163 protein-coding genes, 2 tRNA genes, 2 rRNA genes and 1 pseudogene (1 of these 168 running past the window's edge) are annotated in these 179,990 nt (G+C 73.6%); 79 read left to right on the forward strand and 89 right to left on the reverse strand.

The window, feature by feature from the left end; translation table 11 throughout:
• On the reverse strand, positions 1 to 2,586 hold the 5' portion of the coding sequence (gene metH / locus ACIP64_RS21640) for a methionine synthase (protein WP_401589109.1). It extends 948 nt beyond the left edge of the window; only the first 2,586 of its 3,534 coding nucleotides appear in the window; it begins with the start codon at positions 2,584 to 2,586; its stop codon lies off the left edge, out of view.
• 220 nt (positions 2,587 to 2,806) lie between these two features.
• Between metH and ACIP64_RS21645 the strand changes: the two genes are divergently transcribed.
• The 13 genes from ACIP64_RS21645 (at position 2,807) to ACIP64_RS21705 (ending at position 15,507) form a co-directional block, all read left to right on the forward strand.
• Positions 2,807 to 3,571, forward strand: a complete 765-nt coding sequence (locus ACIP64_RS21645; protein WP_401589111.1) for an IclR family transcriptional regulator — start codon at positions 2,807 to 2,809, stop codon at positions 3,569 to 3,571.
• Positions 3,572 to 3,808: 237 nt separating this feature from the next.
• The gene (locus tag ACIP64_RS21650; protein WP_401589114.1) at positions 3,809 to 4,630 is read left to right on the forward strand and encodes an MIP/aquaporin family protein; all 822 of its coding nucleotides are present in this window, start codon (positions 3,809 to 3,811) and stop codon (positions 4,628 to 4,630) included.
• Between the two features lie 42 nt (positions 4,631 to 4,672).
• The gene (gene glpK / locus ACIP64_RS21655) at positions 4,673 to 6,199 is read left to right on the forward strand and encodes a glycerol kinase GlpK (RefSeq protein WP_401589116.1); all 1,527 of its coding nucleotides are present in this window, start codon (positions 4,673 to 4,675) and stop codon (positions 6,197 to 6,199) included.
• 7 nt (positions 6,200 to 6,206) lie between these two features.
• On the forward strand, positions 6,207 to 7,817 hold the full coding sequence (locus ACIP64_RS21660) for an FAD-dependent oxidoreductase (protein ID WP_401589119.1): 1,611 nt from the start codon (positions 6,207 to 6,209) through the stop codon (positions 7,815 to 7,817).
• Positions 7,818 to 7,980: 163 nt separating this feature from the next.
• Positions 7,981 to 8,364, forward strand: coding sequence for a GntR family transcriptional regulator (locus tag ACIP64_RS21665; protein ID WP_401589122.1), 384 nt, complete (start codon positions 7,981 to 7,983; stop codon positions 8,362 to 8,364).
• A 78-nt stretch (positions 8,365 to 8,442) separates the two neighbouring features.
• Positions 8,443 to 9,210 carry a nucleoside phosphorylase gene (locus ACIP64_RS21670; protein ID WP_401589124.1) on the forward strand — a complete coding sequence of 256 codons (768 nt, stop codon included), beginning with the start codon at positions 8,443 to 8,445 and terminating at the stop codon, positions 9,208 to 9,210.
• Positions 9,207 to 10,526, forward strand: coding sequence for an amidohydrolase (locus ACIP64_RS21675; RefSeq protein ID WP_401589127.1), 1,320 nt, complete (start codon positions 9,207 to 9,209; stop codon positions 10,524 to 10,526). Before ACIP64_RS21670 ends, ACIP64_RS21675 begins: the two co-directional genes overlap by 4 nt.
• Positions 10,527 to 10,534: 8 nt before the next feature.
• Positions 10,535 to 11,146 carry a sulfite oxidase-like oxidoreductase gene (locus ACIP64_RS21680; protein ID WP_401589484.1) on the forward strand — a complete coding sequence of 204 codons (612 nt, stop codon included), beginning with the start codon at positions 10,535 to 10,537 and terminating at the stop codon, positions 11,144 to 11,146.
• Entirely contained in the window at positions 11,139 to 11,888 is a 750-nt protein-coding gene (locus tag ACIP64_RS21685; protein ID WP_401589130.1) for a ferredoxin reductase, read from the forward strand. The genes ACIP64_RS21680 and ACIP64_RS21685 overlap by 8 nt, the downstream gene beginning before the upstream one ends.
• A 66-nt stretch (positions 11,889 to 11,954) precedes the next feature.
• A tRNA-Pro gene (locus tag ACIP64_RS21690) sits at positions 11,955 to 12,028 on the forward strand.
• A 432-nt stretch (positions 12,029 to 12,460) separates the two neighbouring features.
• Positions 12,461 to 13,132, forward strand: coding sequence for a FadR/GntR family transcriptional regulator (locus ACIP64_RS21695; RefSeq protein WP_401589133.1), 672 nt, complete (start codon positions 12,461 to 12,463; stop codon positions 13,130 to 13,132).
• Positions 13,133 to 13,210: 78 nt separating this feature from the next.
• On the forward strand, positions 13,211 to 14,386 hold the full coding sequence (locus ACIP64_RS21700; protein WP_401589135.1) for a hypothetical protein: 1,176 nt from the start codon (positions 13,211 to 13,213) through the stop codon (positions 14,384 to 14,386).
• Positions 14,387 to 14,469: 83 nt separating this feature from the next.
• The gene (locus ACIP64_RS21705; RefSeq protein WP_401589138.1) at positions 14,470 to 15,507 is read left to right on the forward strand and encodes a PAC2 family protein; all 1,038 of its coding nucleotides are present in this window, start codon (positions 14,470 to 14,472) and stop codon (positions 15,505 to 15,507) included.
• 94 nt (positions 15,508 to 15,601) lie between these two features.
• On the opposite strand, the gene mshC is transcribed toward ACIP64_RS21705, so the two are convergent.
• The 4 genes from mshC to ACIP64_RS21725 all read right to left on the reverse strand — a co-directional run bounded on the left by mshC (position 15,602) and on the right by ACIP64_RS21725 (position 19,249).
• Positions 15,602 to 16,831 carry a cysteine--1-D-myo-inosityl 2-amino-2-deoxy-alpha-D-glucopyranoside ligase gene (gene mshC / locus ACIP64_RS21710; RefSeq protein ID WP_401589140.1) on the reverse strand — a complete coding sequence of 410 codons (1,230 nt, stop codon included), beginning with the start codon at positions 16,829 to 16,831 and terminating at the stop codon, positions 15,602 to 15,604.
• A gap of 246 nt (positions 16,832 to 17,077) precedes the next feature.
• Positions 17,078 to 17,938, reverse strand: a complete 861-nt coding sequence (locus ACIP64_RS21715) for an SCO1664 family protein (protein ID WP_401589142.1) — start codon at positions 17,936 to 17,938, stop codon at positions 17,078 to 17,080.
• The gene (locus ACIP64_RS21720) at positions 17,896 to 18,492 is read right to left on the reverse strand and encodes a DUF3090 domain-containing protein (protein ID WP_401589145.1); all 597 of its coding nucleotides are present in this window, start codon (positions 18,490 to 18,492) and stop codon (positions 17,896 to 17,898) included. The genes ACIP64_RS21715 and ACIP64_RS21720 overlap by 43 nt, the downstream gene beginning before the upstream one ends.
• 58 nt (positions 18,493 to 18,550) lie before the next feature.
• Positions 18,551 to 19,249, reverse strand: coding sequence for a histidine phosphatase family protein (locus ACIP64_RS21725; RefSeq protein ID WP_360906300.1), 699 nt, complete (start codon positions 19,247 to 19,249; stop codon positions 18,551 to 18,553).
• Positions 19,250 to 19,313: 64 nt separating this feature from the next.
• On the opposite strand from ACIP64_RS21725, the gene ACIP64_RS21730 reads away from it, so the two are divergent.
• Positions 19,314 to 20,315, forward strand: coding sequence for a magnesium and cobalt transport protein CorA (locus tag ACIP64_RS21730; protein WP_401589148.1), 1,002 nt, complete (start codon positions 19,314 to 19,316; stop codon positions 20,313 to 20,315).
• A 40-nt stretch (positions 20,316 to 20,355) separates the two neighbouring features.
• Here the strand turns inward: ACIP64_RS21730 and ACIP64_RS21735 are convergent, their stop codons facing one another.
• Positions 20,356 to 21,144: a ferritin-like domain-containing protein gene (locus ACIP64_RS21735; protein WP_401589150.1), complete on the reverse strand. Its 789-nt coding sequence runs from the start codon at positions 21,142 to 21,144 to the stop codon at positions 20,356 to 20,358.
• A 304-nt stretch (positions 21,145 to 21,448) separates the two neighbouring features.
• Between ACIP64_RS21735 and ACIP64_RS21740 the strand changes: the two genes are divergently transcribed.
• Positions 21,449 to 22,054 carry a hypothetical protein gene (locus ACIP64_RS21740; protein ID WP_401589153.1) on the forward strand — a complete coding sequence of 202 codons (606 nt, stop codon included), beginning with the start codon at positions 21,449 to 21,451 and terminating at the stop codon, positions 22,052 to 22,054.
• A 37-nt stretch (positions 22,055 to 22,091) separates the two neighbouring features.
• Here the strand turns inward: ACIP64_RS21740 and ACIP64_RS21745 are convergent, their stop codons facing one another.
• Positions 22,092 to 23,144 carry an LLM class F420-dependent oxidoreductase gene (locus ACIP64_RS21745; RefSeq protein WP_401589155.1) on the reverse strand — a complete coding sequence of 351 codons (1,053 nt, stop codon included), beginning with the start codon at positions 23,142 to 23,144 and terminating at the stop codon, positions 22,092 to 22,094.
• A gap of 126 nt (positions 23,145 to 23,270) precedes the next feature.
• On the opposite strand from ACIP64_RS21745, the gene ACIP64_RS21750 reads away from it, so the two are divergent.
• Positions 23,271 to 24,251: an aldo/keto reductase gene (locus ACIP64_RS21750; protein WP_360906295.1), complete on the forward strand. Its 981-nt coding sequence runs from the start codon at positions 23,271 to 23,273 to the stop codon at positions 24,249 to 24,251.
• A 40-nt stretch (positions 24,252 to 24,291) separates the two neighbouring features.
• Positions 24,292 to 26,376, forward strand: coding sequence for a helix-hairpin-helix domain-containing protein (locus tag ACIP64_RS21755; RefSeq protein WP_401589158.1), 2,085 nt, complete (start codon positions 24,292 to 24,294; stop codon positions 26,374 to 26,376).
• A gap of 45 nt (positions 26,377 to 26,421) precedes the next feature.
• Here the strand turns inward: ACIP64_RS21755 and ACIP64_RS21760 are convergent, their stop codons facing one another.
• Positions 26,422 to 27,039 (reverse strand): hypothetical protein, encoded by a 618-nt coding sequence (locus tag ACIP64_RS21760; protein WP_401589161.1) that lies wholly within the window; start codon positions 27,037 to 27,039, stop codon positions 26,422 to 26,424.
• A 47-nt stretch (positions 27,040 to 27,086) separates the two neighbouring features.
• On the opposite strand from ACIP64_RS21760, the gene ACIP64_RS21765 reads away from it, so the two are divergent.
• Positions 27,087 to 27,275, forward strand: coding sequence for a DUF5703 family protein (locus ACIP64_RS21765; RefSeq protein ID WP_319661956.1), 189 nt, complete (start codon positions 27,087 to 27,089; stop codon positions 27,273 to 27,275).
• Positions 27,276 to 27,356: 81 nt separating this feature from the next.
• Here the strand turns inward: ACIP64_RS21765 and ACIP64_RS21770 are convergent, their stop codons facing one another.
• The 4 genes from ACIP64_RS21770 to ACIP64_RS21785 form a co-directional block, all read right to left on the reverse strand.
• Positions 27,357 to 28,232: a chaplin gene (locus tag ACIP64_RS21770; protein ID WP_401589165.1), complete on the reverse strand. Its 876-nt coding sequence runs from the start codon at positions 28,230 to 28,232 to the stop codon at positions 27,357 to 27,359.
• Positions 28,233 to 28,411: 179 nt separating this feature from the next.
• A complete protein-coding gene (locus ACIP64_RS21775) occupies positions 28,412 to 28,756 on the reverse strand; it encodes a chaplin (RefSeq protein WP_401589167.1) in 345 nt (114 codons plus the stop codon).
• Positions 28,757 to 28,931: 175 nt separating this feature from the next.
• Positions 28,932 to 29,165 carry a chaplin gene (locus ACIP64_RS21780; RefSeq protein WP_401589170.1) on the reverse strand — a complete coding sequence of 78 codons (234 nt, stop codon included), beginning with the start codon at positions 29,163 to 29,165 and terminating at the stop codon, positions 28,932 to 28,934.
• Positions 29,166 to 29,306: 141 nt separating this feature from the next.
• Positions 29,307 to 30,665 (reverse strand): M20/M25/M40 family metallo-hydrolase, encoded by a 1,359-nt coding sequence (locus ACIP64_RS21785; RefSeq protein ID WP_401589173.1) that lies wholly within the window; start codon positions 30,663 to 30,665, stop codon positions 29,307 to 29,309.
• 162 nt (positions 30,666 to 30,827) lie between these two features.
• Here ACIP64_RS21785 and ACIP64_RS21790 point away from each other — a divergent pair.
• From ACIP64_RS21790 to ACIP64_RS21815, 6 genes are all read left to right on the forward strand, one after another.
• Positions 30,828 to 30,915: transfer RNA gene (locus ACIP64_RS21790), tRNA-Leu, on the forward strand.
• A gap of 154 nt (positions 30,916 to 31,069) precedes the next feature.
• Positions 31,070 to 31,474: a hypothetical protein gene (locus ACIP64_RS21795; protein WP_401589176.1), complete on the forward strand. Its 405-nt coding sequence runs from the start codon at positions 31,070 to 31,072 to the stop codon at positions 31,472 to 31,474.
• A gap of 107 nt (positions 31,475 to 31,581) precedes the next feature.
• A complete protein-coding gene (locus ACIP64_RS21800) occupies positions 31,582 to 31,935 on the forward strand; it encodes a hypothetical protein (RefSeq protein ID WP_401589178.1) in 354 nt (117 codons plus the stop codon).
• Positions 31,936 to 31,952: 17 nt separating this feature from the next.
• Entirely contained in the window at positions 31,953 to 33,380 is a 1,428-nt protein-coding gene (locus ACIP64_RS21805; protein WP_401589180.1) for a DUF2252 domain-containing protein, read from the forward strand.
• A 167-nt stretch (positions 33,381 to 33,547) separates the two neighbouring features.
• Positions 33,548 to 33,799 carry a hypothetical protein gene (locus ACIP64_RS21810; RefSeq protein WP_401589183.1) on the forward strand — a complete coding sequence of 84 codons (252 nt, stop codon included), beginning with the start codon at positions 33,548 to 33,550 and terminating at the stop codon, positions 33,797 to 33,799.
• Between the two features lie 120 nt (positions 33,800 to 33,919).
• On the forward strand, positions 33,920 to 34,132 hold the full coding sequence (locus tag ACIP64_RS21815; RefSeq protein WP_401589185.1) for a hypothetical protein: 213 nt from the start codon (positions 33,920 to 33,922) through the stop codon (positions 34,130 to 34,132).
• Between the two features lie 143 nt (positions 34,133 to 34,275).
• Here ACIP64_RS21815 and ACIP64_RS21820 read toward each other — a convergent pair whose 3' ends face one another.
• Entirely contained in the window at positions 34,276 to 35,547 is a 1,272-nt protein-coding gene (locus tag ACIP64_RS21820) for a chloride channel protein (protein ID WP_401589486.1), read from the reverse strand.
• A 199-nt stretch (positions 35,548 to 35,746) separates the two neighbouring features.
• On the opposite strand from ACIP64_RS21820, the gene fahA reads away from it, so the two are divergent.
• From fahA to ACIP64_RS21835, 3 genes are all read left to right on the forward strand, one after another.
• A complete protein-coding gene (gene fahA, locus ACIP64_RS21825) occupies positions 35,747 to 37,000 on the forward strand; it encodes a fumarylacetoacetase (protein ID WP_401589187.1) in 1,254 nt (417 codons plus the stop codon).
• Positions 37,001 to 37,114: 114 nt separating this feature from the next.
• Positions 37,115 to 38,536, forward strand: coding sequence for an MFS transporter (locus ACIP64_RS21830; RefSeq protein ID WP_401589190.1), 1,422 nt, complete (start codon positions 37,115 to 37,117; stop codon positions 38,534 to 38,536).
• Positions 38,526 to 40,004, forward strand: a complete 1,479-nt coding sequence (locus ACIP64_RS21835) for a pyridoxal phosphate-dependent decarboxylase family protein (protein ID WP_401589192.1) — start codon at positions 38,526 to 38,528, stop codon at positions 40,002 to 40,004. The genes ACIP64_RS21830 and ACIP64_RS21835 overlap by 11 nt, the downstream gene beginning before the upstream one ends.
• Positions 40,005 to 40,337: 333 nt before the next feature.
• Here the strand turns inward: ACIP64_RS21835 and ACIP64_RS21840 are convergent.
• From ACIP64_RS21840 to ACIP64_RS21855, 4 genes and pseudogenes are all read right to left on the reverse strand, one after another.
• Positions 40,338 to 41,316 (reverse strand): annotated as a pseudogene (locus ACIP64_RS21840) (pirin family protein).
• A 7-nt stretch (positions 41,317 to 41,323) separates the two neighbouring features.
• Positions 41,324 to 43,084 carry an acyclic terpene utilization AtuA family protein gene (locus ACIP64_RS21845; protein WP_401589195.1) on the reverse strand — a complete coding sequence of 587 codons (1,761 nt, stop codon included), beginning with the start codon at positions 43,082 to 43,084 and terminating at the stop codon, positions 41,324 to 41,326.
• A gap of 78 nt (positions 43,085 to 43,162) precedes the next feature.
• Positions 43,163 to 44,524 carry an NAD(P)/FAD-dependent oxidoreductase gene (locus tag ACIP64_RS21850; RefSeq protein ID WP_401589197.1) on the reverse strand — a complete coding sequence of 454 codons (1,362 nt, stop codon included), beginning with the start codon at positions 44,522 to 44,524 and terminating at the stop codon, positions 43,163 to 43,165.
• Positions 44,525 to 44,708: 184 nt separating this feature from the next.
• Complete coding sequence (locus ACIP64_RS21855; protein ID WP_401589200.1) at positions 44,709 to 45,284, reverse strand: NUDIX hydrolase; 576 nt, start codon at positions 45,282 to 45,284, stop codon at positions 44,709 to 44,711.
• Between the two features lie 129 nt (positions 45,285 to 45,413).
• On the opposite strand from ACIP64_RS21855, the gene ACIP64_RS21860 reads away from it, so the two are divergent.
• The 3 genes from ACIP64_RS21860 to ACIP64_RS21870 all read left to right on the forward strand — a co-directional run bounded on the left by ACIP64_RS21860 (position 45,414) and on the right by ACIP64_RS21870 (position 46,702).
• Positions 45,414 to 45,818, forward strand: coding sequence for a YidH family protein (locus ACIP64_RS21860; protein ID WP_401589203.1), 405 nt, complete (start codon positions 45,414 to 45,416; stop codon positions 45,816 to 45,818).
• A complete protein-coding gene (locus ACIP64_RS21865) occupies positions 45,818 to 46,141 on the forward strand; it encodes a DUF202 domain-containing protein (protein ID WP_401589205.1) in 324 nt (107 codons plus the stop codon). The genes ACIP64_RS21860 and ACIP64_RS21865 overlap by 1 nt, the downstream gene beginning before the upstream one ends.
• Positions 46,142 to 46,210: 69 nt before the next feature.
• Complete coding sequence (locus ACIP64_RS21870) at positions 46,211 to 46,702, forward strand: MarR family winged helix-turn-helix transcriptional regulator (protein ID WP_401589208.1); 492 nt, start codon at positions 46,211 to 46,213, stop codon at positions 46,700 to 46,702.
• Here ACIP64_RS21870 and ACIP64_RS21875 read toward each other — a convergent pair.
• Entirely contained in the window at positions 46,648 to 47,592 is a 945-nt protein-coding gene (locus ACIP64_RS21875) for a hypothetical protein (RefSeq protein ID WP_401589210.1), read from the reverse strand. The genes ACIP64_RS21870 and ACIP64_RS21875 overlap by 55 nt on opposite strands.
• 202 nt (positions 47,593 to 47,794) lie before the next feature.
• Between ACIP64_RS21875 and ACIP64_RS21880 the strand changes: the two genes are divergently transcribed.
• Positions 47,795 to 48,328 (forward strand): AAA family ATPase, encoded by a 534-nt coding sequence (locus ACIP64_RS21880; RefSeq protein WP_401589212.1) that lies wholly within the window; start codon positions 47,795 to 47,797, stop codon positions 48,326 to 48,328.
• A 22-nt stretch (positions 48,329 to 48,350) separates the two neighbouring features.
• Here the strand turns inward: ACIP64_RS21880 and ACIP64_RS21885 are convergent, their stop codons facing one another.
• Entirely contained in the window at positions 48,351 to 49,058 is a 708-nt protein-coding gene (locus tag ACIP64_RS21885; protein WP_401589215.1) for a FadR/GntR family transcriptional regulator, read from the reverse strand.
• Between the two features lie 113 nt (positions 49,059 to 49,171).
• On the opposite strand from ACIP64_RS21885, the gene ACIP64_RS21890 reads away from it, so the two are divergent.
• Positions 49,172 to 49,684: a gluconokinase gene (locus ACIP64_RS21890; RefSeq protein ID WP_401589218.1), complete on the forward strand. Its 513-nt coding sequence runs from the start codon at positions 49,172 to 49,174 to the stop codon at positions 49,682 to 49,684.
• A 119-nt stretch (positions 49,685 to 49,803) separates the two neighbouring features.
• On the forward strand, positions 49,804 to 50,745 hold the full coding sequence (locus tag ACIP64_RS21895; RefSeq protein ID WP_401589220.1) for an MBL fold metallo-hydrolase: 942 nt from the start codon (positions 49,804 to 49,806) through the stop codon (positions 50,743 to 50,745).
• 9 nt (positions 50,746 to 50,754) lie between these two features.
• Here ACIP64_RS21895 and ACIP64_RS21900 read toward each other — a convergent pair whose 3' ends face one another.
• Complete coding sequence (locus ACIP64_RS21900) at positions 50,755 to 52,053, reverse strand: glucarate dehydratase family protein (RefSeq protein WP_401589223.1); 1,299 nt, start codon at positions 52,051 to 52,053, stop codon at positions 50,755 to 50,757.
• Positions 52,054 to 52,337: 284 nt separating this feature from the next.
• On the opposite strand from ACIP64_RS21900, the gene ACIP64_RS21905 reads away from it, so the two are divergent.
• The 3 genes from ACIP64_RS21905 to ACIP64_RS21915 all read left to right on the forward strand — a co-directional run bounded on the left by ACIP64_RS21905 (position 52,338) and on the right by ACIP64_RS21915 (position 55,553).
• Positions 52,338 to 53,363, forward strand: coding sequence for a phosphotransferase family protein (locus ACIP64_RS21905; protein ID WP_401589226.1), 1,026 nt, complete (start codon positions 52,338 to 52,340; stop codon positions 53,361 to 53,363).
• A 2-nt stretch (positions 53,364 to 53,365) separates the two neighbouring features.
• Positions 53,366 to 54,592 carry an acyl-CoA dehydrogenase family protein gene (locus tag ACIP64_RS21910; protein ID WP_401589229.1) on the forward strand — a complete coding sequence of 409 codons (1,227 nt, stop codon included), beginning with the start codon at positions 53,366 to 53,368 and terminating at the stop codon, positions 54,590 to 54,592.
• 160 nt (positions 54,593 to 54,752) lie between these two features.
• Positions 54,753 to 55,553, forward strand: a complete 801-nt coding sequence (locus ACIP64_RS21915; protein WP_401589232.1) for an SDR family oxidoreductase — start codon at positions 54,753 to 54,755, stop codon at positions 55,551 to 55,553.
• Between the two features lie 481 nt (positions 55,554 to 56,034).
• On the opposite strand, the gene ACIP64_RS21920 is transcribed toward ACIP64_RS21915, so the two are convergent.
• The 6 genes from ACIP64_RS21920 to ACIP64_RS21945 all read right to left on the reverse strand — a co-directional run bounded on the left by ACIP64_RS21920 (position 56,035) and on the right by ACIP64_RS21945 (position 64,393).
• Positions 56,035 to 57,285, reverse strand: a complete 1,251-nt coding sequence (locus tag ACIP64_RS21920; RefSeq protein ID WP_401589235.1) for a glycosyltransferase 87 family protein — start codon at positions 57,283 to 57,285, stop codon at positions 56,035 to 56,037.
• Between the two features lie 80 nt (positions 57,286 to 57,365).
• Positions 57,366 to 58,352 (reverse strand): NADPH:quinone oxidoreductase family protein, encoded by a 987-nt coding sequence (locus ACIP64_RS21925; protein WP_401589238.1) that lies wholly within the window; start codon positions 58,350 to 58,352, stop codon positions 57,366 to 57,368.
• Positions 58,353 to 58,374: 22 nt separating this feature from the next.
• A complete protein-coding gene (locus tag ACIP64_RS21930) occupies positions 58,375 to 58,980 on the reverse strand; it encodes a TetR/AcrR family transcriptional regulator (protein ID WP_360906264.1) in 606 nt (201 codons plus the stop codon).
• 54 nt (positions 58,981 to 59,034) lie between these two features.
• Positions 59,035 to 60,690 (reverse strand): long-chain fatty acid--CoA ligase, encoded by a 1,656-nt coding sequence (locus ACIP64_RS21935; RefSeq protein ID WP_401589241.1) that lies wholly within the window; start codon positions 60,688 to 60,690, stop codon positions 59,035 to 59,037.
• Positions 60,687 to 61,454: an SDR family oxidoreductase gene (locus tag ACIP64_RS21940; protein WP_401589243.1), complete on the reverse strand. Its 768-nt coding sequence runs from the start codon at positions 61,452 to 61,454 to the stop codon at positions 60,687 to 60,689. Before ACIP64_RS21940 ends, ACIP64_RS21935 begins: the two co-directional genes overlap by 4 nt.
• A gap of 185 nt (positions 61,455 to 61,639) precedes the next feature.
• Positions 61,640 to 64,393, reverse strand: a complete 2,754-nt coding sequence (locus ACIP64_RS21945) for a penicillin acylase family protein (protein WP_401589246.1) — start codon at positions 64,391 to 64,393, stop codon at positions 61,640 to 61,642.
• A 187-nt stretch (positions 64,394 to 64,580) separates the two neighbouring features.
• Between ACIP64_RS21945 and ACIP64_RS21950 the strand changes: the two genes are divergently transcribed.
• Positions 64,581 to 65,171 carry a hypothetical protein gene (locus ACIP64_RS21950; protein WP_401589249.1) on the forward strand — a complete coding sequence of 197 codons (591 nt, stop codon included), beginning with the start codon at positions 64,581 to 64,583 and terminating at the stop codon, positions 65,169 to 65,171.
• Positions 65,172 to 65,492: 321 nt separating this feature from the next.
• On the opposite strand, the gene ACIP64_RS21955 is transcribed toward ACIP64_RS21950, so the two are convergent.
• Positions 65,493 to 65,999, reverse strand: coding sequence for an SMI1/KNR4 family protein (locus tag ACIP64_RS21955; RefSeq protein ID WP_401589252.1), 507 nt, complete (start codon positions 65,997 to 65,999; stop codon positions 65,493 to 65,495).
• Positions 66,000 to 66,366: 367 nt separating this feature from the next.
• On the opposite strand from ACIP64_RS21955, the gene ACIP64_RS21960 reads away from it, so the two are divergent.
• Positions 66,367 to 67,812, forward strand: a complete 1,446-nt coding sequence (locus ACIP64_RS21960) for an amidase (protein WP_401589254.1) — start codon at positions 66,367 to 66,369, stop codon at positions 67,810 to 67,812.
• Here ACIP64_RS21960 and soxR read toward each other — a convergent pair.
• Both soxR and ACIP64_RS21970 read right to left on the reverse strand, forming a co-directional pair.
• Positions 67,745 to 68,287: a redox-sensitive transcriptional activator SoxR gene (soxR, locus tag ACIP64_RS21965; protein ID WP_401589257.1), complete on the reverse strand. Its 543-nt coding sequence runs from the start codon at positions 68,285 to 68,287 to the stop codon at positions 67,745 to 67,747. The two genes, ACIP64_RS21960 and soxR, sit on opposite strands and share 68 nt — an antisense overlap.
• A gap of 9 nt (positions 68,288 to 68,296) precedes the next feature.
• On the reverse strand, positions 68,297 to 69,619 hold the full coding sequence (locus ACIP64_RS21970; protein WP_401589259.1) for a glycosyltransferase 87 family protein: 1,323 nt from the start codon (positions 69,617 to 69,619) through the stop codon (positions 68,297 to 68,299).
• A 146-nt stretch (positions 69,620 to 69,765) separates the two neighbouring features.
• Here ACIP64_RS21970 and ACIP64_RS21975 point away from each other — a divergent pair, with 146 nt between their 5' ends.
• Entirely contained in the window at positions 69,766 to 70,227 is a 462-nt protein-coding gene (locus ACIP64_RS21975; RefSeq protein WP_401589262.1) for a MaoC family dehydratase, read from the forward strand.
• A 16-nt stretch (positions 70,228 to 70,243) separates the two neighbouring features.
• On the opposite strand, the gene ACIP64_RS21980 is transcribed toward ACIP64_RS21975, so the two are convergent.
• Both ACIP64_RS21980 and ACIP64_RS21985 read right to left on the reverse strand, forming a co-directional pair.
• Complete coding sequence (locus tag ACIP64_RS21980) at positions 70,244 to 70,885, reverse strand: TetR/AcrR family transcriptional regulator (RefSeq protein WP_360906254.1); 642 nt, start codon at positions 70,883 to 70,885, stop codon at positions 70,244 to 70,246.
• A gap of 85 nt (positions 70,886 to 70,970) precedes the next feature.
• Complete coding sequence (locus ACIP64_RS21985; protein ID WP_401589264.1) at positions 70,971 to 72,122, reverse strand: acyl-CoA dehydrogenase family protein; 1,152 nt, start codon at positions 72,120 to 72,122, stop codon at positions 70,971 to 70,973.
• Positions 72,123 to 72,196: 74 nt separating this feature from the next.
• On the opposite strand from ACIP64_RS21985, the gene ACIP64_RS21990 reads away from it, so the two are divergent.
• Positions 72,197 to 72,832: a TetR/AcrR family transcriptional regulator gene (locus ACIP64_RS21990; protein ID WP_401589266.1), complete on the forward strand. Its 636-nt coding sequence runs from the start codon at positions 72,197 to 72,199 to the stop codon at positions 72,830 to 72,832.
• A 48-nt stretch (positions 72,833 to 72,880) separates the two neighbouring features.
• Positions 72,881 to 74,761 carry an SMI1/KNR4 family protein gene (locus ACIP64_RS21995; protein WP_401589269.1) on the forward strand — a complete coding sequence of 627 codons (1,881 nt, stop codon included), beginning with the start codon at positions 72,881 to 72,883 and terminating at the stop codon, positions 74,759 to 74,761.
• A gap of 7 nt (positions 74,762 to 74,768) precedes the next feature.
• Here the strand turns inward: ACIP64_RS21995 and ACIP64_RS22000 are convergent, their stop codons facing one another.
• The 3 genes from ACIP64_RS22000 to ACIP64_RS22010 form a co-directional block, all read right to left on the reverse strand.
• Entirely contained in the window at positions 74,769 to 75,851 is a 1,083-nt protein-coding gene (locus ACIP64_RS22000; protein WP_401589272.1) for a Zn-dependent alcohol dehydrogenase, read from the reverse strand.
• Positions 75,852 to 75,903: 52 nt separating this feature from the next.
• Positions 75,904 to 77,298, reverse strand: coding sequence for an aldehyde dehydrogenase family protein (locus ACIP64_RS22005; RefSeq protein ID WP_401589274.1), 1,395 nt, complete (start codon positions 77,296 to 77,298; stop codon positions 75,904 to 75,906).
• Positions 77,299 to 77,567: 269 nt separating this feature from the next.
• Positions 77,568 to 78,305 carry a TetR family transcriptional regulator gene (locus tag ACIP64_RS22010; RefSeq protein WP_401589489.1) on the reverse strand — a complete coding sequence of 246 codons (738 nt, stop codon included), beginning with the start codon at positions 78,303 to 78,305 and terminating at the stop codon, positions 77,568 to 77,570.
• A 69-nt stretch (positions 78,306 to 78,374) separates the two neighbouring features.
• Between ACIP64_RS22010 and hmgA the strand changes: the two genes are divergently transcribed.
• Positions 78,375 to 79,688: a homogentisate 1,2-dioxygenase gene (gene hmgA / locus ACIP64_RS22015; protein WP_401589491.1), complete on the forward strand. Its 1,314-nt coding sequence runs from the start codon at positions 78,375 to 78,377 to the stop codon at positions 79,686 to 79,688.
• Positions 79,685 to 80,443, forward strand: a complete 759-nt coding sequence (locus tag ACIP64_RS22020; protein WP_401589277.1) for a GntR family transcriptional regulator — start codon at positions 79,685 to 79,687, stop codon at positions 80,441 to 80,443. The genes hmgA and ACIP64_RS22020 overlap by 4 nt, the downstream gene beginning before the upstream one ends.
• 107 nt (positions 80,444 to 80,550) lie before the next feature.
• Here ACIP64_RS22020 and ACIP64_RS22025 read toward each other — a convergent pair whose 3' ends face one another.
• The gene (locus ACIP64_RS22025) at positions 80,551 to 81,324 is read right to left on the reverse strand and encodes a GNAT family N-acetyltransferase (protein WP_401589279.1); all 774 of its coding nucleotides are present in this window, start codon (positions 81,322 to 81,324) and stop codon (positions 80,551 to 80,553) included.
• 483 nt (positions 81,325 to 81,807) lie between these two features.
• Between ACIP64_RS22025 and ACIP64_RS22030 the strand changes: the two genes are divergently transcribed.
• On the forward strand, positions 81,808 to 83,043 hold the full coding sequence (locus tag ACIP64_RS22030) for a type ISP restriction/modification enzyme (RefSeq protein WP_401589281.1): 1,236 nt from the start codon (positions 81,808 to 81,810) through the stop codon (positions 83,041 to 83,043).
• 170 nt (positions 83,044 to 83,213) lie between these two features.
• On the opposite strand, the gene ACIP64_RS22035 is transcribed toward ACIP64_RS22030, so the two are convergent.
• Both ACIP64_RS22035 and ACIP64_RS22040 read right to left on the reverse strand, forming a co-directional pair.
• Positions 83,214 to 83,477 carry a hypothetical protein gene (locus tag ACIP64_RS22035; protein WP_360906245.1) on the reverse strand — a complete coding sequence of 88 codons (264 nt, stop codon included), beginning with the start codon at positions 83,475 to 83,477 and terminating at the stop codon, positions 83,214 to 83,216.
• Between the two features lie 116 nt (positions 83,478 to 83,593).
• Positions 83,594 to 84,379, reverse strand: a complete 786-nt coding sequence (locus ACIP64_RS22040; RefSeq protein ID WP_401589284.1) for an anti-sigma factor domain-containing protein — start codon at positions 84,377 to 84,379, stop codon at positions 83,594 to 83,596.
• Between the two features lie 273 nt (positions 84,380 to 84,652).
• Between ACIP64_RS22040 and ACIP64_RS22045 the strand changes: the two genes are divergently transcribed.
• The 4 genes from ACIP64_RS22045 (at position 84,653) to ACIP64_RS22060 (ending at position 90,991) form a co-directional block, all read left to right on the forward strand.
• Positions 84,653 to 86,194 carry a DUF4331 domain-containing protein gene (locus ACIP64_RS22045; protein ID WP_401589494.1) on the forward strand — a complete coding sequence of 514 codons (1,542 nt, stop codon included), beginning with the start codon at positions 84,653 to 84,655 and terminating at the stop codon, positions 86,192 to 86,194.
• 79 nt (positions 86,195 to 86,273) lie between these two features.
• Complete coding sequence (locus ACIP64_RS22050) at positions 86,274 to 87,641, forward strand: hypothetical protein (RefSeq protein WP_401589286.1); 1,368 nt, start codon at positions 86,274 to 86,276, stop codon at positions 87,639 to 87,641.
• Complete coding sequence (locus ACIP64_RS22055; protein WP_401589288.1) at positions 87,638 to 89,224, forward strand: nickel transporter; 1,587 nt, start codon at positions 87,638 to 87,640, stop codon at positions 89,222 to 89,224. The genes ACIP64_RS22050 and ACIP64_RS22055 overlap by 4 nt, the downstream gene beginning before the upstream one ends.
• Positions 89,225 to 89,314: 90 nt before the next feature.
• Entirely contained in the window at positions 89,315 to 90,991 is a 1,677-nt protein-coding gene (locus ACIP64_RS22060) for a protein kinase (protein ID WP_401589290.1), read from the forward strand.
• 57 nt (positions 90,992 to 91,048) lie between these two features.
• Here the strand turns inward: ACIP64_RS22060 and ACIP64_RS22065 are convergent, their stop codons facing one another.
• Positions 91,049 to 91,840, reverse strand: coding sequence for an SGNH/GDSL hydrolase family protein (locus ACIP64_RS22065; protein ID WP_401589293.1), 792 nt, complete (start codon positions 91,838 to 91,840; stop codon positions 91,049 to 91,051).
• 299 nt (positions 91,841 to 92,139) lie between these two features.
• Here ACIP64_RS22065 and ACIP64_RS22070 point away from each other — a divergent pair, with 299 nt between their 5' ends.
• The 7 genes from ACIP64_RS22070 (at position 92,140) to ACIP64_RS22100 (ending at position 100,799) form a co-directional block, all read left to right on the forward strand.
• Positions 92,140 to 92,544, forward strand: a complete 405-nt coding sequence (locus ACIP64_RS22070) for a hypothetical protein (RefSeq protein ID WP_401589296.1) — start codon at positions 92,140 to 92,142, stop codon at positions 92,542 to 92,544.
• A gap of 1 nt (position 92,545) precedes the next feature.
• On the forward strand, positions 92,546 to 93,643 hold the full coding sequence (locus ACIP64_RS22075) for a GNAT family N-acetyltransferase (RefSeq protein WP_401589299.1): 1,098 nt from the start codon (positions 92,546 to 92,548) through the stop codon (positions 93,641 to 93,643).
• A gap of 501 nt (positions 93,644 to 94,144) precedes the next feature.
• On the forward strand, positions 94,145 to 94,942 hold the full coding sequence (locus ACIP64_RS22080) for a glycosyltransferase family 2 protein (protein ID WP_401589302.1): 798 nt from the start codon (positions 94,145 to 94,147) through the stop codon (positions 94,940 to 94,942).
• Complete coding sequence (locus ACIP64_RS22085; RefSeq protein ID WP_401589304.1) at positions 94,939 to 95,892, forward strand: glycosyltransferase family 2 protein; 954 nt, start codon at positions 94,939 to 94,941, stop codon at positions 95,890 to 95,892. Before ACIP64_RS22080 ends, ACIP64_RS22085 begins: the two co-directional genes overlap by 4 nt.
• A gap of 52 nt (positions 95,893 to 95,944) precedes the next feature.
• A complete protein-coding gene (locus ACIP64_RS22090; RefSeq protein WP_401589306.1) occupies positions 95,945 to 96,769 on the forward strand; it encodes a polysaccharide deacetylase family protein in 825 nt (274 codons plus the stop codon).
• Complete coding sequence (locus ACIP64_RS22095) at positions 96,762 to 100,493, forward strand: lipopolysaccharide biosynthesis protein (protein ID WP_401589309.1); 3,732 nt, start codon at positions 96,762 to 96,764, stop codon at positions 100,491 to 100,493. The genes ACIP64_RS22090 and ACIP64_RS22095 overlap by 8 nt, the downstream gene beginning before the upstream one ends.
• An 81-nt stretch (positions 100,494 to 100,574) precedes the next feature.
• Entirely contained in the window at positions 100,575 to 100,799 is a 225-nt protein-coding gene (locus ACIP64_RS22100) for a hypothetical protein (RefSeq protein WP_401589311.1), read from the forward strand.
• A 15-nt stretch (positions 100,800 to 100,814) separates the two neighbouring features.
• Here the strand turns inward: ACIP64_RS22100 and ACIP64_RS22105 are convergent, their stop codons facing one another.
• Positions 100,815 to 102,242 carry a xylan 1,4-beta-xylosidase gene (locus ACIP64_RS22105; RefSeq protein WP_401589313.1) on the reverse strand — a complete coding sequence of 476 codons (1,428 nt, stop codon included), beginning with the start codon at positions 102,240 to 102,242 and terminating at the stop codon, positions 100,815 to 100,817.
• A 122-nt stretch (positions 102,243 to 102,364) separates the two neighbouring features.
• Between ACIP64_RS22105 and ACIP64_RS22110 the strand changes: the two genes are divergently transcribed.
• Together ACIP64_RS22110 and ACIP64_RS22115 are read left to right on the forward strand one after the other, a co-directional pair.
• Positions 102,365 to 103,477, forward strand: coding sequence for a DUF5925 domain-containing protein (locus ACIP64_RS22110; protein ID WP_401589316.1), 1,113 nt, complete (start codon positions 102,365 to 102,367; stop codon positions 103,475 to 103,477).
• Positions 103,477 to 104,019, forward strand: coding sequence for a TrmH family RNA methyltransferase (locus ACIP64_RS22115; RefSeq protein ID WP_401589319.1), 543 nt, complete (start codon positions 103,477 to 103,479; stop codon positions 104,017 to 104,019). Before ACIP64_RS22110 ends, ACIP64_RS22115 begins: the two co-directional genes overlap by 1 nt.
• 13 nt (positions 104,020 to 104,032) lie before the next feature.
• Here the strand turns inward: ACIP64_RS22115 and ACIP64_RS22120 are convergent, their stop codons facing one another.
• The 4 genes from ACIP64_RS22120 to ACIP64_RS22135 form a co-directional block, all read right to left on the reverse strand.
• On the reverse strand, positions 104,033 to 104,407 hold the full coding sequence (locus tag ACIP64_RS22120; protein WP_401589322.1) for a GntR family transcriptional regulator: 375 nt from the start codon (positions 104,405 to 104,407) through the stop codon (positions 104,033 to 104,035).
• A 22-nt stretch (positions 104,408 to 104,429) separates the two neighbouring features.
• The gene (locus ACIP64_RS22125; protein WP_401589325.1) at positions 104,430 to 105,566 is read right to left on the reverse strand and encodes a methyltransferase domain-containing protein; all 1,137 of its coding nucleotides are present in this window, start codon (positions 105,564 to 105,566) and stop codon (positions 104,430 to 104,432) included.
• An 86-nt stretch (positions 105,567 to 105,652) separates the two neighbouring features.
• Positions 105,653 to 106,090, reverse strand: coding sequence for a hypothetical protein (locus tag ACIP64_RS22130; protein WP_401589328.1), 438 nt, complete (start codon positions 106,088 to 106,090; stop codon positions 105,653 to 105,655).
• A 251-nt stretch (positions 106,091 to 106,341) separates the two neighbouring features.
• The gene (locus ACIP64_RS22135; protein ID WP_401589331.1) at positions 106,342 to 107,877 is read right to left on the reverse strand and encodes a carboxyl transferase domain-containing protein; all 1,536 of its coding nucleotides are present in this window, start codon (positions 107,875 to 107,877) and stop codon (positions 106,342 to 106,344) included.
• Between the two features lie 151 nt (positions 107,878 to 108,028).
• Here ACIP64_RS22135 and ACIP64_RS22140 point away from each other — a divergent pair, with 151 nt between their 5' ends.
• Positions 108,029 to 108,349, forward strand: a complete 321-nt coding sequence (locus ACIP64_RS22140; RefSeq protein ID WP_360906226.1) for a hypothetical protein — start codon at positions 108,029 to 108,031, stop codon at positions 108,347 to 108,349.
• A gap of 83 nt (positions 108,350 to 108,432) precedes the next feature.
• On the forward strand, positions 108,433 to 109,173 hold the full coding sequence (locus ACIP64_RS22145) for a DUF2637 domain-containing protein (RefSeq protein ID WP_360906225.1): 741 nt from the start codon (positions 108,433 to 108,435) through the stop codon (positions 109,171 to 109,173).
• Between the two features lie 78 nt (positions 109,174 to 109,251).
• Here ACIP64_RS22145 and ACIP64_RS22150 read toward each other — a convergent pair whose 3' ends face one another.
• The 3 genes from ACIP64_RS22150 to ACIP64_RS22160 form a co-directional block, all read right to left on the reverse strand.
• Entirely contained in the window at positions 109,252 to 110,121 is an 870-nt protein-coding gene (locus ACIP64_RS22150; protein WP_401589334.1) for an esterase/lipase family protein, read from the reverse strand.
• 189 nt (positions 110,122 to 110,310) lie between these two features.
• The gene (locus ACIP64_RS22155; RefSeq protein ID WP_401589337.1) at positions 110,311 to 111,327 is read right to left on the reverse strand and encodes a hypothetical protein; all 1,017 of its coding nucleotides are present in this window, start codon (positions 111,325 to 111,327) and stop codon (positions 110,311 to 110,313) included.
• Positions 111,324 to 114,806, reverse strand: coding sequence for a DNA polymerase III subunit alpha (locus tag ACIP64_RS22160; RefSeq protein WP_401589339.1), 3,483 nt, complete (start codon positions 114,804 to 114,806; stop codon positions 111,324 to 111,326). Before ACIP64_RS22160 ends, ACIP64_RS22155 begins: the two co-directional genes overlap by 4 nt.
• A 181-nt stretch (positions 114,807 to 114,987) precedes the next feature.
• Between ACIP64_RS22160 and ACIP64_RS22165 the strand changes: the two genes are divergently transcribed.
• Positions 114,988 to 115,878: a nuclease gene (locus ACIP64_RS22165; protein WP_401589342.1), complete on the forward strand. Its 891-nt coding sequence runs from the start codon at positions 114,988 to 114,990 to the stop codon at positions 115,876 to 115,878.
• Here ACIP64_RS22165 and ACIP64_RS22170 read toward each other — a convergent pair.
• Complete coding sequence (locus tag ACIP64_RS22170) at positions 115,865 to 117,025, reverse strand: amidase (protein WP_401589344.1); 1,161 nt, start codon at positions 117,023 to 117,025, stop codon at positions 115,865 to 115,867. The genes ACIP64_RS22165 and ACIP64_RS22170 overlap by 14 nt on opposite strands.
• Before the next feature lie 173 nt (positions 117,026 to 117,198).
• On the opposite strand from ACIP64_RS22170, the gene ACIP64_RS22175 reads away from it, so the two are divergent.
• Positions 117,199 to 117,975: a TIGR04222 domain-containing membrane protein gene (locus ACIP64_RS22175; protein ID WP_401589347.1), complete on the forward strand. Its 777-nt coding sequence runs from the start codon at positions 117,199 to 117,201 to the stop codon at positions 117,973 to 117,975.
• A 174-nt stretch (positions 117,976 to 118,149) separates the two neighbouring features.
• The gene (locus ACIP64_RS22180) at positions 118,150 to 118,455 is read left to right on the forward strand and encodes a hypothetical protein (RefSeq protein ID WP_360906218.1); all 306 of its coding nucleotides are present in this window, start codon (positions 118,150 to 118,152) and stop codon (positions 118,453 to 118,455) included.
• 48 nt (positions 118,456 to 118,503) lie between these two features.
• On the opposite strand, the gene ACIP64_RS22185 is transcribed toward ACIP64_RS22180, so the two are convergent.
• A complete protein-coding gene (locus ACIP64_RS22185) occupies positions 118,504 to 119,616 on the reverse strand; it encodes a S1 family peptidase (protein WP_401589349.1) in 1,113 nt (370 codons plus the stop codon).
• Positions 119,617 to 119,766: 150 nt separating this feature from the next.
• On the opposite strand from ACIP64_RS22185, the gene ACIP64_RS22190 reads away from it, so the two are divergent.
• Positions 119,767 to 120,603, forward strand: coding sequence for a GNAT family N-acetyltransferase (locus tag ACIP64_RS22190; protein WP_401589352.1), 837 nt, complete (start codon positions 119,767 to 119,769; stop codon positions 120,601 to 120,603).
• 10 nt (positions 120,604 to 120,613) lie between these two features.
• Here the strand turns inward: ACIP64_RS22190 and ACIP64_RS22195 are convergent, their stop codons facing one another.
• Positions 120,614 to 121,519 carry a slipin family protein gene (locus tag ACIP64_RS22195; RefSeq protein WP_401589497.1) on the reverse strand — a complete coding sequence of 302 codons (906 nt, stop codon included), beginning with the start codon at positions 121,517 to 121,519 and terminating at the stop codon, positions 120,614 to 120,616.
• Between the two features lie 539 nt (positions 121,520 to 122,058).
• Positions 122,059 to 122,979, reverse strand: a complete 921-nt coding sequence (locus ACIP64_RS22200; protein ID WP_401589354.1) for a MerR family transcriptional regulator — start codon at positions 122,977 to 122,979, stop codon at positions 122,059 to 122,061.
• A gap of 98 nt (positions 122,980 to 123,077) precedes the next feature.
• Here ACIP64_RS22200 and ACIP64_RS22205 point away from each other — a divergent pair, with 98 nt between their 5' ends.
• On the forward strand, positions 123,078 to 124,598 hold the full coding sequence (locus ACIP64_RS22205) for an alpha/beta hydrolase (protein WP_401589356.1): 1,521 nt from the start codon (positions 123,078 to 123,080) through the stop codon (positions 124,596 to 124,598).
• A gap of 1 nt (position 124,599) precedes the next feature.
• Here ACIP64_RS22205 and ACIP64_RS22210 read toward each other — a convergent pair whose 3' ends face one another.
• Positions 124,600 to 125,562 carry a helix-turn-helix transcriptional regulator gene (locus ACIP64_RS22210; RefSeq protein WP_401589359.1) on the reverse strand — a complete coding sequence of 321 codons (963 nt, stop codon included), beginning with the start codon at positions 125,560 to 125,562 and terminating at the stop codon, positions 124,600 to 124,602.
• 61 nt (positions 125,563 to 125,623) lie between these two features.
• On the opposite strand from ACIP64_RS22210, the gene ACIP64_RS22215 reads away from it, so the two are divergent.
• On the forward strand, positions 125,624 to 126,757 hold the full coding sequence (locus tag ACIP64_RS22215; RefSeq protein ID WP_401589362.1) for a winged helix DNA-binding domain-containing protein: 1,134 nt from the start codon (positions 125,624 to 125,626) through the stop codon (positions 126,755 to 126,757).
• Here ACIP64_RS22215 and ACIP64_RS22220 read toward each other — a convergent pair.
• The 3 genes from ACIP64_RS22220 to ACIP64_RS22230 all read right to left on the reverse strand — a co-directional run bounded on the left by ACIP64_RS22220 (position 126,751) and on the right by ACIP64_RS22230 (position 130,483).
• Positions 126,751 to 127,641 (reverse strand): S1 family peptidase, encoded by an 891-nt coding sequence (locus ACIP64_RS22220; RefSeq protein WP_401589364.1) that lies wholly within the window; start codon positions 127,639 to 127,641, stop codon positions 126,751 to 126,753. The genes ACIP64_RS22215 and ACIP64_RS22220 overlap by 7 nt on opposite strands.
• A 125-nt stretch (positions 127,642 to 127,766) precedes the next feature.
• Positions 127,767 to 128,828 carry a S1 family peptidase gene (locus ACIP64_RS22225; protein WP_401589366.1) on the reverse strand — a complete coding sequence of 354 codons (1,062 nt, stop codon included), beginning with the start codon at positions 128,826 to 128,828 and terminating at the stop codon, positions 127,767 to 127,769.
• A gap of 455 nt (positions 128,829 to 129,283) precedes the next feature.
• Positions 129,284 to 130,483: a DUF5685 family protein gene (locus ACIP64_RS22230; RefSeq protein ID WP_401589369.1), complete on the reverse strand. Its 1,200-nt coding sequence runs from the start codon at positions 130,481 to 130,483 to the stop codon at positions 129,284 to 129,286.
• 295 nt (positions 130,484 to 130,778) lie between these two features.
• Between ACIP64_RS22230 and ACIP64_RS22235 the strand changes: the two genes are divergently transcribed.
• Positions 130,779 to 131,228: a cell division protein SepF gene (locus ACIP64_RS22235; RefSeq protein WP_401589371.1), complete on the forward strand. Its 450-nt coding sequence runs from the start codon at positions 130,779 to 130,781 to the stop codon at positions 131,226 to 131,228.
• Between the two features lie 33 nt (positions 131,229 to 131,261).
• On the opposite strand, the gene ACIP64_RS22240 is transcribed toward ACIP64_RS22235, so the two are convergent.
• Positions 131,262 to 132,446, reverse strand: coding sequence for an acyl-CoA dehydrogenase family protein (locus ACIP64_RS22240; protein WP_401589373.1), 1,185 nt, complete (start codon positions 132,444 to 132,446; stop codon positions 131,262 to 131,264).
• Positions 132,447 to 132,526: 80 nt separating this feature from the next.
• A complete protein-coding gene (locus ACIP64_RS22245) occupies positions 132,527 to 134,158 on the reverse strand; it encodes an MFS transporter (protein ID WP_401589375.1) in 1,632 nt (543 codons plus the stop codon).
• Between the two features lie 504 nt (positions 134,159 to 134,662).
• Between ACIP64_RS22245 and ACIP64_RS22250 the strand changes: the two genes are divergently transcribed.
• On the forward strand, positions 134,663 to 135,670 hold the full coding sequence (locus ACIP64_RS22250) for a phosphatase PAP2 family protein (protein ID WP_401589377.1): 1,008 nt from the start codon (positions 134,663 to 134,665) through the stop codon (positions 135,668 to 135,670).
• Between the two features lie 108 nt (positions 135,671 to 135,778).
• Here the strand turns inward: ACIP64_RS22250 and ACIP64_RS22255 are convergent, their stop codons facing one another.
• From ACIP64_RS22255 to ACIP64_RS22265, 3 genes are all read right to left on the reverse strand, one after another.
• The gene (locus ACIP64_RS22255; protein ID WP_401589379.1) at positions 135,779 to 136,003 is read right to left on the reverse strand and encodes an I78 family peptidase inhibitor; all 225 of its coding nucleotides are present in this window, start codon (positions 136,001 to 136,003) and stop codon (positions 135,779 to 135,781) included.
• 219 nt (positions 136,004 to 136,222) lie between these two features.
• Positions 136,223 to 136,612 (reverse strand): DUF779 domain-containing protein, encoded by a 390-nt coding sequence (locus tag ACIP64_RS22260; protein WP_401589382.1) that lies wholly within the window; start codon positions 136,610 to 136,612, stop codon positions 136,223 to 136,225.
• A gap of 4 nt (positions 136,613 to 136,616) precedes the next feature.
• Positions 136,617 to 137,540 carry a bifunctional DNA primase/polymerase gene (locus ACIP64_RS22265; RefSeq protein WP_401589384.1) on the reverse strand — a complete coding sequence of 308 codons (924 nt, stop codon included), beginning with the start codon at positions 137,538 to 137,540 and terminating at the stop codon, positions 136,617 to 136,619.
• 241 nt (positions 137,541 to 137,781) lie between these two features.
• Here ACIP64_RS22265 and ctaD point away from each other — a divergent pair, with 241 nt between their 5' ends.
• A complete protein-coding gene (gene ctaD / locus ACIP64_RS22270) occupies positions 137,782 to 139,449 on the forward strand; it encodes a cytochrome c oxidase subunit I (RefSeq protein WP_401589387.1) in 1,668 nt (555 codons plus the stop codon).
• A gap of 7 nt (positions 139,450 to 139,456) precedes the next feature.
• Here ctaD and ACIP64_RS22275 read toward each other — a convergent pair whose 3' ends face one another.
• The 3 genes from ACIP64_RS22275 to ACIP64_RS22285 all read right to left on the reverse strand — a co-directional run bounded on the left by ACIP64_RS22275 (position 139,457) and on the right by ACIP64_RS22285 (position 142,206).
• A complete protein-coding gene (locus tag ACIP64_RS22275) occupies positions 139,457 to 140,740 on the reverse strand; it encodes a glycosyltransferase family 4 protein (protein ID WP_401589389.1) in 1,284 nt (427 codons plus the stop codon).
• Between the two features lie 193 nt (positions 140,741 to 140,933).
• The gene (locus tag ACIP64_RS22280; protein WP_401589391.1) at positions 140,934 to 141,440 is read right to left on the reverse strand and encodes a transglycosylase family protein; all 507 of its coding nucleotides are present in this window, start codon (positions 141,438 to 141,440) and stop codon (positions 140,934 to 140,936) included.
• A gap of 115 nt (positions 141,441 to 141,555) precedes the next feature.
• The gene (locus tag ACIP64_RS22285) at positions 141,556 to 142,206 is read right to left on the reverse strand and encodes a transglycosylase family protein (protein ID WP_401589394.1); all 651 of its coding nucleotides are present in this window, start codon (positions 142,204 to 142,206) and stop codon (positions 141,556 to 141,558) included.
• A 540-nt stretch (positions 142,207 to 142,746) separates the two neighbouring features.
• Between ACIP64_RS22285 and ACIP64_RS22290 the strand changes: the two genes are divergently transcribed.
• Both ACIP64_RS22290 and ACIP64_RS22295 read left to right on the forward strand, forming a co-directional pair.
• Entirely contained in the window at positions 142,747 to 143,532 is a 786-nt protein-coding gene (locus tag ACIP64_RS22290; RefSeq protein ID WP_401589396.1) for a hypothetical protein, read from the forward strand.
• A gap of 177 nt (positions 143,533 to 143,709) precedes the next feature.
• Entirely contained in the window at positions 143,710 to 143,961 is a 252-nt protein-coding gene (locus ACIP64_RS22295) for a hypothetical protein (protein WP_360906197.1), read from the forward strand.
• Positions 143,962 to 143,983: 22 nt separating this feature from the next.
• Here ACIP64_RS22295 and der read toward each other — a convergent pair whose 3' ends face one another.
• The 5 genes from der to aroH all read right to left on the reverse strand — a co-directional run bounded on the left by der (position 143,984) and on the right by aroH (position 148,441).
• Positions 143,984 to 145,441 (reverse strand): ribosome biogenesis GTPase Der, encoded by a 1,458-nt coding sequence (der, locus tag ACIP64_RS22300; RefSeq protein WP_401589398.1) that lies wholly within the window; start codon positions 145,439 to 145,441, stop codon positions 143,984 to 143,986.
• A 75-nt stretch (positions 145,442 to 145,516) separates the two neighbouring features.
• Complete coding sequence (locus tag ACIP64_RS22305; RefSeq protein ID WP_401589401.1) at positions 145,517 to 146,176, reverse strand: lysophospholipid acyltransferase family protein; 660 nt, start codon at positions 146,174 to 146,176, stop codon at positions 145,517 to 145,519.
• Positions 146,173 to 146,862 carry a (d)CMP kinase gene (cmk, locus tag ACIP64_RS22310; protein WP_401589404.1) on the reverse strand — a complete coding sequence of 230 codons (690 nt, stop codon included), beginning with the start codon at positions 146,860 to 146,862 and terminating at the stop codon, positions 146,173 to 146,175. The genes ACIP64_RS22305 and cmk overlap by 4 nt, the downstream gene beginning before the upstream one ends.
• A 134-nt stretch (positions 146,863 to 146,996) precedes the next feature.
• On the reverse strand, positions 146,997 to 148,082 hold the full coding sequence (locus ACIP64_RS22315) for a prephenate dehydrogenase (RefSeq protein WP_401589407.1): 1,086 nt from the start codon (positions 148,080 to 148,082) through the stop codon (positions 146,997 to 146,999).
• Entirely contained in the window at positions 148,079 to 148,441 is a 363-nt protein-coding gene (gene aroH / locus ACIP64_RS22320) for a chorismate mutase (protein WP_401589409.1), read from the reverse strand. Before aroH ends, ACIP64_RS22315 begins: the two co-directional genes overlap by 4 nt.
• A gap of 110 nt (positions 148,442 to 148,551) precedes the next feature.
• Between aroH and ACIP64_RS22325 the strand changes: the two genes are divergently transcribed.
• The 5 genes from ACIP64_RS22325 (at position 148,552) to ACIP64_RS22345 (ending at position 151,452) form a co-directional block, all read left to right on the forward strand.
• The gene (locus ACIP64_RS22325) at positions 148,552 to 148,914 is read left to right on the forward strand and encodes a DUF952 domain-containing protein (protein ID WP_401589412.1); all 363 of its coding nucleotides are present in this window, start codon (positions 148,552 to 148,554) and stop codon (positions 148,912 to 148,914) included.
• Positions 148,915 to 149,002: 88 nt separating this feature from the next.
• Complete coding sequence (locus ACIP64_RS22330; protein ID WP_401589414.1) at positions 149,003 to 149,662, forward strand: hypothetical protein; 660 nt, start codon at positions 149,003 to 149,005, stop codon at positions 149,660 to 149,662.
• A gap of 69 nt (positions 149,663 to 149,731) precedes the next feature.
• Positions 149,732 to 150,328, forward strand: coding sequence for a DUF6529 family protein (locus ACIP64_RS22335; protein WP_401589417.1), 597 nt, complete (start codon positions 149,732 to 149,734; stop codon positions 150,326 to 150,328).
• Positions 150,325 to 150,729 carry a Rieske (2Fe-2S) protein gene (locus ACIP64_RS22340; RefSeq protein WP_401589419.1) on the forward strand — a complete coding sequence of 135 codons (405 nt, stop codon included), beginning with the start codon at positions 150,325 to 150,327 and terminating at the stop codon, positions 150,727 to 150,729. The genes ACIP64_RS22335 and ACIP64_RS22340 overlap by 4 nt, the downstream gene beginning before the upstream one ends.
• 18 nt (positions 150,730 to 150,747) lie before the next feature.
• A complete protein-coding gene (locus ACIP64_RS22345; RefSeq protein ID WP_401589420.1) occupies positions 150,748 to 151,452 on the forward strand; it encodes a DNA polymerase beta superfamily protein in 705 nt (234 codons plus the stop codon).
• Here the strand turns inward: ACIP64_RS22345 and ACIP64_RS22350 are convergent.
• The 11 genes from ACIP64_RS22350 to ACIP64_RS22400 form a co-directional block, all read right to left on the reverse strand.
• The gene (locus ACIP64_RS22350; protein ID WP_401589499.1) at positions 151,417 to 152,400 is read right to left on the reverse strand and encodes an ADP-ribosylglycohydrolase family protein; all 984 of its coding nucleotides are present in this window, start codon (positions 152,398 to 152,400) and stop codon (positions 151,417 to 151,419) included. The genes ACIP64_RS22345 and ACIP64_RS22350 overlap by 36 nt on opposite strands.
• Before the next feature lie 20 nt (positions 152,401 to 152,420).
• A complete protein-coding gene (locus tag ACIP64_RS22355) occupies positions 152,421 to 153,197 on the reverse strand; it encodes a DNA polymerase beta superfamily protein (protein WP_401589423.1) in 777 nt (258 codons plus the stop codon).
• Positions 153,198 to 153,303: 106 nt separating this feature from the next.
• Positions 153,304 to 154,371 (reverse strand): pseudouridine synthase, encoded by a 1,068-nt coding sequence (locus tag ACIP64_RS22360; RefSeq protein ID WP_401589425.1) that lies wholly within the window; start codon positions 154,369 to 154,371, stop codon positions 153,304 to 153,306.
• A complete protein-coding gene (scpB, locus tag ACIP64_RS22365; RefSeq protein ID WP_401589428.1) occupies positions 154,371 to 155,030 on the reverse strand; it encodes an SMC-Scp complex subunit ScpB in 660 nt (219 codons plus the stop codon). The genes ACIP64_RS22360 and scpB overlap by 1 nt, the downstream gene beginning before the upstream one ends.
• Positions 155,023 to 156,171: a segregation and condensation protein A gene (locus tag ACIP64_RS22370; RefSeq protein WP_401589431.1), complete on the reverse strand. Its 1,149-nt coding sequence runs from the start codon at positions 156,169 to 156,171 to the stop codon at positions 155,023 to 155,025. The genes scpB and ACIP64_RS22370 overlap by 8 nt, the downstream gene beginning before the upstream one ends.
• Positions 156,172 to 156,231: 60 nt before the next feature.
• Positions 156,232 to 156,879 (reverse strand): hypothetical protein, encoded by a 648-nt coding sequence (locus tag ACIP64_RS22375; RefSeq protein ID WP_401589433.1) that lies wholly within the window; start codon positions 156,877 to 156,879, stop codon positions 156,232 to 156,234.
• Positions 156,864 to 157,946: a ParA family protein gene (locus ACIP64_RS22380; RefSeq protein ID WP_360906182.1), complete on the reverse strand. Its 1,083-nt coding sequence runs from the start codon at positions 157,944 to 157,946 to the stop codon at positions 156,864 to 156,866. Before ACIP64_RS22380 ends, ACIP64_RS22375 begins: the two co-directional genes overlap by 16 nt.
• A gap of 365 nt (positions 157,947 to 158,311) precedes the next feature.
• Positions 158,312 to 159,427: an alanine dehydrogenase gene (gene ald / locus ACIP64_RS22385; RefSeq protein WP_401589502.1), complete on the reverse strand. Its 1,116-nt coding sequence runs from the start codon at positions 159,425 to 159,427 to the stop codon at positions 158,312 to 158,314.
• A gap of 268 nt (positions 159,428 to 159,695) precedes the next feature.
• Complete coding sequence (locus ACIP64_RS22390; protein ID WP_401589436.1) at positions 159,696 to 161,987, reverse strand: NB-ARC domain-containing protein; 2,292 nt, start codon at positions 161,985 to 161,987, stop codon at positions 159,696 to 159,698.
• A 168-nt stretch (positions 161,988 to 162,155) separates the two neighbouring features.
• Positions 162,156 to 162,779 (reverse strand): NUDIX domain-containing protein, encoded by a 624-nt coding sequence (locus ACIP64_RS22395; RefSeq protein WP_401589438.1) that lies wholly within the window; start codon positions 162,777 to 162,779, stop codon positions 162,156 to 162,158.
• 66 nt (positions 162,780 to 162,845) lie between these two features.
• Positions 162,846 to 164,492, reverse strand: coding sequence for a CTP synthase (locus tag ACIP64_RS22400; protein WP_401589504.1), 1,647 nt, complete (start codon positions 164,490 to 164,492; stop codon positions 162,846 to 162,848).
• Between the two features lie 406 nt (positions 164,493 to 164,898).
• Here ACIP64_RS22400 and ACIP64_RS22405 point away from each other — a divergent pair, with 406 nt between their 5' ends.
• Entirely contained in the window at positions 164,899 to 166,707 is a 1,809-nt protein-coding gene (locus ACIP64_RS22405) for a glycoside hydrolase family 15 protein (protein ID WP_401589441.1), read from the forward strand.
• 144 nt (positions 166,708 to 166,851) lie between these two features.
• Positions 166,852 to 167,514, forward strand: a complete 663-nt coding sequence (locus ACIP64_RS22410; RefSeq protein WP_401589443.1) for a hypothetical protein — start codon at positions 166,852 to 166,854, stop codon at positions 167,512 to 167,514.
• Here the strand turns inward: ACIP64_RS22410 and ACIP64_RS22415 are convergent.
• From ACIP64_RS22415 to ACIP64_RS22440, 6 genes are all read right to left on the reverse strand, one after another.
• Positions 167,483 to 168,619, reverse strand: coding sequence for a glycosyltransferase family 4 protein (locus tag ACIP64_RS22415; RefSeq protein WP_401589445.1), 1,137 nt, complete (start codon positions 168,617 to 168,619; stop codon positions 167,483 to 167,485). The two genes, ACIP64_RS22410 and ACIP64_RS22415, sit on opposite strands and share 32 nt — an antisense overlap.
• A 1,152-nt stretch (positions 168,620 to 169,771) precedes the next feature.
• Positions 169,772 to 171,514: a DNA repair protein RecN gene (recN, locus tag ACIP64_RS22420; protein ID WP_401589448.1), complete on the reverse strand. Its 1,743-nt coding sequence runs from the start codon at positions 171,512 to 171,514 to the stop codon at positions 169,772 to 169,774.
• A gap of 38 nt (positions 171,515 to 171,552) precedes the next feature.
• A complete protein-coding gene (locus ACIP64_RS22425; RefSeq protein ID WP_401589450.1) occupies positions 171,553 to 172,473 on the reverse strand; it encodes an NAD kinase in 921 nt (306 codons plus the stop codon).
• Entirely contained in the window at positions 172,470 to 173,276 is an 807-nt protein-coding gene (locus ACIP64_RS22430) for a TlyA family RNA methyltransferase (protein ID WP_401589453.1), read from the reverse strand. Before ACIP64_RS22430 ends, ACIP64_RS22425 begins: the two co-directional genes overlap by 4 nt.
• Before the next feature lie 7 nt (positions 173,277 to 173,283).
• A complete protein-coding gene (locus ACIP64_RS22435; RefSeq protein WP_401589456.1) occupies positions 173,284 to 173,538 on the reverse strand; it encodes a hypothetical protein in 255 nt (84 codons plus the stop codon).
• Positions 173,531 to 174,529, reverse strand: a complete 999-nt coding sequence (locus ACIP64_RS22440; RefSeq protein WP_401589459.1) for a histone — start codon at positions 174,527 to 174,529, stop codon at positions 173,531 to 173,533. Before ACIP64_RS22440 ends, ACIP64_RS22435 begins: the two co-directional genes overlap by 8 nt.
• Before the next feature lie 148 nt (positions 174,530 to 174,677).
• On the opposite strand from ACIP64_RS22440, the gene ACIP64_RS22445 reads away from it, so the two are divergent.
• Complete coding sequence (locus ACIP64_RS22445) at positions 174,678 to 175,025, forward strand: sterol-binding protein (RefSeq protein WP_401589462.1); 348 nt, start codon at positions 174,678 to 174,680, stop codon at positions 175,023 to 175,025.
• A 35-nt stretch (positions 175,026 to 175,060) separates the two neighbouring features.
• On the opposite strand, the gene ACIP64_RS22450 is transcribed toward ACIP64_RS22445, so the two are convergent.
• Entirely contained in the window at positions 175,061 to 176,092 is a 1,032-nt protein-coding gene (locus ACIP64_RS22450; protein WP_401589464.1) for an HAD-IIA family hydrolase, read from the reverse strand.
• Between the two features lie 72 nt (positions 176,093 to 176,164).
• Between ACIP64_RS22450 and ACIP64_RS22455 the strand changes: the two genes are divergently transcribed.
• On the forward strand, positions 176,165 to 177,454 hold the full coding sequence (locus ACIP64_RS22455; RefSeq protein ID WP_401589467.1) for a DUF1015 domain-containing protein: 1,290 nt from the start codon (positions 176,165 to 176,167) through the stop codon (positions 177,452 to 177,454).
• 58 nt (positions 177,455 to 177,512) lie between these two features.
• Here the strand turns inward: ACIP64_RS22455 and ACIP64_RS22460 are convergent, their stop codons facing one another.
• The 4 genes from ACIP64_RS22460 to ACIP64_RS22475 form a co-directional block, all read right to left on the reverse strand.
• Positions 177,513 to 178,361: a hypothetical protein gene (locus tag ACIP64_RS22460; protein ID WP_401589507.1), complete on the reverse strand. Its 849-nt coding sequence runs from the start codon at positions 178,359 to 178,361 to the stop codon at positions 177,513 to 177,515.
• A 38-nt stretch (positions 178,362 to 178,399) separates the two neighbouring features.
• Entirely contained in the window at positions 178,400 to 179,320 is a 921-nt protein-coding gene (locus tag ACIP64_RS22465; protein WP_401589470.1) for a hypothetical protein, read from the reverse strand.
• 307 nt (positions 179,321 to 179,627) lie between these two features.
• Positions 179,628 to 179,744 (reverse strand): 5S ribosomal RNA (gene rrf / locus ACIP64_RS22470).
• Positions 179,745 to 179,849: 105 nt separating this feature from the next.
• Positions 179,850 to 179,990: ribosomal RNA gene (locus ACIP64_RS22475) — 23S ribosomal RNA — on the reverse strand; the annotation flags it as partial.

The raw sequence follows: 179,990 nt of genomic DNA on the forward strand, positions 1-179,990 counted from the left end.
CATCAGCCGCAGGCCCTCGAACGCGTCGCGGGCGTAGCGGACTTCGCCCTCGTAGATCTCGTGGAGGTCCTGCTCGACGTACGCGCGGGTGAGGGCGGCGCCGCCGAGGATGACCGGGAACCGGGCGGCCAGACCGCGCTGGTTGAGCTCCTCCAGGTTCTCCTTCATGATCACGGTGGACTTCACCAGCAGGCCCGACATGCCGATGACGTCCGCCGCGTGCTCCTGGGCGGCGTCGAGGATCGCCGAGACCGGCTGCTTGATGCCCAGGTTGACGACGTTGTAGCCGTTGTTGGACAGGATGATGTCCACGAGGTTCTTGCCGATGTCGTGCACGTCGCCGCGGACGGTGGCCAGCACGATGGTGCCCTTGCCGGAGGCGTCGGACTTCTCCATGTGCGGTTCGAGGTGGGCGACGGCGGTCTTCATCACCTCGGCGGACTGCAGGACGAACGGCAGCTGCATCTGGCCGGAGCCGAAGAGTTCGCCGACGACCTTCATGCCCTCCAAGAGGGTCTCGTTGACGATGTCGAGGGCCGGACGCGCCTTCAGCGCCTCGTCGAGGTCCGCCTCCAGGCCGTTCTTCTCGCCGTCGATGATGCGCCGTTGCAGCCGCTCGTCCAGGGGGAGCGCGGCGAGCTCCTCGGCGCGGCCCGCCTTCACCGACTTGGTGTCGACGCCCTCGAACAGCTCCAGGAAGCGCTGCAGCGGGTCGTAGCCCTCGCGGCGGCGGTCGTGGACGAGGTCGAGGGCGACCTCGCGCTGCTCCTCCGGGATGCGGGCGATCGGCACGATCTTGGACGCGTGCACGATCGCCGAGTCCAGGCCGGCCTGCACGCACTCGTGCAGGAAGACCGAGTTGAGCACCGTGCGCGCGGCCGGGTTGAGGCCGAAGGAGATGTTGGACAGACCGAGCGTGGTCTGCACGGCCGGGTGGCGGCGCTTGAGTTCGCGGATCGCCTCGATGGTGGCGATGCCGTCCCCGCGGGACTCCTCCTGGCCGGTGGCGATGGTGAACGTCAGGCAGTCGACGATGATGTCGCTCTCGGCGATGCCCCAGGTGCCGGTCAGGTCGGCGATGAGGCGTTCGGCGATCGCGACCTTGGCCTCGGGCGTACGGGCCTGCCCCTCCTCGTCGATGGTGAGGGCGATGAGGGCGGCGCCGTGCTCCACGGCGAGCCGCGTGGTGCGGGCGAAGCGGGACTCGGGGCCGTCGCCGTCCTCGTAGTTGACCGAGTTGATCACCGCGCGCCCGCCGAGCTTCTCCAGGCCCGCGCGGAGCACCTCGGGCTCGGTGGAGTCCAGCACGATCGGCAGGGTGGAGGCGGTGGCGAGCCGGCCGGCGATCTCGTTCATGTCGGCGACGCCGTCGCGGCCGACGTAGTCGACGCACAGGTCCAGGAAGTGGGCGCCCTCGCGGATCTGCTCGCGCGCCATCTCCACGCAGTCGTCCCAGCGGCCGTCCAGCATGGCCTCGCGGAACTTCTTGGAACCGTTGGCGTTGGTGCGCTCGCCGATGGCGAGGTACGCGGTGTCCTGGCGGAAGGGGACCGTCTGGTAGAGCGAGGACGCGCCCGGCTCGGGGCGCGGCTCGCGGGCGGCCACCTCGTGGCCGCGGACCCGCTCGACGACCTGCCGCAGGTGCTCGGGGGTGGTGCCGCAGCAGCCGCCGACCAGGGAGAGCCCGTACTCGCGGACGAAGACCTCCTGCGCGTCGGCGAGTTCACCGGGGCTCAGCGGGTAGTGCGCGCCGTCCTTGCCGAGGACGGGGAGACCGGCGTTGGGCATGCAGGACAGCTGAATGCCGGCGTGCCGGGCGAGATAGCGCAGGTGCTCGCTCATCTCGGCGGGGCCGGTGGCGCAGTTGAGGCCGATCATGTCGATGCCGAGCGGTTCCAGCGCGGTGAGCGCGGCGCCGATCTCGGAGCCCAGCAGCATGGTGCCGGTGGTCTCGACGGTGACGGAGCAGATGAGCGGCGCCGCGGAGTGGGCGGCGTCCAGGGCCCGCCGGGCGCCGATGAGGGCGGCCTTGGTCTGCAGCAGGTCCTGGGTGGTCTCCACGATCACCGCGTCGGCGCCGCCGGCCAGCAGGCCCGCGGCGCTCTGCTCGTAGGCGTCGCGCAGCGTGCCGTACGCGACGTGGCCGAGGGTGGGGAGCTTGGTGCCGGGGCCCATCGAACCGAGCACCCAGCGGGGGCGGTCGGGGGTGGAGTAGCGGTCGGCGACCTCGCGGGCGACCCGGGCGCCGGCCTCGGCGACCTCGTGGACGCGCTCCTCGATGCCGTACTCCAGGAGGCCGGCGTAGTTGGCGCTGAAGGTGTTGGTCTCCACGCAGTCCACGCCGGCGTCGAAGTAGGCCTCGTGCACGGCGCGGACGATGTCGGGGCGGGAGATGCTCAGGATGTCGTTCAGGCCCTCGTGGCCCTGGAAGTCGTCCATGGTCGGGTTCTTCGACTGGAGCATCGTGCCCATGGCCCCGTCGGCGACCACGACCCGCTGGGCGAAGGCCTCCCGGAGGGCCGCTGCGCGGGCGTGTGCGGGGGAGGTTCCCTCGGAGGAGGAGGCGTACGAGGACGGCTGGGCCATGGATGTGCTCCCTGAGTGCGACGGCTGTCGGCTTGGCGCGCACCGGCTGTCGCTGGTACGCACCAGGCCAGCGTAGCCGGGCCGCCGGAATCCGCCTCCGGCATTCCGAAGGGCGGACCGTGGTGCCACACTCATCTCTGGGATGATGATGGTCGGCATCGTCTGACAGTGTTCAGCATTGTCGACTCGTTCATGATCGTTCCTGACAGAGGGGTTGTTCATGCCAGGTCCCATCCAGTCGCTCAGCCGTGCGGCTGCGATCCTGCGGCTGCTGGCCGGCGGGGAGCGCAGGCTCGGCCTGTCGGACGTAGCCTCCTCGCTGGGCCTGGCCAAGGGAACGGCACACGGCATCCTGCGCACCCTCCAGCAGGAGGGCTTCGTCGAGCAGGACCCGGTCTCCGGCCGCTACCAGCTGGGGGCGGAGCTGCTCCGGCTGGGCAACAGCTACCTGGACGTGCACGAGCTGCGCGCCCGCGCCCTGGTGTGGACCGACGACCTGGCCCGCTCCAGTGGCGAGGCCGTCTATCTGGGCGTCCTCCACCAGCAGGGCGTGCTCATCGTGCACCACGTCTTCCGCCCCGACGACAGCCGCCAGGTGCTGGAGGTCGGCGCGATGCACCCGCTGCACAGCAGTGCGCTGGGCAAGGTGCTCTCCGCGTACGACCCGGTCGCGCACGGCGAGGTGACCGAGATGACGCGCGAACCGCTGACCGCGCGAACGGTCACCGGGGCGGCGGAGTTCGAGGGCGTGCTCGACCTCACACGGGCCCGCGGCTGGGCGGCGGACCTGGAGGAGACCTGGGACGGCGTGGCCTCGATCGCCGCGCCCATCCACGACCGGCACCGCATGCCGGTCGGCGCGGTCGCCGTCACCGGCGCGGTGGAGCGGGTCTGCGAGGACGGCGACATCCGGGCCCACCTGGTCGCCGCGGTGCGGGACTGCGCCCGCGCGGTCTCCCGCGACCTGGGCGCCGGCCGGTTCTGAGCCCGGCCGGTTCCGGGCCCGGCCGGGAGACCGTTCCGCAACCTGTCGAACTCTTGACGCATCCGGTCACGCAGGAGAACACTCTCGTTCGGCGGTCGACATTGTCGAACAGCAGCCGACGGAGTCGGTACGGTGTACCTGGCCGTGGGACCGCCGGGGGGCCTGGTGACAGGCTCGCGAACCCCTGAACGGGACAAGGGTTCGCTCTCCCCTGGACGAAGGACAAAGGAGTCGCACGTGTCCAGTGAGCACATCTTTCTCGGCGAGACCATCGGTACCGCCATATTGATCCTTCTCGGCGGCGGCGTCTGCGCGGCCGTGACCCTCAAGAGTTCCAAGGCGCGCAACGCCGGCTGGCTCGCCATCACCTTCGGCTGGGGCTTCGCCGTCCTGACCGGTGCCTACATCTCGGGCAGCCTCTCCGGCGCCCACCTCAACCCGGCCGTCACCATCGGCCTCGCCGTCGACAGCGGCGACTGGAGCAACGTCCCGGTCTACCTGGCCGGCCAGATGCTCGGCGCGATGATCGGCGCCGCCCTCGTGTGGGCCGCCTACGCCGGGCAGTTCCAGGCCCACCTGAGCGACCCCGAGATCACCGGTGCCATCGAAGGCCCCCACACCACCGAGGGCACCGAGGGCACCGAGACCACCGCAACCGCCGCCTCCGGTAAGCGGCCGGCCGCCGCTCCCGGCCCGGTGCTGGGGATCTTCTCCACCGGCCCCGAGATCCGCAACGTGGCGCAGAACCTGGCCACCGAGATCATCGGCACCTTCGTCCTCGTGCTGTTCATCCTGACCCTCGGCCTCACCAAGGGCCTGACCGTCTCCGGTACCGGGACCCTCATGGTCGCCCTGGTCGTCGTCGGCATCGGCCTCTCGCTCGGCGGCCCGACCGGCTACGCCATCAACCCCGCGCGCGACCTCGGTCCGCGCATCGTGCACGCGCTCCTGCCGCTGCCGAACAAAGGGGGATCAGACTGGAGCTATGCCTGGATACCGGTTGTCGGCCCGATCGTGGGCGCGGTCCTCGCAGCCGGCCTCCACCGGATCGCATTCTGAGCAGTAGCAGCCGACGACCCCACTGGACTTGAGGAGCACACCGTGACCAACGCCCACACCGAAGGCCCCTTCATCGCCGCGATCGACCAGGGAACCACGTCCTCGCGCTGCATCGTCTTCGACAGGGACGGCCGCATCGTCTCGGTCGGACAGAAGGAGCACGAGCAGATCTTCCCGAAGCCGGGATGGGTCGAGCACAACGCCGCCGAGATCTGGACCAACGTCCAGGAGGTCGTCGCCGAGGCCGTCTCCAAGGCGGGCATCACCGCCGCCGACGTCAAGGCGATCGGCATCACCAACCAGCGCGAGACCACACTGCTGTGGGACAAGGCGACCGGCGAGCCGGTGCACAACGCCCTGGTCTGGCAGGACACCCGCACCGACGCCCTGTGCAAGGAGCTCGGCCGCAACGTCGGCCAGGACCGCTTCCGCCGCGAGACCGGCCTGCCCCTGGCCTCGTACTTCTCCGGCCCGAAGATCCGCTGGCTGCTCGACAACGTCGAGGGCCTGCGGGAGCGCGCCGAGGCCGGCGAGATCCTCTTCGGCACCATGGACAGCTGGGTGATCTGGAACCTCACCGGCGGCGTCAACGGCGGCCGGCACGTCACCGACGTCACCAACGCCTCCCGCACGCTGCTGATGAACCTGCACACCCTGGACTGGGACGACAAGATCCTGTCCTCCCTCGGCATCCCGGCCGCCGTGCTCCCGGAGATCCGCTCCTCCGCCGAGGTGTACGGCGAGGCCGCCTCCGGCGCCCTGGCGGGCGTGCCGGTCGCCTCCGCGCTCGGCGACCAGCAGGCCGCGCTGTTCGGCCAGACCTGCTACTCCGAGGGCGAGGCCAAGTCCACCTACGGCACCGGCACCTTCCTGCTGATGAACACCGGCGACAAGCCGATCAACAGCTACAACGGCCTGATCACCACCGTCGGCTACCGCATCGGCGACCAGAAGCCGGTGTACGCGCTGGAGGGCTCCATCGCCGTCACCGGTTCGCTGGTGCAGTGGATGCGCGACCAGATGGGCCTGATCAAGACGGCTGCCGAGATCGAGACGCTGGCCATGTCGGTCGAGGACAACGGCGGCGCCTACTTCGTGCCGGCCTTCTCCGGCCTGTTCGCCCCGTACTGGCGCTCCGACGCCCGCGGTGTGATCGCCGGCCTCACCCGCTACGTGACCAAGGCGCACATCGCCCGCGCGGTGCTGGAGGCGACCGCCTGGCAGACCCGCGAGATCGTCGACGCGATGACCAAGGACTCGGGCGTGGAGCTCACCGCGCTCAAGGTCGACGGCGGCATGACCGCCAACAACCTGCTGATGCAGACCCTCGCCGACTTCCTGGACGCGCCCGTCGTGCGCCCCCTGGTCGCCGAGACCACCTGCCTGGGCGCCGCCTACGCCGCCGGCCTGGCGGTGGGCTTCTGGTCGGACACCGACGAGCTGCGCGCCAACTGGCGCCGGGCCGCCGAATGGACCCCGCGGATGGACGCCGACATCCGCGACCGCGAGTACAAGAGCTGGCTCAAGGCCGTCGAGCGGACCATGGGCTGGATCGAAGAGGAGCACTGAACCGAACATGACCACCACGCAGCACGTCCCGGCTCTCGGGACGCATCCGACCGCCGGCCGGAACCCGGGCCGCGCCGAGACCCGGGAACTGCTGAGCCGCGCCACCTACGACCTGCTGGTGATCGGCGGCGGCATCCTGGGCACCTCCGTGGCCTGGCACGCCGCGCAGTCGGGGCTGCGGGTGGCGATGGTGGACGCCGGCGACTTCGCCGGCGCCACCAGCTCGGCCTCCTCCAAACTCGTCCACGGCGGTCTGCGCTACCTCCAGACCGGCGCGGTCAAGCTGGTGGCGGAGAACCACATGGAGCGCCGGGTGCTGGCCAGGGACGTGGCCCCGCACCTGGTGAACCCGCTCACCTTCTACCTGCCGGTCTACAAGGGCGGCCCGGTCGGGGCCGCCAAGCTCGGCGCCGGCGTCTTCGCCTACTCGGCGCTGTCGGCCTTCGGCGACGGAGTGGGCCGGATCATCTCCCCGTCCCGGGCGGCGGCCGCCAACCCGGCGCTGCGCACGGACGACCTGAAGGCGGTGGCCGTCTACTACGACCACCAGATGAACGACTCGCGCATGGCCGTGATGACGGTGCGCGCCGCCGTCGACGCGGGCGCCGTCGTCCTCAACCACGCCGAGGTGACCGGACTGCGCTTCACGCACGGCCGCGTCACCGGCGCCGACCTCAAGGACCGGCTGGACGGCACCGAGTTCGGCGTCGACGCACGGCTGGTGCTCAACGCCACCGGCCCCTGGGTCGACCACCTGCGGCGGATGGAGGACAAGGGCGCCGCGCCCAGCATCCGGCTGTCCAAGGGCGCCCACATCGTGCTCAAGCGCAAGGCGCCGTGGCGGGCGGCCATGGCGACGCCGATCGACAAGTACCGCATCACCTTCGCGCTGCCGTGGGAGGACCAGCTGCTGCTGGGCACCACGGACGAGGAGTACACCGGCGACCCGGCCGACGTACGGGCGACCGAGGCCGACGTCCGGCAGATCCTGGACGAGGCGGCCCACTCCGTGCGGGACGAGCACCTGTCCCCCGACCTGATCACCTATGCCTTCGCGGGTCTGCGGGTGCTGCCGGGCGGCCCCGGCGGGGTGGAGAAGGCCAAGCGCGAGACGGTCGTGACCGAGGGCAGCGGCGGCATGCTGTCGGTCGCGGGCGGCAAGTGGACGACGTACCGGCACATCGGGCGCACGGTCATGGGCAAGCTCGCCAAGCTGCCCGGCGGCCCGCTGAACGAGGACATGGAGCCGCTGGACCACCTGCCGCGCCGGGTGCCCCTGCCGGGGGTCGCCAACCCGAACGCGGTCGCCCACCGGCTGCTGGTCGACCGCGACCCGGGCCACCGCATCGACCCGCTGACGGCCCGTCACCTGGCGACCCACTACGGCGCGTTGTCCTTCGACATCGCCCGGATGGTGAACGAGGACCCCGCGCTCGGCGAGCGTATCCACCCCGACGGCCCGGAGATATGGGCCCAGGTCGTCTACGCCCGCGACCACGAGTGGGCGCAGACCGCGGACGACGTGCTGCGGCGCCGCACCACCGTGACGGTGCGGGGACTGGACACCGCGGACGTCCGCGCCCGCGTGGAGGCCGTCCTGGCCGCCCGGCGCGGCTGACGCCCGCGCCCCGGGCCCGGGTGGGCTGTGCGACCGGCACAGCCCACCCGGGCCTTTCGCGTTCCCACCCGCCTTCGCGGCAGAAGGGTTTGGCGCCGGGTTGACATCGGGGCGTTCCTGAAACACTCTTTAACTACTTGATTAGTTAAAGGGGGGTTGACGCATGGTCGAGTTCCGCATCGACCGGCGCAGCGGGGTCGCCACGTACCTGCAAATCGTGCATCAGACCAAACAGGCCCTGCGGCTCGGGCTGCTCCGGCCCGGCGACCAGTTGCCCACCGCCCGCGAGGTGGTCGAGACGACCGTCGTCAACCCGAACACCGTGCTGAAGGCCTATCGCGAACTGGAACGCGAGGGGCTGGTGGTCGCGCGACGCGGCCTGGGCACCTTCGTGCAGAAGTCGCTCGGCGCCGCACCCGCCGACTCGCCGCTCGCCGCGGAACTGGCCGGCTGGATGCGCCGGGCGCGCGAGAGCGGACTCGACCGCGAGGACGCGTCTGCGCTGTTCCACTCCGTGCTGGACCGGGAGTTCTCCGGCGAGCAGTGAACGAGCGGCCGGTCGAACCGGCCGGACTCCCCCTCCGTGTACCGTCCGGGAGCACCGCCGACCGCGCCTGGAGGACCGATGACCGCCGATCCGCAGCCCATCACCCGCATCCCCCGCTCGGGGCTGCCCGCCCATGCGGTCGTCGTGGGCGACCCGGCGCGGGCGGCGGACGTCGCCGGGATGCTGGCGGAGGCTCGGGAGGTGGCGCACCACCGCGAGTACCGCACCTTCACCGGCACGTGGAAGGGCACGGCCGTGGTGGTCGCCTCGCACGGGGTGGGCGCCCCGGGGGCGATGCTGCTGTTCCAGGAGCTGGTGGGGGCCGGGGTCCGCACCATCCTGCGGCTGGGCACCGCCGGGGCGATCAGGGCCGGCATCCGGGACGGCGACCTGGTGATCGCCGAGGCGGCCGTGCGCGACGACGGGGTCACGCAGCAGCTGCTGCCGCCGGAGTACCCGGCGTTCGCGACGCCGGAGGCGGTGCTGGCCCTGGAGCGTGCGGCGCGGGCCCTGGACGCGCCGCACCACCGCGGCGTGGTCTGGACGCGGGCGGCGTTCCAGCCGGGCTTCCTGCCGCTGCCGGGCGAGGCGTACACGGCCGCCGGGATCGCGGCCATCGAGATGGAGCTGTCGGCGCTGCTGGTGCTCGCCTCCACGCGTGGCCTGGTGGCGGGCGGCGCGCTGGTCGTGGACGGGGCGAACGCGGACGACCTCGTGGACGTCGAGGCGACCGGCGGCTACGACCCGGACCGGAGCGTGGTCGCCGAGGGGGTGGCCCGCGGCAGCCGGGTAACGTTGGACGCCTTGCATCTGCTGGCCACCGAGTACGGAAGCGACATGAAGTGAGCGTTCAGGACGCCGATCTGCTGGTGCACGGCGGCGATGTGCTGACCGTCGACGCGGCGGGCACCGTCGTGCCGGACGGGGCCGTCGCGGTGCGCGACGGCGCGATCGTGGCCGTCGGCCCGGCGGCGGAGGTGCGCGCCGCGTACCGGGCCGCCGAGGAGATCGACGCGACGGGCTGCCTGGTGCTGCCGGGCCTGATCAACACCCACACCCATCTGGCGATGACCCTGCTGCGGGGCTGCGCCGACGACGTGGACCTCCAGGAGTTCCTGGCCCGCGTGATCCCCCGCGAGGCCGAACTGCTCTCGCCGGGCGCGGTGGCGGCCGGGGTGCGGGTCGCGGTGGCGGAGAGCGTGCGCGCGGGCGTCACCACCGGCCTGGACATGTACTGGTTCCACGAGTCCGCCGAGGAGGCCGCCCGGCAGGCGGGCTGGCGGCTGCTGGCCGGCCCGACGTTCATGGACGTCCCCGGCCCGCCGGACGGCCGTCCCTACGGCGACCGCATGGCCTGGGCCGCGGCCGACCTCGCGGGACGCGTCGCGCACGCGCCGGGCACCCGCCCGGTGGTCTTCGCGCACAGCGCGTACACCCTGGACCCCGACCAGCTGGTGGCGGTCAGCACGCTGGCCCGCGAGCACGGCGCGCTGCTGCACGTCCACGCGGCGGAGAACGCCGCCGAGGTCGCCATGGTCGTCGAACGCCACGGCAAGCGCCCGGTGGAGCTGCTGGACTCCCTCGGCGTGCTCGGCCCCGACGTGCTCCTCGCGCACGCGGTGGACCTCACGGACGGCGAGATCGCCGCGCTGGCCAGGACCGGCACGGCCGTCGCGCACTGCCCGGTGTCCAACCTGAAGCTGGGCTGCGGCATCGCCCGCGTCCCGGACCTGCTCGCCGCCGGTGTCACCGTCGGACTCGGCACCGACGGCGTCGTCAGCTCCAACACCCTCGACGTGCTCGGCGCGGTACGGGCCGCCGCGCTGGTCCACAAGGCCGGCGGCGACCCCACCGCCGTGGGCGCCGAGCAGGCGGTGCGGATGGCGACGATCGAGTCCGCCCGCGCGCTCGGCCTGGACGCCCACCTCGGCTCCCTGGAGCCCGGCAAGCGCGCCGACCTCGTTGTCCTCGACCTGAGCGGGCCGCACCTGGCGCCGCGCCACGACCCGTGGTCGATGCTCGCGTACGCCGCCGCGGCCGCCGACGTCCGCGACACCGTCGTGGACGGCCGCGTCCTGATGCGCGACCGCGCACTGCTCACCCTGGACGAACCGGCCGCGCTGCGCGCACTGGAGGCGCTGGAGCAGGAGCACCCGGCATGACCTCCGCCCTGGAACCCACCCGCGGCTTCACCGGCCGCGCCCGGGCCGCCGACCGCGACCCGCGGCTGCCGCCCGGCCAGTACGACGCGCACGACGACTGGCCGGTGCTGTCGGCCGAGGTCACCCCGCGTATCGCGGCGGCGGAGTGGACGCTGCGCGTCGACGGCCTGGTGGCGGCGCCGCGCACCTGGAGCTGGGACGAGGCGCAGGCCCTGCCGCGGTCCTCCTACCGCGGCGACATCCACTGCGTGACCGGGTGGTCGAAGTTCGGCGTGCACTTCGGAGGGGTGTCGCTGGACGCCTTCCTGGCGGCGGTGCGCCCCTCCCCCGAGGCCACGCACGTCGTGGCGTACGCGCACACCGGCTACGCCGCCGGCCTGCCGCTGGCCGACGTCACCGGCGGCCGGGCCTGGATCGCCTTCGAGTACGGCGGCGCGCCGCTCGCCCCCGAGCACGGCGGCCCGGCCCGGCTGGTCGTGCCGCACCTGTACTTCTGGAAGAGCGCCAAGTGGATCGCCGGCATCCGCCTGATCGACCACGACGAGGCGGGCTTCTGGGAGCAGAACGGCTACCACGCCCGCGGCAATCCGTGGCAGGAGCAGCGCTACGCCCATGACTGACCTCGCCGTACCCGCCTTCGTCCCGCCGACGCGCTTCGCCGTGCCCGGCCGCGTCGCGGTCGGTGCGGCCGCCGCCGCGGTGTGGCGGCGCGCCACGCTCACCGAGGTCCGCCGCGAGACCCCGCGCGCCGCGACGTTCCGCTTCGCGGTGCCCGGCTGGGCGGGGCATCTGCCGGGCCAGTACCTCACGCTGCGCCTGACGGCGGCCGACGGCTACACGGCCCAGCGCAACTACTCCCTCGCCTCCGCGCCGGACGGCTCGGGCCACATCGAGCTCACCCTCGACCACGTCCCGGACGGCGAGGTCTCCGGCCATCTGCACACCGTCGCCCGCCCCGGCGACACCGTCGAGGTCCGCGGCCCGCACAGCGGCTTCTTCGCCTGGTCGGGCGACCGGCCCGCGCTGCTGCTCGGCGCCGGCTCCGGGGTCGTGCCGCTGATGTCGATGATCCGCCACCACCGGCTGCGCGGGCCGGACGTGCCGTTGCGGCTGATCGTCTCGGCCCGTACGCGCGAGGACCTGATCTACGCCGGCGAGTACGGGGCGGAGACCACCGTCGTCCTCACCCGCTCCCAGGGCCGGCTGGGCGCCGCGCATCTGGCCCCGTACCTGGCCGATCCGCCGCCGGGCGGCTGGGAGGCGTACGTGTGCGGGGGCAACGGCTTCGCGGAGCACGCCTCCCGGCTCCTGGTGGACGGCGGGCAGCCGCCCGGGCGGATCCGCATCGAGCGATTCGGCTGATCAGCGACCTTCGGGTATTCTCCTCTTTACGTGATCTTCCGGGGCACCGCCCCGGCCGGTCCGCACCGGGACGTGGCGCAGCTTGGTAGCGCACTTGACTGGGGGTCAAGGGGTCGCAGGTTCAAATCCTGTCGTCCCGACGGTGCTTGTGAACGTGTCCGCAGTTGAAGGCCTTGCCCCACTCCGGTGGGGCAAGGCCTTCGTGCGTCGGGCCCAGCGGATTCCGCGGGTCAGCGGAGGACGATCTGGAGGACGGGCGGAACGCCGGCGGCGCGAGCGCCCGGAGCGCCGCGATGTCGCGGCCGTAGCGCGACCGCGGGTCGCCCGAGCGATGGACGTGGCCTCCCGCGGCCATGCGTCTCCCCTCCCTGCAGCCGGTCGCGGGCGGTGACGGGACGTCGCGCACCGCACCCCCTCGGACCGAACTGCCCGCGTGCCAAGGACAGTGCGCCCAGTGGTCCGCCGATTGCTCAGGGATGCCGGAGGACCGGACCTTGCGAGAGCGGCTCCCGCTCCCGGCGGTGCGGGCATAATGGCCCGATACATCGGATGTTCTGGAGGCGAGGGCGGTCATGGCAGTCACCGACGAGGCGATCGAGAAGATCAAGGGGATGATCGTCTCCGGTGCGCTGCGCCCCGGCGACCGGCTCCCCAAGGAGAGCGAACTGGCGGCGGACCTCGGCCTGTCCCGCAACTCGCTGCGCGAGGCGGTGCGCGCGCTCTCACTGATCCGCATCCTGGACGTGCGGCAGGGCGACGGCACGTACGTCACCAGCCTGGACCCCCAACTCCTGCTGGAGGCCATGAGCTTCGTGGTGGACTTCCACCGCGACGACACCGTGCTGGAGTTCCTGGCCGTGCGCCGCATACTGGAGCCCGCGGCGACGGCCATGGCGGCCGCGATCATCCCCGAGTCCCAGCTGGACGCCCTGGAGGACCAGTTGGCGGCGCTGGGCACGAGCCCGTCGGTCGAGGAACTGGTCGCCTGCGACCTGGAGTTCCACCGCGGCATCGTGCAGGCGGCCGGCAACTCGGTGCTGTGCTCGCTGCTCGACGGGCTGTCCGGGCCCACCACGCGGGCGCGGATCTGGCGCGGGCTGACCCAGGAGGACGCGGTCAGCCGCACCCTGCACGAGCACCGGGCGATCCTCGGCGCGCTGCGCGACCGCGACGCGGAGGCTGCCCGGTCGTGGGCGACGGTGCACGTCGCCAGCGTGGAGCAGTGGCTGCGCTCGACACTCTGAGCGGCCGTCCGGCCGCGAACCGGGAACGGCCTCACGCGCGTCCGATCTCTCGAAGAAGTGATCGAGTAAAGGGATCGGATGAATTCACGCCCACGCCTGCTCTCCCGCCCGGCTGCCCGCACGGGCCGCCCTGCCCGCACGACCCCGGGGCCCCGTCCGCGCCTCCGGCTCCGCCGCCCCTCCCGCCGTGCGCTGCGGCGCGGCGCCCTCGTGGTCGCGCTCGCCGTGCTGCTGCCGGTGCTGGCCGCCGGCGTCGCGCTGCGCCTGGAGTTCGCCGGCGACCCCTCCGGGGCGGGCCCCGACCGCGGCCGCAACGCGGTCTGGCTCGGCCACGCCTGGGTCGACGGCCGCCGGGACGCGGCCGACCTGGCCGCGCTCGGGCGGCAGCTGCGCGGCAGCGGCACCCGTGACCTGTATGTGCACACCGGCCCGCTGGAGTTCGACGGCGGTCTGGATCCGGCGCTGTACCCGGGGGCCGCGTCGCTGGTGCGGGAGGTACACCGCGCGCTGCCCGGCGTGCGAGTGCAGGCGTGGCTGGGTCAGGTGGTCTCGCACCACGGCGAACAGGGGCTGCACCTGGACGACCCGGCGACGCGGGCCCGGATCGGGGCGAGCGCCGGGCAGGCGCTGGCGGCGGGCTTCGACGGGGTGCACCTGGACCTGGAGCCGATGTACTCCGGCGACCGCGGCTTCCTCGACGTCCTGGACTCCGTGCGCGCGCTGACGGCCCGGCGGGGCGCCGTCCTGTCCGTCGCGACCCATCAGATCGACCCGCTGCCGTCCCTGCACGTCCCGGCCGGCGCGCTGTTCCACCACCCCAAGTGGTGGTCGCAGGCCTACTTCGGGGCGGTCGCCCGCAGGGTGGACCAGGTCGCGGTCATGGCCTACGACACCTCCCTGCCGCTGGAGAGCCTCTTCGGCGGCTACGTGGCCCAGCAGACCGCGCTGGCCCTGGAGGTGACGCCGCCGTCCACCGACCTGCTGATCGGGCTGCCCGGCTACCACACGAACAACCTGGGCCACCACGCGTGGGCGGAGACCGTCGCGGCGGCCGCCCGCGGCGCGCGGCTGGGCCTGGCCCGGCACGATCCGGCCCGCGAGCGCTTCGGGCTGGCCCTGTACGTCGACTTCCACGCCACCGCGGACGACTGGGCCGCGTTCCGGTCCGCGTGGGGGCCGGAGGACGACGGGACGCGTACGACCGGTGACGGTGGGGATCATCCCCCTACGAAGGCGGCGGCACCTGTCCCGTGAAGCCGTAGGCTGGTGCAGCACGCGAAGGAACGGCAGCCGGCGGGGGTGACACCATCTCCCTTCCGGCCGGAAGGAGGCGCTGGGTGATCGAGCTCGAGGGAGTTCCCGAGCTGATCGACCCGGTCATGGTGGCCGCGTTCGAGGGCTGGAACGACGCCGGGGACGCCGCCTCCGCCGCGGTCGGGCATCTGGACCGGGAGTTCAAGGGTGAGGTGTTCGCGGCGCTGGACGCCGAGGACTACTACGACTTCCAGGTCAACCGTCCCACGGTGTGGATGGACGGCGGCGTACGCCAGATCACCTGGCCCACGACCCGGCTGTCCGTCGTCCGCATCGAGACCCCCAAGCCGCGCGACCTGGTCCTGATCCGGGGCATCGAGCCCAGCATGCGCTGGCGTTCGTTCTGCAACGAGATCCTGGGCTTCGCCCACGAGCTCGGTGTCGAGATGGTCGTGGTGATGGGCGCCCTGCTCGGCGACACGCCGCACACGCGTCCGGTCCCGGTCACCGCGGTGACCTCGGACCCGGACCTGGCGACCGCGCTCAGCCTGGAGGAGTCCCGCTACGAGGGCCCGACCGGCATCGTCGGCATCCTCCAGGAGGCCTGCACGCACGCGGGCATCCCGGCGGTGAGCCTGTGGGCCGCCGTGCCGCACTACGTCTCGCAGCCGCCCAACCCCAAGGCCACGCTGGCGCTGCTCAACCGCCTGGAGGACCTGCTCGACCTGCGCATCCCGCTGGGCGAGCTGCCCGAGGACGCCCGCGCCTGGCAGGTCGGGGTGGACGAGCTCGCGGCCGAGGACAGCGAGGTCTCCGAGTACGTGCAGACCCTGGAGGAGGCCCGCGACACGGCCGAACTGCCGGAGGCCTCCGGCGAGGCCATCGCCCGCGAGTTCGAGCGCTACCTGCGGCGCCGCGACCCGCAGGCGGGCGACCAGGACGCGGGCCCGTACCTGCGCGACACCTCGCCGAAGCCGGACACCGGCACCGCCGGCAGCGGCGGCGGCAGCGGCCTGCCGAGGGCCGACCGGGACGAGGCGGGGAAGGACCGCACGGCCGACACCGACGGCGAGAACTCCGGGGACACCGGGAACACCGGGAACACCGACAACGACGAGTGAGCCGGGCGCCGCACGAACGCCGAAGGCCGTTGCCCCCGCGGGGGCAACGGCCTTCGGCGTTGCCGGGGTCAGCCCAGGCGAAGCCGGTGCGGGCTCACAGCGCCACGCCGAGCAGGGCGTTCACGGCGCGCGACACCAGCCCCGGGGCTCCGATGTCGGTGCCGCCCTCGGCGGCCTGGAGCGCCGCCCAGCGGTCCACCGCGGCGAGCGTGGCGGGCGCGTCGAGGTCGTCGGCCAGCGCTTCGCGGATCTCCTCGACCAGCGCGTCGGCGGACGGCCCGTCGGGCCGCGACACGGCCGCGCGCCAGGCGCCCAGCCGCTCCACCGCGTCGGCGAGGACCGCATCGGTCCACTCCCAGTCCGCGCGGTAGTGGTGCGCCAGCAGGCTGAGGCGTATGGCGGCCGGGTCGACGCCGTCCCGCCGCAGCTGGGAGACGAAGACCAGGTTGCCCTTGGACTTGGACATCTTCTCGCCGTGGAGCGCGACCATGCCGGCGTGCACGTAGGCCTTGGCCATCGGGAACTCGCCGGTGAGCACCTGGGCGTGCGAGGCGCCCATCTCGTGGTGCGGGAAGGCGAGGTCGGAGCCGCCGCCCTGGACGTCGAAGCCCATGCCGAGGTGGTCCAGCGCGATGGCGACGCACTCGATGTGCCATCCGGGCCGTCCCCGGCCGAGGCTGCCGCCGTCCCAGCTGGGCTCGCCCTCGCGGGCGGAGAGCCACAGGACCGGGTCGAGGGGGTTCTTCTTGCCGGGGCGGTCCGGGTCGCCGCCGCGCTCCGCGGACAGCGCGCGCATGGCGGCGGCGTCGAGGTGGGAGACGCTGCCGAAGTGCGGGTCGGCGTCGACGTGGAAGTAGATGTCCCCGTCGACCTCGTAGGCGGCACCCGCCTCGCGCAGCCGCTCGACCAGCGGGACGATCCCGGGGATGGCCTCGACCGCGCCGATGTAGTGGGCGGGCGGGAGCATCCGCAGGGCGGTCATGTCCTCGCGGAACAGGGTGGTCTCGCGCTCGGCGAGGGCCGTCCAGTCCTGCCCGGTGGCCTCGGCCCGCTCCAGCAGCGGGTCGTCGACGTCGGTGACGTTCTGGACGTAGTGGACCTGGCGCTTCGTGTCGAGCCACACGCGCTGCACGAGGTCGAACGCGTTGTAGGTGGCCGCGTGCCCCATGTGGGTGGCGTCGTAGGGGGTGATCCCGCAGACGTAGATGCGGGCGACCGGACCGGGGTCCAGGGTTACCGGGCCACCGGTCGCGGTGTCGTGGAGACGAAGATCGCGTCCTGTGCCCGGGAGGGCGGGGACGTCGGAAGCGGGCCAGGCATGCATGTCATGAGATTAACCGCCCGCGTGATCGGCAAACGACCGCTGGGGTCCCCCGGGACTGTGCCGTCGCCCACTGCGGCGCCCCGGCGGACCCGCCGGGCCCCTCGGACGGAGATGCGGGCGGCCGGACCGGGCCCCCGGGGAAAGGGGCTGCCCGTCGCGGTGTCGTGGAGACGAAGATCGCGTCCCCCCGCCCGGGAGAGCGGGGACGTCGGAGCATTCCGCGCGGCCGCGGCCCTCTCGCCCGCGTCAGATCGGGGGCCACGGGATGGCCGGCCACTCCCCGGAGGGCTCCGGGTGCCGTCCCGTGCGCAGCAGGTCCGCCACGCGCTCGCGCAGTGCGGCGAGTTCCGCGGCGGTGATCAGCCCGGCCAGCCGAGCCCCGAGGCCGCCGTCGCCGAGCTCGGTCGTCAGCTTGCCGAGAACCTCCACGGCCTCCTCGGTCAGCGGCTCCCCCGCCCATCCCCACAGCAGGGTCCGCAGCTTGTTCTCCGCGTTGAACGTCACACCGTGGTCGATGGCGTAGAGCCCGCCCCGTGCCGTCGGCAGCAGGTGGCCGCCCTTGCGGTCCGCGTTGTTGATCACGGCGTCGAGGACCGCGAGCCGCCGCAGCCGCTCGTCGTCCGCGTGCACCAGCAGCGCGGTGCGGCCCTCGCCGACCTCCGCGAAGCCGACGGCCTTCCAGCCGGGCTCCGGCTCCTCGGCGTCGACGAGTGCGAGCAGGCCGTCGCCGCCGTCCTCCCCCTCCTCGGGGGTGTCGATCCACAGCTGGCACATGCCCTCGCCGTACGGCCCGTCACGCAGGACGGTGGGCGGCACCAGGCCCCAGCCGGTCGCCTCGGAGACCAGGTAGGCGGCCACCTCGCGCTGGGCCAGCGTGCCGTCGGGGAAGTCCCACAGCGGCCGCTCCCCGGCGACGGGCTTGTAGACGCAGTGGGCGGTGACGCCCTCGTGGGCGATCTCGCAGTAGAGCACGGCGTTGGAGGCGTCGCGCAGCCGGCCGAGCACGGTCAGTTCGCCGTGCGCCAGCAGTTCCGCCCCGGTTATGCCGCCGACGGCGTCGCCGCTCAGGCCGTCGCCGATCGCCGGTACCCGTTCTGACGCGGGCATACGTGTCCTTCCGGGTCCAGGGGCAGACTGCACAGGGGGCACGGGGGCCGGCCCGCGGCCACCACGTCCAGGGCGCGCTTGGCGAAGGTGCGGGCCTGGGCGCCGGTCAGGCGCACCCGCAGCAGCGGCGGCCCGTTCTCCTCGTCCTGGAGGAGCATCTCCTCCGCGGCCTCGAGGTCGTCCTCGTCGTCCGCCTCGATCTCGACGAGGGCCTGTGCCTCCAGGATCATGCGCTCCTCGGCGCCGTCCCAGGCCAGGGCCATGGTGCCGACGCGGAACTCCTCCTCGACCGGAGCCTGGAGAGGGGCGTTGTCCGCCAGCTCGCCGGGGGCCACGGCGGGCACGGGTGCGGCGCCGCCGGTGCGGCGGACGACCTCGTCCAGGAGTTCGTCGATGCGTTCCGCCAGCGCCTCGACCTGGGTCTTCTCCAGGGCGACACTGGTGGTCCGGCCGGCCGCGCTGGCCTGCAGGAAGAAGGTGCGTTGTCCTGGCTGGCCAACGGTGCCTGCGACAAAGCGATCGGGCTTGTCGTAGAGGAACACCTGACGAGGCACGTCCTGCTCCGTTTGCTCGGTGTCGTGGAGGTCCGGTCCACCCTACTGCGGAAGCTGATCACGGTGCGCCCGCACCACCACCGACCTCCGCGTCCCCCGGGGCCGCCGTGGGCTTCTCGCGCGGCCGGAGCCCGTCGAGGCTGCCGGTGTCCCCGAGGCGGAGCAGGAAGGGCCGTTCCGAGGTGTAGCGGATGGCCGTCACGGAGCAGGGGTCGACGGCGATGCGCTGGAAGAGGTCGAGGTGCATGCCGAGCGCGTCGGCGACGATCGCCTTGATGACGTCGCCGTGCGAGCACAGCACCCACAGCGCGTCGGGCCCGTGGGCCTCCTCCATGCGGGCGTTCCACTCGCGCACGGCGTCGACCGCGCGGATCTGCATGGCGCGCATCGACTCGCCGCCCTCGCCGGGGAAGACGGCACCCGACGGATAGCGCTGCACGACGCCCCACATGGGCTCGTCGGCGAGTTCGGCGAGCTTGCGGCCGCTCCAGTCGCCGTACGCGCACTCCGAGACCCGCTCCTCGACGTGCAGGGGCACGTCGGGCAGTACGTCCAGCAGCGGCTGGACCGTCTCGCGGCAGCGCTGCAGCGGGCTGGTGACGACGGCGGCGGGCGGCAGGGCGGCGAGCCGCGCGGCGAGGTCCGCCGCCTGGTCGCGGCCGGTCTCGTCGAGGGCGACTCCGGGGAGCCGGCCGGCCAGCACGTTCTCGGAATTGGCGGTGGACCGGCCGTGCCGGACCAGGATCACGGTGGACATGACCGCCACCATACGGCCGGCACGGGACCGGTGTGTCGGCGGCGATTCGCGGAAAGAGACATACGTGATCGTGGACTGTGCCGTGTACCGCGACGGCGAGCGGGCGGCGACCCCCACCGACGTGGCCGAGGCCCTGGAGACCGCGCGGGCGATGGACGGCGCCTTCGTGTGGATCGGCCTGTACGAGCCCACGGAGAAGGAGTTCGATCTCGTCAGCCGCGAGTTCACCCTCCACCCGCTGGCGGTGGAGGACGCCCTCAGCGCCCATCAGCGCCCCAAGCTGGAGGTCTACGAGGGCTCGCTGTTCCTGGTGCTGAAGCCGGTGACGTACGACGACGCGCGGGACACGGTCACCGCGAGCGAGCTGATGGTGTTCGTCGGGAAGGACTTCGTCGTCACCGTGCGCCATGGCGAGGGCATCGCCCCCGGGGAGATCCGGCACCGCCTGGAGGCCGAGCACGAGGTGCTCAAGCACGGTCCGGGCGCCGTGATGTACGCCATCAGCGACACCGTGGTGGACGACTACATCGTGGTGGCGGCCGATCTCCAGGCCGACCTGGAGGAGCTGGAGACAGAGGTGTTCGCGCCCGAGCTGCGGCGGACGGCCGCCCGGCGCGGCGCGGAGAGCACGGCCAGCCGGATCTACGGGTTCAAGCGCCAGTTGCTGGAGTTCCGCCGAGCGGCCTCGCCGCTGACGCAGCCGATGATCCGGCTGTCCGCGGGCACGGTGCCGCATGTGGCGTCCAGCACGCAGCCGTTCTTCCGGGACGTCGCCGACCACCTCACCCGGGCCAACGAACTGGTGGACGGCCTCGACCGGCTGCTCAGCGACATCCTCGGCGCCCATCTGACCCAGGTCGGCGTGCGGCAGAACGACGACATGCGCAAGATCTCGTCCTGGGCCGCCATGGCCGCCGTGCCGACCATGATCACCGGCGTGTACGGGATGAACTTCGAGCACATGCCGGAACTGCGCCAGGTGTGGGGCTATCCGGCGGTCCTGGCGGTGATCGTGGTGGCCGAGATCCTGCTCTACCGGACGTTCAAGCGGCACGGCTGGCTGTGACGGCACGCGCCGCCGCCCCCGCCCGGCCCTGCAGCACCCTTCAGACGGCGGCCTCGGCCGCGGTGGCAGGCCCGCCGAGGGCGTCGCGCCGCTGCGGCATGGACAGCCGCACCATGCGCCGCCAGCCGCCCAGGCGCTCGTAGACGTACACGGCGCGGATGCCCGCGCGCAGCAGCGCCGACCGGCCCCGGGACCAGCCGAGGGCGCGTCCCATGTGGGCCATGACGGCGAGGCTGACGTCGCGGTGGACGCGGATCTCGGCCAGCGCGCAGACGCGCAGGGTGTGCCGGATGGCGCGGCCGTGCCCGGCGGCGGCGAGGCGCAGCAGTTCCTCGTGGCAGTAGGCGAGGTGGTTGTCCTCGTCCTGGGAGATCATGCGGACGGCGCGGCCGATGTCGGGGTGGCCGGCGAAGTGCCGGGCGAGCAGGGCCATCTGCTCGGAGGCGCGCTGCTCGGTGACGCGGCTGTGGGCGAGGTAGGTGACGACGTCCCCGACGGTCAGCGGCTCGTCGCGGCGGAGCTTGTCGTGGGCGAGGCCGATGCCGCCGCGCTCCAGCAGCATCGTGTAGTCGGTGTCCGCGGGCACGGGGACGGGGTCCAGGCCGCGCCTGCGCAGCAGGGCGTTGAAGATCCTCCCGTGCTTGTCCTCGTCGGCGCCGTGCCGGGCGATCTTCGGGGCCAGGCCGCGCTCCTGCTCGGGAACGAGGGCGGCGATGCGGCCGTTCTCCCAGCCGCCCTGGGCCTCGCCGCTGGCGGCGATCGAGCAGAAGAGCCGGAAGGACTCGTCGTGGTCGAGGATCTCCTGGAACAGACTCCGGGCGGAGAGCATGCGGGAACCTCCTGCGCGAACCGGATGGACCACCGGATAACTCAATAAATCGACCATGCGTAAATGAAGAGTCAAATGCCCCGGAAAGCCGGTGGCAACAGCCCCGCGCGTCAACTCGGCCGAACGGATGAGGACGAACGGGTGAGGGGTGCGTAACCCTTGGCGCTTCCCCGCGTTGAGTTTGCTGACGGCCGTGGCGGGGAAGACCCCCGAGCCCCCACCACGGCCGCGAAAACCGAGGGGTGCTGCGGCCGGACCGGGCGCTCGTGATTTCATAGCCCCTCGGAGGGGTCACTACCTAGACATGTTCAGCAAGGCGACGCGGAGCCGCTCGACGGTGCGTCCAGCGGGCCCCGCGGGTTCTGACTGGGCCCCTTACGCGCGCCTGGACGACGCGGCGCACGCCTACTTCCTCCATGCCGACGTGGCCCTGGAGGCGATCGGCGGGGTCCTGGGCCGGCGCCGGGTACGCGGCTTCACCCTCGAACGCGTGGTGGACCTCACGGAGGCCGGTACCTCGGTGTGGCAGGAGGCCGCGGTCTGCGACGGGCGGCGTTTGATCCTCTGGCACAGCGAGGAGGTCGCCGACGAGGACGCCCCCGGCGGCCGGGTCCTGGATTCCTCCGTGCAGGTGCTCCCCCTGGAGACCATCGGCCATGTCGGGATGCGCACCCTGGTGGGCCACGACGAGGAGGGGCGGCGCGTCGACCGCGGCGTGTACGTGGTGCTGGCGACCGCCATGCCGCACGAGCTGAGCGCGGTCCGCGGGGACGCCGACGGGGCCATCGCCTCGGCCCGGTTCCGGCCGGAGGCCTTCCGCTTCAGCAAGTCCCTGGAGGACGGCGGCCCGGGGCAGATAGCGCGCCTGACCGCCTTCGGACGGCTGCTGGGGCGGCTGGTCCCGGGCTGAGCCGGGACCGGCCGCCGCCGCGCGGTGCCGGCCGGGTCTACTCGGCCAGCCCGGCGCGCTCCAGGGCGTCCACTCCGGCGCGCAGGGCCGCGATCCGCTCGTCCAGGGTGAAGCCCGCCGGCGCGAGGGTCAGCGTGGTCACGCCGGCCGCCGCGTACGCCTGCATGCGGTCGGCGATGCGCTCCACGGATCCGAGCAGGGTGGTGGAGTCGATCAGCTCGCGGGGGATCGCGGCCGCGGCGCCGTCCTTGTCGCCGGCCAGGTACTTGTCCTGGATCTCGGCGGCCTCCTTCTCGTACCCCATGCGCTGCGCCAGCTTGTTGTAGAAGTTCTGCTTGCGGCTGCCCATGCCGCCGACGTACAGCGCCGTGTAGGGGCGGAAGATGTCGGCCAGCGCGTCGACGTCCTCACCGAGGGCGACCGGGACGGTCGGGCAGACGTCGAAGCCCTCCATCGTCTTCCCGGCCTTCTCGCGGCCCGCACGGATGGGACGGAGGGCCGTCTCCTCCAGGTGCTCGGCCGAGGGGAAGATCAGCAGGGCGCCGTCGGCCAGTTCGCCGGTCTGCTCCAGGTTCTTCGGGCCGATGGCCGCGATGTACAGCGGGATGTGCTCGCGGACGGGGTGCACGGTCAGCTTGAGCGCCTTGCCGGGGCCGTCGGGCAGCGGCAGCGTCCAGTGCTCGCCCTCGTGGGTCAGCCGCTCGCGGGACATCGCCTTGCGGATGATCTCCACGTACTCGCGGGTGCGCGCCAGCGGCTTGTCGAACCTGACGCCGTACCAGCCCTCGGACACCTGCGGCCCGGAGACGCCGAGGCCGAGGCGGAAGCGGCCGCCCGACAGCGAGTCGAGGGTGGCCGCGGTCATGGCCGTCATCGCGGGGGTGCGGGCCGGGATCTGGAAGATGGCCGAACCGACGTCGATGCGCTCGGTCTGGGCGGCCACCCAGGCCAGGACGGTGGGCGCGTCCGAGCCGTAGGCCTCGGCCGCCCAGCACACCGAGTACCCGAGGCGGTCCGCCTCCCGCGCCACGGCGAGGTTGTCAGAGTCCATCCCGGCGCCCCAGTAGCCGAGGTTGATCCCAAGCCGCATAGCGCTCCCCTTACCAACGAGTAACGTCCTTGTTCCCCGGACCATATCGCCCTGACGGCGGCACGGCGCCTGTCGGGTACGTCACTCGGGCCCAAATACTGCCGTTGACCAGTAATCTCACCCCTCATGGAGCAAAGGCACCTCGGCCGTACCGGACTGCGTGTGTCCCGGCTCGGGCTCGGCACGCTGACGTGGGGACGCGACACCGGCGAACTCGACGCCGCGGACCAGCTGAAGGCCTTCTGGGAGGCCGGCGGGACGCTCGTCGACACGGCCGACGTGTACGGCGACGGCGGCGCGGAGTACCTGCTCGGCCGGCTGGTCGAGGACCTGGTGCCGCGCGCGGACCTGGTGATCGCCACCAAGGCCGGCAGCGTCCCCGACCCCGACCGGCGCTTCGACGCCTCCCGCGGACACCTCCTGGCCGCCCTGGACGCCTCGTTGCAGCGGCTCGGGACGGACTACGTGGACCTGTGGCAGGTGCACGCGTACGACCCCACGACACCGCTCGACGAGACCCTGCAGGCCCTCGATCTCGCCGTCACCTCGGGCCGCGCCCGCTACGTCGGCGTCTCCAACTTCTGCGGCTGGCAGCTCGCCAAGGCGGCGACCTGGCAGCGGGCCGTGCAGACCCGGACGCCGCTGTCCAGTACGCAGATGGAGTACTCGCTGCTGCAACGCGGCATCGAGCGCGAGGTGCTGCCCGCCGCGCTGGACCTCGGGGTGGGGCTGCTGCCCTCCTCCCCGCTCGGGCGGGGCGTGCTGACCGGCAAGTACCGGCACGGCACCCCGGCGGACTCGCGGGGCGGCTCGGAGGACATGGCGCCCTTCGTCGCGCCCTACCTCGACGAGACGGCCCGGCTCATCGTGGACGCGCTGGCCATAGCGGCCGACGGACTGGCCGCCTCGCCCCTCCAAGTGGCCCTGGCCTGGGTGCGGGACCGCCCCGGCGTCGCCGCGCCCATCGTCGGTGCGCGCAACGCCCAGCAGCTGGCGGCGGCGCTGTCAGTGGAGGCCCTTAGTCTTCCCGAAGAGATCTGCCAGGCGCTGGACGACGTTTCGGCGCCGCTGCACCGCTATCCGGACCACGACTGGAGCACGCTGTGAGCGTCCTCCGGCGGTAGTCCGCCCACCTACGGAGGCCACCGTGACCGAGGACCGCGACGACCGCGACCGCGAGGACCGCAGCGGAGCGGGGACGCCGCCCGGTGCCGACGCGGCGCCGGAGCAGTCCGCCGGTGCCGCGGACGACACCGGCGAGGACGCGCCGCGGCCCCGGCGCCCGCGCCCGTCCACCGAGGGCGTCGGCTCGCAGCTGCCCGAGGAACTGACGGACCTGGCGGCCGCGGTGCGGGCCATCGAGCGCGGTGAGCGTCCGGCGGCCGTGCCCCGGGGCCGCACCTCCCCGGCGCGGCCCGCCCCGGAGCGCCCGGTGACGCCCGCGCCGGCCCCCGCCGCGATGGCGCCGGCGCCCGTCCCCGCCCTGCTGAGCGGCGACGCGGTGGCCGCGGCGCGCACGGTGCTCGCCGCGGGCGGCGCGCCGGAGGGGCTGGCGGAGGCCGCCGTGGCGGCGCTCGGCGAACGGGCCGGGGAGGCGCTGCGCGACGACCCGTGGCAGGTGCTGTCCGTGCCCGGCGTGCGGGTGGACCAGGCCGACGGCTTCGCCAAGGCCCTGCTGGGCGGCGCCGCCGACCCGGAGGACGAGCGCCGGGCGCGCGCCCTGGTCGTCCGGCTGCTGGAGCAGGCGGCCGAGCAGGGCCACACGGCGGTGGAATGGTCCGTGCTCGGCGCGGCCCTGGGCCGGCACGCGGTCACCGCCGCCGACGACGCGCTCAAGGCGGCCGTCACCGACGGTGTGGCGCTGCTCTTCCACGTCCCCGACGACAGCGCCGGACCGGCCCGCGCCGCGGGTGCCGGTACCGACGCCGACGAGGACGCCGAGCAGCCGGTGCGGCTGCTGCTCGGCCTGGACCGGTGGGCGATGGCGGAGGAGAGCCTCGCCGACGGCCTCATGCGGCTGCTCAACACCTTCTCCCCCGACGAGGGGCCGGACTGGGAAGGCGCGGCAGCCACGGCGCCCTCGCCGTCCGCCGGCGCGCTCGTGCGCGCCGCAGCCGAGAGCGGGCTCGTGGTGCACCAGGGCGCCGAGGAGGCCCGTGCCGAACCCGCCGCCCTCGTGGCGGCCGCCCGGGCACTCGGCCTGCGCGCCTACGCCGCCGCGGCCACCGAGGACGGCCGCAGGCGGCTGGCCGGGGCGGGCGCGGGCGAGGACGCGGTGGCCACCGTCGCGGGCCTGCTCGCCGGCCAGGAGGGCCCCGGACGGGACGAGGACGGGACGCTGGCGCTCGACCTGCTGGCGGTCCTGGACGCGCCCCTGCTGGACGTGGAGACGGCCGCCACTCTCGTCGAGGCCGTGCCCGACGGCGCGCGGCTGGTCCTCTCCGGCGACCCGATGGCGCTGTGGTCCGCCGGTCCCGGGCGGGTGTTCGCGGACCTGGCGGCCGCCAAGGTGTGCCCGCAGGTCGCCTCGCGCACACCGGACCCGGGGCCGATCGGCGAGCTGGTCTCCGGGATCGGCATCGGTGAGCTCGCGCAGGTGGAGGCGCCGGACAAGGAGGTCGTGATCGTCCCGGTGCGCGACGCCGGCGAGGCGGTGCACCGCACGGTGCAGCTGGTCGCGGACTCCGTGCCCCGGGTCATCGGGGTGCCCGCCGGGAGCACCCAGGTCATCACCCCGGGCCACGGCGGCGCCGCCGGTACCCGGGTGCTCAACGCGGCGCTCAAGGAACGGCTGAACCCGGGCCCCGGCCGCTTCGGCGGTTTCGACCCCGGCGACCGGGTGCTCCTGGTCCCCGGCCCCGGCAGCGCCGTGCCGGGCACCGTGACCGGCGGCGGTGACGAGGGCCTGCACGTGGACTGCGACGGGACCGCCGTCGTCGTCGCGCCCGACGCCGTCGCCGCACAGGTGCGCCACGGCTGGGCGATCACCGCCCACCAGGCCGCCGGCCGCCGCTGGCCGGCCGCCGTCGTCGTGCTGCCGGGGGACGCCGCGCAGAGCCTGACCCGGGCCTGGGTCTACACCGCCTTCGGCCGGGGCGAACGGCACCTGTCCGTCGTGCACGGCGTCGACCAGGCACTGCCGCGCGCCGTCGCCGAGGTCCCGGCACGGGACCGCACCACGCGGTTGCGCGACATCCTGCGCGAGCAGGCGGCGTCGGCGTCGGCGCAGTAGCGCACGGCACGGGGGCCCGGGCGTACCGGGCCCCCGTGCGGGGCGTCATGCCTCTTCGCGGTCCTCGCCGAGCACGTCGCTCTCGTCGTCGAAGACCGCGCTGACGTCGAACCGGCAGATGAGATGGCGCGGATCGGCCTGCTCGAAGGGGGTGGCCAGCCACTCCCCCGGCTCGGCCGCCTCCACCGCGGTCACCCAGACCGTGGAGTCGCCCTCCTCCAGGCCGAACTCCTTGTGCCGCTCGGCGATCTCGTCGGGCTCGTACTCCCCGAACAGGGCCCCGATCGCGGCCGCGACATCGGTGCCGGCCTCGAGCCCCGCGTCGGCGACGCGTTCCGCCTGCTGCACCAGCCGCTCCGGATCACCCACGGTGTAGTCGCGGCGGATCAGGACGCTGATCGCCTCCGGCTCCTCCGGACCGTCGTACTCGGGCAGCGTGTCCCCGAGCGGCACCTCGAAGGGGGTGACCTCGTCATAGGTGTCGTAGAGCAGCTCGTCGTAGGCCTCGGCGGCCGAGGCCAGGGCCTCGAAGGCCTGGTAGACCGCGGGATCGTCCTCCCCGGTCCGGTGCTCGACGGCGGCCAGGTGGCGGTCCAGAGCGGCCTTCACCGCCTCGACGGCGGCTCGTACCTCGGCAACAGTGGGCTGCGCGGCATCAGACATGCGGAAGACGCTATCCGTACTGGGGCTCTCCCCGCACAATAGATGCGATGCCTGAATACGAATTCAGAGATGTGTACGTGCCTCGGGGCGTCTCCCGCAAGGAGGCCCAGCGGCTTCTGACCGACCACGCGGAGTACGGGCATTGGGAGTTGGACCGTCTCCGCCTCTACCCGGACGGCAGCCGCCGGGTACGGCTGCGCCGAAGAATCATCCGCCAGGTCCGCGCCACATGGTGACGTACGCCACACATGAAGCGGGGCCCCGCATCGGCGGGGCCCCTTTCCTCATACGCCGCCCCATGGGGGAGACAGAGGCGTTCAGCGACGGACCGCGCGGGCGCGGCGGAAGAGCACGGCACCGCCGAGCAGCAGACCGGCGCTGGTGAGCAGCGCGGTGCCGACGTCCTCGGTACCGGTCTGGGCCAGGCTCGGGCCGCCACCGCCCGGCACACCGGCCGGCTCCGGGTTGTTGTGCTCCGGGTAGTTGTCACGCGGCACGCTGCGGTGCGGCGGGCGCGGGTGGTGCCCGTGGCCCTTGCCGCCACCGCCGTAGTGGTGACCGCCGCCGTAGCCGCCGGCGTTCACGCAGGTGTTGCCGACGGCCGGGTTGAGCAGGCCGATGACGTTGACGGAGTTGCCGCAGGCGTTGACCGGGATGTTCACCGGCGCCTGAATCGCGTTCCCGGAGAGGATGCCGGGCGAGCCGACAGCCGCGCCGTGGGCCGACGCGCCGCCGTGCCCGTAGCCGCGCCCGTCGCGGTCGCCGCCGAAGCCGCGGCCCCCGTCGTTGCCGCCGAACCCGTGGCCGCCGTCGTTGCCGCGGCTGCCGAAGGCCGAGTCGACACCGCGGGTGGAGCCGCCGCGGCCGCCGCCGTCCTTGTCGCGGTAGCCGCCGCCGACGGGCTTGCGGAAGCCCTTCTTGTAGACCTTGACCTCGCGGTGGCCGGGGGAGCCGTTGACGCAGGTGTTGCCGGCCGCCGGGTTCAGCAGACCCACCACGTTGATCGTGTTGCCGCAGACGTTCACCGGGATGTTCACGGGAACCTGGATCGCGTTGCCGGAAGCGATGCCCGGCGAGCCGGCGGCGACGCCGGACGCGTTGGAGTCCGCGTAGGCGGCCATACCGCCGGTCACGGCGAGCACGCCGCCGGTCGCGACCGCGGTGAGCAGCCCCTTTTTCGCGACTTGTCGCATGGATTGTCCCTGCCTTGCTTTTCCAGATACGGAAACCGGCGGGCAGAGCCCGCCGGGGGAATGGTCGCCCCCCCGGACGTCAGAACTTGTGCCTCCCCCTAGCCGGGGCGGCCCCGGAAGCGCACGAGGCATTTCCGGGGCCGACCGGTTTCAGGCCTCGGAAGAGGCCTGAGAGAACGTCACTTGCCGTCCTTGTCGGCGTAGCCGTCCTTGTCGCGGTAGCCACCGATGGCCTTGTGGAAGCCACCCTTCTTGTAGACCCGGACCTCGCGGTGCCCGAAGGACCCGTTGATGCAGACGTTGCCCGCCGCCGGGTTGAGGAGGCCCACCACGTTGATGGTGTTGCCGCAGAGGTTGATCGGGATGTTCACCGGGACCTGGATCAGGTTTCCGGACAGAACGCCCGGGGACCCGGCGGCAACGCCGGACGCGTGCGAGTCCGCGTGGGCCATGCCGCCGGTGACGGCGAGCGCACCGCCGGCCGCGACCGCAGTGATCAGCGCCTTCTTTGCAACCTGTCGCATTGAGTTTCCTTGCCTTGCTTTTCCGGATACGGAAACCGGCGGGCGGTACCCGCCGGGGGAATGAGTGCCCCCCGGAGATGAAAACCGGCACTCCCCCAGCCGGGGCGGCCCCGAAGCCCGTTCAGAGCTTCGCGGGGCCGGCCGGGTCAGGCCCTGGAGAGGGCCCGACGCGATGTCACCTGTTGAAGCAGACGTTGCCGACGGCGGGGTTCAGCAGGCCCACGACGTTGATCGTGTTGCCGCACAGGTTGACCGGGATGTTCACCGGAACCTGGATCACGTTGCCCGACAGCACGCCCGGGGAGCCGACAGCGGCACCCTGAGCTCCGGAGTCGGCGACGGCCACGCCGGCACCCGCAGCCACGAGCCCACCGGTGACCACGGCAGCAGCGACGACCTTCTTGATCATTTTTCCTCCTCGTTGGCAAAACGGCCCCAACTTCGGACCGCACAGGAACCAACGAGTGGACACAAGGCGCGCTACTGCCGCTGGGATTCATTCACTCTTTTCGGCTAAGCGGCAGGAAATGTCGATAATTGGCGAGTCGTTTCAACTGCTCGCGAGGAAGCGGTCGAGCACGCGCACGCCGAACTTGAGACCGTCCACCGGCACCCGCTCGTCGACACCGTGGAACATCCCGGCGAAATCGAGGTCGGGCGGCAGCTGGAGCGGCGCGAAACCGAAGCAGCGGATGCCCAGGTCGTCGAAGGACTTGGCGTCGGTCCCGCCGGACAGGCAGTACGGCACCGCCCGCGCGATCGGGTCCTCGGCCTTCAGCGCCGCCTGCATGGCCTCGACGAGCGCGCCGTCGAACGTCGTCTCCAGCGCCTTGTCGGCGTGCACGTTCTCGCGCTTCACCCGGGGGCCGAGGATGCGGTCGAGGTCGGCCAGGAACTCCTCCTCGTAGCCGGGCAGGAAGCGGCCGTCGACGTGCGCGGTGGCCTGGCCGGGGATCACGTTGACCTTGTAGCCGGCGCCCAGCATGGTCGGCGCGGCGGTGTTGCGCAGCGTGGCCCCGATGAGCTTCGCGATGCCGCCCAGCTTGGCCAGCGTCGTCTCCATGTCCTCGGGGTCGAGTTCGATCCCGAGGGCGTCGCCCAGTTCGTCGAGGAAGCCGCGGACGGACTTGGTGACGCGCACCGGGAACTGGTGCCGCCCGAGCCGGCCGACCGCCTCGCACAACTCGGTGATCGCGTTGTCGGTGTTGGTCATGGAGCCGTGGCCGGCGGTGCCGTCCACGGTGAGCCGCATCCAGTGCATGCCCTTCTGGGCGGTCTCGATCAGGTAGAGCCGCACGTCCTCGTTGACCGTGAACGAGAAGCCGCCGACCTCGCCGATCGCCTCCGTGACGCCCTCGAAGAGCTCGGGGTGCTTGTCGACCAGGTAGCGGGCGCCGTACACGCCGCCGGCCTCCTCGTCGGCGAGGAAGGCGAGCACGATGTCGCGCGGCGGGCGGCGCCCGCTGCGGAGCATGTCGCGCACGACCGCCAGGGTCATCGCGTCCATGTCCTTCATGTCGACCGCGCCGCGGCCCCACACGCAGCCGTCGGCGATCTCGCCGGAGAACGGGTGGTGCGTCCAGTCGGCGGCGTTGGCGGGCACGACGTCGGTGTGGCCGTGGATGAGCAGCGCGGGCCGCGACGGGTCCTCGCCGGTGATACGGGCGACGGTGGAGGCCCGGCCCTGGTGCGACTCGAAGATCTGTGGTTCGAGGCCGACCTCGGCGAGCTTCTCGGCGATGTACTCCGCGGCGGCCCGCTCACCGGGACCCGAGTGGTCGCCGTAGTTGCTGGTGTCGATCCGGATGAGGTCGCGGCAGAGGCCGGCGACCTCGTCCTCACCGGTGGTCGTACGGGCGTCCGAGCTCGACTCGCTCACGCTGTCTCCTTCGTTGGTCGATCTCCCCATCCTCCCCCGCACCCCCACCGGGCCGCGAGGCCCCCCGGGCCCCCTTCGCACGGGCGTCACGGGCGTCACGAGCGCCCCAGCGGGCGGGTTGATCGAGGGGCCCCGGATGTTTGCTATTGTTTTCCACGTCGCCGGGCCCGAGCGCCAGGCGGCGGACACCTTGTCCGGGTGGCGGAATGGCAGACGCGCTAGCTTGAGGTGCTAGTGCCCTTTATCGGGCGTGGGGGTTCAAGTCCCCCCTCGGACACCATGTGAAGCCTGTGGGCGGTACGGCCGGAGTACGGCGGTACCGCCCATCGGCGTTCGCGGGTCCGTGGCGCGTTCGGGTCCTGAACTCCCGGGCGCTCCGCATGCCGTCCGCTGCGGACCGTGGCACGCTGGTTCCGAAGAGTAAGGAGCCCACCATGGCCACTTCGCGAACGGACGGCTCCGCGGCTTCCGGACGGATCGTCCTCGCCGCCGTTCTGATGATCTTCGGTGGCATCTCGGCGATCCTCCAGGGCGCCTCCGCGATCGCCAAGGACACCGTCTTCGTCGTGACCGGCAACTACACCTTCCGGTTCGACCTGAGCGCCTGGGGCTGGATCCATCTCGTGCTCGGGGTGCTGATCGTGCTCGTCGGGCTGCTGCTCCTGCGGGGCGCGCTCTGGGCGCGCAAGGTGGGTGTGGCGCTCGTCGGGCTCGGGATGCTGGCGAACTTCATGTGGCTGCCGTACATCCCCTTCTGGGCGCTGGCGATGATCCTCCTCGACGGCGTCGCCCTGTGGGCGCTGTGCACCGCCCCGGGGCGCAGGCCCGCTGCGGTGTGAGTCCCGCCGCCATTCAGCCGACTGGTCGCACTGCGGGTGACAGCGGCCGGCGCAGGCGGCAGCGTTGCCCTCAGTACCGGTCCCCCGTACAGACGAGGACGCTCACCATGGCCGCTCTCCGCCGGCCCGGCCTCCACGCCGGCGCCCTGCTCCTGCTCCTCGGCACCGCGGCGTGCTCCGGTATGACCCATCAGGCCGTGGGCAACCTGGTCTACACGACCACCGACGGCAAACCGCAGCAGATCGAGAGCCCCTCGGTCGACGGCTGCCACCCGCTGACGGCCCCTGGCGCGAAGTCGGTCGACAACAACACCGTCAACGACGTGATCCTCTACACCCGCGAGGACTGCCACAACCTCACCGGGACCAGCGAGTTCTACCTCTCCTCGCAGACCAGCGACCCGGGTGTGCCCGGCCAGGCCCCCTGGAAGAGCTTCACCGTGGTCGGCGGAAGCCACTAGCACCAGGGACGGTCGCCATGACGGACGGGAACGACGACCCTGCCGCGGTGCCCGGCGGGCGCGAGTTCCTCTCACCGCGGGAGCGGGCCGCCATGGGCCGCGCCGCGCGGCGGACCACGCCCCGGTCGCGGCACGCGGAGTGGGCGCCCTCGCCGCTGAGGGCCGACCCGGTCGACGTGATCGAGGAGCAGTCCGCGCGCCGGGTGCCCGAACTGGTCCCGATCCGGTACGGCCGGATGTCCGAGTCGCCGTTCCGCTTCTACCGCGGCGCGGCGGCCGTCATGGCCGCCGATCTCGCGGGCACGCCGGTGACGGGGCTGCGCGCCCAGCTCTGCGGGGACGCGCACATGCTCAACTTCCGGCTGCTCGCCTCGCCCGAGCGGCGGCTGATGTTCGACATCAACGACTTCGACGAGACGCTGCCCGGCCCGTGGGAGTGGGACGTCAAGCGGCTGGCCGCCAGCCTCGTGATCGCGGGCCGGGCGGCCGGCTTCTCCACCGGGGAGCGGGCGGCGACCGTCCTGGCGGCCGTCGGGGGCTACCGCGAGTACATGCGCCGCTTCGCCCGGATGGGCGATCTCGACGTCTGGTACGCCCACTTCGAGGCGGACCGGCTCCAGGAGCGGTTCGCGCCGCTGCTCGGCGCGCGGGACCGCGCGCGCTGGGAGCGTTCGCAGGAACGGGCACGCTCGCACGACACGCTCCAGGCGTTCGAGAAGCTCACGCACGTGGTGGACGGCCGGCGGCGCATCGCGGCCGATCCTCCGCTGCTGACACCGCTGCGCGACCTGCCGGACGCGCTGGACGCCGGGGTGGAGCGCGAGCTGGCGCGGCTGATGGAGCGCTACGGCCACACCCTGCAGTCCGACCGCCGCGCGCTGCTGGAGCAGTACCGGGTCGCCGACATCGCCCGCAAGGTGGTGGGAGTGGGCAGCGTGGGGACGCGCTGCTGGATCGTCCTGCTGCTCGGCAAGGACGACGAGGACCCGCTGTTCCTCCAGGCCAAGGAGGCCGACGAGTCGGTGCTGGCCCGCCACGTGGGCGCGTGCCTCCAGCGGACGCAGGGCGAGCGCGTGGTGGCCGGGCAGCGGCTGATGCAGGCCACGAGCGACATCTTCCTGGGCTGGGAACGCGTGCACGGCATCGACGGCCGCCGGCGGGACTTCTATGTGCGCCAACTGCGCGACTGGAAGGGCATCGTGGTGGCCGAGACGATGTCGCCCCAGGTGATGGGCGTCTTCGGCCGGGTCTGCGGCGCCACGCTGGCCCGGGCGCACGCCCGCTCGGGCGACCGGATCGCGATCGCGGCCTATCTGGGCGGGGGCGACGTCTTCGACCGGGCGATGGCGGAGTTCGCCGAGCTGTACGCCGACCAGAACGAGCGCGACCACCAGTCCCTCCTGGACGCGGTCCGCACCGGCCGCGTCACCGCGCGGTCGGCCTGAGGCCCGGCTGCGCCGTGTGCCGGCACGCCCCGTCGGCGCGGCCGAAGGCCGGGATGTTCGGGCCCGGGGCACGCCGACCGACGCCCGGCACCGCTCCGGCCGGACACGGCCGAACGGCGGGTTGCCTGGGCCCTGCGGAAGCAGTTCGGCGCTGACGAGGCGACGACATGGGCCGTACGACCACCGGTACCGACCCCGCACTGCCCAGCCGGCCGCCCGACGCCCGGCCCGGCACGGCACGGCACCAACCGGACCGCCCCATCCACGGAGTCGGCGCCCCCGAACGCCCGGACGTCCGGACCGTGCCGCAGCAACTCGCCGACGACCAAGGCCACAACAACAGCCGGAACGACCACCGACGTCCGGCCCCGCTCCCACCGGACCGTACGGACCGCGCCCGGACCGCTCGGTCGACCTGACCGAACGCCGTGGCCGCGAGGCACAGCGACGACGGCCGGCACCACCATCGACGCCCGGCGCCGTTCCGGCCGGCCCCTCGGTCCACGCGGCCGAACGCCCGGACATCCTGGCCCCCGGCCATGCCTCCTCAACCGGTCCGTGGAGTCCTCGCCGTCGTCGGCTCGGCCGCCGGCGGCGTCGAGTCCCTGCGCGACGGCCTCGTGCTGCCCGCCCTCGCCCATGGCTGGCGGGTGGCCGTGACGCTCACTCACACCGCCGCCCGCCGGCCGCGCCCCGCCGCCGACTGCCGATTCGGTGATACCGAAGGCGACGACGGCCAGCACGACCGCTGACGCCCGGCGCCGCTCCGGCCGGACCGCCGGAACCGCCCGCGGGCCCCTCGGTCGACGCTGGCGCACGCCCGGACATCCTGGCCCCCGGGGTCGCAACTCGGTGATGCCGAAGGCGACGGCGACGGCGCGGCGTGCCGGGCCCCTCAGTCCACGCGGCCGAAGGCCGGGATGTCCGGGCCCTGCGGGAGCAGTTCGGTGGTGACGAAGGCGACGACGGCGGCCAGTACGACCACCGGCACGGACTCGGCGTTGCCCAGGAGCAGGACGACGAGGACGACCGTGCTGACGGGCAGCCGCATCGCCGCGGCGCAGGAGGCCGCCATTCCCGCGGCCATGGCGGGCACGAGGCCGAAGCCCGGCAGGGGGGCCAGGAGTGCGCCGCAGGCACCGCCGAGGAAGAGGGAGGGGAAGATGGGGCCACCGCGCAGGCTGCCCAAGCAGAGGGCGTACGCGAGGGACTTGAGGACCAGTACGGCGACCAGGGCGGTGACGGGCCACGCGTGGGGGTCGGAGGCGAGCTGCGGCAGCGTGCTCTGCCCGGACAGCGCGGCCTCGGCGGGTGAACGGCCGGTCAGCAGGGCGTAGGCGGCGACGCAGACGCCCGCGGCCACCGCGCAGGCGACGGTGTTGCGCAGGGGGCTGCGGGAGACGAAGACCGCCGCGTGCCGGCCTCCGACGACGATCCAGTGGACGGCGATCCCCACGACCAGGCCCATGAGGACGCCCCAGACGACGTCGCCGACGTCCAGCGCGGGCGGCCGGGGCAGTCCGATGTCCAGGCTGCCGGTCTTGAGGCCGGTCCAGCGTCCGAACCCGGTGAAGACGATGTCGCCGACGCCGGCGGCGAGCAGGGCGGGCAGCATGACGGCGAACAGCTGCGGTCCGCCGACGCCCGCGACCTCCATCAGCAGGACGGCCGCCACGAGCGGGTTGCCGAAGATCGTCGCGATCGCCGCGGCGGACCCGGCGGCGCCCAGCAGCACGGTTCCGGTCGGGGTGGGGGACGCGCGGACCAGGTTGCGGAAGACCAGCGCGATGCCGCCGCCGAAGGCGATCAGCGGTGCCTCGGGGCCGAGGACGGCGCCCAGCGGCAGGCTCGCCACGGCGGCCACGACGACCCCGGGCACCGCCGCCGCGGTGGCGCCGCCCGAGTGCAGGCCGGACGCGGGGATGTGGCCGCCGCCGCCCGGGATACGCGTGACGACCAGGCCGACGACCAGGCCGGCCACCGCCAGCAGCGGGATCGGCCACCACCACGGCGGCTGGGCGTGGCCGAGCTGCCGCGGCCAGTCCTGCCAGACCAGCTTCTGCAGTTCGTGGAGGGCGACGAGGAACCAGAAGGCGAGGAAGGACACGGGGATGCCGAGCACGGCGGAGGACAACAGCGCCCTGCGGTACTGCGGCTGACGCAGCAGGGTCCGCAACTGGTCGGCTTCCTGCGGCTGGTTCGCGGTCCCGGAGATCGCCTTCCCCTCTCGTGGCGGTGCGCTGTTTGCGTTGAATGCGGCTTTCGTGACATTACCGACGCGAGCCGTCCGGCGGCCTCAGGCACGCTGGGCGCTAGGGTGGGCCGACCGCGCGAGGAGGCGCGGCGCTGACGCGTATGGAGGTGCCATGGCCGCCCCCACCTGGGTCGCCGTGCCGGACGACTCCCTCTTCGGCGTGCACAACCTGCCGTACGGGGTGTTCACCACCGGGGACCGGCCGGGCGAGCGGCGGATCGGTGTGGCGATCGGCGACCACGTGCTCGACGCCGGGGCGGTGACGGCCGGGCAGGCCGCGCGGGCCGGAGACGGCGTGGCGGCGCTCCTGGCGGCGCCGTCGCTCAACGCGCTGCTGGCGGCGGGTCGGCCCGCGTGGACGGCGGTGCGTGCGCTGCTCACCGCGTGGCTGACCGATCCGGCCCACCGCCCGGCGGTCGAGCCGCACCTTCTGCCGCGGCCGGAGGTGACGCTGCATCTGCCGTTCGAGGTGGCGGACTACGTCGACTTCTACGCCTCGGAGCACCACGCGACCAACGTCGGCCGGATCTTCCGGCCCGACGGTGCGGCGCTGCCGCCCAACTGGAAACACCTGCCGATCGGTTACCACGGCCGCAGCGGCACCGTGGTGGTCTCCGGCACGCCCGTCGTGCGACCGAGCGGCCAGCGGCGGGCGCCGGGCGAGGCGGTGCCGGACTTCGGTCCGACGCGGCGGCTGGACGTGGAGGCCGAGATCGGCTTCGTCGTCGGGGGCCCGACCGCGCAGGGCTCGCCCGTGCCGCTCGCCGACGCGGAGGAGCACGTCTTCGGCGTCTGCCTGGTCAACGACTGGTCCGCGCGCGACATCCAGGCGTGGGAGTACGTGCCGCTCGGCCCGTTCCTCGGCAAGTCCTTCGCGACCTCCGTCTCGCCCTGGGTCGTCCCCCTCGACGCCCTGGCCGCAGCGCGTGTCGCCCCGCCGGCCCGTGACGCGGCGCTGCTGCCCTACCTCGACGACCAGGACGGCTCCGCTCCGCCGCGCGGCCTGGACATCGCGCTGGAGGTGCGGCTGCGCGGGGAGGTGGTCTCGCGGCCGCCGTTCGCCACGATGTACTGGACGTACGCGCAGATGCTCGCCCACATGACGGTGAACGGCGCCTCCCTGCGGGCCGGGGACCTGTTCGCCTCGGGCACGGTCAGCGGGCCCGAGCGGGCGCAGCGCGGCGCGCTGATCGAGCTGTCGTGGAACGGCGAGGAGCCGCTGGTGCTCGCCGACGGGACGCGGCGGAGCTTCCTGGAGGACGGCGACGAGGTCGTAATCACGGCGACCGCTCCCGGGCCGGACGGCACACGGATCGGCTTCGGCGAGGTGACGGGCCGGGTGGCGGCCGCTCCGGCGGCGCGGTAAGGACGCGGCGGCGGGCGGGAATCGGGCCGTTCCGGGATCTGTCGGTGCGCCGGGCCGCTGTGATCTCCTGACCCTGTCGCTCCGCCGTCCGCACCCCGGCCCCGCAGGGAACCCATGCCCGAGACACCGCCCTCCGCCCCCTTGGGGGACGCCGGTCGCGCGCCCGCCGCGCCGCTGCCGCGCGCGGTGCGGATCGGCTACGGCCTCGGCTCCCTGGGCACGGGCGCGTTCGGCACGGTACCGGGGCTGATCCTGCTGTACTACCTGACGAACGTGCTGGCCGTGCCGGCGGCGGTGGCGGGCGCGGCGGTCTTCCTGCCCAAGGCGTGGGACGTGCTGATCAACCCGCTGGTGGGGGCGGCCGCCGACCGCAGCCGGCTGCAAGGGGGTTCACGGCGGCCGTTCCTGCTGGCCGGGGCGCTGACCCTGCCGCCGCTGTTCGCGCTGGTCTTCGCGGCACCGCCGCTGCGGGGCGCGGCCGCGGCCGGGTACGTGGCGGTGTTCTTCCTGCTGGCCGCGACCGCCTACGCGGTCTTCCAGGTGCCGTACGTGACCATGCCCGCCGAGATGACCGAGGACACCGGTGAACGGGCCCGCGTGCTGGGCTGGCGGGTGGGGTTCCTGGGCGTGGCGATCCTGCTGTCGGGCGCTCTGGCCCCCGCGATCGCGCACGAGAGGGGCGACACCCCCGGGAGCTACCGGCTGATGGGGGTCGTGGTGGCGCTGCTCCTCCTGGCCGGGACGCTCGGCGCCTGGCACTTCACGCGGCAGGCCCCTTCGGTCGCCCGCAGCACCGCGGAGCCGTCCCTGCGGGCGCAGTTGGCGGTCGCCCGGGAGAACCCGGCGTTCGGCTTCCTGGTGGGCATGTGGGCGCTGCAGGCGCTCGCCGTCGGGACCATGCTGGCGGGGGTGCAGTACTTCGCCACGTACACCCTCGGCGCGGCGGGCGCCGTCACCCCGCTGTTCGCCTGCATGATCGGCCCGTTGGTGCTGGTGATGCCGCTGTGGAACCGGCTGGCCCGGGCGCGCGGCCCGAAGTACGCGCAAGCGTGCGCCTCGGCGCTGTTCGCCGGCGCGGCGGCGCTGCTCGCGCTGACCCCGTTGGCGGGCCCGGCGCTGGGTTATCCGGCGGTGGCGGCCGTGGGGATCGCCTACGCGGGGCTCCAGTTGCTTCCGCTGACGATGCTCGCCGACACCCTTGCCGCCGACGCGGTACGGACCGGGCGGCGCCGGGCGGCGACCTTCACGGGCCTGTGGACCGCCGCCGAGACCCTGGCGCTCGCCCTGGGGGCCGGGGTCTTCGCCCTGGTCCTGGCGGTGACCGGGTTCCGTTCCTCGGACGCCGCGCACCACGTCGACCAGCCCGCCGCCGCCCTGACCGGCATCACGTGGGGCATGAGCCTGCTGCCCGCCCTGCTCGCCGCGGCGAGCCTGCGGCTCCTGCGCGGCTACCGCGAGGACGCCCCGGCGGTGGCCGCGCCCGAATCCGACCGTTCCGCCGAGCTGTCAGAGGACACGAACGACCATGCCCACTGAGCCCGTTCCCTCCCCCGCGCTCCCGTCCGGCCGGCCCGCCGGTGAGGTGCTGTCCGCGCTGCGGGCCCTGCGCGCCCAGGACGCCCCGACCCGCGGCGGGCGCACGTTCGCCTATGTCTACGACTCCGGGCTGGCCGGGGTCGACGGGCTCGCCGCGGCCGCGTACGCGGAGTTCGCCACCGTCAACGGCCTGGACATGACCGTCTTCCCCAGCGTGGCCCGGCTGGAGAACGACGTCGTCGGCGCGGCCGTGGCACTGCTGGGCGCACCCGGTGCGCAGGGCAGCTTCACCAGCGGGGGCACCGAGTCGATCCTGCTGGCGGTGAAGACCGCCCGCGACCACGCCCGCGCCGTGCGCCAGGTGACGGAGCCCCAGCTCCTGCTGCCCTCGACCGCGCACGCCGCGTTCCACAAGGCCGCCTCCTACCTGGGCCTGGAGACGGTGACCGTTCCCGTGGACCGGGAGACCCTGCGGGCCGACGCTGCCGCCATGGCCGCCGCGGTCACCGGCCGCACCGCACTCGTCGTCGCCTCGGCGCCCTCGTACGCGCACGGGGTGGTCGACCCGGTGCCGGAGATCGCCGCCGCGGCGGCCGAACACGGGGTGCTCTGCCACGTGGACGCCTGCATCGGCGGCTGGCTGCTGCCCCATCTGCGGCGGGCGGGACGGGACGTGCCGCCGTTCGACCTGTCGGTGCCCGGGGTGACCTCGCTGTCGGTGGACCTCCACAAGTACGGCTACGCCGACAAGGGCGCCTCCGTGGTGCTGTACCGGGACGCGGAGCTGCGCCGCCACCAGTACTTCGCGCACGCGGGCTGGCCGGGCTACCCCGTGGTCAACCCGACGGTGCAGGGCACCAAGTCGGCCGGCCTGCTGGCGCAGGCGTGGGCCGTGCAGCGGCACATCGGCGAGGACGGCTACCGGGAGCTCGCCGAGCGGACCGCCGAGGCGGCCGACCGGCTGCTGCCGGGGCTGCGCGCCGTGGAGGGCGTACGGGTGCTGGGCGAACCGCGGGCCGCACTGGTCGCGTTCACCCTGCTCGGGGCGGACGGCACGCCCGACCTGAGCCTGCTGCTGCACCTGGCCGACGAGATGCGCGACCGCGGCTGGTACCTCCAGCCCCAGCTGTCCTTCGACGGGCTCCCGCCGAATCTGCACCTCACCCTGACCCCCGCGTCGGCCGGGCAGGTCGACGCCCTGCTCGCCGACCTGGACGCGGCCCTGAAGGCGGCGCGGGCCCTGGCCCCGGTGACCGTGGACCCGGCGCTCGCGCAGTTCGCGGCCGGACTCGACCCGGACGCCCTGGGGCCGGAGGAGATCGCGGGGGTCCTGGCCTTCGCGGGCCTCGGCGGCGGAACGGGCCTGCCGCGCCGTATGGCGCCGGTACTGATGCTGCTCGACGCCCTGCCGGGCCGGCTCAAGGAGCGGCTGCTGACGGAGTTCGTCGGCTCGGTCTTCCGGGTGTGAGGCCCCCGAGGGGGAGCGGACGCGTACCGGGTCCGTCGGTCGCAGCGGCCCGGTCGGAACCCGTTCGACGGTGACGCCGCCGGCCAGGGGCCGCCCGGCCGCCCCTGGGCGGAGCCTGCCCGCGGGAGCCCTGAGCGAGGGCGGTTGCCGACCGGTGCGCATCGTGCTGGGAGCGGCGGCCGACGATGTCCACGGGCGGGCGGTGCTCGACGGGTGCGCGGTGGTCACCCCGGTGGACCGACCGGGCGTCGGCGCGGGCGCCGTGTCACGGGTGGCGGCGGCGCCGACTTCCGCCGCGTACGACGGGAGGCGCGGCCGACGAGCCCCCAGTGGTCAGCGTTCGCGGCCCCGGGGCCTGAGCGGGGTGTCGGGCAGTCGCGGTGCCAGGAGCCGGTCGCCGGCGTAGCCGTGGACCGTGCCGAAGGCGGCGGTGCCGGTGTTCCACTCGTCACGGGCCCGGGCGATCTCCTCGCCCGAACGGGCCACGAAGTTCCACCACATGACGAGCCGCTCCTCGAACGGCTCGCCGCCCAGCAGCATCACCGAGCCGTCGCTGTCCGCGCGCAGCGGCAACTCGGCGCGGCCGCAGCCCAGACAGAGCATCGAGCCCGGTTCGACGGGCACCCCTTCGATGTCGATGCGGCCGGCCGTCGCCAGCACCGCGTACTCGAAGTCGCGCTCCAGCGGCAGCGCGACGTCCGTGCCCTCGGTGAGGGCCAGGTCCGCGCCGACCAGGGGCGTGAAGACGGAGCCGGGCGAGACGGCGGTGTCGAGCCCGCCCAGCAGGACGGTGGCGCGCAGCCCGCCGCGCCCGCCGGTGACGAGCGGGAGGTCGGCGTGGTGCTCGAAGGACGGCTCGCGGTGCCGCTGCGCGTCGGGGAGCGCCCCCCACAACTGCGCGCCGTGCAGCAGGCGGGCGTGCTCGCCTGCGGGGACTCCTCGGAGTGCGCGATCGCGCGGCCGGAGGTCATCAGGCCGAGTTCGCGCGGCCGTACGGTGCACAGACTGCCCAGGCTGTCGCGGTGCAGCACCTCGCCCTCGTGCAGCCGGCTGACCGTCTGCAGGCCGATGTGCGGGTGCGGCGGCACCTGCATGCCCGGCTCGCCCCGGCGATGTCGTCGGGACCGTAGTGGTCGACGAAGCACCAGGCGCCGACCATGCGGCGGCCCAGGTTCGGCAGCAGCCGGCGCACCTCGGTGCTCTCGCCGAGGGGGACGACACGGCCGGTGAGCAGGTCGCGCACGGGGGCGGCGGAGATGTCCTGGCGTCCGCCGCAGGCGGTGGGCAGGGGGCGCGTGTCGAGATTGCTCATGGGGTGATCACTCCTCCCGGCGGGGCGCCGGGAGCAGCGCGGCGGGGATGTCGGCCTCCAGGGCGCGCAGGTGCTCCCCCAGCCCCTTGGCCTGCGGGTCGGGACGGGTGGACGCGGCGACGCCCTCCCCGAGCAGGCCGTGGACGACGAAGTTGAGCGCGCGGAGATTGGCCAGCTCCCAGCGGCTCACGCGGAGCCCGGCGGCCTCCGGCACGAGCGCGCGGAGCCGTTCGACGTCGAGCCAGTCCCGCAGCCAGGCGTACGCGGCGTCGCTGCGGGCCCACAGACCGACGTTGGCGTCGCCGCCCTTGTCACCGGAGCGCGCCCCGACGAGCAGGCCCAGGGGGGCGCGTACGGTGGGCCCGCCCGGCGCGGTGACGGCAGGCCCGGGAACGGCGACGGGTACCGGCGCGGCATCGGACGACGGCGGGCGCGGCACGGGCACGCGCGTGCCGTCGTGGAGCACCACCTCGTGCCGGACCGCCTCGGCCGGGACCAGGGCGGGCCAGTGCACGCCGTACTCGGTGGCCTTGGGCGAGAAGTGCTCCATGTGCAGGCCGGGTGCGGTCGACAGGCCGGTGCCGACCACGGCGGAGAACAGGGCGCGGCCGGCCTTGTCCCTGTCGGCGTCCTTGACGGTGAGGGTGAGCCGGGCGCCGGACGCGGTCGGCTCCAGGTGGACGTCGTACGTCCCGAACCGCTCGGGCCCGCCGGTGGCGTCCAGCAGGGACGCCTCCGCGAACCGGGCCTTGGCCTCGATGTCGGGACCGGTCAGCACGAAGGTCGCCGTGTTGCGGTAGCCGCCGTGGTGGTTGACGCACACCTTGAGGGTGTCGGGAGCGGGCTCGCCGCGGGCGCCGCTCACCAGGACCCGGTCGGGGCCGAGTTGTTCGAGGGCGACGGTGTCGAAGCGGGTGACGACGTCCGGGTTGAGGTAGGCGGGGCGGTCGATCTCGTACAGCAGCTGGGCGGTGACCGTCTCGACGGTGACGGCGCCGGCGGTGCCCTCGTGCTTGGTGATGACGGCGGAGCCGTCGGGGCGCATCTCGGCGATGGGGAAGCCGGGGTGCACGGGGCGCTCGATCTCGGTGAAGAAGGAGTAGTTGCCGCCGGTCGCCTGGGCGCCGCACTCGATGATGTGCCCCGCGGTGACGGCCCCCGCCAGGCGGTCCCAGTCGTCGTGCGCCCAGTCGAAGGCCCAGGCCGCGGGACCGACCACCAGCGAGGCGTCCGTGACGCGTCCGCAGATCACCACGTCGGCGCCGGCGCGCAGCGCCTGCGTGATGCCCCACGCGCCGAGGTAGGCGTTGGCGGTGACGGGCCGCACGCCGGCGTCGGCGAGACTGCGGCCGGTGGCGAGGTGCGCGAACCGGTGTCCCTGCGCCTGGAGTTCGGGCAGGCGCCCGATGAGGTCGTCGCCCTCGACGTACGCCACCGACGGGCTCAGCCCGGCGAGGGCGGCCAGTTCGCCGAGCTTGGCGGCCAGGCCGGCCGGGTTGAGGCCGCCCGCGTTGACGACGACCTTGATGCCACGCTCCAGGCAGGTGCCGAGGACGTCCCCCATCTGGGCGAGGAACGAGACCGCGTACCCGCCCGCCGGGTCCCGCTGCCGGGCCTTCCACAGCAGCAGCATCGTGAGCTCGGCGAGGTAGTCGCCGGTCAGCACGTCGATGGGGCCGCCCTCGACCATCTCGCGGGCGGCCGCGAGGCGGTCCCCGTAGAAGCCGGAGCAGTTGGCGATCCGCAGGGTGTCTCGTCGCTGGGTCATGTCCCTCGCCGTCGGCGGTGTCTGTCTTCAGATGTGGTGACGCGGTGACGCGGTGGTGTTGGGGCGGGCCCGCCGGGGTCAGGCGGCCGTCGCGCGCAGGGAGTCCACGTGGCGGCGGATCTCCTCCGGCGAGAGGTAGATGTCGGTGACCTCGAAGTCCTTCAGGGCGGCCGGCCTGCGCGCCTGGAAGCCGGTGCGCACGAAGTCGTCGCCGGCGACGGCGTTGAGGAACCAGCCCGCCGCGGCCCGGAAGCGGGCCGGGAAGGTGCGCAGCGCGCCGAGGTGGTAGCCGCGGGCCACGACCTGCGCGGGCAGCCCGCTGAGCGGCACGCCCAGCGGCTTGGAGACCGCCTCGATGCCGCCGAGGTCGACGACCAGCCCCAGGTCCTTGTGCCGGTACTCCTCCAGCGGGCGGCCGCGCAGGGACGCGACCACGTTCTCGGCGACGGCCTTGCCCTGCCGCATGGCGTGCTGGGCGGTGGGCGGGCACACGGCGCCGCCGCCGGTCACGAGGTCCGGCACCGCCGCGGAGTCGCCGAGCGCGAACACCCCGTCGGCGCCGGGGATGCGCATCTCGGCGTCGGTGACGAGCCGGCCCTTGACGGTCTCCGTGCCGAGCGTGGTCACCAGCGGGCTGGAGACGACGCCCGCGGTCCAGATCAGGGTGCGGCAGGGCAGCTTGCGGCCGTCGGTGAAGGTGACGGTGTCGGGGGTGACCTCGGCGACGGACACGCCCAGCGACACGTCGACCCCGCGCTCGCGCATGATCTGGAGTGCCTTCAGGCCGAGCTTCTCACCGAGCTCGGGCATCAGCCGGGGGGCGATGTCGATCAGGTGCCACTTGATGAGCGTCGGGTCCAGGCGCGGGTAGCGCTTGGCGGCGGCGGTGGTGAGCCGCTGCAGGACGGCGGCGGTCTCGGTGCCGGCGTAGCCGCCGCCGACCACCACGAACTGGAGCCGCGACTCGCGCTCGGCCCGGTCGGTGGTGGCGGAGGCCAGGTCCAGCTGGGCGATGACGTGGTCGCGGATGTACGCCGCCTCGGCGAGGGTCTTCATGCCCCGGCCGTACTCGGTGAGGCCGGGGATGTCGAAGGTGCGGGTGACGCTGCCGGGGGCCAGGACGAGGTAGTCGTACTCCTCCACGAGCTCCTCGTCGGTGATCTTCTTGATGACCACCGCCTTGGCCGCCGGGTCCACGCCGATCGCCCGCCCGGGGATCACGGCGGTCCGGTGCAGCATGCGGCGCAGCGGGACCGCGACCGCCTGCGGGGTGAGGACGCCCGCGGCGACGTGCGGCAGCAGGGGCAGATAGAGCTGGTGGCTCCAGGGCGTCACCAGGCTGATGTCGGCCTCGTCCGGCGACAGCCGGCGCTCCAGACGGTGCGCGCACTCCATGCCCGCGAAGCCACCGCCGACGACCAGGATCCTGGGTCGGTTCATCACTCGCCTCCCGTGGGACCGTTCGGGCCCGATTCCCTACCCGCGGCGTGTGCGGATACGCCTTCGGCCACGCTCGCACAGGCCCCGTCGCGGCGCGAACGGAACACCGGGGCGGGCCAGCGGCACGCTACCGGCCGCGACCGGTGGACCAGAAGAGCCCGGCGGCACCCGCCCGGCGCGGTGGTCAGCCCGCGGTGCGGCGCCACGCGAGCAGCCGGTGGTAGGCCTCCAGGCCGTCGGGGACCCACGCGAGGCGGGGCAGCCGGTCCTCCAGCTCTCCCTCGGTGAGGAAGGCGTGCCAGGCCACCTCCTCCACCTGCGGGGCGACCGGCAGGTCGCAGCGCACCTCGTAGACCCGCGACCACCAGGTGTGGCCGCCGGCCGCGCCGGTCCCCTCGTAGAGGAAGCCGAACAACGGGGTCGGGCGCGGCAGCCCGCTGACGCCGAGTTCCTCCTCGGCCTCGCGCAGGGCGGCGTCGTCGTACGCCTCGCCCGCGCCGACGACACCGCCGACGAACATGTCGTACAGGGAGGGGAACACCAGCTTCTGCGCCGTCCTGCGGTGCACGAAGATCCGCTCCTCGGCGTCCCGGGCCAGGATGAACACGCAGCGGTGGCGCAGTCCGCGGGCGGTCGCCTCGCCGCGGGTGGCCCGGCCGACCACGTGGTCCCGCTCGTCCACGATGTCCAGCAGTTCGTCCGCCGGGCGCGGCGGGGTGTCCCTGCTGCCGGTGTCGCCCGTGTCGTCCGTGTCGCCCATGGAGCGCCTCCGCCGTGCCGTCCCCGCTGATCCCCGTACGGTGCCACGACCGCGGGCGTCACGCACCCCTCGCCCGGGCGGAAGCCCGTGGACGCCGGCGGTTGTCCCGGCGTGGGTAGGGTGAGCGGTGTGATCGACGCTGTCCGGAACACCGCGCGGGCGATCGGCCTGTGGTTCGCCCCGGAGCGGGTGCGAGCGGAGGGCACGACGCCCGACTACCGCTTCTCGCTGGCGAACGAGCGGACGTTCCTGGCCTGGCTGCGCACGGCCCTGGCGCTGGTGGGCGGCGGCTTCGCCGTGGACCAGTTCCTGCGGAACCTGCAGCGTCCCGTCCGGGTGACGCTGGCTGTCGTGCTGGTCGTGGGCGGGGCGATGTGCGCGGTGCGCGCGGTCAACCACTGGGTGCGCTGCGAGCGGGCGATGCGGCGCGGGGACGACCTGCCGGTCTCGCGGTTCCCGGCGCTGCTGGCGGTGGTGGTCGCCGCGATGGCGGTGGCGCTGCTGCTCACCGCCGTGCTGGGGCGGGCCGGCTGATGGACGCCGGCGACACCCCGGAGCGCGATCCCGGGCTGCAGCCGGAACGGACCCGGCTGGCGTGGCGGCGGACGACCCTCTCCTTCGCCGTGGCGGCGCTGCTGGCCGGGCGCCAGGCGCTGCTGCACGGCGTCTCGGCGGTCGTGATCGGCGGGTTGGCGCTGTGCGCGCTGGTGTGGCTGGCCTTCACGGCGGTCGCGCAGCGCCGGATCGCCGTGCTGGACGACGCCCGGCCGCCGGTGCTGACCGGGCCGTGGGCGGCCGGGGCCGTGCTGTGCGTCGTGGCCCTGGCCCTCTTCGGGTCGGCGACGCTGTTCCTGTGAGAGGGCGCGGAAGCTTGGGCACATCAAGCAAATGGTTCACAATGTCAAGTACCTGAGTAGACTCGCCGCATGAGCGCCCGGAACGCCCCGACCGCCCCGAATTCACCGACCGCGCCGACTGCGCCGACCGCGCATCCGCCCTCCAAGATCCAGCTGCTGGAACTGCTCGCGGTCATCGGCACCGCCCAGTGGCAGGACTTCGCCGCGGCGGCGGCACGGCACGGGCTGACGTCCATGCAGGCGAAGGTGCTCTCCCAGTTGCACGGCCCGGTCCCGATGCGCGGTCTCGCCGAGCGGCTGGTGTGCGACGCGTCCAACATCACCGGCATCGTCGACCGCCTCGAGGCCCACGGGTTCGTGCGCCGCGAGGTGAGCCCGGCCGACCGCCGGGTGAAGAACGTGGTCGCCACCGATCTGGGCCGCGAGACGATGCGCCGGGTGCGCGACGAGATGCAGGCCACCCACGGGGCCCTCGACGTCCTCGACGCCGGGGAGCGGGAGGCGCTCTACGGCCTGCTGGAGCGGCTGCGCCCCGTCATGGAGGACCGCGCCCGCGGCTGACGGCGCAGCGGCGCGACCAGCGCCCGCACTTCGCGGTCGGCGAAGCCGGGCTCCGCGCCGATGACGCGGACCAGGCGCTCGCGCACCGCACGGCCGCGGCCCGCCTCGACGAGCGCGAGCGACTCGGCCAGCGCCGCCGGCAGCCCCGGGCGGTGCCAGGGCTCGGCGGCCCACTCGTCGAACCACCGCCGCGGCGGGAAGCAGGGCTGCAGCTTGTCCTGGTCGTTGCCGAGGTAGTCCCAGACCCAGCCGTCCAGTGACACGCTCGCGGCGTGCCCGGCGGGCAGGGCGCGGGCCCAGCCGCCTTCGCTGTGCTGCTGCCAGCGCCAGGTCTTCGGGCTGGTCCGCTCGCGGATCGTCACGCCGACGAAGCGCAGCTTGCGGCGGATCACCGGCCAGGGCTCGCGGCTCGCGGCCGCCCAGGCGGCGAGCGCGCCGTGCAGCACGTCGTACGTCGTGCCCCCGTGCACGACGTCGACCAGCGCCACCGGCCGTGTGCGGCGGGCCAGGTCGTACGGGGCGAGTCCGGCGGCCGCCAGGTGCTCGCGCAGCCGGCGGGTGTGCGCCGGGCCCCAACCGGCCCGGGACAGCCGCAGCGACAGCGGGAGGCGCAGCAGCCGCCCGTCCCAGGAGGAGCCCTCGAAGGCGCCGCTGAGCAGGTCGTACATGCTGTCCAGGGAGCGCCCGACGAAGCACAGGTCGGCCCCGCCGGAGCGGGCCAGCACCTTGCCGGCGCAGTCCGTGAGCTGGGGCAGGAACCACAGCCGGGGCGGCTCGGCCCCGTCGGTCAGCGCGCCCAGGCGGTCCGGGCGGCGTCCGTCGCGGGCCCGCGACAGCGTCCAGCGGTAGGGCTGCGGCGGTGCGGGACGCGCGCCCGGCGGTGAGGTCATGCCGGCCAGTCGACCATGTCCCGTCCCGGCCGGTCATCCGGTTTTCCCTTCGTCCGGTACCGGGGATTCCGCTGCCGGCGCACACGACCGTAGATTCACTCCCGACACTTCAATGTCCTGGGGAGGAAGGCCTGATGACGATCCGTCATCACATGAGCGACGGGTGGCCGGCCGGCTGCCGGGGGCGGCGGCGGTGCGGGGCATGTTCCTGATCACCGGCATCCCGGCGTCGGGCAAGTCCACCGTGGCGCAGGCACTGGCCGAGCGGCTGCCGAGGTCGGCGCACATCCGCGGGGGCGCGTTCCGGCGGATGATCGTGGGCGGCCGCGCGGAACCGGTCCCCGCGGACCACGACGACGAGGGCCCCGGCGAGGAGACGCTGCGGCAGCTGCGGCTGCGGCACTCCCTGGCCGCCGCGAGCGCCGACGCCTACGCCGCCGCCGGCTTCACGCCCGTGCTCCAGGACGTGATCCTCGGCGACGAACTGCCGCGCACGATCGCGCTGCTGCGCACCAGGCCGCTGCACGTCGTCGTCCTCGTCCCGCCTCCGGGCGCGGTCGCCGCGCGGGAGGCCGCGCGTGCCAAGCGGGTCTACGACGACGTCGTCACCCCCGCCCGGCTGGACCGCGCGCTGCGCTCGGGCACGCCCCGGATCGGCCTGTGGCTGGACACCGGCGAGCAGAGCCCGGAGCAGACGGTCGACACGATCCTGCGCCATGCCGGGCCCACGGGCTGAGCCCTGCGGCGGCGGGGTGGCTTCAGGGCGCGAGGATGTCCAGTTCGCGCAGGGCGCCCACGCAGATCTCCCGCATCAGCCGCTCGGCGGCCCCGGCGTCCCGGGAGCGGACGGCCTCGGCGACCCGCACGTGGAGGGTGACCGCCTCGGGGTCGGGGGCGCTGAACATCAGGTGGTGCTCGGTGCGGCCGGTCAGGACCTCGGCGACCACGTCGCCGAGCCGGGCGAACATCTCGTTGCCCGAGGCCCGGAGCATCGTGCGGTGGAACGCGATGTCGTGGACGAGGTACGCGTCCAGGTCGGCCGCGCGGCCGGCCGCCGCCATCTCGGCGGCGAGGACGGTGAGTTCGCGGCACTGGGCCGGGTCGGCGGCGGCTGCCGCGAGCCCGGCTGCGACCGGCTCCACGGCGGTGCGCAGCGTGGTCAGCGAGCGCAACTGGCGGGGCCGGTCGGCACCCGCCAGGCGCCAGCGGATGACGGCGGGGTCGAAGACGTTCCACTCCTCGGTGGGGCGCACCGTGATGCCGACCCGGCGCCGGGACTCGACCAGGTGCATGGCCTCCAGCACCCTGACCGCCTCGCGCACGACGGTGCGGGAGACGCCGAAGTCGCGCTCGAGCGCGTCGATGCGCAGCACGGTGCCGGGCGGGTGGACGCCGGACGCGATGGCGGGGCCGAGTTCCGCCAGGACCCGGGCGTGCAGGCCGCCGTTCTCTCCCTGCCGATCCATGGCCGACAGCCTATGCGGCATCGATTCGTATGACGATTTTATGTCGGCCTCTTGAATAAGTAGTACCTACGGCGTTTCCTGAAGGCCGTCACCCGCACGAGGAGGTAGCAGTGATGACCGAGGACGGCCCGCGTCTCCCCCTGGTGGTGGTCATGGGGGTCTCCGGATCGGGCAAGTCCACCGTCGGCGGGCTGCTCGCCGAGCGGCTCGGCGTCCCGTACGCCGAGGCCGACGACTTCCACCCGCCGGCCAACATCGCCAAGATGTCGGCCGGGCATCCGCTGGACGACGAGGACCGCGCCCCCTGGCTGGACGCCATAGCGGCCTGGATCACCGGGCGCGGCGGCCACGGCGGCGTCGTCAGCTGCTCCGCCCTGCGCCGCCGCTACCGCGACCGGCTCCGCCGGGATACGCCCGGCCTGTTCTTCCTCCACCTCGACGGCTCCGAGGAGCTGATCGCCGCCCGCCTGGCCGCGCGGATGCAGCACTTCATGCCGGCCGGGCTGCTGCGCTCGCAGTTCGAGGCGCTGGAACCGCTCGAACCCGACGAGGCCGGGGCGGTCGTGGCGATCGACGGCGGCCCGCGGCAGATCAGCGAGCGCGCCCTGGCGGCCCTCCCCCACTGAGCCGTTCCCCCGCTGCTGCCGCTGGTCCTGCAGCCGCCCCGCCGGGGGCGGCCCCACCCCGTCCGGCCTGCGCCCTCCCCTGTTAGGTTCCTCGCGGACCACCAGGAAAGGGCACAACCATGTCATCTCCGTCACCGTCGTCGTCGCCGTCGCAGACCGACGCCCCGTACACCTCCCGGCTCGCGCCGGGCGTGCACGCCTACGTCCAGCCGGACGGCGGGTGGTGCCTGAACAACGCCGGGTTCATCAGCGACGGCCGCACGACGCTGCTGGTGGACACCGCCGCCACCGAGCGGCGCGCCCTGCTGCTGCGCGACGCGCTGACCGCGGCGGGTGTGCCGCAGCCCGACCACGTGGTCAACACCCACCACCACGGCGACCACACCTACGGCAACAGCGTCTTCACCCCGGGCGCCCGGATCGTCGGCCACACCGCGTGCGTCAAGGAGCAGCTGGCCGCCGGGCTCCAGCTGCACGCCATCTGGCCGGACGTGGACTACGGCGAGGTGCCCGTCACCCCCGCCACGGTCACCTACGACGACGAGCTGACCCTGCACGTCGGCGACGAGGAGGTGCGGCTGCTGCACCCCGGGGTCGCCCACACGCTCGGCGACACCGTGGTGTGGCTGCCCGGCCCGCGGGTGGTCTTCACCGGCGACCTGGTCTTCAACGGCGGGGCGCCCTTCGTCCCGATGGGCTCGCTCGCGGGCTCGCTGCGCGGGCTCGAACTGCTGCGGTCGCTGGACGCCGAGATCGTCGTGCCGGGCCACGGGCAGGTCTGCGACCCGTCGGTGTACGACACGACCGAGGGCTATCTGCGCTTCGTGACGGAGCTCGCGGCGGACGGCCACAAGGCCGGCCGGGAACCGCTGGAGGTCGCGCGGGCCGCCGATCCCGGCGAGTTCGCGTCGTTGCGCGAGCCGGAGCGGCTGGTCGCCAATCTGCACCGCGCGTACGCGGAGCTGGACGGGCTGCCGCCCGGCTCGCCGCTGGACCTGGTGCGGATCATCACCGACATGGCGGTGCTGAACGGCGGCCGGGTCCCGGAGTGCCTGGCCTGAGGCCCTGGCTCACCAGCGCGGAATGGCGGGGGTGACCCAGCCGGGCTCGGCACGGCGCATGGCCTTGGCGTCGTCGCGGTCGCGCAGGCCGCCGTCGTCGTCGAGCCAGCGGCGGTGCAGGGTCTCCAGGGCCGTCCGGTCGAGTTCCACGCCGAGGCCGGGGGCGTCGGACACGGCCAGCCGGCCGCCGCGGAACTCGTGGCGCAGGGTGATGACGTCCTCGGTCTGCCACGGGTAGTGCGAGTCGCAGGCGTGGTGCAGATTGGGCACCGTGGCCGCGACATGCGTCATCGCGGCGAGGCTGATGCCGAGGTGGGTGTTGGAGTGCATCGACACGCCCACCCCGAACGTGCGGCAGATCGCGGCGAGTTCACGGGTGTTGCGCAGCCCGCCCCAGTAGTGGTGGTCGGAGAGCACGACCTGGACGGCGTCCTGGGCGAAGGCGTCGGGGATCTCCCCGAAGGTGGTGACGCACATGTTGGTGGCCAGCGGCAGATCGGTGCCGGCGGCGACCTCGGCCATGCGGGCGGTGGTGGAGGTGGGGTCCTCCAGGTACTCCAGGACGTCCCCGAGCTCGTCGGCGACGCGCAGCGAGGTCTCCACCGACCAGGCGCCGTTGGGGTCCAGGCGCAGCGGCATGCCGGGGAAGGCCGCGGCCAGCGCCCGGATCGCGGCGATCTCCTCGTCGGGCGGGAAGACGCCGCCCTTGAGCTTGAACGACGTGAAGCCGTACTCGCGGACGAAGCGCCGGGCCTGCGCCACGATGCCGGCCGGGTCGAGCGCCGCGCCCCAGTCGTCCTTGAGGCCCTGCCCGTCCGGGTGCTCGGCCCAGCGGTAGAAGAGGTAGGCGCTGTAGTCGACGGTGTCGCGCACCTTGCCGCCGAGCAGCGCGTGCACGGGGAGCCCGAGCACCTTGCCGAGTGCGTCCAGGCAGGCCACCTCGAAGCCGGAGACCACCGACAGCAGCACCTTGTCGGCGGTCAGCACGCCGCGCAGTCCGCCGGCGTCCACGGCGTCCGAGGTGTCTTGGGGCGGCGCGCACACCAGTCCGGCGAGCGGCGACAGGTTGTTCAGGTCGCTGACCTCGCATCCGGGCAGCGCGTCGGCGAGCTGGCGGGCGGGCTCCAGGTAGCGGGCGTCGCCGTAGGTCTCGCCGATGCCGGTGACGCCGCTCTCGGTGGTGACCTCGATGATCAACCGGGGCGTGAACGGCTGGTGAACGCCTTGGGTGTTGAGGATCGGCGGGTCGGAGACCAGGACAGGGGTGAGTCTTACGTCCGTGATCGTCAGGTCCCTGCGGTGTGTCATCAACGCCCACCCTCGTCGTTCACATACATGTTTGAGATGCGTCTACCAGAATCGGACCCTAGGTCCCCTCCCCAAAGTCGTCAAGAACGCACAGGTCCGGACACGGTTCGCGGGGCGGGCCCGCGGGGCGGCCGGGCACGACGGGCGGGATCATGGCTGCGGGCACCGCGGCGGCACCGCGTACGGGCGCCCAGGCGCGCCCGCCGGTTCCGGCGGCGGACTGGACGACATACCGACTGGTCGGCATGATGTCGGGTACAGGGACGGCAGTGGCGAGGAGCATGATGAGCGGTACGGAGAACCCACCGGGGCTCGACCTGGACCGGCTGCGGCGGTACCTGGACGCGCAGCGGCCCGGCCTGCTGCGCGGCCCGCTCGACGGCGAGCTGATCGAGGGCGGGCGGTCCAACCTGACGTACGCCGTCAGCGACGGCACCGCGCGCTGGGTGGTCCGGCGGCCCCCGCTGGGCCATGTGCTGGCGACCGCGCACGACATGGGCCGCGAGCACCGCGTGATCAGCGCCCTGCGCGACACCCCCGTGCCCGTCCCCGGCACCGTGATCCTCTGCGAGGACCCGGAGGTCCTGGGGGCGCCCTTCTACGTCATGGACTTCGTGGAGGGCACGCCGTACCGCACCGAGAAGCAGCTCACCGCGCTCGGCCCCGACCGCACCCGCGCCATCGTGCTCGCCCTGGTGGACACCCTCGTCGCACTGCACGCCGTCGACCCCGGGGCGGCCGGGCTCGGGGACTTCGGCCGCCCCGACGGATTCCTGGAGCGCCAGCTGCGCCGCTGGGGCAAGCAGCTCGACGCCTCGCGCAGCCGCGACCTGCCCCGCATCGACGAGCTCGCGGCCGCCCTGGGCGCGCGGCTGCCCGCCTCCGGACCGCCCGCGGTCGTCCACGGCGACTACCGGCTCGACAACGTGCTGGTCGGCTCCGACGACACCGTCAGGGCCGTCCTCGACTGGGAGATGTCCACCCTCGGCGACCCGCTCACCGACCTCGGCCTGCTGCTGATGTACGGCGAGCTGCGCCCCACCCCCGGCACGCCGGTGTCCGTCACCGGCGGCGCCCCGGGCCACCCCTCCGCCGCCGAGCTGCTGGAGCGCTACGCCGCCGGATCGGGGCGCGACGTGTCCTCGGTGGCCTGGTACACGGCCTTCGCGTACTTCAAGCTCGCCGTGATCCTGGAGGGCATCCACTACCGCTACACCCTCGGCCGGACCGTCGGCGCCGGCTTCGACCGGATCGGCGCCATCGTCCCGGCCTTCATCGACAACGGCCTGCGCACCCTTCAGGAAGGCTGACCATGGACTTCGCGTACGACGCCAGGACCGAGGAACTGCGCGAGCGGCTGCTCGCCTTCATGGACGAGCACGTGTACCCGGCCGAGCCGGTCTTCCGCCGCCAGCGCGAGGAGGCCGAGGGCGACGCGGTCTGGTCGGCGCCGCCGGTCGTCGGGGAACTCAAGGCGAAGGCGCGGGAGCTGGGCCTGTGGAACCTCTTCCTGCCCGGTGAGCGCGGCGCGGGACTGACCAACCTCCAGTACGCGCCGCTGGCCGAGATCACCGGCCGCAGCCCGCACCTGGCCCCGCCCGCCCTCAACTGCGCCGCGCCGGACACCGGGAACATGGAGGTGCTCAGCGAGTTCGGCACCGAGGAGCAGCGCAAGACCTGGCTGGAACCGCTGCTCGCCGGGGAGATCCGCTCGGCCTTCGCGATGACCGAGCCGGACGTGGCCTCCTCGGACGCGACGAACATCGAGACCCGGATCGTGCGCGACGGCGCCGACTACGTCATCAACGGCCGCAAGTGGTACATCTCCGGCGCGATGAACCCGCTCTGCGCGATCTTCATCGTCATGGGCAAGACCGATCCCACCGCCGACCGGCACCGCCAGCAGAGCATGATCCTCGTGCCGCGCGACACGCCCGGCCTCGAAGTACGGCGCGGCATGCGGGTGTTCGGCTACGACGACGGGGACCACGGCGGCCATGCCGAGGTGGTCTTCCACGACGTGCGGGTGCCCGCGGAGAACCTGGTCGGCGAGGAGGGCGGCGGCTTCGCCATCGCGCAGGCGCGGCTCGGGCCGGGCCGGATCCACCACTGCATGCGGCTGATCGGCATGGCCGAGCGCGCGGTGGAGCTGATGTGCCGGCGTGCCACCGGGCGCGTGGCGTTCGGCAAGCCGCTGGCCGCCCAGGGCGTCGTCCAGGAGTGGATCGCCGAGGCCCGCGTGGAGATCGAGCAACTGCGGCTGCTGGTGCTCAAGACCGCCTGGCTGATGGACACCGTCGGCAACCGCGGGGCGCACACCGAGATCCAGTCCATCAAGATCGCCACCCCGGCGAAGGTGGGCCTGATCCTCGACCGCGCCATCCAGGTGCACGGCGCGGGCGGCGTCAGCCAGGACTTCCCGCTGGCCGAACTGTACGCGGCGGCCCGCACGCTGCGCCTGGCCGACGGGCCCGACGAGGTGCACAAGCGGTCGCTCGCGCGGCGCGAACTCAAGCGGTACGCCACCCAGGAGGGCTGAGCGGCACGCCCACGGCGAGGCGCCCCCGGGTCCCGTACCCGGGGGCGCCCCCTTGTGCGGGAGCGGTGCGCCGCCGGTGCGCGGCCGGTCAGCGCGGAGCGCGACGGTGTTCTCACGAACGGGCCGCAGGGGCCCGGCACCGCGGACCGAGGAGCCCGACATGACTGCATCGACCGCATCCCTTGCCTCCACCGCCCTGAGCGGCAGGACGGCACTGGTGACCGGTGGTTCGCGCGGCATCGGCCGCGCCGTGGCACGCCGCCTGGCCGCCGAGGGCGCCCTGGTCGCCGTCCACTACGGCAGCGGCAAGGAGGCCGCCGACGAGACGGTGGCCCTGATCAACGAGGCCGGGGGCCGGGCGTTCCCGGTCGGCGCCGACTTCGCCGCCGCCGACGCGGCGGACCGCCTCTTCGGCCAACTGGCCGCGGGGCTGGGCGAGCGCGGGCTCGACATCCTGGTCGGCAACGCGGGCATCGCGTCCACCAGCCCGATCGCCGCCGTCACCGAGGAGGAGTTCGACCGCCTCTTCACGATCAACGTCCGCACCCCGTTCCTGGTGACCCGGCGGGCGATCCCCCTGCTCAACGACGGCGGCCGCATCGTCACCATCGCCTCCACCGCCACCCGCGTCGCGGTCTCCACGCAGATCGCGTACACCATGGCCAAGGCGGCGCTGGAGAGCATGACCCCGTCGCTGGCGAACGAACTGGGCGGCCGCGGCATCACCGTGAACACCGTCGCGCCCGGCGTGATCCGCACCGACATGACCGCGGGGCACACCGCCGTCCCGGAGGCCGCCGCCCAGCTCGCCGCCATCACCGCGCTCGGCCGGCTCGGCGAACCCGAGGACGTGGCCCGCACGGTGGCCTTCCTGGCCGGCCCCGACGGCGCCTACGTCACCGGCCAGCGCATCGACGTCTGCGGCGGGCTGTGGCTCGGGCCGATCATCCCCGGGCAGTGAGGTCCGGGGTTCCCCCGGCGGTCCGCCGCCGACGGCCGGACGCACCCCGGTCGACGCGTTCGCCGGTCCCCCGGTGGGGACCGGCGAACGTACGGCTTCGACCGGGGCCGTGTGCCGGGCACTCGGGATCCCGGCCGCGGAGGTGGAGCGGCAGCCCACGTCCGGCGGCGAGATCGTGGTGGGCGTCGGGCTGTCCGCTCGCCGGCCATGCTCTCCCGCCACCGCGTCGGGGGTGGGCCGACCGAGGCGTTCCTGTTCCGAGCGGGCCGGGCCCCGGGTTCCGGGCGGCCGTGGCGGCCGCGGGTCGGCAAGTTGGAACGCGCTCGCGCGGAGTGCGGACGGCACACCGTCGGGGACTGGACGCCGAGCCCCCGGCGGGGCAGCCGGGCCACGCGGCCCGGGCACCCGCGCCCGACCGTGTTCGGCGTCCTCCTCCCCCACACACAGGGACCCGCCGCGCCTGCGGTGAGGCCGGGCCGGGCTACGCGGCTCGGCTGCCCGCGCCGACCGTCTCGGCCTCCGGGATCAGGCGGACCTCTCCGGCGCCGGGGCCGGCGCGGCGGGTGGCGCGCAGCAGGCGGGTCGCGGAGAGCACGGTGGCGGCCACCAGCAGCAGGTTGCGCGCCGTCAGCACCGCGATCGCCAGGACGGAGCCGTCGAGCAGGTCGCGGAAGAGCAGCGGGAAGTCCAGGGTGGTCAGCACGGTCGCGGCGACCAGGAGGACGGCGACCGGACGCTGCGAGGTCCCGCGGTGCAGCAGGCAGACGGAGGCCAGCCCGATCAGCCAGATCAGGTACTGCGGGCTCAGGACGCGGCTGGTGACGACGAAGAGCAGGACCGCCGTCAGCGCGGCGTCGGGCAGCACCCAGGGCGCCCTGCGGTCGGCCCGCCGCCACCACCACAGCAGCCAGCAGAAGGCGAGGACCGAGCAGGCCTCGCTGACCCAGACCGCCTCGCGGATCCACGGGCCGACGAACTCCATGGAGCCGTCGCGCAGCGTCCACTGGCCCGACCAGCCGAAGTGCCGCGCGATGTGGAACGGCAGCGCCGCCGTCGCCTCGACCTCGATGCCGCGTTCGCGCTGCGCGGCCAGGAAGTCGAAGGCCCCGGGCATGGCGACGGCGAAGCCGAGCGCGACGGCCGCGGCGGTGGCGGCCGCCGTGAGCAGCGCGGTGCGGGCGCGCGGGCCGGCCCGCAAGCCGCTGAGCAGCAGCAGCGGCCAGGCCTTGACCATGGCGCCGAGCCCGACGAGCACGCCGAAGGCGAGGTCGGCCCAGCGGCGCCGGGTGCCCGCGGCTATCAGCGCGCCCATGGCCATGGCGGTCACGAAGACGTCGAAGCGGCTCCAGGGCAGGGTGATCAGCAGGGGCAGGCCGCCGATCCACAGCCATGCGGCCGCCGTGCCCGGTCCCTTGCGGAGCAGCACGGCGGTCACGGCGGCGTCGCACAGGGCGCAGCACACGATGAACGCGTGGCCGTAGTCCAGCACTGGCACCAGGCTCGGGGCGAGCAGCGGGAGCGCGGCGCCGGGCGGGTACTGCCAGGTGACGTCGGCGACGGGGAAGACTCCGGTGCGCAGCACCGCGTACCACCCCGTGTAGACCTGCGAGACCGACGGGTCGAGGTCTCCGAGGCCGCTGAACGGGCCGAGGCGCAGCGACGCCCCCACGAGCAGCAGCCGGGTCACCGCCCAGGCCGTCCACTGCCCGCGTGCGTCAAGGCACCACCGCATCGTTTCGTTTCTCCCCTGTTCGGCGGTCCGGCCTCTGGAGAAGAGACGATGGAAACGGCGCAGAGGTTGCTCGGCGGTAATCAGTTGTTGACGACCACCAGTCGTCCCGTGGTCGTCCCGTCCGCGACGCGCTGGACGGCGTCGGCGGCGCCGGTCAGCGGGACGCGCTCGCTCACCAGGGGTCTGATCGCGCCCTCGGCGGCCAGCCGGGTCAGTTCCTCGTGGCAGCACCGGACGGCGGCCGGGTCGTGGGTGTTGTACAGGCCCCAATGGAGGCCGACGACAGAGTAGTTCTTCACCAGGGCGTGGTTGAGCCCGGGGCTGGGGATGGTGCCGCTGGTGAAGCCGACGACGACGATGCGGCCCTCGAAGGCGATGCACTTGGTGGAGCGGGTGTACGCGTCGCCGCCGACCGGGTCGTACACCACGTCGGCGCCGCGGCCGCCGGTGGCCTCCTTGACGACGGCCACGAAGTCCTCGCTGTGCCGGTCGACGACGACGTCGGCGCCGAGTTCCCGGGCGGTCTTGGCCTTCTCCGGGCCGCCGACGACACCGATCACGGTGGCTCCCGCGGCCTTGCCGAGCTGGACGGCGGCGCTGCCCACCCCGCCCGCCGCGGCGTGCACGAGCAGGGTCTCGCCGGCCCGGAGCGCGGCGCGCCGGTGCAGGCCGAACCAGCCGGTCTGGTAGCCGATGTGGAGGGCGGCGGCCTCCGCGTCGTCCAGCGCCTCCGGCGCGGGCAGCACGCCGGCCGCGGGGACGACGGCCCGCTCGGCGAAGGCTCCGCCGGGCAGCGCGGCGGGGGTGATGACACGGTCGCCGGGGCGGTGTCCTTCCACGCCCTCGCCGACGGCGGCTATCTCGCCGCAGAACTCGACGCCGGGGGTGAACGGCAGCGGCGGGCGCACCTGGTAGTGGCCGCGGCACAGCAGCGCGTCGGGGAAGTTGACGGCGGCCGCGCGCACCGTGAGCAGCAGCTGGCCGGGGCCGGGCTGCGGGTCGGGGACGTCCTCGAGGCGCATCGCCTCGCGCGGCTCTCCGTTCTCGTGCACTCGCCATGCCTTCATGCGGTCGGCTCCCGGCTCCTGTTCAGGGCTGCCGCACGGAGTGCAGCAGCATGTCGGCGAAATCGGCGGCGACCTGGTCGGCGGACAGCGGTCCGTCCTCGCGGTACCAGGTGCCGAGGTGGTGCACCGCGCCGAAGAAGAAGTCGACGACGAGGTCGGGCCGGGCCTCCGCCCGGAACACCCCCTCGCGCTGTCCCTCCTCCACCAGGGCGCGGAACTTCTCGTGGTAGCGGCGGCGGTCGGCGCGCACCGCCTTCTGCTTCTCCGGGCTCAGCTGGTGGATGGACCGGAAGAAGATCTTGGTGTCGTCGAGGTTCTGGATGCTGGTGACGACGACGTCGGCGGCGGCCTCGACCAGGCGCCGCTGCACCGGCTCGTCCCGGTCGGCGATCGACTCCAGGCGCTCCATCTGCAGCCGCAGCACCCGGCCGTAGATCTCGTGCAGGAGGTCGTCCTTGCTGCCGAAGTAGTGGTAGAGCGCGCCCTTGGTCACCCCGGCGGCCTCGACGATCTCCTGCACGGACGTCCGGTCGTAGCCGCGCTCGGCGAAGAGCCGGGTGGCCTCGGCGAGCAGCCGCTGCGGGACAGCGGTGGCGGCCGCCTTGGGTGGTGTCGTACTCCGTGCCATGGCCTGCCCTTTCTCCGTTCCGGTGCGCGGGACAGCGTACCGAGCGGTATGTCGTCAGTCCGCGCGTGCCCGCAACTCCCGGCGCAGGATCTTGCCCGTGGCGGTCTTGGGCAGCTCGGGGAGGATTTCGACGGCGCGGGGGTACTTGTAGGCCGCGAGGCGGTCCTTGCAGTGGGCGATCAGCTCCTCCGCCGAGGCGGCGGCGTCCGGGCGCAGGCTGACGTACGCCTTCACCGACTCGCCGCGGTAGGTGTCGGGGACGCCCACGACGGCGGCCTCGCGCACCGCGGGGTGCGTGTAGAGCGCGTCCTCGACCTCGCGCGGCCACACCTTGAAGCCGGAGGCGTTGATCATGTCCTTCTTGCGGTCGACGACGTAGACCCAGCCGTCCTCGTCCATGAAGCCGATGTCGCCGGTACGCAGTTCGCCGCCGGGCAGGGCCGCGGCGGAGGCCTCGGGGAGCCGCCAGTAGCCGGGGACGACCATCGGGCCGCGCACCGCGATCTCGCCGTGCTCGCCGAACGGCACGTCCGCGCCCTGGTCGTCGACGATCCGCACGAGGGTGTCGGGACCGGGGACGCCGACCGAGAGCGTGCCGGAGACCGGGTCGACCGGCGCCTCCAGGCCGGGCGGGGTGCTGGTGGCCGGGGCGGTGCACTCGGTGAGGCCGTAGCCGTTGCGCAGGTAGTGGCCGAAGCGCGCCCGGAAGGCCTCCACCAGGGCCGGCGGCAGCGGCGCGCCGCCGGAGTACAGCAGCTGGAAGGAGGCGAAGTCCTCGGGCACGGCGTCCGGGTGGGCCATCAGCGCCATGTAGGCGGTGGACGGCCCGACCATGTAGGCGGGCCGGTGCTCGCGGAGCGCGTCGAGGACGACGCCCGCCTCGAAGCGGTACGCGAGGGCGACCGTCGCGCCCGCGGCGATGCCGGCGGCGAGCTGGCAGACCATGCCGGTGATGTGGAACAGCGGTGCCAGCGCGAAGATCGTCGCACCGTCGGGCAGCACGCTGTGGGCGCGCTGCCGGTCGGCGTTGAAGCTGATGTTGCCGTGCGTGTTCATCGCGCCCTTGGGCACGCCGCTGGTGCCCGAGGTGTAGCTGATCAGCGCGACGTCCTCGCCGGTGAGCCCGGGATCGGGCAGGGCGGGTCCGACGGTGCCGGCGTGGGCGGCGGAGAGCAGGTCCTCCGCATCCTCGGCGGCGTACCGCTGCTTCGGCAGGACCCGGTGGTCGTCGCGTGTCTGCAGGTCGAGCTCGCTGGTGGTCAGCGCGATGCGCACCGGGGAGTCGGCGGCCGTCTCGCGGATGTACGCGTCCCAGGCCCGCTCGGAGCACACCAGCGCGGCCACCTCGGCGTCCCGCAGGATGTGGCCGAGCTCGTGCTCCTTGTACATCGGGTTGACCGGGACGACGCTGCCGCCGGCCTTCCAGGCGGCGAGCAGCGCGACGGCGAACTGCGGGATGTTCTGGAGGACGATCGCGAGCCGGTCGCCGCGCGCGAAGCCGCGTCCGACGAGGTGGCGGGCGAGGCCGTCGGAGAGCTCGTCGAGCTCGCGGTAGGCGATCCGGGCGTCGAAGTACGCGAGCGCGGTGCGGCCTGGCACGCGGTCCACGGTGGCGCGGAAGGCGTGCAGCAGTGTCGGCGGCGGGTCGGGGAGGGCGCGCAGCTCCTCCCGGAAGTACTGGAGCCAGGGCTTGCTGTCGTACGAGGTCATGCCGCGCCGCCCTCCTCCAGCTTGCGCTGCACCCGGTTCATGGCGTCGATCCAGTGGTCGGTGTCCCCGGCCCGGGCGGCGTAGTACCCGGCGGCCTCGGGGTGCGGCAGGATCAGGAAGCGCTCGTCCGCGATGCCCTGGAGCACGGCGTCCGCGACCTGCTCCGGCTCGATGGCCCCGGGGCCGAGGACGAGTTCCCCGACGGGGCCGGCCGAGCGCAGCATGTCGGTGCGCACGCCCTGCGGGCAGACGGCGTGGACGCGGACGCCGCGGTGACGGTAGGTGACGGCCAGCCATTCGGCGAAGGCGAGGGCGCCGTGCTTGGTGACGGAGTACGCGGCGTCTCCCACCATGGTGAGCAGTCCGGCGGCGGACACGGTGGCCACGAAGCGGCCCTCACCGCGCTCCAGCCACTCGGGGAGCAGTTCGCGCGCCGCCCGGACGTGCGCCATCACGTTGACGTCCCAGACCCGCTGCCAGACCTCGTCGTCCGCCTCGGGGCCGGCCATGGCGCCGGTGCCGGCGTTGGCGCAGAAGACGTCGATGCGGCCGCCCAGCGCCTCGCGGGCGGGCCCGACCACGCCGGAGGCGTCACCGATCACGCAGCTGCCGCCGATCTCCTCGGCGACGGCCTCGGCGGCGGCCTTGTTCAGGTCGTTGACGACGACTCGGGCGCCCTCCGAGGCGAATCTGCGGGCGAGCGCCGCACCGATCCCGCCTCCCGCACCGGTGACGACCACCCGGGCATCGCGCAGCGCTTCCATCGCGTCTCCTTCGACTCGTACGGCTCCCTTCGCATACTAAGCGGTCGGTCACAGAGAGGGAAGGTCATGCCTGCGGTATCGCCGGACATCGCCCGTGCCGGCGGAGCCCGCTCCCGCGGCGCGCACGGGCCGGGGCCCGGCCGAAACGGCCGGGCCCCGGATCGCGTACGGGCGGTCGCCACCGCTCAGCGGTGCACGGCGAACTCCACGACCTGCTGGTAGGTCGGGCGGTTCTGCCAGCTGATCTTGCCGTGCTTGATGCCGCCCAGCGGCCGCTGGATCACCGTGTCGGCACACCACTGGTCGCCGGCCGAGCAGTTCTCGTCGCCCGGGTAGACCTGGGCGGCGGTCTTCGCGGCGGCCTGCTTCAACGTGGTGATCAGCACGTCCCGGCACCCGCTCAGCGAGCCGCCGCCGCAGTAGTTCCTGGCCAGTCCGCCCTGGACGGGCTCACCGAGGACCGCGCGGATGTCCTTGTCGACATAGGACCACCAGCCGTACTGGAAGGCGCTCCCGGCGTGCGCACCGGTCGGTCCGTGCCCGGCCGAAGGGGACTCGTCGACGGTCAGGTTGGCGGTGAGCGCCGCGTACAGCCCGCTGCCGAGGCCCGGTTCGAACTCGGCCTTGACCAGCAGTGGCCACCAGGCGTCCATGATGCGCACCGCGTCGGCGTTGGCGTAGGTGTGCGAACCCGCCGAGGTCTCCCTGCGCTTGGCGCCCGCGGTCACCCAGTCGCCCAGCTTCGTGACGGCGGCCTCCGCCGCGGGGTCGGAGACGGCGCTGCTGCGGATCACCCTCAGCAGGTTGGGCAGCACGTCCTCGCCGCGCAGATCGGTCAGCGCCGCGTCCGCCATCGCCCGGGTGAGCTGCGCCCGGGTGACCCCGCCCGCGGCGACGAGCTGCTTCACCCGGTCGTCGAGCAGGTCCCCGCGGTGCACGGAGCCGTTGCCGAAGCCGGCCGCGTCGTACCCCTTGGCCTGCCGGTTGTTCCAGGAGACGTAGTAGTCCTGGTCGACGGACTGCGGGTGCTCGGCGGGCGGCGTGTAGTCGGCCGTGTTGTGCGCCGGGTCGAAGCCCTGCCACTCGTACGCCGTCTCGGCGCGCACCGGGAAGGTCGCGTCGACACCGGGCTGCCGGACCGGGTTGTCGCCGCTGTTGTAGTACGCCGTGTGCTGCGAGTCGGCGTAGAACCAGTTGAAGGTGTAGTTGATGTGCTGCACGGCCTCCTCGAAGGAGGCGGGCCCGGTGACCGCGGACGGGTCGTTGAGCATCTGGAAGCCCACCACCGAGTCGGCCTCGTGCATGTAGGAACTGCGCAGGCTGGTGAACGCCACCTTCTTGCCGCCGACGGTCCCGCGGTACTCCACGGTGCCGTACTTGGTCCGGTAGACCTGCATCCGGTACGAGCCGGCGGCCGTGCCGTCGGCGGTCGTCGGCGTCCAGGAGTTGCTGCGCTCCAGCTTCTCCATGGGCGTGCAGGTGCCGTGGTAGAGGTAGTGCACGTCGTCCTGGCACAGCTCGACGGCGTAGGTGTCCGTGATGTCCTGCGCGGAGGTCGTCGCGCTCCACGCGAAGTCCGGGCCGCGGCCCAGCTCCACGTACATGCTCAGGCCCGCGAAGGAGGCGCCGCGGGCGCTGATGCCCGGGCCCTGGATCTCCTGGAGCATGAGCAGCTGCGGCGCGAAGTAGCCGGTCTGCGGGCCGAAGACGGCGACCGGGTGGCCGCTCGCGGTGTGCGCGCCGCTGACGAGCAGGGCGTTGGACATCCCCCGGGTGTTGGCCGACAGGGCCGTTTGCGCCGCGCTCTTGGACGCGGCGGCGGCCTTGGCGGTCGCGCCGGTGCCGGTGCGGTCGTAGACCAGCGGCTCCTCGCTCACCGAGCCGGCGTCGGGCATCGCCGTGCCGCGCGGGCTGTCGGGGCGCACGGCGTACGGGAAGCTCTCGCCGTTGTGGACGGTGAGCGCCGCCTCGGGATCGTCGCGCTCGCGGAAGGACTCCCAGACCTTGGTGCCGTCCTCGACGCCGTACTTCTCCTGCGCCGCCAGCAGCGACAGCGCGTTGGTCACCTCGCCGCCGCCGCCCGTGCCGAACAGGGCGCCGATGACGGAGGCGAGCGCCACCAGGTCGGTGGGCTTGAACTTCTCGATGGTGCCGGCGTTGGTGATCGCGTCCTTGTGGCCGGTCAGCACGTACTCGCCGGGGAAGTAGCGGCCGCTGTCGGAGGCGGCGATGTAGGCGTTGACGCCGTCGACGTACGCCGTGACGTCGGCGTACGCCTGCTGGCCGCGGGCGCCGTTGTGGGAGGCGATCCAGTCGATCTGGGTCTGCAGATCGGCCTCGGTGTAGGGGGCGGCCCGCCAGAACTGCTGCTCCAGGCCCTGGTTGGCGAGCGCGCCGCCGGCGAACGAGGTCAGCTGGCCCCGGCCGACGTGCCGGAACAGGTCCATCATCCACAGGCGGTCCTGCGCCGCGGCGTACCCGGCGCCGAACTCGGTGCCGTAGCGGGTCGTGCCGGAGATGTGCGGGACGCCGGTCTTCTTGTCGCGCGTGATCGTCACATCGCTGCGGGGCGAGACGGTGGACGCCACCTGCCCCGAAGGCACGCCGAAGGACGCGTCGTTGAAGAAGTTGTTGATCGTGGCGTTCGTCAGGGTCTGGTACCCGGTGGCCAGGTTGGCATAGGGACCGAGCTGGTCCTCCGCGTGGTCGGGCTGGGTGCCGAAGATCTGGTTGAGCAGGATCTGGGCGAGAGTGGCGTTGCCGTTCTCCCCCGGCGGCAGGATGTCGGAACACTGCCCCTGGCAGTAGTCGTTGGGGGTGGCGGCGGCCGCGGGGGCCGCCCATGGGAGTGGCGCGAGGAGACTCGCCCCCAGCGCGAGCACCGCGGCGGCGGCACTCGCTCTCAGCTTTGACCTGAACCTGTCAATACGTGCGCGCATGACCGCTCCTCCCGAAGGCCGGTGTGACGCAGATTACTTCGAAGTTGACCCGCGAGTAAGGTGAACATGCGTCACGTTTTGACATCGCGAGATCGGCTGGAATTCACCGTCCCGGGGATGGATCCGGAACGCCGTCCGTTACGTCCATTCGACAGCGAAGCGAACCCGATGACGGAGGTGGCATGCCATGGCCGGATTCCGAAGTCTCGCGAGACAGGTACGCGACCCGCGGTGGTCCCCCACCCAGCGCCGCACCTACCTGCGGCGATGCCTGGAGCGCTTCGCGCCGTACGGGCACCGGGCCACCTGGGACCACCTCTGCGCCCGCGCCGGGTTCGCCCCCCAGGACCGCGAACCCGATCCGGCCCGGCTGCTGTCCGCCCTCGCGGAACTGGAGGAGGCACGGGCCGTCTGGCTCGCCTACGAAAGGGAGTTCGCCGCCCGCCGCAAAGCGGAGAAGTTCTCCGGCATCCGGCAGCCCGGCGCCCTCGACGACTGGCACCGGCGCACCTGGGGCGGCAACGGGGTCGCCTGGTGCGACGATCCGCTCCTCCACCCCTCCGACCGGCTCGCGGACGTCCTGCGCCGCATCATCGCGGCGATCGACGCGGGAGCGGGACGGGCGTGCCCCGTCTGCGCGCGGGAACGGCTCCAGTGGCGCGACCGCCTCAACCACTACCCCGGGGCGGGACCGGTGTGCGCGCACTGCGGCATCGTGGTGCCGCTGCCGGTCCTGACGGGGGCCGCACGGGGGGAGCTTCTCGCCGCAGCGGGGTGACGGGGCGTCACGGCCTCCGCCTTTTTTCCCCGCCCTCCCACCCGTGTGCCCCGTGAAGTCTGGGCGCCCCGACGCGTGTTGTGTGGGGGCCGGGTTCGGGGCCTCCGGGGCTGCACGTCCTGGACTGGATATTTACGTGCGTTTCCAGTGCCTTCGACTGTTCACCCCGGATACCGCACACAAATATGCCGAACGTCCAGGACATCCACCCCTCCGACCCCGCCCCCTCCGTCTCGTCCCGCGCCTGATCCCCGGTGGGTGGGTATGGACGGCACCGTGCTCGGGCACCCGTAAGCGGCGCGCCGTCCGCATGCCCAACGCTCACGCGGTCGGTAGCTCACTGGTCGCGGTGAGGCCCTCGACGAAGGACCGGAAATCCGGGGCAAGGACCAGCTCGTCCTGTCGATCCGCGTCGAACCACGTCACTGTTGGTTCCGCGTGCCGGCCGGATGCCCGGCAGTCGAGCGCAATCCAGTAATGCCCGTCGCCGGAGAGGAGCACGAGAGGTGCGGGAAGACCCCATTCCTCGACCAGGTACGGACTGTCCACCAGTGACACCGTGTGTTCGCGGTCACCGATGCCCATCAAGTGGTCGAACGGAACGTGATCGGCACTCCAGGAGGTCGGCCGGTCTGTCGGAAAGGCGTCCCGGTCGGCCGCGCATTCGCCCCCGTTCTGGGCGCGCAGCAGGTCAACGAGCGAAGTGGGGAGCGTGACATCGAGCAACAGCTCGGCGCCACGCACTGCCTCATCGGTCAGCGGCGGGTGCACAGCGTAACCGCTGCCGGGTTTCCAGAAACCGGCCTGCACATCTTCGAAGCGTGCCATGGGCGGCATCGTAGGGGGTGTCCGGCGGCGACCCAGGCAGGTGCGGTGCCCCCGGACCGCCTCCATACCCCCCGCCGGGGATCAGGCGCGATACGAGACCTGAGGGGGCGGGGTCGTAGGGGTGGCGTTCTGGACTGTGGAGCATATTTGGGTGCATGACCCGGAGTGCGCAGCGGAGAGTGCCTGAGGCACCTAAATGTGCTGTCCAGAATGGCAGCCCCGGAGGGCCCGAACCCGGCCCCCACACCACTTGCGCCGGGGCACCTGACTTCACAGGGTGCACGGGAGGGAGGGCGGGTCTGGCACGGAGGGGCGCGCGGTGCGACGATGCCCACGCCCCGACCGACGTGGACAGGACGGTACCGGCATGGCCGAACTGCACGATCTGACCGCACTGGAGCAAGCCGCCGCGATCCGGGCCGGGGAGGTGTCCCCGGTGGAACTCGCCGATCACTATCTGGCCCGTGTCGACCGCCTCAACGACACCGTCGGCGCGTACCTCACGGTCACCCCCGAGATCGCCCGCAAGCAGGCCGCCGACGCCGAGTCGGAGGCGCTGGCGGCCCGCCGCGAGGACCGCGTGCGGGAGTTGTCGCCGCTGCACGGCGTGCCCGTGCCCGTGAAGGACCTGAACTTCGTGGCGGGCGTGCGCTGCACGCTCGGCTCGCGGGCGTACGCCGACCACGTTCCGGACGTCGACGACCACGTGGCGGCGCGGCTGCGCGCCGCGGGAACAGTCCTGCTGGGCAAGACGAACACCCCGGAGTTCGGGCTGCCCTGCTACACCGAGAACGAGCTGGCCCCGCCCGCCCGCACCCCGTGGGACCTGGCGCGGTCCGCCGGCGGCTCCAGCGGCGGCGCGGCGGCCGCGGTCTCCGCGGGGCTGGCGCCGATCGCGCAGGGCAGCGACGGCGGCGGCTCCATCCGCATCCCCGCTTCGGTGTGCGGTCTGTTCGGCATCAAGCCGAGCCGCGGCCGGGTGAGCTCCGGGCCGGTGCAGCACGATGTGAGCGGGCTGAGCACGAGCGGCCCGCTCGCCCGCACCGTCGCGGACGCCGCGGCGCTGCTGGACGTGCTCGCGGGCGGGATGCCGGGCGACCCGTACGGCGCCCCGTCGCTGCCGCCGGGCGAGACGTTCGCCTCGTACGCCGCCCGGGAGCCGGGCACGCTGCGCGTGGTGGGGCTGCCCGTGCCGCCCGTGCCGGGGGTCGAGCTGCACCCCGACTGCCGTGCGGCGTACGACGGCACGGCGGAGCTGCTGCGTGAACTGGGCCACCAGGTCGACGAGGTCGAGCTGCCCGTCGACGACGGGCTACGGGACGCCTTCACCCGCGTGTGGGGTGTGATGGCCGCCGTCTACCCGGTCGCACCGGAGCGGGAGGAGCTGCTGATGCCGCTCACCCGGCACCTGCGTGCCGAGGGCGCCGCGGTCCCGGGGCCGGACTTCGCGGCGGCGCTGTACGCGTTCCGCGCCCTGGGGCAGTTGATCGCGGACGCGCTGCTGTCCTCGTACGACCTGGTGCTGACCCCGACGCTGGCGCAGCCGCCCGCGCCCGTGGGCCCGGCGGGGCTGCGCCACGACGCCGATCCGGCCGCGGAGTTCGCGGGGCTGGCGGCCTTCACCCCGTTCACCCCGGTCTTCAACGCGACGGGGCAGCCGGCGGTGAGCGTGCCGCTGCACTGGACCGGGGAGGGCCTGCCGATCGGGGTGATGTTCGGGGGCCGCTACGGCGACGAGGCGACGCTCATCTCTCTGTCGGCGCAGCTGGAGGCGGCCCGTCCGTGGGCGGGGCGCAGGCCGGAACTCTGGTAGCGGGTGCGGTGCGCGGCGGTTGCCCGGCGAGCAGCCGCCGCGCGCCCGGCCCCTGTTCGCCGAGCACGTCCCCCGGGTTGGACAGGGCGCAGCGGTCCAGGGAGAGGCAGCCGCAGCCGATGCAGTCGTCGAGACTGTCGCGCAGGCGGACGAGCTGCTCGATGCGGGCGTCGAGTTCGGACCGCCAGCCCGCGGACAGCCGCGCCCAGTCGGCACGGTCCGGGGTGCGTCCGGCGGGCAGGCCGTCCAGGGCCTCGCGGATCGCCGCGAGGGGCATGCCGACCCGCTGGGAGGCGCGGATGAAGGCGACGCGGCGGAGGGTGTCGCGGGTGTAGCGGCGCTGGTTGCCGGCGGTGCGGCGGCTGCGGATCAGGCCCTTGGACTCGTAGAAGTGGAGTGCCGAGACCGCCGCGCCGCTGCGTGCGCTGAGCTGGCCGACGGTCAGTTCGCGGGTGTCCGTGGGGATGGCGGTCATGCCCCGACTCTACGAGAGCGTGGTGAGTTTCTTGCGGCGCGGGACGCTCGCCCGCCACAGCCGGGTGCAGGAGACCGCGGTGGCGGCGACGAGCAGGGCGTTGCGGATCGCGACGACGCTGGTGCCCTGCCAGGAGTTGCTGACGACCTCCTCGAAGAACAGGGGGTAGTCCACGGTGGTGACGGCGGTGGCGACCAGCAGCAGGGCGGTCACCGGGCGCTGGGTGGTCTGACGCATCGTCAGGCAGACGGCGCCGAGCCCGATCAGCCAGATCAGGTACTGCGGGCTGATGACGCGGCTGGTAACGGTGAAGAGCAGCACGGCGGTCATCGCGGCGTCGTACGGGGTGGCCGGGGTCCAGCGGACCGCCCGCAGGCGCCACACCAGCAGCCACACCAGGGCGGCGCCGGTGAGGACGAGGGAGGTGGTGGCCACCCAGTTCACGTACGGGCCGATGAACTCCATGGAGCCGTAGTGCGCCCGTACGCGGCCGGACCAGCCGAGCAGTCCCGCGACATGGAGAACGGTGCCGCCGAGCGACTCGACCTCGACACCGCGGTGGTGCTGCGCGTCGACGAAGCCGGTGGCGCCGCAGAAGAACACGGTCAGCACGGCGAGGAGCGCGGCTGCCGACGTGCCGAGCGCGGTCCAGGCCTGGCGGGTCGTACGGCCGCGCGGGGTGCCGAGCACGGTGAGGGCGGGCCAGAGCTTGATCATGGCGGCGAGCCCGACGAGCGCGCCGCCCAGCCGCGGCCGCGCGGGCACCGCGAGCAGGGCGCACACCGCGACGGCGGTGACCAGGAGGTCGTAGCGCGAGTAGGGCAGGTGCATCAGCAGGGGCAGTCCCAGCACCCACATCCATGCCCCGGTGATGCTGCGGCCCGGCCGGTTCCACCCGGCGCGCACGAGGGCGGCGAGGACGAGCGCGTCACCGAGGAGCGAGAGCAGCACGAAGCCCTGGAGGTAACTGACGCCCGGCAGCAGGGCGGGGGTCAGCATCACCAGGGCGGCGCCGGGCGGGTACTGCCATGTGACGTCGCGGACGGGGTACGTTCCGCGTTCGAAGCCGTGACTCCAGTGCTGGTAGAGGTGGTAGACCTCGCGGGCGATGTCCCCGTGGCCGGCGCGCAGCAGTGCGAGCATGACCACCCGGCTGGAGAGCCAGTACGCGCCGAGCGCGACCCAGGCCTGCGGCCAGGTGGACGGGCGCAGCAGGACGCGGCGGTCGCCGGGGAGGGTCGGCCCGCTGCCGTACCGGACCTCCGTGGTGTCCCAGTCGTGCGGGCTGGTCTCCGTCCGGGCCTCGGCCACTGCCGCCTCCTCCATCGCCATAACGCCACATTCGGGGCATATGGCTAAGCAAGATAGCCACAAACCAGACATGTGCTTCGCGATACGCGCCGGAGGACGGGGCGTTGACAGGGATCCGCCCGTCGCAGCATGCTGAGCAAGCGCTTGGACAGTACGGGAGGCATGACATGGGACAGCCCAGGATCTTCACGTCGGTGGACGAACTGAAGGCCGCCGTCGGCGAGGAACTCGGCACCACCGAATGGCTGGAGGTCGACCAGAAGCGAATCGACCTCTTCGCGGACGCCACCGGCGACCACCAGTGGATCCACGTGGATCCGGAGAAGGCGGCCCAGGGCCCCTTCGGCACCACCATCGCGCACGGCTATCTGACGCTCTCGCTCATCCCCTCCTTCACGCCCGAACTGATGCGCGTCGAAGGCGTGACGATGGGCGTCAACTACGGCGTCAACAAGGTGCGCTTCCCCTCACCCGTGCCGGTGGGTTCGCGGCTGCGCGCCACGGGCCAGGTGGCCGAGGTCACCGAAGTACCGGGCGGGGCGCAGCTCGTCGTCCGCATCACCGTCGAACGCGAGGGCGGCAACAAGCCGGTCTGCGTCGCCGAGACCGTCGTGCGCTTCTACCTCTGACCGACGGCCCGCGGCCTCATCCCCTGCCGGGGCCGGCCGGACCGTACCCGGCCATGCGCAGGGCGAGATCGGCGTAGAGCGCGCCGATCTCGTCCGGCGTGCGCCGCCCGCCGGGGTTGAACCAGCGCGCCACGTCGATGCACAGGGACAGCAGCGCGACGGTCGTACCGGGCACGTCGGGAACGTCGAACTCCCCCGCGCGCACGCCGTCGCGCAGGATCGAGCGGACCGCCTCCTCGCTCTGCCGGCGCAGTTCCACGACCTCGGTGTAGTGCTCGGGGCCGAGCGCGCCCAACTCGTACTGCACGACACGGCCGGTGGTGTGGTGCTCGGCGTGCCAGCGGACGAACGCCCGCACGGCCTCCGCCAGGCGCGCCGCCGGGGAGCCCTCGCCGTCCGCGGCCCCCTGGAGCAGCCCGAGGGAGAGGCGGTGGCCGACCACGCTGATCTGGTAGAGCAGCTCTTCCTTGGTCTTGTAGTGGATGTAGAGCGCCGCCGGGCTCATGCCGGCGCGGCCGGCGATGTCCCGGGTGGTCGTCGCGTGGTAGCCGCGCTCGGCGAACGCCTCGACCGCGGCGATCACCAGCCGCCGGGCGGCATCAGGGGTGATACCGGTCCAGGCCTCGGTCCGCTCCGACTGCTCCGCCTCCACGTCCATGGCGGACACCCTACATGCCCGCTGAGCAAGCGCTTAGATACCAAGCGGTCGGTCGAACGGGGAGCGGAGGCGGCGGCCGGGCCCCTCAGAACGCCGAGACACCGGTCAGGTCGCGGCCGATGAGCAGCTTCTGGATCTGGCTGGTGCCCTCGTAGAGGGTCATGACGCGGGCGTCGCGCAGCAGCTTGCCGACTGGGTACTCGTCGATGTAGCCGTAGCCGCCGAACACCTGGAGCGCGTTGTTGGCGCAGCGCACCGCCGCCTCGCTGGCGAACAGCTTGGCCTTGGACGACTCCGCCGCGAAGGGCTGCCCGCGGTCGATCAGATCGGCGACGCGCCAGGTCAGCAGGCGGGCGGCGTCCACGTCGAGGGCGATGTCGGCGATCAGCTCCTGCACCAGCTGGTGCGCGGCGATCGGCCGCCCGAACTGCTCGCGCTCCTTGGCGTAGCCCACGGCGGCGTCCAGGGCCGCCTGGGCGATGCCCACGCAGCCGGCGGCCACCGACATCCGGCCCTTGGCCAGCGCCGCCATCGCCACCGAGAAGCCCTTGCCCTCGGGCGCGAGCATCGCGGCGTCCGGGACGCGCACGTCCTCCAGCACCAGCTCGGCGGTCGCCTGGCCGCGCAGGCCGAGCTTGCCGTGGATCTCGCGGCGGGTGAGGCCAGGGGTGTCGGTGGGCACGAGGAAGGCGCTGATGCCCTTGTGGGCCGGGGTGTCATTGGTGCGGGCGAAAAGCAGCACGACATCGGCCCAGGTGCCGTTCGTGATGAACATCTTCGAGCCGTTGATCACCCAGTCCCCGCCGTCCCGCCTGGCCCGGGTGGTGAGGTGGGCGGCGTCCGAGCCGGTGCCGGGCTCGGTGAGGCCGAAGCAGCCGACGGCCTCGCCGGAGGTCAGCCGGGGCAGCCAGGCGCGCTTCTGCTCCTCGCTGCCCCAGTGGGCGACGGACTTGGCCACCAGGCCGAGGGAGACCGAGACGATGCCGCGCACGGAGGAGTCGCCGCGGCCCAGTTCCTCGGTGACCAGGCAGTACGCGAGGTGGTCGCCGCCCGAGCCGCCGTACTCCTCCGGAACGGTCAGGCCGAGGAAGCCCACCGCGCCCAGCTTCTTCACGATGCCGCGGTCCACGCTCTCGGCGCGGTCCCAGGCCGTCGCGTGCGGCACGATCTCGCGCTCGGTGAATTCTGCGGCCAGGCGGCGGACCGCGGCCTGCTCCTCGGACAGCTCAAGATTCACGACGCACCTCGGGGTGGGATCCACTCATAAATTAGCAGTGCTAGTTTCTTGCTCGCAGCTCTACTATGTGCCGCATGGCCCGCCCCCGCAAGCCCCTGCTCAGCCGCGAGCGCATCGTCGCCGCGGCGCTCGCGCTGGTGGACGCCGAGGGGCTGGCGGCCGTCTCCACCCGGCGGCTCGCCGCGGAACTGGGGGTGAGCGGGCCGAGCCTGTACAACCACTTCCCGACCAAGGACGAGATCCTGGACGCGGTCGCCGACGCCGTCGTCGCCGAGGTGGACCTCGCGATGTTCGAGGACGGCCGCGACTGGCCCGACGCGCTCGTGGCCTGGGCCCGGTCCTACCGCGCCGCCCTCGGGGCCCACCCCCACATCGTGCCGTTCCTCGCCCAGGGCCCCGGACGCCGCCCGGCCGGGCTCCGCATGGCCGACGCCGTCTTCGGCGGCATGACCGCGGCGGGGTGGCCGCCCGCCCACGCGACCCGGGTGGGCGCGCTCATGCGGTACTTCGTGGCGGGGTCGGCGCTGGGCTCCTTCGCGCGGGGCTTCGTCGACGACCCGACGGCGTACGACCCGTCGGACTACCCGCACCTCGGCCAGGCCCACCTGCTGGCGGAACGTCAGCAGCGCGTGGACGAGGGCGCGTTCGAGACGGGGCTGCGGGCCCTGGTGGACGGGCTGGCCGTGCAGTTCGCCGCACTGCCGCGCTGACCGGCGCGGGCCCGGGCCGCTGTCGGTGGCGGGTGCGACGATCGGCCCATGACGGACACGACCTTCGACTGGCGCTCGTTCCTCGTGCGGTGGAGCGAGGAATGGGCCGACGCGCAGGACCCGGACTCCCTCACCGAGGACGACGCGCGGGCCCTGCGCGACCGCTGGCTGGGCTTCGCCCCGGCGGACGCCGAACGCCTGGCGGAGGCGGAACGCCGGCTGGGACGCCGACTGCCGCCGTCCTACCGGGCGTTCCTGGAGGTGAGCGACGGGTGGCGGCACGCGGGCGGGTTCGTCTCGCTGCTGGCGGGCACGCGGACGGCGCGCTGGCATCAGGACTCGGACGGCCTCGCCAAGGTCTGGCGGGAGGCCATCGGCCGCGACCCCTCGCCGAAGGCGGTGATGGAGATCGGCCTCTGGACGGACGGCCTCCAACTCGACGAGGTGTCCGACCTGGCGTACGTGCTGCTGCATCCGCTCGACGTCGGCACCGACGGCGAGTGGGCCCTGTACCACTATCGGAGCTGGGCAGCTGCGCCGCCGCGGCGATACGCGTCCTTCCAGGAGTTCATGGCGGACATGTACCGGGAGTTCCATCAGCTGTCCGCCGTTCGCAGCGTGCGCGACGGACGGGAGTTCGCCAACGCGACGACACGGGCACTGGACGCCACCGTGGACAGCGCCCGGCGTGACGCGCTGGCCGGTCGGTACGAACGGGCCGAGATCGCTCTCTCAAAAGCCGAGGGATTCGGGCGGCCGCGGGCGAAGGCACTGCGCGACCAGATACGGCGGCTGCAGCGCACCAGGGACAGGCCCGACTTCGCGGGACGCGCCCTCGATCCCGGGTACGCGCCGGAGTTGTTGCCCGTGCTCGCCGACGAGCACGTCCGGGGCGGAGGTGACGAGGCCTCGTGGGACTTCGTCGTACGGGGTGCGTCCGACGAGGTCCGCGCCCTGGGCGAGGAGTTGCTGCGGCGGATGCGGGAGGGGACCTTCCGGTACACGGTGCCAGGTGCATACGGGGAGGCCGTGGACCGGGCGCGGGAGCAGGCGCGGTGGGGCGGGACCGATGCCGCCTGGCGCACTCTGCGTGCCGCGCTGCCGGCCTGGGAGCCGCCGGGTCCGGATCTGCTCGCCCCGCTGGGTCTGCTCGCGGACCCGGTCCTCGGTCCGCTGATCACGCCGGACCGCGGACGGGAACTGCTGGCCACCCCGCGCGCCGGCGAGCCCGGTGCACAACCGGAGCCGGTCCCCGACACCGATCCGGACGGCCTCGTGTGGATGGCCTCCACGTACCAGCGGGGATACCGCTTCGTCCTCGTGGAGGGCGTGGAACCCGACGAACTGCCCGGCCTTCTCAGCGAGGACGGGAGCAGCGGGTTCCACGAGCCCGCGGCCCTCAGGAGGCTGCGCACGCAACCGCGGAACCGCGGCAGTTCGTCCTACGACGACAAGGCGTTCATGGCCGTCGGCCGCGCCGGAGAGAACTGGTGCTTCGCCTTCGACGGACAGCCGAATCTCTTCAACGGGCGGCGGTTCGTCTCACCGGCGGTCGCCGCGTCCCGGGCCGGGCGCGCCGTCGTGGTCTGGGGTGCCCCGGGCAGGACGTACGGGCCGACGTCCGACGTCTTCCATCTGTCGGTCGCCGAGCAGGGCGAGGAGTCGTACGCGTTCACCGTGCACGGCACCGAGGTCCGGCGGAGCGGCAGTGTGCCGCCGGGCCTCGATCCGGATCGTCTCTTCTCGCCCGAGGACTTCCCCAGGGAGGGTGAACTGCGCGCCCTGGGGGCCATCGCTGCCGCGTTCGGGGTGACGCTGCCGCGCTTCGCCCTGACGCCGGGCTACCTGCCCACCTTCACCACCCGGTCGTGGACGCGGCCTCCGGGCCCGGGCGAGAGATACGTGACGGTGACCGTCGGTCAGGGGTGAGCGGGCCTCAGAAGACCACCAGGGCCCGCCCGCCGCGGCCCGCGAGCATCGCGTCGAACGCGTCGGGAATGCCCTCCAGGGCGATGCGCTCGGTGACCATCGCGGACAGGTCGAGGCGGCCCGCGCGGATGTGGTCCGCGAGGACCGGCAGGTCGCGGGCCGGGTCGCTGTTGCCGTAGACGCAGCCCGAGAGCGTGCGGCCGAAGTGGAAGATCTCCAGGGCGGAGAAGGAGACCATGTCCTGCTTGCCGCCGATGCCGACGACCGTCGTGCGCCCGCCACGCCGTGTGGAGGACCATGCGGCGCGGATGGTCTCCGAGCGGCCCACGCACTCGATGGCGACGTCCGCGCCGTGGCCGCCGGTCAGGGCGCGGACGCGCTTGGCGAGGTCGTCGCCCGCGACCAGGAACCCGGTCGCGCCGGCCGCCCGGGCCAGTTCCTCCTTGGCCGGGGAGACGTCGACGGCGAGGATCGTTCCCGCGCCGGCGATGCGGGCGGCCTGGAGCACGGCGAGGCCGACCCCGCCGACACCGATGACGACGACGGACTCGCCGGGACGGACGGCGGCGGAGTGGTGGACGGCGCCGTAGCCGGTGAGCACGGCGCAGCCCAGGAGGGCGGCCTCGGTGAGCGGGACGCCGTCGGGCAGCGGGAGCACGGCGGCGGCCGGGACCACGGTCTCCTCGGCGAAGGCGGCCGTGCCGAGGCCCGGGTAGAGCTCGTCGCCCCCGGCGGCGAGCTTGGCGTACGGCGCGGCGGCCGCCGCGCCCGCGTTGGCGCAGAGCCAGGGCTCGCCCAGGCCGCAGTAGTGGCAGGTACCGCAGGAGGGCGCCCAGTTGAGGACCACGGGGTCGCCCGGGGCGAGGCCGGTGACGTCCTCGCCGACGGAGACGACCGTGCCCGCGCCCTCGTGGCCGAGGACGGCGGGCACGGGCTGGCGGAGCGTCCCGTTGGACAGCGACAGGTCGGAGTGGCACACGCCGGCCGCCGCGAGGCGCACCCGGACCTGGCCGGGGCCGGGGTCGGGCAGCTCGATGTCGGCGATGGCCAGGGGCGCGTTGACGGCGGACAGGACGGCGGCGCGGACCACGGTGTTTTCTCCTGCGCTCAGGGGTTCGGGGGCGACGGTCGGTCGGGTGGGGTCAGAACTGGAGGGACTTGGTCTGGAGGTACTCGGCCAGTCCGTGCGGGCCGAGTTCGCGGCCGACGCCCGACTGCTTGTAACCGCCGAAGGGGGCCAGCGGGTTGAAGCGGCCGCCGTTGATGTCGACCTGGCCGGTCTCCATGCGCCGGGCGAAGGCGACGGCCTCGGCGTCGTCGCCCGCCCAGACCGCGCCCGCGAGGCCGTAGACGGTGCCGTTGGCGATGCGCAGGGCGTCGTCCTCGTCCTCGTACGCCAGGATCGACAGGACCGGGCCGAAGATCTCCTCCTGCGCGATGGTCATGTCGGGGCGTACGTCGGCGAAGATCGTGGGGCTGACCCAGTAGCCCAGCGCGCGGGGCGCTTCGGGGCCGCCGGCGACGAGGCGGGCGCCCTCGGCGAGGCCCTGCTCGATGTAGCCGCGGACGCGGGCCTGCTGCTTGGCGTTGACGACGGGGCCGATGCGCTCCCCGGGGACGTACTTCGCGGTGGCGGCCGCGGCGAGGGCGACGGCCTCGTCGTACTGGTCGCGGTGGACGAGCATGCGGGTCCAGGCGCTGCACGTCTGGCCGGTGTTGGACATGACATTGGCGACGCCGACGTTGACGGCCTTGGCGAGGTCGGCGCTCGGGAGGATGACGTTGGCGGACTTGCCGCCGAGTTCCAGGGCGACCCGCTTGACCGCGGCGCCGGCGGTGGCGGCGATCTGCTTGCCGACGGCGGTGGAGCCGGTGAAGGAGACCAGGTCGACGTCCTCGTGCGCGGCGAGCGCCTGCCCGGCGACCGGGCCGAGACCGGTGACGAGGTTGAACACCCCGGCGGGCAGGCCCGCTTCGTGGACGGCCTCGGCGAAGAGCTGGGCGACCAGCGGCGTGTCCTCGGCGGGCTTGAGCACGACGGTGCAGCCGGCGGCGAGGGCGGGGGCGGCCTTGGCGACGATCTGGTGCAGCGGGTAGTTCCAGGGTGTGATCGCGCCGACGACGCCGACCGGCTCGTGGAAGACGGTGGAGTTGCCGATCCGCTCCTCGAAGGCGTGGCTCGCGGCGAGTTCGGCGTACGAGCCGGCGACCTTGACGGGGAGGTCGGCGTGGACGGCCTGGGCGAAGGCCAGGGGCGAGCCGAGTTCGGCGGCGACGGTCTCGGCGATCTCCTCGCGGCGGGCGGCGAGCACGTCGCGCAGCGCGCCGATCCGGGCGGCCCGGTCGGCGGGCGCCGTGGCGGCCCAGCCGGGGAAGGCGGCGCGCGCGGCGCGCACCGCGGCGTCCACGTCGGCGGCGGTGCCGGCGGGCACGGTGGCGAACACCTGCTCGTCGGCGGGGTTGACGACAGCGATCGTCTCCGTGCCGGCGGCGGGCCGCCAGTCGCCGTCGATGTACATCCCGTCGTGCGGCTTCATCCGTTGTCCTCCCGGGCGGCGGTGCCTTGGCCCGCCCAAACTAGCGCCGATAGTTTTTTGGTGCCAGGGCGGCACTCCGTGCAGTGGATCACGCGGGGGCGACCCGGGCGGGGAGGCCGTCGCGCACGGGCGGGTGAAGCGGGCCGCCGTCCGCCGTCCCATCCTTCCGGGTGAACGGGGACGCCCCTGTCGGCACACCATACCGACCGGTAGGCATGTGGGGTAGCGATCCCGCACCGTCCGGCGGAACCCGCGGCGGACCGGCACTCTCAGGCGTCCAGGACGCGGCCGAGGTAGGCCCGCAGCAGTTCCTTGGTCTCGGCGACGAGGACGGCGTCGCCCTCGGGGTCGGTACGGAAGGCCAGCTTCAGCAGCGCGTCGGCCGCCTCGACACCGACCACGAAGGCGGTGCGCAGCCGTTCCTCGCCGGCCGTCACGCCGAGCCGGCCCGCGAGCAGCGACCGCAGGCCGTCGGCGAGTTGGTGGTTGGCCTCGTCGTTGGCGGCGGTGCCCGGGGCGGGTCCGGCGAAGCTGACGAGGGCGAAGCCGGGCACCGTGCGGCGCATGGCGACGTAGTGGTCGACGACGACGTCGACCAAGTCGACCAGGCCGACCAGGCCGACCGGGCCGACCAGGCCGACCGGGCCGACCAGGCGGCGCCGGTCGCCGGAGTTCACTTCAGGAGGTGCTTCCCCGGACGGCCGCGCGGTGACGGCGAACGCCCCGGGCCCTGCGGCGTCGAGGAGGGCGGTGACACCGGCGAGGTACTTCTCCAGGTTGCGGCGGGCCAGCGCGTCGGCCATCGCGCGCTTGTTGGAGAAGAAGCGGTAGACCGAGCCGATCGGGACCCCGGCGCGGGCGGCCACGGCACGGGTGCTCAACTCCTCGTAACCGCCCTCGTCGAGGACCGCCGCCGCCACGTCGAGGATCCGGGCGAGGCGTTCGGCACTGCGCTGCTGGACGGGGACCCGCCGGAGACCGCTGCCGCTGCTCTGCACGGGACTCATCATGCCGGTCGGACAGGTTTTCCACAGGTGCCCGACGACCCCTTGCGGGCCGGATTCCTCTGCTTGACCATAGGAATCGTGACCAGCACTGAGATCAAGGACCTGGAGTACCTTCCGGGCTTCGGCAACGAGCACGTCAGCGAGGCCGTGCCGGGCGCTGTCCCGGTGGGCCGCAACTCCCCGCAGCGCGCCCCGCTCGGGTTGTACGCGGAGCAGCTGAGCGGCACCGCGTTCACCGAGCCGCGGCACCACAACCGCCGCTCGTGGCTGTACCGCATCCGCCCCTCGGCCGCTCATCCGCCCTTCCGGCGGATCGCGAACGGCGCGCTGCGCAGCGCGCCGTTCCAGGAGACCGAGGCCGATCCCAACCGGCTGCGCTGGAGTCCGCTGCCGATACCGCAGGGCCCGGCGGACTTCGTGGACGGCCTGGTCACGGTCGGCGGCAACGGCGACGTGCTGCGCCGCGAGGGCATCGGCATCCACTGGTACGCCGCCAACCGCTCGATGGACGCCCGGGTGTTCTCGTCCTCCGACGGCGAGCTGCTGATCGTGCCGGAGCGCGGCGGCCTGCTGCTGCGCACCGAACTCGGCCTGCTGGCCGCCGAGCCGGGGCACGTCGCGCTCGTCCCGCGCGGGGTGCGCTTCCGCGTCGAGCTGCTGGACGCCGACGCGCGCGGCTACGTCTGCGAGAACTACGGGCAGCACTTCCGCCTCCCCGACCTCGGCCCCATCGGGGCGAACGGACTGGCGCACGCCCGGGACTTCATGGCACCCGTCGCCGCGTACGAGGACCGCGAGGAGCCGGTGGAGGTGGTCAACAAGTTCGGCGGCAACCTCTGGGCCGCCGAGTACGACCACTCGCCGCTGGACGTCGTGGGCTGGCACGGCAACCTGGTGCCGTACGTGTACGACCTGCGCCGCTTCAATGTGCTCGGCTCGGTCAGCTGGGACCACCCCGACCCGTCGATCTACACGGTGCTGACCTCGCCGTCCGACACCCCGGGCCTGGCCAACGCCGACTTCGTGGTCTTCGCGCCGCGCTGGCTGGTCGGCGAGGACACCTTCCGCCCGCCGTACTTCCACCGCAATGTGATGAGCGAGTTCATGGGGCTCGTGGAGGGGGCGTACGACGCCAAGGCCGAGGGCTTCGTGCCCGGCGGCGCCTCGCTGCACAACATGATGTCGGCGCACGGCCCGGACCGGACGACCTTCGACAGGGCCAGCGGTGCGGAGCTGGTACCGCAGAAGATCGACGACGGGCTGGCGTTCATGTTCGAGACGCGCTGGCCGGTCGTGCCCACGGCGCAGGCGCTGGCGGCGGAGCATCTGCAGCGGGGGTACGACGACGTGTGGCGGGGGCTTGAGCGACACTTCAGGCCATGACGACGAGCCCCGGCCTCTTCGCCCCCGACTCGCTGGTCCTGAACCGCAAGCTCCCCTTGTGGTACCAGGTGTCGCAGTCGCTGCGCGCCTCGATACTCGGCCGCCGGCCGGACGCCCCGCTGCGGCTGCCGACCGAGGACGTCCTGGCGGGGCACTACGGGGTGAGCGTGCTGACCATGCGGCAGGCGCTCAAGGAGCTGGAGGAGGAGGGGCTGATCAGCCGGCACCGCCGGCGCGGCACGTTCATCGAGCCGGCGGCGCGGCGCGGTGCCCCGGTCCGGCTGCTGGGCTCGGTCGACGCGATCGTGGCCCAGCAGTCCGGGGAGCGCACGAGCGTGCTCGGGCACGGCCCCGAACCGGTACCCGCGGAGTACGCCGAGTACTTCCCCGGGGTGGCCGGGACGATGGCGTACCGCAGGCTGCGGTGCGACGAGAGCGGTGAGCCGGTCAACTGGGCGGAGAACTTCGTGCTGCCCGAGCTGGCGGAGCGGATCGACCTGGCGGACCTCGCCCGCTGGCCAATGACGAAGGTGCTGCGGGACGCCCTGGGGGTGCGGATCAGCCGGATCACCGACACCGTGGAGGCCCGCCTCGCCGACCCGGACACCGCGCGCCTGCTGCGGGTGCCGCTGCTCAGCCCGATCCTGCACTGCACGGGGGTGAGCTACGACGAGTCGGGACGCGTCGTCGACGTCGTGCGCATCCACTACCGCGGGGACCGCTTCTCCTTCACCGTCACGATGGAGGCACCCTGAGGGGCCTTCGAGGACACGTGAGATCCGCCCCGTCGCGGGAGAACGGTCCAGGGGCGGGCTGACTGCCTGCCCCAGGACTCGCGGGTCGGCCGACCGGTCCGGGGGCGCTATGACGGAGCGCTGATCACCGTCAGGTACTCCTCGGTGCGGAAGCCGACCGACCGGTACACGGACTCGCCCTTCTCCGACGCGTACAGGTAGGCCGTACCGGCACCTGCGGCGAAGCCCGAACGGACCAGTTCCAGCGTGACGGCGCTTGCGAATCCACGCCGCCTGTGGCCCGGCAGCGTGGCGATGTTGAAGATACCTGTCAGGTCACCAGAGGTAGCCGTCATGCCCGTTCCCACGGGCACACCGTCCAGCTCCGCAAGGTAGAACGTCATCCTGTCGACCGTCGCCAGGGAAGGATCGGCGAAAACCCGCAGCATCTCGTACGGCACTTCGAAGCCCTCCGCCACGGTCCTGGCGTACAGGTCCAGTTCGTCGCGCGGCACGGCCCGTATGCGCAGACCGTCAACGACCGGCTCCTTCGGCAACCCTTGGTCGCAGTGGCGGATCATGAGGGGCTGCCGCTCGAACCGGGTCAGCCCGTGCCGCGCGGCGGCCTCGGCGACCATCGGACTCGGAACCCCTCGGACGTGGATGCTCCAGGGAAAATCCCACGGGCTCCCCGCGGCCGCCAACGCCGTGATCTCATCGGCGCTCGGCCCCAGGCTCGGACTGATCATCGCGTTCAGCGGCGCGATCGCTGCGCCGGTGATTGCGAGCACGGCACCCTGCGGACCTCTGCTCGCGCGTCCGGTAACAGCGGTGGCAAGGGTCTCGAACATGGCGGCATAAGCCGATACGAAAGAAATCAGCCGGTCGTCTGTTTGACTCATGAGGAGACCTTAAACAATGCCGCACAAGAGACGGAGACAGGGATCTCGATGACCGGGTCCCCGGCAGCCCGCTCAACACCTTCCCCCCTGCCACCAGCGCTTTCCGTCCGACCGCAAAATGCCACGGCTCCGGCTGCGAATGGTGGATCTCGAGGAGGAACACAGTGCGCGCCGCAGGCCGTGACATTCCACTTGCCATCAGAACCAGGCACTCCGCACGTTATCCCGGAATCGCCGAACGCACAAAAAACTTTCACTTGATGAAAATCAAATGCGCTGCCTCTCGCGCGAAGCGTTTCCGAAGCAATGAAGTCGGTCCGCCTCGGCAACCAAGATCACCCGTTCAACCGGCGGCTTCACAGGTGGGCCAGGCCCGACATGCCGCGATCCCCGCAACCCCCTGGCCCTCCTCGGCCTCGCCACCGCCTTCTGCTGCGGCAAACGGCTCGTCCGCCTCACCGCACAGGACGCGGTCTCAGTAGCATGCTCGCGGTGAGCGATGAAGCGCCGACGCTGGCAGACCTGATGCCGTGGTCCACCGCGCCCCTGCGCCTGGGGCGCTCCTGGGTGCTGGCTCCCGAGGCCGCCACTCTCACCGCCCGCTGGGACCGGCTGCTGCGCGCCGAGGGGGACGAGCGTGAGCGCCTGTTCCAGCCGTCTCGGGCGCGTACGACGCACACCGGCGTCGCCCAGCTGCCCGGCCACCCCGTGTCCACCGCGCGGCTGGAGCGCGAGGACGGGCCGTGCGCCGAGCCGGTACGGGTGCTGCACGGCCCGTACGACCAGCAGTGGCTGCTGCCCGACCAGCGGCTGATCGACGCCGCCCGCCCGGAGCTGTGGCGCGTCGCGGACGACACCCACCAGCTGTACGCGGTCGAGCTCGCCCGGCTGCCGCAGGTCCCGGGGCCACCGCTGACCTTCTCGGCGCTGCTGCCCGACGGGCACTCCCCCGCCGGCCGGCCCGGCCGCGTCCGTCCGCTCTTCCGCCGCCCCGGCGGGGCCGACCCCAACTTCGCGCCCGGGCTGCTCGCCCATCTCGCGGCCCGGCTCGGCGTGCCGGTCCCGGCGCAGGACATGCTGGCCTGGATCGCCGCGACGGGCACGGCCGGCGGCCCGGTCGAGGTGCCGCTGACCGCCGACCCGGAGCTGTGGGCGCAGGGCGTCGCGCTCGGCCGCCGGCTGCTCTGGCTGCACACACGCGGTGCACGGTACGCCGATCCGGCGGCGGACCGGCCCGCGGGCCATCCCCGGCTGCCGGGCGGCCGGCGGCCGTACGTGCGGGCCGCCCTGCCGGACGTGCCGCGGGAGCCGCCCTCCTGGGACGCGCAGGAGGAGGCGCTGGTGGTCGGGGACGGGCGGATCGCCCCGGTGCCGGAGGCGGCCTGGGAGTTCCACGCGGGCGGCACCCGGGTGCTGGAGACCTGGTTCGCCCTGCGTACGGAGCCGGGGGCGGCGGGCACGCTGGACGCCGTTCGCCCGGCGTACTGGCCGCGCGCCCGCACGACCGAACTGCTGGAGCTGATCAGCGTGCTGGCGCTGCTGGCGGAGGAGCGGCCGCGCCGCAGGGCCCTGGCCGCACGGGTGGCCGTGGGCCCCCTCGTCGGGGCCGGGGAGTTGCGGGCGGCGCGTGTCCTGCCGGTGCCGGAGGCAGCGCGGCGTCCGGCGTCCGTGCTCGATCACCACGAGGAGGGCCCGGACGGGCAGTTCGTGCTGCTCTGACCCGCCGGGCCGCTCGCCGTCTCGACATGACTATGTGACCATCTGGCCACAAGTCGACATGACAACAGGCCCGGAGGAACACACCGACACGTCGCATGGGCGGCGTGGTGCCGGGACGGTGTGTTCGCCCGAGCCTGTTCGCGTACGCAAGCGTCAGGGACGCCCTCGGGTCAGCCGCGGCCCCCGAAGAGCGAGCGCCGCAGCCGCCGCAGCGGTGCGAACAGCGACACACGGGCTCCACGGTTCGCGTTCGTCCGCACGTGGTCGCGCGAGGTCAGCTCACGCATCAGCAGCGTGGCCTCCTCCGCCTCCCGCTGCGGCGCGGCCGGACCGGCCAGCACCGAAAGATGGCGGTCGAGCCGCGCACTGGACGTGCTGCTCCCGCAGGTGATGGCAGGCACTCGCGCCCTGCCTCGCATTGCTATCTGATCCATGACACTCCCCACCCATTCGAGGGCACCCGGCACCGGGCAGGGTAACCCTATCGTCCCGTGGCGTCACCTACGCATCCCCGTTACCGGATTCACCTGTACGTCAAGGGGGTTGACGGTCATGCGTCGATTCCGAGGGCCAGCAGGGGCAGTTGGGCCACCGGGTCCGCGGTGGGCTGCGGCGATCCGCCACTCGGCTCAATCGTCACGGTGAAGGCGTACGACCTCCCGTCCAGCCCGGAGGCGACCAGCGGCCCGGGCGTGTCGCCCGCGCCCGGACCGTCCTCGAGCACCCCGATCGAGCGGTACGCCTCGGGGCGCTCGCTGACCAGCCACACCTGGTAGACCCGCCCCTCGGCCGGACGGGGCAGGCCCTGCACCGTCACCACCGCCCGCCGCAGCGCCCGCGAGCAGACCGCGGTCATGCCGCGGCCGTGGTCGTCGCTCGTGTAGGCGGGCCGTGCGTCGCTCGCGGTCAGCACCTCGGTGACCGCCCGCGTACGCGCCCGTTCCCGCTCCAGCTGCTCCCCGCTGCGGTGGAGCAGGACGCCCAGCACCGCGGCGAGGGCGAGCGCGGCGGCCGCGGCCGATGCCGCCAGGCGGACCGCCGGGGGCCTGCCCCAGCGCCACCGGTGGTGCGCTCCGGGGCGTGCGCCCCTTTCCCACCGCGGACCGCCGGTGTGCTCCAGGACGACCTCCCCCGGAGCCGTCACCACGTCCGCCGGCGCGGCGCCGCCCAGCCACACCGTGCTCTCCCCGCCCGGTCCGCCCGATCGTTCCAGTCCGCCCACCCGCTGCGCGCAGGCGTCGCAGCGCAGCAGATGGGCCTCGAACCGGCGCGCTTCGCGGGGCCCCAGGGCGTCCAGGGCGTAGGGCTCGGCCAGTTCGTGCACGGGGCGTCTCATCTCGCTCCCCTGCTTTCCTTCGGGCTCCGGTCCGGCGCCGGCTCCGGTCCGGCGCGGGCTCCGGCGCCCGTACCGCCTCCGGCCCCAACTCCGGGGCCGAGCACTCCGGTTGGCCCCATTATCACGTGACAAATCTGTGACGCAAATTCATCGGGCTCCGCCAATCCGCCCCGCCCCCCGGTCCCGAACACCTCTCGCAGGACCTCTTCCAAGGGGGAGGGGCCGCACTCGCGAAGGACCGACGCGATGACCGCAGAACTCAGGAACAGGCTCATGGCCCGGATCGGGCGATCCCGTGCGATCGCCCTGATCACGGCGGGCACCCTGGCCGCGGGGGGGCTCGCCGCGGCGGGCGCCACCGTGCTGGCACCGGACGCCGCGGAGGCCTCCAGCCACCGGGAGGCGCCGCTGATCTCGGGCCAGCCGCAGTACGACACCACGGACGTCTACGCGTTCGTCAGCCCCGACCGCCCGGACACCACCACGCTGGTGGCGAACTGGATCCCGTTCGAGGACCCGGCCGGCGGCCCGAACTTCTACAAGTTCGCCGACGACGCCCAGTACGACATCCACATCGACAACGACGGCGACGCCCAGGGCGACTACCTCTACCGGTGGACGTTCCAGGACCACGTCCGCAACAAGAAGACGTTCCTCTACAACACCGGCCCGGTCACCAGCCTCGGCGACCCGGACCTGAACTTCTTCCAGACGTACGACATCGACCTGTTCCGGCTGCACAACCAGCACGTGACCGGCCGCTACAAGGTCGCGAACGACGTGCCGGTGGCGCCGTCCAACGTCGGCAAGGCGTCGATGCCGGACTACAACGCCCTGCGGCAGCAGGCCGTCAAGGAGCTGGGCCGCGGCACGACGGCCTTCGCCGGCCAGTCCGACGACCCCTTCTTCCTGGACCTGCGGGTCTTCGACCTGCTCTACGGAGGCAATCTCTCCGAGGTCGGCGACGACACCCTCAAGGGCTACAACGTCAACACGATCGCCCTCCAGGTCCCGACCGCCGCGATACGCCAGTCCGCGAAGCAGCCGGTCGTCGGCATCTGGTCCACCACCCAGCGGCGCACCGCGAACGGGGACTGGGCGCAGGTCTCCCGGCTCGGCATGCCCCTGGTGAACGAGGTGGTCAACCCCCTCAAGGACAAGGACAGGTTCAACGCCTCGTCGCCCTGGAACGACGCGCAGTTCCTCAAGAACGTGACCGAGCCCGAGCTGCCGAAGCTCATCGAGGGCATCTACAAGATCAAGGCTCCGGCCACCCCGCGCAACGACCTCGTCCAGGTCTTCCTCACCGGCGTGCCCAAGCTCAACCAGCCGCCGCACGTCCGCCCGTCGGAGATGCTGCGGCTCAACACGGCGGTCCCGCCCGCCGCGCAGCCCAAGCGGCTCGGCGTCCTCGACGGCGACACCGCCGGCTTCCCGAACGGGCGCCGGCTGACCGACGACGTCGTGGACATCGCGCTCCAGGTGGTCGAGGGCGAACTCGTCGGTGCCAAGAACGACCTCGGTGACGCGGTCAACGCCAACGACCGGGCCTTCGGGGCGAACTTCCCCTATGTCGCCCTGCCGAGTTCCGGTTCGGACGGCCCGCTGGCGAAGGCGGCGACGACCGACTCGTCCCGGACCGACGGGGTGACCCAGCTCAACGCCGGCGGCCTGATGCAGGGTCCCGGCGGCGGCAACACCGTCCTGATCGCCTCCGCCGCCTCCGGCGGCGCGGGTGTGCTGCTCGTCGGCGCCGCACTGGTGTGGTGGCGCATGCGCCGCCGCCCGGTCCGCGCCCGCGCCCACCGGGCCTGACCGCCGGTCCCGCTCCCGGCCGGGGCGTGACTCCCCTCGCCCCGGCCGGGGCTCCCACCCACCCGAAAGGCAGGCAGCCATGGACGCACCGCCCCTGGGCCGGCTGCGCACCGCCGTCCTCTTCACCGCGCTGGCGCTGGGCCTGGCGCTGGCGCTCACCGCGGGTGCGCTGGTGCTCGGCGGCTCCCCCGGCCGGGCCGGCGACCGGACCGGACCGGCGGCGGCAGCCGCGCGGACCGGTGACGCCCCGCTGGACCGGCTCGCGGCAGGAGACCTCGCGGGCGGCATCGCGGGGCTCCAGAAGCACCTGCGCGCCCAGCCGGAGGACTCCTCCGGGTGGGCGGTGCTCGGAGCGGCCTACGTCGAGCAGGCCCGCACCTCCGGCGACCCCACCCGCTACCCGCAGGCCGCGGCGGCACTCGCCCGCTCGCTGCGGATCACCCCCGACGGCAACGACGCCGCGCTCGCCGGGCAGGCCGCCCTCGCCGCCGCCCGCCACGACTTCCGCACCGCCCTGAGCGCCGCCGACCGCGCCCTGCGCACCAACCCCTGGAACGAACGCGCGCTGGCGGTCCGGGTGGACGCCCTGGTCGAACTCGGCCGGTACGGCGCCGCGCTGGCCGCCGCCGAGCACGCCGACGCGCTGCGGCCCGGCATCCCCGTCTTCACCCGCCTCGCGTACGTCCACGAACTGCGGGGGGACGCCGCGGGCGCCCGCCGTGTCCTGACCCGGGCCCTGGACTCCGCGAGCACACCCGGCGACACCGCCTACGTCGCCACGGCGCTGGGCCAGCTCGCGTGGAGCCAGGGCCACTACGCGGAGGCACTGGGCCAGTACGCCACCGCCCTGCGCGCGTCCCCCGGCTACCTGCCGGCGATCGAGGGCCGCGGCCGGACGTACGCCGCGCGCGGCGACCGCGCCAGGGCCGTCCGCGACCTGGCCGAGGTCGTGCGCCGCTACCCGCTCCCCGCCCAACTCGCCGAGCTGGGCGAGCTGTACGAGGCCGCCGGGCAGCCGGGCAGGGCCCGGGAGCAGTTCGCGGTGGTCGGCACCTGGATCGCGCTCGCCAAGGCGAACGGCGTCGCGACGGACCTGGACGCGGCCCTGGTCGCCGCGGACCACGGCGACGCGCGCGAGGCGCTGCGCGCCGCCCGCGCGGAGTGGGCGCGCCGGCAGACCGTGCACACCGCCGACGCCCTCGCCTGGGCCCTGCACGTCAACGGCCGCGACCGGGAGGCCCTGCCGTACGCGGAGCGCTCCTCCGCGCCCGGCTACCGCAACGCGGCCTTCCTGTACCACCGCGGTGTCATCGAGGCCGCCCTCGGCAAGCGGCAGGAGGCTCACGCGTCGCTGGCCGCCGCCCTGCGCCTGAACCCCGGTTTCTCCCCGACCGGCGCCCCCGCCGCCCGCGCGGCCCTCGCTCGCACCGAAGGAGACCCGTCATGATCCGGCGCAGGACGGCCGCGGCGGCCGCTGTGGCGGCAGCCGCCGCCGCGCTGGCGATACTGCCCGCCGGGCAGGCGCAGGCGCACCCGCTCGGCAACTTCACCGTCAACCGCTACGACGGACTGGTCGTCGCGCCCGGCACGCTGCGTGTCGACCACGTCGAGGACCTCGCGGAGATCCCCGCCGCCCAAGCGGTCCCGGCCGTCGACCGGAACGGCGACAACACCCTGGCGAAGCCGGAGTTGGCGGCCTGGGCGCGCGAGCGCTGCGGCGCCGCGGCGGACGGCGCACGGGCCGCGGCGGACGGGCGGGGCGTCCCGGTCCGGGTGGACGCGGCGAGCGCCGCCGTACGGCCGGGGCAGGCGGGGCTGACGACGCTGCGCGTGGAGTGCCGGCTGACGGCGCCCCTGCCCCGCGCCGGGTCGGTCGCGCTGACGTACCGTCCGGCCGACATCGGCACCGGGCCCGGCTGGCGGGAGATCACGGCGCGCGGCGACCGCATGACGCTCGCCGCCGCCGACGTGCCCGGCGCTTCGGTGTCACGGCGTCTGACGGCCTACCCGGGGGACCTGCTGTCCTCCCCCGCCGACGAGCGGTCGGCGCGGCTGCGCGTGACGCCCGGCGGGCCGGCGCTCGGCGCCGCGGCGGACCCGGGCACCGCGGCGCCCGGGAGCGGTGTGCTGCCGCGCGGCGCGGACCGCTGGACACAGGCGCTCACCGGGCTGGTGTCCCGGCACGCGCTCACCCCGGGCTTCGCCGCGCTGGCCCTGCTCACGGCGCTGGCGCTGGGCGCGATGCACGCGCTCGCCCCCGGTCACGGGAAGACGCTGATGGCCGCCGCGGCGGCGGCGGGCGGCCGCCGTTCGCGGCGCGACATGGTCGCCCTCGGCGCGTCGGTGACGGTCACGCACACGCTCGGGGTGTTCGGGCTGGGCCTGCTGGTGACGACGGGGTCGGCCGCCGCGCCCTCGGTCATCGCCTGGCTGGGCATCGCCAGCGGCGTCCTGGTCGCCTTCGCGGGGGCGGCGCTGCTCCGCAGGGCGTGGCGGCTGCGGGGCCGGAACCACGAGCACAGCCACGGGCACGATCACGGCCACTCCCACGGCCCCACGCACGCCCCGCACCACCACCCCCGCACACCCCCAGGCACCGCCACAGCCACAGCCGTCCTGACCGCCGAGGCCCCGGCGCCGGCAGCCCACCCGCACCCGCACCCCCACCCGCACGTCCACGAGGCCCGGCCCACCCTCCGCGGCACGATCCTGCTCGGCTTCGCGGGCGGTCTGGTTCCCAGCCCGTCAGCCGTCGTCGTGCTCGTCGGCGCCGCGGCGCTCGGCCAGGCGTGGTTCGGCTTCCTGCTGGTGCTGGCGTACGGCGCGGGCCTGGCCGCCACGCTCACGGCGGCGGGTTTCGCCGTCGTGCGCCTGGGCCGGCTGGCCGGCCGGGCGTCGCTGCGGCAAGAGCTGTTCCGGGGTCGGGTGTTGACGGCGGCGCGTCGTCTGGTGCCGCTGGCGACCGCGTCGGTGGTGCTGGTGCTCGGCTGCGGCCTGGTGCTCAGGGGCGCGGCGGCGACCCTCGGTTGAGACGGCGGGGGAGGTTCCCGTCTAAAGGGTTCGCCCGGTGGGAAGTTCGGTCATGCTGGGCAGCGGGCGCGACGAAGGGGGGAACCGCCGATGACACGGGTCGTGGCGGAGCGCTACCGGTTGATCGGCGAACTCGGCCGCGGCGGCATGGGCGTGGTCTGGCTCGCCCGTGACGAGCTGCTGGGCCGCGAGGTGGCGATCAAGGAGGTCAAGGCGCCGCCGGGGTTCGACGAGCACGACACCGCGCGCCTCTACGCGAGGCTGGAGCAGGAGGGCCGCGCCGCCGCGCGGGTGGAGCACCCGAACGTGGTCAAGGTCTACGACGTGGCGATGGCGGACGGCAACCCGTGGATCGTCATGGAGCTGGTCCGCGGTCTGACGCTGGCCGACGTGCTCGACGCCGAGGGGCCCATGGCGCCGCGCCGGGCGGCGGACATCGGGTCCAAGGTGCTGGCCGCGCTGCGGGTCGCGCACGCCGCCGGTGTGCTGCACCGGGACGTCAAGCCCGGCAATGTGCTGATCGGCAACGACGGCCGGGTGGTGCTCAGCGACTTCGGCATCGCGATGATCGAGGGCACCTCGGCGCTCACCCGTACCGGCGAACTGGTCGGCTCGCCCGAGTTCCTGGCGCCGGAGCGCGCGCTGGGGCGCCGCCCCGGCCCGGCGTCCGACCTGTGGTCGCTGGGCGTGCTGCTGTACGTCGCGGTGGAGGGCGGTTCGCCCTTCCGGCGCGACACGGCGCTGAGCACGATGCGCGCGGTCGTGGACGAACCGCTGCCGCCGCCCCGGCGGGCGGGCCCGCTCGGGCCGCTGATCGCGGGGCTGCTGGAGAAGGACCCGGCGGCCCGGCTGCCCGCCGCGGAGGCGGGGCGGCAGCTGGACGCCGTGGCGTCCGGGCGCTCGCCGGGACCGGGCACGGTCGCCGCGGCCTACGCGCCGACCGAGGCCGCCCTGACCGTCACCGCGCCGCAGCCGTTGCGCGACCGGGAGCGGGAGCGCACGCCGGTGCGCATGACGCCCCTCGGTGCGCCCCCGGGTGACGGGCCGCCGGCCGCCGGCGCGACCGGGCGGCCCCGGCGCGCGGTCGTGGCGCTGGTGGCCGGGGTGCTCGCCCTGGTGCTGGGGGCGGGCGGCGCCGCGTACGCGCTGCTGAACGACGACGGGGGCGGCGCGGCCGGCTCCGGGTCGGCGACCACGACGGGCGGTACCAACGACGCGGTCGTGACCTCCCCCGCGGTGACGACGGACGGCGGGGCCTCCTCACCGGCCGCCTCCTCGCCGTCCGGCGGCACGGGCTCCGCGTCACCCTCCGGCAGTCACGGCGCGGGCTCGGGGACGTCCTCCGGCACGTCGCACCCGCCGGTCCGGGTGAACGTCCATGTCTCCGTCCACGCGGTGCGGGACAGCTGGACGGGCACCTGCCCGCCGCCGGAGGCGGAGGCGCCGGCCTTCTCCGCGGTCGTGACGGTGGACCGGACCCCCGCGAGGGTCTCGTACCGCTGGCGGACGGTGAGCGGGACCGGCGGGGACCCGGTCTGGCGGACGCTGGACTTCCCGGCCGGCGGGGACAGCAGCCGCACGGTCGAGCACGTCGAGCTGTCCTACCTGCCGGACGCCACCTGGGAGGACTCGATGACGCTGGAGATCGGCGCTCCGGTGGCGCTGGTGTCGGAACGCGTCCCGTTCACCGTCACGTGCCGCGCGGCCTCCCCGTCGGTGTCCTCGTCGTCGTCGCCGTCCCCCACGGGCACGGCCGCCTCTCCCTGACCACCCCGCGTACGGGGGCCGGGCGCCGGCCCCCGTAAGGCACGGGTGCGCCGCGGGTCAGGCGGCCGCGGTGAACACCGGGAGATAGCCGCCGGACTGGCCGGCGGCGGTGGGGTGGTACGACTCGTAGACCGGGATCGTCAGGCTGTGCAGCCACGCCGATCCGGCGCACAGTTCGTGGCCGCCGAAGGTGCCGCGGACGTCGCCGAAGGCGAAGCCGTGGTCGGCGGCGCGCTTGGCGGTGACGGTGTCGAGGAGGTCGGCGGCGGCGTTGATCGCCTTGCGCTTGGCCTGGGTGAGGCCGATGCAGGACGTCCCCAGCCGGTAGAAGTGGGGATAGCCGACGACGACCACGCGGGCCGCCGGCGCCCGGTCGGCGATGGCGTCGTAGACCGCGTCCAGGCGGGCCGGGAGCCGGTTCTCGATGTAGTCGCGGGCCTGGTCGATCCGGTCCAGGCAGGCGCTGGACACGCTGAGCAGGCAGGTGGTCATGACGCCGACAAAGCCTGCGTCGTTGCCGCCGACGGTGACGCTGACCAGCGTCGTGGCGGCGTTCAGCGGCCCGAGCTGGCGGTTGATCACATCGGTGGTGGTGGCACCGGAACAGGCGGTGAAAGAGAACCCGGACGGAGTATGCGTGTCGGCCCACAGGCGGGGGTACGCCCTGCTGCTGCGGTAGCAGCCGCCGCTGGAGGTCTGGTACCTCCCCGCGCCGACGCCCGAGGCGTAGGAGTCGCCGAGGGCCACGTACACGGGGCCCGCGGCGTGTGCCGGGCCGGCACCGGTCAGGGCGAGTGCGGCGGCGAGGACGAACGCGGACGCGGCTGACGCGAATCGGGACAGTCTCATGCAATCTCCCTTAGCAGGATCCCCGCCGCGCCGCGCGTCCCGCCTGACACCCCGCCAGCGACGTGCCGGTGCCGAAGCGGTGGACGCCCCGGGCCTGCGCGTCTCAGGGGGGCGCCCCGCCGTATCGAACAAACCGCCGCCCGCCGCCGGGCAGTTCGGGGGAAATCGTCCACCTCTGCCCGGCCCGCCACCCGGTCCGGTCGGGGCGGCCGCTTCTGTTCCCTCCTTCCTTGACGCCCGCGCCCGAATTGAGCGACATTGAACGTCTGCATCCGGCGTTTTGGGGGGCAAAGTCGCCAATGCAACCAACGCACACAGACAACGCGTCCGGTCACCCGATCGGCAAGGAATCACTACCGCTGCTCGCGGGCGCCGCCGTGGGAGTCGGCGGGGTCGGCGCGGTGCTCGCGCTCGCGGACATCGCTTCGCCCGTCCGGGCGCCGTTCACCTTCTTCTTCCTGCTCGCCGCGCCGGCCGCGGCACTCGCCGCCGGGCTGCGCGGCCTCGACCCGCTCAGCCGGTCGGTGGTCGCCGTGGGCGGCACCGTCGTGATCGACCTGCTCGTGGCGCAGGGGATGCTCGCGCTGCACATGTGGTCGGTGCGCGGCGGGGTCGCCGCCGTGGCGGCGGTCAGTGCCGTGCTGTTCCTGCTGCCGCTCCTGCGGCACTCCCGTGGCCGGGCCGAGAGAAGGCGGACTCCGTAAAGTGGACATCACCGTGTACCGCCCCGGCGAGCTCACCGCCGCCGACCGGGCGGCCTGGACCCGCGTGCAGAGCCAGGCGGTCGCCATGGGCAGCCCGCAGCTCGGCAATCCCTTCCTGTCACCCGGCTTCACCTTCGCCGTGGCCCACCACCACCGGGGCGTGCGCGTCGCGGTGGTCCGCGAGGACGGCGACCCGGTCGCCTTCTTCCCGTTCCAGCGCTCGGCGGCCGGCGTGGGCCGGGCGATCGGGCTGGGGCTGTCGGACTGCCAGGGGCTCGTGCACCGGCCCGGGTTCCAGTGGGACGCCCGGGAGCTGCTGCGCGCCTGCGGGCTGGCCGTCTGGGAGTTCGACCACCTCGTGGAGGGCCAGAAGCCCTTCGAGGAGGGCGCGACCGGCACGTACGCCTCGCCCGTCATGGACGTCGAACAGGGCTACGAGGCGTATCTCGGCCATCTTCGCAGCCACTCGCCCAAGTTCGTGCGCACGACGCTCGCCAAGGAGCGCAAGCTCGGCCGGGACGTCGGCGAGGTGCGCTACGTGCACGACGAGCGCGACGTCGGCGCGCTGCGCACGCTGATGGGGTGGAAGTCGGCGCAGTACCGAAGAACCGGGCGCAGCGACCGCTTCGCGCGGCCCTGGATCGTCGACCTGGTGGAGCATCTCTTCCACACGCGCGAGGAGTCCTTCAGCGGCCTGCTGTCGGTGCTGTACGCGGGCGACCGGCCGATCGCCGCACACTTCGGGATGCGCACGCCGGCGGTGCTGGCCTGCTGGTTCCCGGCGTACGACCCGCAGTTCTCGAAGTACTCGCCGGGGCTGGTGCTGCATCTGCGGATGGCGCAGGGAGCGGCGGCCGACGGGGTGGCCCATCTCGACCTCGGGCGCGGCCACAAGGAGTACAAGGAATCCCTGAAGACCCGCGACCTGACCGTCTCGGAGGGCTGGGTGACCCGGCCGCACCCGGTGGCGCTGGGCCACCGCGCCCGGCGTGCGCCGGTGCGCGCCCTGCGCAACGCGGTCACGGCGCACCCCGTCCTGCGCGAGCCGGCCGACCGATTCCTCAAGCGTATGGGGCGGTTGCGCGCCGGTGCACGATAACGGACATTGCGCCACAGGAATGATCAATAGCCTTCAACACGGTTGATCGGTATTGATCCACACTGATCAGGATCTACTAGCGCTCCACGGGACTCACCATGACCCTCCCGGACCGACCAGGACGACTATTCGCCAAATCCGTGAAACGGTATTCACTCTCACGAGTCTTGCCATAGAGTTCCAACCGTCAATATCGTCATACATCCACCCGCATCGACCTGTTCTGCAAAGCGGCTCAAGGGGAGGGCCGGACAGTCGCCACAGGGAGACCGCGGGGCGCGGTAGGGGGGTGCCGTGCTCGGTCACCGGAACGTGTGTGCCGAGTCGCGAGCCGCGCGGCCAGTCACGCATGTCCACTCACCCGGCCCGCCAGCACAGGGGACACCGCCATGCCCCGCATGCGCGGATTCCCGGGCGGGGTGAGACAACCCCCCTTTCGAACCGGCACACCAGAGGGCGCCCGGGGCGGGCGACCCACCGGACGAGAGGGAAAACAGACTCATGAGCTCGTCTCTGCGCCCGGCAGTCACCGGGCACGCGCAGCCGACCGCGGTCCTCGCGCCGGACCATTTCACGCCGGTCTCCACGCACTTGGCGATCGCTCCGCTCGTCAGCGTGGTCATCCCGGCGATGAACGAGGCGGAGAACCTGCCGCACGTCTTCGCGACCCTGCCGTCGTGGATCCACGAAGTGGTCCTCGTCGACGGGAACTCCACCGACGGCACCATCGAGGTCGCCCGTGAACTGCGGCCGGACGTCCGCATCGTGACACAGACCGGCAAGGGCAAGGGCGACGCCCTGATCAGCGGTTTCGCCGCCTGCACCGGCGAGATCATCGTGATGGTGGACGCCGACGGCTCGGCGGACGGGTCGGAGATCGTCTCCTATGTCTCCGCCCTGGTCGGGGGCGCCGACTTCGCCAAGGGCTCGCGCTTCGCCAACGGCGGCGGCACGGACGACATGACCCCCATCCGCAAGCTCGGCAACCGTGTCCTGTGCGCCGTGGTCAACGCCAAGTTCGGGGCCCGCTACACCGATCTGTGCTACGGCTACAACGCGTTCTGGCGGCACTGCCTGGACAAGATCACGCTGGACTGCACCGGCTTCGAGGTCGAGACCCTGATGAACATCAGAGTCGTCACGGCCGGCCTGAAGGTCCAGGAGATCCCCAGCCACGAGTACGTCCGCATCCACGGCGTGAGCAACCTGCGCGCGGTGCGCGACGGCTTACGGGTGCTGAAGGTCATCGTGCAGGAGAAGAACGAGCGCCGTGCCGCACGCCGCCAGGACGTCCGGTGACCGGACGGACCCCGGTGTCCGTGGTGATCTGCGTCTACACCGAGGACCGCTGGGGCGACATCCTCGCCGCCGTGGCCTCGGTGCGGGCGCAGAGCCTGCCCGCCCACGAGGTGCTGCTGGTCGTCGACCACAACCCCGCGCTCCGGGCCCGGCTGGTGGAGCACTACGCCGGAACGCCGGTGCGGGTGCTCGCCAACACCGGGCCGCGCGGACTGTCGGCCGGTCGCAACACCGGGATCGAGGCGTCCACCGGCGAGGCCGTCGCCTTCCTCGACGACGACGCGGTCGCCGAACGGGACTGGCTGCACTGGTTCGCCGACGCCTTGGAGGACCCGCTCGTCCTGGGCGTCGGTGGGCGCACCCGACCGGTCTGGGCCTCCGGGCACCGGCCGGCCTGGTTCCCCGAGGAGTTCGACTGGGTGGTGGGGGCGTCCTACCGGGGCCAGCCGCCCGGCCGGGCCCCGGTCCGCAACGTCCTCGGCGGCAACGCCGCGTTCCGCCGCACCGCCTTCGACATCGCGGGCGGCTTCGCGACCGGTATCGGACGCGACGGCGACAAACGCCCGCTGGGCTGCGAGGAGACGGAGTTCTGCATCCGCCTCGCGCAGGCCAAGCCCGGCGCGCTGCTGCTCATCGACGACCGCGCCGTGATCTGGCACCGCGTCCCCGCCGCCCGGGAGCGCTTCGCCTACTTCCGGACCCGCTGCTACGCGGAGGGGCTGTCCAAGGCGCTGGTCACCCGCAGCGTCGGCACCGAGGCGGGACTGGAGACCGAACGCCGTTACGCCACCCGCGTTCTGCCCGCCGGCGCCGCGCGCGGACTGCGCGACGCCTTGCGCGGCCGCCCCGGCGGCGCGGGGCGGGCCGGCGCCATCGTGACCGGTGTGGCGACCACGGCGGCCGGGTATGCCGTCGCCCGACTGCGCACCCGGGGGGAGGCCATGCCGTGAGACCGGCCGTCCCCCTGCCGTCCGTCCACCGCACACCGGGAGGTGCCCTCGTATGACCGAGTACGACGGACGGCGGGACGGCCCCGTGCCGATCCTGATGTACCACGCCGTCACCGACACGCCCGCCCGGGCGACCAGGGGGCTGTCCGTGACCCCCGCGGCCTTCGCAGAGCAGATGGCACTGCTGGAGGACCGCGGCTTCACCCCGCTCGGCACATCCGCGCTGGCGTCCGCCTGGCGCGAGGGGCGGCCGCTGCCGCGGCGCCCGGTGCTGATCACCTTCGACGACGGCTACGAGGGCGTGCACCGGCACGCCCTCCCCGTGCTCAAGGGCCTCGGCTTCGCCTCGACGCTCTTCGTCTCGACCGGCTGGCTGCGCGGCGCGTACGAACTGCCGGGCGCCGCGCTGGACACCATGCTCGACTGGGACCAGGTGCGCGAACTGCGCGACGCCGGCACCGAGATCGGCGGGCACAGCCACAGCCATCCGCAGCTGGACCAACTCGGCGACAAGCGGCTCTGGTTCGAGCTGCTGCGCTGCAAGGAGATCCTGCACGACGAACTGGGCGCGGCCCCGTCCTCCTTCGCCTACCCGTACGGCTACTCCACCCGCCGGGTGCGGCAGGCCGTGCGCACCGCCGGTTTCGGCGCGGCGCTCGCCGTGGGCAACGCCCTCGCCGACCCGCGGCGCCAGAGCCCCTACGCGCTGGCCCGGGTGACGGTCCGCCGCAGCACGGGGACCGAGGAGTTCGAGCGGCTGGTCGAAGGGCGCGCCGTCGCCCGCAACTTCGCGGTGGACCGGGTCCTGACCCAGGGGTACTCCCTGGTGCGCAGAGCCCGCAGGGGTGTGCGGAAGGTGCGCGAGAGCGGTGTCTGAGACGACCACCACGCCGGCCACGCCCACAGCGCCCGGGGACGAACCGGCGCCCGGGCAGGAGTCCGCCGGCGCGGCCGCCGGCGATCCCGGAACCGCGTCCGCCGCCGCCAAGCGCGGCGGGAACCAGCTGTTCCGCAACGCCTACGCACTGATGCTGAACACCGGTGTCTCCGCGGTCCTGGGCCTGGGCTACTGGCTGGTCGCGGCCCGCTACTACAGCGAGGACGCGGTCGGCCAGGGCTCGGCGGCCATCGCCGCCATGAAGTTCCTCGCCGGACTGACCGCGGTGACCCTCACCGGGGCCCTGGCACGCTTCATCCCGGTCTCCGGGCGGCGCACCGGGCGCCTGATCTTCGGTACGTACGCCGGGAGTTCGGCGATCGTGGCGTTCGCGGCGGCGGTCTTCCTCTTCACCCTGGGCCTCTGGGGCCCCTCGTACCGTTTTCTGCACGGCACGGTCAACGGCCTCGGTTTCATCGCGGCGGTGATCGGCTGGTCGCTGCTGACCCTCCAGGACGGGGTGCTGACCGGGCTGCGGAAGGCGGTGTGGGTGCCCGTCGGCAACACCGTCTTCTCCGCCGCGAAACTGGCCCTGCTCGTGGGCCTGGCCGCCGCCGTGCCGACGGCCGGCGTGTTCGTGTCCTGGGTCGCCGCCATCGGCCTGTCGGTGGTGCCGCTGGGCTGGCTGGTCTTCCGCCGCCTGGTGCCCCGGCACGTCAAGGCCACGGCGGGGACCGTCGATCCGCCGACGGGCCGTCAGATGGGCCGCTTCGTCGCCGGTGACGCCACCGGCTCGTTCTTCGCGCTCGCCGTGGTGTACCTCGTCCCGGTCATCGTCGCCTCGCAGATCTCCGCCACGGACAACGCGTACTTCTACATCACCATGACGATCGGCGGCACGATCGACCTGCTGGCGATCAACATGGGGTCCTCGCTGACCGTGGAGGGCGCCCACGACCCGGGCCGGATCGCCGAGAACTGCCGGGCGGCGCTGCGCCGGATGGCCAGGATCATGGTGCCGATCACGCTCTTCATGGGCGTCTTCGCACCGCAGATCCTCGGAGTCTTCGGCGACGGCTACGCGCAGGAGGGCGCGCCGCTGCTGCGGCTGCTGGCGCTGTGCTCGCTGACCCGGGTGCTGATCGAGGTCTACTTCGGCGTCCTGCGCGCGCAGAGCCGCACCGGGCTGCTGGCCTTCCTCCAGGGCCTGCTGTGCCTGCTGGTGCTGGGATCCACCCTCGCGCTGCTGGGGCCGCTGGGCATCACCGGGGCCGGGTGGGCCGAGCTGGGCAGCCTCGTGGTGATCGCGGTGGTCTCCGTCTTCGGGCTGCGGCGGCTGATCGCCGCCCCCGCGGCGGCCCCGACCGAGGGGGATGCCGGCGAGGCGAGCGGGGCGAACGCTGTGCACGAGGCGGCGGCCGCCTCCGGACCGGCGCCCGAGCAGACGGCCGCGGCGGGCGAGGACCTGGAGATCGTCTACGGCACGCGCTGGGCCCGTGCCGCCGCGCTGGACAGCGACACCCTCCAACTGGGCGTCCACCTCGACTTCGACCACCCCGAGCGGCGTCCCTGGGTGACGCCGCCGAAGGGCACCGCGGTCCCGGAGCTGCCCGCGCCGCGCGCGGAGAAGTCCCTGGCCGCCGCGGCGCCCGCGTCCCCGCCCCCCGCGGCCGGACCACCCGCGCAGACACCGCCGGAGGCACCGGCGACGCCCGACGCGCCCACCGGCCGCCGGGCCCGGCTGCTCGAACTCGGCGTCTGGGGACTGCTGCTGGGCGCGCTGGCCCTGTACTGGCTGCCGCTGACCGGCATGGACGACGCCTCGCTCGACGCGATGAACGGCCTGGGCCTGATCTCCGTCCTCCCGCCGGCGACCCTGGCCGGGGCGGCGCTGCTGGTCGCGGCCTTCGCGGCCGGCCTGTGGCTGCGCGCGCCGCGCCGGTGGCTGCTCCTGGCGGTCCTGCTGGCGACGGTGGTGTCCCTGCACGCCGTGCCCGCGGTCCTGGAGGAGCAGCCGCGGTTCGCCACCGCGTGGCAGCACGCGGGCTTCATCGACTACATCGGCCGTACCGGGGACGCCGCGCCCGACATGGACGCCCGCTTCTCCTGGCCCGGCTTCTTCGCCGCGGTCACCTTCGTCACCCGCGCCATCGGGCTCACCGACCTCACCGAGGTGCTGCGCTGGTGGCCGCTGGCCGTGGAACTGCTGTACCTGGCACCGCTGATGCTGCTGCTGCGCGCGGTGCGCGCCGGATGGCGGGCGAAGTGGTGCGCGGTGTGGATGTTCGCGCTGTGCGGCTGGGTGGGGCAGGACTACTTCTCCCCCCAGTCGCTCAACTACCTGCTCTACCTGCTCTTCGCGGCCGTGCTCCTGGTCTGGTTCCGGTCCACCGGGGCGCCGCGCGGCAAGCTGCTGCCGGGTGAGGCCGAGGTGCCCCCGACGGGCCGGACCGACCGCGCGGTGCTGCTGGCCCTGCTGGTCGCGCTGTTCGCGGCGTCGGTGGTGAGCCACCAGCTCACGCCCTTCGTGATGCTGGGGGTGCTGACCGTGCTCGTGCTCGTCCGGCGGTCGACACCGCTCGGGCTGCCGCTGCTGTGCGGGGTGCTGCTGATCGGGTGGATCTGCTACCTGGCGGAGCCGTACTGGTCGGGCCACTTCGACGAACTCTTCGGCGGCATGGGCTCGCTCGGCGGCAATGTCTCCTCCAGCGTCTCCGGGCGCATCGAGGGCGGCAGCACGGTGCACAAGCTGGTGCTGTACGTGCGGGTCGCCCTGGCCGGCGGCGTCATGATGCTCGCGGCGGCCGGGTGGCTGCGCCGCCGCTGGGCCGGCTTCAGCGACCTGGCGCTGCTGGTGCTGCTGGTCGTGCCGTTCCTCGGCTTCGGCATGCAGTCCTACGGCGGCGAGATGGCCCTGCGGGTGTTCCTGTTCGCCCTGCCGGGGGCCGCCGTGCTGGGCGCGCTCGCGTTCTTCCCGCGGTCCTCCTCGGACCGCGGGTGGCGCGGGCCGGCCGCGGCGCTGCTGGCCGGCTGGGTGCTCATCGCGGGCTTCCTGGTGGCCCGCTGGGGCAACGAGCCGTTCGAGCGGGTCCGCACCGGCGAGGTCGCGGCCATGGAGTACGTGTACGCGCACGACAAGCCGACCGCGCGCCTGGTGTGGCTGAGCACCGACCCGGTGAACGACGTGACGCCGAGCCTGCCGTGGAACGCCCGGGACATGGAGCGGGTGAGTTACGTGCCGGTCCTCGCGCCGCGCGACCCGGTGCTGGTCGATCCGCTGGTCGAGGCGCTCCAGGACGCGGGACCGAACGCATACCTGATGGTCTCGCGCGGCCAGAACGCCTATCTCCAGCTCGACGCCGGGTTCTCCCGGACCTGGCCCGACAAACTGCTGCGCTCCCTCGACGCGCGCACCGAGCTGCGGCCGGTGGTGCGCAACGAGGACGCGACGGTCTACGAGCTGAGCGAGCAGCCCGCCGGCTGGGAGGCGCCCGAGCCCCGGCCCGGCCGGGTCTTCCCGGTGGTGACATGGAACACATGGACGGCGGCGGGCGTGCTCGCCGGCGTCTCGCTGCTGGTGCTGCTCGGCGCGCGCGAACTGGCGCGGGTCACCCTGCCGGAGGCCAGGCGGCGGCGCGGTATGCGCTGGTCGCTGGTGGCGGCCGCGCCGCTGCTGCTGGTGTTCCTTGCGGCGACGGCGGTCCGTTTCCTCACCCTGAGCTGACCGGCCGCCCGGCCTCCCCGGAGCAGCCCCGGGAACACCGCGCCGCCACGCGGCGTTCCCGGGGCCAAGGAGGTGCGAGCGATGGCGCACAAGGAGAACGGCACGACCCCGCGGGCACAGGTCACGGCACCGGAGGCCCCGGCAGAAGGGGCGGACACGGCGGCGCAGGCCCGGCGCGCCCGCTTCGGCCGGCTGCCGGAGCGCGTCCGACCGCAGGACGCGGTCCCCGCGGTGCGGGCCACGGTCCACGACCCGGACCGCGACGCCTACAACCCGGACGAGTGGCTGGTCCGCAACGTCGTCTGACGCCGGCCGCGGCCGCTACCTGCCGCGCCGCAGCCAGTGGATGCCGTAGGCGGGCAGGTCGAAGGAGCGGCCGTCCACCGCCGCCCGGATCGGGCGGTCGAGCGTGTTGACGACGAGCACCGCCTTGTCGTCGGCGAGCACGCGCACATTCGGCCGGTCGTCCTCGGCGACGGACACCGTACGGAAGCGTGTGCCCGGCGGGAAGGCGGCGCCGAAGCGCCGGAGCAGGTCCATCATGGGCAGTTGCCGGCCGCCGCCGGAGGACAGTTCGGTGCTGGTCCACAGGCAGCCGGGGCACGCCTTGCCGCGCTCCTGCGGGTTCCAGTAGAACGCCGCGTCGGCGCCGCCGCGGGCGAGCTCCATCATGGCGGCCGCCTGGACGGCGGTGCGGTGCCGTTCGTCCCAGCCGGTCGGTTTCCCGTCCGGTTCGACGTACCACTCGGCCCACCACAGCGGCAGCCCGCCGCTGCGCTGCTTGAGCCAGCGGCCGACGGCGGCGAACTTCTCGGTGGCGGCGAACTCGTCGGGCACCAGGGAGTCGTCGCGGTTGGTGCTGGAGCCGTCGGCGACCAGGAAGTCCGCGCCGGCCTTGTGGCGCAGCCAGTAGTCCACGGCGTCCAGGACGCGCCGGTCGGCCGCGCCCCAGGGGCCCTTGAGGGTGCCGGAGGCGTCGCCGTTGCCGTCGTCGCCGGGGGCGAAGCTGTCCATGACGAGGTAGGGGCCGCCGACGAGATTGTCCGGATTCACCTTCTTCACGGCCTGGTACACGCGGTTGTACAGATCGGTGTAGCCCTCGTAGTCCCAGCGCTGCTCGCCGTCGTTCCAGAAGCCCTTGAACTCGTTCCAGACGATGAAGTGCCGCACGTCCGGATAGCGGCGGGCGACGGTGGCGGCGAGGGCCGCGAAGTCGTCGAAGTGGCTTGGGTCGGGGGCGACTTCCAGCCGGGACCAGTCCGTACGCGCACCCGGCGCGCCGCCCTTCATCCAGTCCGGGGCGCAGCACAGCGTGATCACGGGGGTGCCGCCGCTGGCCCGGATGAGGTCGATGCGGTCGTCGAGCTCGCCGAAGTCGTACTTCCCCGGGGCCGGTTCGGGGTTGTCGGCGCCCCAGCCCATGATCGCCTGGTCCTGGGGCAGCGACCGCTCCGAGAGCAGTCCGGCCACCGCCCGCTTGGCCGGGCCCTCGCCGTGGTCGGCGCTGTACTCGGTGTGGGTCAGCCCGAAACCCAGCTCGGTGGAGGGCTTTCCGGTGGGTGTGCTGGACGGGCTGTGCACCCCGGCGCCCGGCCCGGCACTGCCGCGCCCGCCGTCGCCCGTACCGCCCCGCAGGTCGCACGTCGTCAGCAGCAGCGCCAGCGCGACCACACCGATCCCCAGAAGCGCGGTGATGCCTCGCCGCCCCGCCCCCGGTACTTTCGCACGCACGTCCCCATGGCGTCCCATCACCAGCCAGGGTAACCGCCGCGTTGCCCGGATCGGGCGGGTTTCACCGGGGGTTCGACGGGATTGCGCCGCTCCGCGAAAACCCTGTGCGCGTGCGGAGCCCGTGCCGGATCATGAGCGTCATGCCCGACGCAACGCCCCCGCATCGCGCCCTGTCCATCCGTCTCGGCATGAACGACGACGACTCGCCGTCCGACGCCATCGACGCCCTGTTCCTCAGCCGCTTCGTCACCGGCGAGCAGCCGTACTCGCGCGGCTCATCCGTGGAGCGCGTGAAGTCGGGACTGACCCTGCTGCCGGCCGGGGCCGAAGTGCTGCGCGCGGCACGCGACAAGGACCGCGGCGCCACCCTCGCCGAGGGCGACGGCTGGACGATCCTGGTCTCCCGCTGGCACCACCGCGCGGACGTGACGGTGACCGCCGTGAGCGAGGAGCTCGCGCAGCGCGTGCTGGCCGAGGCCGTCGAGGACGCCGAGGACCAGCCGGAACCGCAGCCCGACGACGTCACCATGGGCTTCTGGTACGTGGCCCCGCGCCGCGGGCCGCACCGCATCACCCGGCAGATCAGCGCCGCGCCCTGGGACGACGTCCGGGGCAACTACACCGCGCCGGTGGCCGAGGCCGTGGACGGGCTGATGAAGCTCACCGCGGACGACATCAGCGGCCGTCTGCTGCTCCTGCACGGGCCGCCGGGCACCGGCAAGACCTCCGCGCTGCGCACCCTGGCCCGCGCGTGGCGGGACTGGTGCCAGGTGGACTGCGTGCTCGACCCCGAGGTGCTCTTCAACGACGTCGGCTACCTGATGGAGATCGCCATCGGCGAGGACGACGCCGAGGGGCCCGGCCGCTGGCGGCTGCTGCTCCTGGAGGACTGCGACGAGCTCATCCGCGGCCAGGCCAAGCACCAGACGGGCCAGGCGCTGTCCCGGCTGCTCAACCTCACCGACGGGCTGCTCGGGCAGGGCCGCAACGTCCTGGTCGGCATCACCACCAACGAGGACCTGGAACGGCTGCACCCGGCGGTGGTCCGCCCCGGGCGCTGCCTGGCCCGGATCGAGGTCGGCCCGCTGACCCGCGCCGAGGCCACCAGCTGGCTCGGCACGTCCGAGGGCGTGGGCCGCGACGGCGCCACGCTGGCCGAGCTGTACGCGCTGCGCCGCGGGGCGTCCTCCGCCGGCGGCCCCGTGCTCCCCGCCCAGACCCCGGCCTCCTCCTCGGGGGGCCTCTACCTCTGATGCCCGCGGGTCGCCCGGACGGGACGAAGCGGAACATCCGCACCCGCACCGGTGCCGAACTGCGGCGCGGCCGCCGCCCCCGGGCGCACGGCTGCTGGGACCACCTGTACGCGGCGCCCCTGTGGCCGCTGCACGGCGCCAACCTGGGCACACTGCTGCGCACCTGCGACGCGGTGGGGGCGTGCCTGGTCGTCCCGCGCTTCCCCTGGGTACCGGAGGCGCTGGCCCGCGGCAACACGCTGCGGCGCCCCGCTTGTGTGCACTGGACCGGCGACCCGCTGGGCTGGCTCCAGCGGCAGCGCGACCGCGGGGCGCACATCGTGGGCGTCGAACTCGCCGACGAGGCCGTGCGGCTGGCGGACCTGCCGGCCGCACGGCGGACCACGGTCGCCGTCCTCGGCCACGAGCAGCACGGCATCCCGCCGGAGGCGCTCGACCTGCTCGACCTCGCCGTCGAGATCCCGATGATGGGGACCGGCGCCAGCCTCAACGTCGCGGTCGCAGGCTCGCTGGCGCTGTACAAACTGGCCGGGCTGCTGTGATCGGGACGACCCGCTACCCGTCGTACGCGGCGCGCAGCGCGTCCCGCACGGCGGCCTCGGCGGCGGCGCGGTCCAGGCCGAGGCGGTGGGCGCGCTCGGCGTAGGCCGTCGCCGCGGTGGCCGCCTCGCGGTCGGCGGCGTCGCCCGCGGCCGCCACGAACGTGCCGTTGCGGCCGCGGGTCTCGATCACGCCGTCCGACTCCAGGGCGCGGTACGCCTTGGCCACGGTGTTGGCGGCCAGGCCGAGTTCGTCGGCGAGTCCGCGCACCGTCGGCAGCCGGTAGCCGACCGGGAGGGCACCGGAACGGGCCTGGTCGGCGATCTGGGCGCGCAGTTGCTCGAACGGCGCGGCGGCCGCGGTGGGGCGGATGACGATCTTCAAACTCACTGTTGTTCGCTCTCCCGGTGGGTCACGGCACGGCGTTTGCCGCGGCCATTGTGCTGCAGCCGCTCGGCGCGAGGGCGACGGCACGGCCGGGGGCGTGCGGGTCGTGGGCGATGGTGTCGCCGGGCTCGTGCAGGTGCAGCACGAAGCGCTCGCCCGCGCGGTACGCCTCCAGGCCGGCCCGGCAGTACGCGACCATGTCGTCCGGCAGCGCGTCCAGCGGGAACCAGCCGAGCTCCGAGCACTTGTCCGGCTCGCGGTTGACCGGCTCCCGGCCGGACCCGTCCGCGACGAAGAACCAGCCGATGCGGGCCTCGCCGCCGGGCGCACGGTGCTGCATGACCAGGGCGACGCCGGTCTCCTCGGGACGCAGCACGACGCCCACCTCCTCGTACGCCTCCCGGATCATCGCCTCCCGGACGTCCTCGCCGTCCTCGACATGGCCCGACGGAGCGTGCAGCAGGCCGTCGGCGTACCCGGTGTTGACACGGCGGCCGAGCAGCACGCGGTCGTCGCGCACCAGGATCAGGTGGACGTCGACGATCTCGCTGTGCCGCCGGGGCGGGGCCGGCCGCACCACGGCGGCGTAGCGCTCGTCCCGGACCGGGCGGCCCCACAGGGCGGTGTCGCGGGCGAGCTGCTCGATCTCCGTGTGCGCGGCGAACGGGCGTACCAGGGCGGCGAGTTCGGCCGCCGTGATCCCCACCGGCGCCGCCTCCCCCCAGCATCCCTCGACCAGCACGAGGCGGCCGCCGCGCCGCAGCAGTCCCGCCCAGCGGCGCAGCGCCGCCGCCGGGTCGGGCATCGCCCACAGCAGGTGCCGCACCAGCACGACGTCGAACCGCCCCGCCGGCACAGGCGGCCGCAAGGCGTCGCCGACGACCACCCGCGCGTCCGTCCCCGCCAGCTTCGCCCTGGCCAGGGCCACCATGCGCGGCGACCGGTCCACCCCGGTCACCCGGTGGCCCTGCTCCGCCGCCAGCGCCGCGAGACTGCCCGTCCCGCACCCCAGGTCCAGCACGTCCGCCGGCGCGTCCGGCAGCCACCCGCGCAGCCGCCCCGCCCACGCCGCCCGGACCTCCGGCTCCCGCAGCCCGTGGTCCGGCTCCTCGTCGAATCGGTCCGCCTCGGCGTCCCAGTACTCCCCGCTCTTTTCGTCCACCCGCCGATCCTGCCACCCCCCACTGACACCGCCCGGGGCGGCGCCGGACCGTACGGAGGCAGCCACTTCGGGCGTGCGGTGCGCCGTCACAGCGTCCACCAGCAATAAAGGCGCAGGCCCGCGGCGTGAGCCCGTCCGGCCAGGCCGGCCAGGGCCTCCAGGACCACCACTGCCGTCGCCGCATCGAGTCCGACAACCGCGCGCTTCGCGGACCATGCCTCGGCCGCGGCCGCGATGTCGTCCCCGGAGGCGGAGACCAGGGCGTCGCACAGCGTGTCCGACACGGCGAGGACGAACGGGCTGTCGATGTCCCCGGAGGACAGCAGCTGTCCCACCCTCGGGCGCCGGCTTGCCTCTTGATGACCGCAGCCGGTCATCACGGCCTCCACCTGGGCGATGGCATCGACCGGATCGATGTCCTTGAGGAAGATCACGTCCAGCCCCGCGCGGACCGGTCCGCCGGCCTCGATCACGGCAACGGCGGACTCGTCATCGGCGGCAGAGAAGTAGTCGGCGTCCGGCATGCCAACGGATTCTGGCATCCGCCACTGACGATCGACGTCCCCGGGCCCGGACCGGATCCTCACACGTCCGGGACTCGCCTTGCGGGGACCGACCACCGCCCGAACCGTCCCGCGGCAGCGACCGCTTCGGCCCCGGGCCGCGAGAGCCCCACGCCCTGACACGGCACCGCTCGACGCCGCCCGGGCAGAAGGCTGTCGCAGGCGGTCGGCGGGGACGGGACGGTGCGGCGCACCCCCGCGCGCCCGCGGGGTCAGCGGAGGCCGAGGGTGCGGTAGCGGGCGCGGCGGGCGGCGAGGCGTTCGGGGCGTGGCAGGGTGCGGAGGGCGGCGAGTTCGGCGCCGAGGATCGCGCCGAGGCGGGTGAGGAAGGCCTCCGGAGCATCCGAGGCGTCCCCCGGGGTCTCCGCGCCGGAGGCCTCCTCGACGACGCGGTCGACGATGCCGCGCGCGAGCAGGTCGGCGGAGCGCACGCCTTGGCGGGCGGCGACCTCGAAGGCCCGTTCGGTGGTTCGGTAGAGGATGGCGGAGGCGCCCTCGGGCGGCAGGGGGGACAGCCAGGCGTGGCGGGCGGCCAGCACCCGGTCGGCGGGCAGCAGGGCGAGGGCTCCGCCGCCCGCGCCCTGGCCGAGGAGGAGGCAGAGCGTGGGCGCGGGCAGGGTCACCAGGTCCGCGAGGGAGCGGGCGATCTCACCGGCGAGGCCGCCCTCCTCAGCCTCCCGGGACAGCGCGGCGCCCGCGGTGTCGACGACGGTGAGCAGCGGCAGGTCCAGTTCGGCCGCGATGCGCATGCCGCGGCGGGCCATGCGCAGTCCGGCGGGGCCGAGGGCAGGGGGCCGTCCGTCGCCGGCGCCCCGCCGGTCGTGGCCGAGGACGACGCACGGGGTGCCGCCGATCCGGGCGAGCGCGAGCAGCAGTCCGGGGTCCCGCTCCCCCGCGCCGGTGCCGCTGAGCGGCGTGACGTCGCGGCCGGCCACCGCCAACAGGGCGCGCAGCCCGGGCCGTTCGGGCCGCCGTGAGCGGCGGATCGACTCCGCGGCCGGCACATCGGCGGCGGCGTCACCGGCCGGGACGGCGTCGTCTGCCGGGAGGTCCGGGTCGCCGCAGAGCACCGCCAGCGCCCGCGCCGCCGCCCCGGCGAGCCGCTCGGACGGCAGGACGGCGTCCACGATGCCGTGGGCCAGCAGGTTCTCCGCGACCTGCACGCCGGGCGGGAACGGCTCGCCGTACAGGGCCTCATGGACACGGGGGCCGAGGAAGCCGATGAGCGCACCGGGTTCCGCGGACGTGGCGTGGCCGAGCGAGCCCCAGGAGGCGAGGACGCCGCCCGTGGTGGGGTGGCGCAGGTGGACCAGGTAGGGCAGTCCCGCCGCCTTGTGGTCGGTGACGGCCGCGGCGACCTTCACCATCTGGAGGAACGCGATGGTGCCCTCCTGCATGCGCGTCCCGCCGGACGCCGGGGAGGCCAGCAGCGGCAGCCGTTCGCGGGTGGCGCGTTCGACCGCCCGTACCAGCCGCTCCCCGGCGGCCACGCCGATCGACCCGCCGAGGAAGCCGAACTCACCGACCACGACGGCCACCCGCCGGCCCCGTACGCGGCCCTCGCCGGTGACCACCGACTCGTCGAGCCCGGTCCGGGCGCGGGCCCTGTCGAGGTCGGCCCGGTACTCCTCGCCGTCCAGATACGGAGGAACAGGGGGAACGGGTTCATCCCAGCGGCGCCAGGTTCCGGGGTCCAGGACGTCGTCGACGAGCCGGAGGGAGGCGGGGCGGCGGGGCGGTTCGGTCATGGGGACACCCTGCCATCCCGCCGAGGCGTTGGCCCGCAGGTCAACGCGCCGTTGTGGAGCGGTACTCGGGGCGGGCGCGAGCGCCGCCGGGCGCGCCGGGGTCACTCGTGTGGCCCACGTCCATCACCGGGTCGGCCGTCGTTGTGGGGATGTGGCTACAGTCAATCCCCAGAGCGCGCCTGAGGCGTCGTCCGGGAGCGCGACCCCCCGGACCGTCCCGGCGTCCGTCCGCCGCACGCACCCCCCGCGCACCTCGCCCGGTTTCCCCCTCGGGGAGTGGGTCTTCATCCCGCGGGCCGACCACTTCCTCGGCGGTTCCGGTGCCTCGGACGCCTACATCGAGCGCGGTGACGAGCGGGTCCCCCTCGTCCACTGCTCCTCGGAGCTGGAGCAGTTCACGAGGGAGATGGCCGGGATCGAGGGGGATTTCACCCGTCGCTGCTCCGGCATCGACCCGGCGGCGCCGTACTGAGGGGCCGTCCCCTCCCTCTTGGCCCCTTGCCCCCATGCCGTCTTGCCCGTTTGCCCCCGCCCGGCCCCGACAGGAATGCCTTCATGCCGCCTTTGCAGGACCGTTTCCGCCCTGAGAATGGTCTGCCGTACGAGGATCAGCTCCACGGTTCCACCATTTACAGCCCCCGCCAGTCCGGCCACGACGACACGTCGGGGCACGGGGTCTTCTCCGCCCCGGACTTCGATGTCCTCAACGGGGCGTGGGCGTCCGAGGAGGAGCTGGCGCAGTTGCTCGACCAGTCCGGGGAGGACGACGAGGAGGACGTCTTCCAGCACGCCCCGGACACCGCGACGCACGAGCTCCCCCTCACGCGCCGCCGGCACCGCAAGATCCGCCGGGCCGCGCTGCGCCGCCGGCTGACCCGGACCCAGACGCTGAGCTTCGTCGTCGCCGCGCTGGCGGCGACCATCGTGGCGATGGTGAGCGTGCTCGGCGGGATGATCGCGCACGACCCGCTGCGGAACATCGCGTCCGCCGACGGGTCCGCGGGCCTGGCCGACTGGTGGCCGCTGCTGGTGTACGGCCCGTGGATGGTGGCCTCGCTGTCGATCCTGCGCGCCGCCCTCCACCAGCGCCGCGCCCCGCACTCGTGGGCGGTCGTGCTGCTCTTCTCGGCGTTCGCCATCCTGTTCTGCATCGCCTGCGCCCCCAGGACGATCACCAACTGGACCGTCGCGGCGCTGCCCGCCATCGCGGCCCTGTCCTGCTTCCACCAGCTCGTCCGGCAGATCACGCTCACCCGGCCGCCGCGGCGCACCCCGCGCAGCCGGCGGCATTCCTGAGGCGCCACCGGCCGGCGGCCGCCATGGGGCTGCTTCCGGTCCCGTCCGGGACCGGAAGCAGTGGCGGAACCGGCCGGATCAGCTGAAGACGTCCGTGCAGTCGGTCCGCGTGGCGTGCGCCGGGTCGAGGGCGTTGGCCGTCTCGTGGAAGACGATGCGGTCGGTCAGCCCGATGAGGACGTGCTCGGACAGGTCGAGCGAGCACAGGTCCTGGAGCACCACGTTGTGGACGTCGGGTCCCGACAGGAACTGCGAGGTGTACGGCGTGACGACCTCGTCGTACCGGGTCGCGATCACCGTGTAGTGGATGCCGGGAAGGGTGTCGCCGCCGGCGTTCAGTTTGGTCAGGAAGGCCGATCCGGCCATCTGGTCCGTGAGGCCCTGGGGCAGGAGGCCGTCGATGGCGTCGGCGGCCCCGGGGAAGTAGGGCAGCAGGTTGAGCAGTCCGTTCAGGTCGGTGCCGTGGTTGTCGGCGCCGATCCCGACGAGGGCGTTGACCTTGCCGGCGCCGCCCAGGAACTTCATGTAGTAGCGCGGCATCATGCCGCCCTGGGAGTGCCCGACGATGTCGACCTTGCCCGCGCCGGTGGACGCGCGGACCCGGTCGACGTAGTCGGCGAGCTGCTGGGAGGACGCGGCGATGGAGCCGAGTCCGTAGAAGACCGGGACGCCGGGCAGCTGGCCGTAGTCGAGGGAGTAGACGCAGTAGCCGCGCGCGACGAGGTACGGGGCGAGGCCGAGCCAGTTGTCGATGGAGTTGCCGAAGGTGCCGTGGACCAGGACGACCGGGCGCGGGTGGGCGGCGGAGGGCTTGCACGACCAGTTGTTCCAGCCGCTGCTGGGGGCGGAGGCGGCGGCGGTACCGGCCAGGGCGGGCGTCACGGTGAGCGCCGCGGCGAGGGCGAGTGCGGACAGCAGCCGCAGCGTTGTCCGTCTGAAGTGCAGCATCGAGCGATCTCCTCGCAGGTGGGGGAAAAGCAGGGGGGACCGTTCCCTGACGACCTGTGATCCGGATCACAAGATTGCTGAGCTTCCGTCAATTTACGCACGGGTAACAAAAACCGGCCAGCTACTGGTCGGTAAAGAATGTGTCACGCTGACTTCACTGCCGTGTGATAAGAGGGACGGCATCGCGGACTACGACGCCTTGCGGAACGTGGCGGCCGGACGCACCGCGCCGAAGCCGAACCGGGCGTTCACCCGGTCCACGGCCGCCTCCGCCGTCAGGTGCGACGCGCGCATCGGGTCCAGCGAGAGCTGCTGGGCCACGCGGTCGGCGCCGGTGAGGTCCTCCGCGCGCAGCCCGATACCGGTCAGGCGCGCCCGTTGCAGCCCGGCCGCGTCCATCAACTGATAGGCCAGGAACCGCAGATCCTCCTCGTGCGCGGACGGCTCCGCGAGCCGCCGGGTCCTCTCCCACTGCCCGTCGCCGGCGAACCGCAGCGTCAGGGACAGGGACCTGGCGGCCTGTCGGCGGCCGCGCAGCACCGCCCCCAGCCGCACCACCAGGTCCAGGAGCGCGGCCCGGGCGGCGGGGCCGTCGAGTTCGTGCCGGGGGAACCGGTGCGTCACACCGGCCGACGGCGGCAGGTCCTTGGGGGCGACGGGACGGGGGTCCGTGCCGCGCGCCCGTTCCGCGGCCAGCCGGCCCGCGCGCCGGCCCAGGATCCGCTCGACGACGCCCGCCGGCACCGCGGCGACCGCCCCGATGGTGTGCAGTCCGTACGTGCGCAGCGCCTCGGCCTGCTTGGGGCCGACGCCGTGCAGCGCCTCGACCGGCAGCGGCGCCAGGAAGGCGTCCGCCTCGCCTTCGGGCACGGCCAGGACGCCGCCCGGGCCCGCCACGCGGTCCGAGGCCGTCGCCGCCACCGCCCATGTCTCCGCGACGCCGATCCGCAGGTCCGCGGCCAGCCAGGCCATCGCCCGCAGCCGTACCAGCCCCGCGATCCGCTCGGCGTCCGCGCCGAAGTACCGCTGCGCACCCCGCACCTGCACCAGAGCCGCCCGGGGCGGGACCGCCTGGACGACGGGGGAGAACTCGCGCAGCAGGTCCAGCACCGCCCGGTAGCGCTCCTCGGGCAGTGCCGGGGCGCAGCGCACGTGCAGGATGCTCGCCGTGCCGTCCGGCCGCCGCCCGGTGTCGCCGTTCGTCATCGTCCCGCGCTCCCCGGGCTGGAGTGCCAGAGCTTGCGGCCGGTGGGGACGCCCTCGCCGGCGGGGCGCAGGTCGGCCCAGGGGTGCATCTCGTAGCCGGTGGACATCCGCACCCGGCGGCCGTCGGGCGGCGCGACGGGGAGGCCCGCGGGCTCGTCCGCGGTCCCGCCCGGGGTCTCGGCCAGCCGGGCCGCGACCGCCTCCAGGCCGTCCTTTCCGCGCAGTTCGACGAGTTCGGCGAGGTTCCAGGCAGCGGAGCCGACGACGGACAGGCTCTGCGGGCCGCGGCGCTGGACCACCCCGCGGACCAGCAGCAGCCAGGAGTGGAAGACGGTGTGCGCGCAGGCCTCGTGGCTGTCGTCGAAGAAGGCGAGGTCGACCAGGCCGGTGCCGTCGTCGAGGGTGGTGAAGATGACCCGGCGCCCGGAGCGGATGGGCGGGGTCTGGGTGGCCGCCTTGGCGCCGGCGACCAGGACGGTCTCGCCGTGCCGCACCTCGCGCAGCCGGTGCGCCGGGATCGCGCCCAGCTCCTCCAGGAAGGCGAGGTGGTCCTCCATCAGGTGCCGGGAGGCGTCCATGCCGAGCACACCGAGCTCGGCGTGGAGCCGTTCGCCGGCGTCCATGTCGGGCAGGCCGGCCGGCGGGGACACCGCCGCCTCTCCCCCGGTGAGGGCGAGCTGGCCGTCGTACGCGGAGGCGCGGCCCTGCCGGTGCAGCTCGGCCACCTGGAGCAGCAGGTCGCGGCGGTTGCCGCCGAACGCGTCCAACGCGCCGACCTGCACCAGCCGTTCGGCCGCGGCCCGGCCGGGACGGGCCCGCTCCCACAGGTCCTGGAGCGAGGTGTAGGGCTGCCCAGCGGTGATCCGGGCGACCTCCGCCTCGCTGATGCCGTGCACCTCCGACAGCGCGAGCCGCAGTCCCCACACCCCGGGCATCCCGGCCCCCTCCCCTTCATCATCGGACACCAGTTCGATTCGATAGGCGGCGCCCGACCGGTTGACGTCCAGCGGCAGCACCGGCACCCCGCGCCGCCGGGCGTCCGCGAGCAGCAGCCGCTTGGGGTACATGCCCGGGTCGTGGGTGAGCACCCCGGCGTAGAAGGCCGCCGGATGGTGCGCCTTGAGCCAGGCCGACTGATAGGTGGGCACGGCGAAGGCGACGGCGTGCGCCTTGCAGAAGCCGTACGCGCCGAAGGCCGAGACGATCTCCCAGGTGTGCCGGACGACCTCGCGGGGGTAACCGCGCTCCCGCGCCCGGTCCGCGAACCAGGCCCGCACCCGGCCCTGCCGCGTCTCGTCCGACAGCGCCCGCCGGGCCTCGTCGGCGAACCCCCGGTCGCAGCCGGTCATCACGCGCATGATCTCGATCAACTGCTCGTGGAAGACGACGACTCCATAGGTCTCGCTCAGCACGTCCTTCAGATCGGGATGCGCGTAGTGGACGGGCTTGCGGCCGTGCCGGGCGTCGATGAAGGGCCGCACCATGTCCGCGGAGACCGGGCCCGGGCGGAACAGCGAGATGTCCACGACCAGGTCGTGGAAGGTGCTGGGCTGCAACCGCCCCACCAGGTCGCGCTGGCCGGGCGACTCGATCTGGAAGCAGCCCAGCGTCTCGGCGGAGCGGATCAGTTCGTAGGTGGCCGGATCGCCCGGCGGGACCTGCGCCGGGTCCTCCAGGTCGATCCGGCCGCCGCCGGTCCGCTCCACCTCGTCCAGGGCGTGCGCCATCGCGGACTGCATCCGCACCCCGAGCACGTCGAGCTTGAGCAGCCCGAGGTCCTCGACGTCGTCCTTGTCGAACTGCGACATCGGGAAGCCCTCACCGCTGGTCGGCATCACCGGCGTGCGGTCCAGCAGCCCGGCGTCCGACAGCAGCACCCCGCACGGGTGCATGGCGACCCCGCGCGGCAGCGCGTCCAGTGCCTCGACCAGCTCCCACAGCCGGCCGTGGTCCTCCCCCGCCACCTGCCGCAGCTCGGGCAGTTCGGCGAGCGCGGCCCGCGCGTCGCGCGCCCGGATGTGCGGGAAGGCCTTGGCCAGCCGGTCGGTCAGCTCCGGCGCCAGCCCCAGGGCGGCCCCCACGTCGCGGACGGCGTGCCGGACCCGGTAGGTCTCCGGCATGGCGACGGTGGCGACCCGCTCGCCACCGAAGCGGTCCAGGATGCGCCGGTAGACCTCCAGCCGGCGGGCGGACTCCACGTCGATGTCGATGTCGGGCAGGGAGGCCCGCCGCCCGGACAGGAAGCGCTCCATGAGCAGGCCGTGCTCGACGGGGTCGGCGGCGGCGATACCCAGCAGGTGGTTGACGAGCGAGCCCGCACCGGAGCCGCGCGCGGCGACCCGGATGCCCATCTCCCGCACGTCGGCGACCACTTGGCCGACGGTGAGGAAGTACGAGGCGAAGCCGAGCCGTTCGATGATCCGCAGTTCGTCCTCCAGCCGCGCCCAGTACCCCGGTTCGCGGTCGTGCCCGGTGCGGACCATCCCGGCGGCGCAGCGCGAGCGCAGGACGCGGTCGGCGGTGCGGGCGCCGGCCCCCACCGTCTCCGGCTCGGGGAAGTGGACCTGCCCGATCCCCAGGTCGTCCGCGGGGTCGACGGCGCAGGCCGCGGCGGTCTCCTCGGTGGCACGCAGCAGCCGGTGCGCGTCCTGGCGGCCGAACCCGGCCGCCTCCACGATCCGTTCGGCGGTGCGCGCCATGTCCCCCGCGTCCTTCAGCCAGCGGCCGCCGCCGTCCAGGCCCTCCGGCGTGCGGACGTCGACGGGCACGAGCCGGCGCGCCGAGTCCAGCACGTCGGCCACCTCCCCCTGCCCGGGGTCGGCGTAGCGGACGGCGTTGGTCAGCACGGGGGTCACCCCCTGCTCGACGGCGAAACCGACGATGCGCGCGGCCAGCCGCAGCGACCCCGGCCCGGTGCCGGTGCGGCCGTGGTGGGCGGCCTCCAGGCGCAGCGCGTCCCCGTACGCCGCGCGCCAGGGGCGCAGCAGCTTCGCGGCCCGGTCGGGACGGCCGGCGGCGAGCGCCCGGCCGACCTCGGAGTCCGCGCCCAGCAGGACGAACACCCCCTCCTGGCCCAGGTCCGCCCAGCCCAGCCCCGCCTCCCCGGCATGGGCGGCGCTGATCAGCCGGCACAGCGCGGCCCAACCGCGCCGGTCCCGGGCGAGGAAGACCGCCCGGTCGGCCGCCTCCGGGACGAAGGAGCCGCCGCGCACCGGGGTGCGCCGCCGGCCGCCGGGCGGGTGGGCGGCCGGCCCGTCGTACGCCGCAGGCACCGCGAGCGAGGTGCCGAACAGCGGCCGCACCCCGGCCCGCGCGCAGGCCTTGGCGAACCGCACGACGCCGGCCACGGTGTCCCGGTCGGTCAGCGCCAGCGCGTCCATGCCCCGCTCGGCGGCGCGCTCGGCCAGCCGTTCGGGGTGCGAGGCCCCGTACCGCAGCGAGAAACCGGAGACGGTGTGCAGATGCGTGAATCCCGGCATACGCACCTCCGACCGCTCACGTCTCCCCCCTTCCGGACCCTCCGGTACCCACCATAGACCACTTCTCGAACACACGTACGAAGACATGCCGGAGACGTGCCGGATCCCTGTCCTCCACCACCGTCCGTGTGGTTTCCTGCACACGACGTCACCGCCGGCGCACACCCGAGGGGAAGCAGCCATGCCGATGCTGCTGGTCAAAGGGTCCTTCCAGATAACCGGCAGCGAGCCGGACGGCGACACCGTGGGCTTTGTCCCCACCCGCCACCCGGACTGGAACCGCGTCCCGGGAGCGGCCCGGCTCGACCTCACCAACTCCTGCCGGGGCAAGCTGCGCCTGGACGCCGTCGACGCCCTCGAGACCCACTACGGGCCGACCTCGGCACCGGCCCACCAGCCGCTGCCCTTCGCCCACGCGGCCCGGGACGAACTCCTGGCGTGGCTCGGCTTCACCGATGTGCGGCGCGCGCCGGACAGCGAACGGGTCGTCTCCGCCGTCCCCGAGAGCGTGCCGGGGTGGATCCTCACCGGCGGCGTCGACGTGCACGGCCGCTGCGTCGCCCTGGCCGGCCGCGGCCCGCTGCCGGAGGGCACTCGCAGCGGCCAGGACGTGTCGGTCGGCGTGCCGCTGCTGCGCCGGACGGTCAACCACCATCTGATCGAGCGGGGCCTGGCCTACCCGACCTTCTACAGCAACCTCTACGAGGACCTGCGCGAGGAACTGGCCGCCGTGACCCGGCAGGCCAGGACCGCGGGGGCGGGGCTGTGGCCGCAGGACGCGAGCACCGCGGGGGTGAAGGTCACCGGGCTCTCCTCGCTCACCGACGAGGCCGTGGTCGTCCCCAAGCTCTTCCGGCGCCTGTACGACCACCTGGCGTCCGGCGAGTTCTCCCTCTCCCCTTCGTCGTCCTTTCGCGCTTTCCTCGCCGGAGCGGCCGACACGTACCGGATCGCGTCCTCGGCCACGCCGCGCGCGCAGGTGCGCGGGCTGCACCACGTCGTCGAGCTCACGGACGACGGCACGGTGCGGATGACCCGGCCGATCGAGGAGCTGGTCTTCACCGAGGCATGACGGCCAAGGCCAGCTCCGCCGCCCAGCGCAGCAGTTCCTCGTCCTCCCCCGGGCGCCCGACGACCTGAAGCCCCAGCGGCAGGCCGTTCGCGGCGTACCCGGCGGGCAGACTCACGGCGGGCAGGCCCGCGTTGCTCCACGGCAGGCACATCACCGCGTCGCCGGTGCTGTCCAGGCCGAACGGGGCCGGGCCGGTGGCGGGCGGTGCCAGCCACGCGTCGATCCCCTCCATCGCGTCCAGCAACCGCCCCCGTACGTCCCGGCGTTCGCGCACGGCCCGCTCGTAGTCGCCGCGTCCGATCGCCTGCCCCTCGCGGATGGCGGCGACGGTCTGCTCGCGGTAGAGGTGCCCGTGGCGGGGGAACCAGCCGGCGTGCGTGCGGGCCACCTCGTAGCGGTTCATGATGAACAACTGCCGTACCACCGCCTCGAACTCGCCGGGCGCGTCCATCACCGGCACCTCGCGCACGGTCCAGCCCGCCGCCGCCAGGCGCGCGGTCTGCGCGGCGAAGGCCGCCCGCGCCTCCGCCCCGGCCCGGTCCAGGTACGGCCCGGCGGGCACGCCGAGCACCGGACGGCCGGCTCCGTCGCCGCCCGGCACCGGTACCCGCCAGTCGTCGCACAGCACGGACGCGCCGAGCGCCGCGCCCGCGACGTCGGCGGCGAGCACGCCGACCGTGTCGAAACTCGGGGCGTTGGCGATCACCCCGTCCACCGGGATCCGCCCGAAGGTCGGCTTGAAGCCCACCACCCCGCAGAAGGCCGCGGGCCGGATCACCGAGCCCACGGTCTGCGTGCCGACGGCCAGCGGCACCATGCCCGCGGCGACGGCCGCCGCCGATCCGCTGCTCGAACCGCCCGGCGTGTGGGCGGTGTTGTGCGGATTACGGGTGGGTCCCGGCGCGGTCACCGCGAACTCGGCCGTCACCGTCTTCCCCGCGATCAGCGCCCCCGCCGCGCGCAACCGGTCCACCAGCGGTGCCTGCGGCCCCGCCAGTACCTCCGCCGGCACCCGCGACCCGGCACGGGTCTGCGTCCCGTCGCAGCGCACGATGTCCTTGACGCCCACCACGACCCCGGTCAGCACGCCCGGCGGCGCCGCGGCCGCCTCCGCCGCGAGCCGTCCCCGCCGGTCGGGCTCGGGCACGACCGCACCCGGGCGTCCAGCCGGTCGATACCGTCGGTGCAGTCACGCACCACCGCCGCGAGATCCACCTGGTCCGTCACGGCGGTTCAGGCTACGCCCCAACCTCTGGCCTTGCTCAAACCGGGCGTTCCGGCGTGCGCCGGCGGGCACACCACCTCCAGGGGGTGGTGGGAATGTCCTGGCTCGCATGGACGTGTTCCGGGATCGCGGTGGGACTGCTCGCCGCGGCGGCCGTACTGCTGCGCGCGCCGCGCGCTTCACTCGATGAGGTGACGGATCCGTACGAGGCGGCGTATCTGCGCGACGGCCCGCGCGGCGCCGCGACCGTGGCCCTGCTCGCGCTCCATCTGCGCGGCACCGTGGACGCGGGCCCGCACGGCACCGCGCGGATCTCCGGGGCGATGGCCGGGCTGTCGCACCCGCTGCAACTGGCGGTCTACAAGGCGCTGTACCGGCCCTCGGGCGTGAACGGCGTCACCACGTCCCGCTCCGTGCGGCGCGAGACCGACGCCCTGCGCGAGCGGCTGGCCGGCGCCGGGCTGGTCCGCCGCGGCCGCGGGCTGCGCACCGCGCGGATGCTGGCGTGCGCCGCCGCGGTGGCGGCGGCGGTCGCCCTGGTGGGGGCGGACGGCTGGGGACCGGTGCTGCGGGTGGCCGTCCCCGCCGCGCTGGTGGCCGGCGCCTGCGCCGTGTGGGCGGTGCCGCGGCGCACCCGCGCCGGCCGCCGCGCGCTGCGGCGGACCGGCGAGCGCTTCCCCCTGACCCGGTCGCGGTCCCTGTCGCCCGAGTCCGCCCTGCTCGCCGCCGCCCTCCACGGTGCCCCGGCCCTGCTGGCCGCCGCCCCGCACTTCACCCGGGACAGCGGTCTGCTCGGCCGCGACCGTACGGACAGCCTCTACGTCTCGCGCACCGGGACGTCCGGAGGGGGCGGTTTCAGCTGCGGAGGGTGAGGGGCCGCCGGCCTCCGGCGGGGGACCAAACCCGGTGACGGTGCGAGATGGGTCACGTCCGGACGTCCCGCGCGTATCCGTTCGTCCCGCGCGTCAACACCCGTCACGCCCCGGGTGACCGAAGACCCGGAAGGGGTTGCGAAGGCAAGGGGACGGCACGGTTTACTGACCGCCATGACGGCGACCGGCACCACCCTCAGACCCGCGGCGCACCCCGGCCGGCTGCGCATGCTGAACCATCTGCGCCGCCTCGCGGCCGCGGGCCTCGTGGAGCCGCCGTGCGCACGGCAGCCGCACCGGGCCGGCGACACCGGGCCCGTCGAGGCCGCCGGCGACGCGGAGGCCGCCGAGATCTGGGACGACTTCCGGCACCGGCTCGCCGCGCTGCTGGTCGGACTGCACGAGGACGCGCGGGCCCCCCGCGTACCGGCACCGCGGACCGCGGGCGCCGTCGTGATGGCCTTCCCGCTCGACCGCTGAGCCTGCCGCCGGAACCCGCGCGCCCCCCGTGCGTGTCAGCGCCGCACGTCAGCCGAGTTCCGCGCCCACGGCGGCCAGGGCCGTCGTCACCGGCTGGAAGAACGTCTCCCCTCCCGACCGGCAGTCACCGCTGCCCCCGGAGGTCAGCCCGATCGCGCTCCCGTCGCGGGTGAACAGCGAGCCGCCGCTGTCCCCCGGCTCCGCGCAGACGTCGGTCTGGATGAGCCCGGTGACGGTGCCCTCCGGGTAGTTGACGGTGGCGTCGAGGCCGAGGACGGTGCCGTTGTGCAGACCGGTGGTGCTGCCCATGCGGAACACCTCCAGGCCCACCGCGGCGTCCGCCGCCCCGGTGATCGGCAGGGCCCGGCCGTTGCCGAGGTCGACCTGGCCGGGGGCGTCGGTGCCCGGGTCGTCGTAGGTCACGAGGGCGAAGTCGCCGTCGCCGGGGAAGGTCGCGGCCGTAACCGTCGCGACGGGGGCGCCGCCCTGCGTGTCGGACCAGGCGGGGAAGGCGACACCGCAATGGCCGGCGGTCAGGAAGGCCGGGGCGCCGTCCTTGACGACGTTGAAGCCGAGCGAACAGCGCGCTCCGTCGGCGAAGATCGCGTCACCGCCGGCCACGAAGGGCGTGATCCGGCCCGCGGACCTCTCGATCCGGGCCATGCCGCTGCCGAGCGACCGCACGGTGGCCCGGAGCGTGTCCCACTTCCCGCCCGTGACCGTGCCGTCCGCGGTGACCAGGATCTGGTTGGTCCTGGGGTCGACGGCCCAGGCGGTGCCCGGGATGGTGGCGTTCTGCCTCAGCACCCCGGCCGCGCCGGTCAGTTCGGCGGCGGTGTTGCGGACCTGGCGGGGTACGGCGCCGGCCTGCCGGACCCCGCGGACGGCCTCGGGGTCGTTCCCGGCGACATTGACCACGAGCCGCCGGCCGGCCGCGTCCCAGTACGCGCCCGCGATCGACGAGCCGAACTCCGCGGTGAGCCGGGAGGCCGTCCCCGCCGCCGAACCGGCGCCGAGGGCCTGGGGCGGTGCGTCCTGCCGCGAGGGCTCCGGGGACTGCGACGCGTTGGCGTCCGGCAGCAGGACGGCGGCCGCGGCGACGGCCGCGAGGCCGGCCGCGACCAGTGCGATGTTCCGTTTCGGCAGGTGCTTGTGCTTCAACTCACGACCTCCTGTGGGGGGATGCGGGGTCCGGTTGTCGACAGCGGGGACGGCGGCGCCGTGCGGCCTGTCATACGGAGCGGGGGCGCGTCGCGTTCAGCACGGGAAATTCGGTCGACCCCGCCCGGGGCATGTGGTGGACTCCGCCCGATGAGCACTCCCGGACTTTCCGCGACGGCGCTGGAGTACCGCGCCGCGTACGACGCACAGCTGCGTGCCCGCGTCCCCGACGGCTTCTCCCGGCACGCGTCGGTGGAGCGGGTCGGCCCCCTGCTGCGCAAGATCTACCGCCACGGCGAGGCGGGCTTCCTCGACTACCGCGACCTCGGCGGGCTGGACGGGCCGGAGCTGGACGCCCTGATCGCCGGGGAGCGGGACCACTTCGCCGGACTCGGCACGGCGGTGGAGTGGAAGTACTTCGCGCACGACCTGCCGCCGGGGCTGCCGGAGCGCCTGACGGCGGCCGGCTTCACGCCCGACGAGCCGGAGACGGTGCTGGTCGGCGAGGCCGCGCCACTGGCCGGCGAGCCGCGGCTGCCGGAGGGCGTGACGCTGCGCGAGGTCACCTCACGCGCGGACTTCGAACGCATCCGCGCCATGGAGGAGGAGATCTGGGGAGTCGGCCACGACTGGCTGCCGGACATGCTGGAGAGCGAGGTGGCCGGGCCGGGGGACCCGTGCGTGGTGGTCGTCGCCGAGAGCGGGGACACCGTGGTCTGCGCGGGCTGGGCCCGCTTCCACCAGGGCACGGACTTCGTGTCGCTGTGGGGCGGCTCGACGCTGCCGCAGTGGCGCGGGCGCGGTGTCTACCGGGCGACGGTGGCGCACCGGGCCCGGCTGGCGGTGGCCGCGGGCCATCGCTTCGTGCAGGTCGACGCCTCGGCGGACAGCGCTCCGGTCCTGCGGCGGCTGGGGCTGGTGGCGGTCACGACGACCGTGCCGTACCTGTGGCAGCCCGACGCGGGAACGGCGGACGGCCCGGCCTGAGGCCCCGGCGTCAGACGGCGTCGGACGGCCGCGGCGCCCGGATGCTGTCCAGCAGCGGCTCCGGCAGCTCGCCGGGGGCACCGCCCTGGACCGGTTCGGCGGCGGGCGGCACCGCGGATTCCTCCGGCGCCGCGGCCGGGCCGGCGGGGGCAGCAGTGCCCGGGCCCGGCTGGGCGCGTTCCAGGAAGCGCAGCAGTTCCACCGGGAACGGCAGGACGAGCGTGGAGTTCTTCTCGGCGGCCACCGCGACGACCGTCTGCAGCAGCCGCAACTGCAGCGCGGCCGGTTCCTCGCCCATCACGTGCGCGGCCTGCGCCAGCTTCTTGGACGCCTGGAACTCCGCGTCCGCGTTGATGATCCGGGCCCGGCGCTCCCGCTCGGACTCGGCCTGGCGGGCCATCGAGCGCTTCATCGTCTCCGGCAGCGACACGTCCTTGATCTCGACGCGGTCGATCTGCACGCCCCAGCCGATGGCGGGGCTGTCGATCATCAGCTCCAGGCCCTGGTTGAGCTTCTCCCGGTTGGACAGCAGGTCGTCCAGATCGCTCTTGCCGATGATCGAGCGCAGCGAGGTCTGGGCCATCTGCGAGACCGCGAAGCGGTAGTCCTCGACGTTGATGATCGCGTCGGCGGCGTTGACGACCTTGAAGTAGACCACCGCGTCGACCCGGACGGTGACGTTGTCGCGGGTGATGCCCTCCTGGGCGGGCACCGGCATCGTCACGATCTGCAGGTTCACCTTCCGCATCCGGTCGACGACCGGGACGACCATCGTGAACCCCGGCCCCCGGATCCCGCCCCTGACCCGGCCGAGGCGGAACACCACACCCCGCTCGAATTGCTGCACGACGCGGGCCCCGGCCACGAAGTACAGAGCTCCGGCCGAGAGCACCGCGGCTATCAACTCGACGACCATCACGGCCCCCTGCCGTCCGGGATCGCGTACTTCCACGGTACCTCGCGGTCAATCCACCGGATACGGGCGAGGATGCCCCGATCCGACGGGCGGGTACCGGCGGCTGCCGCCGGGGGGTGCCCCGCACGGCGGGGAGCCGTCTTCCCGGACGATGCGCAACGCGGCGTGGGGCCCCTGGCCGAATGCGGGGGGAGTGCCGCGCCCCGGGGCACCTCCCAGGTCCGTGGGCATGCTCGCGGTGTGGCCGTCCCCCCGCCACCACGGCCCGCCGACCTGCACCCGCGTGTTCCGGCGGGAGCTGAGGATGCCCGGTGCGCGGGACTGCCGGCGCCACGACGCCAAGGGCGCCGTGAGCTCGTCGCCGAGGGCGCCGTCCCTTCGTCACCCCCCCTGACCGAGCGCGTCACAAACCCGGTCGGCCCGACCGGACGCCTCGCTGTCCTGACGGGCGCGGGCACGGCCAAGCGGGCATCGGGATCGGCCGCCGCCGAGACCCTGGCCGCGGCCGTTCCCCAGCGGTCGCCGGGGAAGGGCAGGCTTCAGGCCGCGTCCGGGCCCGACAGGGCCGTGCGCAGCCAGTCGTCGGCGGCGCCCGGGGTGGGCCGCGCCGGGCCCCACAGCTGCGCGGCGAGCTGCCAGTACAGGTCGGCGCGGGGCTCCGCGGCGAGCAGTCCGGCGAGCAGGCTCCGGAAGGCGGGCGTGTCCCGGGTGCGGTACGCCAGGGCATAGGCGGACACGAAGCAGTCCAGCGCGTCGCCCTCGCGCGGTTCCCGTCCGGCCAGCAGTTCTCCGGCGGCCAGGTCGTACGCCTCCCCGAGTCCTTCGTAGAGCGCGGCGGGGCGGCCGCCGGCGCCGGACCAGTGGTCCGCGGGCCGCAGGCGCCCGTCGTCGGGGCAGGCGCCCGTGGTGAAGGCGTGCAGCCGGGCGAAGGCGAGCACCTGGTCCGGCGTCGGGTCGCCGGGAGGCTCGGGCACCGACAACTCCAGGATCCGGCCGACCAGTCCGGCCGGCAGCCGCGGCGGCAGCCAGCGCCGCCAGAAGCGCCTCATCGGGGCGGTGCTGGGCGGGGTGGACAGCGCGCCGACCAGCCGCAGCCGGTCGGCGCGCTCCGCGGCGGTGCAGTCGCGGAGCGCGTGCAGGGCGGCCTCCCGCCAGCGCAGCGCCGACAGTTGGGTGCCGAGCTCGCGCAGCCGCCCGGCGACGGCGTCCTCCAGCGCGTCCGCCAGGGCGTCCTCCCGGTCCAGCAGCCGGCCCACGTCCGGGACCGGCAGGTCGAGGCTGCGCAGGGAGCGGATCAGCCGGAGCCGGTCGAGCGCGCCGGGGCCGTACCGGCGGTGTCCCCCGGCGCTGCGGCCCGCCTCGGGCAGCAGGCCGCGGTCGGAGTAGAAGCGGACGGTCTTCACGGTGACGCCGGCGTGCGCGGCCAGTTCCCCGATGCTCCACAGGCCGTCAGGCGGCACGGCTTGAACCTCCCTCAGGGGGAGTTCCTACGGTACCGGCGAGCGCGCGGACCCGGTACGGCGCCGGGTCCGGCGAACCACGTGTACGGGAGGCGTTCATGACGGTGTTCATCCTGGTGTCCGAGGCCCACACGGGCGGCTGGATCTGGCACGACGTGGCGGCGCAGTTGCGGGAGTCGGGCGCGCGGGCCTGTCCCGTGACGCTCACCGGCATGGGCGGGGGCGGCGCCGTCGCGGGACCGGGCACGGACCTGGAGACGCATGTCGGGGACGTGCTGCGGGCCGTCGACGCCGCCGGCGACGCGGCGGAGGTGGTGCTCGTCGGCCACGGCTACGGCATCCATCCGGTGGCCGGGGCCGCCGACCGCCGCCCGGAGCGGGTCGCCCGCGTGGTCCACCTCGACGCGGGGATCCCCCGGGACGGCGACCCGGCGCTGGCGCTCGTGCCCGATCCCGCGGTCGGCGAACAGCTGCGGCACACCGCCGGACGGCCCGGGGACGGCGGGCTCGTCGCCCCGCCCGGCCGGGACCGGTGGCAGCGCTGGGGCAGCCTCGACGGTGTGGCGGAGGAGGCGCTGGCCCGGCTGGCCCGGCTCGCCGCGCCGCAGCCCGCGGGGACGTTGACCCAGCCGCTCCGGCTCTCCGGGGCGGGGGCCGGGGTGCCGTCCACCGGCGTGCTGTGCACCGCCAACGGGTCGACCATCGCCCGGGTCGAGGCCCTGGCCGGCTTCGGCGACCCGCGGCTGCGGGCGCTCGTCGACCCGCGGGTGACCTTCTTCGAACTCGCCACCGGGCACTGGCCGATGCTGTCCGCCCCCGCCGAACTGGCCGGCGTGCTCCTGCGGGCCGCCGCGGGCGAGGGGTACCGGCTCCGGGGGGCGGAGGCCGAACTCCCGCCCCACCTGCGGCCCTTCCTGATGGACCTGCCGGAACGGCCGCGGGAGCGGCACGGGCGGGTCGATCTGCACCTGCCCGACGCCGACGGTCCCCGGCCCGCGGTGGTCCTCGTGCACGGCGGTCCGGTCCCCGCGGGCGTGCGGCCGACACCGCGCGACTGGTCCTGCTTCACCGGCTACGGCCGGTACCTCGCCGGGCTGGGCGCGGTCGGCGCGGTCGTGGACCACCGGCTGCACGGCATGGCCGACTTCGCGCGCGCAGCGGACGACATCGCCGAGGCGGTGGAGCTCGTCCGCGGCGATCCCCGCGTCGACGGCGACCGCGTGGCCCTGTGGTTCTTCTCGGGCGGCGGGCTGCTCGCGGCGGACTGGCTGGCCGCGCCGCCCGCCTGGCTGCGGTGCGTCGCGGCGACCTACCCCGTGCTCGCGCCCCTGCCGAACTGGGGCATGGTGGAGGCCCGTTTCCGCCCCGCGGCCGCGCTGCGCACGGCCGGTTCCCTTCCGGTGGTGCTGACCCGCGTGGGGCGGGAGGCGCCGGACATCGCCGCCACGGTCGCGGACTTCCTCTCCGCCGCCGAGGGGTTCGGCGCCCGCGTCGAGGTGGTCGACGTGCCGCACGGCCGCCACGGCTTCGAGACCCTCGACCCCACCGACGAGTCCCGCGCCGCCGCCGCCCGCGCCGCCGGCTCCGTGCTGCGGCACCTGGGCCTTGCCACGTCCTGAGCTATGCGTCGCCGCCCGCGCCGCGGGCCAGGCGGGCGGCGACGTCGCGCAGGTGCGCGGCCAGTTCGGGGGGTTCGTGGACCTCGAAGTCGACGCCGAGCGTGCCGATGTAGAGGGCGAGGACGTCCAGGGACTCCGCGCCGGTGCGCACGATGCAGCGGTCGGGGCCGGCGGCCTCGATGGTGGCGAAGCCCCAGGAGGCCCGGTCGGCGAGGGACTCGGCGGAGGCGTGCAGCGTCACGACCGCCTGGTGCCGGTAGGCGCGGGAGGTGACGCCGCGGGCGACGTAGGCGGCGGCGTCCGTGGGCGGCCGGCGGGGGGCGAAACGCGGCCCGGTGGGGGACTTGGGCTCCATGCGGTCGACGCGGAAGGTCCGCCAGTCCTGGCGGTCGGTGTCCCACGCCAGCAGGTACCAGCGGCGGCCGTGGTGGACGAGGCTGTGCGGCTCGGCGGTGCGGCGGCCGGCCGTCCCGTCGTGCGTGAGGTAGTCGAACCGCAGGCGTTCGCGGTCGCGGCAGGCCGCGCCGATCAGCGCCAGGACGTCCGGGGCCACGGCATCGGCCGCCGCGGGGGGACGGGAGACGGCGACCGCCCCCATGGCCTGGACCCGGTGCCGGAGCCGGGACGGAAGCACCTGCTCCAGTTTGGCCAGGGCCCGCAGGGACGTCTCCTCGATGCCCTCGACGCTGCCGCCCGCGCCCGTGCGCAGGCACAGGGCGACGGCGATCGCCTCCTCGTCGTCGAGCAGCAGCGGCGGCAGGGCGGCGCCCGCCCCCAGGCGGTAGCCGCCGGTGGTGCCGGGCGAGGCGTGCACGGGGTAGCCGAGCGCGCGCAGCCGTTCCACGTCACGGCGCACGGTCCGGGCGGTGACCTCGAGACGTCCGGCCAGCTCGGGGCCGGTCCAGTCGCGCCGCGACTGGAGCAGGGAGAGCAGCCGCAGCAGGCGGGCGGAGGTTTCCAGCACGTGCCCAGTCTGGCAGCCATCGCGGACAGCTCCTGACCGCAATCGTGGTTACGGTGCCGCCATGGAGACGGAGACCGTGCCCGAGGGCACCGCCCTGGACCGCCGCACCCTCAACCGCTCGTTGCTGGCCCGCCAGTTCCTGCTGCGGCGGGCGGACGTGAGCGCGGAACACGTGCTCGGGCACCTGGTGGGGCTTCAGGCGCAGGAGCCGCAGGACCCGTACGTGGCGCTGTGGTCGCGGATCGCGGACTTCGAGCCGGGCGAGCTGTCCGGGATGCTGACGGACCGCCGCGCGGTCCGGATGTCCCTGCTGCGCTGGACCGTTCACCTGGTGGCCGCGCAGGACTGCATGGTGCTGCGCCCGGTCGTCCAGGACGTCCTGGAACGGCGGCTGCTCGGGCAGTTCCGGCGGCAGCTCGACGGGCTGGATCTCGCGGAGGTCGCCGAGGCGGGCCGCGTGCTCCTGGCCGCCGGCCCGCTGTCCGCGAGCCGGCTCGGCGACGGCCTGCGCGAGCGGTGGCCGGAGCGCGAACGGCTCCCGCTGAGCCTGGCGGTGACCGCCTGCGTGCCCACGGTCCAGCCGCCGCCGCGCGGACTGTGGCGGACGCCGGGCGCCGCGCTGCAGACCCCGGCCGAGCAGTGGCTCGGCCGGACCTTCGAGGCCGCCGGGGACCGCGGACCGGAGCGGACGGTGCTGCGCTACCTCGCCGCGTTCGGCCCCGCGGCGGTCAGGGACGTCGCCGTGTGGTCCGGGCTCACCGGGGTGCGCGCGGTCGTCGACCGGCTCCGCCCCCGGCTGCGGGTCTACCGCGACGAGCACGGCGCCGAGTTGTACGACGTCCCCGGCGCGCCCTTCCCCGATCCCGGGACGCCGGCCCCGCCCCGCTTCCTGCCGCAGTACGACAACATCGTGCTGTCGCACGCCGACCGCTCGCGGATCGTGCCGCCCGGCCCCTCCTCCCCCGTCCCCGCCCTTCCCGGCAGCGGCAGCAACCGGGGCTTCTTCCTCCACGACGGCTTCGTCGGCGGGCTGTGGCGGATCGAGTCGTCGCGCGGCACGGCCGTGCTCCATCTCCTGCCGTACGCGCCCCTGCCGTCCGCGGCGCGCGACGCGCTCGCCGCGGAGGGCGAGCGCCTCCTGGCGTTCGCGGCGCCGGGGACGACGGGAGGTCGGGTGCGCTTCGCCGGTCAGTAGAGAGCGACCCGGTACGCCTTCAGCACCTCGGGCAGCGGCTGGTAGAAGGTCGTGCCACCGCTCGCGCAGTCGCCGCTGCCGCCCGAGGTCAGGCCCAGCGCCTTCGTGCCGTCGTACAACGGGCCGCCGGAGTCGCCGGGCTCGGCGCATATGTCGGTGCGGATGAGGCCGCGGACGATGTCGCCGCCCCCGTAGTTGACGGTGAAGCCGAGCCCGGTGACGGTGCCGCTGTGCACGCCGGTGGTGGAGCCGGCGCGCTTGACGGCCTCGCCGACGTACGCGGCGGCGGCCTTCCTGATGTCCTGCCGGCCGACCGAGCCGGGGTGGCCTTTCGCCGTGTCGTAGCGCACGAGCGCGTAGTCGTCGACCGGGTAGCGATGGGCGACGGTGGTCCCGAGCGGGCGCGTCTGGGCGGCGTCGGCGTACCAGCGGTCCGCGGCCGCCCCGCAGTGACCGGCCGTCAGGAAGTAGCGGACGCCCCCGGAGCGGACGTTGAAGCCGACCGAGCAGCGGAAGCCGCCGCCGTAGGCCGCGGTGCCACCGGAGGCGAAGCGGCGGAGGACGCCGGGGGCGCGTTCGAAGCGGACGGCGCCGTCGTACGGTCCCGCCGCGCGGCGCAGCGCGTCGAGCCCGGCGCGGGAGACCGTCGCGTCGGTGACCACGACCAGCGTGCCGTCGGCGTCGACGGACCATGCGCTGCCGGGGACGTCGGCGGACTCCGCCGCGCGGACCACCGCGGTCAGCTGCGCGGGCGAGGGAGCCGCCTGCGCGGCGGGCAGGGCGGACACGGTGGCCGCGAGCAGTCCGAGCAGCACGGCGAGGTACCCCGCCCCTCTGGCGGTGCCGCTGTGCGAAGTGGTGTCCCTGCGCCCCTTGTTCCTCATTTGTGCCCCCCTACGAGGTTATGCGGTGCCTCGCGGAGTATTGCGACCGTACGGCTTGCGGACAAGAGGGCCGTATGCCGATGTGCCCGGCGGCCGGAGCCGCCGGGCACATCGAGGTGGAAGGGTCAGAAGACGCTGACGCCGTAGGCGCTCAGGGCCTCGGTGACCGGCTGGAAGAACGTGGTGCCGCCGGTGGAGCAGTTGCCGCTGCCGCCCGAGGTCAGACCGAGCGCGACCCCGCCGGAGGTGTACATGGCACCGCCGGAGTCGCCGCCCTCGGCGCAGACGTTGGTGCGGATCATCTGGTAGACCACGTCGCCGTTGCCGTAGTTGACGGTGGCGTTGAGGCCGGTGACCGTACCGCTGTGGATGCCGGTGGTGGAACCGTCACGCAGGACGGCCTGGCCCACGAAGGCGTTGCCGGCGCTGGTGATGTCGGTGTTGCCGGCCGTGCCGCCCTTGGCCACCGAGGTGTTGGTGTACCGGACCAGCGCGTAGTCGTTGGTCGGGAAGCTGTAGCTGACGTTGCTGCCGAGCACCGTCGACTGGCTGGAGTTGGAGTACCAGGTCGAGGCGACCTCGCCGCAGTGACCGGCGGTCAGGAAGTAGTTCGTGCTGCCGCTGCGGACGTTGAAGCCGAGCGAGCAGCGGTAGCCCCCGCCGTAGATGGCGTCGCCGCCGGCGATCAGCCGCTTGAAGGTGCCCGCCGTGCGCCGGAAGGTGACGGCCGCGCCGTAGGGGGCGGTGGCCTGCTGCACCTTGGACAGTTCGGCCCCGGTGACCGTGCTGTCGGCGGTGATCTCCAGGCGGTTGCTCTTGGGGTCGATGACCCACGAGGTGCCCGCGACATCCGCGGCCAGGGCGGCGGCACCGGCCTGGTTCAGCTGCGCGGTGCTGTGCGCGACGAGCTTGGGCACGGCACCGGCGGCACTGACGGCCTGCGCGGCCTTGGTGGTGGTGACGTTGACGACCATGGCCTTGGCCTGGGCGTCGTAGTACGAACCGGCCGTGGAGCCGGTGCCCAGCGACGCGGCGAGCGCCGTGGCAGCCTCCGGAGAGGCCTTGGGGGACGGTGCGGCCTGCGCGGCGGGCAGGGTGAGCGCGGTGGCCGCGAGCAGACCGGACGCGATGGCGATCAGCCGTACGCGTCTGGGGGCGGGGGTGTGCGTCGTGCGCTTGATCCTCACGCTTGTCCTCCTGTGGGGGAACGGAAGTTGACCCGCGTAGCGCGAGCCGGTGAGGCGCAGCGAGGACTCCACCACCGTGGGGGGTGGCGTGCCCCTGTCAAGCCGCTGCGCACAAAGGAGTATTCAAGAGCCGTGCACAATCGCACAAGGGCACCTTTCAGCCGCCCCACCAACCCGAGCACGGTGCCGTCCATACCCACCCACCGGGGATCAGGCGCATGACGAAACGGAGGGGGCGGGGTCGTAGGGGTGGCGTTCTGGACACTGGAGCATATTTGGGTGCACAACCCGGGGCACCCAACGGCAAGCGCCTGAGGCACCTAAATGTGCTGTCCAGAATGGCAGCCCCGGAGGCCCCGCACCCGGCCCCCACACAACGTGCGTCGGGACGCCCGGACTTCCTGAGGCACACGGGAGGGAGGGCGGGGAAAAAACCCGGTCCACGCCGTCAGGCCTCAGCAGTCGCACCCACAACAATCGCACCCATCACAGCAGTCGCCGCAATCGCAACAGTCCCCGCACCCGGAACAATCGCAGTCGCAGTTGGAGCACCACCCCTCGCGCCGCTTCCCCGACCAGGGGTCCTCGTAATGGTCGCGGCAGCAGATCTGGCAGGTGCAGCACAGCACCGACCACATCGCACACCCCGCGAGCAACCCCCGTCCGGGGCCCGGCCGCTGCGGAGGTTCCGGGGCGAGCCACGGCGACGACGACGGCGACGACGGAGGCCGCCCCGCGGCCTGATGCACGCACACCGCGCCGAACGCACGCTCCACCGAGCGGCGCAGTTCGTGCGCCAGCAGCTCATGGGCGAGCCGGCCGTCGTTGAACTCCACGTCCCGCAGCGCCAGTCGGACGCCGCGCACGGCGTCGTCGCACAGCCGCCGGGCCTCGTCCGGGCCGGTCCCGGTGGCCGCCAGCGGGTTCCACGCACCGGCGGCGGCGTCCGCGTCCAGGTCCTCGACCGCGTCCAGCAGGTGCGCCAGCCGGCCGAAGAGGCGGCCCGCCTCCTCCAGCGGTGCGCGGTTGTGCGGCCGTCCGGCCAGCACCGCGGTGTGGCCGAAGGCCGCGGCCGTCGCGGTCTCGGTGGGCTCGGTGACGGTGAGCAGCGGGGTGCCGGGGCCCACGGCCGCCTCGATGGCGGTCTGCCGGTCGACGGCGTCCACCAGCACCGCGGTGTCGAAGCCGAGCGCCGCTCCGGTCGCGGCGCCCGCGCGGTCCCAGCGCCGGGCCATCGTGCGCGCGGCCGCTGCCATCGGGCGGCGCGCCAGCAGTCCGTCGCCGTCGGCCACGTGGTCGCGCATCTTGGCCGAGGCCAGTACCAGGGAGACCGCCGCGGCCAGCCGTGCGCCCTCGCCCTTGGCGACCGGAGCGGTCCGCATGGCCCGCAGCGGGCACGGCCCGGCGGTCCTGCGGGACACAGCCGACACAGCCGCCCGCCGTGCGCCGCCCGCAACGCCATCCGCACCCGTGCCGAGTCCGGTCTGCGCCTCGACCAGCACCGAGATGATCAGGCCGTCGTAATTGGTGGCGGCGCGGGCCAGTTGCCCGTGGTCGTCCCGCAGCGCGAGGCAGAGCCCGCACAGATGGGCCGTCCAGGAGGTGCGCAGAGTCTCCGAAAGCCGGTGCCGGCACGGCCTGACGATTCCGAACATCGCTTCCCCCACACGTCTCGTGCCGCGATGGACCACCTCATCCGCTGGTCATGTTATACGTCAGCCGATTCGGCTATCCGGCCGCGCGGCGTCACCCTCCCGGGCGGGAAACTTTCCGATGATCCGTCAGATGCCCGTATCGCCTGCGTCAACCGGGTACTTCCGGGCAGATTAATGCACCAGGTATGTCACGAATCCCCTCCCTGCCGGGTATCCACTTGGCGCATCCTCCGCATCATGGACGACGATAGGGACGCGGACGGCAAACTGACCGTGTGTGAGAGAGGAGGCGTCCATGGGTTCGGTACGACGCGCGAGCGCCTGGCTGGGCCTCGTCGACGACAACGGCGGCGAGGAGTACTACGACGAGGAGTACGCCGACTACGGCGAGGGCGCCGAGCCGGCCCCGAGCGACTCCTGGGTCACCGACCCCCGTGTGCGCGTGGCCTCCGAGTCGGCGCACGAGCAGGGGCGCCGCATCGCCACGGTCACCCCGGACGGCTTCCGGGACGCCCGCGGCATCGGCGAGCTCTTCCGGGACGGCGTCCCGGTCATCGTCAACCTCACGGCCATGGACTCCGGCGACGCCAAGCGCGTCGTGGACTTCGCGGCCGGCCTCACCTTCGGTCTGCGCGGTTCCATCGAGCGCGTGGCCAACCGGGTCTTCCTGCTGACCCCGCCCGACTACCTCGTCGTCAACGCCGACAGCAAGCGCGGCGGCGACGGCTTCTTCAACCAGAGCTGAGGCCGCCGCTCGGGGTCCCCGCCCCCGGGCCCGTCAGCGGAAGGCGTCGAGGCCCGTGAGGGCCTTGCCCAGGACGAGTTGGTGCATCTCCACCGTGCCCTCGTAGGTGAGCACGGACTCCAGGTTGGTGGCGTGCCGCATGACGGGGTACTCCAGCGAGATCCCGTTCGCGCCCAGGATCGTGCGGGCCGTGCGGCAGATCTCGATCGCCTCGCGGACATTGTTGAGCTTGCCGAAGCTGACCTGTTCGGGCCGCAGCGTGCCCGCGTCCATCCGGCGGCCGAGGTGGTGGGCGAGCAGGATGCCCTTGTGGAGTTCGACCGCCATGTCGGCGAGCTTGGCCTGGGTGAGCTGGAAGCCGCCGATCGGCCGCCCGAACTGCTCGCGCGTCCGCGCGTACTCCAGCGCCGCCTCGAAGCTGCTGCGGGCGGCGCCCATCGCGCCCCAGACGATGCCGTAGCGGGCGTGGTTGAGGCAGCTGAGCGGCCCGCGCAGACCGGTGACCTCCGGCAGCACCGCGTCGGCGGGCAGGCGGACGTCGTCCATGACCAGTTCGCTGGTGACCGAGGCGCGCAGCGACCACTTGTGGGTGATCTCGGGTGCCGAGAAGCCGGGGGTGTCGGTGGGGACGGCGAAGCCGCGGATGCCCTCGTCGGTGCGGGCCCAGACGACGGCGACCCCGGCGACGGAGCCGTTGGTGATCCACATCTTGCGGCCGGTGAGGATCCAGTCGGAGCCGTCGCGCTTGGCGTACGTGCGCATGCCGGCCGGGTCGGAGCCGTGGTCGGGTTCGGTGAGCCCGAAGCAGCCGATCACCTCGCCCGCCGCCATGCGGGGCAGCCACTGCTGCTTCTGCTCCTCGGAGCCGTAGCGGTGGATGGCGTACATCGCCAGCGATCCCTGGACCGAGACCAGCGAGCGGATGCCGGAATCGGCCGCCTCCAGTTCCAGGCAGGCCAGCCCGTACTGGACCGCGGTCGCCCCGGCGCAGCCGTAGCCGGTCAGCGACATCCCGAGCGCCCCGATCGAGCCGAGTTCACGCGCCAGTTCGCGGATGACCGGCAGTTCGCCGCGCTCGTACCACTGCGCCACGTGCGGCAGTACGCGGTCGGCGGCCCAGGCGCGCACGGTGTCCCGCACGGCGCGCTCCTCGTCGCCGAGCAGGTCGTCGAGACCCAGCGGGTCGCCCGGGTCGAACTGCGGCTTTCCAGCGGACATCGTCGTCCCTCCGGTGATCACGGTGCTCCACGCCCGAAGCTACTTGTGCGGCGGGTCCGGGTAAAGACCCCGCTCCCGGCTCAGCGGGACGCCTCCACCGCGGTCATCACGTGGTCGCGCTGCGCGGGGAGCCCGGGTGCGGAGGACGCCGTCTGGCGTGCGGCGCACTCCATGCGGCGCGGCAGCCGCAGCGCGGCCACCGCTCCCAGCAGGAGCAGCGCGGCGCTGACGACGAGGGTGATGTGCAGGCCGTGCACGAAGGCGTGCCGGGCGGCGTGGCGCAGGGAGGCGCCCGCCGTCCCGCCGAGGCGGTCGGAGACCTTGTAGGCCTCGCCGAGCGACTTGCCGGCCGCAACCCGCGCGTCGGCGGGCACGCCGTGGGTCCGGGCGACGCCCGGCGCGTAGGCGGCGTTCATGACGCTGCCGAGCAGGGCGATCCCGAGGCCCGCGCCGAGTTGGTACGAGGTCTCGCCGATCGCGGCGGCGCCGCCGGCGTGCTCGGCCGGGGCCTCGCTCAGCATCGACTCGTACGCCGCGAACAAGGTGGTCTCCAGGCCGAAGCCGAGCAGCACGAAGCAGCCGGTCAGCACCCAGGGCCGGTCGTACTGGCCCATGTGGGTGAGTCCGAGCACGGCGATCGCGGTGAGGACGAAGCCTCCGGCGACCATGGCCCGCGGGCCGAGGCGGGTGAGCATCCGGGAGCCGAGCAGTCCGGCGCCCATGGCGGCGAACGTCAGGGGCAGCAGCCGCAGCCCGGTCGCCAGGGGGCTGAGGCCGAGGATGAGCTGGAGGTACTGGACGGCGATGAGCTCCAGGCCGACCAGGGCCAGCAGCGCCAGCACGATGCACCCCACGGAGGTGCCGAAGGCCGGGCGGCGGAACATCCCTATGTCGATCAGCGGGTGTTCGCGCCGGTTCTGCCGCCGTACGAAGAGCACCAGCAGCAGGCAGCCGCCGAGCAGCGGCACCAGCACGGAGGGCTCGTACACCGCGGCCCCGCCGCCGAGCCGCTTCACCCCGAGGATCGCGCCGAGCACGCCGAGGGCCGCCATCAGCGCGCCGACCACGTCCCACGGGCCGTCCTGATCACCGCGGGACTCCGGCAGCAGCCAGCGGGCGACCGGGAGGATGACCACCATCAGGGGGATGTTGATCAGGAAGACCGAGCCCCACCAGAAGTTCTCGACGAGGAAGCCGCCGAGGACCGGCCCGACCGCCGCGCCGACGGCGGCGACGGCGCTCCACACGCCGATGGCCACCGCCCGCTCCCGGCGGTCGGGGAAGACCTGCCGCAGGATCGACAGCGTGGCCGGCATGATCATCGCGCCGCCGACGCCGAGCAGCGCCCGGGCCCCGATCAGGATCTCGGGGGTCGGGGCGAACGCCGCCACCGCGGAGGCGGCGGCGAAGATCGCGTACCCGAGCAGCAGGATGCGGCGTCTGCCGACACGGTCGCCGAGGGTGCCGAAGAGGATCAGCAGGGACGCGGCGACGAGCGGATAGGCGTCGACGATCCACAGCAGCGCTATCGCGCTGGGACGCAGGTCCTCGCTCACGGCGGGGACGGCGACGTGCAGCACGGTCGCGTCGAGTGCGACGAGCAGCAGGCTGACGCAGAGGACGATGAGGACGGTCCAGCGGCTGACCGGTCGGCTGTGCCGCAGGGGGACGGCGGCCGACCCGGGGATGCCGGGCGAGGTCGTCCCGGTCATGTACGTACCTCCCAGCGGTGCGCTCGCGGTGCGGCCGGGCAGGACGATGGGGAACGGTCCCGGGGGAACCCAGCGACGAGGGCGAGTGAAATCGACACACTACGCGAGTCCCGTGGACGGGTGGGGGGCACCCGTCACCGTTCCGACGTGGTCCCCGTCACGCCCGATGCGCGCACGGCGGACCTGCCGGACATGTCCGGCCGCCGGACCGGAGCCGCCCGGTGACCAACCGTGATCATGAACGGCAGGCAAACGCCGCGGCAACTCATGGGGAGAGCTTCCGGCCATCACCGATAAACCGGTCGAGAAAAATCGAACACGGGATTTCCTGTGATCGATCGGAGCATCTTCCAAACGTGAAATCCAGGAGTTCGCGCATTTGGCTCAATGCACCCCGCGGGTGTACCTCCAATGGGTGCACTGAGACGCAGTCCACATCACATCGTCATTACGAAGGGCCCCTTCAGGCCGAACTCACCCATCACACGCTGTAACGTCGATTGAGTGCGTACCGATGACAAGCTTCGCCGCCCGGCGGAGCCCGAGACAGCCCAGGCGCTCCCGCGCATGAGCCGAACACGCGGACTGCTGTTCGGTTCGACGCTGGTGGCGTATGTGGCCATCGTCGTAGCCGTGCTGACCACGTCCAAGCTCGTGACCTTGGACTGGCAGGTCATGATGTTCCGGCCGTACAAGCAGTGGCCGCAGGTCCACGCCTTCCTCGACTACTTCGTCGTCCTGGGCCAGCGCGGCCCCACCGCCGTGATCGTGGCGGTCTGGCTGGGCTGGCGCGCCTGGCGGCAGCGCACCCTGCACCCGCTGCTCGTGCTGGGCACCTCGCTCCTGCTGCTGAACGTGACCGTGGGATCGGTGAAGTACGGGCTGGGCAGGCTCGGCCCCCACTACGCGACCACAGCGGGATCCGCCGAGCTCTTCGCCGGCGGCGATATATTTCCTTCGGGCCACACCGCCAATGCCGTCGTGACCTGGGGCGTTCTCGCCTATCTGGCCACCACCCCATGGGTTCGCCGGGTGACCTCGGTCATCGCGGCGCTGCTCGCCCTGGGCGTCGGCATGACCACCATCTACCTGGGCACCCACTGGGTCAGCGACGTGCTGCTCGGCTGGGCCGCCGGCCTGCTGATCCTGCTGGCGCTGCCCTGGTTCGAGCCCCTGATGGCCTCCTCCGAGCAGTGGATCACCAGCGCCTGGGCCCGCCGCCGGGGCACCTCCGTGCTGCCCGCCACCATCCGGCCGGTCAGCCCCGCCATGGCGGCCCCGCAGGTCGCGGAGGACTCCGAGGCGGACCGGGACAGCCTGGTGGTCAGCGGCCGCACGCCGAACGCGGCGCCGGGGGTGGCGCACCACGCGGTCCGTCCGCACGCCACCCGCCACGAGCGCAGCCCGGTCACCCCGGCGGGCAGCCGCAGGCCGCCCGCCGAACGCTCCACCACCCGGCAGGGCCCGCTCGGGCAGAGCGGCGCGGGCCGCGGCCGCGGCACCACCGGCTGACCACCCGGGGGCCGCTGCGCACCCGGCACTCCCCGGCCTCACGGCGACGGCCTCGGCACCCCCTCTTCGGGGTGCCGAGGCCGTCGCCGTACGGGGGCGCGGAGCGCGTCAGCCGGCCCAGGATCGGGTCACCCGGCCGCCGTCGACGGTGAGGTTCAGCCGCCCGGCGCGGTACTCCATGGTGATGATCGCGCCCGGCGGGAGGGAGCGGACCGTGGTCCAGCCACGCTCCGTGGCCCGGCGCTCGGCCTCGTCCGCCGCGAGGCCGACATAGGCGTCCGGCGGGTCCTGGGGTTGCGGTGCGTGGGGCGTGCCGCCCGGGTCGTCAGCCATATGAGCCACGGTAGGCGCATACGAGCCGTGACGGAAGACACGCCGACGCGCCGTCGTCACACTTCTGTCACAGAATGCCGAGACTCGTTTGGCGTGCACCGTTCACACTGTCGGCATCCCGCTTTCCCGTCACCCCTCGAATTCACGCCGTCCGGGGCCGATAAAACCGGCTCCAGGAGTCCCGGAATTACCGGAAACAGCCCTCACACTTCCCTCACATCACATCCCCAGAGCCGCCAGCTCTTCGTCGGTCAGCAACCGCGACCGAATGAGAAACCGGTTGCCGGTGGGCGCCTCCAGCGAGAAGCCGCTGCCGCGTCCCGGAACCACATCGATCGTCAGATGCGTGTGGCTCCAGTACGCGAACTGATCCCGCGACATCCACACCGGCACCGGGTCGATGCCCGGGACGCCGAGATCGCCCAGGTGCACGTCGGAGTCCCCGGTGAGCAACTCCCCCTGCGGATAGCACATCGGCGAACTGCCGTCGCAGCAGCCGCCGGACTGATGGAACATCAACGGGCCGTGCTCCTCCGCCAGGCGCCGCAGCAGCCCCGCGGCGTCCTCGGTGATGGCGACCCGTCCGGCACTCGATACGGTTGAGGTCATGCCGTCAGCGTGCTCCCGCGACGCCCCGGCCGCCAGACCCCCGCAGCACATGTCTGCGCGCCGAGCCCACTGTGGCGGCCGCCTCGCGCTCCGGCAGACCGGTACGCACGGCGGCGCCGACCATCTCGGCGGCCACGTCCTCGCCGTGGCCGTTCTCGAAGGCCCGGCAGGCGGCCCAGAACAGCCGCTCGTTGCGCTCCCCCTCCAACGAGTCGAGAACGAAGCGGATCAGCGGGCCCGCCGTGCCGCCGCCCGCGCGCTGTGTCTTGCCGGCCTCGGCGGCCCTGGCGGCCCCCGCGCGCGCCGCCCACGGTTTCGGTGACGGCGTCATGAGCAGCCGCAGCAGCCGCCGCGGCACGGCGGCGGGCGGCATCGACGCCGTCGGCGGGTCCCAGCGGTAGCGGCCCGCGGTGGTGACCGAGCCCGGGCCCACCAGATAGCCGCCGCTGCCGCGTACATCGATCCCGCGGCCCAGCCGGCTGACGGAGTTCGGGACGACGACCTCGGCCGGGCCGGTGAGCCACAGATGCCGTCCCCCGCTCGGGGTGAGCACCGTACGCGTCCACGGCACCGCGAAGCCCTGACGCGCCGCAAGGTCGACCAGATCGGCGAGACCGTCGGCGCCGCCCTTGCGGTCCAGGTCGAGACCGATCAGATAGTGCGGCGGGCGGCCGCAGGCGATCCCGTACCCCGAGGCCCAGGGCGCAGCCGCGAACAGTTCGGCGATCCGCACGGGGTCGGTGGAGGCGTCGTGCACCCCGTGGCCGAACCGCCCGCACTGGCCGCGGCACATCCCGCCGCCGGTCTCACCGCGGTGCGGCGAGCGCACGGCCGGCAGTTTGGTGCGGGACAGCGGGATGACCGGGAAGCCGCGCCGGGCGGCCGCGAGCGCGCAGGCGAGCGCGCGGTGGAAGTCCGGGTGCGTCACGGGGTGCCCCCCTCGCTGCGCTACAGCATGACATCTTTATCGTACTTTCGTTCGACGCCGTGCTCAATGGGGCGCGGAGCAGTCCGGAATCGGTCCGACGCGCGCACCCGCCCGTCTCCGCACGCCTCCGCGCGCCCCCGCGGCCGTGCCGCGCGCGGTGGGCGAGGCGCGCCGTCCGCGCGCCCGCCCCGGGCTACGGTGCACACACCGGCAGGAACTCCGATCACGAGGGAGCGCGCGGATGGGGACGTACGCGGCGCCGGCCACCGACGAGCGGGTGCGGACACCGCGGCGGCCGGGACGTGTGGCGGTGGACTGGCTGACCACCACCGACCACAAGAAGATCGGGCACCTCTACCTGATCACCTCGTTCTGCTTCTTCCTCGCGGCGGGCGCCATGGCGCTGCTGATGCGTGCCGAACTGGCCCGCCCGGGGCTGCAACTGATGACGAACGAGCAGTTCAACCAGTTGTTCACGATGCACGGCACGATCATGCTGCTGCTCTTCGCGACCCCGACCTTCGCGGGCTTCGCGAACGAGATCATGCCGCTGCAGATCGGCTCCCCCGATGTCGCCTTCCCCCGGCTGAACATGCTGTCGTACTGGCTGTTCCTGTTCGGCGGTCTGATCGTGCTGGCCGGCCTGCTCACGCCGGACGGCGGCGCGTCGTTCGGATGGTTCGCCTACGCGCCGCTGAACAGCCTGACCCGATCCCCCGGGATCGGCGCCGACATGTGGATCATGGGGCTGGCGCTGGCGGGCTTCGGGACGATCCTGGGCGCCGTCAACTTCGTGGCGACCATCGTCGGGATGCGGGCGCCGGGCATGACGATGTTCCGGATGCCGGTCTTCACCTGGAACGTGCTCTTCACCTCGGTCCTGGTGCTGATGGCGTTCCCCGTGCTGGCGGCCTCGCTGCTCGTCCTGGAGGCGGACCGGCACTTCGGGTCGGTGGTCTTCGACGCGGCGAACGGCGGGGCGCTGCTGTGGCAGCACCTGTTCTGGTTCTTCGGCCACCCGGAGGTCTACATCATCGCGCTGCCGTTCTTCGGCATCATCACCGAGATCCTGCCGGTCTTCTCCCGCAAGCCGGTCTTCGGCTACACCACCCTGATCGGCGCCACGATGGCCATCACCGGGCTGTCGATGGTGGTGTGGGCGCACCACATGTTCGTCACGGGCGCGGTGCTGCTGCCGTTCTTCTCCTTCACCTCCTTCCTGATCGCGGTGCCGACCGGGGTGAAGTTCTTCAACTGGATCGGCACCATGCTCGGCGGCTCGCTCTCCTTCGAGACGCCGATGCTGTGGGCGGTGGGCTTCCTCGTGAGCTTCCTGTTCGGCGGGCTGACGGGGGTGATCCTGGCCTCGCCTCCGCTGGACTTCCAGGTCAGCGACTCGTACTTCGTCGTCGCCCACTTCCACTACGTGGTCTTCGGGACCGTGGTGTTCGCGATGTTCGCCGGCTTCTCCTTCTGGTGGCCCAAGTTCACCGGGAAGATGCTCGACGAGCGGCTGGGGCGGATCCACTTCTGGACGCTGTTCGTGGGCTTCCACACCACCTTCCTGGTCCAGCACTGGCTGGGGGTGGCGGGGATGCCGAGGCGGTACGCCGACTACCTGGCGGCGGACGGCTTCACCGTGCTCAACACGGTCTCGACGATCGGCGCGTTCCTGCTGGGCATCTCGACGCTGCCGTTCCTCTGCAACGTCTGGCGGACCGCGCGGCACGGCGCGAAGGTCGAGGAGGACGACCCGTGGGGCTTCGGGCGGTCCCTGGAGTGGGCGACCTCCTGCCCGCCGCCTCGGCACAACTTCACGGCGCTCCCGCGGATCCGCTCCGAGTCCCCCGCCTTCGATCTCCACCACCCGGCCGTGGCACGGCGGACGGCGCCGTCGGACGCGCGGTGACCGGCGGCTACGTCGCCCGCTTCGCCGGCGGCCTGACCCGCCGGACGGCGCGCTTGGCGGCGTCCTTGGCCGCGTAGGCCGCGCCGAGCGCCAGCGCTCCGGCGTGCCGGCCGGCGCCGCGCACCCGGCCCGCGGCGCCGGTCCTGCGGTCCAGCAGCTCCTGGAAGAGGCCGATGTACACCTCGGCGACCCGACCCGGGTCGTACCGGGCGCCCTTGAGCAGGGCGGCGCGGCCCATGCGCTTGCGCATCTCCTCGTCGTTGATCAGCCGCAGCAGCGCGGAGGCCATGGCGTCGATGTCGCGGGGCGGCACCAGCAGTCCGTCCACTCCGTGCTCGACGATCTCCCCGGGGCCGAGCGGGCAGTCGGTGCTGACCACGGGGAGGCCGACCCGCATGGCCTCGACGATCGTCATGCCGAAGGACTCCAGCGTGGAGGAGACGGCGAGGATCGAGGCCTTGGCCATCTCGGGCTCCATGGGTGACACCGGTCCCATCAACCGGACGGTGCCGCCCAGTTCCAGCTTCTCGACGAGCCGGGCGAGCGACGCGCGGCGGTCACCGGTGCCGTACAGGCGCAGGCCCCAGTCCGGGCGCTCCGCCCTGACCTTGTCGAAGGCCCGGATGAGGTCCTCGTACCGCTTCACCGCGGCGAGCCGGCCGGCCGCGACGACGAATTTCGCCTGCAGGGCGCCGGGGGTGATCCCGGGGTCGGGCACGCTGTTGGGGACGGACCGCACCACGACCCCGGGGAGCCGGAGTCTGCGCCGGTAGGCGTCCGCGTCGGACTCGGTGGTGGTGATCACGGCGTCCAGGCGCGGGTAGAGGCGGCGCAGCACGAGCCGGAGCCGTACCGAGTGGGTCTCCAGGGTCAGGTGCTCCTGGGCGACCCGCACCGCGCGGCGCGGTGCCTGCCGTGCGACATGGACGTTCAGTCCGGGCCGGGTGCCGATGACGACGTCCGCCTCGAGCGCCGCGAGGTGGGCGGCGATGCGCTCGTCGGTGAGCGCGCTGTAGAGCCCGTGGCGGGCGTCCGCGGCCGGGAAGACCACGGCGGGCCACTGGGCGAGCGGGTGGTCGCCGTCGTACGTCCCGCTCGTCCTGCGCAGGTCGACCAGGTGGCGCAGCCGCACGCCGGGGTCCAGCCGCAGCGCCGGCTCCTCCCGGTGCCGGAAGACCGAGACGATCTCCACGTCGTGCCCGCCGGCGGCGAGCGCGGCCGACAGGTTGAAGGTCGTGCGGATCGTGCCGCCGATGCCGTACCCGTTGTGGATCAGGAATGAGATGCGCATGCGTCCCCGTCGTCGTCGCGGCTGCCGCGGACCGTCCGTCCGCTCAGGCAGGAAGACCGCGAACGGGAGGGCCGGGTTGCCGGTCGTCGCATCCTTCCCCCGGAGCCGTGACGAATCCGACAGCCGTCGCAGCGCGATCTATCGTTCGCCCCATGTTTGCGTACCGGAAAGGCACTTGTCGGCCGGCACCCGGCTACGGCAGGCGGATCAGCGTCCCCGGGGCGAGCGGGGCCAGTGGCTCGGGGGCGACGGTCGCCTCGTTGAGCCGGATCAGCTCGGCGGCGCCGCCGGCGACGGAGAAGCGCTCGGCGACACTCTGCAGGGTGTCGCCGGGCTGGACGGCGTGCGCCCGCCCGTACAGGCCCAGCTTGCGCGAGCAGGTCGGCCAGGCCTGCCAGCCCTGGCTGCGCAGGATCGCCTCCGCCACGGTGATCTGCCCGTCGGCGGTGGCCAGGTCGGCCCGGTCGGCGAAGTCCAGTCCGCCGAACGAGACCCAGGTGGGCTGGTAGATCTGCAGGCCGCCGTAGAAGCCGTTGCCGCTGTTGGCGTCCCAGCGGCCGCCCGACTCGCACTGCGCCACGTCCTGCCAGACCGGGGCGTGCGCGACCGGGTCCGCGACCGCCCGCCCGGCCACCAGGGCGGGCCACAGGGCGAGCAGGACGAATACGGCGGCGCGACGGCGAGGGGACGTGGGGGACATGGGGGCACGCTAGGCACCGCGCGGTGGAGGCCGCCGTCCGCCGCGCCCGGGGGGCACGACGCCCACCCGGTCGGAGCACGACCGGGCGGGCGCGGTGCGGACGGGTTCCGCGGCCTCAGACGGAGAGCCGCTGACCGGGGTGGATCAGGTTCGGATCGGCGCCGATCACGGACGCGTTGACCGCGTACAGCTTCTTCCAGTTGGTGCCGTGGTCGGCCGCGATGCGGCTGAGCGTGTCACCGGGCCGGACACGGTAGTTGCCGTGCCCCTCGACCCGCTGGTGCCCGCGGTCGCTGTGCCGCGGGGCGGAGTGCCCCGACGCCGCGGGGGCCTTGGCCGCGTTGGACGGCTTGGCCGGCTTGGATGCCTTCGGCGCCTTGCGGGCCGCCGGGGCCGAACCGCCGCCCGGCGCGCTGCCGTACGCCCCCGCACGTGCGGAGCAGGTCGGCCAGGCTCCCCAGCCCTGCGACCGCTGCACCTTGGTGGCGACGGCTATCTGCTGCTCCCGGCTCGCTCCTGCCGCGGTCGCCGCATAGGCGGTGCCGCCGTAGGCGCGCCAGGTACCGGCCGAGAACTGAAGTCCTCCGTAGTACCCGTTGCCGGTGTTGATGTGCCAGTTCCCGCCGCTCTCGCACCGTGCGATGCGGTCCCAGACCCCGCTGTCGGCCGCCTTGGCAGGCCCCGCGGCGGCCAGCAGGGCCAGCGGGGTCAGCGCGGCTGCGCCGGCGAGCAGTGCGGTCTGTCGGTACTTGGCGTTTACGGCCATGGAATCCCTCTCCACGGACCCGGGGTTCCCCCATGGCGCCGCACATGCCGTGCGGCCCCCGGCGGACGACGGCCCCGCGCATTGGACGCGGTGCCCCGTCCCCCTCGCTCGCTGAACGGCGGTTCACTGATCCGCCGTCACCCTCCGTACGAGCTCTCCCGGGTGGTGCTCTCTGCACACGGCGGGCAAATCTAGGCAGCGCAACCCCCTGTCGCCAAACAAATCCCCTTTCCTGCAGGCCAGTTGATGGTTACCTGGAGTAAGGCCGCATTCAGGACACCCGATTGATCGGGCTTTATCAGCGCATGTCAACACAGGGAATATGCGCCCTGTGACGTCTTTCACATGCACACCGGGCCCGGGAGGGGCCATCGTTGGACAAGGAGTGACCGGCTCCGCACGGCCGTTCACCCTGTGCACGCAGCAAGAGCAGTGCGAGCGAACCAACCCGTGACTCCCGCCACAGATCGGCCGTTGTCACTGTGTGCCGGGCAGGGCCCGGCAAAGGAGCCTGTAGCCGTACATTCCAAGGAGGCTTTCGTGCCGCCCATGCTCGACGTCAGCGACGAGGTACGAGCCGAGATCGGCGATGAGGAGGCGGCTCGCCTGCTGGCCGGCGACAGCGCGCCGGGCACGTATGACTGCACCTCCTGCCGCACGCCGGGAGACACCTCGACGGAGCGCACCAGCACCGTGCTCTTCGTCGGCGAGGAGACCGCGGTGCTCGCCTTCGCGCACGCCACGTGCATCCCCTCACAGGTCGTGCCGGTCTCGGAGGAGCAACTGCAAGGCGCCGTGGAGAGCATCTCCGGCAGCCAGGCGCCCGGTCCGGCCGGCGCCGCGCCGCGCCAGGCGGTGCTCGGCATCACCTGCGGCCTGATCCTGATCAAGGACCAGGTCTGCCCGGCCCTGGTCATCGAGCCCACCGGCCCGATCGCCCGGCCGGGCGAGAACAGCCCCGGCGGCCCCGGCGGCTTCGGCGATGATTTCCTGCCGATTCTGATGGAGCAGGGCTTTGTGCCGGTCGGCGACCTCACCACGCCTCCCGCCCCGCTGCCCGGATGGTCCGTGCTGCTCGCCATGGGCCAGCTGCACGCCATCCTCCAGCCCGGCACGGCCGGCGCGTGGTGGCAGGCGCATCAGCCGCTCGCGGTGAGCGAGGGCTGGCGCGCGGCCGTCAACAAGTCCAACGAGGTGTACGTCTACGCCGCCCCGCACGGCACCATCGGCCAGCAGCCCCGCGAGGACCTGCTGCGCGAGGCACTGGAACGGGCGTGCGGGCGCGGAGTGCTCGTCGCGGCGACGATGCCCCTCTCCGGCACCTGATCCGACCGGTCCCCGTCAAGGCGCGTACGGAAGTCCGTACGCGCCTTTGGCCTGTGCGGGTGCATATGCGTAATTCATCCGTACGAACCGCATCCCGCGACATTTGCCGGTCGTTGGCACGACGTGCACACCTTTGACGCTTCCTCACGAGCCCCGTACCGCAGCCCGATCCCCCCCATGCGCACTGCGCAGGAGGCGTCCACGAGCGAGGGCACGCCGATCTACGACGCGCTCTACTCCGAGTACCGAAGGTTGTTCCGCACCCTCCCCGGCGACCGCACGGGTGAGGAGGAACTGCAGTTCAACGGCTTCGGCCCGCGGCATCTGCCGTCGTCCGCCGCCTACCGGGCGGGGCGGCACCGCACCCATCTGACGGAGCCCGCGGCGCTGCCCCCCGGCCTGCCGAACAACCGCCTCGGGGGCCTGTGAGACAGGCCCCCGAGGCGGGGCGTCACTTCTTGCGGCCGCGCTTCTCGCGGACCCGCACCGACACCTGGATCGGCGTCCCCTCGAAGCCGTACTCCTCGCGCAGCCGCCGCTCGACGAAGCGGCGGTAGCCCGCCTCCAGGAAGCCGGAGGCGAAGAGCACGAACCGCGGCGGCTTGGTGCCGGCCTGGGTGCCGAAGAGGATGCGCGGCTGCTTGCCGCCCCGGATCGGGTGGGGGTGGGCGGCGACCAGCTCGCCCAGGAAGGCGTTGAGGCGGCCGGTGGGGACCCGGGTCTCCCAGCCGGCGAGGGCGGTCTCGATGGCGGGGACGAGCTTCTCCATGTGCCGTCCGGTCAGGGCGGAGACGTTCACCCGCGGTGCCCACTGCACCTGGACGAGATCCTTCTCGATCTCGCGCTCCAGGTAGTAGCGGCGCTCCTCGTCCATCATGTCCCACTTGTTGTAGGCGATGACGATGGCGCGGCCCGCCTCGACGGCCAGCGAGATGATCCGGGTGTCCTGCTCGGCCAGCGTCTCGCTCGCGTCGACGAGGACGACGGCGACCTCGGCCTTCTCCAGGGCCGCGGCCGTGCGCAGCGAGGCGTAGTAGTCCGCGCCCTCCTGGAGGTGGACCCGGCGGCGGATACCGGCGGTGTCCACGAACTTCCAGGTCTTCCCGCCGAGCTCGATCATCTCGTCGACCGGGTCGCGGGTGGTGCCGGCCATCTCGTTGACGACGACACGCTCCTCGCCCGCCACCTTGTTGAGCAGGGACGACTTGCCGACATTCGGGCGCCCGATCAGCGCGACCCTGCGAGGGCCGCCGATCGTGTTGCCGAAGGTCTGCATGGGGGCCTCGGGCAGCGCCTCCAGGATGGCGTCCAGCAGGTCGCCGGTGCCGCGGCCGTGCAGCGAGGAGACCGCGAACGGCTCGCCGAGGCCCAGGTTCCACAGCAGCGCCGCGTCCGCCTCGCCGGAGGGGCCGTCGACCTTGTTGGCGCACAGCACGACCGGCTTGCCGGCCCGGCGCAGCAGCTTGACGACGGCCTCGTCGGTGTCCGTGGCGCCGACCGTGGAGTCCACGACGAAGACCACCGCGTCGGCGGCCTCGATCGCGAACTCGGCCTGCGCCGCGACGGACGCGTCGATGCCGAGCACGTCCTGCTCCCAGCCGCCGGTGTCGACGACCTTGAAACGGCGCCCGTTCCAGGTGGCCTCGTAGGTGACGCGGTCGCGGGTGACGCCGGGCCGGTCCTCGACGACCGCCTCGCGGCGGCCGATGATCCGGTTCACCAGGGTCGACTTGCCGACATTCGGCCGGCCGACGACGGCGAGCACCGGCAGCGGGCCGTGGCCCGCCGCCGCCAGGTCACCGGCGACGTCCTCGAGGTCGAAGCCCTCCTCGGCGGCGAGTTCCATGAACTCGGCGTACTCGGCGTCGCCGAGCGCGCCGACTTCGCCGTACTCGTTCTCGATGTCCATGAAAGCTTCTCCGTCGATCGTCAAATGTGCGGGGCCCGGCAGGGGCCGTCTGCCCCAGTGTGGATCAGGCCGGCGCTACGACACGCGGCCCGTGCTGCGCCGGGCGTGGTCCAGATGGGCGGTCAGGTGCTTCTGGATGCGCTCCGTGGCCGCGTCGAGCGCGGTCCGGGTGCGGCGTCCGCTGCCGTCCCCGGCCTCGAAGGGCTCGCCGAAGACGATGTCCACCTTGCCGCGGAACGGCGGCAGGCCGCGGATCAGCCGACCCGGCCGGGTCGTGCCGAGCACCGCGACCGGCACTATGGGCGCGCCGGAGCGCACCGCGAAGTAGGCCAGGCCCGCGCGCAGCTCCGCGAAGTCGCCCTCGCCCCGGGTGCCCTCCGGGAAGATGCCGAGCACCCCGCCGCGCTCCAGCACGCCCAGAGCGGTTGTCACGGCGGTGCGGTCGGTGCTGTGCCGGTCCACCGGGAGCTGGCCGATTCCGCGCAGGAACGGGTCCAGCGGACCGATGAACGCCTCCTTCTTGATCAGGAAGTGCACCGGGCGCGGGGAGGTCCCCATGAGCACCGGGCCGTCCACGTAGTGCGCGTGGTTCACCGCGAGGATCACCGGGCCCGAGGCGGGCACCTGCCAGGCGCCGAGCACCCGGGGGTGCCACAGGCCGTTGATGATCCCGATGCCGAGGCGGCGGCCTACGGCCACCCCCTTCGGTCCCGGAACCCTGGACGCGCCGGTCACGAAGCGTCCCGCTTCTCCCCGATCAGGGCGACGATGCGGTCGATCACCTGGTCGAGGGTGAGGTCGCTGGTGTCGACCTCGACGGCGTCCTCCGCCTTCGCCAGCGGGGAGGTCTTGCGGCCGGAGTCGGCCGCGTCCCGGCGGACGAGGGCGGCCTGGGTGGCCGCGAGGTCCACCGCGCCGTTGCCGGCGGCCGTCAGCTCGCCGCCGCGGCGGGCGGCGCGGGCCTCAGGCGACGCGGTGAGGAAGACCTTGAGGGTGGCGTCCGGCAGCACCGTGGTGCCGATGTCCCGGCCCTCGACGACGATGCCGGCCGCTGCGCCCGAGGCCGCCGAGCGCTGGAGCTCCACCAGCCGCGTGCGCACCTCCGGCACCGCGCTCACGGCGCTCACCGCGCCGGTGACCTCCTGGGTGCGGATCGGGCCCGAGGCGTCCGCGCCGTCCACCGTGATCGTCGGCCCGGACGGATCCGTACCGGAGATGATCACCGGCTTCTCGGCGGCCGTGGCCACCGCGGCGGAGTCGCCGACGTCCACGCCGTTGCTCAGCATCCACCAGGTCATCGCCCGGTACTGGGCACCGGTGTCGAGGTAGCTCAGCCCGAGCCGGGCCGCGACCGCCTTCGAAGTGCTGGACTTGCCAGTGCCCGAGGGGCCGTCGATCGCGACGATCACCGGATTCGACACAGTCGGGGGACCTTCCTTGTACGCGGAGCCTTGTGCTGCTGGCGAACGCCATCCCCACAAGGTTACCGGGCCACCCATTCGGCTCCGTACCACGTTTGCCGCCCCGCCATGGGGAACCCGCGCGGGGCCCGGGCTCAGGCCCGCAGATTCCACCCCTTCTCGCGCAGGGCGGCGGACAGCCGGGCCGCGGCAGCGGGCTCGACCATGAGCTGGACGAGGCCGGCCTGCTGGCCGGTGGAGTGCTCGATGCGGACGTCCTCGATGTTGACGCCCGCGTGCCCGGCGTCGGCGAAGAGACGGGCCAGCTCGCCCGGCTGGTCGCCGATGAGCACGGCGACGACCTCGTAGGCCTTGGGCGCGGAGCCGTGCTTGCCGGGCACCTTGGCCTGGCCCGCGTTGCCGCGGCGCAGCAGGTCCTCGATGCCGCCCGCGCCGGCCCGGCGCTTGGCGTCGTCGGCGGACTGCAGCGCCCGCAGCGACTCCACGGTGTCGGTCAGGTCGGCGGCGATCTCGGCGAGGACGTCGGCGACCGGCCCCGGGTTGGCCGAGAGGATGTCGATCCACATGCCGGGCTCGGAGCCGGCGATGCGGGTGACGTCGCGGATGCCCTGGCCGCACAGCCGCACCGCGCTGTCCTCGGCGTTCTGCAGACGCGCGGCGACCATGTTGGACACCAGGTGCGGGGTGTGCGAGACGAGCGCGACGGCGCGGTCGTGCGCCTCGGCGTCCATGACCACCGGCACGGCGCGGCAGAGCGCGACCAGCTCCAGGGCCAGGTTCAGGACCTCGGTGTCGGTCCGCGGGGTCGGGGTGAGCACCCAGGGGCGGCCCTCGAAGAGGTCCGCGGTGGCGGCCAGCGGGCCGGAGCGCTCCCGCCCGGACATCGGGTGGGTGCCGATGTACGAGGCCAGGTCGCAGCCGAGGGCCTCCAGGTCGCGGCGCGGCCCGGCCTTGACGCTGGCGACGTCCAGGTAGCCGCGGGCCAGGCGGCGGCGCTGCGCCTCGGCCACGGTCGTGGCCACATGGGCCGGCGGCACGGCCACGATCGCCAGGTCGACCGGGCCGGCGGGCGGCTCGTCGGTGCCCGCCCCGAGGGCGGCGGCGGTACGGGCGGCGCGCGGGTCGTGGTCCTCCAGGTGCACCTCCACGCCGCGCGCGGCCAGCGCGAGCGCGGCGGAGGTGCCGATGAGGCCGGTGCCGATGACGAGGGCGGTCCTCACTGGGCGATGTCCTTGCGCAGGGCGGCGGCGGCGCCGAGGTAGACATGGGAGATCTCGCCCTTGGTGAGACCGCTCTCGACGTGCGCGAGGATCCGGACCACCCGGGGCATCGCGCCGGTGATGTCGAGCTCCTGCGAGCAGATCAGCGGCACGTCGGTGATGCCGAGCTTGCGCGCGGCGACCGCCGGGAAGTCGCTGTGCAGATCGGGCGTGGCCGTGAACCAGACACTGATCAGGTCGTCCACCGCGATGGCGTTGCGTTCCAGGATCGCGGTGAGCAGTTCCGCCACCTGTCCGTGCATGTGCTCCGCGTCGTCCCGCTCCAACTGCACGGCTCCGCGGACCGCTCGTACCGCCACGTCCCTGCTCCCTGTGTCCTCGCCCCGCACGTACCTGGTCAGCGTAGTCGCGGCGGCCCGGACGCGGCGGACACGCCCGTCCCGCGAGACGGGCGCGGTACAACTTGGGCATGATCTACCACCTCGTTCCCCTGGACGACTGGCTGCGCGACCCGGACCGGCCGTACGCCCCCTCGTCGCTCGCCGAGGACGGCTTCGTCCACTGCTCGCCCGACGAGGACGTGACCCTCGCGGTCGCCGACGCCTTCTACCGGCGCACGCCGGGCCCGCTGATGGTGCTGCTGATCGACGAGCGGGCGCTGGAGGCCCGCGTGCTGTGGGAGGAGGCCGAACCGGCGCCGCCGCCCGGCGTCCCGCCGGAGACCCGCTTCCCGCACGTGTACGGGCGCATCAACCGCAGCGCGGTGGCCGGGATGCTGGAGGTGCGCCGGGACGGTGACGGCCGGGCGGTGGCGCTCGCGGTGTGGTCGTAGGCGCCGTTATGTCCGAATACGCCCTGGACGCGGGGCGGGGAGTCCGCTTCCATGGTGCCCGGGCCGCACGGCCTCGGGGGAGGCGGACATGCAGCGTTCCGGACCGCTCTACACGCTCCTCGCCGGGCTGGCCCTGGCGCTGATCATGCTGTCGCTCAACGCCACCACGGGGGACGTGGCCTCCTCGGCACCCGCCCCCTCCTCGGCGTCTTCGGCGTCTTCCGCGCCCTCGCCGTCGTCGCCCCCGACGGCGCCGCCCTCGCAGGCCCCCTCGACCCGCGGCGCCCCGCCCGACGCCGACTACGCCGGCCGCACCGCCGACGGCGCGGCGAGCGTCGCCGTCGCCCTGCGCAAGGGCAAGGCGATCGCCTACGTCTGCGACGGCCGCACCAAGGAGGCGTGGCTGCGCGGCGACGTCCGGGACGACGGCACCCTGCGGCTCACCGGCGACCACGGCGCCCGTCTGGAGGCCACCCTGCGCTCCACCACCATCAGCGGCGACGTCGAACTGACCGGCCTGCGGCAGCCCTTCCAGGCGCGCAAGGCGGTCAAGCCGTCCGGCCTGTACCGGACGACGGCCTCGGTGCGCGGCGCCAGGGTCGTCGGCGGCTGGATCGTGCTCCAGGGGGGCGCGCAGGTCGGGATCGTCTCGCGCGACGGCGAGCCGTCCGCCGCGCCTCCGATCGACACCGGGTCCGGCGCGGTGACCGTCGACGGCGAACGGCTCACCGCACTGCCCATCCCCTGACCGTCCGACCGTCCCCACGTGCCGTCCGTCCCCACGTGTTCGTCCCGCAGGCAGGAGCAGGAGCGCCCCATGAGCGTGGACCCGAACGCCGCCACCACGTCCTTCCCGGTGCCGCCGCCGCGCGGCGGCGGTCTGCGCGCCGCCGCCGTGTACCTCGTGCCCGCCCTCACCGCCGCCGCGGTGGGGGTCGGGCTGGGCGCGTACGGCAGGCTGCACGACCCCGCGGGCACCGCCTTCAACCTCGCGGGCTTCTCCGGCACGGGCGCGGTCAAGTCGTGGCTCGCCACCTCGGCCTTCGCCTTCGCCCTCGTCCAGCTGGTCTCCGCACTGGCGATGTACGGCAAGGTGCCGGGGCTGCGCGCGCCGTCCTGGACCGGGGCGCTGCACCGCTGGTCGGGGCGGATCGCCTTCCTGCTGTCGGTGCCGGTCGCGGTGCACTGCCTGTACGCGCTGGGCTACCAGACCTACAGCCCCCGGGTGCTGTGGCACTCGCTGCTGGGCTGCTTCTTCTTCGGCGCCTTCAGCGCCAAGATGCTGCTGCTGCGCGCCGAACGGCTGCCGGGGTGGCTGCTCCCCGTCGTCGGCGGGCTGGTCTTCACCGTGCTGACCGTGCTCTGGCTGACCTCCGCCCTGTGGTTCTTCCGCACCAACGGGATCACGACATGAGGCGGCGTGCGCTGCTGCTGTCCCTGGCGGCGCTCGCGGGGTGCGCCAAGTACGGCGACGAGAACCCGCCGGCCGGTGCCGCCGGGTCGCCGCCGGCCGCGGGCGCGGGCGCGGGCGAGGTCCTGGTGCGGGCCGACGCGGTTCCGGTCGGCGGCGGCACGGTCCTCGCCGACCGGAGGATCGTGGTGACGCAGCCGGCCGCCGGCGAGTTCAGGGCGTTCTCCGCCGTCTGCACGCACCAGGGCTGCGTGGTGAAGGACGTCTCGGGCGGCACGATCAACTGCCCCTGCCACGGCAGCAAGTTCAAGGTCGCCGACGCGTCGGTGGCCGCCGGGCCCGCACCCCGGCCGCTCGACCCGCGGCCGGTCACCGTGAAATCCGGTGAGGTCCGGCTCGCCTGACGCGTACGATCGCGCCCCATGCGCGACCACGACCTCGTACGCCACCACACCGTCTACGCCTGCGTCATGGGCTCGCGGGCCTTCGGCCTCGCCACCGACGGCAGCGACACCGACCGCCGAGGGGTCTTCGTCGCGCCCACCGCGCTGTTCTGGCGCTTCGCCAAGCCCCCGACGCACGTGGACGGCCCCGCGCCGGAGCAGTTCTCCTGGGAGCTGGAGCGCTTCTGCGAACTGGCCCTGCGCGCCAACCCCAACATCCTGGAGTGCCTGCACTCCCCGCTCGTCGAGCACGCCGACGCGACCGGCCGGGAACTGCTGGAGCTGCGCGGCGCCTTCCTCTCCCGGCAGGTCCACGAGACCTTCACCCGCTATGCCATGGGCCAGCGCGCGAAGCTCGAAGGGGATCTGCGCAACCACGGCGCTCCGCGCTGGAAGCACGTGATGCATCTGCTGCGCCTGCTGGTCTCCGCGCGCGACCTGCTGCGCACCGGTGAACTGCGCGTCGACGTCGGTGACTTGCGGGACCGCCTGCTGGACGTCAAGCGCGGCGAGGTCCCCTGGCCGGAGGCCGAGGCCTGGATGAACCGGCTCCACGAGGAGGCGGCGGCCGCCGCGGCGCGCTCCCCGCTCCCGGCCGAACCCGACCGCGCGCGCGTCGAGGACTTCCTCGTGCGCGTCCGCCGGGCGTCAGCCGCCGTCCCAGAGGTCGCCGAGGGCCAGTAGCTCCTCGCGGTACTCGATCCGCGCCACCCACTCCCCGGGCCACGCCGCCAGGCCGAGGTGGGCGCCCGCGAACGCCCCCGTGAGGCAGGCGATCGAGTCGGAGTCCCCGGAGGTGCACGCGGCCCGGCGCACCGCCGTCAGCGGCTCGTCCGGGAAGAGCAGGAAGCACAGCAGCCCGGTCGCCAGCGCCTCCTCGGCGATCCAGCCCGCCCCGGTGGCCAGGCACGGGTCCGCCTCCGGGTCGGGCGCGGCGAGCGCCGCGTCCAGGCGGTCCAGGACTCCCAGACACTCGTCCCAGCCGCGGCGGACGAAGTCGTCGGGGCTGTGGTCGTGCGCGAACCGCCACAGGTCGCCGAGCCACCACTCGTGGTAGGTCCCGCGGTTCTCGTGCGCGTACGCCCGCAAGCGAGCGGGCAGTTCGGCGGGCGCCGCGCCCTGCGCGAGGACGTGCACGGCGTACGCGGTCAGGTCGCTCGCCGCCAGGGCCGTGGGGTGTCCGTGGGTCAGCGCGGCCTGCAACTGCGCGACGCCGGCCCGGTCGCCGGGCCTCAGCCCGGGGACGAGGCCCGCGGGGGCGACGCGCATGTTGGCCCCGCAGCCCTTGGAGCCGGTCTGGCTGGCCTCCTGCCAGCGCAGGTCCGGGTGGTTCAGCTTCTCGCAGGCGATCAGGCAGGTGCGGCCGGGGGCGCGGTTGTTGTCGGGCGAGTGGTACCAGTCGACGTACTCCTCCCGCACCGGCCGCGCGAGCCGGGACGGTGTGAGCGGGCCGCGGTCCACGGCGGTGCGCAGGCCGCGCCCGAAGGCGAGCGTCATCTGCGTGTCGTCGGTGACGAAGGCCGGGCGGGGCAGCTCCATGGCACGCCACGGGCCGCACTTGGCGAGGATCGAGGGGACGTCATTGAACTCGGTCGGGAAGCCGAGCGCGTCGCCGATGGCGAGACCGGCCATCGCGCCGGCGGCCGGCCGCCTCACGCCGCCGCCAGCCGGGTGCGGACCACCAGGTCGTGCAGCGCGTCGTACGCGGTCGGCTCCGCGGGCAGCCGGGAGGCCTGCTCGGCCTCGTCCAGGGCCGCCTGGAGCGCCTCGACGTCGGCGCGCGCGCGGCGCGGGTCGAGGTCCATGGCCAGGCCGTGCTCGGCGTGCGCCTTGTCCCGGATGAGGTCGCGGACGTATCCCGGTGCGGCCTGGAGCTCCAGCAGGGTCGGCAGATGGGCCTCGACGGTGCCGGTGCGCATGAGGTGGATGCCGGTCAGCAGGACGCGGAACGTGTAGAGCAGCGGCTTGAGTTCGCCGGTCTTCTCGTACAGCTCCCACTGGGTGCGGCCGAAGCCGCGGTAGTGGTGCGCGTGCCGGTGCGTGACGACGCCGGGCGCGAGGTCGACCAGCTGGGCGTGGACCCCGCTGGTGTGCACCACCAGCGGGGACAGCAGCTGCTCCAGCACATAGCCGTTGCGGCGCAGCATCAGGCGCGCGAACTTCAGCAGGTCGTGGGTGACCAGGTCGAGTTCGAGACCGTCCTGCTCCCACATCCGGGTCTGGGTCTCCTCCCCCTCCCGCAGCCCTATGAGTTCGGGCAGCGGCAGGAGGTGGACGCCGCGCACGTCCACGTCCGAGTCGTCGGAGGGGAAGCCGTACAGGTGCGCCCCCGAGACGGTGGCGAACAGCAGCCGGTGCCCCTGCCGGGCGAGTACCGGGGTGAGTTCGGGGAGCCCGGCTTCGCGCAGCCGCTCGGCGTGGATGGTCATCGCCCCATCCTTCCCGCAGGTGGGGCCTGCGGGAAAGTCTTTATGGGATGAGAAGTCGATCAGAAGATCTGCCGGTCTCCCGCGCACCCGCGGCCGGGCTCCGGGATCAGAGGTCGACCTCGCGCATGAGCATGCCGACCTCGGTGTTGGTCAGCCGCCGCAGCCAGCCGGACTTCTGGTCGCCGAGCGCGATCGGGCCGAAGCTGGTGCGCACCAGCTTGTCCACCGGGAAGCCGGCCTCGGCCAGCATGCGGCGCACAATGTGCTTGCGGCCCTCGTGCAGGGTCACCTCGACGAGGTAGTTCTTGCCGGTCTGCTGGACGACCCGGAAGTTGTCGGCGCGCGCCCAGCCGTCCTCCAGCTCGATGCCGCTCTTCAGCTGCTTGCCGATGTCGCGCGGCAGCACCCCGTTGATCGCGGCGAGGTAGGTCTTCTGCACGCCGTAGCGGGGGTGGGTGAGGCGGTGGGCCAACTCGCCGTGGTTGGTGAGCAGGATGATGCCCTCGGTCTCGGTGTCCAGCCGTCCGACGTGGAAGAGCCGGGTCTCCCGGTTGGTGACGTAGTCGCCGAGGCACTGGCGGCCGTCGGGGTCCTCCATCGTGGAGACGACGCCGGCCGGCTTGTTCAGGGCGAAGAACAGGTACGACTGCGTGGCCACGGTCAGCCCGTCGACGCGCACCTCGTCCCGGTCCGGGTCGACGCGCAGGCCCTGCTCGGTGACGATCGTGCCGTTGACCTCGACCCGGCGCTGCTCGATCAGCTCCTCGCACGCACGGCGCGAACCCATGCCCGCCCGGGCCAGCACCTTCTGCAGCCGCTCGCCCTCCTGCTCGGCGCCGGGGAAGGTCTTGGGCAGGTTCAGCTTGGGCTTGTCGTGCCGCGCCCGGTTGCGCTCCTCGATCTGCGCGTCCAGCTCCCGCGGACGCGCCGGGACGGACTTGCGCGGCTTGCCGGAGGCGCCGCCGGGCCGGCCGGCGCCGCCCCTGCCCTTCCCGGGCTCGCCGGGGGCACCGCCGCCGACGTCGTAGCGGCGCTCCTCGGGACGGGGCCGGCGCGGGCGCTTCTGCTGGTCGTCGCGCTCACCGCCGGACCTCGACCCGGGCGTACCACCACCGGCGCCCCGGTCGTTCCGGTTGCCACCGCTGTTCCTGCCGCTGCCGCTACTGCTTCGCATCAAGTTTCCGTCGTCGAGTCCGGGTCGAATGAGGGGACGCCCTCCAGGGAGTCCGCCTCGACGGCGTCCGCCTCCGGGAGGAAGGGCGCGAGCTCGGGCAACTCGTCCAGGCCGCGCAGGCCCATTCGCTCCAGGAAGTAGTTCGTCGTCCTGTACAGGATCGCACCTGTCTCGGGTTCCGTCCCACACTCTTCGACCAGACCCCGCTGCAGCAGGGTGCGCATCACACCGTCGCAGTTGACGCCGCGCACCGCCGAGACCCGCGAACGGGACACCGGCTGGCGGTAGGCGACGACCGCCAGGGTCTCCAGCGCGGCCTGCGTCAGCCGGGCCTGCTGGCCGTCCAGGACGAACTTCTCCACGGCCGGCGCGAAGGCGGGCCGGGTGTAGAAACGCCAGCCGCCGGCGACGAGCCGCAGGTCGAAGCCGCGGTTCTGGGCGGTGTACTCCCCGGCCAGCTCGCGCAGCGCGGCGGCGACCTCGCGGCGCGGGCGGTCCAGCACCTTGGCCAGGGCCTCCTCGGTCGCCGGCTCGTCCACGACCATCAGGACCGCCTCCAGCGCGGGGCGCAGCTCCAGGTCGGCCGTCGTGAGCAGCGCGGCGGGCGGCTCCCCGGCGCGCTCCCCGGGGGCGGTCCCCTCCGCGGATCCGTCAGTCATCCTTCCCGTCCTTCCTCGCCGCGGGGTCCTGGTCGAATTCGTCGGTGACGAGCGGCTGCTCCGGCGCGCTCTCGCCGCCCGTCCAGCGGACCTGGAGTTCCCCCAGGGCCTCTTCCTGGTCCAGTGCGACCGCCTTCTCGCGGTACAGCTCCAGCAGCGCCAGGAAGCGGGCGACGACCGTCAGCGTGTCCGGCGCGTCGAAGGTCAGCTCGCGGAAACTGGCCTCCCCGCGTTCGCGCAGCACGGCGATCACGTGCTCGGCCTGCTCCCGGACGCTCACCAGCGGCGCGTGGATGTGGTCCACGTACACCTGCGGCTTCGGCTTGGGCTGCATCGCCTTGACGGCGAGCTGCGCGAAGCGCTCCGGGCCGATGCTCAGCACCACCTCGGGGAGCAGTTCCGCGTGGTGCGGCTCCAGTCCCACGGTCCGGGGGTAGTACAGCGCCTCCGCCTCCAGGCGGTCCGCGAAGATCGCGGCGATCTGCTTGTACGCGCGGTACTGGAGCAGCCGCGCGAACAGCAGGTCCCGCGCCTCCAGCAGCGCCAGGTCCTCCTCGTCCTCGACCTCCGCGGCGGGCAGCAATCGCGCCGCCTTGAGGTCCAGCAGCGTCGCGGCGACCACCAGGAACTCCGTGGTCTGGTCCAGGTCCCAGTCCGGCCCCATGGCGCGGATGTGCGCCATGAACTCGTCCGTGACCTTCGACAGCGCGACCTCGGTCACGTCCAGCTTGTGCTTCGAGATCAGCTGGAGCAGCAGGTCGAAGGGGCCCTCGAAGTTCGCCAGCCGCACGGTGAACTTCCCGTCCCCCTCCCCCGCGGCCGCGGGCGCGCCCTCGGGGGCGTCCGGAGCCTCGTGGGGGGCTTCCGGGACGGCGGCGGGCGCGACGGGCGCGGGGACGGCGGCGGGGGCCTCAGGGACGGCCTCAGGGGCCTCGGCGGGGGCCGGGAGGACGACGGACGGCTCCGCGGGAGGCTCGGCGGCCGGCGCGAGGGGGGCCGGGCCGTCCGCGTCGGCGGCGCCGGGGGCCGCCGGGGTCACGGGCGCCGGCGGCTCCGCGTCCGGGGGCGGCGGAGCCGTGCCGGGACCGCGGCCCAGGAGGCGGCGGGAGCGGGAGGAGCTGGCGGAGTCGTCGGAGGGCATTCAGGTCCAGGTCGTGCTGCGGAGCCGTGCGGAGGACGGCACCGTATCGCGCCGGAGGCGTCAGCGGCCTCGGAGGCGGCGGACGAGGATGCTCGCGTCGCCGCGGGACTCCAGGTCGGCCAGGACGACGGCGACGGCCTCGCGGACGATGCGGCCCCGGTCCACGGCGAGGCCGTGCTCGCCGCGCAGGACGAGGCGGGCGTGCTCGAGGTCCATCAGCTCCTCGGCGGAGACATAGACCGTGATCTTCTCGTCGTGGCGCTCGCGGCCGCTGGGCCGGCGCGGTGCGCGCCCGGACTTGCGGCGCTGCTGCTGGGCCGGCTGCACGGGCTGCGGGGCGGCCGCGGAGGGGGACGCCGGCCCGGGTGGCCCGGCGGGCGGCTGGAGGGTGCGGCGGCCCGGCTGGACGGCCGGGGAGGCCTGTTCCGGCACGGGACGCGCGGCCGGGGCGGGTTCGCCGTCCCGGCCGGTGTGCTCGGCGGCCTCGGCGGGGGCCGCGGACTCCTGTACCGGTGCCTCCTCCGCCGCCTCAGGTTCCTCGGCGGCGGACGGGCCCGCGGGGGCCGGGACGGGCCTCAGGGGGCGGTCCGCGCTGTCACCGGGAGTCTCACCGTTGGCGTGCTGCCGCGGAGTCGAGGGCTGGAGCCCCCGCCCCCCGGTGGTCCGGAACAGTTCGTCGGCCCCCGGGAGACTCACTCGGCGTGACACCGGGCGAGCACCTCCCTGGCGAGCTGGCGATAGGCGGCCGCGCCCACCGAGTTGGACGCGTACGTGGTGATCGGCTCTCCGGCCACCGTGGTCTCCGGGAAGCGCACGGTCCGCCCGATGACGGTGTGGTAGACGTGGTCGTCGAATGCCTCGACGACGCGCGCCAGGACCTCGCGGCTGTGCACGGTCCGCGAGTCGTACATCGTGGCGAGGATGCCGTCCAGTTCCAGCTCGGGGTTGAGCCGCTCCCTGACCTTCTCGATGGTCTCGGTCAGCAGCGCGACGCCGCGCAGTGCGAAGAACTCGCACTCCAGGGGCACGATCACCTGGTGCGCCGCGGTGAGCGCGTTGACGGTCAGCAGGCCCAGCGAGGGCTGGCAGTCGATGATGACGTAGTCGTAGTCGGGCAGCAGCGGCTTGAGCGCGCGCTGCAGCGAGGACTCGCGGGCCACTTCGCTGACCAACTGCACTTCGGCGGCGGACAGGTCGATGTTGCTGGGCAGCAGGTCCATGCCGGGCACGGCGGTCTTCAGCAGCACCTCGTCGGCCGAGAGCCCGCGTTCCATCAGCAGGTTGTAGACCGTGACGTCCAGTTCCATCGGGTTGACGCCGAGACCGACGGAGAGCGCGCCCTGCGGGTCGAAGTCGACCAGCAGCACACGGCGGCCGTATTCGGCCAGTGCGGCACCGAGGTTGATGGTCGACGTCGTCTTGCCGACGCCGCCCTTCTGGTTGCACATGGCGATGATCTTCGCCGGGCCGTGGTCGGTCAGCGGGCCGGGGATCGGGAAGTACGGCAGCGGGCGGCCGGTGGGGCCGACGCGTTCACGCCGCTGACGGGCCGCGTCGGGCGCGAGGGTGGCCGCGTACTCCGGATCGGGCTCGTACTCGGCGTCGGGGTCGTAGAACTGACCGTCCTGCAGCTCTTCTTCGTAGTGCGCCATGGGAATCGGGGTGCGTGCCTCGTTGCCTTGGTTGCCTTGCCCGGGCCGGCGCGCCTCGAAGGTGCGGACGGCCACGGAGCCCACCGCCTCCAGCCTCGCGGAACCCTCGGCCTGAACGGTCATTCCTGGCTGACCACCCCCGGGAGCAAATGTCGACTCATTCACAAGTCGTCTTACCTCCTTGGTGACCAGGAAACTTCTCAATAGGTCAGCGTTGCAGCATGCCGACGGTTGGCGACTCTATGGCGTGTCGGTGGTTCACAGCAACACAATCCACCGGACACGGCACGATGTGTCGGCAACCGAACGCGCCGCTGTCAAGGGCGTAACGGGGTCGCCGCCGATGTTTCGCCGAGGGACGAATCGGCAAAACGGTATGGTTCCACGCGAACGGCCGGGCCTTGAACTGGCAAGGCCCGGCCGTGGGTACTGGAGGGGCGGCGCGTTGACGCCGGACCAAAAAGTCGATCAGTCGACTCAGCCGACGATCACGCGAGCAGCGACGCCAGGTCCACCGAGTCCATGCCGTGCGCCTCGGCGACAGGACCGTAAACGACCTGGCCCTCATGGGTGTTGAGGCCCTTGGCGAGCGCGGCGTCCCGGCGCAGCGCCTCGCGCCAGCCGCGGTTGGCCAGTTCCAGGATGTACGGCAGCGTGGCGTTGGTGAGCGCGTACGTCGAGGTGTTGGGGACGGCGCCCGGCATGTTGGCGACGCAGTAGAAGACCGAGTTGTGCACCGTGAAGGTCGGCTCGGCGTGCGTGGTGGGACGCGAGTCCTCGAAGCAGCCGCCCTGGTCGATGGCGATGTCGACGAGCACGGAGCCCGGCTTCATGCGGGAGACCAGCTCGTTGGTGACCAGCTTGGGGGCCTTGGCGCCCGGGATGAGGACGGCGCCGATGACCAGGTCCGCGTCCAGGACCGCCTTCTCCAGCTCGAAGGCGTTGGAGACGATGGTCTGCACCTTGGTGCCGAACACCTTGTCCGCCTCGCGCAGCTTGTTGATGTCGCGGTCGAGCAGCGTGACGTGGAAGCCCATGCCGATGGCGATCTGCGCGGCGTTCCAGCCGGAGACGCCGCCGCCGATGACGACGGCCTTCGCCGGGGCCACGCCCGGCACGCCGCCGGGGAGCACACCGCGGCCGCCGGCCGAGCGCATCAGGTGGTAGGCGCCGACCTGCGGGGCGAGCCGGCCGGCCACCTCGGACATCGGGGCGAGCAGCGGCAGCTGGCGGCTGGCCAGTTCGACCGTCTCGTACGCGATCGCGGTGGTGCCGGACTCCAGGAGCGCGTCGGTGCACTCGCGGGAGGCGGCCAGGTGCAGGTAGGTGAAGAGCGTCTGGTCCTTGCGGAGCCGGTGGTACTCCTCGGCGATCGGCTCCTTGACCTTCAGCAGCAGGTCGGCGGTCGCCCACACCTCGTCGGCGGTGGGGAGGATCGCGGCCCCGGCGGCCACGTACTCCTCGTTCGGGATGGAGGAGCCGAGGCCGGCGTCCTGCTCGACGAAGACCTGGTGGCCGCCTCGGACGAGCTCGTGCACGCCGGCGGGGGTGATGGCCACGCGGAACTCGTTGTTCTTGACCTCGCGGGGGATGCCGACCTTCACGTCGATCACGGTCCTTGTGTGGGGAGCGTCGGGTTTGCCAGTGCTCAGGTCTCCGACACCCGGCACGCCGGTGGATACCAGCCGGTACCCGCTGATGTCAGTCGATGTCAGTCGATGTCAGGGTACGTCGGACCTGACCGCGATGTTCGCGGTGTGACCAAGTGTAGTGAAGGAAGACTCGCTGTCCAGCCTTACAAAGTGACTACTTTCCTGGAAGGCATTGGCAGTTTCGTAGGTAGCGGCCGGTCAGTCTGTGCCCCTTGGGGCGTCAGCCCTCCTCGGCGCCCGCCGTCTGGGGGATCTCGGAGGCCGGGAGCAGCCGCCGGGCGGCCGCCCGCTGCAACCGCGCGCCCGCCGGATCGCCCAGCCGGTCCAGGGTGTCGGCCATCCGCAGCAGCACCGCGCCCTCCAGCCGCCGCTCCCCCGCCTGCCGGGCCCAGTACAGGGCGTCGCGGCAGGTCCGCAGCGCGTCCTCGGGATGGCCCGCGTACTCCTGCACCCGGGCCACCTCGGTCAGCGCGCGGGCCTGGGACGGCAGGTCCTTCAGCCGCCGGTACGCGGTCACCGCCGCCCGCCACTCGCGCAGCGCGGGCCCGTACCGTCCGGCGTACGTCTGCAGCGCGCCGAGCCGGCCGTGCAGCCTGGCCGCGTGGACCAGCTCGCCGCGCGCCTGGCGCAGCGCGAGCGCCCTGCCGTACCAGTCGGACGCGCGCTGCGGGTCGTCCAGCTCCAGGTAGGTACCGGCGATCGCCTCCAGGGCGCGGCCCTCGGCGTCCCCGTCGAACCCCTCACGGGCGGCGACGAGCGCGGCCCGGTAGCGGTCGAGGGCGTCGAGCGGGCGCGCGCCCTCCACGTCGAGGTCGCCGATGTTGAGCAGGGCCGCGGCCTTCTCGCGGTGCAGTCCGCGCCGCTGGGCCACGTCCAGGACGAGGTGGTGCAACTGGTAGCGCTCCGCCGCGTTCTCTCCGCCGCCCGGGTCGGCGGCCAGCGCCCGCACGAGCGCGGCCATCAGCCGCCGGGCCAGGGTGTCCAGTTCGCCGTCGGCGACGGCCAGCCGGGCGGCGGCCAGCAGCACCGGCAGCCGGTCGCGCAGCCACGCCGCCGCGGCCGCGCGGTCCGCGAAGCGCAGCGACTTGGGCAGCCCGTCCGGCTCCGCACCCGCCTCCTCCAGGCCCAGCCGGCAGGCGTGCAGCAGCCGTACGGTGCGCTCCAGCATCCGGGCGCGGGCGAGCTGCGTCTCGGCGGGCCGGTCGGTGTCGCGCAGCAGCTCGCGCAGCGACGGGGTAATCCAGCCCGGCACGCGGTACTGCCGGGGCAGCGGCGCGTCGGCGCCCGTGGGCTGCTCCGTGTGCAGCAGCCCGCAGCCGGCCAGGTTCTCCAGCGTCGCCTCGGCCTCACCCACCGAGCAGCCCGCGAGCGCCGAGGCGGTCTGGGCGTCCGCCAGGCCCGCCGGGGCCAGCGCCAGCAGCCGCAGCATCCGGGCCACGACGGGGGCGAGGGCCCCGTACACGAAGCGGAAGGCGCGCAGCAGCTCCGGCGGGGCGGTGGCACGCGGCCCGGCGGCGGCCGCCGGCGCCGCAGCGGGCGCGGCGGCCTTCGCGGGGGCGGGTGCGCTGCGGGCCACCACCCGGGCCCGCTCGTCGACCGGCAGGGCGTCCGCGGCACCGCGGCGGCCGACGTCCTCGCGCAGTACCCCGTCCCCGGAGGTCGGGGCGCCCGGCACGGAGTCGCGGGCCGAGCCCGGGGCGGGTGCCGGGGCGTCGATCCGGATGTCGTGCAGGCGGCGGGTCGCGTCGGCGACGGAAGTGCGCGGCTGGGTCGCCAGCCACGCCCCGATCAGGCGGAGGGCCGCGGGATGACCGCCGCACTCGTGGGCCAGCGCCTCGGCGGCCTTGGGGTCGTTGGTGATCCGGACCCGCCCGACGGCCTGGGCGAGCAGGTCCACGCAGGCGACCGGGTCGAGGCCGCCCAGGGTGCACGGCCGTACGTCGGGCACGCCGGGCAGCGGCCCCTCCGCGGTGGCCACGAACAGACTGCCGGAGCCCTTGGGGAGCAGGTCGAGCAGTTGCCGGGGGTCGGCCACGTCGTCCAGCACGAGCACCGCCCGGCGTCCGGCAAGCGCGGTGCGCAGCGCCGCAGACAGCTCCGCGCCCTCCGCCCCCGGCTCCGCGTCGGCCCGCAGCGCCCGCAGCAGGGCCCGCGCGGACTGGTCGGACGGCACGGGTTCGCCCTCGTTGTCGCTGAGGCGCACGAAGAACTGCCCGTCGGGGTAGCGCGCGGCGACGTCGTGGGCGAGACGGAGCGCCAGCGAGGTGCGGCCGGAGCCGGGCCGGCCCGCGACCAGCAGCACGCGGCTCCCGTCGGGGCTGCGGCCGCGCAGTGTCGCCAGGCCCGGCCGGTCGATGTCGGCCCGCAGCTCCTCGAGCTCACGGCGGCGGCCGACGAAATGGGGCACGTCGGGCGGGAGCGTGCCGGGGGCGGGGGTCTGCACCGACGGCTCCCGGAGGCCGTCGTCCGAGGCCGCCACCGATGCGTCGGCGTCCAGCACGTGATCCGCCACGGGCCCACTCCCGTTCTGAATGAGAACGGGACGAGCCTAGTTCACGGGGCGGGTCCGCCCCCCTGACGCGACGCGGCCGGGAGCACCAATGATCACCCACCCGGACGATCCGATGGTCCTACCGGGATCCGGCGGCTACGGGTCCGTCCGGCGCCCGACCGAGGTGCTTCAGGCGGCGTACGGGCGCGCCGGCCACGGCGCCTCCGCCGGCCGCAGCGCGTCCAGACCGTCCCCTGCGAGCACGGCCTGCACCGCCAGCACGCCCGTCACCAGGCAGTTGTTGTGCAGACGGCCCGCGAGGGCGCCCTGCACGAGGTCGGCCAGCGGGACCCGGGCCTGCTCCATGTCGGCCTCTTCCTCCGACACCGCGTAGCGCTCGCCCTCCACCTCGGACAGGCCGCGGGCCAGGAAGACCCGCACCGCCTCGTCGGAGCCGCCGGCCGAGGGGTAGAGGTCGACCAGGACCCGCCAGTCCTCGGCCTTGGCGTGCGCCTCCTCGTACAGCTCGCGCTGGGCCGCGTGCAGCGGGTTCTCGCCGGGGATGTCGAGCAGTCCGGCGGGGAGCTCCCACAGTTTCATCCGTACGGGGTGCCGGTACTGCTTGAGGACCAGCACCCGGCCCTCGTCGTCCAGGGCCAGCACGGCGACCGAGCCCGGGTGGACCTGGTAGTCGCGCTGCGCGACGCCGCCGTCGGGCATGACGACCTCGTCGGTCCGGACACCGGTCTTCTTCCCGGTGAAGGGGGTGGCGGTGGCCGTGGTCCGCCACTCCTCAGGGGTGTCCTGCAGCATGCTGTGCCCTCCGTACGCGGTGCCGTGGCGAGCCGGACCGCCGGCCCGCCACGTCCACCGTACCGATCAGCCCTGGCGGCGCTTGACGGCGGCCGCGATCAGACCCGCGAACAGGGGGTGCGGGCGGGTCGGCCGGGACTTCAGTTCGGGGTGCGCCTGGGTGGCGACGAGGTACGGGTGGACCTCGCGCGGGTACTCGACGTACTCGACCAGCTTGTTGTCCGGCGAGGTGCCGGAGAACTGCAGACCGGCCTTCTTCTCCAGCTCGCCCCGGTAGGCGTTGTTGACCTCGTAGCGGTGGCGGTGGCGCTCCTCGACGTAGGGCTCGCCGCCGTACACCTCGCGGACGATGGAGCCCTCCGCGAGCTTGGCCGGGTACAGACCGAGCCGCATGGTGCCGCCCAGGTCGCCCTGGCCGGCCACGATGTCGAGCTGCTCGGCCATGGTGGAGATCACCGGGTGGGCGGTGGCCGGGTCGAACTCGGTGGAGTTGGCGTCCTTGATGCCGGCGAGGCTGCGGGCCGCCTCGATGACCACGCACTGCAGGCCCAGGCACAGGCCCAGCAGCGGGATGCCGTTCTCCCGGGCGTAGGTGATCGCCGACACCTTGCCCTCCACGCCGCGGTCGCCGAAGCCGCCGGGCACGCAGATCGCGTCGACGTCGCCGAGCCGGCGCGCGGCGCCCGCCGGGGTCTTGCAGTCGTCGGAGGTGACCCACTTGATGTTGACCTTGGCGTTGTTGGCGAAGCCGCCGGCGCGCAGCGCCTCGGTCACCGACAGGTACGCGTCGGGCAGGTCGATGTACTTGCCGACCAGCGCGACCGTCAGGTCGTGCTCGGGCTCGTGGACCCGCTTGAGCAGGTCGTCCCACTGCGTCCAGTCCACATCGCGGAACGGCAGGTTCAGCCTGCGGACGACGTAGGCGTCCAGTCCCTCGGTGTGCAGCACCTTGGGGATGTCGTAGATCGACGGGGCGTCGATGGCGGCGACCACCGCCTCCTCGTCCACGTCGCACATCAGCGAGATCTTGCGCTTGATGGACGTCGGCACGTCGCGGTCGGCGCGCAGCACGATCGCGTCGGGCTGGATACCGATGCTGCGCAGCGCCGCCACCGAGTGCTGCGTCGGCTTGGTCTTCAGCTCGCCGGAGGGGCCGATGTACGGCAGCAGCGAGATGTGCATCACGAAGACGTTGTCGCGGCCGACCTCGTGGCGGACCTGGCGGACGGACTCCAGGAAGGGCAGCGACTCGATGTCGCCCACGGTCCCGCCGACCTCGGTGATGACCACGTCCACGTCCTCGGTCGCCATGCGCCGGATGCGGGACTTGATCTCGTTGGTGATGTGCGGGATGACCTGCACGGTGTCGCCGAGGTACTCGCCGCGGCGCTCCTTGGCGATCACCGAGGAGTAGACCTGGCCGGTGGTGACGTTGGCCGAGCCGGCGAGGTTCACGTCCAGGAAGCGCTCGTAGTGACCGATGTCCAGGTCCGTCTCGGCGCCGTCGTCCGTGACGAACACCTCACCGTGCTGGAAGGGGTTCATCGTGCCCGGGTCCACGTTGAGGTACGGGTCGAGCTTCTGCATGGTGACCCGCAGGCCCCGGGCCTTGAGCAGCGCTCCCAGGCTGGAGGCCGTCAGGCCCTTGCCGAGCGAGGAGGCGACACCCCCGGTGACGAAGAGGTGCTTGGTCGTCGTGGATTTGGGCGGCAGTGCCAAGAGGGGGCTCCCGTGGTCGCGAGGTGGTGGTCGGGACGGCACCATGGCGGTGAAGAGGGGTGGTGTCGTCGCGGCGGTTCAGTGGTTCAGGCCACCGGCCCACGGGCTACCAGGGTATCAGTGACGCGCACCAGCCGCGGAGGGCGGCTCTCTGATGAAAAGCGAGGTCGCCGGGACATTGGTACGACAAAATGCACCCGACCGGCTCAGCAAGATCCGCCGGGGCTTCCGCACCGCCCGCGTTGTCGTCGTATCCTGCTCGGACACATCGATTCGATGCGAGTGAACCGGCACGGCACCACCCCGCCTGCTCCCGGGAAAGAGCTCGTCGAAAGATCCACAGACCGCAATCACCGCCCCAGTCCCAAGGGGCGCCGCCGTCGTTCGACTGGAGACCTACGTGGCCGGGCGTATCGAGGATTACGCACTCATCGGCGATATGCAGACCGCCGCCCTGGTGTGCCGGGACGGCACGGTCGACTGGCTGTGCCTGCCCCGCTTCGACTCCCCCGCGATCTTCGCGGGCCTGCTCGGCACCGAGGAGCACGGCTACTGGAGGCTCGGTCCCGCCTTCCCGCACGGCACCCAGCCGCCGGCCGCCACCCGGCGCCACTACCGCGGCGACTCCCTGGTGCTGGAGTCCGAGTGGGACACCCCCCGCGGCACGGTCCGTGTGATCGATTTCATGCCGCCGCGTGACGGCGCCCCCCAGTTGATCCGGATCGTCGAGGGCGTGAGCGGCCGCGTCCCGATGCGCTCGGCACTGCGCATGCGCTTCAGCTACGGCTGGGTCACGCCGTGGGTGCACAAGGTCGGGGACCGCATCGTCGGCGTCGCCGGCCCGGACTCCGTCTGGATCGACACCGATGTCGAGACCTACGGCGAGCACCTCACCACGTACGCCGACTTCACCGTGGCCCCCGGAGACCGCGTCGCCTTCACGATCAGCTGGCAGCCCTCGCACAAGGAGCCGCCGCCGCTCGCCGACCCCGAGTCCTCGCTGGAGGCCACCGAGGACTTCTGGCGCGAGTGGGTCGCCCAGTGCACGTACCACGGCCCCTACCGGGACGCCGTGGTCCGCTCCCTGATCACCCTCAAGGCGCTGACGTACGGGCCCACCGGCGGCATCGTGGCCGCGCCGACCACCTCCCTGCCCGAGGACATCGGCGGCGTCCGCAACTGGGACTACCGCTTCACCTGGCTGCGCGACGCGGCGATCACCCTGTCGTCGCTGCTGCGCACCGGCTACCGGGACGAGGCCCGCGCCTGGCGCGAGTGGCTGCTGCGCGCGGTGGCCGGCGACCCGGAGAACCTTCAGATCATGTACGGCATCGCCGGCGAGCGCGAGCTCGGCGAGACCGAGCTGGACTGGCTGCCCGGCTACGAGGGCTCCACCCCGGTCCGGGTCGGCAACGGCGCCGCGCACCAGCTGCAGCTCGACGTCTACGGCGAGGTCACCGAGGCGCTGCACCTGGCCCACATGACCGGCCTGGCCCGCAACGACTACGCCTCCCTGCTCCAGCTCCGGCTCATCCACTACCTCGAGGACCACTGGGACGAGCCGGACGAGGGCATCTGGGAGGTCCGCGGCCCGCGCCGGCACTTCGTGCACTCCAAGGTCATGGCCTGGGTCGCCGTGGACCGCACCGTCAAGCTCATCGAGTCCGGCGAGGTCGACGGCCCGCTGGAGCGCTGGCGCGACCTGCGCGACGAGATCCACCGGGACGTGTGCGAGAAGGGTTACGACAAGGAGCGCAACACCTTCACGCAGTCCTACGGCTCGCGCGAGCTCGACGCGTCGCTGCTGCTGATCCCGCAGGTCGGCTTCCTGCCGCCGGACGACAAGCGCGTTATCGGCACCATCGAGGCGATCCAGCGCGAGCTGTCCACCGAGGACGGCTTCGTGCTGCGCTACCCGACCGACGCCCCGCCCGGCGGCGAGAACCTCGACGGCCTCCCCGGCGACGAGGGCGCCTTCCTGGCCTGCTCGTTCTGGCTCGCCGACGACCTCGCCATGATCGGCCGGGTCGACGAGGCGCGCCGGCTGTTCGAGCGGCTGCTGGCCCTGCGCAACGACCTCGGCCTGCTGGCGGAGGAGTGGGACCCGCGGTTGCAGCGTCAGGTCGGCAACTTCCCGCAGGCGTTCAGCCATGTCCCGCTGATCGACACCGCGCTGCGGCTGACCGCGAGCGGCGCGTACGGCGGCTGAGAGCCTGTCGGATCCCGGATCCCCTGTCCGAAACGGCCCGCCGTGATGTCCACGGCGGGCCGTTTCGGACAGGGTGACGGTTGCGGCCCGTGGGTCGACCGCATTCGAAGATGCGGCGAGGGCTGTGCACTTACCATGAGCCGCGTGGGGAGACGGACCCTGGCCGTGCAGTTGTCGGCCGCCGTGGGTATGCCCGTGGTCGTTCTCGGCCTGTGCCTGCTCGCCGGTTATGTCCACGGCGGGGCACTGGCCGACACCGGGCTGTGGTCCCTCCTGTTCGTACCCGCGATCCTGGCCGTCTCCGGGGTGGCCCTGTTCTGGCGCTGGGAGCGATACAGGCATGCGCTCGCGTGCGGGCTGACCGTCGCCGCGCTGGGGACCGTCTACCACGCCACGGCCGTGGGGACCGACGAGTGGGCGCTGGTCGGCTGGGGGCGGGAGGTCACGTGCACGGTGACGGCCGTGACCATCAACGTGGTGACCATCAACGAAAACGAGCGGACATTCCACAATCACCGTCTGGACTGCCCCCACGACGAAGCCGATGTCGCGACCTCATGGATCGCCCGGGCACAGCCCGGACAACCCCTGGCAGTGGCCTACGATCCCGGCGGCCACTTCGAGACGCACCCCACCGAAGACCTCGCCCATGGGCAGTTGTACCTGTGGCTCACCGTCGGCGCATTCGGTCTGGCCGTGTACTGCGGCATGGAGGAGATCCTCTATGAAACCTGGCCATTCCGGTGCGAGGAACGGCCGACGCATCCGGCGGTGATCAGAGCGAGGACAACTCGTCGTAGATGCTGAGCACTTGGGCCACCGTGTCGTCCTCGGTCGGCCACGTGCCGGCCTGAGCGGGACCGGCGGCGGCCAGTAAGGCCCGCCGCGCCGGGTCGCCGAGCAGGCGCACGACGGCGTCAGCGAGCCGCTTCGGATCGCCGTAGGGCACCAACTCGGCGGCGTCGCCCACGAGTTCGGGGATGCCGCCGACCGCGGTAGCGACCAGCGGGACCCCCGCGTGCAGGGCCTCCTGGGCGACGACCGAGCGGGCCTCCCAGCGGGAGGGCAGTACGACGGCGTCGGCGGCGGCCAGCAGTTCGGGCACGTCGTCACGGAGGCCGAGCAGCAGCACCGGCAGCTTCCCGGCGTCGATCCGCCCCTGGAGTTCCGGACGCAGCGAGCCCTCACCCGCGATCAGCAGCAGCGGCTGCGGGTCCAGCCGCGTCCAGCCGTGCACGGCGTCGAGCAGCTGGCCGTACCCCTTGTGCGGCTCCAGCCGACCGACCGCCAGCAGCAAGGGGCTCTCCTCCGCGCCGAATTCGTCCCGCGCCTTCTGCCGGCGCCGCTCCGTCTCCGCGGCCGACTCGGGGCTCGCGGCGGTCCTGGGCGGCAGCGGAACGCCGATCGGCGCCAGCCGGGCGTCCCGGGCGCCGACCGCGCGGGCCCGGTCCACCAGGTCCGAGGACGCGCCCAGCACCACGGACGCGGCCCGCGCCACGCGCCGCTCCAGCAACCGCAGCAGCGGCTTGCGGGCCCCCTCGGCGAAGACCGCGCCGTGCCAGGTCACCACCAGCGGGGTGCGCCGCCCGCTCAGCGCCACCGCGGCCAGCAGACCGGCCCGCAGGCCGTGCGCATGCACGACGTCCGCCCCGGCGCAGGCCGCGCGCAGAGCCGTCACCACCGCCGCGTCCACGCGCGGCACGGAACGGCGGGTGATCTCCACCGGCGCGAACCGCGCCCCGGCTGCGGCGAACCCGTACCGCTCCTCCGCCTCACCCGGCCCGCAGACCGTCACCTGCACACCGCGCGCCACCAACCCGCCCGCGACCGAGGCCACATGGGCCCTCCCCGTCTCACCCAGCACATGGACGGCGTGCAGCTGCCCGTGCAGGGGGCTCGGAGTACTGCTCACGCGCGGTCGGACTCCTGACTCGGCATCGGATGAAGGGGATTGCAGTGTGCTGCCCTCCAGGATGCCAGGCCAATACGCCATCCAGGGAGCGCTGCGCGGCGCGCGCCCGGTCGCACGTACGCGGGACCACCCTTACGAGTGCGTCAGCATCCTCCACGTCGCCCCCCGCCCGACCGGCCCGCGCGTCGCCCTCTCCACGCACGACGGCCCAGGCGGATGCCCCCGCCCGGCCCACGCACACGGATTCGCCGCCGTCCCGGCTCGCGCGAATCGCCCCCCATGGGGCATCACCGGCCGGCGCCAACGCTTTTACCTGCCCGCACAGCGCGATCACCGGAGCCGGTCAGCACGCGACAGGCCAAGCCGACCAGGGTAGCCTGCGGGCCACGTCCTGGTCGCACAAATTGGCCACCGTCAGAGCCGGAACCGCGGACGCGGTCCGCGGCCAACGGCCCCAGCCGCCACCCCGGCTCGCCGATCGCCCGCCGAGGCACGGCGTGACCTGCCCACGCGGCCCCCCACCCGGATCACCGGAGACAGTCAGCACGCGACAGGCCAAGCCGACCAGGGCAGCCTGCGGGCCACGCCGACGAACCACCCACCCACCCGGGCACACCTGCCCGCGCGCACGGACGCGTCGCCGGCACAGCCGTAGCCACGGACGCGGCCCGCGCGCCGACCCGACCGCCCCGCCGATCGCCGGCGCGGCAGGGCGTCACCCGCTTACGCGGACACGTTCCCTGCCCCCGCAGCCGGAGCACCGGACACCACCGCAACCTGCCAGGCCACGCCGACGAACCACCCACCCACCCGGGCATCGCAGCCGACGCGCACCGATTGGTCGCCGTCGCACCCGGAGCCACGGAAGCCGATCCGCTCGCAGCGGCCCAAGGCATGGGGCCGGCTCACAAGGCTGCCGTCCGGTACACCCCGGCCCCGAGGCACGACCCCCGGACCGTGCGCACGGATTGGTCGCCGCCAAGGCCGGATCCGCGGACGCGGTCCCCACGCGACAGCCCAGGCCACCGGCGCCGGCCTGCCGGGCACGCACTGCCGCCGCCGTCACGGACCGGTCGGCGCGACCAGGGCCCCGCCCGCGCAGCCGGGCCGGGGGCACGCAACCCCCGGCCCTGGGTCGTGCCGCGAAGCGGCTCAGCGGGCCTCGCGGGCCGCCGCGAGCAGTTCCTCGGCGTGGGCGCGCCCCAGCTCGGAGTCCTCCAGGCCGGCCAGCATGCGCGACAGCTCGCGCACGCGCTCCTCGCCTTCCAGCACACGCACGCCACTGCGGGTCACGGAGCCGTCGTTGGTCTTCTCGACCAGCAGCTGGCGGTCGGCGAACGCCGCCACCTGCGGAAGGTGGGTGACGACCACGACCTGCGCGGTCCGCGCGAGCTTGGCGAGGCGCCGGCCGACCTCGACGGCCGCCTTGCCGCCGACGCCCGCGTCGACCTCGTCGAAGAGGTACGTGGGCACGGGGTCGGACCCGGCGAAGACCACCTCGACCGCGAGCATCACGCGGGAGAGCTCACCGCCGGAGGCGCCCTTGGAGATCGGCCGGGGCGGTGCGCCGGGGTGCGGCGCGAGCTGGAGCTCCACCTCGTCGGCGCCGGTCGCGCCGAAGGCGACCGTCCGGCCGCCGACCACGACGCCCTCGGGGTCGTCCGTCTGCCGGAGGGCGACCGTGACCCGGGCGTGCGGCATGGCGAGCTGGGCGAGTTCGGCGGTCACGGCCCCGGCGAAACGGTCCGCCGCCTCCGCGCGGGCGTCGCTGAGCGCCTGCGCGAGGTCGCCGAGCTCGGCCCGCAGGGCGTCCCGCTCGACGGTCAGCTCCGTGATCCGCTCGTCGTCGCCCTCCAGCTCGACCAGCCGGGCGCCGCCCGTGGCGGCCCACGCCAGGACCGCGTCGATGTCCACCCCGTACTTGCGCGTCAGGTGCGCGAGGACGGCACGCCGCTCCTCGACCGCGGCGAGCCGCCGCGGGTCGGCGTCCAGGTTGTCGGCGTAGCCGGCGAGCTCCCCCGCGACGTCCCCGAGGAGGATGCCGATCTCGCCGATCCGGTCGGACAGCGCGGCGAGCGCCGGGTCGTGCGACCGTACGGCGTCCAAGGCGCGCTGGGCGCCCGCGACGAGCATCCCGGCGTCGACGCCCTCGGGGTCCTCGGGGTTGCCCGCCAGGGCGGCGTGCGCCTGCGTGGCGGCCGAGGCGAGCGCCTCGGCGTGGCCCAGCCGTTCCGCCTCCGCGGCCAGCTCGGTGTCCTCGCCGGGCAGCGGCTCGGCGTTCGCGACCTCCTCGAGGCCGAAGCGCAGCAGGTCCGCCTCCTGGGCCCGCTCCCGGGCCCTGGTGGTCAGCTCGTCCAGCTCGCCCGCGACCTCGCGCAGCCGCCGGTAGGCGGCGCCGTACTTGACCAGCGGCACGGCGACGGCGTCGCCCGCGTACCGGTCCAGGGCCTCGCGCTGGCGCGCGGGCCGCAGCAGCCCCTGCTGGTCGGTCTGGCCGTGCACGGCCACCAGTTCGTCCGCCAGCTCGCCCAGCAGCCCCACGGGCACCGTGCGGCCGCCCACGTACGCCCGGGAGCGGCCCTCCGCCGAGACGGTACGGCTGATGAGCAGCGCGCCGTCGTCCAGCTCGGCGCCCGCCTCCTCGGCCCGCACGGCGGCCGGCGCGTCGGCGCTCAGCGTGATCCGTCCCTCGACGGACGCCGATTTAGTGCCGATCCGGACAAGACCCGGGTCGGCGCGGCCGCCCAGGAGCAGCCCGAGGCTCGTGACGACCATGGTCTTGCCCGCGCCGGTCTCGCCGGTCACCGCGGTGAAGCCGGGCGACAGCTCCACCACGGCGTCCTCGATGACTCCCAGCGACCTGATCCGCATTTCCTCCAACACGGATACGACCATACGAGGTTTGCGGCCCGCCGCGCGACGGGCCTCACCCCTCAGTGCGCCGCGCCCCGCCAGCCCGCCACCGGAAGGGCGAACTTCGCGACCAGCCGGTCGGTGAACGAGGCGTGGTGCAGCCGCGCCAGCCGCACCGGCACGGCACCCCGCCGCACCTCGACGCGCGCGCCCGCCGGCAGGTCCACCGACCGCCGCCCGTCGCACCACAGGACACCGTGCGGCGTCTTGGGCTGCACCTCGACGGCGAGCACCGACCGCGGCGAGGTGACCAGCGGCTTGGCGAACAGCGCGTGCGCGCTGATCGGCACCATGAGCAGCGCCTCGACCTCCGGCCAGACCACCGGGCCGCCCGCCGAGAAGGCGTAGGCCGTCGATCCGGTCGGGGTCGCCATGACCACCCCGTCGCCGCCGAACCGGGACACCGGACGGCCGTCCACCTCCGTGACGACCTCCAGCAGCCGCTCGCGCGCCTGCTTCTCCACCGACGCCTCGTTGAGCGCCCAGTCGGTGTGCACGACCCGGCCGTCGTTGCGCACCAGGACGTCGATCGTCATGCGCTCCTCGACCTCGTAGTCGCGCGTGACGACCCGGTCGACGACCTTGTCCAGGTCGTCCCGCTCCGCCTCCGCGAGGAAGCCGACGCGGCCCAGGTTGACGCCCAGCATCGGCACGCCCGAGGCGCGGGCGAACTCCGCGCCGCGCAGCAGGGTGCCGTCACCGCCGAGGACGATGATCAACTCGCAGTCCTCGACCGTCTCCGGGCCGATCTCCTGCACCCGCTCCACCGCACAGCTGTCCGGCAGCGTGAGCTCCTCGGCCTCCTCGGCCAGCACCCGCACGCCGATCCCGCAGCGCCGCAGGCCCTGCACGACCCGCTCCGCACTGCGGACGGCGGCCGGCCGGCCGGTGTGCGCCAGCAGGAAGACGGTGCGCTCCTGCGTCTGAAGTGTCTCGCTCAACGGGGCCCCTCCGCCACGGCGCGGTCGACGTCGGCCGGGTCCAGTTCCGGTGCCCCGGCGCGCAGCCACAGAAAGTACTCCACATTCCCCGACGGTCCCGGCAACGGGCTCGCGGTCACGCCCAGCACCCCCAGTCCCAGTTCGGCCGCCTGTCCGGCGACCTGGCGTACGGCTTCGGCGCGCAGCTGAGAGCTGCGCACGACACCGCCGCTGCCCAGCCGTTCCTTCCCGACCTCGAACTGCGGCTTGACCATGAGGACAAGGTCCGCGCCGGGCGCGGAGCAGCGGACGAGGGCGGGCAGGACGAGCCCGAGCGGAATGAAGGACAGGTCGCCGACGATGATGTCGGCCGGCCGGCCGTCGATCTGCTCGAGCGTCAACTCGCGCACGTTGGTACGGTCCTTGACGGTGACGCGTTCATCGCTCTGCAGCGACCACGCGAGCTGGCCGTAGCCGACGTCCACCGCCACGACGTGCGCGGCACCGTTGCGGAGCAGCACGTCCGTGAACCCGCCCGTCGACGCCCCCGCGTCCAGCGCCCGGCGGCCCGCCACGCCCAGCCCCAGCGGCACGAAGGCCGCCAGCGCCCCGGCGAGCTTGTGCCCGCCGCGGGAGACGTAGTCGGGGTCCGAGCCGTCCTTCGCCACGACCACCGGCGCACTGGTCTCCACCTGGGTGGCGGCCTTCGTCGCGGTCGTCCCGCCCACGGTCACCCGGCCTGCGGCGATCAGCTGCCCGGCGTGCTCCCGTGAGCGGGCGAGGTTCCGGCGCACCAGCTCGGCGTCGAGTCGGCGTCGTGCCACGTGAGGTTCAGCTCCTGTTGTCGTCGAGTCTCGTGAGGGCGTCGCGCAGCCCACGGTGTACATCCTCGTACACCTCGATGTGGTCCTCGGTGGGCAGCGCATCGGCGTCCTCCAGGCGGACAAGGACACCGTCCACCTCGGTATTCCCCGTCGCCTCCGCCACGACCCCCAGCGGCCGCGGCCCCTCGGGCCCGGGCGCCGCCTCAGGCGTCGCTCCAGGCGCCGCCTCGGGCAGCAGCTCCGCCGCACCCGCCTCAGTCACGGCCCGCCTCCCGCGTCCCAGTGGTCTTCTTCGCCGCGCTCTTCTTGGCGGCGCTCTTGGCGGCGGTGGCCGCCTTCTTGGCCGGCGCCTCGGCCGCGGGGGCCGCCTTCACAGCGGGCGCGGCCTTCTTGGCGGCAGTCGTCTTTGCCGCGCTCTTGGTGGCGGACACCGCCTTTGTGGCGGCAGCGCTCTTCTTGGCCGCCGTCTTCTTCGCCGGGGCCGTCTTCTTCGCCGCGGGCGCCGCCTTGCGGGCCGCGGCGGTCTTCCCGGCGGTCCCGGTGGCAGCCGTCTTCGCCGGTGCCGACTTGGCGGCGGGCGCCGCCTTCTTGGCCGCGGCCTTCTTCACCGTCGGAGTCGCGGGCTTCGGCGCGGCGGGCACCGCCCCGGGCGCGGCGTTCTTGCGCGCGGTGGGCCCGGCGACGGGCGTCCTGGACGGCGTCGCCGCCTTCTTGGGGGTGGCCGGCGCCGTCGCGGGGGCGGCGTTCTTGCGCGCCGTGGGCGCGGCAGTCTTGCCGCGCTGTTCCTCCCCCTCCACGGGCACGTGCTCGACGGGCGGCTGCGGCGGCACGTAGAGCCCCGGGTCGGCCTCCCCGCCGTCCATGTCCCCCGTACCCGCCGCGTCGGAGGCGTCGGCGGCGGGCTCGGGCCGTGCGTCGCCCTCCAGGTTGCGGATGCGCCGCTCCAGCGCCTCCAGCACCACCCCGACCCGCGTGACGTCGTCCGCCAGACGGCTCACCCGGGTCATCGCCTTGTCGATCTCCTCGCGGATGAGCCCGACGAGCAGGTCCCGGTTGGCGCGGCCCGCCCTCATCAGCTCATCGGCGAGCGTCTGGACCTCCGCCGGGATGCGCCGGCCGATCGAGCGCTGGACTTCCTCGACGTCTATCCCCGCCTGGTCCAGCAGCTCTCTCGCCGCCCCGACCGCCCGTCGCCGGGTGGCCTCGGTCAGGCCGCCCGCAATCTGCAGGCAGGTCCGCAGCGCGTCCCGCATCGCCCTCACTCCTCACCTTCGGGTTCACCGGTCTCCGTGCTTCTCGTTGGTCATGACGCTACCCCGTAGCGGCCCGCACCTTGCCAAGGGTCGGCTGCGGTACCGTCGATCAGCACACGTCAGCATCCGAACGGGAGACGCACAACCGATGGCGACCATCGAGGAGTGCCGCAGCGCACTCGACCGGCTGTCGGAGAACCTCGCCAAGGCAGAGGGCGACATGCGCAGCGCGGCCGCCCTCGACCGCTCGCTGAGCTGCCGCATCACCGACCTCGACATCACCTTTGTGGGCCGTCTCACCGACGGCCGCATCCAGGATGTCGTCACGGTGTCCGGCATGCCGGACGAGCGCGCGCAGATAAGGCTCACCATGGCCGGTGACGACCTGGTCGCGCTCGTCGACGGCAGGCTGCACTTCGCGAAGGCCTGGGGCAGCGGCCGAGTGAAGCTGGAGGCGGCCCTGCGCGACCTCCTGCGGCTGCGCAAGCTCCTCTAGGACCTCTTGCGGCGCCCGAAGGCCCCCGCCCCCGGCTAGCTCAGGCCCAGCCGGGCCAGTGCCTTTTCCGCGTCCAAGGTGCACGATCCGCCGCCCGCCGCGGTCCACGCCGCCGCGCACAGGGCCCGCAGCCCGTCCATGGGTCCGCCCTGCCCGTCCAGCAGCAGCTCGCCGTCGCCCGCGAGCGCCGTCCAGCCGCCGCAGCGGTACGCCCCCTCGCCGCCGGCCGCCGCCACCTCGGGCTGCGGCGCCAGCAGCCCGCGCAGATCCGCGTCCACGTACGTCGGCCGGTGCCGGGGCGGCGCCGCGAGCAACTGCGCCGGTGTGGTGACCCCGGTGAGGACCAGCAGGGAGTCGACGCCGCCCGCGTGCGCGCCCTCGATGTCGGTGTCGAGCCGGTCCCCCACCACCAAGGGCCGCTCGGCCCCCGTCCGGATGACGGTCTCTCGGTGCATCGGGGGCAGCGGCTTGCCGGCGATCTGCGGTGTCGCGCCGGTGGCGATCCGCACGACCTCCACGAGCGCGCCGTTGCCGGGCGCCGTACCGCGCGCGGTCGGGATCGTCAGGTCGGTGTTGGACGCGAACCACGGCACACCCCGGTTGACCGCGTACGCGGCCTCGGCCAGTTGCTCCCAGCCGACCTTGGGCGAGTAGCCCTGGACGACCGCCGCGGGGTCGTCGTCGGCGGAGTCCACGGGCCGCAGTCCGCGCTCGCGCAGCGCCTCCGCCAGTCCCTCGCCCCCGATCGTCAGCACCCGCGCCCCGCTGGGCACCTGGTCGGCGATCAGCCGGGCCACCGCCTGCGCCGAGGTGATGACCTCCGACGCCTCCGCGGGCACGCCCAGCCGCGTCAGGTGCTCCGCGACGGCCTGCGGGGTGCGGGCCGCGTTGTTGGTGACGTACGCCAGGTGCATGCCGTGCCCGCGCGCCGCGCCGAGCGAGTCGACCGCGTGCGCGATGGCGTCGCCGCCGGCGTACACGACCCCGTCGAGGTCGAGCAGTGCCGTGTCGTACGCCTGGTCCAGGGGCCGTTCGCTGCCGTCCGGCACGATCCGGTGGGTCGTCATCGGGCTGTCGCTCCTCGTATGTTGTCGATCACTCGGCGCTCCCCGCGCGCATGACCCGCGTAGCATTCCCGGATGAGCATTTCCGGATCCGCTGCACCGGGTGGTGGTTTGCGGCTCGCGCCGTTCCGCGCGCTCCGCTACGTCCCCGAGCGGGTCGGCAGCCTGGCCGCGGTCACCTCGCCACCGTACGACGTCGTCGTCCGGCCCGAGGGACAGCGGCACCTGGAGACCGCCGACCCCCACAATGTCGTGCGGCTCATCCTCCCCAGTGCCGAGCCCCCGGACGGCCGGCACCTCAAGGCGGCCTCCACGCTGTCCCAGTGGCAGAAGGACGGCGTCCTCGCCCTGGACCCCTCCCCCGCCCTGTACGTCTACGAGCAGCGCGACGGCGGGCACCTGCAACGGGGGCTCATCGGCGCCCTGCGGCTGACGCCGCCCGAGGAGCGCGTCGTCCTCCCGCACGAGGACGTCATGCCGGGTCCGGTCGCCGACCGCGCCGCCCTCATGCGCGCCACGGCCGCGAACCTCGAACCGCTGCTGCTGTCGTACCGCGGCGGCGAAGGGCCCGCGGGCCGGATCGTCGAACACGCCGTCCAGGACGCCCCGCTGCTCGCCACGACGACCGAGGACGGCATCCGGCACCGCCTGTGGGCGATCACCGACGACGACGCCATCGCGGCCGTCCGGGCCGACCTCTCGCACCACCAGGCGCTCATCGCCGACGGCCACCACCGCTGGGCCACCTACCTGCGGCTCCAGGCCGAACAGGACGGCCCGAGCCCCTGGGACTACGGACTCGTCCTGCTCGTCGACACCGCCCGCTACCCGCTGCGGGTCCGCGCGATCCACCGCGTACTGCCCCAACTGCCCGTCGCCCTGGCCCTGGAGGCCGCGCGCAAGGCCTTCCGGGTCCGCGAGCTGCCGCACGCGCTCCCGCAGGCCCTGGCCGCCCTGGAGGACGCCACGGCCGAGGGCAACGCCTTCGTCCTGAGCGGCGACAACGGATTCCACCTGCTGGACCGGCCCGACCCGGACCTGACCGCCCTGACCGTCCCGCACGACCGCCCCGAGGCATGGCGGCGACTGGACGCGACCGTGCTGCACAGCCTGCTGCTGGACCGCGTCTGGGAGGTCCCCGACGGCCCCGAGCACATCCAGTACATCCACGACACCGAGGCGGCCGTGGCCCACGCCGAACGCCTGGGCGGCACCGCAGTGCTCATCCACCCGGTGCGCGAGAGCGTCGTCCACGAACTCGCCCGCCAGGGCGTCACGATGCCGCGCAAGTCGACCTCGTTCGGGCCCAAGCCGGCCTCCGGTCTGGTCCTGCGCAGCCTGGAGCCGGACGGCACACCGGCCTGACGGACAACGCCGAAGGGCGGCACCCGCGTCGCGCGGGTGCCGCCCTTCTCGTTCGCCGTCAGTCCTCGGTGTCGCGCGAGGGCTCCTTGAACGGGTTCTCCAGGAACGCCGACGGATCGGCCTCGTCGGTCAGGTCGACCTCGGGCTCCTCCGCCGGAGCGGCCGGACGCTCGTCCGCCGCAGGCTCGTCGTCGTCCTCGTCGTCGTCCGCACGGGCACCGGACAGCTCATCATCCGCGTCGTCGCCGGGGACGGCCTGGTCGTCGTTGTCGTTGTCGTCGTCGTCGTCGTCCAGAGCGTCCACGAACGCCACGCCGTCCAGCTGCGCCAGACGGTCGGAGGCGTCGGTGCTGCCGGTGTGGTCGGCCTCCACCGCCTTGGCGAACCACTCGCGGGCCTCGTCCTCACGGTCCACCGCGAGCAGGGCGTCGGCGTACGCGTAGCGCAGCCGGGCCGTCCACGGGTGAACGGCGTTCGACGCCAGCTCGGAACTCTGCAGCGTGACGACGGCGGCCTCGTTCTGGCCCATGTCCCGCCGGGCCCCGGCGGCCACCAGGCGCATCTCCACCTGGCCGGCGCGGTCCAGCTTGTGCACCTCGGGGGCGCCCGCCATCTCCAGCGCGCGCTCCGGGCGGCCCAGACCGCGCTCGCAGTCCGCCATGACCGGCCACAGGTCGACCGTGCCCGTCATCCGGCGGCAGGTCCGGAACTCGGCCAGCGCCTCGGAGTACCGCTCCGTCGCGTACGACGCGAATCCGGCCGCCTCACGGACGGCGGCGACACGCGACGCGAGCCGCAGCGCCACACGGGAGTACGCGTAGGCCGCGTCCGGGTCCTCGTCGAGCAGCCGGGCCACCATCACCAGGTTGCGCGCCACGTCGTCCGCCAGCGTCTTCGGCAGGCTCATGAGCTCCTGCCGGACGCTCGGGTCGATCTCCTGCCCCGTCACGTCCTCCGGGATCGGCAGCCGCTTGATCGGCTCCCGCTCCTCACGGCGGTCGTCACGGCCCCGCGTGTCCGCGAACCGGCCCCGCCCCTGCACGTTCGGACGCCGGCCACCGCGCTCGTCGTCCCTGCGCGGACCGCGCGGGCGGTCGTCACGGCGGAAGCCACCGCGGTCGTCACTGGGCCGGTCCTGACGCGGCCGGTCCTCACGCGGGCGGTCGTAGCGGGGACGCTCATCACGCCGGTCGTCCCGACGGAACCCACCACGATCGTCACGCGGCCGGTCCTCACGAGGCCGGTCGTAACGCGGGCGGTCGTCACGGCGGAAGCCACCGCGGTCGTCACTGGGCCGGTCCTGACGCGGCCGGTCCTCACGCGGGCGGTCGTAGCGGGGACGCTCGTCACGCCGGTCGTCCCGACGGAACCCACCACGATCGTCACGCGGCCGGTCCTCACGAGGCCGGTCGTAACGCGGGCGCTCATCACGGGGACGGTCCTCACGCGGACGATCAAAGCGCGGACGCTCGTCACGCCGGTCGTCGCGACGGAACCCACCACGATCGTCACGCGGCCGGTCCTCACGAGGCCGGTCGTAACGCGGGCGCTCGTCACGGCGGAAGCCACCGCGGTCGTCACTGGGCCGGTCCTGACGCGGCCGGTCCTCACGGGGACGGTCGTAGCGGGGACGCTCGTCACGCCGGTCGTCCCGACGGAACCCACCACGGTCATCGCGCGGCCGGTCCTCACGCGGACGATCAAAGCGCGGACGCTCGTCACGCCGGTCGTCGCGACGGAAACCCCCACGATCGTCACGCGGGCGATCCTGACGCGGCCGGTCGTCCCGACGGAACCCACCGCGGTCATCGCGCGGCCGGTCCTCACGCGGGCGGTCGTCGCGACGGAAGCCACCTCGATCGTCACGCGGCCGGTCCTCACGAGGACGGTCGTAACGGGGGCGGTCGTCGCGACGGAAACCGCCGCCGGCCCGGTCGCCTTCGCGACGGGGCCCACCGCTGCGGTAACCACCCCGGTCGCCGCCCTGACGCGGCGTGCGCCGCTCCGGCCGATCCGGCCTTTCCTCGGGCGTGTTGGACATCGACGTGACTCCTGTCGTTTGTACTGCTGTAGTGCCAGTCTCCCGTACCGTCCGCGGACTGCGCACTGCCATGAAAAACAAAAGGACCCCCGGTCCCAGCGCTTTGGCCAGGACCGAGGGTCCACAAAGATTGTTCGGCGGCGTCCTACTCTCCCACAGGGTCCCCCCTGCAGTACCATCGGCGCTGAAAGGCTTAGCTTCCGGGTTCGAAATGTGACCGGGCGTTTCCCTAACGCTATGACCACCGAAACACCATCGGGTGTCAGGCGAACAAGCACACTTTTCAGTTAAGTGACTGGTTCAACCGGTGCGACCGTTCGCAACCCGGGAACCAAACAGTGGACGCGAGCATCTGAGGACAAGCCCTCGGCTTATTAGTACCGGTCAGCTCCACCCATTGCTGGGCTTCCACATCCGGCCTATCAACCCAGTCGTCTACTGGGAGCCTTAACCCCTCAAGGGGGTGGGAGTCCTCATCTCGAAGCAGGCTTCCCG

It is taken from the genome of Streptomyces sp. NPDC088733 (assembly GCF_044751185.1).
Taxonomy (GTDB): Bacteria; Actinomycetota; Actinomycetes; order Streptomycetales; family Streptomycetaceae; genus Actinacidiphila.

Coding starts and splice junctions, on each gene's coding strand:
- ACIP64_RS21645 (WP_401589111.1), top strand. CDS start 2,807: ATGCCAGGTCCCATCCAGTCGCTCAGCCGTGCGGCTGCGATCCTGCGG.
- ACIP64_RS21660 (WP_401589119.1), top strand. CDS start 6,207: ATGACCACCACGCAGCACGTCCCGGCTCTCGGGACGCATCCGACCGCC.
- ACIP64_RS21665 (WP_401589122.1), top strand. CDS start 7,981: ATGGTCGAGTTCCGCATCGACCGGCGCAGCGGGGTCGCCACGTACCTG.
- ACIP64_RS21670 (WP_401589124.1), top strand. CDS start 8,443: ATGACCGCCGATCCGCAGCCCATCACCCGCATCCCCCGCTCGGGGCTG.
- ACIP64_RS21685 (WP_401589130.1), top strand. CDS start 11,139: ATGACTGACCTCGCCGTACCCGCCTTCGTCCCGCCGACGCGCTTCGCC.
- ACIP64_RS21695 (WP_401589133.1), top strand. CDS start 12,461: ATGGCAGTCACCGACGAGGCGATCGAGAAGATCAAGGGGATGATCGTC.
- ACIP64_RS21700 (WP_401589135.1), top strand. CDS start 13,211: ATGAATTCACGCCCACGCCTGCTCTCCCGCCCGGCTGCCCGCACGGGC.
- mshC (WP_401589140.1), bottom strand. CDS start 16,831: ATGCATGCCTGGCCCGCTTCCGACGTCCCCGCCCTCCCGGGCACAGGA.
- ACIP64_RS21715 (WP_401589142.1), bottom strand. CDS start 17,938: ATGCCCGCGTCAGAACGGGTACCGGCGATCGGCGACGGCCTGAGCGGC.
- ACIP64_RS21725 (WP_360906300.1), bottom strand. CDS start 19,249: ATGTCCACCGTGATCCTGGTCCGGCACGGCCGGTCCACCGCCAATTCC.
- ACIP64_RS21735 (WP_401589150.1), bottom strand. CDS start 21,144: ATGCTCTCCGCCCGGAGTCTGTTCCAGGAGATCCTCGACCACGACGAG.
- ACIP64_RS21740 (WP_401589153.1), top strand. CDS start 21,449: ATGTTCAGCAAGGCGACGCGGAGCCGCTCGACGGTGCGTCCAGCGGGC.
- ACIP64_RS21745 (WP_401589155.1), bottom strand. CDS start 23,144: ATGCGGCTTGGGATCAACCTCGGCTACTGGGGCGCCGGGATGGACTCT.
- ACIP64_RS21750 (WP_360906295.1), top strand. CDS start 23,271: ATGGAGCAAAGGCACCTCGGCCGTACCGGACTGCGTGTGTCCCGGCTC.
- ACIP64_RS21760 (WP_401589161.1), bottom strand. CDS start 27,039: ATGTCTGATGCCGCGCAGCCCACTGTTGCCGAGGTACGAGCCGCCGTC.
- ACIP64_RS21765 (WP_319661956.1), top strand. CDS start 27,087: ATGCCTGAATACGAATTCAGAGATGTGTACGTGCCTCGGGGCGTCTCC.
- ACIP64_RS21770 (WP_401589165.1), bottom strand. CDS start 28,232: ATGCGACAAGTCGCGAAAAAGGGGCTGCTCACCGCGGTCGCGACCGGC.
- ACIP64_RS21775 (WP_401589167.1), bottom strand. CDS start 28,756: ATGCGACAGGTTGCAAAGAAGGCGCTGATCACTGCGGTCGCGGCCGGC.
- ACIP64_RS21780 (WP_401589170.1), bottom strand. CDS start 29,165: ATGATCAAGAAGGTCGTCGCTGCTGCCGTGGTCACCGGTGGGCTCGTG.
- ACIP64_RS21785 (WP_401589173.1), bottom strand. CDS start 30,665: ATGGGGAGATCGACCAACGAAGGAGACAGCGTGAGCGAGTCGAGCTCG.
- ACIP64_RS21795 (WP_401589176.1), top strand. CDS start 31,070: ATGGCCACTTCGCGAACGGACGGCTCCGCGGCTTCCGGACGGATCGTC.
- ACIP64_RS21800 (WP_401589178.1), top strand. CDS start 31,582: ATGGCCGCTCTCCGCCGGCCCGGCCTCCACGCCGGCGCCCTGCTCCTG.
- ACIP64_RS21805 (WP_401589180.1), top strand. CDS start 31,953: ATGACGGACGGGAACGACGACCCTGCCGCGGTGCCCGGCGGGCGCGAG.
- ACIP64_RS21810 (WP_401589183.1), top strand. CDS start 33,548: ATGGGCCGTACGACCACCGGTACCGACCCCGCACTGCCCAGCCGGCCG.
- ACIP64_RS21815 (WP_401589185.1), top strand. CDS start 33,920: ATGCCTCCTCAACCGGTCCGTGGAGTCCTCGCCGTCGTCGGCTCGGCC.
- fahA (WP_401589187.1), top strand. CDS start 35,747: ATGGCCGCCCCCACCTGGGTCGCCGTGCCGGACGACTCCCTCTTCGGC.
- ACIP64_RS21830 (WP_401589190.1), top strand. CDS start 37,115: ATGCCCGAGACACCGCCCTCCGCCCCCTTGGGGGACGCCGGTCGCGCG.
- ACIP64_RS21835 (WP_401589192.1), top strand. CDS start 38,526: ATGCCCACTGAGCCCGTTCCCTCCCCCGCGCTCCCGTCCGGCCGGCCC.
- ACIP64_RS21845 (WP_401589195.1), bottom strand. CDS start 43,084: ATGACCCAGCGACGAGACACCCTGCGGATCGCCAACTGCTCCGGCTTC.
- ACIP64_RS21850 (WP_401589197.1), bottom strand. CDS start 44,524: ATGAACCGACCCAGGATCCTGGTCGTCGGCGGTGGCTTCGCGGGCATG.
- ACIP64_RS21855 (WP_401589200.1), bottom strand. CDS start 45,284: ATGGGCGACACGGACGACACGGGCGACACCGGCAGCAGGGACACCCCG.
- ACIP64_RS21865 (WP_401589205.1), top strand. CDS start 45,818: ATGGACGCCGGCGACACCCCGGAGCGCGATCCCGGGCTGCAGCCGGAA.
- ACIP64_RS21870 (WP_401589208.1), top strand. CDS start 46,211: ATGAGCGCCCGGAACGCCCCGACCGCCCCGAATTCACCGACCGCGCCG.
- ACIP64_RS21875 (WP_401589210.1), bottom strand. CDS start 47,592: ATGACCTCACCGCCGGGCGCGCGTCCCGCACCGCCGCAGCCCTACCGC.
- ACIP64_RS21880 (WP_401589212.1), top strand. CDS start 47,795: ATGTTCCTGATCACCGGCATCCCGGCGTCGGGCAAGTCCACCGTGGCG.
- ACIP64_RS21885 (WP_401589215.1), bottom strand. CDS start 49,058: ATGGATCGGCAGGGAGAGAACGGCGGCCTGCACGCCCGGGTCCTGGCG.
- ACIP64_RS21890 (WP_401589218.1), top strand. CDS start 49,172: ATGACCGAGGACGGCCCGCGTCTCCCCCTGGTGGTGGTCATGGGGGTC.
- ACIP64_RS21895 (WP_401589220.1), top strand. CDS start 49,804: ATGTCATCTCCGTCACCGTCGTCGTCGCCGTCGCAGACCGACGCCCCG.
- ACIP64_RS21900 (WP_401589223.1), bottom strand. CDS start 52,053: ATGACACACCGCAGGGACCTGACGATCACGGACGTAAGACTCACCCCT.
- ACIP64_RS21905 (WP_401589226.1), top strand. CDS start 52,338: ATGAGCGGTACGGAGAACCCACCGGGGCTCGACCTGGACCGGCTGCGG.
- ACIP64_RS21910 (WP_401589229.1), top strand. CDS start 53,366: ATGGACTTCGCGTACGACGCCAGGACCGAGGAACTGCGCGAGCGGCTG.
- ACIP64_RS21915 (WP_401589232.1), top strand. CDS start 54,753: ATGACTGCATCGACCGCATCCCTTGCCTCCACCGCCCTGAGCGGCAGG.
- ACIP64_RS21920 (WP_401589235.1), bottom strand. CDS start 57,285: ATGCGGTGGTGCCTTGACGCACGCGGGCAGTGGACGGCCTGGGCGGTG.
- ACIP64_RS21925 (WP_401589238.1), bottom strand. CDS start 58,352: ATGAAGGCATGGCGAGTGCACGAGAACGGAGAGCCGCGCGAGGCGATG.
- ACIP64_RS21930 (WP_360906264.1), bottom strand. CDS start 58,980: ATGGCACGGAGTACGACACCACCCAAGGCGGCCGCCACCGCTGTCCCG.
- ACIP64_RS21935 (WP_401589241.1), bottom strand. CDS start 60,690: ATGACCTCGTACGACAGCAAGCCCTGGCTCCAGTACTTCCGGGAGGAG.
- ACIP64_RS21940 (WP_401589243.1), bottom strand. CDS start 61,454: ATGGAAGCGCTGCGCGATGCCCGGGTGGTCGTCACCGGTGCGGGAGGC.
- ACIP64_RS21945 (WP_401589246.1), bottom strand. CDS start 64,393: ATGCGCGCACGTATTGACAGGTTCAGGTCAAAGCTGAGAGCGAGTGCC.
- ACIP64_RS21950 (WP_401589249.1), top strand. CDS start 64,581: ATGGCCGGATTCCGAAGTCTCGCGAGACAGGTACGCGACCCGCGGTGG.
- ACIP64_RS21955 (WP_401589252.1), bottom strand. CDS start 65,999: ATGGCACGCTTCGAAGATGTGCAGGCCGGTTTCTGGAAACCCGGCAGC.
- ACIP64_RS21960 (WP_401589254.1), top strand. CDS start 66,367: ATGGCCGAACTGCACGATCTGACCGCACTGGAGCAAGCCGCCGCGATC.
- soxR (WP_401589257.1), bottom strand. CDS start 68,287: ATGACCGCCATCCCCACGGACACCCGCGAACTGACCGTCGGCCAGCTC.
- ACIP64_RS21970 (WP_401589259.1), bottom strand. CDS start 69,619: ATGGCGATGGAGGAGGCGGCAGTGGCCGAGGCCCGGACGGAGACCAGC.
- ACIP64_RS21975 (WP_401589262.1), top strand. CDS start 69,766: ATGGGACAGCCCAGGATCTTCACGTCGGTGGACGAACTGAAGGCCGCC.
- ACIP64_RS21980 (WP_360906254.1), bottom strand. CDS start 70,885: ATGGACGTGGAGGCGGAGCAGTCGGAGCGGACCGAGGCCTGGACCGGT.
- ACIP64_RS21990 (WP_401589266.1), top strand. CDS start 72,197: ATGGCCCGCCCCCGCAAGCCCCTGCTCAGCCGCGAGCGCATCGTCGCC.
- ACIP64_RS21995 (WP_401589269.1), top strand. CDS start 72,881: ATGACGGACACGACCTTCGACTGGCGCTCGTTCCTCGTGCGGTGGAGC.
- ACIP64_RS22005 (WP_401589274.1), bottom strand. CDS start 77,298: ATGAAGCCGCACGACGGGATGTACATCGACGGCGACTGGCGGCCCGCC.
- ACIP64_RS22010 (WP_401589489.1), bottom strand. CDS start 78,305: ATGAGTCCCGTGCAGAGCAGCGGCAGCGGTCTCCGGCGGGTCCCCGTC.
- ACIP64_RS22020 (WP_401589277.1), top strand. CDS start 79,685: ATGACGACGAGCCCCGGCCTCTTCGCCCCCGACTCGCTGGTCCTGAAC.
- ACIP64_RS22025 (WP_401589279.1), bottom strand. CDS start 81,324: ATGAGTCAAACAGACGACCGGCTGATTTCTTTCGTATCGGCTTATGCC.
- ACIP64_RS22030 (WP_401589281.1), top strand. CDS start 81,808: ATGCTCGCGGTGAGCGATGAAGCGCCGACGCTGGCAGACCTGATGCCG.
- ACIP64_RS22035 (WP_360906245.1), bottom strand. CDS start 83,477: ATGGATCAGATAGCAATGCGAGGCAGGGCGCGAGTGCCTGCCATCACC.
- ACIP64_RS22040 (WP_401589284.1), bottom strand. CDS start 84,379: ATGAGACGCCCCGTGCACGAACTGGCCGAGCCCTACGCCCTGGACGCC.
- ACIP64_RS22045 (WP_401589494.1), top strand. CDS start 84,653: ATGGCCCGGATCGGGCGATCCCGTGCGATCGCCCTGATCACGGCGGGC.
- ACIP64_RS22050 (WP_401589286.1), top strand. CDS start 86,274: ATGGACGCACCGCCCCTGGGCCGGCTGCGCACCGCCGTCCTCTTCACC.
- ACIP64_RS22055 (WP_401589288.1), top strand. CDS start 87,638: ATGATCCGGCGCAGGACGGCCGCGGCGGCCGCTGTGGCGGCAGCCGCC.
- ACIP64_RS22060 (WP_401589290.1), top strand. CDS start 89,315: ATGACACGGGTCGTGGCGGAGCGCTACCGGTTGATCGGCGAACTCGGC.
- ACIP64_RS22065 (WP_401589293.1), bottom strand. CDS start 91,840: ATGAGACTGTCCCGATTCGCGTCAGCCGCGTCCGCGTTCGTCCTCGCC.
- ACIP64_RS22070 (WP_401589296.1), top strand. CDS start 92,140: ATGCAACCAACGCACACAGACAACGCGTCCGGTCACCCGATCGGCAAG.
- ACIP64_RS22080 (WP_401589302.1), top strand. CDS start 94,145: ATGAGCTCGTCTCTGCGCCCGGCAGTCACCGGGCACGCGCAGCCGACC.
- ACIP64_RS22090 (WP_401589306.1), top strand. CDS start 95,945: ATGACCGAGTACGACGGACGGCGGGACGGCCCCGTGCCGATCCTGATG.
- ACIP64_RS22100 (WP_401589311.1), top strand. CDS start 100,575: ATGGCGCACAAGGAGAACGGCACGACCCCGCGGGCACAGGTCACGGCA.
- ACIP64_RS22105 (WP_401589313.1), bottom strand. CDS start 102,242: ATGGGACGCCATGGGGACGTGCGTGCGAAAGTACCGGGGGCGGGGCGG.
- ACIP64_RS22110 (WP_401589316.1), top strand. CDS start 102,365: ATGCCCGACGCAACGCCCCCGCATCGCGCCCTGTCCATCCGTCTCGGC.
- ACIP64_RS22115 (WP_401589319.1), top strand. CDS start 103,477: ATGCCCGCGGGTCGCCCGGACGGGACGAAGCGGAACATCCGCACCCGC.
- ACIP64_RS22130 (WP_401589328.1), bottom strand. CDS start 106,090: ATGCCGGACGCCGACTACTTCTCTGCCGCCGATGACGAGTCCGCCGTT.
- ACIP64_RS22135 (WP_401589331.1), bottom strand. CDS start 107,877: ATGACCGAACCGCCCCGCCGCCCCGCCTCCCTCCGGCTCGTCGACGAC.
- ACIP64_RS22145 (WP_360906225.1), top strand. CDS start 108,433: ATGCCGCCTTTGCAGGACCGTTTCCGCCCTGAGAATGGTCTGCCGTAC.
- ACIP64_RS22150 (WP_401589334.1), bottom strand. CDS start 110,121: ATGCTGCACTTCAGACGGACAACGCTGCGGCTGCTGTCCGCACTCGCC.
- ACIP64_RS22155 (WP_401589337.1), bottom strand. CDS start 111,327: ATGACGAACGGCGACACCGGGCGGCGGCCGGACGGCACGGCGAGCATC.
- ACIP64_RS22160 (WP_401589339.1), bottom strand. CDS start 114,806: ATGCCGGGATTCACGCATCTGCACACCGTCTCCGGTTTCTCGCTGCGG.
- ACIP64_RS22165 (WP_401589342.1), top strand. CDS start 114,988: ATGCCGATGCTGCTGGTCAAAGGGTCCTTCCAGATAACCGGCAGCGAG.
- ACIP64_RS22175 (WP_401589347.1), top strand. CDS start 117,199: ATGTCCTGGCTCGCATGGACGTGTTCCGGGATCGCGGTGGGACTGCTC.
- ACIP64_RS22180 (WP_360906218.1), top strand. CDS start 118,150: ATGACGGCGACCGGCACCACCCTCAGACCCGCGGCGCACCCCGGCCGG.
- ACIP64_RS22190 (WP_401589352.1), top strand. CDS start 119,767: ATGAGCACTCCCGGACTTTCCGCGACGGCGCTGGAGTACCGCGCCGCG.
- ACIP64_RS22195 (WP_401589497.1), bottom strand. CDS start 121,519: ATGGTCGTCGAGTTGATAGCCGCGGTGCTCTCGGCCGGAGCTCTGTAC.
- ACIP64_RS22205 (WP_401589356.1), top strand. CDS start 123,078: ATGACGGTGTTCATCCTGGTGTCCGAGGCCCACACGGGCGGCTGGATC.
- ACIP64_RS22215 (WP_401589362.1), top strand. CDS start 125,624: ATGGAGACGGAGACCGTGCCCGAGGGCACCGCCCTGGACCGCCGCACC.
- ACIP64_RS22220 (WP_401589364.1), bottom strand. CDS start 127,641: ATGAGGAACAAGGGGCGCAGGGACACCACTTCGCACAGCGGCACCGCC.
- ACIP64_RS22230 (WP_401589369.1), bottom strand. CDS start 130,483: ATGTTCGGAATCGTCAGGCCGTGCCGGCACCGGCTTTCGGAGACTCTG.
- ACIP64_RS22235 (WP_401589371.1), top strand. CDS start 130,779: ATGGGTTCGGTACGACGCGCGAGCGCCTGGCTGGGCCTCGTCGACGAC.
- ACIP64_RS22240 (WP_401589373.1), bottom strand. CDS start 132,446: ATGTCCGCTGGAAAGCCGCAGTTCGACCCGGGCGACCCGCTGGGTCTC.
- ACIP64_RS22245 (WP_401589375.1), bottom strand. CDS start 134,158: ATGACCGGGACGACCTCGCCCGGCATCCCCGGGTCGGCCGCCGTCCCC.
- ACIP64_RS22255 (WP_401589379.1), bottom strand. CDS start 136,003: ATGGCTGACGACCCGGGCGGCACGCCCCACGCACCGCAACCCCAGGAC.
- ACIP64_RS22260 (WP_401589382.1), bottom strand. CDS start 136,612: ATGACCTCAACCGTATCGAGTGCCGGACGGGTCGCCATCACCGAGGAC.
- ctaD (WP_401589387.1), top strand. CDS start 137,782: ATGGGGACGTACGCGGCGCCGGCCACCGACGAGCGGGTGCGGACACCG.
- ACIP64_RS22275 (WP_401589389.1), bottom strand. CDS start 140,740: ATGCGCATCTCATTCCTGATCCACAACGGGTACGGCATCGGCGGCACG.
- ACIP64_RS22280 (WP_401589391.1), bottom strand. CDS start 141,440: ATGTCCCCCACGTCCCCTCGCCGTCGCGCCGCCGTATTCGTCCTGCTC.
- ACIP64_RS22285 (WP_401589394.1), bottom strand. CDS start 142,206: ATGGCCGTAAACGCCAAGTACCGACAGACCGCACTGCTCGCCGGCGCA.
- ACIP64_RS22295 (WP_360906197.1), top strand. CDS start 143,710: ATGCGCACTGCGCAGGAGGCGTCCACGAGCGAGGGCACGCCGATCTAC.
- der (WP_401589398.1), bottom strand. CDS start 145,441: ATGGACATCGAGAACGAGTACGGCGAAGTCGGCGCGCTCGGCGACGCC.
- ACIP64_RS22325 (WP_401589412.1), top strand. CDS start 148,552: ATGATCTACCACCTCGTTCCCCTGGACGACTGGCTGCGCGACCCGGAC.
- ACIP64_RS22330 (WP_401589414.1), top strand. CDS start 149,003: ATGCAGCGTTCCGGACCGCTCTACACGCTCCTCGCCGGGCTGGCCCTG.
- ACIP64_RS22335 (WP_401589417.1), top strand. CDS start 149,732: ATGAGCGTGGACCCGAACGCCGCCACCACGTCCTTCCCGGTGCCGCCG.
- ACIP64_RS22340 (WP_401589419.1), top strand. CDS start 150,325: ATGAGGCGGCGTGCGCTGCTGCTGTCCCTGGCGGCGCTCGCGGGGTGC.
- ACIP64_RS22345 (WP_401589420.1), top strand. CDS start 150,748: ATGCGCGACCACGACCTCGTACGCCACCACACCGTCTACGCCTGCGTC.
- ACIP64_RS22350 (WP_401589499.1), bottom strand. CDS start 152,400: ATGGCCGGTCTCGCCATCGGCGACGCGCTCGGCTTCCCGACCGAGTTC.
- ACIP64_RS22355 (WP_401589423.1), bottom strand. CDS start 153,197: ATGACCATCCACGCCGAGCGGCTGCGCGAAGCCGGGCTCCCCGAACTC.
- ACIP64_RS22360 (WP_401589425.1), bottom strand. CDS start 154,371: ATGCGAAGCAGTAGCGGCAGCGGCAGGAACAGCGGTGGCAACCGGAAC.
- scpB (WP_401589428.1), bottom strand. CDS start 155,030: ATGACTGACGGATCCGCGGAGGGGACCGCCCCCGGGGAGCGCGCCGGG.
- ACIP64_RS22370 (WP_401589431.1), bottom strand. CDS start 156,171: ATGCCCTCCGACGACTCCGCCAGCTCCTCCCGCTCCCGCCGCCTCCTG.
- ACIP64_RS22380 (WP_360906182.1), bottom strand. CDS start 157,946: ATGACCGTTCAGGCCGAGGGTTCCGCGAGGCTGGAGGCGGTGGGCTCC.
- ACIP64_RS22395 (WP_401589438.1), bottom strand. CDS start 162,779: ATGCTGCAGGACACCCCTGAGGAGTGGCGGACCACGGCCACCGCCACC.
- recN (WP_401589448.1), bottom strand. CDS start 171,514: ATGGTCGTATCCGTGTTGGAGGAAATGCGGATCAGGTCGCTGGGAGTC.
- ACIP64_RS22440 (WP_401589459.1), bottom strand. CDS start 174,529: ATGCGGGACGCGCTGCGGACCTGCCTGCAGATTGCGGGCGGCCTGACC.
- ACIP64_RS22445 (WP_401589462.1), top strand. CDS start 174,678: ATGGCGACCATCGAGGAGTGCCGCAGCGCACTCGACCGGCTGTCGGAG.
- ACIP64_RS22450 (WP_401589464.1), bottom strand. CDS start 176,092: ATGACGACCCACCGGATCGTGCCGGACGGCAGCGAACGGCCCCTGGAC.
- ACIP64_RS22455 (WP_401589467.1), top strand. CDS start 176,165: ATGAGCATTTCCGGATCCGCTGCACCGGGTGGTGGTTTGCGGCTCGCG.
- ACIP64_RS22460 (WP_401589507.1), bottom strand. CDS start 178,361: ATGAGCCTGCCGAAGACGCTGGCGGACGACGTGGCGCGCAACCTGGTG.